Annotated in this window: 212 protein-coding genes, 2 tRNA genes, 6 pseudogenes and 1 other annotated feature (1 of these 221 running past the window's edge); of the genes and pseudogenes, 107 read left to right on the top strand and 113 right to left on the bottom strand. The window is 55.3% G+C overall.

The window, feature by feature from the left end; all coding sequences use genetic code 11:
* Nucleotides 1-12: 12 nt before the first annotated feature.
* The 4 genes from dnaA to gyrB are packed head-to-tail and all read left to right on the top strand — an operon-like array spanning nt 13 to nt 6,028.
* Nucleotides 13-1,410 (top strand): chromosomal replication initiator protein DnaA, encoded by a 1,398-nt coding sequence (dnaA, locus tag ECL_RS00005; RefSeq protein ID WP_014068246.1) that lies wholly within the window; start codon nt 13-15, stop codon nt 1,408-1,410.
* A 4-nt stretch (nt 1,411-1,414) separates the two neighbouring features.
* Nucleotides 1,415-2,515, top strand: a complete 1,101-nt coding sequence (dnaN, locus tag ECL_RS00010; protein ID WP_008500170.1) for a DNA polymerase III subunit beta — start codon at nt 1,415-1,417, stop codon at nt 2,513-2,515.
* A complete protein-coding gene (gene recF / locus ECL_RS00015) occupies nt 2,515-3,588 on the top strand; it encodes a DNA replication/repair protein RecF (RefSeq protein ID WP_013094779.1) in 1,074 nt (357 codons plus the stop codon). The genes dnaN and recF overlap by 1 nt, the downstream gene beginning before the upstream one ends.
* A 28-nt stretch (nt 3,589-3,616) precedes the next feature.
* A complete protein-coding gene (gyrB, locus tag ECL_RS00020) occupies nt 3,617-6,028 on the top strand; it encodes a DNA topoisomerase (ATP-hydrolyzing) subunit B (RefSeq protein ID WP_013094780.1) in 2,412 nt (803 codons plus the stop codon).
* Between the two features lie 20 nt (nt 6,029-6,048).
* On the opposite strand, the gene ECL_RS00025 is transcribed toward gyrB, so the two are convergent.
* Complete coding sequence (locus ECL_RS00025; RefSeq protein ID WP_013094781.1) at nt 6,049-6,996, bottom strand: LysR family transcriptional regulator; 948 nt, start codon at nt 6,994-6,996, stop codon at nt 6,049-6,051.
* Nucleotides 6,997-7,106: 110 nt separating this feature from the next.
* Between ECL_RS00025 and ECL_RS00030 the strand changes: the two genes are divergently transcribed.
* The 8 genes from ECL_RS00030 (at nt 7,107) to ECL_RS00065 (ending at nt 15,330) form a co-directional block, all read left to right on the top strand.
* Entirely contained in the window at nt 7,107-8,132 is a 1,026-nt protein-coding gene (locus ECL_RS00030; RefSeq protein ID WP_013094782.1) for a zinc-dependent alcohol dehydrogenase family protein, read from the top strand.
* A 114-nt stretch (nt 8,133-8,246) separates the two neighbouring features.
* A complete protein-coding gene (gene yidA / locus ECL_RS00035; protein ID WP_013094783.1) occupies nt 8,247-9,059 on the top strand; it encodes a sugar-phosphatase in 813 nt (270 codons plus the stop codon).
* Between the two features lie 226 nt (nt 9,060-9,285).
* Nucleotides 9,286-9,975 (top strand): D-galactonate utilization transcriptional regulator DgoR, encoded by a 690-nt coding sequence (gene dgoR / locus ECL_RS00040; RefSeq protein ID WP_003861109.1) that lies wholly within the window; start codon nt 9,286-9,288, stop codon nt 9,973-9,975.
* Entirely contained in the window at nt 9,972-10,850 is an 879-nt protein-coding gene (locus ECL_RS00045; protein WP_013094784.1) for a 2-dehydro-3-deoxygalactonokinase, read from the top strand. The genes dgoR and ECL_RS00045 overlap by 4 nt, the downstream gene beginning before the upstream one ends.
* Nucleotides 10,834-11,451, top strand: coding sequence for a 2-dehydro-3-deoxy-6-phosphogalactonate aldolase (locus tag ECL_RS00050; protein WP_013094785.1), 618 nt, complete (start codon nt 10,834-10,836; stop codon nt 11,449-11,451). The genes ECL_RS00045 and ECL_RS00050 overlap by 17 nt, the downstream gene beginning before the upstream one ends.
* Entirely contained in the window at nt 11,448-12,596 is a 1,149-nt protein-coding gene (gene dgoD, locus ECL_RS00055; RefSeq protein WP_013094786.1) for a galactonate dehydratase, read from the top strand. Before ECL_RS00050 ends, dgoD begins: the two co-directional genes overlap by 4 nt.
* Nucleotides 12,597-12,712: 116 nt before the next feature.
* Nucleotides 12,713-14,050 carry an MFS transporter gene (locus ECL_RS00060; protein WP_164928053.1) on the top strand — a complete coding sequence of 446 codons (1,338 nt, stop codon included), beginning with the start codon at nt 12,713-12,715 and terminating at the stop codon, nt 14,048-14,050.
* Nucleotides 14,051-14,100: 50 nt separating this feature from the next.
* Nucleotides 14,101-15,330: a YidR family protein gene (locus tag ECL_RS00065; RefSeq protein ID WP_013094788.1), complete on the top strand. Its 1,230-nt coding sequence runs from the start codon at nt 14,101-14,103 to the stop codon at nt 15,328-15,330.
* Here ECL_RS00065 and ECL_RS00070 read toward each other — a convergent pair.
* Entirely contained in the window at nt 15,327-15,659 is a 333-nt protein-coding gene (locus tag ECL_RS00070; RefSeq protein WP_044159037.1) for a YceK/YidQ family lipoprotein, read from the bottom strand. The two genes, ECL_RS00065 and ECL_RS00070, sit on opposite strands and share 4 nt — an antisense overlap.
* A 248-nt stretch (nt 15,660-15,907) precedes the next feature.
* Nucleotides 15,908-15,980, top strand: a sequence feature (ROSE (Repression Of Heat Shock gene Expression) occurs in the 5'-region of heat shock genes and acts as an RNA thermometer to modulate expression.).
* Between ECL_RS00070 and ibpA the strand changes: the two genes are divergently transcribed.
* From ibpA to ECL_RS00085, 3 genes are all read left to right on the top strand, one after another.
* Nucleotides 15,974-16,384: a small heat shock chaperone IbpA gene (gene ibpA, locus ECL_RS00075; protein ID WP_006177605.1), complete on the top strand. Its 411-nt coding sequence runs from the start codon at nt 15,974-15,976 to the stop codon at nt 16,382-16,384. It overlaps the preceding feature by 7 nt.
* 136 nt (nt 16,385-16,520) lie before the next feature.
* The gene (gene ibpB, locus ECL_RS00080; RefSeq protein ID WP_013094790.1) at nt 16,521-16,949 is read left to right on the top strand and encodes a small heat shock chaperone IbpB; all 429 of its coding nucleotides are present in this window, start codon (nt 16,521-16,523) and stop codon (nt 16,947-16,949) included.
* Between the two features lie 164 nt (nt 16,950-17,113).
* Entirely contained in the window at nt 17,114-18,775 is a 1,662-nt protein-coding gene (locus ECL_RS00085; RefSeq protein ID WP_013094791.1) for a putative transporter, read from the top strand.
* Here the strand turns inward: ECL_RS00085 and ECL_RS00090 are convergent.
* Nucleotides 18,743-19,489 (bottom strand): GntR family transcriptional regulator, encoded by a 747-nt coding sequence (locus ECL_RS00090; RefSeq protein WP_013094792.1) that lies wholly within the window; start codon nt 19,487-19,489, stop codon nt 18,743-18,745. The two genes, ECL_RS00085 and ECL_RS00090, sit on opposite strands and share 33 nt — an antisense overlap.
* A 222-nt stretch (nt 19,490-19,711) precedes the next feature.
* Between ECL_RS00090 and ECL_RS00095 the strand changes: the two genes are divergently transcribed.
* From ECL_RS00095 to ECL_RS00110, 4 genes are all read left to right on the top strand, one after another.
* Nucleotides 19,712-21,334: an alpha-glucoside-specific PTS transporter subunit IIBC gene (locus tag ECL_RS00095; RefSeq protein ID WP_013094793.1), complete on the top strand. Its 1,623-nt coding sequence runs from the start codon at nt 19,712-19,714 to the stop codon at nt 21,332-21,334.
* Nucleotides 21,331-22,653, top strand: a complete 1,323-nt coding sequence (locus ECL_RS00100) for a 6-phospho-alpha-glucosidase (RefSeq protein WP_013094794.1) — start codon at nt 21,331-21,333, stop codon at nt 22,651-22,653. The genes ECL_RS00095 and ECL_RS00100 overlap by 4 nt, the downstream gene beginning before the upstream one ends.
* A 92-nt stretch (nt 22,654-22,745) precedes the next feature.
* Nucleotides 22,746-23,093: a YidH family protein gene (locus ECL_RS00105; RefSeq protein WP_013094795.1), complete on the top strand. Its 348-nt coding sequence runs from the start codon at nt 22,746-22,748 to the stop codon at nt 23,091-23,093.
* Nucleotides 23,083-23,430, top strand: a complete 348-nt coding sequence (locus ECL_RS00110; RefSeq protein ID WP_013094796.1) for a DUF202 domain-containing protein — start codon at nt 23,083-23,085, stop codon at nt 23,428-23,430. Before ECL_RS00105 ends, ECL_RS00110 begins: the two co-directional genes overlap by 11 nt.
* A 32-nt stretch (nt 23,431-23,462) precedes the next feature.
* Here the strand turns inward: ECL_RS00110 and dsdA are convergent, their stop codons facing one another.
* Both dsdA and ECL_RS00120 read right to left on the bottom strand, forming a co-directional pair.
* Complete coding sequence (gene dsdA / locus ECL_RS00115; protein ID WP_013094797.1) at nt 23,463-24,749, bottom strand: D-serine ammonia-lyase; 1,287 nt, start codon at nt 24,747-24,749, stop codon at nt 23,463-23,465.
* A 17-nt stretch (nt 24,750-24,766) separates the two neighbouring features.
* A pseudogene (locus ECL_RS00120) lies at nt 24,767-24,994 on the bottom strand (GntT/GntP/DsdX family permease); the annotation flags it as partial.
* Nucleotides 24,995-25,288: 294 nt separating this feature from the next.
* Between ECL_RS00120 and dsdC the strand changes: the two are divergent.
* Nucleotides 25,289-26,215, top strand: a complete 927-nt coding sequence (gene dsdC / locus ECL_RS00125; RefSeq protein WP_013094799.1) for a DNA-binding transcriptional regulator DsdC — start codon at nt 25,289-25,291, stop codon at nt 26,213-26,215.
* Between the two features lie 84 nt (nt 26,216-26,299).
* Nucleotides 26,300-27,388 carry a glycoside hydrolase family 5 protein gene (locus tag ECL_RS00130; RefSeq protein WP_013094800.1) on the top strand — a complete coding sequence of 363 codons (1,089 nt, stop codon included), beginning with the start codon at nt 26,300-26,302 and terminating at the stop codon, nt 27,386-27,388.
* Here the strand turns inward: ECL_RS00130 and emrD are convergent.
* From emrD to tisB, 4 genes are all read right to left on the bottom strand, one after another.
* Complete coding sequence (gene emrD / locus ECL_RS00135; protein ID WP_044159577.1) at nt 27,291-28,475, bottom strand: multidrug efflux MFS transporter EmrD; 1,185 nt, start codon at nt 28,473-28,475, stop codon at nt 27,291-27,293. The two genes, ECL_RS00130 and emrD, sit on opposite strands and share 98 nt — an antisense overlap.
* Before the next feature lie 175 nt (nt 28,476-28,650).
* Nucleotides 28,651-29,484, bottom strand: a complete 834-nt coding sequence (locus tag ECL_RS00140; RefSeq protein ID WP_013094802.1) for an EamA family transporter — start codon at nt 29,482-29,484, stop codon at nt 28,651-28,653.
* Nucleotides 29,485-29,546: 62 nt separating this feature from the next.
* Nucleotides 29,547-29,993 (bottom strand): GNAT family N-acetyltransferase, encoded by a 447-nt coding sequence (locus ECL_RS00145; RefSeq protein ID WP_013094803.1) that lies wholly within the window; start codon nt 29,991-29,993, stop codon nt 29,547-29,549.
* Nucleotides 29,994-30,057: 64 nt separating this feature from the next.
* Complete coding sequence (tisB, locus tag ECL_RS00150; protein ID WP_020684667.1) at nt 30,058-30,147, bottom strand: type I toxin-antitoxin system toxin TisB; 90 nt, start codon at nt 30,145-30,147, stop codon at nt 30,058-30,060.
* Between the two features lie 625 nt (nt 30,148-30,772).
* Between tisB and ECL_RS00155 the strand changes: the two genes are divergently transcribed.
* The 10 genes from ECL_RS00155 (at nt 30,773) to ECL_RS00205 (ending at nt 40,640) form a co-directional block, all read left to right on the top strand.
* A complete protein-coding gene (locus ECL_RS00155; protein ID WP_044159045.1) occupies nt 30,773-31,477 on the top strand; it encodes a hypothetical protein in 705 nt (234 codons plus the stop codon).
* A 205-nt stretch (nt 31,478-31,682) separates the two neighbouring features.
* Complete coding sequence (locus ECL_RS00165; RefSeq protein WP_013094807.1) at nt 31,683-32,162, top strand: Hcp family type VI secretion system effector; 480 nt, start codon at nt 31,683-31,685, stop codon at nt 32,160-32,162.
* A 107-nt stretch (nt 32,163-32,269) separates the two neighbouring features.
* Nucleotides 32,270-32,368, top strand: a complete 99-nt coding sequence (gene ivbL, locus ECL_RS00170; RefSeq protein WP_071830013.1) for an ilvB operon leader peptide IvbL — start codon at nt 32,270-32,272, stop codon at nt 32,366-32,368.
* Between the two features lie 104 nt (nt 32,369-32,472).
* Nucleotides 32,473-34,161 carry an acetolactate synthase large subunit gene (gene ilvB, locus ECL_RS00175; protein WP_013094808.1) on the top strand — a complete coding sequence of 563 codons (1,689 nt, stop codon included), beginning with the start codon at nt 32,473-32,475 and terminating at the stop codon, nt 34,159-34,161.
* Nucleotides 34,162-34,164: 3 nt separating this feature from the next.
* Nucleotides 34,165-34,452, top strand: coding sequence for an acetolactate synthase small subunit (ilvN, locus tag ECL_RS00180; RefSeq protein ID WP_001171659.1), 288 nt, complete (start codon nt 34,165-34,167; stop codon nt 34,450-34,452).
* An 82-nt stretch (nt 34,453-34,534) separates the two neighbouring features.
* Nucleotides 34,535-35,128 (top strand): response regulator transcription factor UhpA, encoded by a 594-nt coding sequence (gene uhpA, locus ECL_RS00185; RefSeq protein WP_013094809.1) that lies wholly within the window; start codon nt 34,535-34,537, stop codon nt 35,126-35,128.
* Complete coding sequence (uhpB, locus tag ECL_RS00190; RefSeq protein ID WP_013094810.1) at nt 35,125-36,630, top strand: signal transduction histidine-protein kinase/phosphatase UhpB; 1,506 nt, start codon at nt 35,125-35,127, stop codon at nt 36,628-36,630. The genes uhpA and uhpB overlap by 4 nt, the downstream gene beginning before the upstream one ends.
* Nucleotides 36,623-37,942, top strand: coding sequence for an MFS transporter (gene uhpC, locus ECL_RS00195; protein WP_013094811.1), 1,320 nt, complete (start codon nt 36,623-36,625; stop codon nt 37,940-37,942). Before uhpB ends, uhpC begins: the two co-directional genes overlap by 8 nt.
* 140 nt (nt 37,943-38,082) lie before the next feature.
* Nucleotides 38,083-39,474 carry a hexose-6-phosphate:phosphate antiporter gene (gene uhpT / locus ECL_RS00200; RefSeq protein ID WP_013094812.1) on the top strand — a complete coding sequence of 464 codons (1,392 nt, stop codon included), beginning with the start codon at nt 38,083-38,085 and terminating at the stop codon, nt 39,472-39,474.
* Nucleotides 39,475-39,635: 161 nt separating this feature from the next.
* A complete protein-coding gene (locus tag ECL_RS00205; RefSeq protein ID WP_013094813.1) occupies nt 39,636-40,640 on the top strand; it encodes an alpha/beta fold hydrolase in 1,005 nt (334 codons plus the stop codon).
* Here the strand turns inward: ECL_RS00205 and ECL_RS00210 are convergent.
* Entirely contained in the window at nt 40,628-41,530 is a 903-nt protein-coding gene (locus ECL_RS00210; protein ID WP_013094814.1) for a LysR family transcriptional regulator, read from the bottom strand. The genes ECL_RS00205 and ECL_RS00210 overlap by 13 nt on opposite strands.
* A 99-nt stretch (nt 41,531-41,629) precedes the next feature.
* Here ECL_RS00210 and ECL_RS00215 point away from each other — a divergent pair, with 99 nt between their 5' ends.
* The 3 genes from ECL_RS00215 to nepI all read left to right on the top strand — a co-directional run bounded on the left by ECL_RS00215 (nt 41,630) and on the right by nepI (nt 43,961).
* On the top strand, nt 41,630-42,082 hold the full coding sequence (locus ECL_RS00215; protein WP_013094815.1) for a DUF1198 domain-containing protein: 453 nt from the start codon (nt 41,630-41,632) through the stop codon (nt 42,080-42,082).
* 96 nt (nt 42,083-42,178) lie between these two features.
* Nucleotides 42,179-42,706, top strand: a complete 528-nt coding sequence (locus ECL_RS00220; RefSeq protein WP_013094816.1) for an SRPBCC domain-containing protein — start codon at nt 42,179-42,181, stop codon at nt 42,704-42,706.
* 64 nt (nt 42,707-42,770) lie between these two features.
* Nucleotides 42,771-43,961 (top strand): purine ribonucleoside efflux pump NepI, encoded by a 1,191-nt coding sequence (gene nepI / locus ECL_RS00225; RefSeq protein ID WP_013094817.1) that lies wholly within the window; start codon nt 42,771-42,773, stop codon nt 43,959-43,961.
* Nucleotides 43,962-44,009: 48 nt separating this feature from the next.
* Here nepI and ECL_RS00230 read toward each other — a convergent pair whose 3' ends face one another.
* The 6 genes from ECL_RS00230 to ECL_RS00255 all read right to left on the bottom strand — a co-directional run bounded on the left by ECL_RS00230 (nt 44,010) and on the right by ECL_RS00255 (nt 49,930).
* Nucleotides 44,010-44,915, bottom strand: coding sequence for an EamA family transporter (locus ECL_RS00230; RefSeq protein ID WP_013094818.1), 906 nt, complete (start codon nt 44,913-44,915; stop codon nt 44,010-44,012).
* A 144-nt stretch (nt 44,916-45,059) separates the two neighbouring features.
* Entirely contained in the window at nt 45,060-46,439 is a 1,380-nt protein-coding gene (locus ECL_RS00235; protein ID WP_013094819.1) for a carbohydrate porin, read from the bottom strand.
* A gap of 134 nt (nt 46,440-46,573) precedes the next feature.
* On the bottom strand, nt 46,574-46,876 hold the full coding sequence (locus tag ECL_RS00240) for a PTS lactose/cellobiose transporter subunit IIA (protein ID WP_008500136.1): 303 nt from the start codon (nt 46,874-46,876) through the stop codon (nt 46,574-46,576).
* An 11-nt stretch (nt 46,877-46,887) separates the two neighbouring features.
* Nucleotides 46,888-48,261, bottom strand: coding sequence for a glycoside hydrolase family 1 protein (locus ECL_RS00245; RefSeq protein WP_013094820.1), 1,374 nt, complete (start codon nt 48,259-48,261; stop codon nt 46,888-46,890).
* Between the two features lie 17 nt (nt 48,262-48,278).
* A complete protein-coding gene (locus ECL_RS00250) occupies nt 48,279-49,604 on the bottom strand; it encodes a PTS cellobiose transporter subunit IIC (RefSeq protein WP_013094821.1) in 1,326 nt (441 codons plus the stop codon).
* A gap of 11 nt (nt 49,605-49,615) precedes the next feature.
* Nucleotides 49,616-49,930 carry a PTS sugar transporter subunit IIB gene (locus ECL_RS00255; protein ID WP_013094822.1) on the bottom strand — a complete coding sequence of 105 codons (315 nt, stop codon included), beginning with the start codon at nt 49,928-49,930 and terminating at the stop codon, nt 49,616-49,618.
* A gap of 293 nt (nt 49,931-50,223) precedes the next feature.
* Between ECL_RS00255 and ECL_RS00260 the strand changes: the two genes are divergently transcribed.
* Nucleotides 50,224-51,174 (top strand): LacI family DNA-binding transcriptional regulator, encoded by a 951-nt coding sequence (locus ECL_RS00260; RefSeq protein ID WP_013094823.1) that lies wholly within the window; start codon nt 50,224-50,226, stop codon nt 51,172-51,174.
* Between the two features lie 61 nt (nt 51,175-51,235).
* On the opposite strand, the gene ECL_RS00265 is transcribed toward ECL_RS00260, so the two are convergent.
* The 5 genes from ECL_RS00265 to ECL_RS00285 all read right to left on the bottom strand — a co-directional run bounded on the left by ECL_RS00265 (nt 51,236) and on the right by ECL_RS00285 (nt 57,965).
* On the bottom strand, nt 51,236-51,532 hold the full coding sequence (locus ECL_RS00265; RefSeq protein ID WP_013094824.1) for a YicS family protein: 297 nt from the start codon (nt 51,530-51,532) through the stop codon (nt 51,236-51,238).
* A gap of 119 nt (nt 51,533-51,651) precedes the next feature.
* Complete coding sequence (locus ECL_RS00270; RefSeq protein ID WP_013094825.1) at nt 51,652-53,016, bottom strand: efflux transporter outer membrane subunit; 1,365 nt, start codon at nt 53,014-53,016, stop codon at nt 51,652-51,654.
* Nucleotides 53,016-56,126, bottom strand: coding sequence for an efflux RND transporter permease subunit (locus ECL_RS00275; RefSeq protein ID WP_013094826.1), 3,111 nt, complete (start codon nt 56,124-56,126; stop codon nt 53,016-53,018). The genes ECL_RS00270 and ECL_RS00275 overlap by 1 nt, the downstream gene beginning before the upstream one ends.
* Complete coding sequence (locus tag ECL_RS00280; RefSeq protein WP_044159051.1) at nt 56,126-57,247, bottom strand: efflux RND transporter periplasmic adaptor subunit; 1,122 nt, start codon at nt 57,245-57,247, stop codon at nt 56,126-56,128. The genes ECL_RS00275 and ECL_RS00280 overlap by 1 nt, the downstream gene beginning before the upstream one ends.
* Nucleotides 57,248-57,395: 148 nt before the next feature.
* Nucleotides 57,396-57,965, bottom strand: coding sequence for a TetR/AcrR family transcriptional regulator (locus ECL_RS00285; protein WP_013094828.1), 570 nt, complete (start codon nt 57,963-57,965; stop codon nt 57,396-57,398).
* Between the two features lie 186 nt (nt 57,966-58,151).
* Between ECL_RS00285 and ECL_RS00290 the strand changes: the two genes are divergently transcribed.
* Together ECL_RS00290 and nlpA are read left to right on the top strand one after the other, a co-directional pair.
* Nucleotides 58,152-58,571 carry a GNAT family N-acetyltransferase gene (locus tag ECL_RS00290; protein WP_013094829.1) on the top strand — a complete coding sequence of 140 codons (420 nt, stop codon included), beginning with the start codon at nt 58,152-58,154 and terminating at the stop codon, nt 58,569-58,571.
* A gap of 205 nt (nt 58,572-58,776) precedes the next feature.
* Complete coding sequence (gene nlpA / locus ECL_RS00295; RefSeq protein WP_013094830.1) at nt 58,777-59,577, top strand: lipoprotein NlpA; 801 nt, start codon at nt 58,777-58,779, stop codon at nt 59,575-59,577.
* Between the two features lie 12 nt (nt 59,578-59,589).
* Here the strand turns inward: nlpA and ECL_RS00300 are convergent, their stop codons facing one another.
* Both ECL_RS00300 and ECL_RS00305 read right to left on the bottom strand, forming a co-directional pair.
* Complete coding sequence (locus tag ECL_RS00300; protein ID WP_013094831.1) at nt 59,590-60,270, bottom strand: EAL domain-containing protein; 681 nt, start codon at nt 60,268-60,270, stop codon at nt 59,590-59,592.
* 69 nt (nt 60,271-60,339) lie between these two features.
* A complete protein-coding gene (locus tag ECL_RS00305; RefSeq protein WP_013094832.1) occupies nt 60,340-60,951 on the bottom strand; it encodes a helix-turn-helix transcriptional regulator in 612 nt (203 codons plus the stop codon).
* 480 nt (nt 60,952-61,431) lie between these two features.
* On the opposite strand from ECL_RS00305, the gene ECL_RS00310 reads away from it, so the two are divergent.
* Nucleotides 61,432-62,064 carry a LuxR C-terminal-related transcriptional regulator gene (locus ECL_RS00310; protein ID WP_224085144.1) on the top strand — a complete coding sequence of 211 codons (633 nt, stop codon included), beginning with the start codon at nt 61,432-61,434 and terminating at the stop codon, nt 62,062-62,064.
* A 41-nt stretch (nt 62,065-62,105) separates the two neighbouring features.
* Here ECL_RS00310 and ECL_RS00315 read toward each other — a convergent pair whose 3' ends face one another.
* From ECL_RS00315 to ECL_RS00330, 4 genes are read right to left on the bottom strand one after another with little or no spacing between them, the layout of a single operon-like run.
* Nucleotides 62,106-63,170 carry a fimbrial protein gene (locus tag ECL_RS00315; RefSeq protein WP_013094835.1) on the bottom strand — a complete coding sequence of 355 codons (1,065 nt, stop codon included), beginning with the start codon at nt 63,168-63,170 and terminating at the stop codon, nt 62,106-62,108.
* A 12-nt stretch (nt 63,171-63,182) separates the two neighbouring features.
* Nucleotides 63,183-65,678, bottom strand: a complete 2,496-nt coding sequence (locus tag ECL_RS00320) for a fimbria/pilus outer membrane usher protein (protein ID WP_013094836.1) — start codon at nt 65,676-65,678, stop codon at nt 63,183-63,185.
* A 15-nt stretch (nt 65,679-65,693) separates the two neighbouring features.
* Nucleotides 65,694-66,386: a fimbrial biogenesis chaperone gene (locus ECL_RS00325; RefSeq protein ID WP_013094837.1), complete on the bottom strand. Its 693-nt coding sequence runs from the start codon at nt 66,384-66,386 to the stop codon at nt 65,694-65,696.
* 52 nt (nt 66,387-66,438) lie between these two features.
* Nucleotides 66,439-67,023, bottom strand: coding sequence for a fimbrial protein (locus ECL_RS00330; RefSeq protein WP_013094838.1), 585 nt, complete (start codon nt 67,021-67,023; stop codon nt 66,439-66,441).
* A gap of 340 nt (nt 67,024-67,363) precedes the next feature.
* On the opposite strand from ECL_RS00330, the gene ECL_RS00335 reads away from it, so the two are divergent.
* The 15 genes from ECL_RS00335 to ECL_RS00405 all read left to right on the top strand — a co-directional run bounded on the left by ECL_RS00335 (nt 67,364) and on the right by ECL_RS00405 (nt 82,678).
* Entirely contained in the window at nt 67,364-68,332 is a 969-nt protein-coding gene (locus ECL_RS00335; RefSeq protein WP_013087110.1) for an IS5-like element IS903B family transposase, read from the top strand.
* A 131-nt stretch (nt 68,333-68,463) separates the two neighbouring features.
* Nucleotides 68,464-69,264 carry a winged helix-turn-helix domain-containing protein gene (locus ECL_RS00340; protein WP_013094839.1) on the top strand — a complete coding sequence of 267 codons (801 nt, stop codon included), beginning with the start codon at nt 68,464-68,466 and terminating at the stop codon, nt 69,262-69,264.
* A gap of 4 nt (nt 69,265-69,268) precedes the next feature.
* Nucleotides 69,269-69,754: a hypothetical protein gene (locus tag ECL_RS00345; protein ID WP_013094840.1), complete on the top strand. Its 486-nt coding sequence runs from the start codon at nt 69,269-69,271 to the stop codon at nt 69,752-69,754.
* A gap of 229 nt (nt 69,755-69,983) precedes the next feature.
* Nucleotides 69,984-70,607 carry a common pilus major fimbrillin subunit EcpA gene (locus ECL_RS00350; RefSeq protein ID WP_013094841.1) on the top strand — a complete coding sequence of 208 codons (624 nt, stop codon included), beginning with the start codon at nt 69,984-69,986 and terminating at the stop codon, nt 70,605-70,607.
* Nucleotides 70,608-70,652: 45 nt separating this feature from the next.
* Nucleotides 70,653-71,330, top strand: coding sequence for an EcpB family pilus assembly chaperone (locus ECL_RS00355; RefSeq protein WP_013094842.1), 678 nt, complete (start codon nt 70,653-70,655; stop codon nt 71,328-71,330).
* 6 nt (nt 71,331-71,336) lie between these two features.
* Nucleotides 71,337-73,931: a CS1-pili formation C-terminal domain-containing protein gene (locus ECL_RS00360; RefSeq protein ID WP_013094843.1), complete on the top strand. Its 2,595-nt coding sequence runs from the start codon at nt 71,337-71,339 to the stop codon at nt 73,929-73,931.
* Nucleotides 73,909-75,507: a hypothetical protein gene (locus tag ECL_RS00365; RefSeq protein WP_044159053.1), complete on the top strand. Its 1,599-nt coding sequence runs from the start codon at nt 73,909-73,911 to the stop codon at nt 75,505-75,507. Before ECL_RS00360 ends, ECL_RS00365 begins: the two co-directional genes overlap by 23 nt.
* Nucleotides 75,508-75,513: 6 nt before the next feature.
* Nucleotides 75,514-76,167 carry a hypothetical protein gene (locus ECL_RS00370; protein WP_013094845.1) on the top strand — a complete coding sequence of 218 codons (654 nt, stop codon included), beginning with the start codon at nt 75,514-75,516 and terminating at the stop codon, nt 76,165-76,167.
* Between the two features lie 72 nt (nt 76,168-76,239).
* Entirely contained in the window at nt 76,240-76,434 is a 195-nt protein-coding gene (locus tag ECL_RS00375; protein ID WP_013094846.1) for a hypothetical protein, read from the top strand.
* 22 nt (nt 76,435-76,456) lie between these two features.
* Nucleotides 76,457-76,642: a hypothetical protein gene (locus ECL_RS00380; RefSeq protein WP_013094847.1), complete on the top strand. Its 186-nt coding sequence runs from the start codon at nt 76,457-76,459 to the stop codon at nt 76,640-76,642.
* Nucleotides 76,643-76,706: 64 nt separating this feature from the next.
* Entirely contained in the window at nt 76,707-78,803 is a 2,097-nt protein-coding gene (locus ECL_RS00385; RefSeq protein ID WP_013094848.1) for a peptidase domain-containing ABC transporter, read from the top strand.
* The gene (locus tag ECL_RS00390; RefSeq protein WP_013094849.1) at nt 78,800-79,549 is read left to right on the top strand and encodes a hypothetical protein; all 750 of its coding nucleotides are present in this window, start codon (nt 78,800-78,802) and stop codon (nt 79,547-79,549) included. Before ECL_RS00385 ends, ECL_RS00390 begins: the two co-directional genes overlap by 4 nt.
* Before the next feature lie 6 nt (nt 79,550-79,555).
* Nucleotides 79,556-80,806 carry an HlyD family secretion protein gene (locus ECL_RS00395; RefSeq protein WP_013094850.1) on the top strand — a complete coding sequence of 417 codons (1,251 nt, stop codon included), beginning with the start codon at nt 79,556-79,558 and terminating at the stop codon, nt 80,804-80,806.
* 89 nt (nt 80,807-80,895) lie between these two features.
* Nucleotides 80,896-81,675, top strand: coding sequence for an MBL fold metallo-hydrolase (locus ECL_RS00400; RefSeq protein WP_013094851.1), 780 nt, complete (start codon nt 80,896-80,898; stop codon nt 81,673-81,675).
* 25 nt (nt 81,676-81,700) lie between these two features.
* Nucleotides 81,701-82,678 (top strand): GlxA family transcriptional regulator, encoded by a 978-nt coding sequence (locus ECL_RS00405; protein ID WP_013094852.1) that lies wholly within the window; start codon nt 81,701-81,703, stop codon nt 82,676-82,678.
* Nucleotides 82,679-82,738: 60 nt separating this feature from the next.
* Here ECL_RS00405 and ECL_RS00410 read toward each other — a convergent pair whose 3' ends face one another.
* From ECL_RS00410 to ECL_RS00430, 5 genes are all read right to left on the bottom strand, one after another.
* On the bottom strand, nt 82,739-83,470 hold the full coding sequence (locus ECL_RS00410) for a carbonic anhydrase (protein WP_013094853.1): 732 nt from the start codon (nt 83,468-83,470) through the stop codon (nt 82,739-82,741).
* Nucleotides 83,471-83,585: 115 nt separating this feature from the next.
* Nucleotides 83,586-84,674, bottom strand: a complete 1,089-nt coding sequence (locus tag ECL_RS00415; protein ID WP_013094854.1) for an AAA family ATPase — start codon at nt 84,672-84,674, stop codon at nt 83,586-83,588.
* Nucleotides 84,675-84,819: 145 nt separating this feature from the next.
* Nucleotides 84,820-85,779, bottom strand: a complete 960-nt coding sequence (locus tag ECL_RS00420; RefSeq protein WP_044159055.1) for a YbgA family protein — start codon at nt 85,777-85,779, stop codon at nt 84,820-84,822.
* Nucleotides 85,780-85,881: 102 nt separating this feature from the next.
* Complete coding sequence (gene uraH / locus ECL_RS00425; RefSeq protein WP_013094857.1) at nt 85,882-86,292, bottom strand: hydroxyisourate hydrolase; 411 nt, start codon at nt 86,290-86,292, stop codon at nt 85,882-85,884.
* A 99-nt stretch (nt 86,293-86,391) separates the two neighbouring features.
* Nucleotides 86,392-87,117, bottom strand: a complete 726-nt coding sequence (locus ECL_RS00430; protein ID WP_044159057.1) for a MerR family transcriptional regulator — start codon at nt 87,115-87,117, stop codon at nt 86,392-86,394.
* Nucleotides 87,118-87,234: 117 nt separating this feature from the next.
* On the opposite strand from ECL_RS00430, the gene ECL_RS00435 reads away from it, so the two are divergent.
* Nucleotides 87,235-87,759 (top strand): lipocalin family protein, encoded by a 525-nt coding sequence (locus ECL_RS00435; protein WP_013094859.1) that lies wholly within the window; start codon nt 87,235-87,237, stop codon nt 87,757-87,759.
* Nucleotides 87,760-87,762: 3 nt separating this feature from the next.
* Here ECL_RS00435 and ECL_RS00440 read toward each other — a convergent pair whose 3' ends face one another.
* The 6 genes from ECL_RS00440 to ECL_RS00465 are packed head-to-tail and all read right to left on the bottom strand — an operon-like array spanning nt 87,763 to nt 93,795.
* Nucleotides 87,763-88,773, bottom strand: coding sequence for a fimbrial protein (locus ECL_RS00440; RefSeq protein WP_052429251.1), 1,011 nt, complete (start codon nt 88,771-88,773; stop codon nt 87,763-87,765).
* Nucleotides 88,773-89,288 carry a fimbrial protein gene (locus ECL_RS00445; RefSeq protein ID WP_013094861.1) on the bottom strand — a complete coding sequence of 172 codons (516 nt, stop codon included), beginning with the start codon at nt 89,286-89,288 and terminating at the stop codon, nt 88,773-88,775. The genes ECL_RS00440 and ECL_RS00445 overlap by 1 nt, the downstream gene beginning before the upstream one ends.
* Nucleotides 89,279-91,801 (bottom strand): fimbria/pilus outer membrane usher protein, encoded by a 2,523-nt coding sequence (locus ECL_RS00450; RefSeq protein WP_013094862.1) that lies wholly within the window; start codon nt 91,799-91,801, stop codon nt 89,279-89,281. The genes ECL_RS00445 and ECL_RS00450 overlap by 10 nt, the downstream gene beginning before the upstream one ends.
* Before the next feature lie 23 nt (nt 91,802-91,824).
* Nucleotides 91,825-92,502, bottom strand: a complete 678-nt coding sequence (locus ECL_RS00455) for a fimbrial biogenesis chaperone (RefSeq protein WP_013094863.1) — start codon at nt 92,500-92,502, stop codon at nt 91,825-91,827.
* A 53-nt stretch (nt 92,503-92,555) separates the two neighbouring features.
* Complete coding sequence (locus ECL_RS00460; RefSeq protein ID WP_013094864.1) at nt 92,556-93,140, bottom strand: fimbrial protein; 585 nt, start codon at nt 93,138-93,140, stop codon at nt 92,556-92,558.
* A 52-nt stretch (nt 93,141-93,192) separates the two neighbouring features.
* Nucleotides 93,193-93,795: a LuxR C-terminal-related transcriptional regulator gene (locus tag ECL_RS00465; protein ID WP_013094865.1), complete on the bottom strand. Its 603-nt coding sequence runs from the start codon at nt 93,793-93,795 to the stop codon at nt 93,193-93,195.
* A 710-nt stretch (nt 93,796-94,505) separates the two neighbouring features.
* On the opposite strand from ECL_RS00465, the gene ECL_RS00470 reads away from it, so the two are divergent.
* From ECL_RS00470 to ECL_RS00490, 5 genes are all read left to right on the top strand, one after another.
* Nucleotides 94,506-95,297 (top strand): winged helix-turn-helix domain-containing protein, encoded by a 792-nt coding sequence (locus tag ECL_RS00470; protein ID WP_013094866.1) that lies wholly within the window; start codon nt 94,506-94,508, stop codon nt 95,295-95,297.
* Between the two features lies 1 nt (nt 95,298).
* Nucleotides 95,299-95,781 carry a hypothetical protein gene (locus ECL_RS00475; protein ID WP_013094867.1) on the top strand — a complete coding sequence of 161 codons (483 nt, stop codon included), beginning with the start codon at nt 95,299-95,301 and terminating at the stop codon, nt 95,779-95,781.
* A gap of 238 nt (nt 95,782-96,019) precedes the next feature.
* Nucleotides 96,020-96,907, top strand: coding sequence for a GlxA family transcriptional regulator (locus ECL_RS00480; protein WP_013094868.1), 888 nt, complete (start codon nt 96,020-96,022; stop codon nt 96,905-96,907).
* A gap of 85 nt (nt 96,908-96,992) precedes the next feature.
* Entirely contained in the window at nt 96,993-97,991 is a 999-nt protein-coding gene (locus ECL_RS00485; RefSeq protein ID WP_013094869.1) for a class I SAM-dependent methyltransferase, read from the top strand.
* A 530-nt stretch (nt 97,992-98,521) separates the two neighbouring features.
* Entirely contained in the window at nt 98,522-98,962 is a 441-nt protein-coding gene (locus ECL_RS00490) for a GNAT family N-acetyltransferase (RefSeq protein WP_013094870.1), read from the top strand.
* Here the strand turns inward: ECL_RS00490 and ECL_RS00495 are convergent.
* Nucleotides 98,959-99,987 (bottom strand): annotated as a pseudogene (locus ECL_RS00495) (virulence RhuM family protein). The gene ECL_RS00490 and the pseudogene ECL_RS00495 sit on opposite strands and share 4 nt — an antisense overlap.
* Before the next feature lie 58 nt (nt 99,988-100,045).
* Complete coding sequence (locus tag ECL_RS00500; RefSeq protein WP_013094873.1) at nt 100,046-100,387, bottom strand: SymE family type I addiction module toxin; 342 nt, start codon at nt 100,385-100,387, stop codon at nt 100,046-100,048.
* Nucleotides 100,388-100,512: 125 nt separating this feature from the next.
* On the opposite strand from ECL_RS00500, the gene ECL_RS00505 reads away from it, so the two are divergent.
* The gene (locus ECL_RS00505; protein ID WP_028028019.1) at nt 100,513-100,704 is read left to right on the top strand and encodes a toxin-antitoxin system HicB family antitoxin; all 192 of its coding nucleotides are present in this window, start codon (nt 100,513-100,515) and stop codon (nt 100,702-100,704) included.
* A 42-nt stretch (nt 100,705-100,746) separates the two neighbouring features.
* Here ECL_RS00505 and ECL_RS00510 read toward each other — a convergent pair whose 3' ends face one another.
* The 3 genes from ECL_RS00510 to ECL_RS00520 all read right to left on the bottom strand — a co-directional run bounded on the left by ECL_RS00510 (nt 100,747) and on the right by ECL_RS00520 (nt 101,838).
* The gene (locus ECL_RS00510; RefSeq protein ID WP_013094874.1) at nt 100,747-101,040 is read right to left on the bottom strand and encodes a contact-dependent growth inhibition system immunity protein; all 294 of its coding nucleotides are present in this window, start codon (nt 101,038-101,040) and stop codon (nt 100,747-100,749) included.
* Between the two features lie 7 nt (nt 101,041-101,047).
* Nucleotides 101,048-101,503: an RNase A-like domain-containing protein gene (locus tag ECL_RS00515; protein ID WP_052429245.1), complete on the bottom strand. Its 456-nt coding sequence runs from the start codon at nt 101,501-101,503 to the stop codon at nt 101,048-101,050.
* 240 nt (nt 101,504-101,743) lie between these two features.
* Nucleotides 101,744-101,838 (bottom strand) — tRNA-Sec (locus ECL_RS00520).
* A gap of 328 nt (nt 101,839-102,166) precedes the next feature.
* On the opposite strand from ECL_RS00520, the gene yicI reads away from it, so the two are divergent.
* Entirely contained in the window at nt 102,167-104,485 is a 2,319-nt protein-coding gene (yicI, locus tag ECL_RS00525; protein WP_013094875.1) for an alpha-xylosidase, read from the top strand.
* 48 nt (nt 104,486-104,533) lie between these two features.
* Here yicI and ECL_RS00530 read toward each other — a convergent pair whose 3' ends face one another.
* Together ECL_RS00530 and ECL_RS00535 are read right to left on the bottom strand one after the other, a co-directional pair.
* Nucleotides 104,534-106,237, bottom strand: coding sequence for an AsmA family protein (locus tag ECL_RS00530; protein ID WP_013094876.1), 1,704 nt, complete (start codon nt 106,235-106,237; stop codon nt 104,534-104,536).
* A gap of 119 nt (nt 106,238-106,356) precedes the next feature.
* Nucleotides 106,357-107,748: a nucleobase:cation symporter-2 family protein gene (locus ECL_RS00535; RefSeq protein WP_013094877.1), complete on the bottom strand. Its 1,392-nt coding sequence runs from the start codon at nt 107,746-107,748 to the stop codon at nt 106,357-106,359.
* A 225-nt stretch (nt 107,749-107,973) separates the two neighbouring features.
* Here ECL_RS00535 and gltS point away from each other — a divergent pair, with 225 nt between their 5' ends.
* A complete protein-coding gene (gene gltS / locus ECL_RS00540) occupies nt 107,974-109,176 on the top strand; it encodes a sodium/glutamate symporter (RefSeq protein ID WP_013094878.1) in 1,203 nt (400 codons plus the stop codon).
* Nucleotides 109,177-109,178: 2 nt separating this feature from the next.
* Here gltS and recG read toward each other — a convergent pair whose 3' ends face one another.
* Genes recG through gmk form a run of 5 tightly spaced genes read right to left on the bottom strand, consistent with a single transcriptional unit; the run spans nt 109,179 to nt 115,045 of the window.
* The gene (recG, locus tag ECL_RS00545; RefSeq protein WP_013094879.1) at nt 109,179-111,260 is read right to left on the bottom strand and encodes an ATP-dependent DNA helicase RecG; all 2,082 of its coding nucleotides are present in this window, start codon (nt 111,258-111,260) and stop codon (nt 109,179-109,181) included.
* Between the two features lie 3 nt (nt 111,261-111,263).
* Nucleotides 111,264-111,953: a tRNA (guanosine(18)-2'-O)-methyltransferase TrmH gene (trmH, locus tag ECL_RS27535; protein WP_020686483.1), complete on the bottom strand. Its 690-nt coding sequence runs from the start codon at nt 111,951-111,953 to the stop codon at nt 111,264-111,266.
* 4 nt (nt 111,954-111,957) lie between these two features.
* The gene (spoT, locus tag ECL_RS00550) at nt 111,958-114,072 is read right to left on the bottom strand and encodes a bifunctional GTP diphosphokinase/guanosine-3',5'-bis pyrophosphate 3'-pyrophosphohydrolase (RefSeq protein WP_013094882.1); all 2,115 of its coding nucleotides are present in this window, start codon (nt 114,070-114,072) and stop codon (nt 111,958-111,960) included.
* A gap of 19 nt (nt 114,073-114,091) precedes the next feature.
* Entirely contained in the window at nt 114,092-114,367 is a 276-nt protein-coding gene (rpoZ, locus tag ECL_RS00555) for a DNA-directed RNA polymerase subunit omega (RefSeq protein WP_000135058.1), read from the bottom strand.
* Between the two features lie 54 nt (nt 114,368-114,421).
* Nucleotides 114,422-115,045: a guanylate kinase gene (gene gmk / locus ECL_RS00560; protein ID WP_013094883.1), complete on the bottom strand. Its 624-nt coding sequence runs from the start codon at nt 115,043-115,045 to the stop codon at nt 114,422-114,424.
* A gap of 251 nt (nt 115,046-115,296) precedes the next feature.
* Here gmk and ligB point away from each other — a divergent pair, with 251 nt between their 5' ends.
* Nucleotides 115,297-116,967 (top strand): NAD-dependent DNA ligase LigB, encoded by a 1,671-nt coding sequence (gene ligB / locus ECL_RS00565; RefSeq protein ID WP_013094885.1) that lies wholly within the window; start codon nt 115,297-115,299, stop codon nt 116,965-116,967.
* 2 nt (nt 116,968-116,969) lie between these two features.
* Here the strand turns inward: ligB and ECL_RS00570 are convergent, their stop codons facing one another.
* Both ECL_RS00570 and ECL_RS00575 read right to left on the bottom strand, forming a co-directional pair.
* On the bottom strand, nt 116,970-117,587 hold the full coding sequence (locus tag ECL_RS00570) for a trimeric intracellular cation channel family protein (protein ID WP_013094886.1): 618 nt from the start codon (nt 117,585-117,587) through the stop codon (nt 116,970-116,972).
* Nucleotides 117,588-117,792: 205 nt separating this feature from the next.
* Nucleotides 117,793-118,656, bottom strand: coding sequence for a YicC/YloC family endoribonuclease (locus tag ECL_RS00575; protein ID WP_013094887.1), 864 nt, complete (start codon nt 118,654-118,656; stop codon nt 117,793-117,795).
* A gap of 125 nt (nt 118,657-118,781) precedes the next feature.
* Here ECL_RS00575 and rph point away from each other — a divergent pair, with 125 nt between their 5' ends.
* Nucleotides 118,782-119,498: a ribonuclease PH gene (gene rph, locus ECL_RS00580; RefSeq protein ID WP_013094888.1), complete on the top strand. Its 717-nt coding sequence runs from the start codon at nt 118,782-118,784 to the stop codon at nt 119,496-119,498.
* Nucleotides 119,499-119,565: 67 nt separating this feature from the next.
* A complete protein-coding gene (pyrE, locus tag ECL_RS00585; RefSeq protein WP_013094889.1) occupies nt 119,566-120,207 on the top strand; it encodes an orotate phosphoribosyltransferase in 642 nt (213 codons plus the stop codon).
* Nucleotides 120,208-120,290: 83 nt separating this feature from the next.
* Here the strand turns inward: pyrE and slmA are convergent, their stop codons facing one another.
* From slmA to coaBC, 3 genes are all read right to left on the bottom strand, one after another.
* Nucleotides 120,291-120,887 (bottom strand): nucleoid occlusion factor SlmA, encoded by a 597-nt coding sequence (gene slmA, locus ECL_RS00590; protein WP_013094890.1) that lies wholly within the window; start codon nt 120,885-120,887, stop codon nt 120,291-120,293.
* A gap of 120 nt (nt 120,888-121,007) precedes the next feature.
* Nucleotides 121,008-121,466 (bottom strand): dUTP diphosphatase, encoded by a 459-nt coding sequence (gene dut / locus ECL_RS00595; RefSeq protein ID WP_015570042.1) that lies wholly within the window; start codon nt 121,464-121,466, stop codon nt 121,008-121,010.
* Complete coding sequence (gene coaBC / locus ECL_RS00600; protein WP_086528250.1) at nt 121,444-122,655, bottom strand: bifunctional phosphopantothenoylcysteine decarboxylase/phosphopantothenate--cysteine ligase CoaBC; 1,212 nt, start codon at nt 122,653-122,655, stop codon at nt 121,444-121,446. Before coaBC ends, dut begins: the two co-directional genes overlap by 23 nt.
* 172 nt (nt 122,656-122,827) lie before the next feature.
* On the opposite strand from coaBC, the gene radC reads away from it, so the two are divergent.
* The 4 genes from radC (at nt 122,828) to mutM (ending at nt 125,024) form a co-directional block, all read left to right on the top strand.
* Complete coding sequence (radC, locus tag ECL_RS00605) at nt 122,828-123,496, top strand: RadC family protein (RefSeq protein WP_013094892.1); 669 nt, start codon at nt 122,828-122,830, stop codon at nt 123,494-123,496.
* Between the two features lie 217 nt (nt 123,497-123,713).
* A complete protein-coding gene (rpmB, locus tag ECL_RS00610; RefSeq protein ID WP_002436699.1) occupies nt 123,714-123,950 on the top strand; it encodes a 50S ribosomal protein L28 in 237 nt (78 codons plus the stop codon).
* A 22-nt stretch (nt 123,951-123,972) separates the two neighbouring features.
* The gene (rpmG, locus tag ECL_RS00615; protein ID WP_013094893.1) at nt 123,973-124,140 is read left to right on the top strand and encodes a 50S ribosomal protein L33; all 168 of its coding nucleotides are present in this window, start codon (nt 123,973-123,975) and stop codon (nt 124,138-124,140) included.
* A 74-nt stretch (nt 124,141-124,214) separates the two neighbouring features.
* Complete coding sequence (gene mutM, locus ECL_RS00620; RefSeq protein ID WP_013094894.1) at nt 124,215-125,024, top strand: bifunctional DNA-formamidopyrimidine glycosylase/DNA-(apurinic or apyrimidinic site) lyase; 810 nt, start codon at nt 124,215-124,217, stop codon at nt 125,022-125,024.
* A 2-nt stretch (nt 125,025-125,026) separates the two neighbouring features.
* Here the strand turns inward: mutM and coaD are convergent, their stop codons facing one another.
* The 7 genes from coaD to rfaQ all read right to left on the bottom strand — a co-directional run bounded on the left by coaD (nt 125,027) and on the right by rfaQ (nt 131,919).
* Complete coding sequence (gene coaD, locus ECL_RS00625) at nt 125,027-125,506, bottom strand: pantetheine-phosphate adenylyltransferase (RefSeq protein ID WP_013094895.1); 480 nt, start codon at nt 125,504-125,506, stop codon at nt 125,027-125,029.
* Between the two features lie 3 nt (nt 125,507-125,509).
* Entirely contained in the window at nt 125,510-126,280 is a 771-nt protein-coding gene (locus ECL_RS00630) for a glycosyltransferase family 2 protein (RefSeq protein ID WP_013094896.1), read from the bottom strand.
* The gene (gene waaA, locus ECL_RS00635) at nt 126,280-127,554 is read right to left on the bottom strand and encodes a lipid IV(A) 3-deoxy-D-manno-octulosonic acid transferase (protein ID WP_013094897.1); all 1,275 of its coding nucleotides are present in this window, start codon (nt 127,552-127,554) and stop codon (nt 126,280-126,282) included. The genes ECL_RS00630 and waaA overlap by 1 nt, the downstream gene beginning before the upstream one ends.
* Nucleotides 127,555-127,620: 66 nt before the next feature.
* Nucleotides 127,621-128,610: a glycosyltransferase gene (locus ECL_RS00640; protein WP_013094898.1), complete on the bottom strand. Its 990-nt coding sequence runs from the start codon at nt 128,608-128,610 to the stop codon at nt 127,621-127,623.
* A gap of 11 nt (nt 128,611-128,621) precedes the next feature.
* The gene (locus ECL_RS00645; RefSeq protein ID WP_044159063.1) at nt 128,622-129,722 is read right to left on the bottom strand and encodes a glycosyltransferase; all 1,101 of its coding nucleotides are present in this window, start codon (nt 129,720-129,722) and stop codon (nt 128,622-128,624) included.
* 2 nt (nt 129,723-129,724) lie between these two features.
* Entirely contained in the window at nt 129,725-130,852 is a 1,128-nt protein-coding gene (locus tag ECL_RS00650) for a glycosyltransferase family 4 protein (protein ID WP_013094900.1), read from the bottom strand.
* On the bottom strand, nt 130,849-131,919 hold the full coding sequence (rfaQ, locus tag ECL_RS00655; RefSeq protein WP_013094901.1) for a putative lipopolysaccharide heptosyltransferase III: 1,071 nt from the start codon (nt 131,917-131,919) through the stop codon (nt 130,849-130,851). The genes ECL_RS00650 and rfaQ overlap by 4 nt, the downstream gene beginning before the upstream one ends.
* Nucleotides 131,920-132,069: 150 nt before the next feature.
* Here rfaQ and ECL_RS00660 point away from each other — a divergent pair, with 150 nt between their 5' ends.
* A complete protein-coding gene (locus tag ECL_RS00660) occupies nt 132,070-133,026 on the top strand; it encodes a polysaccharide deacetylase family protein (RefSeq protein WP_013094902.1) in 957 nt (318 codons plus the stop codon).
* A 23-nt stretch (nt 133,027-133,049) separates the two neighbouring features.
* Here the strand turns inward: ECL_RS00660 and ECL_RS00665 are convergent, their stop codons facing one another.
* From ECL_RS00665 to rfaD, 6 genes are read right to left on the bottom strand one after another with little or no spacing between them, the layout of a single operon-like run.
* Entirely contained in the window at nt 133,050-134,261 is a 1,212-nt protein-coding gene (locus ECL_RS00665; RefSeq protein WP_013094903.1) for an O-antigen ligase family protein, read from the bottom strand.
* On the bottom strand, nt 134,249-135,157 hold the full coding sequence (locus ECL_RS00670; protein WP_013094904.1) for a glycosyltransferase family 2 protein: 909 nt from the start codon (nt 135,155-135,157) through the stop codon (nt 134,249-134,251). The genes ECL_RS00665 and ECL_RS00670 overlap by 13 nt, the downstream gene beginning before the upstream one ends.
* A gap of 5 nt (nt 135,158-135,162) precedes the next feature.
* On the bottom strand, nt 135,163-136,272 hold the full coding sequence (locus ECL_RS00675; RefSeq protein ID WP_013094905.1) for a glycosyltransferase family 9 protein: 1,110 nt from the start codon (nt 136,270-136,272) through the stop codon (nt 135,163-135,165).
* A 3-nt stretch (nt 136,273-136,275) separates the two neighbouring features.
* Nucleotides 136,276-137,259 (bottom strand): lipopolysaccharide heptosyltransferase RfaC, encoded by a 984-nt coding sequence (rfaC, locus tag ECL_RS00680; RefSeq protein WP_013094906.1) that lies wholly within the window; start codon nt 137,257-137,259, stop codon nt 136,276-136,278.
* A 3-nt stretch (nt 137,260-137,262) separates the two neighbouring features.
* Nucleotides 137,263-138,309, bottom strand: coding sequence for an ADP-heptose--LPS heptosyltransferase RfaF (gene rfaF, locus ECL_RS00685; protein ID WP_013094907.1), 1,047 nt, complete (start codon nt 138,307-138,309; stop codon nt 137,263-137,265).
* A 2-nt stretch (nt 138,310-138,311) separates the two neighbouring features.
* Nucleotides 138,312-139,244: an ADP-glyceromanno-heptose 6-epimerase gene (rfaD, locus tag ECL_RS00690; protein ID WP_013094908.1), complete on the bottom strand. Its 933-nt coding sequence runs from the start codon at nt 139,242-139,244 to the stop codon at nt 138,312-138,314.
* Nucleotides 139,245-139,459: 215 nt separating this feature from the next.
* Between rfaD and kbl the strand changes: the two genes are divergently transcribed.
* A complete protein-coding gene (gene kbl, locus ECL_RS00695) occupies nt 139,460-140,656 on the top strand; it encodes a glycine C-acetyltransferase (RefSeq protein WP_013094909.1) in 1,197 nt (398 codons plus the stop codon).
* Nucleotides 140,657-140,665: 9 nt separating this feature from the next.
* Nucleotides 140,666-141,694 carry an L-threonine 3-dehydrogenase gene (gene tdh / locus ECL_RS00700; RefSeq protein ID WP_013094910.1) on the top strand — a complete coding sequence of 343 codons (1,029 nt, stop codon included), beginning with the start codon at nt 140,666-140,668 and terminating at the stop codon, nt 141,692-141,694.
* Between the two features lie 28 nt (nt 141,695-141,722).
* Here tdh and ECL_RS00705 read toward each other — a convergent pair.
* The 4 genes and pseudogenes from ECL_RS00705 to ECL_RS00720 form a co-directional block, all read right to left on the bottom strand.
* Nucleotides 141,723-142,469, bottom strand: a pseudogene (locus tag ECL_RS00705) (hypothetical protein); the annotation flags it as partial.
* Between the two features lie 31 nt (nt 142,470-142,500).
* Nucleotides 142,501-143,709: pseudogene (locus tag ECL_RS00710) on the bottom strand (IS3 family transposase).
* Nucleotides 143,710-143,800: 91 nt separating this feature from the next.
* Nucleotides 143,801-143,989, bottom strand: a pseudogene (locus ECL_RS00715) (hypothetical protein); the annotation flags it as partial.
* Nucleotides 143,990-144,004: 15 nt separating this feature from the next.
* A complete protein-coding gene (locus ECL_RS00720) occupies nt 144,005-145,210 on the bottom strand; it encodes a glycosyltransferase (RefSeq protein WP_044159585.1) in 1,206 nt (401 codons plus the stop codon).
* 206 nt (nt 145,211-145,416) lie between these two features.
* Between ECL_RS00720 and ECL_RS00725 the strand changes: the two genes are divergently transcribed.
* The gene (locus tag ECL_RS00725) at nt 145,417-146,217 is read left to right on the top strand and encodes a glycosyltransferase family 2 protein (RefSeq protein ID WP_045901902.1); all 801 of its coding nucleotides are present in this window, start codon (nt 145,417-145,419) and stop codon (nt 146,215-146,217) included.
* Between the two features lie 11 nt (nt 146,218-146,228).
* On the opposite strand, the gene ECL_RS00730 is transcribed toward ECL_RS00725, so the two are convergent.
* Genes ECL_RS00730 through gpmM form a run of 3 tightly spaced genes read right to left on the bottom strand, consistent with a single transcriptional unit; the run spans nt 146,229 to nt 150,002 of the window.
* Entirely contained in the window at nt 146,229-147,161 is a 933-nt protein-coding gene (locus ECL_RS00730) for a divergent polysaccharide deacetylase family protein (protein ID WP_013094917.1), read from the bottom strand.
* Nucleotides 147,162-147,164: 3 nt separating this feature from the next.
* Nucleotides 147,165-148,424: a murein hydrolase activator EnvC gene (gene envC / locus ECL_RS00735; RefSeq protein WP_237707073.1), complete on the bottom strand. Its 1,260-nt coding sequence runs from the start codon at nt 148,422-148,424 to the stop codon at nt 147,165-147,167.
* 33 nt (nt 148,425-148,457) lie between these two features.
* Complete coding sequence (gene gpmM / locus ECL_RS00740; protein WP_013094919.1) at nt 148,458-150,002, bottom strand: 2,3-bisphosphoglycerate-independent phosphoglycerate mutase; 1,545 nt, start codon at nt 150,000-150,002, stop codon at nt 148,458-148,460.
* A gap of 248 nt (nt 150,003-150,250) precedes the next feature.
* Here gpmM and ECL_RS00745 point away from each other — a divergent pair, with 248 nt between their 5' ends.
* From ECL_RS00745 to cysE, 5 genes are all read left to right on the top strand, one after another.
* A complete protein-coding gene (locus ECL_RS00745; RefSeq protein ID WP_013094920.1) occupies nt 150,251-150,682 on the top strand; it encodes a rhodanese-like domain-containing protein in 432 nt (143 codons plus the stop codon).
* Between the two features lie 11 nt (nt 150,683-150,693).
* Nucleotides 150,694-150,945: a glutaredoxin 3 gene (gene grxC / locus ECL_RS00750; RefSeq protein WP_010426371.1), complete on the top strand. Its 252-nt coding sequence runs from the start codon at nt 150,694-150,696 to the stop codon at nt 150,943-150,945.
* Nucleotides 150,946-150,978: 33 nt separating this feature from the next.
* Nucleotides 150,979-151,446 (top strand): protein-export chaperone SecB, encoded by a 468-nt coding sequence (gene secB / locus ECL_RS00755; protein WP_003860835.1) that lies wholly within the window; start codon nt 150,979-150,981, stop codon nt 151,444-151,446.
* Nucleotides 151,446-152,465 carry an NAD(P)H-dependent glycerol-3-phosphate dehydrogenase gene (gene gpsA / locus ECL_RS00760; RefSeq protein ID WP_013094921.1) on the top strand — a complete coding sequence of 340 codons (1,020 nt, stop codon included), beginning with the start codon at nt 151,446-151,448 and terminating at the stop codon, nt 152,463-152,465. Before secB ends, gpsA begins: the two co-directional genes overlap by 1 nt.
* A gap of 75 nt (nt 152,466-152,540) precedes the next feature.
* Complete coding sequence (gene cysE, locus ECL_RS00765) at nt 152,541-153,362, top strand: serine O-acetyltransferase (protein WP_013094922.1); 822 nt, start codon at nt 152,541-152,543, stop codon at nt 153,360-153,362.
* On the opposite strand, the gene trmL is transcribed toward cysE, so the two are convergent.
* The 11 genes and pseudogenes from trmL to ECL_RS00820 form a co-directional block, all read right to left on the bottom strand.
* Nucleotides 153,359-153,832, bottom strand: coding sequence for a tRNA (uridine(34)/cytosine(34)/5-carboxymethylaminomethyluridine(34)-2'-O)-methyltransferase TrmL (trmL, locus tag ECL_RS00770; RefSeq protein ID WP_013094923.1), 474 nt, complete (start codon nt 153,830-153,832; stop codon nt 153,359-153,361). The genes cysE and trmL overlap by 4 nt on opposite strands.
* Before the next feature lie 45 nt (nt 153,833-153,877).
* A complete protein-coding gene (locus tag ECL_RS00775; RefSeq protein ID WP_013094924.1) occupies nt 153,878-155,218 on the bottom strand; it encodes an MFS transporter in 1,341 nt (446 codons plus the stop codon).
* 181 nt (nt 155,219-155,399) lie between these two features.
* Complete coding sequence (gene lldD, locus ECL_RS00780) at nt 155,400-156,587, bottom strand: FMN-dependent L-lactate dehydrogenase LldD (RefSeq protein ID WP_013094925.1); 1,188 nt, start codon at nt 156,585-156,587, stop codon at nt 155,400-155,402.
* Nucleotides 156,584-157,357 carry a transcriptional regulator LldR gene (lldR, locus tag ECL_RS00785; RefSeq protein ID WP_020686511.1) on the bottom strand — a complete coding sequence of 258 codons (774 nt, stop codon included), beginning with the start codon at nt 157,355-157,357 and terminating at the stop codon, nt 156,584-156,586. The genes lldD and lldR overlap by 4 nt, the downstream gene beginning before the upstream one ends.
* On the bottom strand, nt 157,354-159,009 hold the full coding sequence (gene lldP, locus ECL_RS00790; RefSeq protein WP_013094927.1) for an L-lactate permease: 1,656 nt from the start codon (nt 159,007-159,009) through the stop codon (nt 157,354-157,356). Before lldP ends, lldR begins: the two co-directional genes overlap by 4 nt.
* Before the next feature lie 277 nt (nt 159,010-159,286).
* Complete coding sequence (locus ECL_RS00795) at nt 159,287-160,753, bottom strand: DUF3320 domain-containing protein (RefSeq protein WP_052429246.1); 1,467 nt, start codon at nt 160,751-160,753, stop codon at nt 159,287-159,289.
* Nucleotides 160,754-161,874 (bottom strand): IS3-like element ISSen4 family transposase gene (locus ECL_RS00800; RefSeq protein ID WP_144340281.1). Its coding sequence is split into 2 segments (ribosomal slippage): nt 160,754-161,616 and nt 161,616-161,874, totalling 1,122 coding nucleotides; the frame shifts between segments, so codons are not numbered across the junction.
* A 160-nt stretch (nt 161,875-162,034) separates the two neighbouring features.
* Nucleotides 162,035-162,397 (bottom strand): annotated as a pseudogene (locus ECL_RS00805) (YibL family ribosome-associated protein).
* Between the two features lie 58 nt (nt 162,398-162,455).
* Entirely contained in the window at nt 162,456-163,046 is a 591-nt protein-coding gene (gene mtlR / locus ECL_RS00810; protein ID WP_013094931.1) for a mannitol operon repressor MtlR, read from the bottom strand.
* Nucleotides 163,043-164,191 (bottom strand): mannitol-1-phosphate 5-dehydrogenase, encoded by a 1,149-nt coding sequence (gene mtlD, locus ECL_RS00815; RefSeq protein WP_013094932.1) that lies wholly within the window; start codon nt 164,189-164,191, stop codon nt 163,043-163,045. Before mtlD ends, mtlR begins: the two co-directional genes overlap by 4 nt.
* A 100-nt stretch (nt 164,192-164,291) precedes the next feature.
* Nucleotides 164,292-166,199: a PTS mannitol transporter subunit IICBA gene (locus tag ECL_RS00820; protein WP_013094933.1), complete on the bottom strand. Its 1,908-nt coding sequence runs from the start codon at nt 166,197-166,199 to the stop codon at nt 164,292-164,294.
* Nucleotides 166,200-166,858: 659 nt separating this feature from the next.
* Between ECL_RS00820 and ECL_RS00825 the strand changes: the two genes are divergently transcribed.
* The 6 genes from ECL_RS00825 to exaC all read left to right on the top strand — a co-directional run bounded on the left by ECL_RS00825 (nt 166,859) and on the right by exaC (nt 174,010).
* The gene (locus ECL_RS00825; RefSeq protein WP_013094935.1) at nt 166,859-167,215 is read left to right on the top strand and encodes a DUF3302 domain-containing protein; all 357 of its coding nucleotides are present in this window, start codon (nt 166,859-166,861) and stop codon (nt 167,213-167,215) included.
* Between the two features lie 2 nt (nt 167,216-167,217).
* Nucleotides 167,218-168,354: an HlyD family secretion protein gene (locus ECL_RS00830; RefSeq protein WP_013094936.1), complete on the top strand. Its 1,137-nt coding sequence runs from the start codon at nt 167,218-167,220 to the stop codon at nt 168,352-168,354.
* Nucleotides 168,355-168,443: 89 nt separating this feature from the next.
* Nucleotides 168,444-169,052: a glutathione S-transferase gene (locus ECL_RS00835; RefSeq protein ID WP_013094937.1), complete on the top strand. Its 609-nt coding sequence runs from the start codon at nt 168,444-168,446 to the stop codon at nt 169,050-169,052.
* Nucleotides 169,053-169,155: 103 nt separating this feature from the next.
* On the top strand, nt 169,156-170,541 hold the full coding sequence (selA, locus tag ECL_RS00840; protein ID WP_013094938.1) for an L-seryl-tRNA(Sec) selenium transferase: 1,386 nt from the start codon (nt 169,156-169,158) through the stop codon (nt 170,539-170,541).
* Nucleotides 170,538-172,385 carry a selenocysteine-specific translation elongation factor gene (selB, locus tag ECL_RS00845; protein ID WP_013094939.1) on the top strand — a complete coding sequence of 616 codons (1,848 nt, stop codon included), beginning with the start codon at nt 170,538-170,540 and terminating at the stop codon, nt 172,383-172,385. Before selA ends, selB begins: the two co-directional genes overlap by 4 nt.
* Before the next feature lie 86 nt (nt 172,386-172,471).
* Nucleotides 172,472-174,010, top strand: a complete 1,539-nt coding sequence (exaC, locus tag ECL_RS00850; RefSeq protein WP_013094940.1) for an acetaldehyde dehydrogenase ExaC — start codon at nt 172,472-172,474, stop codon at nt 174,008-174,010.
* On the opposite strand, the gene ECL_RS00855 is transcribed toward exaC, so the two are convergent.
* Entirely contained in the window at nt 174,007-174,972 is a 966-nt protein-coding gene (locus tag ECL_RS00855; RefSeq protein WP_013094941.1) for a LysR family transcriptional regulator, read from the bottom strand. The genes exaC and ECL_RS00855 overlap by 4 nt on opposite strands.
* Nucleotides 174,973-175,089: 117 nt before the next feature.
* Here ECL_RS00855 and ECL_RS00860 point away from each other — a divergent pair, with 117 nt between their 5' ends.
* From ECL_RS00860 to ECL_RS00870, 3 genes are all read left to right on the top strand, one after another.
* Nucleotides 175,090-175,830 (top strand): MipA/OmpV family protein, encoded by a 741-nt coding sequence (locus ECL_RS00860; protein ID WP_013094942.1) that lies wholly within the window; start codon nt 175,090-175,092, stop codon nt 175,828-175,830.
* Between the two features lie 210 nt (nt 175,831-176,040).
* The gene (locus ECL_RS00865; protein ID WP_071843252.1) at nt 176,041-176,226 is read left to right on the top strand and encodes a type II toxin-antitoxin system HicA family toxin; all 186 of its coding nucleotides are present in this window, start codon (nt 176,041-176,043) and stop codon (nt 176,224-176,226) included.
* A gap of 14 nt (nt 176,227-176,240) precedes the next feature.
* On the top strand, nt 176,241-176,645 hold the full coding sequence (locus ECL_RS00870) for a type II toxin-antitoxin system HicB family antitoxin (protein WP_013094943.1): 405 nt from the start codon (nt 176,241-176,243) through the stop codon (nt 176,643-176,645).
* Between the two features lie 53 nt (nt 176,646-176,698).
* Here ECL_RS00870 and ECL_RS00875 read toward each other — a convergent pair whose 3' ends face one another.
* Together ECL_RS00875 and ECL_RS00880 are read right to left on the bottom strand one after the other, a co-directional pair.
* Nucleotides 176,699-178,654: a glycoside hydrolase family 127 protein gene (locus ECL_RS00875; protein WP_013094944.1), complete on the bottom strand. Its 1,956-nt coding sequence runs from the start codon at nt 178,652-178,654 to the stop codon at nt 176,699-176,701.
* Between the two features lie 10 nt (nt 178,655-178,664).
* Nucleotides 178,665-180,017 (bottom strand): MFS transporter, encoded by a 1,353-nt coding sequence (locus ECL_RS00880; protein WP_013094945.1) that lies wholly within the window; start codon nt 180,015-180,017, stop codon nt 178,665-178,667.
* A 224-nt stretch (nt 180,018-180,241) separates the two neighbouring features.
* Here ECL_RS00880 and ECL_RS00885 point away from each other — a divergent pair, with 224 nt between their 5' ends.
* The gene (locus tag ECL_RS00885) at nt 180,242-181,060 is read left to right on the top strand and encodes a helix-turn-helix domain-containing protein (protein WP_013094946.1); all 819 of its coding nucleotides are present in this window, start codon (nt 180,242-180,244) and stop codon (nt 181,058-181,060) included.
* Here the strand turns inward: ECL_RS00885 and araD are convergent, their stop codons facing one another.
* The 8 genes from araD to yiaK all read right to left on the bottom strand — a co-directional run bounded on the left by araD (nt 181,061) and on the right by yiaK (nt 188,824).
* A complete protein-coding gene (gene araD / locus ECL_RS00890) occupies nt 181,061-181,756 on the bottom strand; it encodes an L-ribulose-5-phosphate 4-epimerase (protein ID WP_013094947.1) in 696 nt (231 codons plus the stop codon). It lies immediately after the preceding gene.
* A complete protein-coding gene (locus ECL_RS00895) occupies nt 181,750-182,610 on the bottom strand; it encodes an L-ribulose-5-phosphate 3-epimerase (RefSeq protein ID WP_013094948.1) in 861 nt (286 codons plus the stop codon). Before ECL_RS00895 ends, araD begins: the two co-directional genes overlap by 7 nt.
* Before the next feature lie 2 nt (nt 182,611-182,612).
* Complete coding sequence (gene ulaD, locus ECL_RS00900) at nt 182,613-183,266, bottom strand: 3-keto-L-gulonate-6-phosphate decarboxylase UlaD (RefSeq protein WP_013094949.1); 654 nt, start codon at nt 183,264-183,266, stop codon at nt 182,613-182,615.
* Nucleotides 183,263-184,768 (bottom strand): FGGY-family carbohydrate kinase, encoded by a 1,506-nt coding sequence (locus ECL_RS00905; protein WP_013094950.1) that lies wholly within the window; start codon nt 184,766-184,768, stop codon nt 183,263-183,265. Before ECL_RS00905 ends, ulaD begins: the two co-directional genes overlap by 4 nt.
* A 136-nt stretch (nt 184,769-184,904) precedes the next feature.
* A complete protein-coding gene (locus ECL_RS00910; protein WP_013094951.1) occupies nt 184,905-186,224 on the bottom strand; it encodes an MFS transporter in 1,320 nt (439 codons plus the stop codon).
* A gap of 45 nt (nt 186,225-186,269) precedes the next feature.
* Entirely contained in the window at nt 186,270-187,196 is a 927-nt protein-coding gene (locus tag ECL_RS00915; protein ID WP_013094952.1) for a DUF4862 family protein, read from the bottom strand.
* Nucleotides 187,197-187,347: 151 nt separating this feature from the next.
* Nucleotides 187,348-187,815, bottom strand: a complete 468-nt coding sequence (locus tag ECL_RS00920) for a YhcH/YjgK/YiaL family protein (RefSeq protein ID WP_013094953.1) — start codon at nt 187,813-187,815, stop codon at nt 187,348-187,350.
* Nucleotides 187,816-187,825: 10 nt separating this feature from the next.
* On the bottom strand, nt 187,826-188,824 hold the full coding sequence (gene yiaK / locus ECL_RS00925; protein ID WP_013094954.1) for a 3-dehydro-L-gulonate 2-dehydrogenase: 999 nt from the start codon (nt 188,822-188,824) through the stop codon (nt 187,826-187,828).
* Between the two features lie 225 nt (nt 188,825-189,049).
* On the opposite strand from yiaK, the gene yiaJ reads away from it, so the two are divergent.
* Together yiaJ and ECL_RS00935 are read left to right on the top strand one after the other, a co-directional pair.
* Nucleotides 189,050-189,868, top strand: a complete 819-nt coding sequence (gene yiaJ, locus ECL_RS00930; protein ID WP_013094955.1) for an IclR family transcriptional regulator YiaJ — start codon at nt 189,050-189,052, stop codon at nt 189,866-189,868.
* A gap of 3 nt (nt 189,869-189,871) precedes the next feature.
* The gene (locus ECL_RS00935; RefSeq protein ID WP_013094956.1) at nt 189,872-190,327 is read left to right on the top strand and encodes a 4Fe-4S dicluster domain-containing protein; all 456 of its coding nucleotides are present in this window, start codon (nt 189,872-189,874) and stop codon (nt 190,325-190,327) included.
* Nucleotides 190,328-190,331: 4 nt separating this feature from the next.
* Here the strand turns inward: ECL_RS00935 and avtA are convergent, their stop codons facing one another.
* Together avtA and ECL_RS00945 are read right to left on the bottom strand one after the other, a co-directional pair.
* Nucleotides 190,332-191,588 carry a valine--pyruvate transaminase gene (gene avtA, locus ECL_RS00940; RefSeq protein WP_013094957.1) on the bottom strand — a complete coding sequence of 419 codons (1,257 nt, stop codon included), beginning with the start codon at nt 191,586-191,588 and terminating at the stop codon, nt 190,332-190,334.
* 94 nt (nt 191,589-191,682) lie between these two features.
* Complete coding sequence (locus ECL_RS00945) at nt 191,683-193,812, bottom strand: alpha-amylase (protein ID WP_013094958.1); 2,130 nt, start codon at nt 193,810-193,812, stop codon at nt 191,683-191,685.
* 314 nt (nt 193,813-194,126) lie between these two features.
* On the opposite strand from ECL_RS00945, the gene ECL_RS00950 reads away from it, so the two are divergent.
* Entirely contained in the window at nt 194,127-194,951 is an 825-nt protein-coding gene (locus ECL_RS00950; protein WP_014830204.1) for a protein bax, read from the top strand.
* 37 nt (nt 194,952-194,988) lie between these two features.
* Here the strand turns inward: ECL_RS00950 and xylR are convergent, their stop codons facing one another.
* The 4 genes from xylR to xylF form a co-directional block, all read right to left on the bottom strand.
* Complete coding sequence (gene xylR / locus ECL_RS00955) at nt 194,989-196,167, bottom strand: D-xylose utilization transcriptional activator XylR (RefSeq protein ID WP_013094960.1); 1,179 nt, start codon at nt 196,165-196,167, stop codon at nt 194,989-194,991.
* A gap of 33 nt (nt 196,168-196,200) precedes the next feature.
* Nucleotides 196,201-197,382 carry a xylose ABC transporter permease XylH gene (xylH, locus tag ECL_RS00960; RefSeq protein WP_013094961.1) on the bottom strand — a complete coding sequence of 394 codons (1,182 nt, stop codon included), beginning with the start codon at nt 197,380-197,382 and terminating at the stop codon, nt 196,201-196,203.
* Nucleotides 197,360-198,901: a xylose ABC transporter ATP-binding protein gene (locus tag ECL_RS00965; RefSeq protein ID WP_013094962.1), complete on the bottom strand. Its 1,542-nt coding sequence runs from the start codon at nt 198,899-198,901 to the stop codon at nt 197,360-197,362. Before ECL_RS00965 ends, xylH begins: the two co-directional genes overlap by 23 nt.
* A 72-nt stretch (nt 198,902-198,973) precedes the next feature.
* Nucleotides 198,974-199,966: a D-xylose ABC transporter substrate-binding protein gene (xylF, locus tag ECL_RS00970; protein ID WP_013094963.1), complete on the bottom strand. Its 993-nt coding sequence runs from the start codon at nt 199,964-199,966 to the stop codon at nt 198,974-198,976.
* Between the two features lie 370 nt (nt 199,967-200,336).
* Here xylF and xylA point away from each other — a divergent pair, with 370 nt between their 5' ends.
* The 4 genes from xylA (at nt 200,337) to ECL_RS00990 (ending at nt 204,736) form a co-directional block, all read left to right on the top strand.
* Nucleotides 200,337-201,659 carry a xylose isomerase gene (gene xylA / locus ECL_RS00975; RefSeq protein ID WP_014830210.1) on the top strand — a complete coding sequence of 441 codons (1,323 nt, stop codon included), beginning with the start codon at nt 200,337-200,339 and terminating at the stop codon, nt 201,657-201,659.
* A gap of 59 nt (nt 201,660-201,718) precedes the next feature.
* Nucleotides 201,719-203,173, top strand: a complete 1,455-nt coding sequence (xylB, locus tag ECL_RS00980) for a xylulokinase (protein WP_013094965.1) — start codon at nt 201,719-201,721, stop codon at nt 203,171-203,173.
* Nucleotides 203,174-203,276: 103 nt separating this feature from the next.
* Nucleotides 203,277-203,816, top strand: a complete 540-nt coding sequence (locus tag ECL_RS00985) for an isochorismatase family protein (protein ID WP_013094966.1) — start codon at nt 203,277-203,279, stop codon at nt 203,814-203,816.
* Nucleotides 203,816-204,736 (top strand): GlxA family transcriptional regulator, encoded by a 921-nt coding sequence (locus ECL_RS00990; RefSeq protein ID WP_013094967.1) that lies wholly within the window; start codon nt 203,816-203,818, stop codon nt 204,734-204,736. The genes ECL_RS00985 and ECL_RS00990 overlap by 1 nt, the downstream gene beginning before the upstream one ends.
* On the opposite strand, the gene ECL_RS00995 is transcribed toward ECL_RS00990, so the two are convergent.
* The gene (locus ECL_RS00995) at nt 204,729-205,724 is read right to left on the bottom strand and encodes an acyltransferase (protein WP_013094968.1); all 996 of its coding nucleotides are present in this window, start codon (nt 205,722-205,724) and stop codon (nt 204,729-204,731) included. The genes ECL_RS00990 and ECL_RS00995 overlap by 8 nt on opposite strands.
* Before the next feature lie 183 nt (nt 205,725-205,907).
* On the opposite strand from ECL_RS00995, the gene ECL_RS01000 reads away from it, so the two are divergent.
* From ECL_RS01000 to ECL_RS01015, 4 genes are all read left to right on the top strand, one after another.
* The gene (locus ECL_RS01000; protein WP_013094969.1) at nt 205,908-206,213 is read left to right on the top strand and encodes a YsaB family lipoprotein; all 306 of its coding nucleotides are present in this window, start codon (nt 205,908-205,910) and stop codon (nt 206,211-206,213) included.
* 160 nt (nt 206,214-206,373) lie between these two features.
* The gene (gene glyQ / locus ECL_RS01005; protein WP_003860141.1) at nt 206,374-207,285 is read left to right on the top strand and encodes a glycine--tRNA ligase subunit alpha; all 912 of its coding nucleotides are present in this window, start codon (nt 206,374-206,376) and stop codon (nt 207,283-207,285) included.
* 9 nt (nt 207,286-207,294) lie between these two features.
* Nucleotides 207,295-209,364, top strand: a complete 2,070-nt coding sequence (gene glyS, locus ECL_RS01010) for a glycine--tRNA ligase subunit beta (protein WP_013094970.1) — start codon at nt 207,295-207,297, stop codon at nt 209,362-209,364.
* 232 nt (nt 209,365-209,596) lie between these two features.
* Nucleotides 209,597-211,216 (top strand): ABC-F family ATP-binding cassette domain-containing protein, encoded by a 1,620-nt coding sequence (locus ECL_RS01015; RefSeq protein WP_013094971.1) that lies wholly within the window; start codon nt 209,597-209,599, stop codon nt 211,214-211,216.
* A 46-nt stretch (nt 211,217-211,262) separates the two neighbouring features.
* Here the strand turns inward: ECL_RS01015 and ECL_RS01020 are convergent, their stop codons facing one another.
* A complete protein-coding gene (locus ECL_RS01020; RefSeq protein WP_013094972.1) occupies nt 211,263-211,550 on the bottom strand; it encodes an HTH-type transcriptional regulator in 288 nt (95 codons plus the stop codon).
* 331 nt (nt 211,551-211,881) lie between these two features.
* On the opposite strand from ECL_RS01020, the gene ECL_RS01025 reads away from it, so the two are divergent.
* Complete coding sequence (locus ECL_RS01025; protein WP_013094974.1) at nt 211,882-212,592, top strand: DUF3053 domain-containing protein; 711 nt, start codon at nt 211,882-211,884, stop codon at nt 212,590-212,592.
* A 246-nt stretch (nt 212,593-212,838) separates the two neighbouring features.
* Nucleotides 212,839-213,051, top strand: a complete 213-nt coding sequence (cspE, locus tag ECL_RS01030) for a transcription antiterminator/RNA stability regulator CspE (protein WP_003860775.1) — start codon at nt 212,839-212,841, stop codon at nt 213,049-213,051.
* Nucleotides 213,052-213,109: 58 nt separating this feature from the next.
* On the opposite strand, the gene ghrB is transcribed toward cspE, so the two are convergent.
* From ghrB to ECL_RS01060, 6 genes are all read right to left on the bottom strand, one after another.
* Complete coding sequence (gene ghrB, locus ECL_RS01035) at nt 213,110-214,084, bottom strand: glyoxylate/hydroxypyruvate reductase GhrB (protein WP_013094975.1); 975 nt, start codon at nt 214,082-214,084, stop codon at nt 213,110-213,112.
* 26 nt (nt 214,085-214,110) lie between these two features.
* Complete coding sequence (locus ECL_RS01040; RefSeq protein WP_013094976.1) at nt 214,111-215,391, bottom strand: MFS transporter; 1,281 nt, start codon at nt 215,389-215,391, stop codon at nt 214,111-214,113.
* A gap of 116 nt (nt 215,392-215,507) precedes the next feature.
* Nucleotides 215,508-216,446, bottom strand: a complete 939-nt coding sequence (locus tag ECL_RS01045) for a sugar kinase (protein WP_013094977.1) — start codon at nt 216,444-216,446, stop codon at nt 215,508-215,510.
* A 3-nt stretch (nt 216,447-216,449) separates the two neighbouring features.
* Nucleotides 216,450-217,199 (bottom strand): sugar phosphate isomerase/epimerase family protein, encoded by a 750-nt coding sequence (locus ECL_RS01050; protein ID WP_013094978.1) that lies wholly within the window; start codon nt 217,197-217,199, stop codon nt 216,450-216,452.
* 104 nt (nt 217,200-217,303) lie between these two features.
* On the bottom strand, nt 217,304-218,320 hold the full coding sequence (locus tag ECL_RS01055; RefSeq protein WP_013094979.1) for a LacI family DNA-binding transcriptional regulator: 1,017 nt from the start codon (nt 218,318-218,320) through the stop codon (nt 217,304-217,306).
* A 129-nt stretch (nt 218,321-218,449) separates the two neighbouring features.
* Nucleotides 218,450-219,112, bottom strand: coding sequence for an OmpA family lipoprotein (locus tag ECL_RS01060; RefSeq protein ID WP_013094980.1), 663 nt, complete (start codon nt 219,110-219,112; stop codon nt 218,450-218,452).
* A gap of 164 nt (nt 219,113-219,276) precedes the next feature.
* Between ECL_RS01060 and ECL_RS01065 the strand changes: the two genes are divergently transcribed.
* Nucleotides 219,277-221,598 carry a molybdopterin guanine dinucleotide-containing S/N-oxide reductase gene (locus tag ECL_RS01065; RefSeq protein ID WP_013094982.1) on the top strand — a complete coding sequence of 774 codons (2,322 nt, stop codon included), beginning with the start codon at nt 219,277-219,279 and terminating at the stop codon, nt 221,596-221,598.
* Here ECL_RS01065 and ECL_RS01070 read toward each other — a convergent pair.
* Together ECL_RS01070 and tag are read right to left on the bottom strand one after the other, a co-directional pair.
* Nucleotides 221,561-222,007 carry an N-acetyltransferase gene (locus ECL_RS01070; RefSeq protein ID WP_013094983.1) on the bottom strand — a complete coding sequence of 149 codons (447 nt, stop codon included), beginning with the start codon at nt 222,005-222,007 and terminating at the stop codon, nt 221,561-221,563. The genes ECL_RS01065 and ECL_RS01070 overlap by 38 nt on opposite strands.
* Nucleotides 221,985-222,566, bottom strand: a complete 582-nt coding sequence (tag, locus tag ECL_RS01075) for a DNA-3-methyladenine glycosylase I (RefSeq protein WP_013094984.1) — start codon at nt 222,564-222,566, stop codon at nt 221,985-221,987. The genes ECL_RS01070 and tag overlap by 23 nt, the downstream gene beginning before the upstream one ends.
* 159 nt (nt 222,567-222,725) lie before the next feature.
* On the opposite strand from tag, the gene ECL_RS01080 reads away from it, so the two are divergent.
* The 5 genes from ECL_RS01080 to dppA all read left to right on the top strand — a co-directional run.
* Nucleotides 222,726-223,424, top strand: coding sequence for an autotransporter domain-containing protein (locus tag ECL_RS01080; protein ID WP_023620076.1), 699 nt, complete (start codon nt 222,726-222,728; stop codon nt 223,422-223,424).
* Nucleotides 223,425-223,662: 238 nt separating this feature from the next.
* Nucleotides 223,663-224,865, top strand: coding sequence for an L-lactate MFS transporter (locus ECL_RS01085; RefSeq protein WP_013094986.1), 1,203 nt, complete (start codon nt 223,663-223,665; stop codon nt 224,863-224,865).
* Nucleotides 224,866-225,104: 239 nt separating this feature from the next.
* Nucleotides 225,105-226,799, top strand: coding sequence for a kdo(2)-lipid A phosphoethanolamine 7''-transferase (gene eptB / locus ECL_RS01090; RefSeq protein ID WP_023620079.1), 1,695 nt, complete (start codon nt 225,105-225,107; stop codon nt 226,797-226,799).
* Nucleotides 226,800-226,890: 91 nt separating this feature from the next.
* A tRNA-Pro gene (locus ECL_RS01095) sits at nt 226,891-226,967 on the top strand.
* 620 nt (nt 226,968-227,587) lie between these two features.
* Nucleotides 227,588-228,578, top strand: the 5' portion of a protein-coding gene (gene dppA / locus ECL_RS01100) for a dipeptide ABC transporter periplasmic-binding protein DppA (RefSeq protein ID WP_023620080.1). 617 nt of this gene lie beyond the right edge of the window; only the first 991 of its 1,608 coding nucleotides appear in the window; it begins with the start codon at nt 227,588-227,590; its stop codon lies off the right edge, out of view.

Genomic DNA, 228,578 nt, shown 5'->3' on the forward strand with positions numbered 1-228,578 from the left:
GTGGAGTCCGCCGTGTCACTTTCGCTTTGGCAGCAGTGTCTTGCCCGATTGCAGGATGAGTTACCAGCCACAGAATTCAGTATGTGGATCCGCCCGTTGCAGGCGGAACTGAGCGATAACACGCTGGCTTTGTATGCGCCAAACCGTTTTGTGCTCGATTGGGTAAGGGACAAGTACCTTAATAACATCAACGGACTGCTGAATGATTTCTGCGGGTCAGATGCCCCGCAGCTGCGCTTTGAAGTGGGCACAAAGCCGGTCACCCAGACGGTGCGCGAAACCGTAAACGTGGCAGTGCCTGCTCAGGCGGCACCCGCTCCGGCTCCTCGCGTTGCTCCTGCTGCACGTCCGGGTTGGGATAATGTGCCTGCCCCGGCAGAACCGACCTACCGCTCTAACGTTAACGTCAAACACACCTTCGATAACTTCGTGGAAGGTAAATCGAACCAGCTGGCACGCGCGGCGGCTCGCCAGGTGGCAGACAACCCCGGTGGAGCCTATAACCCGCTGTTCCTCTATGGCGGCACGGGTCTGGGTAAAACGCACCTTCTGCACGCGGTGGGTAACGGCATTATGGCGCGCAAGCCAAATGCGAAAGTGGTGTATATGCACTCCGAGCGCTTCGTTCAGGACATGGTAAAGGCCCTGCAAAACAATGCGATCGAAGAGTTTAAACGCTATTATCGTTCTGTTGATGCGCTGCTGATCGATGACATTCAGTTCTTTGCGAATAAAGAACGATCGCAGGAGGAGTTTTTCCACACCTTCAATGCGCTGCTGGAAGGTAACCAGCAGATCATTTTGACCTCGGATCGTTATCCAAAAGAGATCAACGGTGTGGAAGATCGTCTGAAATCCCGCTTCGGCTGGGGCCTGACCGTGGCGATCGAGCCGCCGGAACTGGAAACCCGCGTCGCGATCCTGATGAAAAAAGCCGATGAGAACGACATTCGCCTGCCGGGTGAAGTGGCGTTCTTTATTGCCAAGCGTCTGCGTTCCAACGTTCGTGAGCTGGAAGGGGCGCTGAACCGCGTCATCGCCAATGCCAACTTTACCGGCCGCGCGATCACCATCGATTTTGTGCGTGAAGCGCTGCGCGATCTGCTGGCACTGCAGGAAAAACTGGTCACTATCGACAACATTCAGAAGACGGTGGCCGAGTACTACAAAATCAAAGTGGCAGATTTACTGTCTAAACGTCGTTCCCGCTCGGTGGCGCGCCCGCGTCAGATGGCGATGGCGCTGGCAAAGGAGTTAACCAACCACAGTCTGCCGGAGATCGGCGATGCGTTTGGTGGCCGTGACCATACGACCGTGCTGCACGCTTGTCGCAAGATTGAGCAGTTACGCGAAGAAAGCCACGACATAAAAGAAGATTTTTCCAATTTAATCAGAACATTATCATCGTGACGCTATGAAATTTACCGTTGAACGTGAACATTTATTAAAACCGCTGCAACAGGTGAGTGGCCCATTAGGTGGCCGCCCAACGCTGCCTATTCTTGGAAACCTGCTGCTTCAGGTCGCGGACGGTACGCTGTCGCTGACCGGCACAGACCTGGAAATGGAAATGATCGCGCGCGTTACGCTGACTCAGCCGCATGACGCAGGCGCGACCACGGTTCCGGCACGTAAATTCTTTGATATCTGCCGCGGGCTGCCGGAAGGCGCAGAGATCGCGGTGCAGCTGGAAGGCGACCGCATGCTGGTGCGCTCTGGCCGCAGCCGTTTCTCCCTCTCCACGCTGCCTGCTGCGGACTTCCCGAACCTGGACGACTGGCAAAGTGAAGTCGAATTCACCCTGCCGCAGGCGACGATGAAGCGTCTGATTGAAGCCACGCAGTTCTCTATGGCGCACCAGGACGTTCGTTACTATTTAAACGGCATGCTGTTCGAAACCGAAGGGGAAGAGCTGCGTACCGTGGCCACCGACGGCCACCGTCTGGCGGTCTGTTCCATGCCAATTGGCGACTCACTACCTAACCATTCGGTGATTGTGCCGCGTAAAGGCGTAATTGAGCTGATGCGTATGCTCGACGGTGGCGACACGCCGCTGCGCGTGCAGATCGGCAGCAACAACATCCGCGCTCACGTGGGCGATTTCGTCTTCACATCCAAGCTGGTTGACGGTCGTTTCCCGGATTATCGCCGCGTATTGCCGAAGAACCCGGACAAAACGCTGGAAGCGGGTTGCGATAGCCTCAAGCAGGCATTTGCCCGTGCGGCCATTCTCTCGAACGAGAAATTCCGCGGTGTGCGCTTGTACGTAAGTGAAAACCAGATCAAAATCACCGCCAACAACCCGGAGCAGGAAGAGGCAGAAGAGATTCTGGACGTCACCTACGCCGGGGCTGAGATGGAAATCGGGTTTAACGTCAGCTACGTGCTGGACGTGCTGAATGCACTGAAATGCGAGAACGTTCGCATTCTGCTGACTGACTCCGTTTCGAGCGTACAGATTGAAGATGCCGCATCACAGTCGGCTGCGTATGTTGTTATGCCAATGAGACTGTAATGTCGCTCACCCGTCTGTTGATCCGCGACTTTCGCAATATCGAAAGCGCGGATCTCGCTTTATCCCCTGGCTTTAACTTCCTGGTTGGCGCAAACGGCAGCGGCAAAACCAGCGTGCTTGAAGCCATCTATACGCTCGGCCATGGCCGGGCGTTTCGCAGTTTGCAGATTGGTCGCGTGATTCGCCACGAACAGGAATCCTTTGTCCTGCACGGGCGTTTGCAGGGTGAGGAGCGGGAAACCGCCATTGGCCTGACCAAAGACAAGCAGGGCGACAGCAAGGTGCGCATCGACGGTACCGACGGCCACAAAGTGGCGGAGCTGGCGCTGCTGATGCCGATGCAGCTGATCACGCCGGAGGGGTTTACTTTACTCAACGGCGGCCCCAAATACAGAAGAGCGTTCCTCGACTGGGGATGCTTTCACAACGAAGCCGGTTTCTTTAACGCCTGGAGCAACCTGAAGCGTCTGCTTAAGCAGCGTAACGCCGCATTGCGCCAGGTCACGCGCTACGCCCAGCTGCGCCCGTGGGACATGGAATTAATTCCTCTTGCGGAACAAATCAGCCGCTGGCGTGCCGAATACAGCGCAGGCATCGCCGAAGATATGGCCGACACCTGCAAACAGTTTTTACCTGAATTTTCTCTCACCTTCTCCTTCCAGCGCGGCTGGGAAAAAGAGACGGATTATGCCGAGGTGCTGGAGAGAAACTTCGAGCGCGACCGTATGTTGACCTACACCGCGCACGGACCGCACAAGGCGGATTTCCGCATTCGTGCTGACGGTGCGCCGGTAGAAGACACCCTGTCGCGCGGGCAGCTCAAGCTCCTGATGTGCGCGCTGCGCCTGGCGCAGGGGGAGTTCCTCACCCGCGAAAGCGGGCGACGCTGCCTGTACCTGATAGATGATTTTGCCTCGGAACTTGACGACGCGCGGCGCGGGCTGCTTGCCAGCCGCCTGAAAGCCACGCAGTCGCAGGTTTTCGTCAGCGCCATTAGCGCTGAACACGTTATGGACATGTCGGACGAAAATTCGAAGATGTTTACCGTGGAAAAGGGTAAAATAACGGATTAACCCAAGTTGAAATGAGCGAGAAACGTTGATGTCGAATTCTTATGACTCCTCCAGTATCAAAGTCCTGAAAGGGCTGGATGCGGTGCGTAAGCGCCCGGGTATGTATATCGGCGATACGGATGACGGCACCGGTCTGCACCACATGGTATTCGAGGTGGTAGATAACGCTATCGACGAAGCGCTCGCGGGTCACTGTAAAGACATTATCGTCACCATCCACGCCGATAACTCTGTTTCCGTACAGGATGACGGCCGTGGTATCCCGACCGGTATCCATCCGGAAGAGGGCGTGTCTGCTGCAGAAGTGATCATGACCGTTCTGCACGCAGGCGGTAAATTTGACGATAACTCCTATAAAGTCTCCGGCGGCCTGCACGGCGTAGGTGTTTCCGTGGTAAACGCCCTGTCGCAGAAACTGGAACTGGTTATCCAGCGCGAAGGCAAAATTCACCGCCAGATCTATCAGCACGGTGTGCCTGAAGCGCCGCTGGCCGTGACCGGCGATACCGAAAAAACCGGTACCATGGTGCGTTTCTGGCCGAGCCTCGAAACCTTCACCAACGTCACCGAGTTCGAGTACGACATCCTGGCAAAACGCCTGCGTGAACTGTCGTTCCTGAACTCCGGCGTCTCAATTCGTCTGCGTGACAAACGCGACAACAAAGAAGACCACTTCCACTATGAAGGTGGTATCAAAGCGTTCGTTGAATACCTGAACAAGAACAAAACGCCAATTCACCCAAATATCTTCTATTTCTCTACGGAAAAAGACGGTATCGGCGTGGAAGTGGCTCTGCAGTGGAACGACGGTTTCCAGGAAAACATCTACTGCTTCACCAACAACATTCCACAGCGTGACGGTGGTACGCACCTTGCGGGCTTCCGTGCGGCGATGACCCGTACCCTGAACGCCTACATGGACAAAGAAGGCTACAGCAAAAAAGCGAAAGTCAGCGCCACCGGTGATGACGCCCGTGAAGGCCTGATTGCTGTTGTCTCCGTGAAAGTGCCGGATCCGAAGTTCTCCTCACAGACCAAAGACAAGCTGGTCTCCTCTGAGGTGAAATCGGCGGTTGAACAGCAGATGAACGAACTGCTGAGCGACTACCTGCAGGAAAACCCGAACGACGCGAAAATCGTTGTCGGTAAAATTATCGATGCAGCGCGTGCCCGTGAAGCGGCGCGTAAAGCCCGTGAAATGACCCGCCGTAAAGGCGCGCTGGACTTAGCGGGTCTGCCGGGCAAACTGGCTGACTGCCAGGAACGCGACCCGGCGCTGTCCGAACTGTACCTTGTGGAAGGGGACTCCGCGGGCGGTTCTGCGAAGCAGGGCCGTAACCGTAAGAACCAGGCCATCCTGCCGTTGAAAGGTAAAATCCTCAACGTTGAGAAAGCGCGTTTCGACAAAATGCTCTCTTCTCAGGAAGTGGCGACGCTGATCACCGCGCTGGGCTGCGGCATTGGTCGTGACGAATACAACCCGGACAAGCTGCGCTATCACAGCATCATCATTATGACCGATGCGGACGTCGACGGCTCGCACATCCGTACGCTGCTGTTGACCTTCTTCTACCGTCAGATGCCGGAAATCGTTGAACGCGGCCACGTCTACATTGCACAGCCGCCGCTGTACAAAGTGAAGAAAGGCAAACAGGAACAGTACATCAAAGATGACGACGCGATGGATCAGTACCAAATCGCGATCGCGCTTGATGGTGCGACCCTGCATGCGAACTCCAGCGCTCCGGCACTGGCAGGTGAGCCGCTGGAGCGTCTGGTGTCTGAGTTCAACGCCACGCAGAAAATGATTGGTCGTATGGAGCGTCGCTATCCAAAAGCGCTGCTGAAGGAGCTGATCTATCAGCCAACCCTGACTGAAGCCGATCTGAGCAACGAGCAGGCGGTGACCCGCTGGGTGAACGCGCTGGTGAGCGAGCTGAACGAGAAAGAGCAGCACGGTAGCCAGTGGAAGTTCGACGTTCAGCAGAACGCGGCGCAGCAGTTTGAGCCGATTATTCGCGTGCGTACCCACGGCGTCGATACCGATTACCCGCTGGAGCACGAGTTTGTGACCGGCCCGGAATACCGTCGTATCTGCACTCTTGGCGAGAAGCTGCGTGGTCTGATTGAAGACGATGCGTTCATCGAACGTGGCGAACGTCGCCAGCCGGTGGCCAGCTTCGAACAGGCGCTGGAATGGCTGGTGAAAGAGTCCCGTCGCGGCCTCTCAATCCAGCGTTATAAAGGTCTGGGCGAAATGAACCCGGATCAGCTGTGGGAAACCACCATGGATCCGGAAAGCCGTCGCATGCTGCGCGTTACCGTTAAAGACGCGATTGCTGCCGACCAGTTGTTCACGACCCTGATGGGCGATGCGGTTGAACCTCGTCGTGCCTTCATCGAAGAGAACGCACTGAAAGCGGCGAATATCGATATTTAATCGTTGTTATACAGCTCGATTCAGGCCGCGCATTTAGCGCGGCTTTTTTTTGGCTCAGGCATATCCAGCGACAGCACTGACGGTAAACGGCTGGCAAGCGTATCGATGGCAATTCTGACTCTGAGTGGCAGATGCGGCGTCTGTTGCCAGACTGCATGAACGTCGAAGCGTACGTCCGGCGCCTGCTTTAAAAGCGGGATGAGTTTCCCCTGCTGTATTTCTCTGCGGGCCATCCAGCAGGGCAACCATGCAATGCCGTATCCTGCCAGCGCTGCGTCGCAAATCGCCTGCAAATCATCCATATTGAGGGATGAGCGGGGAGTAAAGGTGTGCGATCTCCCTTCGTTATCCATTAGCTGCCAGGGTAACACTCTGCCTGCTCGCAGATAGTTAATGGCAGTATGGTGGGGTAAATCAGCAACGGTGTCTGGCTGACCGCTTTTTTGCAGATATTCTGGCGCAGCACACAGCACCATGCGGTGTTCTCCCAGCCTTCTGACGACCAGAACGCTACTGTCCTGCAGCGTGCCGTTGCGCACCGCCATATCAAACCCTTCCTCTACGAGATCCACCACGCGGTCGCTGAATGACATTTCCAGTTCAAGACCGGGATGTTCCTGCGCCAGTTCTATCAGCAGTGGCGCGACGCACTGGCGACCAAACAGCACCGGCATGGCCACACGCAGGCGGCCGCTGATCTGCTGCTTCCCCGTTTCCAGCAGCGACTCCGCGCCCCTAATCTCCTCCAGCGCACGCAGGCAGCGCTCGTAAAAAAGCGCCCCGTTATCGGTCAGGCTTTGGCTGCGGGTGGTGCGGTGAAACAGACGGACTCCCAGCCGCTCTTCCAGTCGAGCGATGCTTTTTCCCACCGCGGAGCGCGACAAATGCAGGCGGATCGCGGCCTGCGCAAAACTGCCCGCCTCCACGGCGGCCACGAAAACGGGAATATCCTTCAGCGTACTGGTCATGGATTGTTTCCATTATGGCGTCAATAGTGGGAAAAGTTATCGCCACTGGCAACAAGGAGTCAACGGTAGACTGTCGATACTGAAGCTTATTTAACGGCAGGAGAAAAACAATGGCAGAGACAATGCAACGCTGGTCAATGAACGCTCTCGGACGGGAGAATCTTAAACTCACCCAGGAACCTGTTCCGAAGCCAGGTCCAGGCGAAGTGCGCGTGCGGGTGAATGCCGTTGCGCTCAACTATCGCGATAAAATGGTGATTGAAGGCATGATGCCGATCCCGCTTTCCTTCCCGTTCACACCGGCGTCTGACATGGCCGGCGTGGTGGACAGCATTGGTGAAGGCGTGACGCGTTTTCAACCCGGCGCTCGCGTCATCTCGACGTTCTTCCCGGAGTGGATCGACGGCAGGCCGCAGGCGGATGCCCGTCATTTGCCCTATAAAACGAGCGGAGGGTACTTCCCGGGGATGCTGGCTGAGTACGTGATCGTGAATGAAAACGGGCTGGTGGCCGCTCCGGAAACCCTGGATGACGTTGAGGCCAGCACATTACCTTGTGCAGGGCTAACCGCCTGGTTTGCGCTGGTGGAGCGCGGGAACTTGCGAGCCGGACAATCGGTGCTGGTACAAGGCACCGGCGGGGTGGCGATTTTCGCACTGCAAATTGCAAAAGCACTCGGTGCAGAGGTTTACGTGACCTCGGGGAGTGATGAAAAGCTGGCGCGGGCCAAAAAACTGGGAGCCGATCGGGGTATCAACCGGCTGAAAGGCGACTGGGCTGAAGCGCTTTTAACGCTGACTCAGGATCGCGGCATTGACCACATTATTGAAACCGTGGGGGGAGAAAACTTGCAGCACTCCCTGCGTGCCGTTGCCGTTCATGGACGCATCTCGGTGATTGGCGTGCTGGCCGGGAGCGAGATTACGCTATCAGCGGGTGAGTTGTTGCTGAAATCCCCGGTTATTCAGGGGATTGGTGTCGGGCATCGCCGTGCGCTGGAAGAGTTTGTCCGCGCCGTGGAGGTGACAGGGCTGAAACCGGTCATTGAGCAGCGCTACCGTTTTGACCAGCTGGAGCAGGCGCTGGAACACCTCGATCGCGGCGCGTTTGGTAAAATCGTCCTCACCCGCGAGTGAGTCAACGTTCCCCGGGATTGCGGAAAAAGGGGTTTTCTGTTGCGCAATGTAGCTCTATTTTTGTGTGCTTAATCGCGTTAGCATGAGGTAGCACTCATTTATCCCGGGGACCTCATGGCTATCAAACTCATTGCAATCGATATGGACGGCACGTTGCTGCTGCCAGACCACACTATCTCTCCAGCCGTTAAAAACGCAATCGCCGCGGCGCGCGCAAAGGGCGTGAATGTGGTACTGACCACCGGGCGTCCGTATGCGGGCGTGCACAGCTACCTCAAAGAGCTACACATGAATCAGCCGGGCGATTACTGCATCACCTATAACGGCGCGCTGGTGCAGAAAGCGGCGGACGGCAGCACGGTTGCGCAAACCGCGCTGAATTACGATGACTATCTGTTCCTAGAAAAACTGTCCCGTGAAGTCGGGTCTCACTTCCACGCGCTCGATCGTACAACGCTCTACACCGCTAACCGCGACATCAGCTATTACACCGTGCACGAATCATATGTCGCCACCATTCCGCTGGTGTTCTGTGAAGCAGAAAAAATGGATCCGAACACTCAGTTCCTGAAAGTGATGATGATCGATGAGCCTGAGGTCCTCGATAAAGCCATTGCGCGCATCCCGGCGGAGGTCAAAGAGAAATACACCGTGCTGAAAAGCGCGCCGTACTTCCTCGAAATCCTCGATAAACGCGTCAATAAGGGCACCGGCGTGAAGTCGCTTGCCGACGCGCTGGGCATTAAGCCTGAAGAGATCATGGCCCTGGGCGATCAGGAAAACGACATCGCAATGATTGAATACGCGGGTATGGGCGTGGCGATGGAAAACGCCATCCCGTCAGTGAAAGAAGTGGCGAACTTCGTCACCAAATCTAACCTGGAAGACGGCGTGGCTTACGCGATTGAGAAATTTGTCCTCTCCTAACAGTCGCCCTTAATCATCAGCCTCGGTTATCAACCGGGGCTTTTTTTGGCCCTGAGTTTATTGAATTGTTCTTTTTGTGATCTGGATTGTAGTACAACATTAATTGATTGTACTACATTGTCACCACAGCAAAGGCGAAAGGCCTCACGTTTGTACTGCAAAAGTGAGGCGAAATTCAGCGGTCGCGGTAAAGTAGTGATGGACTTACAGAGCACAAGGACTCTCCATGACTCTCAATAAAACCGATCGCATTGTCATCACGCTGGGTACACAGATTGTGGGTGGCAAATATGTTCCCGGCTCGCCGCTGCCGGCAGAGGCAGAACTGTGTGAGGAGTTTGAAACCTCCCGCAACATCATCCGGGAAGTGTTCCGTTCGCTGATGGCGAAGCGGCTGATTGAAATGAAACGCTATCGCGGCGCGTTTGTTGCCCCGCGCAACCAGTGGAACTACCTCGATACCGATGTTCTGCAGTGGGTACTGGAAAACGATTACGACCCGCGGCTGATTGGCGCCATGAGCGAGGTACGAAACCTGGTAGAACCGGCTATCGCCCGCTGGGCGGCAGAGCGCGCCACCTCAGGTGACCTGGCGCAGATTGAGTCGGCGCTGAACGACATGATCGCCAATAACCAGAACCGTGAGGCATTTAACGAGGCGGATATTCGCTACCACGAGGCGGTACTGCAGTCGGTGCATAACCCGGTCTTACAGCAGCTTAGCGTGGCGATCAGCTCGCTACAGCGAGCAGTATTTGAACGTACCTGGATGGGTGATGAGGCCAATATGCCAAAAACGCTCCAGGAACATAAAGCGCTGTTCGATGCGATACGGCATCAGGACGGCGATGCGGCAGAGCAGGCGGCGCTCACCATGATTGCCAGCTCAACACGAAGGCTGAAGGAAATCACATGACATCACGCTACATCGCAATTGACTGGGGATCGACCAATCTGCGCGCCTGGCTGTACCAGGGCGAGCAGTGCCTGGAGAGCAGGCAATCAGAAGCAGGCGTGACGCGTCTGAACGGAAAATCCCCCGAGGCGGTGTTAGCAGAGGTCACACAAAACTGGCGCGACAGCGCCACGCCCGTGGTGATGGCGGGGATGGTGGGCAGCAACGTGGGCTGGAAAATCGCGCCTTATCTGCCTGTTCCTGTCTCTTTCTCCGCCATTGGCAAGCAGTTAACGTCCGTTGGCGACAATATCTTGATTGTTCCCGGTTTGTGCGTCTCGCGCGACGATAACCATAACGTGATGCGCGGTGAAGAGACACAGCTGCTCGGTGCGCGCACGCTTTCTCCTTCTTCTGTCTACGTCATGCCCGGCACGCACTGCAAGTGGGTCCAGGCAGATGCAGAGCATATCCACGATTTTCGCACCGTAATGACCGGCGAATTGCACCATTTGCTGCTTAATCATTCGCTGTTGGGGGCCGGTTTACCGGAGCAGGTTCCGTCGCCGGAGGCGTTTGCTGCTGGCCTTGCTCGTGGGATCGCTTTTCCTGATGTTTTGCCGCAACTTTTTGAGGTTCGCGCCTCGCACGTGCTGGGAAATCTCCCGCGCGAGCAGGTCAGCGAGTTTCTTTCTGGCCTGCTGATTGGCGCAGAAGTCGCCAGCATGCGTGAGTTCGTCGGGTGCGAGCAGGCTGTCACGATTGTCGCTGGTGCAGCGCTGACGTCGCGCTACGAGCAGGCGTTTCGCGCGATTGGCCGTGAAGTATCAACGGTATCCGGCGACACGGCATTTCAGGCAGGAATAAGGAGCATCGCTCATGCAGTGGCAAACTAGTCTTCCCCTTATCGCAATCTTGCGCGGCATTACCCCCGACGAGGCGCTGGCGCACGTCGGTGCCGTGATCGACGCCGGATTCGACGCGGTGGAAATCCCGCTCAACTCCCCCGAATGGGAAAAAAGTATTCCGACAGTGGTAGAGGCCTTTGGTGATAAAGCGCTGATTGGCGCAGGAACCGTCTTGCAGCCGGAGCAGGTGGAGAGGCTGGCAAAGATGGGCTGCAAGCTCATCGTCACCCCCAACATCAACCCCGAGGTGATCCGCCGCGCGGTGAGCCATGGAATGACCGTGTGTCCAGGATGCGCGACGGCAACCGAAGCCTTTACCGCCCTCGAGGCGGGTGCGCAGTCGCTCAAAATTTTCCCCTCTTCGGCCTTTGGTCCTGACTATATCAAAGCACTGAAAGCGGTCTTGCCCGCCAGCGTGCCGGTCTTTGCCGTGGGCGGCGTGACGCCAGAAAACCTGGCGCAGTGGATTAACGCCGGTTGTGTGGGCGCGGGGCTGGGCAGCGATCTCTATCGCGCCGGACAGTCCGTTGAGCGTACCGCGCAGCAGGCGGCAGCATTTGTGAAAGCGTATCGAGAGGCAGTGCAATGAAAATAACCAAACTCACCACGTACCGTTTACCCCCGCGCTGGATGTTCCTGAAAATCGAAACCGATGAAGGCGTGGTTGGCTGGGGTGAACCGGTGATAGAAGGGCGCGCACGCACCGTGGAGGCCGCGGTGCATGAACTGGGGGAATACCTGATTGGTCAGGATCCGGCACGCATTAACGACCTGTGGCAGGTGATGTACCGGGCGGGCTTTTATCGCGGTGGCCCAATCCTGATGAGCGCCATCGCCGGTATTGACCAGGCGCTGTGGGATATCAAAGGCAAAGTGCTGAATGCCCCGGTCTGGCAGCTGATGGGCGGCCTGGTACGCGACAAAATCAAAGCCTACAGCTGGGTGGGTGGCGACCGCCCTGCGGAAGTGATCGACGGCATTACGCAGCTGCGCAATATCGGCTTCGATACTTTTAAGCTTAACGGCTGTGAAGAGATGGGCGTGATTGACAACTCGCGCGCGGTGGACCGGGCGGTGAATACCGTGGCGCAAATCCGTGAAGCTTTCGGTAACGAGATTGAGTTTGGTCTGGACTTCCACGGACGCGTCAGTGCGCCAATGGCCAAAGTGCTGATTAAAGAGCTGGAGCCATATCGTCCGCTGTTTATTGAAGAGCCCGTCCTGGCCGAGCAGGCGGAGTACTATCCGAAACTGGCTGAACAGACCCATATTCCTATCGCCGCGGGTGAGCGTATGTTCTCGCGCTTCGAGTTCAAACGCGTGCTGGAGGCAGGCGGTATTGCGATCCTGCAACCGGATCTCTCCCATGCGGGCGGTATCACCGAATGCTACAAAATTGCCGGGATGGCAGAAGCCTACGATGTGGCGCTGGCGCCGCACTGTCCGCTGGGGCCCGTTGCGCTGGCGGCCTGCCTGCACGTGGATTTTGTCTCCCGCAATGCCGTGTTCCAGGAACAGAGCATGGGTATTCACTATAACAAGGGCGCGGAATTGCTCGACTTTGTGAAAAACAAAGAAGACTTCAGCATGGAAGGCGGTTTCTTCAAACCATTAATGAAGCCGGGCCTTGGCGTGGACATTGACGAAGCCAAAGTCATTGAGCTCAGTAAAAATGCGCCGGACTGGCGTAACCCGCTGTGGCGTCATGAAGATGGCTCCGTAGCCGAGTGGTAAATCGCCGGATGGCGCTACGCTTATCCGGCCTACTCTCTCGTAGGCCCGGTAAGCGAAGCGCCACCGGGCAATAAAAACGTACATACAAAAATATAACCCTCTGTAAATTACAGGGCATGGTGAGCGGCTTCGCTATGCCCAAAATCTGGAGACAGATTGCGATGGATATTCCAGTTACTGCTACAAAGACCGGGCGTCGCCGCTACCTGACGCTAATCATGATCTTTATTACCGTGGTCATTTGCTATGTTGACCGCGCCAACCTTGCTGTGGCCTCGGCCCATATTCAGGAAGAGTTTGGGATCACCAAGGCGGAAATGGGCTACGTCTTCTCGGCGTTCGCCTGGCTCTATACGCTCTACCAGATCCCGGGCGGCTGGTTCCTCGACCGCGTGGGGTCGCGTCTGACCTACTTCATCGCCATTTTAGGCTGGTCCGTGGCGACCCTGTTCCAGGGCTTCGCGACCGGGCTGATGTCGCTGATTGGCCTGCGTGCTATCACCGGCGTTTTCGAGGCACCTGCGTTCCCCACCAACAACCGTATGGTCACCAGCTGGTTTCCGGAGCATGAACGTGCCTCTGCGGTGGGCTTTTACACCTCCGGGCAGTTTGTCGGCCTGGCATTCCTGACCCCGCTGTTAATCTGGATCCAGGAGCTGCTAAGCTGGCATTGGGTGTTTATCGTCACCGGTGGGATCGGCATTATCTGGTCCCTGATCTGGTTCAAGGTCTATCAACCGCCGCGTCTGACAAAAAATATCACCAAAGCGGAGCTGGACTACATCCGCGACGGTGGCGGCCTGGTAGACGGCGATGCGCCAGTGAAAAAAGAGGCGCGTCAGCCGCTGACCCGCGCGGACTGGAAGCTGGTCTTCCATCGTAAGCTGGTGGGGGTTTATCTCGGTCAGTTTGCGGTTACGTCGACGCTGTGGTTCTTCCTGACCTGGTTCCCGAATTACCTCACCCAGGAAAAGGGGATTACCGCGCTGAAGGCGGGCTTTATGACCACCGTGCCGTTCCTTGCCGCATTCTTTGGCGTGCTGCTCTCGGGCTGGCTGGCGGATAAGCTGGTCAAAAAAGGCGTCTCATTAGGTGTTGCGCGTAAAACGCCGATTATCTGCGGGCTGCTGATCTCAACCTGTATCATGGGCGCCAACTACACCAACGATCCGGTGTGGATTATGACCCTGATGGCGCTCGCGTTCTTCGGCAACGGTTTTGCCTCTATCACCTGGTCGCTGGTGTCGTCTCTGGCGCCGATGCGTCTGATTGGCCTGACCGGTGGTGTGTTCAACTTCGTCGGTGGACTCGGTGGGATCACTGTGCCGCTGGTCATCGGCTACCTGGCGCAGGACTACGGCTTTGGCCCGGCCCTGGTCTACATCTCCGCCGTGGCGTTGATTGGCGCGCTCTCCTACATCCTGCTGGTCGGCGACGTGAAACGAGTAGGCTAATCCCTTCGGATGTTTTACCCTGATGCGATAACTGCGCATCAGGGTATCCCATGAAACAAATCACCTTTGCTTCCCGCAACCACCAGCTCACCAATACCAATACCTGGACACCGGACAGCCAGTGGCTGGTCTACGATGTGCGCCCGTCCGGGGCATCGTTCACCGGCGAAACCATTGAGCGGGTAAACGTCAGTACGGGCGAGGTTGAGGTGATTTATCGTGCCAAGCACGGCGCGCATGTCGGGGTGGTGACCGTTCATCCTGCACAAGACAAATACGTCTTTATCCACGGCCCGAAAAACCCGGATGCAGACTGGCAATACGATTTTCACCATCGCCAGGGCGTGATTGTCCATAACGGCCAGGCGAGCAACCTCGATGCCATGGATATTACCGTGCCCTATACCGCAGGCGCACTCCGTGGCGGCAGCCATGTACACGTCTTTAGCCCAAACGGGCAGTTCGTCAGCTTCACCTATAACGACCATGTGTTACATGAGCGCGATCCAAAGCTCGATTTACGTAACGTTGGCGTCGCCGCACCCTTTGGCCCGGTCACCCCGCAGGGCAACCATCCTCATGAATATCCGGGCACCTTCTGGAGCGTGCTGGTAAGCCGCACGACGCCGAACCCACAGCCGGGCAGCGATGAGATCAACCGCGCCTATGAAGAGGGCTGGGTGGGCAACGGCAGGCTGGCGTTTATTGGCGATACCCTGTCTGTGAAAGGCGAAAAAGTGCCTGAACTGTTTATTGTCGATCTGCCCAAAGACGAGCAGGGCTGGAAACAGGCAGGCGATGCGCCATTGCAGGGCACGCCAGAGACGATGCCAGCACCGCCTGCTGGCGTGCTGCAGCGCCGTCTGACTTTCACCCATCAAAAGGCGTATCCGGGGCTGGTGAACGTGCCGCGCCACTGGGTGCGCAGCAACCCGCAGGGTACGCAGATTGCTTTTCTGATGCGTGATGACAACGGCATTGTCCAGCTGTGGCTGATCTCACCGGAGGGGGGCGAGCCGCGTCAGTTAACGCATACCGAAAGCGGTATCCAGTCGGCATTCAACTGGCATCCTTCGGGCGACAGTCTGGGATTTGTGCTGGAAAATCGTATCGCCTGCTGCGACGCGCAGACCGGAGAGGTCACGTTTTTGACGTCCGATCACGGCAATCCGCCGTCTGCTGATGCGGTCGTCTTTTCCCCGAACGGGCGCGCTATTGCATGGATGGAGGAGAAAGAGGGTTTCCGCCAGCTGTGGCTAACGGAAACCGTACAGGATTAGGGTCGCGGCATCTCGGCGGGCGGGATAACGGCGTTGGTTGCCAGATTTTGCTGCTCGCTTTTCTCAACGCGCGAGCGTACGGAACTGTCCGTGCGGAACATATCCCAGGGCAGCAAAAGCGTATCGGCCACTGCCGTGAACGGCATATCGAGGATCACCAGGGATTTGGTGCCCCAGTTCGTGTCATCATCGGAGATCATCGCCGCGCTTGCGCGCGTCCCCGGATATGTTCCTTCTTTACCGCCGGTGTGAGACATCACGCTCGAACACCCGCAAAGTAAAACCACCCCGCTGAACGTCGTCAGCTTAATCAGAACATTTTTCATCATCACTCAGTCATCGTTAATGGCACTGCATAGACCTGCAACTCTGGGTTATAGCGAGCCTTGTTGAAAATGAATAGCCCAATAACCCCGCACTGTGGCAGCCATCGCAATTTAACCCTTTGTGCTGTTGTCCCAGTCTAAGCGAGAAGCTCAAAAGTGCAAAAAAAAGTGCGAACGTCGCGGTTGAAAACACCGTTTCCAGACCCATTTTAAGAATGTAACCCGATAACGAGCACGCCTGATGGGTGTTCGGGGGCGCAATGGCCTGTCCATGGTGGAAGGCTAAAATTTCTCGCTGATTTCAGGAGCTTTTATTTATGCGTAACTTCGATCTTTCCCCGCTATACCGTTCTGCAATTGGTTTTGACCGCCTGTTTAATCATTTAGAAAATAACCAAAGCCAGAGCAACGGCTACCCTCCATACAATGTTGAGCTGGTTGATGAAAACCACTACCGCATTGCGATTGCTGTCGCCGGTTTTGCAGAGAGCGAACTGGAGATCACCGCGCAGGACAACCTGCTGGTGGTGAAAGGTTCACATACGGCTGAGCAGAAAGAACGTACCTACCTTTACCAGGGCATTGCCGAGCGCAACTTTGAACGCAAGTTCCAGTTAGCTGAGAACATTCACGTTAAAGGCGCGAACCTGGTCAACGGTCTGCTGTTTATCGAGCTGGAACGTGTGATTCCGGAAGAGAAAAAACCGCGCCGTATCGAAATTAATTAATGCCGCGGGTCGCGTCAGCGGCCCACTCAGAATTGCTTGCCGAACCGGGAGCATATGCGAATCCACCAGGATTTGCAGGAACAACTGTGCACAAAAATAAACTGTGCCGAACTCGCTTCTCAGAAGGAGATTTAGTATGCGTAACTACGATTTATCCCCCCTGCTGCGTCAGTGGATTGGTTTTGACAAACTGGCTAACGCCCTGCAAAGCACCACTGAGCACCAGACGTTTCCGCCGTACAACATCGAAAAAAGCGACGATAACCACTATCGCATCACGCTGGCGCTGGCCGGGTTCCGCCAGGACGATCTGGATATCCAGCTCGAAGGCACGCGTCTGACCGTGAAAGGGTCGCCGGAAAAACAAGAAACCGAGACCAAATGGCTGCATCAGGGGCTGGTGACTCAGCCGTTTAGCCTGAGCTTTACCCTGGCAGATCATATGGAAGTCTCCGGCGCGACCTTTACCAACGGGTTGCTGCATATTGACCTGGTCCGTAACGTGCCGGAAGCCATCGCGCCACAGCGTATCGCCATTAGCGAGCGGCCGGCGCTGAACAGTTAATGCTGTGCGGGCTGGTGCCCTCACCCCAGCCCTCTCCCACAGGGAGAGGGTGAAAAGTTAAAGCCCTGCCCCGGCAGGGCTTTTTTGTGCGCCATCACCCATACAACGCCCTTCACCTCTGAGAGAATCCTTAACATAACTAAGGTTATGCAAGGAAGTGGATCATGAGTGATATCGCGTTAACCGTCAGCGTGTTGGCCCTGGTCGCTGTTGTTGGATTATGGATTGGCAACATCAAAATCCGTGGCGTCGGGTTTGGGATCGGTGGGGTGCTGTTTGGCGGCATTTTTGTCGGACACTTTGCTGACAAACTCGGGCTGGTTCTCAGCGCCGATATGCTCCACTTTACGCAGGAGTTCGGCCTGATCCTCTTCGTCTATACCATAGGCATTCAGGTCGGGCCGGGCTTTTTCGCCTCATTGCGGGTTTCCGGATTACGCCTCAATCTGTTTGCCCTCGGCATCGTCGTAATGGGCGGGCTGGTCACCGCTATCCTGCATAAACTCTTCGCAATTCCGCTGCCCGTGGTGCTGGGCATTTTCTCCGGGGCCGTGACTAACACGCCCGCGCTGGGTGCGGGCCAGCAAATCCTGCGCGATTTAGGTATCGAACCCGGCATTGTCGACCAGATGGGGATGAGCTATGCGATGGCTTATCCGTTCGGGATTTGCGGCATTCTGCTCTCCATGTGGCTGGTTCGGGTGCTCTTTCGCATTAACGTCGACAAAGAGGCGAAGGACCACGAAACCACGCTTACCAACGGCCATATGCCGATCAAAACCATCAACATCCGCGTCGATAACCCCAATCTGAACAACATGGCGATTCAGGACGTGCCGATCCTGAACAGCGCCAATATTATCTGCTCGCGCCTGAAACGTGACGAAATGCTGATGGTGCCCGCGCCTGGCACCATTATCCGGCAAGGCGATCTGCTGCACCTTGTCGGGCAGCCCGGGGATTTAAACAACGCGCGGCTGGTGATTGGTCAGGAAGTGGATACCTCGCTCTCTACCCGCGGCACCGACATGCGCGTGGAGCGTGTGGTGGTAACTAACGAGCACGTTCTGGGCAAGAAAATACGCGATTTGCAGGTAAAAGAACGTTACGACGTGGTTATCTCTCGTCTCAATCGCGCCGGTGTTGAACTGGTGGCCAGCCCGGAAGCCAGCCTGCAGTTCGGCGATATTCTTAACCTGGTCGGGCGTCCGTCGTCCATTGACGCCGTGGCGGATATGGTCGGTAACGCTCAGCAAAAACTGCAGCAGGTACAAATGCTGCCGGTGTTTATCGGTATCGGGCTGGGCGTGCTGCTTGGCTCCATTCCGCTGTATATACCGGGGTTCCCGGTGGCCCTCAAGCTGGGTCTGGCGGGCGGGCCGCTGATTATGGCGCTGATCCTCGGGCGAATCGGCTGTGTCGGTAAGCTCTACTGGTTTATGCCGCCGAGCGCCAACCTGGCGCTGCGCGAGCTGGGCATTGTGCTGTTTCTGGCGGTCGTCGGGCTAAAATCCGGTGGCGATTTTGTCGATACGCTGGTCAGGGGGGAAGGGATGAGTTGGGTCGGCTATGGCATCTTCATCACCGCGATCCCGCTGCTGACGGTCGGCATACTGGCGCGAATGTTCGCTAAAATGAACTATCTGACGCTGTGCGGCATGCTGGCGGGGTCGATGACGGATCCACCGGCGCTGGCCTTTGCCAATAGCCTGCACGCCACCAGCGGCGCGGCGGCGCTGTCGTACGCTACGGTCTATCCGCTGGTCATGTTCCTGCGCATCATCACCCCGCAGCTACTGGCGGTGCTGTTCTGGGGGATGAGTTAGCAGGTCGTCCGGGTGGATGCGCCGCAGATGGTAGTCCACCTGGTAATCACTGGTATTTCGGAACATCACGGAATAGTTAAGGAACTCGCCGCTGTCGCTGTAGGAGAGAGAGGTAATACGCAGCAGCGGCGTTTGCTCCGGCAGGTTCATGTAACCAGCGAGTTGTTTATCGGCCAGTACCGGCGTCAGGCTCTCGTAATTGCCGCTGATTGTAATTCCGCACTCCTTCTCGATGTAATCAAACTTTGACCCTTCCAGATGCGCCAGCGAGAGGTTGCGAAACAGCTTCACGGGCATAAAGCTGTCCTCCAGCATCAGCGGTTTTCCGTCCACGTAGCGCACCCGGCGGGAAAAGTAGATCCGCTCATCCACCTGGATCCGCAGCTGGCTGGCGATGGCGGGCGGGGCGGGCATCACTTCAAACTGCAACACCTTGCTCTGTACCTCTTTGCCCTGCTGACGCAGTACCTCCACCAGCCCGGTGAGGTTGGTGGTTTCATGGTGCACATCTTTGCGTGCTACAAACGTCCCGCTGCCGTGCCGCCGCTCAACCAGCCCCCAACTCACCAGCAGATCCAGCGCCTTGCGAATGGTCATGCGCGCCACGCCAAACTCCTGCGCCAGCGCTTTCTCACCCGGAATGGGGCTGCCGATGTTGTAGTCCGATGAATTCAGCCGTAGCCGTAATCGGTCGGCAATAGATTTGTAGATCACCAGTAGACCTCTCTGCCCGTATCAGGGCGTGGATTGCATCCTGACATGTCCATATTTACAGCGAAAAGTAGACCTGATTGGTCAAAATAAAACCATGAATGCGATCACGAATCGCAGCGGCACGCCATGTTCGCGCATCAGTAACTTCTTATGCTCACCTCAGGCCAGCACAAAACCATAAAGGCCTCTCTCCCCTACAGGTTGTTACGTGAGGATTTAAAGATGCTCAGTCAAATACAACGTTTTGGTGGTGCCATGTTTACCCCGGTGTTGCTGTTTCCCTTTGCCGGGATCGTGGTGGGAATCGCCATCATGCTTCGTAATCCGCTTTTCGTGGGCGAAGCCTTAACGGCTCCTGATAATCTGTTCGCGCAGATCGTGCACATCATTGAAGAGGGCGGCTGGGCGGTGTTCCGCAATATGCCGCTGATTTTTGCCGTTGGCTTACCGATTGGTCTGGCGAAACAGGCGCAGGGCCGCGCCTGTCTGGCGGTGCTGATCAGCTTCCTGACCTGGAACTACTTCATCAACGCGATGGGGATGACCTGGGGCCACTTCTTTGGCGTCGACTTTTCCGCCGAACCGACGGCGGGAAGCGGGCTGGCGATGATTGCCGGGATCAAAACCCTTGATACCAGCATTATTGGGGCGATTGCGATTTCCGGTATTGTCACTGCGATCCATAACCGCTTTTTCGAGAAACCACTGCCGGTTTTCCTGGGCATTTTCCAGGGCACCTCGTTTGTGGTGATTATCGCGTTTTTCGTCATGATCCCCTGCGCCTGGCTGACGCTGCTGGGCTGGCCGAAAGTGCAGATGGGCATTGAGTCCCTGCAGGCGTTCTTACGCTCCGCCGGTGCGCTCGGCGTCTGGGTGTATACCTTCCTGGAACGCATTCTGATCCCAACCGGGCTGCACCACTTCGTCTACGGTCCGTTTATCTTTGGCCCGGCCGCCGTTGAGGGCGGGATTCAGGTCTACTGGGCGCAGCATCTTCAGGCGTTCAGCCAGAGCACGCTGCCGCTGAAAACCCTGTTCCCGGAAGGTGGTTTCGCGCTGCACGGTAACGCTAAGGTGTTTGGATCGGTCGGGATTGCGCTGGCGATCTGGTACACCGCCTCACCAGAAAACCGCGTCAAGGTCGCGGGCCTGCTGATCCCGGCCACGCTTACCGCCGTGCTGGTGGGGATTACCGAACCGCTGGAGTTTACTTTCCTGTTTATTTCGCCGCTGCTGTTTGCCATTCACGCCGTACTGGCGGCCACCATGGCGACGGTGATGTACACCTTTGGCGTGGTGGGCAACATGGGCGGTGGCCTGCTGGACCAGTTCCTGCCGCAAAACTGGATCCCCATGTTCCATAACCACGCTTCAACGGTATTCACCCAGATCGGCATCGGCGTCTGCTTTACCGGCCTTTACTTCGTGGTCTTCAAAACGCTGATTGAGCGTCTGAACCTCAAAACCCCGGGTCGTGAAGAGAGTGAAATCAAACTCTACAGCAAGGCCGACTATAAGGCGGCGCGCGGACAAACCACCGCCCCGGCTGCCGCCAGCCAGCAGGTCGGCCAAGCCGCCGGATTCCTGCAGGCGCTGGGCGGCGCGGCCAACATCGAAAGCATCAACAACTGCGCCACCCGCTTGCGTATCGCGCTGGTCGACATGGCGCAAACCCAAAGCGATGAGGTGTTCAAAGCCCTCGGCGCACACGGCGTAGTGCGACGCGGCAACGGCATACAGGTGATCGTTGGCCTGCACGTTCCGCAGGTGCGCGACCAGCTGGAATCGCTGATGAAAACCCCTTTAACGAATGAACAAACCACCCTGACAGAGGCTATATCATGAAAAAATTCTCAGTTGTCATTGCAGGCGGCGGCAGCACCTTTACGCCTGGTATCGTCCTGATGCTGTTAGCCAACCGTGACCGTTTCCCGCTGCGTGCCCTGAAGTTTTATGACAACGATGGCGCACGTCAGGAAACCATCGCCGAGGCGTGCAAAATTATCCTTAAGGAACAGGCACCGGAGATTGAGTTTAGTTACACCACCGATCCAAAAGCGGCGTTTACCGATGTGGATTTCGTGATGGCGCACATCCGCGTGGGCAAATACCCGATGCGCGAAAAAGACGAGAAAATTCCGCTGCGTCACGGTGTGCTGGGTCAGGAAACCTGCGGCCCGGGTGGGATCTCTTACGGCATGCGCTCCATCGGCGGCGTACTGGAACTGGTGGATTATATGGAGCAGTACTCCCCGAACGCGTGGATGCTGAACTACTCCAACCCGGCGGCGATTGTGGCGGAAGCGACGCGCCGCCTGCGTCCGCATGCCAAAATTCTCAACATCTGCGATATGCCAATCGGTATTGAAGGGCGCATGGCGCAGATTGTCGGCCTGAAAGACCGCAAACAGATGCGCGTGCGTTACTACGGCCTGAACCACTTCGGCTGGTGGACATCGATTGAAGATCTGAACGGTAACGATCTGATGCCGAAACTGCGCGAATACGTGGCGAAACACGGCTATGTTCCGCCTTCGGAAGATGCGCATACCGAAGCGAGCTGGAACGATACCTTCGCCAAAGCCAAAGACGTGCAGGCGCTCGATCCAGATACCATGCCAAACACCTATCTGAAGTATTACCTCTTCCCGGACTACGTGGTCGCGCACGCCAACCCGGAGCGGACCCGCGCCAATGAAGTTATGGATCACCGTGAGAAGCATGTATTCAGTTCGTGCCGGGCGATTATAGAAGCCGGAAAATCCTCTGCCGGGGAGCTGGAGATCGACGAACATGCCTCCTACATCGTCGATCTGGCGACGGCGATTGCCTTTAATACCCAGGAGCGGATGCTGCTGATTGTGCCAAACAACGGGGCCATTCATAATTTTGATGCCGACGCGATGGTGGAAATTCCGTGTCTGGTGGGCCATAACGGGCCAGAGCCGCTCACCGTGGGTGATATCCCGCACTTCCAGAAAGGGCTGATGAGCCAGCAGGTGGCGGTGGAAAAACTGGTGGTGGATGCCTGGGAGCAACGCTCGTACCAGAAACTCTGGCAGGCAATCACCCTGTCAAAAACCGTACCGAGCGCGTCGGTCGCGAAAGCGATTCTGGATGACCTGATCGAGGCCAATAAGGATTACTGGCCAGAACTGCATTAACCCTCCTGACCGGCATCGCCTGATGCCGGTCTCCTTGTCCTGGCCGATTTACGCTATGCTGAAGCCTGCCTGCAGCATGACAAGGAGCCTTCATGAAAATTTCCCGCCTCGGTGAAGCCCCGGACTACCGCTTCTCGCTGGCCAATGAACGTACATATCTGGCGTGGATCCGTACCGCGCTGGGCTTTCTGGCCGCCGGCGTCGGTCTTGATCAGCTCGCGCCCGATTTCGCCACGCCGTTGATTCGTGAAGTGCTGGCGCTGTTGCTGTGCCTGTTTGCGGGCGTACTGGCGATTTACGGCTATCTGCGCTGGCTGCGTAACGAAAAGGCGATGCGCCTGAAGCAGGATCTGCCCTATACGCGTGGGTTACTGATCATCAGTGCGATTTTGCTGACAGTGGCGGGCGTGGTGATGGTGCTGGTGGTGTATGGCGGATAGTCGCAAAGCGCGGCGCGAAGCGGACCCCGGCCTGCAGCCGGAGCGGACGTCGCTGGCGTGGCTGCGCACGCTGCTGGGGTATGGCGCGCTGATTGCCCTGGCGATTAAGCACAACTGGCACCGCACGGGGCTACCCTTCTGGATCTCACTGGTTGTGCTGGCGCTGGTGGCCATCATTTTATGGCGCTATACCCGCAGCCGTAACGTGATGGACGTGGCGCAGGACGATTTTGTGCAGCCGAAGGCGGTGCGGGATAAGTTCCTCATCGCCCTGGCCGTGCTGTCGCTATCACTGCTGTTTGCGGTAACCCACATTCAACAAATTGTGCACCTGTAGGCCGGGTAAGGCGCAGCCGCCACCCGGCATAATTACTTCCCTTTCGCCAGATACTTCGCCATCTCGTCTTCCGGCACCATGCCGCCGCCGGTCGCCCACACGAGATGGGTGACGTTGGCATCAGCCTGAACACGCAGCGGCCCGGCCATGCCCGCCAGCGCCGATGGCTCCAGACGAATCCCTTCCTCCTGCGCCAGCCAGCCGAGCATGTCGTACATGCTTTGATCGGAAAGGGTATAGAACCCGTCGAGCAGACGTTCCATCGCGCGGCCGACGAAGCCCGACGCGCGTCCGACCGCCAGCCCGTCCGCTGCCGTCACGTTGTCGATACCCAGATCCTGCACGGCAATCTCATCGTGCAGGCCGGTATAAACTCCCAGCAGCATGCACGGGGAGTGCGTGGGCTCGGCAAAGAAGCAGTGAACGTTGTCGCCAAACGCCAGCTTCAGACCAAACGCCACACCGCCAGGCCCCCCGCCAACGCCGCACGGCAGATAGACATACAGCGGGTGCTCTGCATCCACCACACGGCCCTGTTCGGCAAACTGCGCCTTCAGGCGCTCGCCGGCAACGGCATAGCCCAGGAACAGGGTGCGAGAGTTTTCATCGTCGATAAAGAAGCAGTTCGGGTCGTTTTCCGCCGCTTTTCGCCCTTGTTCCACAGCCACGCCATAATCCTGCTCATATTCCACGACGGTAACGCCATGGCTGCGCAGTTTGGCTTTCTTCCACTCGCGGGCGTCGGCGGACATATGTACCGTCACCTTAAAGCCGATGCGTGCGCTCATGATGCCGATGGACATTCCCAGGTTGCCGGTTGAACCCACCGCAATGCTGTACTGGCTAAAGAAGTCTTTAAAGCGCGGTTCCAGCAGGATGCTGTAGTCATCTTCAGTGCTCAGCAATCCCGCTTCCAGCGCCAGTTTTTCCGCGTGGGTCAGCACCTCGTAGATGCCGCCGCGCGCTTTAATCGAGCCGGAGATGGGCAGATGACTGTCTTTTTTCAGCAGCAGCGTTCCGGGAAGAGCCTTGCCAGATTCTCTCTCCAGCCGTTTTTTCATGGCCGGAATAGCAACCAGCTCAGATTCGATAATCCCGCCCGTTGCCGCGGTTTCCGGGAAGGCTTTCGCCAGATACGGCGCGAAGCGGTTGAGGCGCGCATGCGCGTCGTCCACGTCGGCTTTGGTCAGCCCGACATAGGGCAACCCTTCTGCAAGCGAAGTGGTTCGCGGGTTAAGCCACGTGGTCTCTTTCAGAGCCATCAGATCCTCAACCAGAGGAAATTGTGCGGTTAAAGCAGTGATAGTTGCGTTTTCCATAATACGTCTCGTCGCGCTCAGATAATGAAAGAAAGCAGGAATGTGCCGCCAAGTGCAAGCACCGAGGCGATAAACGTCGCCGTCGTATAGTATTTGAAGGTCTCATTCAGGGTCGCGCCGCAGTATTGCTTGACCAGCCAGAAGAGCGAATCGGTCACGATCGTGCAGCCAATAGCGCCGGAACCGATGGCAATGGTGATGATCTCCGGGCTTACATTCGGGTAGAGCGGCAGCATCGGCGCGAGAAACGGGTGAAACTTCAGTTTTACGATGGTTAAAACAATCAACACAATGCTGACAAGCAGCGTTACCACAACCCAGACCGGCGATCCCATATCTCACCTCACCCTTATGTCATCTGTGGGTATTGGACGAAAAAACGGCGTGAGCTGACAAACGATAAAAATTGCCGTTCAGGTGAGCCAGATTGGATCAACTGAGTGACTGAACTCAAAAAAGCGCACTTATTTCGCTGTTGGTTCACATAAATTCATGCCTGGGCGGTATGCTGGGCGCAGAAATAACGTGTGAGAATTGTGATGACCGATGCGAATGAAGTCAGAAACCGGCTGCTAAATGGCTGGCAACTGTCAAAAATGTACACTTTTGAAGTGGCTGCCCGGCATGAATCCTTTGCGCTGGCGGCGGCGGAACTGTCGCTCAGCCCCAGCGCGGTGAGCCACCGCATTAACCTGCTGGAAGAGGAGCTGGGCATTCAGCTGTTTGTCCGCTCGCACCGTAAAGTTGAGCTAACGCTGGAAGGAAAGCGCGTTTACTGGACCCTAAAATCATCCCTCGACACCCTGAATCAGGAGATCCTGGATATTAAAAACCAGGCGCTGTCCGGTACGCTGACGGTGTATTCCCGGCCGTCAATCGCCCAGTGCTGGCTCGTCCCCATGCTGGGGGATTTTACCCGCCGTTATCCGTCGATATCTCTCACCATTCTCACCGGCAATGAGTACGTCAATATGCAGCGAACCGGCATCGATCTGGCCATCTATTTCGACGATACGCCGCCAAACTACCTTTCTCATCATTTCTTGATGGACGAGGAGATTTTGCCCGTCTGCTCGCCCGCATATGCCCGCGAGCATGCGCTGTTGAAAAACCCCGATAACCTCAGCCACTGCACGTTACTGCACGACCGTCAGGCCTGGAGTAATGATTCCGGTACGGATGAGTGGCTCAGCTGGGCGCAGCATTTTGCGATGAATATGCCGTCATCATCGGGTATTGGCTTCGATCGTTCCGATTTAGCGATAGTGGCAGCCATGAATCATGTGGGCGTGGCGATGGGGAGAAAGCGGCTGGTGCAAAAGCGCCTTGAGCGGGGCGAGCTTATCGCCCCGTTTGGCAACAAGACCCTCAAATGCCATCAGCACTATTACATCTCAACGCTTCCCGGCCGTCAGTGGCCGAAAATTGACGCCTTTATTGGCTGGCTAAGAGAACTGGCAGGCTGAAGAATTATTACGCTTTGACGCTACACCAAATACAAAAAAGCGTGCTAAATACAGGTAATGCTTTTGATTTATCCAGGGTAAGCCGTGTTAAAGCCTCTTATTGCGACCGCGTTACTTCTCTCTTCCGGCTGGGCGATAGCCGCCGAGCCGCCGCTGACGGCTGCGCTTTATGCACAAAAGCTGGGTGTGGGTATGGACGTGGACTGGGCGCGCACCGAGCGCGGGATACGGGAATTCGACCCGCTGGTGGTACGCGACTTTCGCGCGAAAGGCATCAGCCATGTGCGTATTCGCGTGGCCGATGAGCCGACCGAAGCACGGCTGATCCACCTGCGTAAGCTGGTGGAAGCCTGCGAGCAGTACGGCGTGATCCCGATTATCGCGTATCAGGCGGACAGCTATAAAAACGATCCGAAAGCCGATAACGAAAAAGAGGTTACCGACTGGTGGATTGCCGTGGCGCACTATTTCGGCAAACGTTCGCCGCTGCTGGGCTTTGACCTGATTTATGAGCCTGCGGACAAGCTCAACCACAACGCAGCCTCGCTCAACCGGGTGTATGAGAAAACCATTAAGGTCATCCACAGCATTGATGCGGACCGGATGATCTTCATCGCTCCCCGCCTGCGTGCGGCCCCCGAAGATCTCCCCAGCCTCAAGCTGCCTGCGCACAGCCAAAACTTTCTGCTGGCGGAGTGGCATATCTTTCCGTGGGGGCCGCTGAAAAATAACGGTAAATACCCGTGGACCTCCGGTATGGCGGCGGAGAAAGCGGCGATTCACAATCGCATCGCGACGGCGCTGCGCTGGCAACAAAAAACCGGACACGTCAGCTGGGTCGGGGGCTGGGGCGTGGGGGAGTCAAACCGCTTTACACCCACCGCGTCGCAAATGGCCTTTGCCACGTTTATGGCCTGCGAGCTGCAAAAGGCGAAAATACCCTACGCGATTAACGCCGATTTCCAGTTTTATGACGGAGAGGAGGGGGCCTGGCGGCCAGCGCCAGAGCCGCTGCTGGAGGCGATGATTGCCCCGGCGTGTGAAAAGCCCGGCGAGAAGCCGGGCCATCATGCGGTTAAACAGGCTGCTCGTGGTGGGGAACACGCGACGCCAGCGGCAGCCAGCACAGCAAAATCAGTAGCCCCATCAGCGTCATCAGTAAACCCAAACTAGCCTGCCCGGTTTGCGGCATCATGGCGGAGAGCCAGGCCAGCGCGCCGGAACCGATGTTTTGCAAACCGCCCACCAGTGCACCCGCCGTACCCGCGAGGAACGGGAACGGCTCCATGGCGCCGCTGGTGGCAAGCGGGAACAGCATCCCCGCGCCGAAGAAGAACAGCGCCGCCGGGATCAGCAGCGTCCAGACGGTCATTACGCCAAACAGACCCGGGATCCACATCATCAGGCCAGCCAGCAGGCAGCTGATAACAGACTGCCACATCAGCGTTGAGAAGCGTTTGTTCTGACGTCCGGCGAACCAGGCCCCAAAGAACGCCGCCGGGATCGGCAGGATAAACAGAATACTTACCACCATGCTGCTCAGGCCAAGCCCCGCTCCCAGCAGTACGCCGGAGCAGGCTTCGAACACCGCAATGCCCGCAAGACCGCCGATCAGCATCAGCAGATAACAGGTTAAAGCCCCGTTGCCGAACAGCGTTTTGTAACTGGCGAGAAGCTTCGTGCGCGGTGCGTCCTGGGGACGGGTTTCCGGCATCCAGCGCGCCATACTGAAGGTGACAATCACGCACAGCACCAGCAGGAAGGCATAGCAGGCGCGCCAGGACCACATTGTGTCCAGCAGGCCGCCAATCAGTGGTGCCAGCAGCGGGCTGACCAGAATACCCATATTCAACAGGCTGTTGGCATGGCGGAGTTGCGTGCCCTGATACATATCGCACGGTAAGGTACGCGCCATCACCCCACCGACGCCCGTGCCTACCCCCTGCAGCGCGCTGGCGGCAATTAGTACGGTCAGGCTATGGGTGGTAATAGCAATCACCGTCGCGACCATGAAAATGCACATGCCGGTCAGAATGACCGGACGGCGGCCAATGCGGTCGGATAATGGCCCGTAGAACAGCTGCGAAACGCCATAGGTCAGCAGGTAGGCGGCCATCACGCTTTGTACCGCGCCCTCGCGGACGTTGAGTTCCTTTGCCATGTCGGCAATCGCCGGAATGTAGATGGTTTGCGCCATCTGACCGACGGCCACCAGTAACACCAGCATCAACAATAAGTTAACGTTCCTTTGTTTTTTCATGTCGCTGAATACTTTTGCCAAAAGAGAAAAATGAAGAATAAGTGACTACGCATTCCCATAAATGCGCGAGGAATCTACCACAATGAGATGACAAATTAAGCATTGTCATGATGAATGAAGAAGAGGATTAAGGCAGGTTTTGTAAACAAGAACGGCAACTAATGTTGCCAGTGAATTACGCCAGACGCAGCAGGATCGCACCGGCTGCAATACCCAACGCGGCAGCGATACGCAGACCGGCAACCTTTTCTTTTAAAAGCACAAATGCGATCAGCGCACCGAAGAGTATGGAGGTTTCACGTAGCGCAGCGACAACCGCCAGCGGAGCCTGCGTCATCGCCCATAAGGCCAGGCCATACGAGCCCATGGTTCCCACCCCACCGAGCAACCCCTTTTTCCAGTGCAAACGCAGGTAGCTGGAAGCTTCGCGGCGTCGCGCCACCATTGCCCAGCACAGCAGGCAGAAGCCGTTCATAAAGAAGGTCCACAGCGTATAGCCCAGCGCGGTATCCGATAAACGTACGCCCGTTCCGTCCACCAGCGTATAGCCGGCGATAAAGCAGGCGTTCAGCAGTGCCAGCCAGATCCCTTTGCGGGACTGCAATCGGCCATTCATCGCCATCGCGAGGATCGACAGGCAGATCACCCCGATGCCCGCCCAGGCGAGCCAGGAGAGGCTATCCCCGAGCACCAGCACGCTGATCAGCGCCACCAGCAGTGGGGCTGTTCCGCGCATCAGCGGATAGGTCTGGCTCATGTCTGAGACCTGATACGTCTTCGCCACCAGTACCGTGTACACCACCTGCAGCGCGCAGGAGACCACTAAAAATGGCCAGCTGGCTACGGAGGGTTGAGGAGAAAATGGCAATAAAACCAGTGCAATGAGCGTGGCGGAGCCGCTAACGCTGATCGCCGAGTAAAGCTTATCCGTTCCGGCTTTGACAATGGCGTTCCAGCTGGCGTGCAGCAGTGCGGCGAACAGCAAAATACAGAAAACGGAGAGGGTCATGGCGTCTTTGGCGGTGAATTGTCACTCAACTGTAACATTCACGACCTGATGTCGCCAGCCAGCTACACCGCGCAAAAGAGACGATGGGTAACCCGTGGCTCGTCTGACACCAGCCTGAAGCCTGCCCGACGGTAGAAGCCGCAGGCCGTATCGGGTGCATGGGTATTGAGGAAATCAAACCAGATGCTGGCATCGGCCATCACCACCGTTAACAGCTGTTTACCAATGCCCAGACCGCGGCACTTCTCGCTGACATAAAGATGGCGAATACGTCCGGCACGCGGCTGCTGGCTGAACGGATCGCGGTTAAGGCCGCAGACGCCCACCAGCTTGCCGTTTAAAAAGGCACCCAGCAGCTTTTCACCCGGCGCGTTAAAGCGGTTTTCACCACGCTGCCAGTTCTCTTCCAGCCTGCGCAGCATATTGAAATTCGCCGCGATGCTTTCGGCTTTCAGCGCGATATACCCGGGCTCTTCCGGCGTGATGGGTTCAATTAACAGACGCGACATAGCATTCCCTCGTTATTAAAGAGGGGCGGTTGCCCGCCCCTCTCAGGTGCGACTTGAACCTGAATCACCGAAGGTATTTCAGGACAGCATCAAGCAGTTGCAGAACAGCAACAATGAGTTTGAGGATAAGTATCACCATATCCACTACGCTCATACGCGTCTCCTTTTGGTAAAAAGGAGCACGATGCTGGCGTACCTTTCCGCCGCCTGTTGCCAGCATCTCGATTGACGTAACACAGTGTGCTCACTTCAGAGGGTTAAGGCACTGACGGCACCACCCGTTTCAGCCAGGACTTCGTTGCGCCGGTAGAACTGCGGCCCCCTCGCTCACTGCGAACATCCTCAGTATAGATAAATACTGTATGCATGAACAGTATTTTGTGGACAAAATTCGAAACCCATTCCATACTCAAAAACGTCAAAATCCGTGCCGGAATTGCGCGTTCGTCTTCGATCGCATATACTTCGTGCGTTGACGTAACACAGTGTGTTCTGCGGCAACCAACCGCAAAACCCTGAAAAAACCTCGCTCCGGCGGGGTTTTTTGTTTTCTGCTTTCTGTACAGAACGGGATGCCAGTTGATTTATTGACAACGTACCCGGCAGAAATAAGGTACATATTAATGTTTCAGTTAATAATCCTTAAATATAGATTTTTTAAATAAAATTAAGTCTGTTTATTTTTAACGTGAATGAGTATTTAAATAAAATTAACGGATTTGAATTGCCCGGTTTTTCAACGTATATTCATATAACCATAAAAACAGTATGGATACGTTATGCAAGCATCTGATTACTTGAAGATGAAGTTCCAGAGCGACAGGCAGTTAGCTATTTATGGACAACAAGGCGTTGCTGGGACATGGAAAGCATTAAAGGGGATCGGTTCTGATATCTACTCAGGAATGGAGCGTGTTAGTTGGTATTCATCATGCTTAATCCCCAGCTATCACGATGTGTGTGAAGAGTTACTCTCAGAAGAAAAAAGGATGTACCTCTCAATTGTGTCTATTTACCGTTATCGCAATGTAATAGCACACATGCTCTATCTTTATTTTGAAAGCATTATGACTGATTCTGAAAATGGGAATGAAAAAAATCGCGTTCGCAAGACGGATTCAAACGTAACCGGCCTTGTTAACAACATCCCAGCAAGCAAGGCAGCGCGTTTAGCGATAGCATGGACGCTGGCCAAATCCCTTTCGGAATCCGGCTTACTTTCAGAGATCGTCGTCGAACGGCTTGCGCGCCGTGTACCCAATGTTGTTATGGCTCTGCAGCTGATGGGTACGGACCAGAAGTGCGCTCTTGCTGCCCGTCGTCTGAAAGTGTTGGATCCTAATTATTACGCCACCCTTTATGCCGCACAACTGGAGATGCTTTACTACTTTTTTGAACCATTCCTGGCTGAAATCATTAAGAAAGTGCAAACGGGATTCTACAAGGATTTTGATGCTATCTATAACGACTTAAAGGATAAATAGCATGTTTAAGAGTCTGCTATCCATTCTTTTTACAGATGTTTTATTCCCCGTTTATATTTTTGCTTGCGCCTCTTTGTTTCTCTGGCTGGTGCCCAACCACTGGGTATTATTAACATTCATTGCTATCGTCGTATTTATTATTGTTCATCCGATAATTTTCGGCCGCTTTGATAAGTACGATTGAGTTTTATAAAAAGGAGTTTGTATGTCAAATCCGGCTTATTTGTTTCTGACAGATGAAAATGGTTCGCCAATGGTAGGTCCCTGCCTGGTGTCAGGGCGTGAAGGCGCAATTGAACTTAAATCGTTCACTCATAATGTCAATATCCCGGTCGACGGGAATACCGGGAAATTGACGGGCACGCGCATACATATGCCCGTCATGTTCCAGAAGGAATTTGATCGTGTCACTCCGTTTTTATTTCGGGCGTTGAGTACGGGGAGAACGCTTCAGTCAGCCACCATAAAGATGTATCAGATTAATGAGGCTGGTTTAGAGCAGGAGTATTTTAATATCATTATGGAGAATGTAAAAATAACTTCTATTACACCCGATTTGTATCCAGGTGCCAACACCGGAACACACCTCGAAACGGTTCTCATACGCTATGAGAAAATCACCTGGAAACATTGCGACGGAAATGTCATCTATAGTGACGCCTGGAATGAGCGAGCAACATACTAAAACGTGATCCCTGACGCATTTTTGCGCAGATGAAAATATTTCCATTGTCACGCCCGAAAACCTGTGTTTGTATAAATTCAATCAATGATTCCAAACACAGGTCCCCCATGACTGCATCCATGAACACCGCGACCCTACTAAAAACTGCGCAACCAGCCGCAGTGGTCGTCGTGCGTGTGGTGGTGGTCGTCGGCAATGCGCCGTAGGGACTGGATCAACACACGAATCCAAAACCCCGCCGGCGCAAACCGGGCGGGGTTTTTCGTTTAGGACCCCTCCCCGGAAAGTCGGCCCATAAAAGGACTGGAGCATGGCAAGTTCGGGCACAACATCCACCAAGACGCGTTTTACGGGCGCGCAGCTGATTGTTCATTTACTGGAACGACAGGGCATTACCACGGTTGCGGGTATTCCGGGCGGTACGGTGCTGCCGCTGTATGACGCGTTAAGCCAAAGCACGCAGATCCGCCACGTGCTGGCGCGTCACGAGCAGGGAGCGGGTTTTATCGCTCAGGGCATGGCGCGTACGCAGGGTAAACCGGCAGTCTGTATGGCCTGTAGCGGTCCGGGGGCGACCAACCTGGTAACCGCCATCGCCGACGCGCGTCTCGACTCCATTCCGCTGATTTGCATTACCGGCCAGGTGCCGTCCTCAATGATCGGTACCGATGCGTTCCAGGAAGTGGATACCTACGGCATCTCTATCCCCATCACCAAACATAACTATTTAGTTCGCGATATTACCGAGCTTCCTCAGGTTATCAGCTATGCGTTCCGCATTGCGCAGTCCGGTCGTCCAGGCCCGGTGTGGATAGACATTCCTAAGGATGTCCAGACCGCAGAAATTGAGATCGACGTCCTGCCGGAGCCGGGCGAGCGAGCACCCGCGCCAGAATTCAGCGCTGAGAGCGTGCGCGATGCCGCGGCCATGATCAACGCCGCTAAACGTCCGGTGCTCTATCTGGGCGGCGGGGCAATCAACGCCGCAGATGAAATCCGTCAGTTCGCTGAAAAAGCCAACCTGCCTACCACCATGACCCTGATGGCGCTCGGCATGCTGCCCAAAGCACACCCGCTGTCATTAGGAATGCTGGGCATGCACGGCGCGCGCAGCACTAACTACATCCTGCAAGAGGCGGATTTGCTGATTGTGATGGGCGCGCGTTTTGATGACCGGGCGATTGGTAAAACCGAGCAGTTCTGCCCGAACGCAAAAATCATTCACGTGGATATCGACCGCGCCGAGCTGGGTAAAATCAAACAACCGCACGTGGCGATTCAGGGAGACGTGGCCGACGTGCTGGCACAGCTGATCCCGCAAACGGACGCAACTGATCGCGCCGACTGGCGTCAGATGGTGGCGGATCTGCAACGCGAGTTCCCGGGCGCGATCCCAACCGAAGGCGACCCGCTGAGCCACTACGGGCTGATTAACGCCGTGGCCGCCTGCGTGGACGACAGCGCGATTATTACCACCGACGTTGGGCAGCACCAGATGTGGACCGCCCAGGCCTATCCGCTGAACCGTCCGCGTCAGTGGCTGACCTCCGGCGGCCTGGGAACCATGGGCTTTGGTCTGCCTGCGGCAGTGGGTGCGGCGCTGGCGAACCCGGACCGCAAGGTGATCTGTTTCTCCGGTGACGGCAGCCTGATGATGAACATTCAGGAGATGGCCACCGCGGCCGAAAATCAGTTAGACGTTAAAATCATCCTGATGAACAACGAGGCGCTGGGGCTGGTACACCAGCAGCAGAGCCTGTTCTACAAGCAGGGAGTGTTTGCGGCAACCTATCCGGGGATGATTAACTTTATGCAGATTGCCGCCGGTTTTGGCCTGCATACCTGCGATCTGAACGCAGAAGAGGACGCCCACGCAGCGCTGCAGGCGGCGATCTCTCGTCCGGGCCCGGCGCTGATCCACGTCCGTATCGACCCTGAACAAAAAGTGTATCCGATGGTGCCGCCGGGTGCGGCAAATACTGAGATGGTGGGGGAATAAGCCATGCAGAAACAACATGAAAACGTCATTCTGGAACTCACCGTCCGCAACCACCCTGGCGTCATGACCCACGTCTGCGGGCTGTTTGCCCGCCGCGCGTTTAACGTCGAAGGCATTCTCTGTCTGCCGATTCAGGGCAGCGAGCACAGTCGCATCTGGCTACTGGTGAACGACGATCAGCGTCTGGAGCAGATGATGGCCCAGATCGACAAGCTGGAAGACGTCACCAGAGTGGCGCGCAACCAGTCCGATCCCACCATGTTTAACAAAATTGCGGTGTTCTTCGAATAGATCGCTTAAGGTAAGCGTCTTTCGCTCTTGTAGGCCGGATAAGCGCAGCGCCATCCGGCGTTTTCAGACCGCAGGAACAGACATGACCACCATCGCTCTCATCGACGACCACCTTATCGTTCGCTCCGGCTTTGCCCAGCTTTTAAACCTCGAACCGGATTTTCAGGTGGTGGCAGAGTTCGGCTCGGGGCGCGAGGCGCTGGCGGGCCTGCCGGGGCGTGGCGTACAGGTCTGTATCTGTGACATCTCAATGCCAGATCTCTCCGGGCTGGAGCTGCTAAGTCAGTTACCGAAAGGGATGGCGATTATCATGCTCTCGGTTCATGACAGCCCGGCGCTGGTGGAGCAGGCGCTCAATGCCGGTGCGCGTGGGTTTCTGTCAAAACGCTGTAGCCCGGATGAGCTGATCGCCGCCGTGCGCACCGTCTCGACGGGCGGCTGCTACCTGACGCCGGATATCGCCCTCAAGCTGGCGGCCGGACGTCAGGATCCGCTTACCCGGCGTGAGCGTCAGGTGGCAGAAAAACTCGCGCAGGGGATGGCGGTGAAAGAGATTGCCGCCGAACTGGGTTTGTCGCCCAAAACCGTGCACGTTCACCGCGCCAACCTCATGGAAAAACTCGGCGTCAGCAACGACGTCGAGCTGGCGCGCCGTATGTTCGATAGCTGGCAATGAACCCGTTGATTTCGCGGCTGATCGCCGTTGTTGCCAGCTTTTTTATCTTCTCTGCCGCCTGGTTCTGCCTGTGGAGCATCAGCCTGCATCTGGTGGAACGCCCGGAGCTGGCGGTGCTGCTGTTTCCCTTTGGCCTGCGTCTGGGGCTGATGTTGCAATGCCCGCGCGGCTACTGGCCGGTTTTGTTGGGCGCAGAGTGGCTGATGTTGATCTGGTTGTCGCAGGAAGTCGCCCTCGCGCATCTGCCCTTATTGATGACCGGAAGCCTGCTCACGCTCCTCCCGGTTGCGTTGATTTCCCGCTATCGTCACCAGCGCGACTGGCGCACGCTGCTGCGCCAGGGGGCGGCGCTGATTGCTGCCGCGCTGCTGCAATCCCTGCCGTGGGTAGGCGAAAAGGAGATGCTTAACGCCTTGCTGCTGACCCTGACCGGCGGCCTGACGCTGGCACCCACCTGTCTGGTTTTCTGGCACTATCTCACCAGCACTGTCTGGCAGCCGCTCGGGCCATCGCTGGTCTCCCAGCCGGTTAACTGGCGCGCCCGACATCTCATCTGGTATCTGCTGCTGTTTGTGGTGAGCCTGTGGCTGCAGCTTGGCCTGCCTGCTGAGCTTTCCCGTTTTACCCCGTTTTGTCTGGCGCTGCCGATCATTGCTCTCGCCTGGCATTACGGCTGGCAGGGCGCGCTGATCGCCACGCTGATGAACGCCATCGCGCTGATTGCCAGCCAGACCTGGCACGATCACCCGGTCGATTTACTGCTCTCTCTGCTGGCGCAGAGCCTGACCGGGCTGCTGCTCGGGGCAGGTATTCAGCGCCTGCGTGAGCTGAACCAGTCCCTGCAAACCGAACTGTCGCGCAATCGCCGCCTGGCAGAACGCCTGCTGGAGACCGAAGAGAGCGTGCGCCAGGAGGTAGCGCGCGAACTGCATGACGACATCGGCCAGACCATTACCGCCATTCGCACCCAGGCGGGCATTGTTCAGCGCCTGGCGGCGGATAACGCCGGAGTGAAGCAGGGCGGGGCGCATATCGAACAGCTCTCTCTTGGCGTGTACGATTCGGTGCGTCGCCTGCTGGGCAGGCTCCGTCCGCGCCAGCTGGACGATCTCTCTCTTGAACAGGCGGTGCGCTCCCTGATGCGCGAGATGGAGCTGGAAAGCCGCGGAATTGTCAGCCATCTCGACTGGCGCATTGATGAATCATTGCTGAGTGAAGGCCAGCGCGTCACGCTGTTCCGCGTCTGTCAGGAAGGGCTGAACAATATCGTCAAACACGCCAACGCCAGCGCGGTGACGCTGCAGGGCTGGCAGCAGGATGAAAGCCTCAGGCTGGTGATTGAGGACGACGGCTGCGGCCTGCCGCCGGGCTCGGGGCAGCAGGGGTTTGGCCTGGCGGGCATGCGCGAGCGCGTGAAGGCGCTGGGCGGCACACTGAATATCTCCTGCACCCACGGGACGCGCGTCAGCGTCAGCCTGCCGCTAAGGAGCCATCATGTTTAAAACCCCCGCAAACGCCGCGCCGATAGGCAACAAAGCGGAGATCGACGCCCGCTACCGCTACTGGCGTCGTCATATCCTGATCACTATCTGGCTCGGCTACGCGTTGTTCTACTTTACCCGCAAAAGTTTCAACGCCGCCGCGCCGGAAATCCTAGCCAGCGGCGTGATGACGCGCACCGATATCGGCCTGCTGGCGACGCTGTTCTACATCACCTACGGCCTGTCGAAGTTCTTCTCCGGCATCGTCAGCGACCGCTCCAATGCCCGCTACTTTATGGGCTTTGGGCTAATCGCAACTGGAGTGGTGAATATTCTGTTTGGCTTTTCCACCTCGCTCTGGGCGTTTGCCCTGCTGTGGGCGCTGAACGCCTTTTTCCAGGGCTGGGGCGCGCCGGTCTGCGCCCGCCTGCTCACGGCGTGGTATTCGCGCAACGAGCGCGGCGGCTGGTGGGCTATCTGGAACACCGCGCATAACGTCGGTGGCGCGCTGATCCCAATGGTGGTCGGTGCCGCGGCGCTGCACTACGGCTGGCGCGCGGGGATGATGATTGCCGGTGGTCTGGCGATCCTGGCCGGGTTGTTCCTCTGCTGGCGGCTGCGCGACAGGCCACAAACCGTGGGGCTGCCCGCGGTGGGCGACTGGCGGCACGATGAAATGGAAGTGGCGCAACAGCTTGAGGGGGCGGGGCTGACGCGCAAAGAGATCCTCACCAAATACGTGCTGTTAAACCCGTATATCTGGCTGCTGTCGCTTTGCTACGTGCTGGTCTACGTGGTGCGCGCGGCCATCAACGACTGGGGTAACCTGTACATGTCCGAGACGCTGGGGGTGGACCTGGTGACCGCCAACTCGGCGGTGACGATGTTCGAGCTGGGCGGGTTTATCGGCGCGCTGGTGGCGGGCTGGGGCTCGGATAAGCTCTTCAACGGCAACCGTGGCCCAATGAACCTAATCTTTGCGGCAGGAATCTTACTCTCCGTCGGTTCGCTGTGGCTGATGCCGTTCGCCAGCTACGTGATGCAGGCGGCGTGCTTCTTTACCATCGGCTTCTTCGTGTTTGGCCCGCAGATGCTGATCGGCATGGCGGCGGCAGAATGCTCGCATAAAGAGGCGGCCGGTGCGGCGACGGGCTTCGTCGGGCTGTTCGCCTACCTGGGCGCGTCCCTCTCCGGCTGGCCGCTGGCGCGGGTGATCGACATCTGGCACTGGAGCGGTTTCTTTGCCGTGATCGCCATCGCGGCGGGGATATCGGCCCTGCTGCTGCTGCCGTTTTTGCATGCGCAGGCGCCGCGTGAAGCCAGTGTGATGTGATGCGCCTCACCTTTTCACTCCGAGTGGCGCAAAACTAAGAAATTTTCCCGGTTTTACCTGGACGCTGTCTCAGGCATCTCTCCTGGCTGATTTTTACAATGCCTGCCATTCGCAGGTAAAAATCAGCTCAGGAGCAAACCATGCTGGCCTTCCTTAATCAGGTGCGCAAGCCGACCCTGGATCTGCCGCTCGACGTGCGGCGCAAAATGTGGTTCAAACCGTTCATGCAGTCCTATCTGGTGGTCTTTATCGGCTACCTGACCATGTACCTGATCCGCAAAAACTTTAACATCGCGCAGAACGACATGATCTCCACCTACGGGCTGAGCATGACGCAGCTGGGGATGATTGGCCTGGGCTTCTCCATCACCTACGGCGTGGGCAAAACCGTTGTCTCGTACTATGCAGACGGCAAAAACACCAAGCAATTCCTGCCGTTTATGCTGATCCTCTCCGCCATCTGTATGCTCGGCTTCAGCGCCAGCATGGGCGCGGGCTCCGTCAGCCTGTTCCTGATGATCGCCTTCTACGCTCTGAGCGGTTTCTTCCAGAGTACCGGTGGGTCGTGCAGTTACTCCACCATCACCAAATGGACCCCGCGCCGTAAGCGTGGTTCATACCTTGGTATGTGGAACATCTCCCACAACCTCGGCGGGGCGGGTGCAGCAGGCGTGGCGCTGTTCGGCGCGAACTACCTGTTTGATGGTCACGTCATCGGCATGTTTATCTTCCCGTCGATTATCGCCCTGATTGTCGGGTTTATCGGTCTGCGTTTCGGCAGCGACTCTCCGGAATCTTATGGCCTCGGCAAAGCCGAAGAGCTGTTCGGCGAGGCGATCAGCGAAGAGGACAAAGAGACCGAAGAGAACGAGATGACAAAATGGCAGATCTTTGTTGAGTACGTGCTGAAAAACAAAGTGATCTGGCTGCTCTGCTTCTCCAACATATTCCTGTACGTGGTGCGCATCGGTATTGACCAGTGGTCGACCGTGTATGCCTTCCAGGAGCTGAAGCTCTCTAAAGAAGTCGCGATTCAGGGCTTTACCCTGTTTGAGGTGGGTGCGCTGGTCGGTACGCTGCTGTGGGGCTGGCTCTCTGACCTCGCCAACGGTCGTCGTGCGCTGGTGGCCTGCGTCGCGCTGGCGCTGATTATCGCTACCCTGGGCGTCTACCAGCACGCCAGCAACCAGTACGTTTACCTGGCGTCTCTGTTTGCGCTCGGCTTCCTGGTGTTTGGTCCGCAGCTGTTGATCGGCGTAGCGGCGGTAGGTTTTGTACCGAAAAAAGCGATCGGCGCCGCCGATGGAATTAAAGGCACCTTCGCCTACCTGATCGGCGACAGCTTCGCCAAGCTGGGTCTGGGGATGATTGCCGACGGCACGCCGATTTTCGGCCTCACCGGCTGGGCAGGCACCTTTGCGGCGCTGGATGCCGCCGCCATCGGCTGTATCGTCCTGATGGCGATGGTTGCGGTGCTCGAAGAACGTAAAATTCGCCGTGAAAATCGTGTGCAGAAATTAAAAGCAGCCTGAGTGTGCAGGTGACTTCTTTGCCCGGTGTGTGATGCCGGGCTTTTTTGTTTTAAATTCCAGTTTTTACCCCGCTTTACACAATCGCCCCTCTCCTTGCTCTACAGTTTTTTTTGCTGCCGCCTTTCGCGCAGCCTTATTCCTTTTGCTATGGGAGAGCTTGCATGTTGACCCGACGATTATCCTGCCTGGCGCTGTTGATGGCGCTGGCAACCCACGCAATGGCTACGGATGCGCCCACCTACGGCGAGAAGCTGGAAGGTTTCGACTACGGCTGGCCGGTAAAACACTTTACGTTTACCTCCCAGGAACAGTCTCTGGATATGGCTTATCTGGACGTGAAGCCGGAAAAACCCAACGGCCGCACCGTGGTGCTGATGCACGGCAAAAACTTCTGCGCCGGTACCTGGGACGGCACTATCCGTGCGCTCTCAGCCAGCGGTTATCGGGTGATCGCTCCCGACCAGATTGGCTTTTGTAAATCCACCAAACCGGAGCACTATCAGTACACCTTTCAGCAGCTGGCGGATAACACCCACGCCTTGCTGAAAACGCTCGGCCTCGATCGCGTGACGGTTATCGGCCACTCGACTGGCGGCATGCTGGCGACCCGCTACGCGCTGATGTGGCCGCAGCAGGTGGAGCAGCTGGTGATGGTCAACCCAATTGGTCTGGAAGACTGGAAAGCACGCGGTGTGCCGCATATTACGGTCGATCAGTGGTACCAGCGCGAGCTGAAGGTCAGCGCCGACGGCATTCGTCAGTACGAGAAAAATACCTACTACGCCGGAGCGTGGAAGCCGGAGTACGAGCGTTGGGTCACCATGCTTGCCGGGCTTAACAACGGGCCGGGAAAAGAACGTGTGGCCTGGAACTCGGCGCTGCTTTACGACATGATTTACACCCAGCCGGTGATCTACGAATTTAGTGAACTAAAGATGCCGGTATTATTGATGATCGGCACGAAGGACAACACCGCCATCGGGAAAGATCTCGCCCCGCCTGAGATCCGCAAAACGCTCGGCAACTATGCGGTGCTGGGGAAGGAGACGGCGAAACGCATCCCGCACGCGACGCTGGTCGAGTTCAACGACATGGGGCACGCGCCGCAGATGCAGGATCCTGCACGCTTCCACGAGGCACTGCTGAAAGGGCTTCAGGCGCGCTGACTGGTTTCCAGCAACAACCCGCGCAGCCACATCTGCGCGGGATTACGGTGTGTTCTGGTGTGCCAGGCCATGCACTTGGTGAAACCCGGCACCGGAACCGGTGTGTCGCAGACAAACATTCCCGTCTGGTTTTCCGCTATCCGTGACGGTACCACGGCGATCATATCGCTTATCGCCAGTACATCCGGCAGTACCAGGAAGTTGCTCACCGATAACCCCACGTGCCGCGTCCGGCCCATTTTTTCCAGCGCGCCATCCGTCACGCCGCGAAAACTGTCACCCTCATAAGAGACCAGCACGTGCTCAAGGGCGCAAAAGCGCGCCAGAGAGAGCGGTTTGCCCGCGTCCGGGTGGTCGGCACGCATCATGCAAACGTACCGTTCATCATAAAGCGCCCGGCTGTGCAGGTCGTCTGGCGTGGTGTGGGGCGTGATCAGCGCCACGTCAACGTTCCCGCGTTCAAGCTGGTTCATCATCCGCTCGGAATCGACAGGTATAACCCGCACGCGTATTGCCGGTGCCCGCACCTTCAGTGCCGCGATAAACGGCACCGCGATCGCGCGGAGCGCGTAATCGGTGGCAGCAAGCGTGAAGGTGAGGGTGGCCTGTCGTGGGTCAAACGCCACCGGCTGCAGCAGGAGGTCGATATCTGCCAGGATGCGCTTCACCGGCGCGGCCAGTTCTTCCGCACGCGTCGTGGGTACGATGCCGTGGGGCGCTCGGATAAACAGCGGGTCGTCGAAGTAATCCCGCAGGCGGTTCAGCATGCCGCTGACCGCCGGCTGGGTCAGGGCCAGACGCGTCGCCGCGCGGGTGACGCTGCGTTCATCCAGCAGGGCGTCGAGCGTTTTCAGCAGGTTAAGATCCAGCGTGCGCAGATCCGTTTTCATGACGATGTTCTACCTTTTTTCAGTTCACTATTATGGCCGTGCCCGCTGTCGATACCCTGCGTTTCCCGCTATGATGAGCGGCTATTCAAAGGAGAACGCATGGTCTGGATAATGCTGGCAACGCTTGCCGTGGTGTTTGTGGTTGGGTTTCGTGTCCTGACCTCGGATTCCCGCCGCGCCATCAAACGCTTGAGCGAACGGCTGGGTATCACCCCGATGCCGGTAGAATCGATGATCGATCAGTTCGGTAAAACGCCCGGCAATGAGTTTATCCGTTATCTTGAACGCCCGGACGAGGCGCATCTGCAAAACGTTGCCCAGGTGCTGCTCATCTGGCAGGTCTGTATCGTCGACGGTAGCGAAGAGAATCTCCACACCTGGCACCGCATGTTGCGTAAAGCCCGTCTGGCCGCGCCGATCACCGATGCGCAAATTCGTCTGGCGCTTGGCTTTATGCGCGAGATGGAGCCGGATCCGCAGGAGCTGAACGCTTTCCAGCTGCGTTACAACCAGCTCTTTCTGCCGGAAGAGGGTGTATTTTACCTGCACTGATATCACGAACCGTGATGATGAGTATAAGGCATCATCATTAGATTTATACCACTCACGGGCGCACCATCACCTCATCCACTAACGATGAGGTGAACCATGAAACAATCCGCCATTATCTGGCCAGACGATTACCTGCCAGGCACCACCGATAACTTTGCGTCCAACGAAATCATTGTCGCCGGGCTGAGCGCAAAAGCGATCTGGGCGCAGCTCAACGACACTACCCTGTGGCCGAACTACTACAGCAACGCCGAAGATATTCGTTTTCACGACGGCAGCGGTCCGGAACTGAGCGCCAACGCCCGCTTCCGCTTCACGACCTTTGGCTTTCCGGTTGAGGCGCAGGTGACGGAGTATGTTCCGCCGGTCGATGGCGAGGCGGCGCGTATCGCCTGGCACGGCTGGGTGGAAGGGGAGGAGAGCGCGCGTCTGGATGTGATCCACGCCTGGCTGTTTGAAGACTTACCGGGTAACCGCGTCCGTATTTTGACTCAGGAGTCGCAGAAAGGCGTTCCGGCACAGGAATTAGCACGTACCCTACCGAACCCGATGATCAACGGGCATCAGGAGTGGATCGTCGGGCTGGCGAAGGCGGCGATGCAAGAAAAGTTGTCGAAACGTTAAATTCGTCACACTTTTGATGATAAACTGCGCGACTTTCCCGCACGTTTTTATCTCAGGTGACACCATGACAGAACATATCCAGCCCACGACCAGACCGCAGACCAAAGAGGTTTCTCGCCCCAACTGGTCGGCGGTTTTTTCCGTGGCGTTCTGCGTCGCCTGTCTTATTACCGTCGAGTTTTTACCGGTCAGCCTGCTGACGCCGATGGCGCAGGATCTGGGCATTTCCGAAGGCGTAGCAGGGCAGTCCGTTACCGTGACCGCGTTTGTGGCGATGTTTGCCAGCCTGTTTATCACGCAGGTTATTGGCGCGATTGATCGCCGCAAAGTGGTCATTCTCTTCAGCGTGCTCCTGACGCTCTCCTGTCTGCTGGTCTCTTTCGCGGAGAGCTTCACCCTGCTGCTGCTCGGCCGCGCCTGTCTGGGTCTGGGGTTGGGCGGTTTCTGGGCAATGTCCGCCTCGCTCACCATGCGTCTGGTGCCGGCACGCACCGTGCCGAAAGCCCTCTCCGTTATCTTTGGCGCGGTCTCCATCGCGCTGGTGATTGCCGCGCCGCTGGGGAGTTTCCTTGGCGGAATCATCGGCTGGCGTAACGTCTTTAACGCCGCAGCGGTGATGGGTTTTCTCTGCATTCTGTGGGTGTGGAAAGCGCTGCCGTCCTTGCCGGGAGAAGCGGCGCACCATAAACAGAACATGTTCAGTCTGCTTAAGCGCCCCGGCGTGCTGGCGGGGATGACCGCCATCTTCATGGCCTTTGCCGGGCAGTTTGCCTTCTTTACCTATATCCGCCCGGTCTTTATGACCATGGCGGGCTTTGACGTGGATGGCCTGACGCTGGTGCTGCTCAGCTTCGGTATCGCCAGCTTTGTCGGCACCTCGCTGTCGTCTCAGTTCCTGAAGCGCTCCCTGAAAGTGGCGCTTGCTGGCGCCCCGCTGGTACTGGCTGTCAGTGCCGTCGTGCTCATTCTGTGGGGCAGCGACAAATGGGTTGCCTCGGCGATTGCGATTATCTGGGGCTTTGCCTTTGCGCTGGTGCCGGTGGGCTGGTCGACGTGGATCACCCGCTCGCTTGCCGATCAGGCTGAAAAAGCCGGGTCGATTCAGGTGGCGGTGATCCAGCTGGCGAACACCTGCGGCGCGGCGGTGGGCGGCGTGGCGCTCGACCACCTGGGGCTGACGTCGCCGCTGGTCATCTCCGGCACGCTGATGCTGCTGACCGCGCTGCTGGTGGCTGGGAAAGTGAAGGCGAAGTAATGCTTTTCTCCCTCTCCCGTGGGAGAGGGCTGGGGTGAGGGCAACAGGCTACTCCGGGGCTTTCACCCGTTTTCTCGAATCCATCGAAATCAACACCACCGACGACACGATCAGCAGCGTGCCCAGCCAGTCCGGCAGCGTAAACGCCACGCCCAGTAAAATCACCGACAGTAACGCGCTGCTCAGCGGCTCGGCGCAGCTCAGAATGCTCGCTTTCGGCCCGCCGATCATCTGCGCGCCTTTCAGGTACAGGCTGAAGGTCAGCGCCGTGCCGATCACCACCAGGTAGAAAAACGCCAGCAGCAGGCTGCCGTCAATAACAAACGCGGTGCCGCGTCCGGCGTAGAACGGCGTCAGCGTTAAGCCGGCGATCAACATACTCCAGCCGACAATCGGCAAGGTGCCGTAACGGGCGATCAGGGTTGACGGATACGTCGTGTAAAACGCGGCGGCAAAGGCCGAGGCAATGCCAAAGAACAAAGCCGCAGGCGAGATGGAGAGTGAAGTGGGGTCGCCGTGGGTGACCAGCAAAAATGTCCCCACCAGTGAGGTCAGGATCGCGGAAAGCACAAACAGACCCGGCCGCTTTTTCCGCGCCAGCGCAAACCACGCCACGATAATCGTCGGTGACAGAAACTGCAGCACGGTGGCCGTAGCCGCGTTGGATTTCTCGATTGTCACCAGGAAGGTGAGCTGCACCGTGAGCGCGCCAGCCAGGGAGAAAAACAGCAGGCTGAGGGCGTCTTTACGATGTTTGATGACCGAGAAAATTTTGTCGCCGTGAACGAAGGAAAGCGTCAGCAGGATCAGGCCGGTAAACAGCAGGCGAACCATGGTCAGATACGGTGACGAGATCTGGCTTTTCTCCATGATGTACTGCGCGCAAACCCCTGAGCTGCCCCATAAAACGGCGGCAATCAGGACGTTCAGCATCCCTTTACGTGTGGAACCCATGTTCTCCCCTGCGATGTTGTCGTTAATTCGGTCAACAGCATAGCATGGTTGTGTGCGGCCTGACGCCCTCACCCTGACCCTCTCCCACAGGGAGAGGGAGCAAACACTAAAAACGGCAACTCTCGTTGCCGTTTTGCTTTTACCTTAGAACCACGCCTCCCACATTGCGCCGACGTTGAAGTCGTCCAGCGTTTCGTCTTTGGTATTGTTCACGCGGGCGGTACGTTCGTTATCCACTTTGCCGCCGGTGACGTAGAAGCGCAGCATCGGACGGAACTCCGGCCCCATGGCGATAGACATGTTCTGCGACAGGGTCAGCTTCCAGCCCTTGTTGTCGCCGCCGTTGTCGTAATCCACATGCTGCCAGCCTGCTTCCAGCCAGGTGGAGTGGACGTCGTTCCACCAGTGCATCGGACGTACAATGGCGTTGTAGTTCTTACGGTTATCGGTCTTATCACGGCTGTTGTCGTAGTCGTGGAAGGCGAGGATGTACTCCACCTGCGTGGCCTGGGTAAATTTGTACAGCCCTTCGAAGCTGGCATAGACCGTGGTCAGATCCTCGGTTTTATTGAACACGCTGTTGTCCGCGTTATCAGAGTAACGGGCAATCACCTTGTTCACGCCGCTGTCGTTGGTGTGGCTCAGCACCACGCCACCCTGCCAGGCATTCAGACGCTCATCGCTCTCCACCGCTTTTGAATCAAAGCCGTAGTTGGCGTAAAGCTCCAGATCCAGTGGACCGACTTTCATGCCGTGGATTTTAGAGGTGGCCGCGTAGTTACCTTTGTCGCCCGTGCCGGACCCGCCGGTACAGGTGATGCGTGACGGGTTGGCTTCATCTTCCATGACTTCCGGGCTACAGGATTCCACCGCCGCCACCGCGGCCACGTCAAACTGCACGCCGCCGATGTCGAAGTTCTTCACCCCGGCGCCCTGGCCGTCGTGGTTCATCCAGAAGTAATCGTTGATGCCCTGCTGCGGACGCTGGTGGAAGTCACGACCGGCCCAGAAGTAGGCGTTCGGGTTGGAGGCCATAATGTTGGTCACCCCCGCGTAGGCTTTTTTCAGGTTAACTTCATCGCCCCAGTGGTCGATCATCACGTTGATGTCCCAGATGGCGCCGTTGTCACCCTTGAAGGCCTTGGAGAGCTGGAATTCACCGCCGTTGCCTTCGTTACCCAGACGACCGATGGCTGATGCCCCGTTATAGGAACCGTCCACCGCCACGTATTTCTGGTCAGCGGCCTGGAAGTGCGCGCCGTAGCGGGCATAACCGGTAAATTTAATGCCGAACGGAATAGCCATATCCGGGGATTGCGCCGCGCTTTGCGGCTCCGTCACCACGTCGGCTTTTTTCGCGACCGCGGCATCCATTTTGGCCTGACGCTCCGCGAGGGCTTTATCCACCGCTTTTGCCACAATGGCGTCGATTTGTTCCTGGGTAAATTCCTGTGCGAGTACAGAAATTGGGCAAAGCGCGGCGATAACCGCCATGGTTAATGGAAGTTTTTTTAGGGTAGTCATGGTTATCTCAATATAGTTTAATTTTATTCAGACAATAACCATCCCGCTCCGATCTGACAGAGTATGTCGCTATCATCAGAACAAGTGGATTTCTATTTAAGGTACACAGGTATTACTCGTTATTTCGCCATAGATTATCTCTGATATAAATGAATAATTTCTTCGGATAATTCACGCGCCAGTAATGAATTCATTAAATGATCTTGCGCGTGCACCATAATTAACGTCATCGGCTGACGGGCTTCACCCGCATCCTGCTCAATGAGTTTGGTCTGCATCTTGTGCGCCTGGCGCGCGTAGCCATCGGCTTCGCGCAGCAGGCTTTTGGCTTCGTCAATGTTGCCCTGCCGCGCAGCGTGCAGTGCTTCAAAGCACAGGCTGCGCGACTGACCCGCATTGACGATGATTTCCATCACGGCTTCTTCTAAGGCAATCATCGTCTTTCTCTCTATTTCTCGAAACTATTATGTAAAGAGGTGGCAGCAAACCACTCTCCGCTCTTTTTAATGGTGCGCTGTTGCGTAGTTAAATCGAGCTGAATAAAGCCATAGCGGTTTTTATACGCATTACACCACGACCAGTTATCAATAAACGTCCACATATGGTAACCAAGACAGTGACACCCTTCGCTAATACCTTTATGCAGCCAGGCTAAATGTCCGGAAATAAAATCGATGCGGTATTGATCATTGATTTGGCCATTTTCAATAAAACGCTGTTCATTTTCGACACCCATTCCGTTTTCAGAAATAAAACAGCGTGGGTTGCCGTAATTGTCGCGCAGATTAACCAGAATATCGTAAATACCCGGCTCGTAAATTTCCCAGCCACGGTACGGGTTCATCTTGCGGCCCGGCATCTCGTAGTTATCAAAGAACCACTCCGGCATAAACGGCGCCTGCGGGTTCACCGCGCTGTCGCGACACTTCACGCGACGCGGCTGGTAATAGTTAATGCCGAGCAGGTCGATTTTCCCTTCCGCGATCAGGAAACTGTCCTCCGGTTTACAGGCGGGCAGCTGGTCGTAAGATTTCAACAGCGCCACCAGATCGGCCGGGTATTCGCCGCGCAGAACCGGGTCCAGGAAGCTGCGGTTGAACATCAGATCCGCAATGTGCGCCGCCTTCACGTCCGCCGGGTTTTGCGAGCGCGGGTAGGACGGCGTCAGGTTGAGCACGATGCCGATCTCACCTGCGTAATGTCCGGCGCGGTAGGCCTGGACAGCCTTCGCGTGGGCCAGCACGGTGTGATACGCCACGGTGGCCGCCCGACGGAAATCCACCACGTTGGGGTAGTGGAAATCGTACAGATAACCGCCTTCAACCGGGACAATCGGCTCGTTGAAGGTAAACCAGTGCAGCACGCGGTCGCCAAACAGGTCGAAGCAAATCTGCGCATAGCGGGCGTAAGCGTCCACCACCTCCCGGTTTTCCCAGCCGCCAATCTCCTGCATCGCCATCGGCATGTCGAAATGGAACAGGGTGATAAATGGCGTAATGCCCTGCTCGATCAGCTCATCAATGACCTGGTTATAAAATTCGACCGCCTTTGGATTCACTTCACCGATACCGTCGGGGATCAGGCGCGCCCAGCTTATAGAAGTGCGAAAGCTGTTGTGGTTCAGCTGCTTTAACAGCTGAATGTCCGTTTTCCAGTGCTGATAAAACGTGGAGGTATGCTGCGGCCCCACGCCGTTGTGAAAACGGTTCGGCTCGCGGGCAAACCAGTAATCCCATGTGGTTTCACCCTCTCGTGTCCCTTCGGTCTGGAGAGCAGAGCTTGCGCTGCCCCACCAGAAATTATCGGGGAATGTATATTTCATGACGCTTCCTCTTTGACTTAATTGCTTGCGGTCTCAGCGGTACCGACGGTTGCCTGAGCTTTCTGCTCTTCGTTTTTCATCAACGTACGCTCGTAAGCACGCAGGAACGGCAGGTACATCAGCGCTGACATCACCATACAGATGAGACACATCACCACCGGGCTCAGCGCCCAGTTGGCAGCCCATGAGGCGCCAATTGGTGCGGGCGTGGTCCACGGCGTTAACGATACCACCTGTGCCAGCCAGCCCAGTTTGGTTGCCGCGTACGCCAGGCACGCATTCACCAGCGGAACACACACGAACGGGATAAACAGCATCGGGTTCATGATAATGGGGGCGCCGAACAGGATCGGTTCGTTGATGTTAAAGAAGCTTGGCACAACGCCCATTTTGCCGATGGTGCGTAAGTGCGTTACCCGGCTACGCAGCAGCAGGAAGGCCAGCGGCAGTGTGGAGCCTACGCCGCCAATCAGCAGGTAGTGATCCCAGAAGCCCTGCAGGTAAACGTGTGGCAGTGCCGCACCGGCCGCCAGAGCCGCCTGGTTTGCCGACAGGTTCGCCATCCAGAACGGGTTCATGATGCCGGTGACAATCAGCGAGCCGTGGATACCGGCGAACCAGAAGATCTGGCACAGCAGCACGGAGAGCAGAATGGCGGGCAGCGAGTCAGACGCAGAGACCAGCGGTTCCAGCAGGTGCATAATCGCCTGTGGGATGATCATGCCTGTCTGCGCCTCGATAAACAGGTTCAGCGGATGCAGGGTGCCAATCACCACCATCACCGGGATCAGGATCTCAAACGAACGCGCCACGCCGGTCGGGACTTCCTTCGGCAGACGAATGGTCACGTTGTTCTGCTTCAGCCACGCGTAGACGCGGGTGGCGTAGATGGCGGTGATCAGCGCAGTGAAAATCCCCTGACCAGACAGGTACTGGGTGGAGATCTTACCGTCCGCATACGGCGCGGCGACCAGCAGGAAGGCCATAAAGGCCAGCAGGCCGGACATCACCGGGTCGAGATTAAACTGACGCCCCAGGCTCGCCCCGATCCCCACCGAGATGAAGAAGGTCATCACGCCCATGCTGAGGTTAAACGGCAGCATCAGCTGTTCGCGATAAGTCTGGGAGAAATCCAGCCAGCCGCGGGCAAAGCTGTTGGTGGTATCCGCCGAGAACGGCGGGAAGATGAACACCAGCATAAACGAGCCGATGATCATAAACGGCAGCGCGGCGGTAAAGCCGTCGCGGATGGCAATCACATACTTTTGCTGGCCGAGCTTCGCGGCCAGCGGGGTAATTGACTGCTCAATCACCGCGACCATGGATTGATATAACGAACTCATGTGAACACCTTTTAGTGTGCCGCTTCGATGAGCGACAGAGCATAGTCCAGTACTTTATCGCCACGCTGCATGCCGTAGTCCATCATATCGATGGGCTGGACCGGAATGCCTTTTGTGGCCGCCTTGTCTGAGAGTGTCTGTAACATGTATTTCACTTGCGGTCCGAGAAGCACCACCTGATATTGCGGAAACTGCGTATCAAATTCGGAAACGCCGTACGCATCAATTTTTACCGCCAAACCGCGTTCTTTCGCCACATCGACCATTTTGCTGACCAGCAGGCTGGTGGACATCCCGGCAGAGCAGCAGAGCATAATCTTGAACATCGACAACCATCCTCAAAATGTAAATAGATATTGCGGTAATGATTGGATATCAGATGGAAACCGGTTTCCATTTATAAAAGACAGAAGTGTGACAACCATCAAGATCCCTTATATATGAGGCTAATTAACCCGATGTGCGTCACAGAATTTGGCTGTTTTGACATCATTTTGAGTGGAAACGGAAAATCGGTTTCCATGGGAAACGGAAACGGATATACTCCTTACTGGCTATAATGTGAGCCGTAGCGGTAATGGAATTTGCAGGCGCGAGGTAAGCCTGTCAGGGGAAAAAGATGTCGACAATCAATGATGTATCACGTCTTGCCGGGGTGTCGAAAGCCACGGTATCGCGAGTGTTGAGTGGGTCGCGTGGCGTAAAGGAAGCCAGCCGTCAGGCCGTTCTGAAAGCGGTAGATGAACTGAACTACCGGCCCAATGTGATTGCGCAGTCGCTGCTGAGCCAGTCGACGGGGTGTATCGGGGTGATTTGCGCGCAGGAGAATATTAACCAGACGACCGGTTATCTGTACGCGCTGGAAAAACAGCTCAGCCAGCATCAAAAACACCTGCTGCTGCGCTTCGCCCATAGCAAAGCGGACGTGCTGCACGCCCTGGAAGAGCTCTCCTGTGGGCTTTGCGATGACATTCTGGTGATTGGCGCGCGTTTTCCACTGGATATCGACATGGATAACGTCATCCTGGTTGACTGTATGGGCTCAGAAAATCCCAACAGCATCCAGTTCGATCACGCCTTCGCCGCCGAAACCGCCTGTAACTACCTTACCAGCCAGGGACGCCGCCAGATTGCCCTGATCCATCCGCACGGTAGCGGCTTTGCCGATCAGGTGCTGCTGGGCTACAAACATGCGCTGGAAAAAAATTTCCTGCCCTTCAACCGCAACCTCGTGTTTATGGATGCGACCTCCTCGTCCGTGGCGCTGCAGGAGCTGCTGAATAACGCCAGCACGCTGAATTTCAACGCATTACTGGTTGCGGACGAGCAGGAAGCGCAGCGGGTGATCCCGCAGTTGCAGGCGTTTAATAAATCGGTGCCGGAGGACATCATGGTCTTCAGCCTTGCCGGATCGCTGCATCTGCCAGGCATTCCGGTGATCCCGGCCATTGAGTATTCCATGGATGCCATGGCGGCGCGCATCGTGAGCTGGTTGACGGAAAAAACACAGATGCTCGGGTCGTACGTGCTGCGCGGGGATTTGATCATTCCGGATGTGCGTAAGCGTTAAAAATGTTGTGCAGGCCGGGTAAGGCGCAGCCGCCACCCGGCGAGAAGCACGTTTCCAGCCCTCAATAATCCTCCATACAATCCACCTGACTCACCGCGTCCCAGTAGGCCTCCAGGTTGTCACGCTTCACGGCCGTGATGGCGTTTTTAATCAGCAACTGGTTGGCCTCGGACGATAAAATCATGGCCTGCCAGGCTTTATCGCTCTGTTTTTTCTGGGGCGTGCAGGCTTTTTTCACATCTTTGAGTACCTGCTGCTTGATTTGAGCCTCCCGCGCCGGGTCGTCCTTTTCCTGAGCATGGGCAAACGCGGCGAACAGCAGGCAGACCAGCAGACAAACCAGGTGTGCAGATTTCATCGAAACCTCCATTAAGAGACACATGCTTCCCCAGAAATATATCGTTACATTCAGTGTAGCGACGCCAGCCGAAAGTATGAATTTTCTCTTCACCGCATATCCGGATTGCCCCGCAAGCGTTACTCAATCCCACCCCCCAGCGACTGCCACAGCGTGATGCGGTTTTCCAGGTCGGTTTGCTGCAGCGATATCAGTGATTCCTGCGCCGACCACAGCGACCGCTGCGCGGTCAGTACCGTCAGATAATCCCCGGCACCCGCCTGATAGCTGCGGGTCGCCACATCCAGCGTTTTTTGCTCGGCCGCAACGTATTCACGCTGGGCATCAAGCTGCTCGCTGAGCGTTTCACGGCGTGCCAGCGCATCGGCCACGTCTTTAAACGCGCTCTGGATGGTTTTCTCGTAGGTGGCGATCAATCCCTTCTTCTCCGCTTCCGCGTAGCGCAGCTGGGCCAGATTGTTGCCGCCGCTGAACAGCGGCAGGGTGATGGACGGTGCGAATGACCACACCTTCATCCCGTGGCTGAACAGGGACGAAAGCGAATCGCTGCCGACGCCCGCACTGGCGGTCAGTGAAATGGTCGGGAAGAAGTTGGCGCGCGCGGCACCGATATTGGCGTTGGCGCTCAGCAGGTTGTGCTCCGCCTCCTTAATATCCGGGCGACGCAGCAGCGCGCTGGAACTGACACCCGCCGGGATCAGCGTGATGGCGTTATCGCTCAGGCTCTCCAGCGTACCCGGCAGCAGAGTGTCCGGCACCGTGTCACCCGCCAGCAGATTAAGGGCGTTTTTGTCCTGCATTACCTGCGTTTGATAGCTCGCCACGCTGGCTCGCGCCTGCTGGTAAACCGCCATCGCCTCGCTAACGTCCGTTGCTGCCGCCACGCCGACCTGCTGCTGACGCTTCACTATCCTGAGCGAGCTGGCGGCGCTCTCCATCGTCGATTTTGCCAGCGCCAGGTTGCTGTTATCGGCCGCCAGGGTCACCCAGGCGGTGGTCAGTTCGCTGACCATCGTCAGGCGCGTGTTCTGCGCGGTAAATTCACTGGCAAGCCAGGTTTCACGTGCTGCACGCGACAGGCTCTGGTTGCGGCCAAACAGATCCAGCTCGAAGCTGGAGACCGTGCCGTTGGCCTCATCGCTGGTCGCGACACCGCTTGCCAGCGTGCGGCTGCGGGTGTGGCTCAGCTCCGCGTCCACCGTCGGGAACAGGGACGATCGCGTTTCGCCGTACTGGGCGCGCGCGGCGTCAATATCGGCAATCGCTTTTTGCAGGTCGCGGTTGCTGTTGAGCGCCATCGTCACTACGCCTTTCAGGCGCGCATCGTTCATCACCTGTTGCCACTGGCTCACCATGGCGGTGGCTTCGCCGTGCGCACCCGGCAACGTCGCCGGAACGGGCGCAGCCGGGCGCTGATACGTGGGATCTAAAGAGACGCAGCCCGCGCTCATCAGCGCTAACACGAAAACAGATAAACGAAACATTATGACCTCCGGTTGCTGTGTTTACCGGAGAACAGACGTTTCACCAGTACAAAGAATAACGGAACGAAGAAGATCGCCAGCAGCGTGGCGGCCAGCGTCCCACCAATAATGCCGGTACCGATCGCCACCCGGCTGTTGGCCCCTGCACCGGTGGCAATCGCCAGCGGCGTCACGCCTGCAATAAACGCCAGCGAGGTCATGATGATGGGGCGCAGACGCGTCTGGGCAGCACGCAGCGCCGCACGTGTCAGGGAGTAGCCTTCGGCGACTTTCGCCTCGGCAAATTCAACAATCAGAATGGCGTTCTTCGACGACAGGCCGATGGTGGTCAGCAGTGCCACCTGGAAGTAGACATCATTGTTCAGGCCGCGCAGGGAGGCGGCAATCGCCGCGCCCAGCACCCCAAGCGGGATCACCAGGATGACGGAAATCGGTACTGACCAGCTCTCATAAAGCGCCGCCAGACACAGGAACACCACCAGGATCGAGAGGGCATACAGGCTCATGGCTTGGCCGCTCGCCAGTTTTTCCTGTAAGGACAACCCGCTCCACGCCCAGGTGCTGCCGGACGGCAAATTATTCGCCAGCTGCTCCATTTTGCTCATCGCCGTACCGGAACTGGCACCACTGGCGTTCTCGCCCTGAATTTCATACGCCGCCGAGCCGTTGTAGCGCACCAGGCTTTCCGGGCCATACTCCCAGCGGGTGGTGGCAAAGGCGGAGAACGGGGTCATGGTGCTGTCGCTACCGCGTACATACCATTTGTTGAGATCGGACGGCACGGCGCGATAGTCGCTGTCGCCCTGGATATAGACCTTCTTCACGCGGCCGCGATCGATAAAATCATTCACGTAGGTGCCGCCCCATGCGCTGGAGAGGGTGTCGGTGACGTCGCTCAGGGAGAGCCCCAGCGACACGGCTTTATTGTTGTCGATATCCACCTGAAGCTGCGGCATCTGCGGCAGATCGTTGGCGCGAACCGCGTGCAGGGAGGCATCCTGATTCGCCTCGCCAATCAATTGGTTACGCAGCTTGAGCAGCGTGTCGCGGTCGGTGCCGCCGCTCGCCATCAGCTCAAAGGTAAAGCCGTTGCTCTGGCCCAGGCCGTCCACCGCTGGTGGCGTCATGGCAAAGATGGTCGCATCGCGGATGGTGCTCAGCTCCTGCGTGGCGCGCAGGGCAATGGCCTGAGCGGTGTTTTCATCCCCCTTACGTTCGGACCAGTTTTTCAGGGAGACAAACGCCATCCCGGCGTTCTGGCCGCTGCCGCTAAAGCTGAAGCCCTCAATGGTGAAGATAACGTTGGTGTTGGCTTTCTCTTTGGTGAGGAACCATTCGCGCACCTGGCGGCTGACTTCGGCGGTACGTGTCGATGTTGCGCCGGCTGGCAGGGTGTACTGCACCATGATTTCGCCCTGGTCTTCCGTCGGCAGGAAGCTGCCCGGCAGTTTCAGCATCGCGAATCCCATCGCGCCGCAGAGCAGGACGTAGATGACCAGCATGCCGCCGGAGCGGCGCAGCGCGCGCAATACCTTGTTCTGATAGCCATGCTCGGTCTTGCTGTAGAAGCGGTTAAACGCGCCGAAAAAGCCCTTTTTATGTGGGGCGGTGTGGCTCAGAATCGAGCCGCACAGCGCAGGCGTCAGGGTTAATGCCACCACCACGGAAAGGAGCATCGCCGAGATAATGGTGACCGAGAACTGACGGTAAATCACCCCGGTGGAGCCGCCAAAGAAGGCCATCGGCAGGAACACCGCAGAGAGCACCAGCGCAATCGCTACCAGCGCACCGGAGATTTCGCCCATCGATTTTTCCGTGGCTTCCCGGGCGGGTAGCCCTTCGTCACGCATAATACGTTCGACGTTTTCCACCACCACGATGGCATCATCCACCAGCAGCCCTATCGCCAGCACCATCGCAAACAGGGTCAGGGTGTTGATGGAGTAGCCGAACAGCGCCAGTACGCCAAAGGTGCCCAGCAGAACCACCGGAACGGCCAGCGCCGGGATCAGCGTGGCGCGGATGTTTTGCAGGAACAGGTACATCACCACGACCACGAGGATAATGGCTTCGAACAGAGTCTGAATGACATCCTCAACGGAGATTTTGATGAACTCGGTGCTGTCTTTCGGGTAGGCCACGTCGTAGCCTTCCGGCATCGACTTTTTGAACTCGGCGATTTTCTCTTTCACCGCCGTGGCGGTATTGAGCGCGTTAGCGCCCGGTGAAAGCATCACCGCCATCCCCGCGGCCGGGTGGCCGTTCAGCTTCGCGGTGGAGGTGTAATCTTCGCTGCCCATCTCCACGCGTGCAACATCGCTGATGTGTACCACCGCGCCGTTAGACTGGCTCTTGACGATGATATTTTTGAACTGATCCACCGTCTGCAGACGCGACTGGGCGCGCACGGTGGCTGTCAGCTGCTGGGCGTTCGACGAGGGCAGCGCGCCGATTTTACCGGCGGAAACCTGCACGTTCTGTGCTTCAATCGCGCTCTGTACATCTGAAGGCATCAGCGAGTAGGACGCCAGCTTCGCCGGGTCGAGCCAGATACGCATCGCGTATTCCGCACCAAACACCTGCAGACTCCCGACGCCATCCACACGCGCCAGCGGATCCTGCATATTACTGACCAGCCAGTCGGCGATATCCGAGCTGCTGGCGGTGTCGGTTTTGTCGTACACCCCCATGATCAGCAGGAAGTTGCTCTGCGATTTCTCGACGGTGATCCCGGACTGCTGTACTTCAGTCGGCAGGCGTGATTCCGCCTGCTGGACTTTGTTCTGCACCTGGACCTGCGCGGTGTCCGGGTCGGTCCCCTGTTCAAAGGTGACGGTAATGCTCACCGAGCCGTCCGAACTGCTGGTGGAGGTGAAGTAGAGCAGGTTATCCAGCCCGGTGAGCTGCTGTTCGATCACCTGCGTCACGCTGTTTTCCAGCGTCTGCGCGGAGGCACCTGTGTAGGTGGCGGAGATCTTGATCGACGGCGGGGCGACGTCCGGGTACTGCGCAACCGGCAGCGTGCGGATCGCCAGTATCCCGGCGAGCATAATCAGAATGGCGATCACCCAGGCAAAGACCGGGCGACGCACGAAGAAACGGGAAAACATCAGGCATTTCCTCCGCTGGATTTCATCTCTTCGGCCTTCACCTGTTGGCCGGCGGTGACTTTGTCAGTGCCTTCCACAATCAGCCTGTCACCCGCCTTCAGACCGCTCAGCACTAGCCATTTATCGCCGTAGGTGTCACCCGTTTCCAGCTGGCGTTGCTCCACCTTGTTGCTGGCGTTCACCACCAGCGCAGTGGCTTTGCCTTTGGCATCACGGGTAATGCCCTGCTGAGGGGCCAGGATCGCGTCATTCATGATGCCCTCGTCCACTCTGGCGCGGACAAACATTCCCGGCAAAAGCTGATGCTGTGGGTTCGGGAAGACGGCACGCAGGGTGACCGAGCCGGTCGATTCATCCACCGCCACTTCGGTCAGCGCCAGACGCCCCTTTTCGCTGTAGGTGCTGCCGTCTTCTAGCTGCAACGTGACGCTGAGCGTATCGCTGTTCGAGGCGAGGGTTTGTTTGCGTAATCGCAGCAGATCGGCACTCGAACGCGTTAAGTCGACATACATGGTGTCCAGCCCGCGAATGGTGGCCAGCGCGGTGTCCTGCTGAGCGGTCACCAGCGCGCCGGGCGTGACGGAGGAGATGCCGATGCGTCCGGCAATCGGCGCGGTGACGGTAGTCCAGTTGAGGTTAATGCGCGCGCTCTCCTGCGCGGCTTTCTTTGACTCGACGCTGGCCTTGTCCTGCGCGCAGGTGGATTTCGCGTCTTCTGCGTCCTGGCGCGACACGCCGTCGTCTTTCACCAGCTGCGCATAGCGTCGGGCTTTCTGGCAGTCGGCCTGCACCAGCGCTTGCGCCTGTTTCAGCGCCGCGGCGGCTTCATCAAACGCGGCGCGGTAGCTGGAGGGATCGATCTGATACAGCGCTTGTCCGGCTTTCACGGTATCGCCTTCGGTGAACAGCCGCTTCTGAATAATGCCGCCCACCTGTGGGCGAACCTCGGCGCTCATTGCGGCGGTGGTACGCCCGGTCAGTTCACTGACGACGGACACCGGCTGGCTCATGAGTGTGACAATCCCCACTTCCGGAAGAGGACGTTGGGGAGCAGATGTTTGCGCATTATCACACCCTGTCAGGAGGAGTAATGCGGCGATGGAGGTTGTTATCTTTTTCATCATCTTTTTCCAGGGTGAACGATGCCCGCCCTGTTAATGGCTTAACAAGGAGGAGGGCGTTTTAAAGGCACAGCGATACCGTATCTCTGGCAGAACCAGAAATGGTAAACCGGGAAATTACCTGTTCCCGTTAATTATTCACATGCGATTACTTCGCAGTGAAAAGCATATTTAAAATATTCTGATAAATCGGCTCTAATTGTTCTGACGGCACGTTTAAAGGCGTAAGCCGGCGGTAAATTGTGCCTTCGATCATCACGGCGGTAATCTCCACGCAGCAGCGAATATGTTCATCACTTAAATGAGGAAACTGCTTTTTCAGGTGCGCACAGGCGTTGCTAAACATACGGGCCTCGGCTGCGGTTAACATGGCGGCCACCTGCGGATTACGCGTCGCCTCGGCGGACATTTCGAGCATCAGCGCATCGTCGTCTTCGTTAATCGTCTGACGCCAGGCGAGCGCCTGCGGCATGCCTTCCACCACCGTTTTGTCCTGCATTCCCTCGATACGGGAATCGATAATACGGCGGATCATCTCTTCAATAATCGCGTCTTTGTTACTGAAATAACGGTAAATTTGCCCGACGCTGAGTTTCGCCTCGCTGGCGATTTGCGACATACTGGCCGCATGAAATCCACTGGCGCGAAAGCAGCGGCGCGCGGCGGTGATGATCTCGTCCTGACGTTGTTTCTGCCGTTCTTCCAGTTTTGTGCTCATCGTCGATTACCGGGTAAAAGTGAGAATGATCGTTCTCATTATACGTTTTGGGTGCATATTGGAAAGGCTTTTTTTATTTACATATTGAATGAATGTTTCAGGATTTAAAAAATGGAGGAAATAAGGAGTTTTTATGAAGGTTAACCTGTGAGATATTCAGATTGCGTGGAAAATAAGGAGAAGAATATGCACCTGAGCATAACAGAAAAAGTCACACCCGCAGAAAAAGAAGAGTTATTTGTGGGATTAAGAGCTTACAACGCCCAGTTTTTAGATATGACGAACTTTAGTGGTGATATTGGCGTTTACATGCGAGACGAAAAGGGCGTCATGCTGGGTGGATTAATCGGCGTACGAAAAGGTGAATGGCTGAATATTGATTATCTCTGGGTGAGCGATACCGTGCGGGGAACCGGCGTGGGCAGCCAGCTTATCAAAACGGCGGAAGAAGAAGCCAGACGTAAAGGCTGCACACATGCCCTGGTCGACACGGCCAGCTTCCAGGCGCGTCCGTTTTATGAAAAACAGGGGTACCAGCTGCAGATGTCTTTGCAGGATTACCCGTACCCAGGCATGCAGCGTCATTATCTGACGAAAGCGCTTTAGGCCCGGCAAGCATCGAGATTCATCGCCCGGTGGCGCTACGCTTACCGGGCCTACACGTCCTCCGCCAGGTAGGCCGGGTAAGCGCAGCGCCACCCGGCAATAGACCGCATATAACCTATCCTTCTTATTGATTCCTTTTCGGTTTTTATTTCACCGCCTCGTTGCCGATATAGTCACTGAAACGTTCATCAAAAGGATAGGTCTTGTGAAACTTCGATTGGGTGCTCTGGTTCTCGCGGGTCTGCTGCTGGCAGGATGCGATCAAAGTGGCAGCGATGCCAAACACATTAAAGTCGGCGTAATCAACGGCGCGGAGCAGGATGTGGCTGAAGTCGCCAAAAAAGTGGCAAAAGAGAAACACGGTCTGGATGTGGAGCTGGTCGGGTTTAGCGGTTCGCTGCTGCCCAACGATGCCACCAACCAGGGAGAACTGGATGCTAACGTCTTCCAGCATCGTCCGTTCCTTGCAGAAGATAACAAGGCGCATAACTACAAACTGGTTGCCGTAGCGAATACCTTCGTCTTCCCGATGGCCGGTTATTCCCGCAAAATCAAATCCGTGTCTGACCTGAAAGACGGGGCGACCATTGCCATCCCTAATGACCCCACCAACCTCGGTCGCGCGCTGCTCCTGCTGCAAAAAGAGAAGCTGATTACCCTGAAACCGGACGTGGGCCTGCTGCCAACCGCGCTGGATATCACCGCTAACCCGAAAAAACTGAACATTATGGAGCTGGAAGGGGCGCAACTGCCGCGCGTGCTGGATGACCCGAAAGTGGATGTTGCCATCATCAGCACCACCTATATCCAGCAAACCGGGCTTTCCCCGGTGCATGACAGCGTCTTTATCGAAGATAAAAACTCGCCGTACGTGAACATCGTGGTGACGCGCGAAGACAATAAAGACGCAGAGAACGTAAAGGAATTTATCCAGTCCTATCAGTCACCGGAGGTAGCGAAGGCGGCGGAGACCATTTTTAACGGCGGAGCGGTGCCGGGCTGGTAATGCCCACGGAATTTACACCGTCACGCTGGCATCTATCCGGCTTTCCGGCCAGAGGAAACCCTGGCCAAACCGTGCCCCTGAGGCGCAGGCTCGCTGTAAGTCCTGCGCGGTTTCAATGCCTTCGACGACAACAGCCCGGGCAATCTTCTCTCTGACGAAGTGAACCAGTGTGTCAAAGCGGGCGGGAGAGCTCAGCTCTGAGCGGTCCAGTTTGATGCCATCTACCGGCAGAGCAAGACGCGCATAGTCGTCTGCCAGTTCCTGAGTCAGATCATCCAGCCAGATTTTCCAGCCCGCCCCCTTAAGCTGAAGCAGGGCGTGATGGATGCCGCGTTGCTCTGCGGCACTCATGCGGGTCACGGTTAACGGATCCTGAATTTCTATCGTTAAGCGCTGCTGGTGACGTAGCGCAAGCAACAGGTCGATGGCTTTAGCATCAAGCAGCTGGTCTGCCGGGAGATTAAGCCAGTACTGGCCTTTGTCCGGCATCTGCAGCAGCGTATTGGCCTGCCAGAAAAAAATTTGCAGCGCGCTACGGGTGGGCAGTGAAGCGAAGAGTGCGTCAAGATTCACGTTGTGGATCTCCACCAGAACCTCATGCGCCACCGCCTGGCCGGAATGCAAATCGACTAAAGGCTGAAACCGCAATCCGGTGATGGCATGCAGCAGGGGAGAGGGAAGCACGGTGTACATGACAAGACCTGCAGAAAAAAAGGTTCCCGCGGACACGGGAACAAAGGCAAACGACACACGGTCGGGAAGTTAATTCAGGATCCAGCGAATGCTCTGATAGAACGAGGGGCCCCGCACGGCCTTCAGCTTATTCATGGCATTGTTTTTGTAGAAATAAACCAGCCTGACGTTGCAGCCGAGCTGACGGGCAATTTGCTTGGTTTTCAGGTTACATGAGTAGCCTCGCAGCACGCTCGCTTCCTCGTTGGAGAGCCTTGCAGGGCGCTGCCGCGTCGTAATGCTCACGTTGTAATGGTTTAACGCTTTTGGCGTCTGGCTCATCAGGATTTGCCACATCGCCTTGATATCCCCCAGCGACACGCGCTTATTGATGACCCCATCCACATGCTTAAATTTCAGAAAACCGACGGATAACGAATAGATATAGATCCTCGCCGCTGGCTGTTTTTCTTTAATGCGCAGAATATCTTCATTGGGCGTAATCATAAAACTGCCGATATTCAGTGGATCATAAATGACGATGTCCCAGGTTCGTTCGCTGAGGAGAAAATCTTCAATATTGCTGAACCCATGGAAAATAACATCCCGATGCGCGTCAGGTTCACGGTTGCCAAGATATTGCAGGCCAATCATTGTGAACTCACAACTATCAATAACGGCCACATGTATTGTTTCTTTCATGGTCATTCTCCTTTAGTTGGGCACCCGGTCCGTGTAAGAGAAACAGTAAGTTGAATCGTGCGGTCACCCATGCCTTTGTCGCGAGACATGGCATAAAATGTATGCCAGGAGAATGTATTGCGTAAAGCCAATCCCTTTTATTATCGAAAGATAAAATTCAAAAAATATTTTAAGGTGAGATCTAATATTTTTAATCTTCTTATAATATTAGAGATAGATTTTTATCCTGAGAAATGGCGTTTGTTAAGGTTTGATATGGATAACACGCTCTTTTTATGGGGTTTTTAGGCGGGGTTTTAGCACGTTTTGGGTGTTGATTCGCCACTTGTATTGCGTCGCCAGGAATTTTAGCCACCCGGGCGTTAAAATCCTGGTGGGAATAAGTTGTGAGCATGGGCTTATTACACTACTATCAGTCTCCTTTTATCGTGTTAATAATGAAATAATATGATTTTTTCTGAATTCACTTTCAGGATTATTGTGTTTTATCGGGTTAATATTCTGCAGGAGATGATAAGCGATGCGCTGCGTAAATTACTGCCTGAATATTCTCTGCAAATATCAATAGTGGAATCAACAGAACAGCTCTTTGATGCCATTAGCGACGGTCAGGTCGATATTGTTATGGCCGAGTTCAGTTATCTGTTTAACCATAAATCGTGGAGCGTACAGACCAGTAACCGGCTCAATATGTTATGTCATACGCACCACGTTAAGCGTGTACTTTTTGTGCCTGAATTACAGTACGGATTATTAAAAAGGGTGCTGGAGATGAAATACGAGCTGACCCTTTCCCTGCAGGACGAGCCCGGCGAGCTGAAAAGAGAATTACAGGCGCTGCTCAGAGCAGAAGAGGCCAGGCCGCGTGTCTCATCGTATCTGAAGGGAATGATGCGCGCCGGCGCGCGCTCGCGTTCGGTGCTTTCCGCCCGGGAGTGGGAGGTGCTGCATCTTCTGGTGGAAGGCTACACCGTGACCGAAATTGCCCAGCTGCGAAGCCGCTCGGCCAGTACCATCGCCACCCAAAAGCACAATGCGATGAAAAAACTCAACCTCACCAACCACAGCGAACTCATTAAATACCTGCAGATGGCGGGCCGGATCGGAAGTTAAGCGTCGATTCGCCGGAACGACAGCGTCCCGGCATAAGCGCATCAGGGGTAGATGATATTCAGCGTCGCCGTCGTATTGAGTTTGCCCTGACTGACCTTCGCCGGTGCCCAGACATAATAGGACGCCGCCATGGGCAGGGTGAACGTCTTGCTCAGTGCCCCGCCCGCCGCCACGTTGAACAGCAGCGTGGCATTTCCGCGGCTGGTGGTAGAGGTCGAGAAGATGACCGGCTGTTGCGGGTTATTCCGCTGAATCAGCCGCAGCCCCACGCCCTGTGCGGCACCGCTGCTGGTATCAACCAGTACGGAACTGTCGGTCGACAGCAGTTGCGTGCTGGAGAGGAACATCTCAATCGCCCGGTCAGACGTCCCGTTTGTCCCCAGATTCTGACAGCTCATATTGAGCGTAAAGGGCGTCAGCCCTGGCTGGGCAGAGGCACTCAACTGTGGGATACCCAACGTAGGTAAATGAACCGTCAGCCCCGCGTTGTCGAAAGAGCAGGTGGTCAGCTTCGGCGCATATTTGATGGTCATCGGCTGGCCAAACATATCCCGGTTATCGTATGGCCACTTAAAGCCGTTAAACAGCCACTGCACGATTTTCACCAGCTGATTGATCGGCCAGGTAATGATCTCCCAGAACGACATGCCGCTCATATCGCTGACGAACAAGACATCGCTCATGGTCGCCGTGTCCCCCGAGAGGGTCGTGCCACTCTGATCAACCAGCGTAAAGCGCACGGTAAACGGCGTATTCAGTTCTGAAGCCGTATGGTTACCGCTCGCGCTCAGCGTCTTGTTGGGATGCGTGCTGGTGATCTCCGCCCGCACCCTGTATTTGTCATTGCTGAAGCCCAGAATGGTGGCGTACTTACTGTCGGTCGAGAGGATCGGCGTGTAAGAAAACTCGCTGTTGCCGGTTGAGCAGTTAAACGAGCCGCTGTACTGGGTGCTGAAGCTCCCGGTCCAGGTCGGCGTGGCGGGCGTCAGCTTATCCGACAGATCGACGCTGATCGGCGGGCCATAGGAAATACTGCCCCCGGAACAGGTGGCATAGCTTGCCCCGCTGACGCAGGCGAGAAACAGAAAGGTCAGTAACCGTATCATGTTGATGTTCCGTTAGTAATGGCAAACAGAGGACGGGCTTTCCAGTCCCCACGCCGGTGCGGCAATAGTGCAATTTCCGCCACGCAAATGAACGCTAAGCTCACGTGGTGGTTGTTCCGCGCGAATGTAGAGCACGCTGGCCTGGCCGACATAACCCACCGACTCGCCGCGCTCGTTCAGCACTTCGGTACCAAACGGCAACGGTGCCCCGTCCGGGCGGGTGGCGCGCAGCATCCAGGACTGGCGCTGGTCGGTATCGAAGCGGATATAGTTCACCGCGCCATCGTAAGGGGCGACGTTAGCGATGTTGCCCAGCACTTCTGCCCCGCGGCTGTTCGCCGTTTCGGACAGGGTGATGGCATTTTTACGGTACGGCGTGGCGTAAGGCACCAGCGCCACGCCATCACGGTTGGTCACGATACTTTCGTCGCCGTTAACCATCAGCCCTTCCGCCTGCGGCGCATCAACAATGGTCATGGTGGAGCCGGTTTCGTTGGAGGCAAGCAGATGCCACGGCACGGCCACCAGGCTGCCGCGCCCGTTCAGCCCCATCTGGCGGTAGTCGGAGGATTCACTGTAGGAGCCACCAAGCGTCGCGAAGTTTGCCCGGTATGCGGTGTTCACGCTGGCGGTGTTGTTCCCGCCCCGCGCATTGCTGCCGGAGAGCGTATAGCTCAGGCGGTTCGACGCCAGCGCGTTGCCGCTCATGCTGATATTGCTCTGTTCATAATGCGAGTCGCTGGCCGTCAGGCTGGAGGTGACCCACGCGTTGTTATCAAACAGCGAGAACGGCAGGCTGAGGGAGAGGTAAAAACGCGTCTCTTCTTCACGCTCGCTGTTGCGCACCCGGCTGGCGGAGACGGTATAGCTGGCCCGGCCGATGGCGTTGGAGTAGCCGGCCTGATATTCGCGCGAGGTTTGGCGGGAATTCCAGTAGTCGCGCTGTGTACCAGAGACAAACACCGTGCCCCAGTTGTCGGGCAGACGCTGGTTCAGGTTAAGCGTGAAGGTGTTTTTAGGCTGTGCGGCGCGCAGGGCATCCCAGGTGCTCATCGTCATCTCCGGGGCGACCCCGAAGCGATCTTCATACTCGTCATACTGTGCTTTCAGGCGTTGATACCCTTCCCGGGAGTAAAGCGCGTCGCTAAAGCTGTAATACCCTTTCGTGGAGTAGCGGTAGGCCGCCAGCGTGAAGTTGGTGGCTGTGGTATCGATAAATTTACTGTACGACACGCGAAAGCTTTGGCCGCTGTCGGTTCTGTCCTGCAGCGTGGTTTTGGCGTGGGTGACATCCACGGATACCGCGCCAAAGGGCAAATTCCAGCCGGTGCCGATAAGCCCCGCCTGATAATTATCGCTCACGATCGTGCCCGTATAGCCGGTCATCAGGTTATTAAAGCCATAGCGCAGCGTGGCCTGCAGGAACGCCGGGTCCGCCTCAAGGGTGTTTTGATGAACCTTTCCCGCCACCACGCTGTACTCGCTCACACCCTCTTTGAGCATGCCGGGCACGGCAGAGAAAGGCACCGTGAATGATTGCTGGGAACCGTCCGCTTCGCGCACGACCACCAGCAGGTCGCCCGCTGAACCGGTCGGCTGAATGCTGTCGAGGGTGAACTGGCCCGGCGGAACGTTCTCCTGATAGATGACGTTACCGTTCTGCATTACCTTCACCAGGGCGTTAGTGCGCGCCACGCCATGTACCACCGGTGAAAAGCCCTGCTGCGAGTTAGGGCGCATTTTCATATCGGACGCCAGCGACACGCCGCGCACACGAAGGGAATCAAACAGATCGCCGGGAATATAAAAGTCGCCCAGCGTCAGGTTGGATTTCAGCGCCGCCAGCGGGCGGCGCAGGTAGCGGGTGTTATTCTGCCAGCTGCTGTCACCGCTGGCGGATTTGCGCCAGGTACTGCTGTCGCGAAACTGCCAGCCCAGCAGGTTGGCACCGGAATCCAGCCCGGCGTAAAAATCATCATTGGTCTCTTTGGCGGAACCTTTTGTTCGCGTGTTGTACCAGGTGGTGTTCCAGGAGAGCATCAGCGCCGGGATCCCTTCGTCCCAGAACTGAGGGGCAACATAGCCCTCTTCGGTACGTAAGACGGCCGCCTGTGGCACGGTGAGTGCCAGACTCAGCGTGCTGGTGTCCGTTTTTACCTCGCCGCCCTGAACCAGATCGTGCAGCTGCACCTGGCCGTCAGTAATGGCGGGGGCCGGAATCGCTTTGGTGTTGATCCCCAGCATAAGCGCGTCTTTCCAGGCAAGGCGAACGTCATCCTGTTGCTCGCCGTAGGTCACCGTATAGCGCCCCTTCCAGTCTCCGTTGACGTAAATATCCATCTCCTGGGGACCGGCTGGCATGGCGTTGTTTTCGTTAAAGCGTGACAGATCGGACTCACCGGATGCGCCAGCAAGCAGGGAGGTATCAAACGTTACCGCACCTGATTTATGCGAAAGCAGAAGCGAGCAGACAGCCAGCATGCAGAGCCTGTTTTGTTTCATTTTCATGGTGAGTCTTTCCGATCACTGGCTGGTGAGCGTGCGGGTTTTATACGCACCCAAATCATCCACATACATCAGCTGGTAGGTTTGGCCGCGTTTCACCGCGTTTTTTGTTGCGACGGTGAGTTGACCAAATGGCGCGACCATCGGTGATTCCTGCAGTAATTTGGTTTTGCCCTCGGAAATATTGGCAACCGTAATATGGAAAGGGCTGTCATTAACGATGCGGAACTGTTTACCGCTGGCAATCAGCGTCAGTTTCCCCGTTGCGTTATCCAGCGTGCCGGTTAACGAGGCCGGGCGATAAAACATTTTGATGCGTGATTTAATCGCCAGCTGAACGGTATTCTGGTTTTGTATATTTTCCGGCTTTGGCGGAATGTCGAGTACGTTCAGGAAAAAGACCGATTCGCGATCGCCCGGTAAATTCGCAGGCAACTTTTTTATCCGCAATTGCTGACCATTATGTTCGCTGACCTTCACCACCGGTGGCGATAACAAAAAAGGAACGTTTGCCGTTTCCGGGGTGGAGTTAATATCGCCGTCATCAATCCAGGATTGCACCAGCGCAGGGGCATCACCCGTATTGATTAACTGAACAATGACCTCTTTGTTATTCTCAGGATAAAGAACACGCGTGCCATTAATCACAATATTGGCCCATGCGTTGCCCGCGCTGAGCAGCAGAGATGCCAGCATAATAATCTTACGCATATTGGTAACCTTAAATACAGGCTTCGCCGGGACGAAGCCTGATTAACTGAAATTACAGGTAGGAAATGGTGTAGGTCACGTTAGAGCTCAACGCACCGACCGTTGCAGCAGCGGCGTTGGTTTTATAGTAATAAACGTCCAGCGTCAGCGTTTCTGAATCTGGCGCCGCTGAGGTACCCATAATGCTGGTGGTATAAGCCTGGTTCAGCGTAACCGGCGTAGATTTACCTGGTTCAACTAAGGCGAAACCGACATTACGCGCCACGCTGGCGTCGTTTTCATTAACGCTGTTATTCAGCAGGTATTTACCGTCGGTAGAAATATTATCGGCGCTGGAGAAATACACTTTCAGCGGCGTACCGGTCGTACCTGCTGCTGGCGTACAGCCAGAGAAGGTTAACGAAATGGATTTTTTATTTTTTGTAATCAGGCCAACCGTTGTTCCGGCATCCTTAACCGAAATGGGGGAGAGGGCGACGGTCATATCCGCGCTTTTCCCGCCATTAATCGTACAGGTGGTATCGGTAATAGCACCGGTAAAGTTAATTACGCCACCCGCTGAGTTATCTGCGGCAATGGCGTGAGTAGAGGCAATGGCTGCGCCAAGCACAGATACGGTCATGATCGTTTTGAACATGATAAACTCCATAATATTTTGTTTTATCTAAGAAAGAATGTTTCCCGGCTGCGCAACACACTGTGACAGGCTTACGCGCATCGCGACCAGAGTACGAGCCTTGACGATATTATGTTGCATCAAAAAGATACATAACAAAACATTATTCCGTTAATATTAAAATAATGAGATTATAATCTTGCTATAACGTTCTTTTAAGGATCATAACCTAAATGCCTTCATTCGAAGGTCTTAATTAATGAATTAATAATTGTTAATTTATGAAGTTTTCTATGCGGCGTGCTCAAATAATATTTGATGACTTGACCGGCTTTGTTGAATAAATCGAACTTTTGCTGAGTTGAAGGATCAGATCACGTATCTTCCCGACAACGCAGACCGTTCCGTGGCAAAGCAAAAGTTCAAAATCACCAACTGGCCCACCTACAATAAAGCCCTCATCAACCGTGGCTCCATAACTTTCTGGCTGGATGATGAAGCTATTCAGGCCTGGTATGAGTCAGCAACACCTTCTTCACGAGGCAGACCTCAGCGCTATTCTGACCTTGCCATCACTACTGTGCTGGTCATTAAACGCGTATTCAGGCTGACCCTGCGGGCTGCGCAGGGCTTTATTGATTCCATTTTTTCTCTGATGAACGTTCCGCTACGCTGCCCGGATTACAGCTGTGTCAGCAGGCGGGCAAAGTCGGTTAATGTCAGTTTCAAAACGCCCACCCGGGGTGAAATCGCACACCTGGTAATTGATTCCACCGGGCTGAAGGTCTTCGGTGAAGGCGAGTGGAAAGTCAAAAAGCATGGCCAGGAACGCCGCCGTATCTGGCGTAAGCTGCATCTCGCCGTTGACAGTAAAACACATGAAATCATCTGCGCTGACCTGTCGCTGAACAACGTTACGGACTCAGAGGCCTTCCCCGGGTTAATCCGGCAAACCCACCGGAAAATCAGGTCAGCCGCCGCCGATGGCGCTTACGATACCCGGCTATGTCACGATGAACTGCGGCGTAAGAAAATCAGCGCGCTTATCCCTCCCCGAAAAGGTGCGGGTTACTGGCCCGGTGAATATGCAGACCGTAACCGTGCAGTGGCTAATCAGCGAATGACCGGGAGTAATGCGCGGTGGAAATGGACAACAGATTACAACCGTCGCTCGATAGCGGAAACGGCGATGTACCGGGTAAAACAGCTGTTCGGGGGTTCACTGACGCTGCGTGACTACGATGGTCAGGTTGCGGAGGCTATGGCCCTGGTACGAGCGCTGAACAAAATGACGAAAGCAGGTATACCTGAAAGCGTGCGTATTGCCTGAAAACACAACCCGCTACGGGGGAGACTTACCCGAAATCTGATTTATTCAACAAAGCCGACTTGACCACACCCTCTTTAGACCTATTATTGCGAGGGAAATACAGTCATTTATAACAGTGGTGTAACAATCATATGAAGTATCTTATTGATCTCGCAATGCTTTATGAAGTGGACTCCGGTGTGATCATGATAAATGGAGAAGAGGAATCTTCCATTAAGTTATCAAATCAGGCGGCACGTTTGTTATATGAACTCATCATTAATAATGGTAAAACCCTCGACAGGGACGACCTGATTAAGAAAGTCTGGGAAGACCGGGGTTTTTCCGGCTCCTCGGTCAGTCTTAATGTTGCCATAAGTGAAATTAGAAAAGCTTTTCGGAGTTTAGGACGTGACCCGCTACTGATTAAGACCATTCGTGGAAAAGGTTTTAGTCTGGCCGCGCATATTGAACATCACACCGTCAGGCCGCCCGTGGCCGCTCCGGAAAAAATGGTGGCGGAAACCGTCGATATTGTGACGCAGCAGCGAGACCCGCCTGAAGGTTTGCGTCGTCGGGACAGCGGCTTTACCACCCTGTTCGTGATGGCGCTGGTGGCAATAATGGGTATTGCCGCGCTGCTGTTCTACCAAAATATGCGCGTTGCCGATCGACCGAAGGAGTCCGATATCTATCGGCTGGGCAAAATTGACCGCTGTACGGTTTATCTTATCGATAAGAACATGTATCAGCCTCAGCAGGTCTATCTTAACCGCGCTAAAGACGCGATCGCCCGTCAACATATCGACTGCGAACATCAGGCCGCCGATGCCTATTATTCAAAATTTAAAAAATCACAGCTGGAAAATGATTTTTTGGCCGTCTGTTATCTGCAGGATGGCGCCGATAGCTATAAAAATTGCATCTCTTACAGAAGCCTGACAGGGAGTTAAGATCATGTCGAAGAGACAGATGGGTATATTATTGGGCGTGGTACTGCTGCTTTCCGTTATCGTCATTGCCGTGCTTTACCCGAAAAGAACTCAGGAAGTGGGATTTGGCTGCCAGTCTGATACGGTTTCCAGGAAAAACTATTCCACGGGAGAGTCGACCGCCCTGTCGTTAACCACGCTGTTTCTTTTTAATGGCAGCGATATTGTCACGGTGATCCATAAAGGGGTATTCACCCGCGGCGACAAACGTTATTTGATTGACCGAAACTATGTCCTTAACGTTGAGAAAGTTGCTGGCAGTGATATTTACTATATTAAAGGAAAAAAACTGCAGAAATCTGATGATGACATTGCCCCGGATGGAATTGTCAATGAGCTGCTAATGGACAGTATCGACTTCTTTTATGTTACCCGGGTTAAAGGTCATGCCTGGCTAATTAAAGGGCTGGTATTACCAATAATGATGTGCGTGGCTGTACCCACATCCTGATATTCTGCAGAATGACCAGAATAGATGTTTATCTATTCATCAAAAAGTCTCAATTTTATTCATTATGTAACAACAAGATGCAAAAGCAGGCGGATATTTTTCATCTTTTGCTTTAAAGGGAATGAAATTTTCTGTATTGCCTCGTTATTTTTCGGGTGACTATACTTCGCCCCGAAAAAGGGGCTCCCCTTTTTTAAACATCTGGATTCTTTTTTGAAGGACTAAATAAATGAATAAACTGAACGCTATCGTTCTGGGCTCACTGCTGTCTCTTTCTGCCCTGAGCGTTGCTCATGCAGCGGAAACTACCGCTTCTGCAACCTGGCAAGCTTCTGCAACGAAAGACAGCGATTCCGATCTGGTTGTCACCCCAACACGCGCACTGAACTTCGTTTATAGCGCAAACACGAAAGCCTTTAACACCGACACCGGTCTGTTTGATGTGGCTATTCGTGGCGATCACTCTTCTGCAACCAGCTTCAAACTGGAAGCTATCGTTGATGACTCTGACAACACCCTGTTCAGCGTTGGCGGCGAAGCAACCAAACTGAAAGTGGGCGCGCGCTTTGGCGGGACCGATCTGGGCTCCATCGGTGGCACAGTGGGTACGAAGTCAACGGCATGGACTACCCTGGTTGACTCTTCAAACAACACCGGCGTCTCTTCTGGCCTGTGGAACCTGACCACCAGCGCAGGCGCGACGGCAAACACCGAAGTGACCGGCCAGGACAAGTTTGTGTTCTACGTCGATTCTGCACAGGACAGCACCGGTGCGGCGAAAGAGTTCAAAGACCTGACCAACAGCCTGTGGGAAGGTACTGTCTCCGTTGCGTTCCGCGCAACCTGGGGCTAAGAGCTGACAGTTACAGGGGCGTAAGCCCCTGTTTAGGGAAATATCATGTTTAGCCTCAAACCCATCTTCTTCTCTTTATTATTTATTTCCTCCTCCGCGCTGGCGATTAATGTTGGCAAAGTCACCACCATTATTCCTGCCGATGCGGATTCCACCGCCAAGGAATTAAAAAACGAAGCGGACAGCGTGCGCATTATTTCCATCAGCGCCCAGCGTATCAGCAGCCCGATGGATGAAGGCGTGGTGATTAATCCAGAGCAAACCGACGAGCTGCTGCTGACGCCCACGCGCATGGTCATGCCCGCCGGAACCAGCAATATCGTCAAATTTTACTATCACGGTAAGGCCGACGATCGGGAGCGCTATTACCGCATTACCTTCATTGATGAAGGGGTCAGCGAAGATCTCGACAACGGCACGAAAAAGAATGGCAAAGGGATGACCCGCGCCGTGGTGAGCACCATTCTGGTGGTCCAGCCCCGGAAGAAGAACGTCGATTTCGTCTACGTGGCCGGGAAGATCACCAATAAGGGCAATACCGCGTTTCGCGTGAACGCGAGCGGAACTTGCCTGAAACCCAACCCGGAATCACCGACCACGCCGTGCGTCAAAAACTTTTACCTGATGCCGGGCACCTCCCGCGCGATCGACGATATCAACGTAACGGACAGCCATTTTCATCTCGGAATTTGGGACCTGAAACAGTTCATTCCTGTTAAGTAAGGATGCATGGTGAAAAATAAATTAGTGTTGCCGGTGATGATGGCGTGCACATCCGGCCTCTTGCCCGCGTATGCGCATGCGGCCTCCAGCTCCGTGGTTATCGCTAATTACCGTTTTCCCGACTCGCTCTATGCCCTGCTGGAGCAGGGGATCAAAATCCCCGTTTATCTGGTCAATACCCGCCCGGGTGCAGCGCAACAGGCGGGCAGCACCGGTGACGTGAGCGAGTATGTCCGTATTGGCGACGTAACGATCTACGCAGAAGACCGACAGCTCGGGCTGCGCGATGTCCAGGTCCAGGAGTCAGACAACGGTATTCGCCTGTCAAAAGAGATGCGGACGCTGCTGCAAAGCATCAACGGCAAGCAGTTTGACGACCATATGCGTATTCCGGTGAGCGCCGGGTCGGCGTTCGAGCTGGATCAGAAAAAAATGCGCCTGCTGCTGAACCTCTCCCAACGTGACTACGGGGTCAATATTCGTCCGCGTGAGGTGGATATCGATGCCCCTGAATCAGACGATCTGAGCGGCACGCTCTCCTATAACCTGGGGGCGTATCACACCGAGAGCGGCTACGGCGACAGCTGGTCATCCGGCTATCTCAACGCCAAAAGCTGGGTCTCGATGGGGGTCGATCACCTGCTGGTCGATGGCTCGGGCTACGTTAACGAGAACAGCAGCGACACCCAGATGAACGCGGTGATGTGGGAACGTGACTATCAGGGCATGCGCTACGCCGCCGGGATGTTGAACGGCTGGGCGATGCAGTCTCTCGCCAGCGTCAGCGGGATCTCCGGCGGAGAGGTGTACGGCGTCTCCGTGGGGAACCAGGCCAATTCGCGTAAGCGGGACAATACCCTCTCCCTGACGCCGATCGTGGTCTATTTCCCGACCGCCGGAGAAGCCCGCATTCGTCGTGACGGCCAGCTTATTGGTATTCAGCGCTTTGACGTGGGTAACCACGAAATCGACACCAGCGCGCTGCCCTACGGGATTTACAGCGTGGAAGTCGAGGTGGTCAGCGGCAGCCGCACCGTGTCACGGAGCATGTACACCGTGAACAAACCTTTCACTAACAACGTGTCGGAATCGCTGCGCTGGCAGACGTGGGGCGGGATTTATAGCCGCGACAAATCCGTCGTCAACTATAAGAAGTACGCCAAACGGAAAAACGAGCAGGACAACAGCTACTACTACGATTACGACACCAAACATAAAGACACCATGTCGCTGGTCGGCGCCTCCTTCAGCAAGCGCAGCGGGATGGTCGACTGGAACGCCTCCGGCTATATGATGCGCGAACACGTGGTCAGTGAACTGTGGGCCTCCCTGAACCTGACCGGGTACTTCTCGGTGAATACCCAGACGATGGCCGCCTCTGACGGAACGTACCGCGCCAACTACGGGGCTAACGTCAGCCTGCCGTGGAATATCGGTTCGGTCTGGTACTCGCATGAGCAGCTCTCCAGCGGCAAGTTCCTTGATATCTATGAAAACAAAGGCAACACGTGGGGGGCATCGTTCAGCCTGCCGTCGTTTGGCCTGCCGTCCGCCGGCAACCTGAGCCTGATGCGACAGGAAGACGACGTATACCGCTATAAACGCTATCAGGTTGACTACTCCCAGGGGCTGTATGCCGGTCGTTATGGTACGGCGCGCCTGCGGGTGGGGATGTCGCGCAATAAATACGAAGGCTATTACGAAGAGAAAGACCGCTACGTGATGCTCGATTTCTCGATCCCGCTGGGTAACACCGTCTCGGTGGGCGTTTCCCATAACCGCGATACCGGCACGGCGCTTAACGTCAGCGCCAGCCGCCAGTTCGAAGGGGATTACCTGAAGTCGGTTACCGCCAACGTTTCACGTGCCTTCAGCAGCAACCAGGATCGCACCGTGAGCGGCGGGGGCAGCGTGAGCTTCGACACGCCGTGGAACAGCAACATTCTGAGCGTGCAGAGCGGCACCAGCAAAGGCTGGAACTCCACGCTGACCAGCGACGGCAGCGTGGGCTGGTCGAAAGAGGCGGTTGCAGCCGGTAAAGGCACCCACAGCGCAGGGGTGATCGTCAGTACCGGGCTTAAGTCCGACGAGTCGCTCACGCTGAAGCTCAACGGCCGCACGGAGCGCATCAAGGGCGATAAAACCTGGCTGTCGTTACCGGCCTATCAGGCCTATGACCTGGAGGTCATGAACAGTGAAACCGGCACCGAAAGCTATGACATTGGCGCAAATGCCCGTCGTCATATCACGGTTTACCCGGGGAACACGGTGGTGATGAAGCCGCAGGTGAAAAAAATCGTCACCCTGTTTGGCCGCCTTGTTGATGCCAACGGTAATCCGGTGAGCGCCACGCAAATCAAAAACCACGTGGGTCTGACCCGCACCGAAAACGACGGTCGCTTCGTGATTGACGTGGACAAGAACAATCCGGTGCTCAGCATTGCCACGCCGGACGACAGCGTCTGCGAGGTGCGTCTGGATATTGCGTCCAACCGTGGCGCGCTGTGGCTTGGGGACATCTCCTGCGATAAAGGCGATTTTGTCTGGCAGGAAGCAAAAGGAACACGGGAACGTGACGATGAAAAAGATATTCGCTCTTAATCTGCTGCTGATAAGCGCGGCGGCGCAGGCGCAGCAGATGCCCTATTTCGCGATCAACAACCCGGACAACAACGGGACGGGCAACACGGCGGCGCTGTTCAGTCTGAACAGCACCTCCACCGCGTTTTTACACGGCTCGCGGGAGTGGCCCACCCTGAGTGCCAAAACCAACAACGGGATTGCCACCTATATTCCGGACAACAGTTTTAACGGCCCGGCAGGCAGCCCGCTGACCATCAACTTCAGCGTCACTGGCTCCAGCGCCTCGCCGTTCTTTAAGGGCACCGCGTGTTCGTCAAGCTGTGGTACCACGGGCTATACCGCGACGACCAGCTATACCGACACGTCCATGGTGGTGAAACCGCCGGTCATTGAGCCGGGCACCGCTTATGGCCGCTGGGTGCTGGGGGATCCGTTCTTTGATTATCTGCTCAATGCTGCACCTGGCAACGAGGTGACGATTACTTCCACGCCACAGATCTCCTCTATCGGCAAGGTCATCACCACCAACACGCTGCATAAGGTCGGCACATTGACCATGACCAACTCGCGGGCGCTGGATCTGGGCATTGACCCGATCAGCGGCGAGGTGACCATTGTGGATGGTTCAACCGGGGCGACGTGTACTAAATACACCCGCAATACGGTGTCGGGTGTGCTTTGCGAACTGCTGGAATACACCTTTGTCGGGGAAGATATCACCGGCTACAACCCGGGGCTGGCGCTGACCTCGTCCCGCGTGAACGGCGTGCTGCAATCGCACATGAACGGGGGGACAGGGCTGGCGGCGGAAATCACCTTCGATGAGAGCAACTGGTACAGCATCTCCGGCGGCATCCTGAGCGACACTCGCGTGCTGGCGAATACCTTCCTCGCGGCGCCGCAAAAAAACGGCGGCAAGGCGTACCTGAAAATCTTCCTCCCGAAGGCGCTGATTTTGAGCGTGGCGCAGGCGGGGGATGGCAACAATATAGGCAATATCGTCAGCCTGTGCCTGACGCCGGGTAACAGCTCGCTAGCGGCGGATTTCTGCTTCCAGCCGGGGGGCGGGCTGGTGATTGACCCTATCCAGCCAGGCCTTGCGATCGTGCCGGATAACCCGGATTACACGCTCGACCCTAACGGCCTGGGCGGTTCCGGGAAAGGCACGATTGGCGAGGGGCCGATAGAGATCCCCTACACCATTACCTACAGCGGCGCGCAAAAAGATGCCGCGATTGCGGTCACGGTGAAGGTCACCGGGCCGACGCAGAGTCTGAACGGCGTGGACTACTGTGCCTTTAGCGGTAACGGCTTCACGGTGCCTGTCCCCGGTAACGTGCTGCTGGGCAAAAGCCAAACGCTGAAGGCGCATAACTGCAAAGGCGAGGCGCTGTCCATTCCCGCACCCGCCACCCATGCGGAAGAGTGGGACAAGATAAGCTCAGGCGTGACGGACATGTGGCTGTGGAAAACCCCGCTGGTATTGCAGTTTGTGATGAACAACCCGGTATCGAAAACCACCTATGACGGTAATACGTGGTTTGGTGAAGTGACGGCTCAGGGTCGAATTGATGTCAGTGCATCCTGGAATTAAACGTGTATGACTGGAAAATTCCTGGCTATTTTCGCAATAAATTGCTTCATTTCCGCAAGCGCAAATGCTTTAATTATTGAAAATCTAAATATTGATTTTCTACCTGAAAAAGAAGTTGTTTTTCAGCCAATAAAAAACGATACCAGCGTACGACAGAATTATACTGTTTCGCTTATTCAGGTTGATGTCCCAAAAGAACACGGGAAAGAGACTGAAATAAAAGATGGCGAGGTGATGTTCTCGCCAAAACAGTTAACTCTGGAGAGCGGCGAGCGGGCCGGATTTAAGTTTTATTATACCGGCCCGCACGACAGCAAAGAACGCTATTATCGCGTTAAATTCACCGAGACGCCGCTTCAGGCGCGGGTTGTGATGAGCAAAGGCCAACGCATTCAGTCGGATGTGGTGGTTTCGCTTGAGGCTATTTTAATTGTCCGACCATGGACAAGGCATTTTGATTATACGTTTAGTAACGGGGTGGTGAGTAATACCGGGAATACCTGGTTTAAATATGTCTCTTCTCAGGGATGTAGCTCACAATATAATGACTCAAAATATCTTCCACCGGGTCAACGGCTGGAAATAGATAATTACGCGCAGCCCGCAAGGCGGATGATTATTTATGGAAATAAAATCATCCCGCTTACGCGCTGCCCGTAACAACCGCTTTCCTTCATAAAAGGAAATTATCCTTTGGCGCAAGCTGAAGATTTACAACTACAGGAGAATAAAATGAAAGCGATTTCATTCGTAGAAGCGAAAGATATTATCGGTGGTGCATTAAACCCATTCGCTGGCCTCGTTAAAGGTGCACAGCTGGGTTATGACACCGGTGCAAGCATCATGGGCATGGTAGGCGGCGTGGTTGGCGGAATTCTGGGTGGCGCAATGGGCTTCCTGGGTGCGCTGGTTGGCAGCTACAACTAATTCAACGAACAGGAAGACAATCATGCAAGTTATCGATTTCAAAAAAGCACAGGCCATCATCGGTGGCTGGGATCCGTTTGCTGCTGCCCTTCAGGGCGCGAGCGCAGGCTATAACGCAGGCAGCCAGATGTTAGGCGCGCTGGGCGGCACCATCGGTGGTGTGTTTGGCCTGGTGGGCGGCTTCATCGGCGGCTTCTTCAGCGCATAAGTTATCGACCTATGCTTATGGCCCGCTTTGCCGGGCCATTTTTTTATTTCAGCCACGGATAATTATGTTTTCGCTTTTTCAGTATAAAAAAAAGGGTAAGACACCCGTTATTCGCCAGCATGAATATACCGAATGTGGGCTGGCCTGCCTGGCGATGGTGCTGGGGCACTATGAACACCACGTCTCCGTCAGCCAGCTGCGCAGGGAGCTTACCGTCTCTGCCGACGCGGGCACCTCGATGGCGGAACTCATGACCCTCGCCAGCGATAAAAATATGACGGGCCGGGTGCTCAAGGGCGAAATCACTGAAATTGAAAGTGCCGAACTGCCGCTCATCGCCTTCTGGCGCGGCAATCATTTCGTGGTGATCGTGAAGGTTGACGGGCGCAGCGTAACGGTCCACGACCCGGCCAGCGGCGTGCGTCGCTACAGCCTCAAGGAGGCGCAAAAACTCTTTTCCGGCTACGTGCTGGAGCTGAAGCCGACGCCGCGCTTCGACAAAAAATCCCCTGACGAGACGCTCACGCTGGGGCGGCTGGCCAATAAATCCCCGAGCTTGTTTCAGCGGCAGGTGCTGCTGTTTGTGCTCTCGATTTTTACCCTCATCACCATGCTGGCCAGCCCCACTTACGTGCAGCTGATCATGGAGGAGGCCATCTCGCGCAACGACAACGATCTGGTGATCTTACTCACCGCCATTTTCGCTATCGTCTTTATTTTTGAAGTCATAGGTAAGTTCCTCAAGCAACTGCTTGAGATCCTGATGCGTAACATCGCCTATGACGACCTCAGCCAGTCGGTTCGCCGCTATATGCTGCGTACCCAGACCGGCTGGTTCCGCAGCCGTCCGCCGGGCATTGTGCTGGCGATTGAAAAATCGCTGCATGCCTGTGCGGAGTTCATCAGCAATGGCTATGTGCAGATCCTCTTTTCCAGCTTGATCGCCTTCACCAGCCTGCTGTTTATGCTGCTGTATAACGTGAAAATCGCCGTGTTGACGATGCTGCTGATGGGGGTGTTCTTCCTGATCCGCTTTTCGCTGATCGGCCCTTACCAGCGCGCGGTGGACGACTCCATCGAGCGCACCGCAAAGTATGAATCGCTGCTGGTGGAGACGCAGAAGGGGATCATCACCCTGAAGGCTAACAACATGGAGCAGGCCCGGGACGCGGTGATGGATAAATCCCAGCGTGAGCACATCGCCGGGCTGATGCGCAAAGAGCGCCTGCTGGCCCGCTTTGATGTTGCCTCGCTGCTGGTGATCAACGCCGAGCAACTGCTGGTGGTCTGCTTCGGCGCGTGGCTTATCCTGGAAGGGCAGATGAGTATCGGGATGCTCTACGCCTACATCAGCTACAAACGCTATTTCTCCGACGCGATGGTACAGGTGGCGCAAAAGCTGCTGGACAAAAATGCGCTGAAAGGGCCGCTGGATCGCGTGGGCGACCTGCTGTTTGCCCCCTCTGAAGCCAGCCAGTTTGGCCGGAAGATTGTGACTTCACCCGTCAGTCTGGCCTTTGAGGATGTCTCTTTTGCTTATCCGGGACGTGAGGCGACCCTGCAGCACATCAACATGACGCTCAAGCAGGGCGAAGAGGCGGTGATTGTCGGCCAGAGCGGCTCCGGGAAAACCACACTGCTGCGTCTGATCTCCGGGATGTTGCTCTCCACATCGGGCAGTTTGCGGATCAATGCGATCCCGATCACCGAGTGCGATCTCTCCTCTCTGCGCCAGCATATTCGCATTGTGCATGCGGACGATATTCTCTTTACCGGCTCCATTCTGGATAACCTTTCCTGCTTTGATAGCGCGCCGGACAAGGAGCGGGTGATTGCTGCCTGCCGCCTGGCGGAGATTGACCACGTGGTTGCGCGTCTGCCGCACGGATACGAAACGGAGCTGCTGCCGGGAAATACCTTTTTCTCCGCCGGCGAGATGCAGCGTCTGGTGCTGGCGCGCGCCCTGTACAGCCAGCCGAAGCTGCTGCTGTGCGATGAAGTGACGGCAAACCTCGATAAAACCACGGCGCAGAAGGTGCTGGCGAACCTGCGTGGCCTGGGGATTGGTCTGGTGTTTGTCACCCACTCGCCGGAGGTGGTGGGCTGTCACGGACGGCTCTACACCATGGAAAACGGCACGCTGCGGGAGAGTGAGCAATGATGTTTCTGCCCCGTCTCTACGCCCGACTTTGCGCCCGGCAGGCCGGACGCACGCTGCTCGCAAGCCGGATCACGCAAAACTACAGCCAGTTTATGCGCTGCCCGGAGGCTGACGTCCCGCCCGATTTTCTGCGCCAGAACGCCCTGGAGATGAGCGGCTTTCATTTTGTCGAGCAGATCTTCCCGCCCGCGCTGTGGCGGCGCAACGTGCGTTTCGATCTCCACGCCCGGGTGGCGGCATTTACCCGCGAGCAGGAGTTTTATTCTCAGCCCCGCACCCTGCTGCTGGGCATGCGCTGGGCCGGATTTGGCCTGATCGCGGATGCGCTGCTCGCCACCGCGCCAGACGACGTGCGCTTTCAGTTTGTTACCCGCCTTCCCGCGCTGCACAAGCTGATGGCGGCACACGAGGAGCGGCGGGCAGGGGCGTTTTTCTCCCCGCACCGGTTGGTGACCGTGCTGCTGGTGGATGAGCGCCTCCCGGATGCGCCGCTGTTCATTACCCAGGCGGGCGACCAGAAAGCGTGGTTAACGGACGTGTCGACGCGCTTTTTAACGCGCTACGGATATGTGATTCGTACGCTGCTGCCCGGCTGTTCGCTGCACTCGGCGGAATTTGCGCTGGAGAGCCAGACCTATGCCCCTGCGGAGTACCGTCAGGCCGCCACCGCCACGCTGAACGCGTTGCGTAAAACCCCCACGCTCTGGAGTGCATGGGACGATCTTTCAGTGATTTATCATGGATGACATGTCGTGAAATTAAGAAACCGAAACCGACAACGTCGGGCGCTGATCCCGCACCATTTTTCAAAGAGCTACGAGATCAACGCCCCGCGGCTGAAAGGCGTGTTAACGCTGTTTATCTCCTTTTTTCTCTGTCTGCTGGTCTTTTCGATCGTCTTTAACTTTTCGGAAACCACGCTGGCGCGCGGGGTGCTGATCCCGGCCCAGGGGGATGTGGAAGTGCGTGCCAGAGAGTCCGGCACCATCGTGGATTTTGCCGTACGTCCAGGCCAGTACGTGAAAGAGAATGACCCGCTTTTTACCGTGTCGCAGGACTACGGCGGCAAGCAGGGCTCGGTGGTGCAGTTCGATCGCCAGCAGATGGAGGCGGAGAAAAAGCGCAGCGAGCAGCGCGTGCAGACCATTGAAGATTCTATCGCTACGTACCGGAAAAACCTGGCGCAGCAGCTGGATATTGCCGACCGGCAGATTGTGGTATCCCGCGACAAAGTGAAAAAGCTGCGTGCGTTGCTCAAAAACAGCACCGATACCTATGAGGCGTGGAAAGCGATATCCGGGAAAGGCTATGTGTCGAAGGTCGATCTGGATAAAAGCCACAACGACGTGCTCAACGCGCAGCTTAACCTGACGCTGGAGGAGAGCAGTATCCTCGATCTGGAGGCGCGCAAAACCAGCCTGACCGACAGCACTCAGTCGCAAATCGACTCCCTGAGCCAGGAGCTGCTGTACGTGAAAAACCGGATCAGCGAAATTGACCGCAACCTTTCCAGCCGGGGTAGCTCTACGATGGCCATGCTGGCGCCTGCCGATGGCTACGTGGTGGCGATCAACTTCCCGCCGGGCCGGGCCATTACGCAAAACAGCGAGGTGGTGGTGGTGATCCGTAAAAACACCGCCGCGTCGATGGAGGGGTACCTCTATGTGCCAGCCACGGGCGTGGGCCGGGTGGCGAAAGGGGATAAGGTGAAGCTGCGCTTTGACTCCTGGCCGGTGGATAAATATGGCTCGGTGGAGGCCACCCTGTCTGATTTCTACGAGGTGAATATTGATGCGCATTCGGCGCTTATCCCGCTCCAGGAGGGGCAGAACTACTATCTTGCCAAGGTGCGGGTGCCTTCCTGGTTTACCGATCCGGACAACAAAAAGCGTCTGCTGATGGGCGGGATGACGGTTAACGCCGATATCGTTATCGATCGCAAACCGCTTATCAATCTGCTGATTGCGCCGCTGGAGCGGGTGCGTAAACGGTTTATCGATTGACCCGATTTCATCGTTCATCGCCCATTAGCCCACAGGCTAACGCCGGGTCGCGGGCTATTCTCCTTATCACACACACAGGAGAATAGCCCATGAACATCACTCATATTCGCAATGCTACCCAACTGATCACGTATGCCGGTAAACGCTTTTTGATCGACCCGATGCTGGCCGCAAAAGACGCTTATCCCGGTTTCCCCGGCACGGCGCGGGCCGAGATCCGTAACCCAATGGTTGAACTGCCCGTTGACGTCAGCACGCTGCTGGACGCCGATGCGGTGATCGTCACCCACACCCATGACGATCACTGGGATCGCGCAGCGGTGGAACTGATCGCCAAAGACAAACCGATCTATGTGCAAAACGATCGTGATGCCGCGCTGCTGCGAAGCCAGGGTTTTCATAACCTGACAGTCATGACCGACGAGACCACCTTTGGTGATATCCGCATCGCGAAAACCCACGGCGGCCAGCATGGTACCGATCGCGCGTACGCGGTGCCGGAGCTGGCAGAGCGTCTGGGCGAAGCCTGCGGTGTGGTTCTGCGCCACCCGGACGAGAAAACGCTCTACATCGCGGGCGATACCGTCTGGCGTGATGCGGTGGCGGCCGATCTGCAAAAACACCAGCCGGATGTGGTGGTGCTTAATGCCGGATACGCGCATGTGATCGGTTTCGGGCCCATCATTATGGGGGAACAGGATCTGCTCAACGTTCACTTCCTGCTGCCGCAGGCAAAAATTGTGGCGGTCCATATGGAAGCCATTAACCACTGCCTGCTGAGCCGCCGCGCGCTGCGGGAATACGTGGAAGCGAACCAGATCGGTGATGCGGTGAGCATTCCCCAGGACGGCGAAACCGTTATATTCTGAGCACCAAAAAGGGAAGGAGAGACAGATGCCACTTATCAACGTCGCGATTGTCGCGGTGGACGGGTTTAGCCCGTTCCACTACTCCGTTCCCTGTATTCTGTTTGGCGACGCGGTTTCCGGCGAAAAGCGCTTTAACGTGACGATCTGCGCCGAAAAACCCGGCGTTCTCACCTCAAAAGAGGGTTTTGCCCTTAACGCGACGCAGGATTTTTCAGCCATCGCGCAGGCGGATATTGTGGTGGTGCCCTACTGGCAGCACGTACTGGATCGCCCGCCTCAGGTGCTGCTCGACAGCCTGGTGCAGGCAAGAGATAACGGTGCGGAAATCGTCGGGCTGTGTCTGGGGTCGTTTGTGCTGGCGTATGCGGGCATTCTCGACGGCAAGCGCGCGGCCACCCACTGGGAGTTTGAACATCACTTCCAGTCGCTTTTTCCGCGCGTCCAGCTTGATATCAACGCCCTCTATGTGGATGACGACAATATTATTACCTCCGCCGGGACCGCCGCCGCGCTGGACTGCTGCCTGTATATCATCCGTCAGCGCTTTGGTAGCGTGGTTGCCAACCAGATCGCCCGTCGGATGATTGTGCCGCCGCACCGCGAAGGCGGTCAGGCGCAGTTCATTGCCCAGCCGGTGCCGAAGGACACCCGCGACGCACGGATTAACTGCCTGATCGACTACCTGCAGCAACACATTACCGAGCCGCATAATCTCGACTCGCTGGCGAAGGTGGTCTCGATGAGCCGCCGCACGCTGACCCGCCATTTTGTCAACGCCACCGGCATGACCGTGGCCGACTGGCTCACCGCCGAGCGCCTGCGGCGCAGCCAGATCTTACTGGAAGCCGGCAATATGCCGGTTGAACGCGTGGCCGAGCTGGTGGGGTTTAACTCTGCGGTGACCTGGCGACAACAGTTTAAGGCGCGTTTTGGCGTCAGCCCGACGGAGTGGCGCAAGACGTTTCGTATTCAGCCGTCTGTAGCCAGGCATGATGCGACATGAAGTAACACCGTCTTTTAGGCCGGGAGACCCGGCCTGCGGATGCTTTTAACTCACCACACCTTACTGAACAATCACGCGGCCGTTCAGCGGCTGAAGCGGACGGTTATTGCTGTGCTCAAGCGCTTGCTTAAACATCTCCAGCTGCTTTTCTGACAGGGTGACGGTGTTTTTCATCACCAGCCAGCGCAGCCCTTCGGTGCACGGTGGGGTGGTCAGCGAGCCGCTGAAGCGATAATAGTGCAGGTCAGCCGGGAACAGCGGACGCAGATCGAGGTGTTTATCAATCGAGATTTCGTGGTCCTTTTCCTTCGGAAGGCGCGCCAGCAGCGGGTTGAGTGCGCTGTTTTCCGGGCCGACCTCAAACATAACGGCAAGCACCGCGACGTCGCCCTCTTTGCTGGCATGAACAAAGTGCGCTTCCAGCGGGAAGGATTTGCCGTTGATCCGGTTTTCGCTCGGGGTGTGGAAATGGTACTGGCGCAGGGTAAAGATCTGATCGTCCAGACGGAATTCATCTTCGTCGCTGGCGGTCACCTGCAGGGTATGGCCGTTGTTCACCAGCTTTTCGGCGGCGGTATGGAAATTCATCTCCAGCGGCGGCAGCGTGGCGTTATAGGCGTTACGGATATCGATGGGTGACTGGAATTTCCCGGTCTTGCAGGTGGCAAACTCGTCGCTGAGCTCGCCCCAGTTTTCCGGACCACTCTTGCCTTCATACGTCCAGTGTGGGGCAGACCCCGCAAAGACAGAGGCAGATAAGGCGAATAAGGATGCGGTCAGAATGTGTTTCATGTTGTGTCTCTCAGAATAAGAAATGCGCGTTAAAATACTGATGGCATTGTACTCTTTTCCAAAAGACCAGTCTTATATTGTGGTTATTTGCGTTAAAGAAAATGAAAGCCCCTTCTTACCCCAGCTTCTCCATCTTCGTCTCTCCCTCCGTCATTGACAGCTGATACAGCGAAAACGATCGGTGCTTCTCAATCAATGTCGCCAGCTCCGGCGAGTGGCTGGTGAGCCAGATCTGCGAGTAGCGGCTGGCCTCGGCAATCAGGCTTGCCAGCGCGGGCAGCATCTGCGGATGCAGGCTGTTTTCCGGTTCGTTGAGGGCGATAAACGCCGGTGGGCGCGGGCTTAACAATGCCACCGCCAGGCATAAAAAGCGCAGCGTGCCGTCAGAGAACTCCGCCGGTTCCAGCGGGCGGCTTAAGCCCTCGCGCTGCATCATCATGCGAAAACGTCCGCCGGTGTTGTCGCTGTAAAACACGCAGCCGGGGAAAGCCTGGTCAAGAATGCGCATCAGCAGCAGTTCATCGCCAATCTCGACAATGGTCTGAAACGCCGCCGCGAGGTTGGCGCCGTCGCTCGCCAGCACCGGAGAGCGGAAACCCACCTGCGGGGCACGCATCATGGAGCCGCTTGCAACGGAAAACTCATGATAAAATCGCCAGTTACGCAGGGACTCGCGCATCTGCGACACTTCCGGGTAAAGGTGCGGTTCGCCGAGCTGGCCGAACACCGATTCGTTCTCGTACAGCGTGCCGCTGTGGGTCACTTTCTCGTGATGGACGTTATTCAGGAAAACCGCCTGATTTCTGCGCTTCATCAGCTGTGCCGACGGGCGGCGGTGCTGCCCGCTCAGCCAGAGCGACTCTTCCTTGATCACCGGATCGAGCTGAAACTGCGAGGGATAGGGCAGCTTCTCAACAAAGCCTACCTGCAGCTCGTATTCGTAAGTTTCGGTTTCTACCGCCAGGTTCATCCGTCGCAGCTGGTCGCTGCGGGTTTTACCCGCCCAGAACACTTTCAAAATCCCGCCTTCATTCGCCAGAGCCTGAGAAAACTGCCCCTGCGCGGCGCTGTGCATCAGGTGGATCGCCTTGTAAATATTTGATTTTCCGGTGCCATTCGGGCCGAAGACAATGTTGAGTTGTTCCAGCTCCAGCGACATATCGCGAATTGAGCGGTAGTTTTGAATGTGCAGGGTGTTAATCACAGGCCGATCCCTTTTTTGCGTTATAACCTGTATATATTTACAGCCTTTCAGGCGAAATGCAAAAAAGAGACGACAGTGAGGATGTCGTCTAAACGGGCTACTGCTTCGGGCCCCTGAGGGTCAATGGGGGCCTTCGCCTTATTGATTATTTAACGGCCAGACGCAGACCCAAATCATCAGGATAGGGATCAAAGTAGTTTTGCGTCATCAGATACTGATCCGGGTATTCGGCAAGGTAATGTTTTAGCAGCGTGATCGGCGCAAGAATGGGCAGAAGCCCTTCGCGGTAATGCAGGATCACGTCACGAAGCTCACCCCGCTGGCGGCTGTTAAGCTGATTGCGAAAATAGCCCTGAATATGCATCAGCACGTTGGTGTGATTTTTCCGCGAGGCGGGCTTTTTCAGGATGGTCATCAGTTTTTCGCGGTACGCCTCGAAGAACGCGTCCAGATCGTCCCATTCATGCAGCGAGGCGACAAATGGGCCAATCTCACGGTAACCCGCCTGATGGTGTGCCAGCAGCTGCAGTTTGTAGCGGCTGTGAAAATCCAGCAGCGCGCGGCGCGTCAGGCCGTTTTTACGCAGCGTGTTCAATTCGTGCAGCGCAAAAACGCGCTCGACGAAGTTTTCCCGCAGCACCGGGTCGTGCAGACGGCCATCCTCTTCTACGGGCAGCCACGGCCAGGTTTCAAGGAGCGCGGCGGTGAACAGCCCGACGCCCTCCTTGCGGCCCCGGTTGCCGTTTTCATCGTACACGCGCACGCGTTCCATGCCACAGCTGGGGGATTTTGCACAGACGATAAACCCGGCGAGATCGCCGATCTTTGGCAGATAACTGGCCGTAAAGTCGGCCATTTTCTGCGTGACATCATCATGCGGCGGATGGCTAAAACGCATCTGCGTGTCACCGCCGGTCGTCATGATCAAACGCAGCGCAGGGCGTGGTGTGGGCAAGCCGATGGCCATTTCGGGGCAAACGGGTCGGAAATTCACCCACTGGGCCAGCTCATCCATGACGAAATCCATACGCTTATGCCCGCCGTCAAAGCGAACGGCGGACCCGGTCAAGCAGCCGCTAATACCCAGCACAGGTTTCGTTGTCATGGTATGTTCCTCCAGAGCCAATACTTAAAACTTACACAATCTTGCTTATTTGTCCAAGTATTGGCGGAGGTATTTTTTATTGCCTTTTAAAATCAATAGTTTTTAACTGCCCTTGTAGGTTGAATAACCGTACTGACTCAGCAGAAGTGGAATGTGCAGTTTCTCGTTGGTCCGGGTGACGGTAAACAGCACCGGTACTTCCGGGAAGAATGTCTCCAGCTTTTTAGCGTGGAAATAGTCTGCGGTTTTGAAGGTCACTTTATACACGCCAGGCTGCATGTCCTGTTCCTGGGGATAGAGCGATTTAATACGTCCGTCATGGTCGGTTTTGCCGCTGGCAACCGGGATCCATTTGTCCTGCTGCTGCTTTTCCAGGGTAACGGTGACATCCGATGGCGGCATGCCGGTTTGTTGGTCGAGAACGTGTACGCTCAGCGTGCCGGCAGGGGCACTGAAGGCGGCAGGGGCAAAAGCCATGGAGGCCAGGATCAGCAGAGGGGCAGTTTTTTTCATGTTGTTTTCCTGTGAAGTTGTCAGTCACAGGAAAACGTTAGCATCTGCGGCGCGGAAAAATATTCAACTTTTCGTGAAGATTCCCGCAGGAGAAAATCATTAGAGGATAATGACCTCAAGGGAAAGCTGCTGCTGCCACTGCGCCACCTGTTTTTTCCGCGCGGCGGTCATTTTACCGCTGGTGACCAGCAACCATTTGCGATCGGGAAATATCTCCGGTGCCAGCGTGGCAGGGGGCGTGGGTAATACGTCGATGCGGTGACCCTGGCCGGTCCGCGACAAAGCTTCGAGCCAGATTTCACACGGGTCGTTCAGGTACCAGCCGCTGAGCAGAATGTTATCGCCCGGCGCTTTTTTATCGCCTTCAAGGCAAAACGAGGTGTAGGCGATGAGGATGCCGTCGAGGATCGCGCGCAGAGTCATGGCGGCGGCGACGTTGGCGGACACCTGGCTGCGCAGCGGACGCAGCACGTTGGTCACCAGTTCAGGTCTGGGGTATTCGCGGCCCGCGTCGTAAATCATCTGGCGCAGGGACTCGATTTTGCCCCCCTGCAGGCGTTCCAGCATGTTCTGCTGTAGCGTTTGCCAGTTGTTGGTCCGGCGGGGTACAGGGCGCTCAAGCAGGGGTTTTACCTGGCCAATGGGCACGCCTTTTTTCACCCAGTCGAGGATTTTCAGCGCCTGCTGAACGTCTTCATCGCTGTACTGGCGGTGGCCGCCCTCCGTGCGCTGTGGCTTGAGTAAACCATAACGACGCTGCCACGCCCGCAGCGTGGTGGCGGTGATGCCGCTAAGTCTGGCGAATTCGCCGATGGAGTAAGCCATGTCCATGTCCAGAGTGGAGGAATACTCTCAATATACTACGAATTTTTCAGAACGGGATGAAGCGCCGAAAGGGTGCACTACACTTAACATCCAACCGTGCAAATGAAAGGAATTCTCATGAAGCTATGGCCTGTTGTCACCGGGGTTGCCATTGCGCTGACCCTTGTAGCCTGTAAATCCCCCACGCCGCCGAAAGGCGTGCAGCCTATTTCCGGTTTTGATGCCAGCCGCTATCTCGGCAAGTGGTATGAAGTCGCCCGCCTGGAGAACCGCTTTGAACGCGGGCTGGAGCAGGTGACGGCCACCTACGGCCAACGGAGCGATGGCGGAATCAGCGTGCTTAACCGGGGTTACGACCCGGTGAAGAACAAATGGAACGAGAGTGAAGGCAAAGCGTACTTTACCGGCGCGTCAACCACCGCCGCGCTGAAGGTTTCGTTCTTCGGCCCGTTCTACGGCGGCTATAACGTCATCAAGCTGGACGATAAGTACCAGTACGCGCTGGTCAGCGGCCCGAACCGCGACTACCTGTGGATTTTGTCGCGCACGCCAACCGTGCCGGACGCGGTGAAGCAGGATTACCTGAACACCGCGCGCAGTCTGGGCTTCCGGGTCGATCAGCTGGTGTGGGTAAAACATTAACCCCTACTGGTACGAGAACGTAATGCTTGCCAGCGCGTTCGCCGAGCCGGGGACAAGTTCGCCGGTTCGGATGTATTGCGCCTGGAACGGCAGCGACAGGGTTTGTGCCGCAGTGGTGCTCTGGATAAAGAACTGATTGGTTGTGCCCGCCGCCGAGCTGTCCGGCCCCATCATCAGCGGGCCGGTGCCGTTATAGAAAAACTGCACCCCTACGCCGGACGCGGTGGAGTCGCCGGTCAGCGTCACCACCGACGAGGTGTTTGACGGCGTGGTCTGATCGGTCATCACCGCGCTCACCGCGACGTTCGCGTCACAGGTCAGGCTGACGTTAAACGCACCCGAAGGCGAGGTACTGCCCACAGTAGTCAACGTGCGGATATCGATCGTACCCAGATCGACGTTCGCGCTTTTGGTGCCCACCGTACAGCCGCTCGCCGTCACGGTGATGGTGGTGGGGTTAATGATGACCTTTGCCGTTTTGACCTCGTTGTTATAGGCGGTTAACACCGCGGCGTTGATAGTCGGAATTTGATACACGCCGGATTTCAGGGCGACACCGGTTTTTATGAAGGTGACCTTTGCCGACCACCCCAGATCCTGGGTGCTTGTACTGGTGCCTTCTGCCGGATAGCTCTGCGTCACACCGGTTTGCAGGGGAATGTATTTGGTCCCATTAAAATCCTTCAGCCCGATGATATAACCCACGCCTGGAACGCCGGTTTCAAAAATGGTGTAGTTCACCCCGTCGACGGTGACCGTCATCCCGCTTGAGATCGCGCTGCTGCTCGGCTCCAGCGTGCTTTTAGTGCAGTGAAAAACAAACCCACACCAGAACACCTGTTGTACGCTGACGGAGGCGCTCCAGGTGGAGCCGATAATGCTTCCCGGCATAACTGAATCTGCCGGGCCGCTGTAGGTCATCGGCTGCGGGGAGAGGGTGATATCTGATTTCCATTCCATCGCCTGTGCGCTGGCGCAGAGCAGTAATCCGCTAATAAACAAGAATAAACGCATCATTGATACTCCGTGGTCCAGGTGGCAAAAGCGGAGACGTCTCCGGCATTCACCGGCGCGCCCGTGGCGGCCAGCCGAGCGTAGAAGGTCATCTCTACGCTGTCATCGCCCGGCGTGCCCCGGGCGGTGGTTTGCGTGTCGAGGGGGATTAGCCCGCCGTCTTTATCGAGGATCTGCACCGCCACGCCGGTGGCGCCGCCGTCGGCAATTTTCACCAGCTGCGGGTTGTCGTTATCCGGCGTGCCGCTGAAGCGGATTTTGACCCCGGCAAAGGTTGGCCCGCACGCTTCAAGCCTGATCGTGAAGGGCGTTTTGATATTGCTGACCGCGCCTGCACGGGGGAATTGTTTAATCCCGATGGTACCCAGCGGAACGTCCTGCTCTTTAGAGTCCGCCGCGACAACGCAGGTGTTGCCGATCAAATTCCCGGTGACGGAAACCAGCACGTCATAGCTGCGAACCGGGAACGTGAAGATCAGCAAAGCGATGCTGAACGTCCGAAGCGTTACTGACATACCACCTCCTGTGAATAGAGCCCGGTACGGGCGTTATAGCTCTGCTTGTTCAACGCGTAGTTGATGGTGCAGCGCTGGTCGCTGTTGCGCCCCCATACGGCACTCAACGTGCCCTGCTCGGTTAACCCCGACAAATACAGGCTGCCGCCGTCGCCGACGATGCCGCTGGTTTTGTCATCGTTCAGTGAGATCAGCGTGCCGAAGGGCAGCACGTCGTTGCCGCGGCGCACGACAAACATCGCTTTTTTCCCCTGGCGTGTGACAAGGGTGGCGCGAACCAGCGCGCCGTCGGTCGGCGTTTTGTTGACGATGGCATTCTCCAGCTCCACGTCATTACCTGCGGTTGTGACATCCAGCGCGACCTGGTTCACGCGGTACGGCGTGGCGTAGGGGATCACCGCGTAGCCCCGGCTGTCGGTTTTGATACCCTTGTGGTTAAGCACGGCAACGTCGCTGGCGCCCGGGGCTTTCACCAGAATGTTGGTGTTGCCGAGCGGCTGGCTCAGCGTCAGACCATCTTCATGCAGCACCGCCCCGCCGCTCATCCCGTAGCTGAGGTTGCGGGAATCGCGGGTGTAGCTGTAGCCCAGGTTGTAGTCTCCTTTTGCGCCTTCGTATTGCAACGTGGCGTCGCCGCCGTAGTGCTGCTGCGCGCTATAGCGCTGGTTGACGCTGTAAAACAGGTTCTCCTGGCCCGGCAGATAACCGCTCACGCCGGTACTGGCCGTAGTGCCGGTAGAATCCGCATGGGTGGTGGTAAAGCGGGCGCGGGTCGACAGCGCCGGGTTGCCCAGCGGCACCGAAAGTGACATCGCCAGCACGTTATCTTTTTTGTCGTCATACAGGCTAGAGCTGCGCTGAACGCTGACGCCAAGCGACACGTGACGAAACGTGGCATTCCACGCGAACTGCAAACTTTGCGTGGTTTTCGACGTGTTCCAGTAGGTTTGCTGATCCCACGACAGCGACAGCGAACCGTATTGCCCCATCGGCTGTGACAGCAGCAGCTGGTTTTTGGCCTTACGCGACATGCGCAGGTTATATACCGTGTCGTAGTGGGTGGTGACGGTGCCATCGTCTTCCACAATCTGCTTTGGGGATCCGCCCGCCATGCCCTTGTACGTGGTATCGCTCAGGGTATAAAACCTTTTCGTTGAGTAGCGCAGCGAGAAAAAATTAACCCGCGTGCCGATATCATTCAGCAGCTTGCTGTAACGCAGGCGCACGGAATCGCCGGTGTAGTGCTGATCGTCCGCCAGCTGGCTGCGGGCGTGGGTCAGGTCGATGGAATACGCGCCAAAGCGCCCCAGGTTCTGCCCAATCCCGAAGGCCAGACCGTTATAGCGATCGGCAAACTGCGCCCCACCGTAAAACGTCAGGCCATAACGCCAGCCGTAGAACAGCTCGCCCTGCGCGAAAGAGGGCGCATCCTGATGGCCCATCGGACGATATTTTCCTGCTCCCAGGGCATATTTCAGCTGTCCGTTACGCACCAGGTTTGGCACGCTGGCATACGGAAGCGTGTACTGCGTCTGGCTGCCGTCGTTCTCCTGGATTGTGACCGCGAGATCGCCCCCGGAAGAGGTCGGGTAGAGATCTTTCAGCACAAACGCCCCCGGCGGCACTGAGGTTTGATAAATGATGTTGCCGTTCTGGCGAACCGTCACCGTGGCGTTGCTGCGGGCGATGCCGTGCACTTCCGGCGCATAGCCGCTCAGGCTGGCAGGCAGCATATTGTCATCGGTTTTCAGGGCAATGCCGCGCAGGCCCACGGCGTCGAACACCTGGGCGGAGGTATACGTTTCCCCGGCGTAAACCTGCGCGTTCAGGGCGGGAATATCCCGCTGCAGCCAGGTCTGCACGTGGGTGAGTTCGTTAGTATCTTTGGTCCACGTGGTGAAATCACGCAGCCGCCACGCGCCGAGATTGATGCCGCTGTTCAGGCTTGCAAACAGCTGCTGGTCGCGCGTGCGCGTCTCGCCCTGATAGTCATTGTTCGAGCCGTTTACTACATAGTTCAGCCACGCGGCAGGAATGCCCGCTTCCCAGCTTTCTGGGCTGACATACCCGCGCGGCAAATTGCGCATCGCGCTCTGCGGTACGGTGAAGCTGAGGGAGAGCGTCTGCTGGTCAAAATCAAACCGGGTATCGGCAAACGCCTCCGTCAGAAAAATGCAGCGCTGCGCGAGCGGCAGTGCGCCGCCTTTCGCCTGCTGGCTGTCGATGCCCAGCGCCGCGATCTGTTCAGGCGTGAGGCATGGCAGGGCTTCCCCTGTATTTTCAGCGGTGCGGAACGTGATATTGCCGGTGAACGCATAGTTGTTATTGATATACACGTTGAGGTTGTGATCGCCCGGCGGCAATGCGCTCCCGGCGTTGATCCAGGCGAGATCGGCGCTGTTGGCGCTTTCACCGTTGAGAAACGCAGGGTTAAATTGCAACGCGCTTTCAGCCGCCATGGCCTGCCGAATTACCAGGGAGATCACCGTGGCACACAGGATTTTTCTTTTCACGTGGTCACGCCTCACAGTCGGGATTATTGGGACAATGCCGCGCGTGTCGCGGGCGTCCATGCGCCATAATCGTTAATGGTCTGGTAGCTCACGCTGCTGGCGTGGCTGAAGGTTTCGCCCAGCGTTACGCTGGATTTCGGCGGCACCATTACCGGCTGTACCGGCATGCCATCGATTTTCAGGTTGATGGTGGTGAGGTAGTACGGCGTTGGGTTGCTAAGCGTGACCTTTCCGCCGCGATAGGCTCCGGTCAGGCTTTTCCAGGCGTCCCCTGCGCCCTGCCCAAGGCTCTCCGGGCGATAAAACACCTTGATGCGGTTTGCCGAAGCAAACTGCAGCGAATTGCCGGAACCGCTTTTGGTCTGCTGTGGAATGGCTTTCACCGTCATCCAGTAGAGCGTTTCGCGATCCTCTGGCAGGGCTTTACCGTTAAACATGATTTTCACCGCGCTTTCGCTGGCCGGTTTCATGACGAACAGTGGCGGCGTAATAACGAAGTCGTTGGTTTTTTGCCCTTCTTCGTTTTCCATCCATGACTGGATCAGGAACGTGGCGTCGGGATGCGTGTTCCTGACCTGCAGCATGGACTGGTTGGTAGTGCTGGAGTAAACCATTCGCGTGGCGCCCAGCCCTACGCCGCCTGCATATGCGGCGGATGAACATAATGAAATAGCCAGACAGATCCCTGCTTTTGCGCGCATGGTGCGTCTCCTTAAAGCTGAGTCAGGCCCGGCCAGCGAACCGGGCCTGAAAATTACGAGTAGGTAACGGTGTAGGTTGCAACCGCGCTGGCATCACCCGCCGTGGCGTTGCCCTGCGGTGAGTAATATTTCGCGCTGAAGTTCAGGGTGTTGGCCCCCGCACGCAGAGGAATGGCGGCGGCAGGTTCACCCAGCTTCACCACTTTGCCCTGCTCGTCGTACAGGCGAATCGCAACGTGCTGCGCCGAGTTAGCGCCGCCGTTTGCGCCAACGGCCAGGCTGTTGGCATCGGCCGCATCCGGCGTACCGGTGAAGGTCACGGCCACGGTGGTGGCGGCAATCGGATTGTCTTCCGTTGAGGCGGAGGTATCGGCGATTTCGCAATCTTCCAGGGTGATGGAGAAGGCTTTCGCGGTGCTGGCTTCACTGCCTGCCGCGGCCAGCGTGGCGGTACGCACTTCGCCCATGTCGACATCAATGTTGGCGCTGCCAGCACTGATGGCGCAGGCTGAGGTCACCACCTTGCCGCTGAAGTTCACCGTACCGCCGCTGGTGGTTGCAGCGAACGCCGACCCTGCTGGCAGTACTGCCGCAACGGCGACGGCAAGCAGTGTTTTCGTTTTAAATTGAGCTTTCATTGTCCTGATTCCATGTTGTCGTTATGTCGGGTTGTGCTCTTGGTCGACAGATCTAACTGGTTAAAAAGACCAGCAAATCTGTCTTATTTCTGAGCCCAAGTTTTCTTATCGCTGAGCTTTTTAACGCGCTGACGCGGCGGTAAGAAAGCTGCTCTGTTTCGGCGATATAACGCATATCCAGACCTTTTCGCAGATCCTTCAATACTCGCCATTCGCCCGGCGTTAGCGATAACGCCGTGGGTTTCTTTTTTGGGCGATATCGGCTATCGACCATTTTTAATAAGCTGGCTCGCCAGTGATAAAGTGGCTCCTGCAGCGAGATATAGGCATCTATATCGCCGCGTATCCACAGCCAGGAATTGGCTGGCGCGGAATACATACAAATAAGGACGTCAGGCTGGCGGGATTTGATGTTTTTTATATATTTCAGGCAATCAAATCCCGCGTGATATTTTTCCGTGCCGGATAAAAAAATGACATCAACGGGGGTGGTTAAAAACACGGTTTCCATTAATGAATAATCATCGCTTGATGCTATTACCTGCATTTCAGGAACCATGTTTTTTAATACCGCGGCGATCCCCTGACGTGAAAAGTGATCGCCTCCCAACAGTGCGGTTGTTAAATGACGTTTATTTCCGGTTTTATTCGCCATGTTATTCCCTCGATTTATAATTGTAATGAGGCTCGTCCGTCTGGCAGAACGATGCCTGTATTTTCGAAGCAATTAAGCATTGCACGGTATGGAGTCACTATACGGATAGTGCGAAACAGGTAATCTGAATTAATCTTAATTTGTATTAAGTTGATCTAAACGGATTTCTTCATTATCTCCCTGCCGTACCGGCTGCCTCATATTTGCCTGTAATTAATCATACCGACACTTTTTAATGAAAAGTTGGCTTTACTAAATGTTTTGTAAGGAAATTGTCTGGTGATGTCAGGTATTCCGCCGTGTTACTTACTTCTGCTAACAATTTCAGGGTGAAACTGTTAATTATGACGGGGCTTTTAGACGAGTTTGAGATGACTTAAATTGCCGACAGGCCGCGTCTTGTCTGGTTTCCTCGGAAAAAGTGAATAAAGGTCTCTGAATAATTCAGACACGGATGGCCGAAGCGTTCAATTCGCCGTTTTGTCGAGTTTTGTCAGTGTCAAGTCCGCGTGGGGAAAGGTAGCATGAGGCATTTTCAGGTGCTTTGCCAGATCTCATATGGCCAAAAAGGCGGTTAAGAGAACTTCAGATAAGCGGTTAAGAAAAAATAAAAATAAGATTTTTCGCCAGGCGCCAGGATATACAGACGCGGGTTTATCGGTCACATTAATCCTTAAACCGGCGTTTACAGGAGGTATTTAACGAGTCTTATGCATAAGTATTATATCATTAATGGCATCGTCGAGTTTCATCCTGCGGCCAGCACATTACGCGACCTCAATAATCCTGAACAGGTGGTGGTATTAAACTCGCCTGCCGGACGTTGTTTGCTGTTATTGATTGAAAGAGCCGGGAGTATTGTCACTCAACAGGAGTGTATGGACATTGTCTGGCAGCGTCGGGGAATGATGGTGTCGCCGAATACCTATTACCAGAATATCTCTATTCTGCGTAAGGGGCTGAAAAAAGCCGGGTTTGAAACCGATCCAATCGTCACGATCCCCCGGATTGGCCTGACGCTGGCAAGCGATACGCAAATTACGATTAAAGAGGCGCAGTTGCCCTTGGCAGAGCCAGAAGCGCCGGTCCAGACCGTTCAGGAAGAGGCTGGCGTACCGCAGCCCGTGGCTTCTGTCACTCCCGTTGCTCCGGTTGCGAAACGTCGCTTCTGGCTGGTGGGCGCACTGCTGGCGCTGCTGTTAATCGTTAGCGTGAGCGTCATCAGCTATAGTCGGCCACATGACAGCTATTTTGTGGACGGTTACCGCTTCACGACAATGATGGGAGAGTGTCGGCTCTATTTTGCCCGCGATATCGAGACGCCGCAGGACAGGGAAAAAGCGCTGGCCTATGCTGCGCCATTTAAAGATGAATGCAGCAGCTATCCCTGGATCTATATCAGTGGATATAGCCTGTTGCCGCGTGCTTCGGTGATCCGCTGCGACCGGGCAATGACGGAACCAAACCGTTGTATGTCAGATTACTTTATTCAGGATCATTAATATGGCTCGTTACCGTCAAACGCTGTTAACGCTCTGTTTGTGCCTGCTGGTGGGGGCGTTAGCCGCTGGTTATTATCTGTGGCAGCGTTATTACATTCACCCTTTTGCCTGTCAGGTGAACTTTATTCAGCACCATCCTGAAGAGACACTGACCCTGTGGCTAAATTATACGGTGGACGGTAACAACGGCACGCTCAGCATGAACGGTCGGGTGAAGAGCGATCCGGGTAAAACCTTTAATCGTAAAATATTCTTTCAGGTAGAGCGCAAAGATAATGTCTATTACATGCGATCTGTCCGCAATATCAAATTCCCCGATGATGACGTGAGCGACAGCTGGCTGGAGAAGTACGAACCGTTATTTTTCATCTACCCCAACGAGAGTATTTATATGCGAATTAAGAAACAGCAGAATGATAATTATTTATTCATTCTGGGGACGTTACCGACCTATGTGTGCCACCCCTCAAAAACGGAGGGCTGAACGGGAAAAGCGTTGCTGTTTTGTGGTCATCATTTATACTTTATTGAACCGCTAAGAAATATCTTAGAGTAATATAAGAGCAACACAATATGTTGCGATAATGTAATTAATATTTTTTGGCAAGGTAATGAAAACTTTAACTGATGACTCATGCAGGCGTGGTTCTGCACGAAATAAACCCCTGCATATCGGTTTATTTCTGTGGCCCCATTTTTCGTTATTAGCCCTATCGGGGTTAATGGAGGCGTTACGTACGGCGTCCTGTGTACAAAAAACCAGACAGAAAATCGCGTTCAAACTCAGTCTGATAAGCACCCGGGCGGAATTGCCCATCACCAGCAACGCCGGTATTAGCGTGCAGCCTGAAGCCGCGCATCTTACTCCGGGGGAATACGACTATATTGCCGTGATTGGCGGAAGCCTGGAGGATCTGGATAAGGGGCTCCCGGACGACCGGGCATTTCTTGCAGAGGCGCATCACAACGCCATTCCGCTGATCGGTATTGGCACCGGGAGCTTTATCCTGGCGGAAGAGGGGATCCTCAATGAACGGCGCGCCTCGATCCATCCTTATCATCATGACGTCTTCACGCAACGGTTTCCGCAGGTTTATGCCGAGCAGGGGCTGGATTTTATCGATGAAGGCGATGTGCTGACCTGCCCGGGCGGGATCTCGACGCTGACGCTAACCACGGCGCTGATTCGCGCCCATGCGGGCGACGATATTGCCGCCACCACGTCACGGCGTTTATCGCTCTCACCGCACGCTGTTACTACCCCGCGGCCTGCCAATATTGCGCTGATCCCGGACTCGCGGCTGCGCAGAGCGGTCATGATCATCGAACAGTACCTGACACGCCCGCTTAGCGCCGCCGGGCTGGCCCAGGACGTCAAGCTGAGCGAGCGTCAGCTTAATCGCCTGTTTCATGCTGAGTTTGGTAAAACGGCACGTGAATTTATCCGCAGCGCCAGACTGCGCTATGCCTGCTGGCTGTTGAAGAACTCGCAGCAAAGCGTCACGGACATTGCGCGGCGGATGGGCTTTAGCGACTGCGCCCATTTTATCCGTCATTTCCAGCTTGAGTACGGCTGTACGCCTGGGGTGTGGCGCACGTCGCAGAGCTAATGCCCCGATTTCGTGCTTTCTTCGTAGGGTATTACTGGTTTGCCTGGATACACTTCCGTTAAAAGCCCAACGGGGGGACGATGACATGAACTGGCAGCCTTTTCGCGGCAGCGCACCGGGAAATATGACCATTTTCAGCGCCTCATTTCCTGATGTCAGCGACCAGTGGCCGATGAAAGACGAGACTGCCCGGGAGATCAACGCGCTTAACCAGGCGCTGAAAGCCGACCCGGCGCTTCGCCCTCCGCTGATTGAATACGAAGAGGGCGGGCATGCGGTGCTTGTCCCGCAGAACCGTTACTCCGAACAGGCTTTTCGCAACCGGCCTGCGCTTCTCGCGTGGCGTGCCCGGCTGGTTCCCACTGCGCTGGCGCTGTTTGTGGTGCAAAATCCGCTGGAGGAGCGCCTCCCCGAAGGCACGAAAATGGACAGCGACAGCCGCCAGTGGTTTATTCACGCTAACGACGCCATCGGCGTTCGCTCCCGCGCAAAAGTGCTGGCTGCGCTGGTAGAGAAGTACATCCATAACGAGAGCGAGAACAACTGGGTGAGCCTGGCCAGCGGGGCGGCCATTCCCGTGCTGGAGGCGCTGCGCAACGCAAAGCTCGACGGTCAACAGGTGTACCTGACGCTGGTAGATAAAGACCCCGTCGCGCTGAGCTGGGCCGAGACCATGGCCGCGCAGGAGGGGCTGGTTGTGGGCGAACAGCTGACGCTGCTCAGGCGCAACCTGCTGCATACGCTGGTGCGTAACGACGATTTACTGCTGGAGCTGGGCGAGCATCAGGCCGAACTGGTCGACGCGCTGGGCATATTTGAATACTTCAACGATACCGATGCGGTGACTTTCCTGCAGCGCGCGCTGCGGCTGGTGAAGCCCGGCGGGGCGGTGATTGTGTCGAATATGCTGACCAGCAGCCCGCAGATCGACTTTGTGCTGCGCGGTATTGGCTGGGAGGACATCCATCCCAGGTCGTTGCAACAGTTGCAGGATATCCACCTCGCGGCGGGCGTGCCGGTGGAGAATGTCACCGTGGTGGTACCAAAGGATGGGGTATACGCGGTGATGGAGGTGAAGGTTTAGCGCGATCGGTTCTCTCTCCCTGTGGGTGAGGGTTCCCCACAAAATAATGCCTGCACGGAGGACCCCCTCTCCCTTGAGGGAGAGGGTTGGGGTGAGGGGGGAACATATGGCTGTAGAGGTCATTCCGTTCACTTTATGTTCCTTGCTACTCTGTAACGGCATGACTTGTGAACGTGCCAGGGCGGCTCAATCGCCGCCGCCCTGGCGACCCGGGCTCCCGGCGGTAAATCGCCGCTTCGCGGTGCCCTCGGCTTATTCCTTCCGGCTTATCGGGGACGGGCGGATGTAACGTCCCTGTAAAGCCGCCCTCTCGGCGCATCCATGCGCCTCGCCCCGGCCTGCAGGAAACGCCTCAGCGATTTACAGCCGGACCAGGACGTCGCTATAAGTCATTCATTTTCCTGAAACAACATTCGCCGCTTTCGGTAAAAAAATTACTGGGGATCCCTCAGCCCTGTGGGAGAGGATGAGGGGGAGCAGCACGCACAGCGTGACTTGCATTAGTTCGGTTTTCCAAACATGATCCCCTCATGAAAATAGAAACCGCACATTCCTCACACTTCGAACGCCTGGTCGCAATCTGGGAATCCTCCGTTCGCGCTACCCATCACTTTTTACAGGAAAGCGATATCGCGGCTCTGCGCCCGCTATTGCTCAACGCGTATCTGCCAAACCTCACCGTCGTGATGGCCCGCGATGATGCAGGTGTTATCCACGGCTTTTTAGGCGTGGATGAAAACCGCATTGAAATGCTGTTTGTTGATGATGCGAGCCGGGGAAAGGGCGTGGGGAAATTACTGCTGCACTATGCCATCGCAGAGTTTGGCGTAAACGAAGTGGATGTGAATGAGCAAAACCCGCAGGGCGTCGCGTTTTATCGCCATATGGGGTTTGTGCAGGTCGGCCGCTCAGAGGTTGATGGGCAGGGGAATCCGTTTCCGTTGCTGCATATGCGGTTGAATCGGGATTAGCGCTTAGCCTGCTTATCCCATTTTAATAAGCCGACAATATCTTTCTCTCCCTCGGCTTCTTTCAGCAGGCGCTGCTTCTTTTCATACTCAATGTATTCTGAACACGCCTTTTCATCCGCCGCTTTTTTGCTGATTTTGCCTGCGCCTTCTAAAACGTCCCGGTCGTTAAATTGCAGGAACTGATCGAGTTTGGTTTGCCAGTCTCGTAAAAATACCTGCTTGCGGCGTTTGGCCTGATCTTCAGCAAAGTCGAGCCACATATTAACGACACGATTTAGTTCGCTGACTTCATCCTGAGACAGATAATTTTTTGCTGTGGTGACATCGCTTTTACGGACTTCTTCGCCTTTATAGCTGGTCAGCCCCATATACGGTTGCGTGGCGTCCGCACGCTGGTGAATCAACTCAGCGGCGGTAAGGCCGGTGCAGGCAAAATGCAGTTTATTCTGGATGGTCTGGAAGAATTACGTGGTTTCTTTGAGTGACGGCTGATAGTCAGCGGCTAATGCAAAAATCTCCCTCACACGGAGATAAACCCGGCGTTCGCTGGCCCGTATATCGCGAATGCGTTCCAGCATTTCATCGAAATAGTCAGGTACGGCGGATGATCCCACAGGCGGGTTTTTCAGGCGCTCGTCGTCCATAACGAAGCCTTTTACCAGATATTCCTGCAGCGTTTGGGTGGCCCACTGGCGGAACTGTGTTCCTCGCGTGGAGCGGACGCGATAGCCGATGGCGAGAATGACGGGCAGGCTAAAATATTGAACGTTATATACTTTACCATCGTTGGCAGTTGTTCGGTAAAACCGAACAACTGAATTTTCGACCAGCTCACCCTCATCAAAAATATTCTTGATATGTCCACTGATCGTTGCTTTGGCTTTGCCGTATAACTCACAGATCGTAGCCTGTGAGAGCCACAAAGTATCGCTTTCGAAGCGGCATTCAATGCGAACTTTTCCATCCTTGCTGGCAAACATGACGAACTCATCGGCTGGTGAATTGATTAATTCTTCATATGTCATGCTGCCCCCACCCTATAAGGTTGATGTCGGTAAGTTCGTAGTATGCCAGAAACAGCCGCTAAGCCAGGTGGTTTGTATTTGTTTTTGCGAGGCGCTTTCCAGCACGCGGAGTTTGGATGGCTGTAAGCGCGTTCTCTATCTCAATAAGCTTTGCTTTCGTCCGTTTATAATCATCCTGCAACCTCTGCTCCTGCTCGTTATACGCCACCAGAACGATGCATCCTTTCATCACCTTTACGGTCACCTGATGTCCGGTTTCAAACCCTGCTGTGCGTAGCCATTTACCGGACAGAATTATATTGGGCGTGGATTTGTCGAAAACATTCGGGCGGTATCCCACAATTAACGAACGCTCGGTTCCGGATTGGTCGGTGTCTGGGGTAGAATGCGAATCAGCCATAATCAACTCCTTGATAGTTGGTGAGGTTAGACGCTCCTGTTGTGTTCCCGCACATCGGAGCGTTGCTAGTAGAGGAGGTTTAGGTGGCCTCCTATATGGCTCAGAGTAGATGGATAGGTGGCCTCATGTCAATCATATCGCGCGAAAAAAAACCAAAAGGCGGTGGGCAGTCCCCGCAATTTAAGATGCGTATTGATCCGGCATTGAAGGAGCAGTTGGATGCTGTGGCGGCTGAGGAAGGGGTGAGTCTCGCCAGTTGGTTGAAGGAACTGGCGAGGGAGGCTTTACGACGAAAAGGCCTGGAGCCAAAGGGATAATTCACTACGGGTTCATCGCACTTCGACAATGAGTCGCGGTTGCTAAGCAAGGGCAAGTCTGCGCACCGTCATCAGGAAGTCGTAAGAGGTCGTCTCCCACAGCTCAGGCGAAAAATCAAATCCATATCGGCTTTTGAACTCATCATCCAGCTTGTCTCCGTAACACTCAATGAAAGTATCAATCTCTTCGGCTAGCTCTTTTAACAACCAACCAGGTGCCGTCTTTTTAAATAGCCCAATTATTCCCTCAATTGTATCCTCACCATCATTAATGAGGTCATAATCCTGATTGAAGTAACCATGAATCAACTGATCAAGATGATAGAAATTTTGCATAATTCACCTACGGGGTCGGGAATGCAGTAAGGATATAGTAAGGCTTACCATTATATTCTTTCAGCTCAATAACAATCCTCACACTTCGCATGCTGATACGCTGTGTACTACCTCGTGAAAACCCATATCCAATCTCCTGACCTGCCGGGTAAACGATAGTGAGGCGCCCCCCTCTGTTTCCGCCGCCAAGTAATGATTTTATATTTGCTCGATTATAATATATTGCTCTTGATATAACGCTTTCTGCAACGTTTAAATTTTTAAATGTTGAAGACATTATGAGTCGCTTATTCTGCTCGAATCGGGCAAGTAACTCATTATCCGTTTCTACTGCTCCAGGTAAAACGCCAAGCCCCCTCAGCAATCGGTTACTCAGCGTTTCCTCTTCTGTCACGCTCTTATCTGAAAGCACCGCCGCCAGTTGTACCGGTGACATAACGACGGTCATTCCACTTTCTTCCATAATATAATTCCATCACCATATCCTTACCCGATAATAACCATAAATATCTTCGTTTGGTAAGAATAAATTCCTAATCTGTCTTTCTTGTTAAATTATGAAATAACAGTAGATGTAAAAGGATCGACTATTATTTAATATAGATTCAAAGATAGCTCGTCGGACTGCTACGGTTCAGTGAATAATAATGCGAAGGAAAATAGAGATTTTTTAGACTTTCTCGGATAGTTGCGGACGAACTTTTGGCGGAAGATCACAGGAGTCGAACCTGCCCGGGAACGCTGGCGTCCCCAACTGGATTTGAAGTCCAGCCACCTCACCGGAGATGACGATCTTCCGCGCCTGCATTGCTACATGGAGGCGGGGCGCATTATAGCTACTTTCAGACATTTACCACATACCCCGACACACTTTTTTCACCTCTCTTTTGACCTGAACACCCCCATTTCAGTTAATTCTTAAGAAAATCCTCAGGTTAGCATTTCGTGCTCCGCGACATTTACCCCGATCACAAAAAACAAGAAACGTAATTTGCTAACCAGAAAACGCAATACTCGCTCCTGAAACAATGGTTTAAAACCTCTGTAACCGGTCTCAGTGCCCGTATCGCCACACGGCAGGCATCTGGCGGCCAGCAAAGGATTACAGAACCAGGAGGACGAAAGTATGAAAATCAGTGATGGAAACTGGCTTATTCAACCTGGCCTGACCGTGACGTATCCGGTCCAGGTGTTCGATGTGGAGCAGCAGGGCAATGACCTGGTGGTGTATGTGGCACCGCGTGACGTCCGGGAACGCGCGTGGCAACTCGATACGTTGATGTTCACCGTCCGGCTCTTCGCACCGCAGGAAGGGATTGTCGGGGTGCGCATCGAGCACTTCCAGGGGGCGCAGGACAAAGGCCCGCACTATCCGCTCAACGTGCTGAAGGACGTAAGGGTCGAGACGGTAAATAACGCCGAATACGCCGAGCTGAAAAGCGGTAATCTCAGCGTGCGCGTCACCAAAGGCGAATTCTGGGCGCTCGATTTTCTGCGTAACGGCCAGCGGATCACCGGCAGTGAACTGAAAAACAACGGCTACGTGCAGGACAGCAACACGAATCGCAACTATCTGTTCGAACGTCTGGATCTGGGCGTCGGGGAAACAGTTTATGGCCTCGGTGAGCGCTTTACCGCCCTGGTGCGCAACGGTCAGCAGGTCGATACCTGGAACCGCGACGGCGGCACCAGCACCGAGCAGTCCTACAAAAACATTCCGTTCTATCTCACCAACCGCGGCTACGGCGTGCTGGTCAACCATCCGGAAAATGTGTCGTTTGAAATCGGCTCGGAGAAGGTCTCCAAAGTACAGTTCAGCGTCGAGGGCGAATATCTGGAGTATTTTGTGATCGACGGCCCGACGCCAAAAGCGGTCCTGGACCGCTACACGCAGTTCACCGGTCGTCCGGCGCTGCCGCCGGCGTGGTCCTTCGGCCTGTGGCTCACCACCTCGTTTACCACTAACTACGACGAAGCGACGGTGAACAGCTTCATCGACGGCATGGCCGAACGCGACCTGCCACTGCACGTCTTCCATTTTGATTGCTTCTGGATGAAGGCCTTCCAGTGGTGTGATTTTGAGTGGGACCCGGTGACCTTCCCGGATCCAGAAGGGATGATCCGCCGCCTGAAAGAGAAAGGGCTGAAGGTCTGCGTGTGGATCAACCCGTACATCGGCCAGAAATCGCCGGTATTTAACGAGCTGAAAGAGAAAGGTTATCTGCTGAAGCGCCCGGATGGCAGCGTGTGGCAGTGGGACAAATGGCAGCCCGGGCTGGCGATTTACGACTTCACTAATCCGGACGCGTGCCGGTGGTACGCCGACAAGCTGAAGGGCCTGGTGGAGATTGGCGTGGACTGCTTCAAAACCGATTTCGGCGAGCGTATCCCGACGGATGTGCAGTGGTTTGACGGTTCCGATCCGCAGAAGATGCACAACCATTACGCCTTCATCTATAACGCGCTGGTGTGGAACGTGCTGAAAGAGACGGTAGGCGAGGAGGAGGCGGTGCTGTTTGCGCGCTCGGCGTCCGTCGGCGCACAGCAGTTCCCGGTGCACTGGGGCGGCGACTGCTATGCCAACTATGAATCAATGGCGGAAAGCCTGCGCGGCGGGCTGTCGATTGGTCTGTCCGGCTTCGGGTTCTGGAGCCACGATATCGGCGGGTTCGAAAACACCGCCCCGGCGCACGTCTACAAACGCTGGTGCGCGTTCGGGCTGTTCTCCAGCCACAGCCGCCTGCATGGCAGCAAATCCTACCGGGTGCCGTGGGCGTACGATGATGAGTCCTGTGACGTGGTGCGCCACTTTACGCAGCTGAAATGCCAGCTGATGCCGTACCTCTACCGTCAGGCGGCGCTGGCACGGGAGTGCGGCACGCCGATGCTGCGGGCGATGATGCTGGAGTTCCCGGACGATCCGGCGTGTGACTATCTCGACCGTCAGTACATGCTGGGGGATGCCTTGATGGTGGCGCCGGTGTTCTCCGAGGCGGGTGAGGTGCAGTTTTACCTGCCGGAAGGTCGCTGGACGCACTTGTGGCACAACGATGAGGTTCAGGGCTGTCGCTGGCATAAGCAGCAGCACGATTTCATGAGCCTGCCGGTTTATGTGCGCGACAATACCCTGCTGGCGCTGGGTAACAACAAGCACAAACCGGACTACGCCTGGAATGAGGGCACGGCCTTCCAGCTGTTTAACCTGGATGAGGGCGCAACGGCGGTGAGCGAGGTGCCTGCGGCTGACGGCTCCGTGGCGTTTACGCTGAAGGCGTCACGCAAGGGCGACACTGTGACCCTTACCGGCGCGGGTGACGCGCGGAACTGGTCGGTATGCTTGCGCAACGTGCAGAAGGTGAGTGGTGTGAAAGGTGGCTCATACGCGGGCAGCGAGTGGGGCGTGGTGGTGGACGCGGAGGGGGATGAGGTGGTGGTTCACCTTTAATTCCCCTCACCCCAAAGGGGCGAGGGAATGGTTTACTCCCTCTCCCTTTCAGGGAGAGGGCTGGGGTGAGGGTGGTGTTGAAACTACACCACCCGTCATGGTCTGCTGAACCTGCTGTTTATCCATATTTACCGCGCTCAGCTTGCCATTTACCGTTGGCTTCAGCGGGGTATTCGCCTGCACACTCCCGCTGGCTGTCAGCTGAATGTTGCCGTCGCCGCTCACCGGCAGCGCGGGCCAGCCCCACTGCTGCAGGATGTTGAGCGGCACGCCGCGCCCGTTCAGGCTCACCGTGGTCTGTCGTTGCGCAAGCTGAGAAACCGTCGCGGTGGCTTCCAGAATGCCTTTCTCGGTAAAGGCGCTCAGATCGGTGATATTGACCGTGGCGGCGTTAGCGTTCAGCGCCAGCGACGGACGTCGCACGTCCACGCGGTTAAAGGTGGCTGCTGCGCCGTTTAGCGTGGCGCTGCCGCCCCATACGCCCCATTTGTGGTCCTGCGCCAGCTGCAGGTTAGCCCCATAGCCATCAAGAGAGGTGATCTGCCACGGGAACGCGGGATCAATGTCGATCACCAGGTTGCGGCTCAGGCCGAACTTCTTCAGCGTCACGCTGTTCAGCCATTCCGGCAGCGGATCCATCCACAGCGTTTTCCAGTTCTGCGGCAGGGTGTACTCCAGCCCGGCGACGGCGACATCGTCCAGTACCAGCGCTTTACCGTCGCGCAGCCAGTTGCCGGAGGTGCGCACCATGCCCCCTTCCCAGCGGGAGGTGAACTGGCGCAGCGCCACGCCCTGCGGAGAGAATTCCGCATTCAGGATCGGGTCGAACAGATGCAGCGAGCCGTAAATAAATTCGCTGGCATTCATGGATAAACGCCCGTCCAGGCTCTGCCAGTCTCCTTTGCTCAGCGTCAGGTTGCGCAGGCTGAGATCCAGATCGGTTACGGCCCAGTCTGGCCCCTGCAGGCGCGCATCGGTGACCTCAAGGCGGCCAATCTGCAAGGAGGGGATGGTATTGAGCGGCGAGAAGAAATCCAGCAGCGTTTTATCGCTCTGCAGGCGGATCTCGTTCAGGCGCATGGTGTCGATGACCCAGCTTCCGTCGGCGTTGCGCAGGGCGGAGCCGGTAAGCGAGCCGCGCGCCATATCGGCGCCGATGGTGTTCAGCACCACCTCCTTGCCGTTCAGCTGGCCCTGGATCAGCACGTTAGTGGCCGGTACCCCGTTCAGGGTGAGCGAACCCGCGCTCATCTGGATCTGCGCATTTTTGCCCAGCACGTTACCCGCTTCTGGCTGCCACGGGCTGACACCGCCCGTCACTTTTTGCGCGCTTAAATCCCACTCCGTGTTGGGGCTGTTGAAGGCCATGTTGTTCAACTGCAGACGGTCTGCCTGGAAGGGCATCGGCGCGGTCTGCGGAGAGAGGTTCAGCGTGCCATCGACCAGGGTGATGGTGTCCATATGCAGTGGATCGGTGAGCTGTCGGCTGCCAAGACCAATATCGACTTTTTTAGCCACCAGTGTGGCGGGCTGACCGTCGCGACCAAAGGTGACGTTTTCCAGAAGGATGTGGGAAGGCGACGAAAAGCGGTGGTCCATCAGGTCGAAACTGAGTTCGTAATCGGTGTTCACCGTTACCCAACTGCTGACCTGTGACGCACCCCAGCGGGTCTGAAGTAGAAAATAGAGTGCCAGCAGCACAAGGAGCAGGGCTACCAGAAGATAGACGAGCAGCTTTCCAATAAATTTCATGGTCTTCCTTCCCGCGAAACGTACATAAAGGAGTTATGCACGATTTATGCGCAATGCTCAAGGCGGGAATGGTGTAAAGAGATGTCACGGCAGGCATTGACAGCCTGCCGTGAGGACAATCAGTTTTTCTCTGGCGGGAAAACGAGGTTCAGCACGATAGCGGTGATACCGCCAGCGGCGATGCCGGAAGAGAGCAGGTTTTTCACCCAGTCCGGGGCAAACTGCAGGATCAGCGGCTGCTGAGAAACGCCCAGACCCACGGCCAGCGACAGGGCAATAATCATGATCGCGCGGCGGTTCAGTGGCTCGCGGGAGACGATTCGCACACCCGAGGCCGCGATAGTACCGAACATCACCAGCGTTGCTCCGCCCAGAACCGGCTCAGGGATGTGCTGCACAAAACCACTCACGGCCGGGAACAGGCCAAGGATAATCAGCATCAGCGCCACCACAAACCCGACATAACGGCTGGCCACGCCGGTCAGCTGGATCACGCCGTTGTTCTGCCCGAAGCAGGAGTTCGGGAATGTATTAAACACGGCAGAGACAAAGGAGTTCAGACCGTTTGCCAGCACGCCGCCTTTCAGACGCTTCATGTACAGCGGGCCGGACACCGGCTGCTCCGAGACATCGGAGGTGGCGGTGATATCGCCGATGGTCTCCAGGGAGGTGATCATAAAGACCAGCATCAGCGGCAGCAGCAGACCCCAGTCAATGCCCAGGCCGTAGTACAGTGGAGTAGGAACGGTGATCAGCGCGCTGTTGGTCGGCGCGGTGTTTTCCGGCAACATGCCCAGCGCCCACGCCAGCAGATAACCGGCCGCCATGGCGATCACCAGCGAGGCCACGCGCAGGTACGGGTTACGCTGACGGTTGAGCAGAATAATGATGGCCAGCACCACGCCAGCCAGCAGCAGGTTTTTTGGTGCGCCAAAGGTGTGGTCGCTCATTGCGGCATAACCCCCACCGATGGAGGTCAGCCCCACCTGAATCAGCGACAGACCGATAATCATCACCACCACGCCCGAGACCAGCGGGGTGATCACGCGGCGAGCCAGATGCAGAACACGGGAGATCACCATCTCCGTGCAGCTGGCCAGCATCAGCGTGCCGAACAGCGCCGCCATCATGGTCGGGACATCCGCCCCGCCGGTTTTTAACGCCGTACCGCCCATGATCAGCGGTGCCACAAAGTTAAAACTGGTACCCTGAATCGACAGCAAGCCAGACCCCACCGGACCCCAGGCTTTAATTTGAATAATTGAGGCCACGCCGGAGGCGAAGAGGGACATGCTGATGATGTGCTGCGTATCCTGAGCCGGTAAACCCAGCGCCTGACAGATCAACAGTGCCGGGGTGATCACCGCAACAAACATGGCCAGAAGGTGCTGGCAGGCAGCGAAGAGCGTCTGCGGAAGCGGTGGGCGGTCTTCAAGACGGTAAATCAGTTCGCTATTTTGCTTCTGCGCAATCGGTTGCGCATCAGGAGACTCTATGCTGTTAACGGACATCGACGGTAATCCCACGGTGGAAAAGCGGGCATTTTATCTGACCACCTGGTAAAAGCAAACGATTGCCAGCAAAAAAAAGAGAGAAAATCTGCCGGTATGAGCAGGTTTTCTACAACGTGGAGGAAAAAAAAATTACACTTTTCGCGCCGGTGGCTCATGACGAGCATAAGCCGGCCCAGGATAACGCCGCGTGTGTATGGAACACGCGCATAACAGGAGCCTCTTATGATTCATCTCGATACGTTGTCGACCCTTGTTGCCGCAACGCTGGTTCTTCTGCTTGGTCGCAAGCTGGTACACAGTGTTTCCTTTCTGAAAAAGTACACCATTCCTGAACCTGTTGCCGGTGGGTTGCTGGTGGCGCTGGCCCTGCTGGTGTTGAAAAAAAGCATGGGCTGGGAAATCGATTTCGATATGTCCCTCAAAGATCCGCTGATGCTGGCCTTCTTTGCCACTATCGGCCTGAACGCCAACCTGGCGAGCCTGCGCTCGGGCGGTAAGGTGCTGGGCGTGTTTCTGATTGTCGTGGTTGGTCTGCTGCTGATGCAAAACGCCATCGGCATCGGTATGGCGTCTCTGCTGGGGCTGGATCCGCTGATGGGTCTGCTGGCTGGCTCCATCACTCTGTCCGGCGGGCACGGTACCGGGGCGGCGTGGAGTAAGCTGTTTATCGAGCGCTATGGCTTTGAAAACGCAACGGAAGTGGCGATGGCCTGCGCGACCTTTGGTCTGGTGCTTGGCGGTCTGATTGGCGGCCCGGTAGCGCGCTACCTGGTGAAGCACTCCACCACGCCGGACGGCAGACCGGACGATGAACTGGTCCCCACCGCGTTCGAAAAGCCGGACGTTGGCCGCACCATCACCTCGCTGGTGATGATTGAAACCATCGCCATGATCGCCATCTGTCTGACGCTGGGTAAAGTGGTTGCGCAATGGCTGGCGGGCACGGCCTTTGAACTGCCGACCTTTGTTTGTGTGCTGTTTATCGGGGTGATCCTGAGCAATGGTCTGGCCCTGATGGGCTTCTATCGCGTGTTTGAACGTGCGGTCTCGGTGCTGGGTAACGTCTGCCTGTCGCTGTTCCTGGCGATGGCCCTGATGAGCCTTAAGCTGTGGGAACTGGCGTCGCTGGCGCTGCCGATGGTAGCCATTCTGGCGGTGCAGGCGCTGTTTATGGCGCTCTATGCCATGTTCGTTACCTGGCGCATGATGGGCAAAAACTACGATGCCGCGGTGCTGGCGGCGGGGCACTGTGGGTTTGGTCTGGGTGCCACGCCAACGGCAATCGCAAATATGCAGGCAATCACCGAACGTTTCGGGCCTTCGCACATGGCGTTTCTGGTGGTACCGATGGTTGGGGCATTCTTTATTGATATCGTCAACGCGCTGGTGATCAAGCTGTACCTGATGCTGCCGATGTTCGCCTGAGATCAGGCGTTGGAGTAGCGCTCAGTTTCCGGCATCCAGCGCTCAATTAACGCTGCCGCCTGTTCGGGGTAGCGTTCATGAATATGGCGGGCAAGGCGCTGAACTTCAGGGATCATGGCCTGATCGCGCAGCAAATCTGCCACTTTGAATTCAGCGTTCCCGGTCTGACGTGTGCCCAGGAGCTCGCCCGGGCCACGGATCTCCAGGTCTTTTTGCGCAATGACGAATCCGTCGTTGCTGTCACGCAGTACCTGCAAACGCATCTGCGCGGTTTTTGAGAGCGGGGCTTTGTAGAGCAGAACGCAATGTGAGGCCACCGCACCACGGCCCACGCGGCCACGCAACTGGTGTAACTGCGCAAGCCCCAGACGCTCCGGGTTTTCGATGATCATCAGGCTGGAGTTTGGCACATCCACGCCCACTTCGATCACCGTTGTGGCGACCAGCAAATGCAGCTCGCCCTGTTTGAAGGATTGCATGACGGCCTGTTTTTCTGCGGGCTTCATGCGACCGTGCACCAGGCCCACCTTCAGTTCCGGTAGCGCCAGCTTCAGCTCTTCCCACGTTGCTTCTGCGGCCTGCGCTTCAAGCAGGTCAGACTCCTCAATCAGCGTGCAGACCCAGTACGCCTGACGCCCTTCATGGGTGCAGGCGTTGCGCACGCGATCGATGATGTCGCTGCGGCGGGTATCCGGGATGGCCACCGTCGTGACCGGCGTACGGCCCGGCGGTAGCTCGTCAATGGTGGAGGTGTCCAGATCGGCGTAGGCGGTCATCGCCAGGGTTCGCGGAATAGGCGTGGCGGTCATGATCAGCTGGTGCGGATGGAAGCCCTGCTGCAGCCCTTTTTCCCACAGCGCCAGGCGCTGATGCACGCCAAAGCGGTGCTGTTCATCGATGATCACCAGCGCGAGGCCGTTAAACTGCACCTGCTCCTGGAAGATGGCATGGGTGCCGACAATCATCTGCACCTCACCGCGAGCGATGGCGTCCTGTTGCGCAAGACGCGCTTTGCCCTTTTGTTTTCCGGCAAGCCAGCCCACCTCAATGCCCAGCGGGGCGAACCAGGCGCGGAAGTTATTCGCGTGCTGCTCCGCCAGCAGTTCCGTCGGCGCCATCAGCGCCACCTGCTTGCCGTGGGCAATGGCGCGCAGGGCTGCCAGGGCGGCAACCAGCGTTTTACCAGAGCCTACATCGCCCTGCACCAGGCGCATCATGGGCACATCAAGCGCCATATCGCGTTCGATCTCGGCGGTGACGCGCGCCTGGGCACCGGTAGGTTTAAACGGCAGGGAGGCCAGCAGCTTATCCTTGAGCTCATCACGCGGGCTTAAGGGCTGGGCATGAAAATGCTGCGCACCGGCGCGCAGCGCCAGCATGCTCAGGTTATGCGCCAGTAATTCCTCAAGGATAAGACGCCGTTGGGCAGGGTGTTTGCCGCTTTCTAAATCGCTGAGCTGCAGCGTGGGCGGCGGGCGATGCAGCGTACGCAGCGCTTCCGGCAGGCTCATCATTCCCTGCGCCAGCTCAGGCGCTAGCAGTTCGGTGATGGCGCAGGTATCGAGTAACTCCAGGGCCTGGTCGGTGAGCTTACGCAGCGTCGCCTGCTTGATACCTTCCGTTGTCGGGTAGACCGGAGTGAGCGTCTCCTGCAGCTCCGGCGTGCTGAGATCGCCCTGCACGCGGTACTCCGGGTGGATCATCTCTGCGCCATATTTCCCGCGTTTGGCTTCGCCATATGCCAGCACCCGGCGGCCCGTCGCAAGGCTGTTTTTCATCGCCGCGTTGAAGTTGAAAAAGCGCATGGTGAGAATGCCGGTGCCGTCGCTGATTTGACAGGTCATCATCCGGCGGCCGCCAAAGGTGATGTTGCAGTTCAGCACCTCGCCCTCAACGGTGGCGTAAATCGCGGGCAGCAGATCGCCAATCTTATAAAGTTGCGTGCGGTCTTCATAACGCAGGGGGAGGTGGAGCAGGAGATCCTGCACGGTGTGCAGGCCAATTTTGCCCAGTTTACTGCTTTGTGCCGCGCCCACGCCCGTCAGGCTATTGAGCGGGATGGCATCCAGCAGGCGGCCTTTCATCGGTTACCCTGCGTACTGCATGGTGGCCCACCACCCGGCATCGGCTTCAATTTCGCCCTGCGCGTTGACGTGGGGGTAAGGCAATTTTTTCTGCTTTGCAACACGAGCCAGCACCGGATAGCCGCCTTCAAACAGCAGGCGCTGCTGTTCGTCTTCCGGCAGCATGCTGTTGCTGCGCTCGTACATCCCGGCGTTCTGACGCTGGCGTTGGGCTTCATACAGAATGAGGGCGGAGGCCACAGAGACATTCAGGGACTGCACCATGCCGATCATGGGGATGATGATGTCCTGATCCGCCAGATCCAGCGCTTCCTGAGTGATCCCGGTTTTCTCCTGACCCATCAAAATGCAGGTCGGGCGGGTGTAGTCGATCTCGCGGAAATCGACCGCTTTGGCAGACAAGTTGGTGGCAAGAATTTGCATACCGCGACCTTTCAGGTGCGATACGGCTTCTCCGATGGTCTGATGGGTTTTGACGGACACCCAGCTGTTACTGCCTGCGGCTGTCGACGCCATGGTGCGCATGCGGGCACCGGGCCAGACGGCGTGCACTTCATGCACGCCGACGGCGTCTGCGGTACGGACAATGGCAGAGACGTTATGAGGTTTATGGACCTGCTCCATGCAGACCGTCAGATCAGGCTGACGCCTGGCGAGCATTTCGCAGATACGTGCATAACGTTGTGCATTCATAAAACTAGTTTCGGTTTCGGGTGACTTTAATGACGTCCGGCATGACGCGGATCTTGCGCATAATATTTGCCAGATGCACGCGGTCGCGGGCGGTCAGACGAATAAAGGCGCTGTATACGCGGCCATCTTTTTCTTCCGTATTCAGGCTCTGAATGTTGGAAGAGGCCGTGTTGATCGCTGCCGTCAGGTTCGCCAGGGCACCCTGGTGGTTGAACATATCCACCTTAATTTCGGTGATAAATTCCTGCGCCGTCTCTTTATCCCACTCGACCGCCATAAACTTCTCCGCCTCTTTTTGATAGCCGCGGATGTTACGACAAGATTCATGGTGGATAACCAGCCCTTTGCCCGGGCTGACGTGCGCAATAATCGGATCGCCAGGAATTGGACGGCAACACTTCGCAAAGGTGATAAGCACCCCGTCCGCGCCTTTGATCGGCAGATGCGCGTGGCCGGATGCGCCAGGTGCGGAAGGTATTGCTTCGCCCTGCTGCAGGTTTTTGGCCACCACGACGCTCATGGCGTTACCCAGCCCAATTTCCGCCAGCAGATCGTCCAGAGAGGTGAGCTTCATCCGGTCGAGTTCACGCTGGATATGTTCTGGTGGGATCTCTGCCAGCTTACGGCTGCCACCTAACGCATGGTTGAGCAGACGACGCCCAAGGCTGACGGAGTCATCACGCTTGAGGTTTTTCAGCAGCTGACGGATTTTGGCGCGCGCTTTGGAGCTCACAACAAAGTTCAGCCAGGCCGCGTTTGGACGTGCGCCCGGTGCGGTGATGATTTCGACTGTCTGGCCGCTGGCGAGCGGTTGAGACAGCGGATAAGGCTGTCTGTCTACGCGTGCGCCTACGCAGGCGTGGCCGATATCGGTATGCACGGCATACGCGAAGTCGACCGGGGTCGCGCCCGCAGGCAGTTCGACAATACGCCCTTCAGGCGTGAAAACGTAAATCTCATCCGGGAAGAGATCGGATTTTACGCTCTCGATAAATTCAAACGAGCTCCCCGCACTCTGCTGCAGCTCCAGCAGGCTCTGCATCCAGCGCTGGGCGCGGATTTGTGCCGTGGTGCTGCTTTCACCACCATGCTCTTTATAGGCCCAGTGCGCGGCGACACCCATCTCCGCCATCTGGTCCATGTCTTCTGTGCGGATCTGCACTTCAACAGGGACGCCATGCGGGCCGATCATCGAGGTATGCAAAGATTGATAGCCGTTCGCTTTTGGTATGGCGATGTAATCTTTCATGCGCCCTGGACGCGGCTTGTAGAGGCTGTGCATCTGCCCTAGAACGCGATAGCAGGTGTCGGCGTCGTGGACGATCACGCGGAACGCGTAGATATCCATTATCGAGTGAAAACGCTGCTCTTTGAGCACCATTTTGCAGTAAATAGAGTACAGGTGTTTTTCGCGACCGCTCACGCGACAGGGAATGCCCGCTTCCTGTAAACGTCCTTCAATTTCCGAGAGGATCTTTTGAATCATCTCTTTACGGTTACCGCGGGCGGCTTTCACCACCTCTTTAATGACGCGATAGCGGTTCGGGTACAACGCTTCAAAACCCAGCTCTTCCAGCTCGGTTTTAATGTGATGGATACCTAAACGGTGCGCCAGCGGACTGTAGATTTCGAGGGTTTCACGGGCAATGCGGCGACGTTTGTCCGGGCGGAGTGAGCCCAGCGTGCGCATGTTGTGGGTACGGTCAGCGAGTTTGATGAGAATGACACGGATATCCTGCACCATCGCCATAATCATCTTGCGAAAGTTTTCGGCTTGCGCCTCTTTCTTGTCGCGGAAGTTCAGCTTATCAAGCTTGGACACCCCTTCCACCAGTTCGGCAACGCTTTTGCCAAACAGCTGTTCCATATCCTGGTAAGTGGCAGGGGTATCTTCGATCACGTCGTGCAGCAGAGCGGCCATCAGCGTTTCATAGTCGAGTTTCATCTCGGCCAGAATGCAGGCCACCGCTACCGGGTGCGTGATATAGGGTTCACCGCTTGAACGTGTCTGGCCCTCGTGAGCGTCACGTGCAACGAGATAAGCCTGCTGAAGACGCTTAATCTGGTCTTCAGGCAGGTAGGTTTGAATCAGTTGATTCAGGCTTTCAAACAGATACAAGGGCGACCCGCAGGTTTAATTAACGACGACCTTCAGCAATGGCGGTTACGGCCTGCAGTTCTGCGGCTTCCTGCTCTTGCTGCTCCTGGCGCTCACGCACGTCGAGGATCTGGTTGTTGATCAGACCTTCTTCGATTTCGCGAAGTGCAATTACGGTGGTTTTATCGTTTTCTTCCGGTACCAGCGGATCTTTTCCGCCTACCTGCATCTGACGAGCGCGACGCGCGGCGACCAGCACCAGGTCAAAACGGTTACCAATTTTCTCTACAGCGTCCTGAACAGTTACGCGTGCCATACTTAAAATGCTCCACAGGTGAAGAAATGACTGGGCATAATACTGAAAGTGGGTTCAGTCTGCCAACAGTTTGGTGATTAATGCGTCATGTCGCTGCTTCTGGCGGCTCATACGCAGACGTTCTGCGCGAAGGATGGTTTTGAGATCGCTCAGTGCGGCATCAAAATCATCATTCACAATAAGGTAATCATATTCGGCGTAATGGCTCATTTCTGCAACTGCCTGTTCCATACGCTTTGCAATGACCTCTTCGCTGTCCTGACCGCGGCCACGCAGGCGGCGGTCCAGCTCATCTTTCGACGGCGGTAAAATAAAGATACTGCGCGAATCAGGCATTTTCTTGCGAATTTGCTGTGCGCCCTGCCAGTCGATATCCAGGAACACATTCACGCCGGTTGCCAGAACCTGCTCAATGGTTTCACGCGAAGTACCGTAGTAGTTCCCGAATACTTCTGCGTGTTCAAGAAACGCATCTCGGCCAATCATCGCTTTAAATTCGTCGTGATCGACAAAGAAATAGTGCTCACCGTGCACTTCACCCGGACGCGGTTTACGCGTGGTGTGTGAAACAGAAACCTGAGTGTCATACAACGGTTGGGTTTTTAACAGTGCCTGAATAAGGCTGGATTTACCCGCGCCACTAGGGGCAGAAACAATATAAAGCGTGCCTTGAGCCATGAGAGTCTTTTGTATGTGTTAACGAAGAAGTCCTACATACGGGCTTATTATACACGTCGCCGCTGTGTGACGTAGCCTTTGTCACACTTTTTCCCCTGGATTATTGCATTTTGCGTGTCGTTTTCAGGTTTTACCTGTGTTTTGCAGCAACATAAATTCACTCTGGATAGCGCCTCGCAAAGCGCAATGTTGCCATTAGCGTGGTTTTCGTCGCCGGGTTATACCTCCAGCAACGTAAAGGAGGGGTAGCGATGTGGCGATGGATAAGCGGCTTCATGCTGTTGTGGTGTGGTTCTGCGGCGGCGGTGTGCCCGGTGTGGTCTCAGGCGAGGGCGGAGAAAGAGATTGCGACGTTAAGTGCGCAAATCAAACGCTGGGATGACGCCTACTGGCAGCAGGGTATCAGCGAAGTGAACGATGAAGTGTATGACCAGCTCAACGGGCGGTTAAAACAGTGGCAGCACTGTTTTGGGCATGCATCACCTGACGCAGCACTTCCCGCCCTGACGGGACGTATCAAACACCCCGTCGCCCATACAGGGGTTCATAAGGTGAGCAGTAAAGAAGAGCTTGGCCAGTGGATGCATGCCCGGCGCAATCTCTGGATGCAACCCAAAGTTGACGGTGTAGCGGTAACGCTGGTGTATCGGGGGGGAACATTGGCTCAGGCCATTAGCCGTGGCGATGGGCTAAAAGGTGAAGACTGGACATCGCAGGTGCGTTTAATACCGTCGGTGCCACAACACCTTTACGGCGCGCTGGCAAACAGCGTGTTACAGGGGGAGCTTTTTTGGCAGCGTGAAAACCACATTCAGCAGCAGATGGGCGGAATGAATGCACGCGCAAAAGTCGCAGGTGCGATGATGCGCCAGCAGGATAACGCGTTTTTGAGAGAGGTTGGGGTATTCATCTGGGCCTGGCCAGACGGGCCAAAAGAGATGAAAACCGCACTGGCGGAACTGTCTGACGCGGGGTTTACCCTGACGGCGCGCTATACCTTGCCCGTAGAGCATATTGAGGCCGTAGAAAAGCAGCGCTCAGCGTGGCACACCGCAGCATTACCCTTTGCCACGGACGGCATTGTGGTTCGCTCGGCGGATGAACTGCCGGGTGAAAACTGGCTGCCAGGAGAGGGCAGTTGGGTTGTTGCTTGGAAATATCCCCCTGTCGCGCAGGTTGCTGAAGTACGGGATATACACTTCACTGTGGGCCGAACGGGGAAAATTGCCGTTGTGGCGGGGCTGGAGCCAGTACGGCTGGATGATAAACAGGTGCAGCGGGTTAGCCTCGGGTCCGTTGGCCGCTGGCAAAGGCTGGATATCGCGCCGGGCGATCAGATCCAGGTAAGCCTGGCCGGACAGGGGATCCCCCGATTCGACAAAGTCGTCTGGCGAGGGACCGACCGGCAAAAACCAGAACCTCCAGTCCCGCAGTACCATTCTCTCAGCTGTTTTTACGCTTCACCGGAATGTATGGAGCAGTTCTTTGCCCGGCTGACGTGGCTCAGTTCTAAGCAAGGGCTGGATATTGCCGGTTTAGGCGAGTCAGGCTGGCGGGCGCTCTGGCAGGCACATCGCTTTGAACATATTTTCTCATGGCTGTTGTTAACCCAGGCACAGCTGCAAACCACGCCGGGGTTTTCGGCTGCACGCGGACTGGCGCTCTGGCATCAGTTTAATCTGGTGCGCGAGCGTCCTTTTATTCGTTGGATCATGGCGATGGGGGTTCCGCTGGCTCAGGCGACTCTGAAAGCCGCCGGAGAGCTATCATGGCAGACCATGCACCAGCGTAGCGCTATGGACTGGCAGACCTTGCCGGGGACCGGAGAGGAGAAAGCGCGGCAAATCGTTAACTGGCTCCACGCGCCGGAGGTGGATGTGCTGGCAAAGTGGCTGGCTGAACAGCACATCAAGGGATTCTGAAATTAGTGAGCGCTGTGTTTGTAGTGAAACACCGGCAGGCCGAGCTTCAGTCGCAACGCCAGCATGCGGGCCGTAAAGCCGAACAGCAGCGTGGAGATGACCACCACATCATGGTTCGAAACATAATGCTGCAGGGCAATATAGAGCACCGCTGCGGCGAAGGAGATGCCGGCGTACAGCTCTTTTTGAAAGACCAGAGGAATACGTTTGCAAAACATATCGCGCAGCACGCCTCCAAACACCCCGGTCACCACGGCGGCAATGGTGGCGATAACTGGCCCTTCGCCCATATCGAGCGCGATTTGTGCGCCAATGATAGAAAAGACAATCAGCCCGAGCGCATCAAGCACCAGAAACAGGCGACGCAGATGGGTCATAACGGGCGCGACAATGGTGGTTACTACGGCGGCGGTCGCCACAATAATCACGTACTCGGGGTTTTTCACCCAGCCCAGCGGGTAATGGCCCAGCAGAATATCGCGCACGGAACCGCCGCCCAGCGCGGTCGCTGTGGCAATAATGATCACGCCGAAGGTATCCATTCGGCGACGACCGGCTGCAAGCGCGCCAGTCATGGCTTCTGCAGTGATGCCAATGAGATAAAGAGTGTGAAGCAGCATATAACCTCCGGTGTGAAGCCGGGAAGGTTAACGTTTTGTGCGCACGATCACGATTGAGATTTTCTAAAGTGAGCGGGTTTGCCCTATAAAATTTTATCAACCCATAGTGGAGAAGGTTGATTGGTGGCGGCAAAGCGAGAAAAGACGGGTTAAAATGGATTAGAAATAGTAATGGGTGACGTCGGTCGACGCCACCCGAATAGTATTACTCAATATTCTGGATCTGCTCGCGCATCTGCTCAATCAGTACCTTGAGCTCAATGGCGGAATTCGTCACGTCGGCATTGATTGATTTAGACGCCAGGGTATTCGACTCGCGGTTGAATTCCTGCATCATAAAGTCGAGACGACGACCAACGGCTTCTTTCTTCTTCAGAATGTTGTAGGTCTCTTTAACATGTGCTTCCAGACGGTCCAGCTCTTCGGCCACGTCAACGCGCTGCGCCATCAGCACCAGCTCTTGTTCCAGACGGTTATTTTCCAGCTGAACTTCCGCTTCTTCCAGTTTGGCAACCAGACGCTCGCGCTGCCACTGCAGCACTTCCGGCATATGGGTACGTACTTTTGCCACTTCGGCGCTGACGCCTTCAAGGCGCTGTTCAATCATCGCTTTCAGCGCCTGGCCTTCGGTTTCGCGAGCAACGATAAAGTCATCCAGCGTGCTGTCGAGGGCGGCAAGGATTTCAGCGGCAATTGCATCCAGATCCTGCTCTCCGGCAGCCATGACGCCAGGCCAGCGCAGAATATCAACCGGATTAATTTCGCCTTCGTCGCTTTGCATTTTGACCCAGTTCGCCGCATTGACGAGCTGTTTTGCCAGTTTTTCGTTGAGGATCAGTTCGCCCTGCGCGCTGGCATCCGGCTCAAAACGCAGGTTACATTCCACTTTGCCGCGCGTCAGACGCGTACGGATACGCTCACGCACCACAGGCTCAAGGCTGCGGAACTGCTCCGGCATACGGAAATAGGTTTCCAGATAGCGCTGGTTTACCGAACGCATTTCCCAGGTAGCGCTACCCCAGCTACCCTTGATTTCACGCCGGGCGTAGGCGGTCATACTGCGGATCATAGATATTCCCGTTTTTAAAGGAGAGATGGGGGGATTATAGCTTTCAGGGGCTTCTCAGGATAGGAATAAGCGTCCTTTATCCGTATAATGCGCAGCCACATTCGTTTCAAGCCGGAGAATTCATCATGCGTCCAGCAGGTCGTAGCGCCAATCAGGTGCGTCCCGTCACCCTGACCCGTAACTATACAAAACACGCTGAAGGCTCCGTTCTGGTTGAGTTTGGTGACACCAAAGTGCTGTGCACGGCTTCCATTGAAGAAGGCGTTCCGCGCTTCCTGAAAGGTCAGGGCCAGGGCTGGATCACGGCTGAATACGGCATGCTGCCGCGTGCAACGCATACCCGTAATGCCCGTGAAGCGGCAAAGGGTAAGCAGGGCGGCCGTACCATGGAAATTCAGCGCCTCATCGCGCGTGCGCTGCGCGCCGCTGTTGATCTGAAAACGCTGGGCGAATTCACCATTACCCTGGACTGCGACGTCATTCAGGCTGACGGTGGCACGCGTACCGCATCGATTACCGGTGCCTGTGTAGCGCTGGCGGATGCCCTGAATAAACTGGTTGCGGCCGGTAAGCTGAAAACAAACCCAATGAAAGGGATGGTTGCCGCGGTGTCCGTCGGTATCGTTAACGGTGAAGCGCTTTGCGATCTGGAATACGTAGAAGACTCCGCTGCCGAAACTGACATGAACGTGGTGATGACCGAAGACGGACGTATCATTGAGGTGCAGGGCACCGCAGAAGGCGAACCGTTTACCCACGAAGAACTTCTCACCTTGCTGGCTCTGGCCCGAGGGGGAATTGAATCTATTGTAACGACGCAGAAAGCGGCGTTAGAAAATTGATTTTAAAGGCGACCAATGAGTCGCCTTTTTTTTGCCTGTAAGACAGAAAAGACAAAGGAGCGAATCCATGAAACCGTATCAGCGCCAGTTTATTGAGTTTGCGCTTAACAAGCAGGTCCTCAAGTTTGGCGAGTTTACGCTGAAATCCGGGCGCAAGAGCCCCTATTTCTTCAATGCCGGGCTGTTCAATACCGGGCGCGATCTGGCGCTGTTAGGCCGTTTCTATGCCGAAGCGCTGGTGGATTCAGGGATTGATTTCGACCTGCTGTTTGGCCCGGCCTATAAGGGCATTCCGATTGCGACCACCACCGCGGTTGCGCTGGCAGAACACCATGACCGCGACGTGCCGTACTGCTTTAACCGTAAAGAGGCCAAAACCCACGGTGAAGGCGGCAACCTGGTCGGCAGCCCACTGCAGGGGCGCGTGATGCTGGTGGACGACGTCATCACCGCGGGTACCGCCATTCGCGAATCCATGGAGATTATCCAGGCCAACGGCGCGACGCTGGCTGGCGTGTTGATTTCTCTGGACCGTCAGGAACGGGGGCGTGGTGAAATCTCGGCCATTCAGGAAGTTGAACGTGATTACAGCTGCAAAGTGACGTCAATCATCAACCTGAAAGACCTGATTGCGTATCTGGAAGAGAAGCCAGAGATGGCGGATCATCTGGCTGCGGTGCGGGCATATCGCGAAGAGTTCGGCGTGTAACGGAATCGCCCGGTGGCGCGTCGCTTGCCGGGCCTGCGCAATTCGTAGGCCGGATAAGGCGAAGCCGCCAACCGGCAACGACGTTACTGCAACTGCGCCGCCACTAACGGCCAACGGGCGTCGAAATCGTCCGTTGGGCTGTATTTGAACTCACTGCGTACAAAACGGGAGAGCATGCCTTCGCAAAACGCCAGGATCTGGCTTGCCAGCAGCGTTTCATCCGTGCTGTAACCTTCGCCTTCACGCATTTTCTTCTCACGCAGTACCTGGCGCAGCTGCGCTTCAATACGTTCGAAAAGCTGGTTGATGCGACCCTGCAGTCTGTCCTGCTCAAACATCAGCGCATGGCCAGTCAGAATACGGGTCAGGCCCGGGTTACGTTCTCCAAATCCCAGAATCAATTGCACAATCAGACGCAGACGCGCAGTGGTGTCTTTTTCGTCTTTCAGAATCAGGTTGATGCGCGTGATCAGACTGTCTTCGATAAACTCGATCAGGCTGTCGAACATCCGGGTTTTGCTCGGGAAATGACGGTACAGCGCCGCTTCAGACACGCCTACAGAGGCGGCCAGTTTTGCGGTGGTGATGCGTTGACTGCCATCGCTGGATTCAAGCATCAGAGCCAGAGATTGAAGTATTTCTTCGCGACGGTTCCTTTTCGCGGTTTGTTTTTCTGCCATGTTGCAAAATACCCCTGAAAATAAGCACTTGTCAGGCTGGCATCCACACAGCGACCGCAAACTGGCGTTTGCGGTTTGTTATGACATTATGGCGCTGTGAGATGCGTGTCTGTCGGGCGGTTATTTGCGCCCGGAATGGCCGAAGCCGCCTTCGCCACGGTCTGTGGCATCAAAGTCTGCCACCAGGTTAAATTCTGCCTGCACCACAGGTACAAAGACCATCTGCGCGATACGCTCGCCCGGTTCAATGGTGAAGCTGTCCTGACCCCGGTTCCAGACGGAGACCATCAGCTGGCCCTGGTAGTCAGAGTCGATCAGGCCGACCAGGTTACCCAGCACGACACCATGCTTATGACCCAGGCCTGAACGTGGCAGGATTACCGCCGCCAGTGAAGGGTCAGCAATGTGAATCGCCAGGCCCGTTGGGATCAGGGTGGTCGCACCCGGAGCCAGTTCTACGGCGTCATCGAGACAGGCGCGCAGGTCAAGACCGGCAGAGCCGGAGGTGGCATAGGTTGGCAGCGGGAATTGCTCGCCAACACGCGGGTCCAGAATCTTAACGTCGATTTTTTTCATCATAACGGGTAACGATCTCGTCCAGTAATTGTTGGCCCAGGAGTTCCTTGCGCTCAAGCGGTAAGATTTTATCTCCATCCTGCCAGAAAAGGTGCAGTGCGTTGCTGTCGCTGTTAAATCCTTGCGTGGCCAGCGATACGTCATTCGCGCAAATCAAATCGAGGTTTTTGCGGGTACGTTTTTGCCGGGCATATTCTTCCACATTATTTGTTTCTGCGGCAAACCCAACAACGTAAGGACGATGGGTTTTCAGCGCGGCGACGCCAGCAACGATATCCGGGTTTTTCACCATTTTTAGTGTTAATTCATCGCCTTGCTTTTTGATTTTGGCATCGGAAATGGTCTCTGCGCGGTAGTCCGCGACGGCAGCACAACCGATAAAAATCTGCTGGTTTTGCGCACGGGCCTGTACCGCGGCCTCCATTTCCAGCGCGGTGGTGACGTCAATACGCTGCACAAAAGGCGGCGTAGGTAAGGAGACCGGGCCACTGACCAGCGTGACGTTCGCGCCGCGTTTCGCCGCTGCGGCCGCAATCGCAAAGCCCATTTTACCGGAGCTGTGGTTGGTAATGTAACGTACCGGATCCAGCGGCTCGCGCGTTGGGCCGGCTGTAATCATGATGTTGAGATGTTGCAGGTCGTTGACAGGCGAAAAATGGGCCGCGGCCATATCGACAATAGTCAATGGATCAAGCATACGGCCTGGGCCGACATCGCCACAGGCCTGGCTCCCGCTGTCCGGCCCCCAGATCAGCAGGCCGCGCGAGGTCAGCGTCTGTAGATTATGCTGGGTCGCGGCATTGCGATACATCTGCTGATTCATGGCCGGCACAACGGCAACAGGGGCGGGCGTAGCCAGACAAATGGTCGAAACCAGATCGTTCGCCATCCCGGCGGCAACGCGGGCAATTAAATCGGCCGTGGCGGGGGCAAGGATAACCAGGTCTGCCCATTTCCCAAGCTCAATATGGCCCATCGCGGCTTCTGCGGCAGGGTCAAGCAGGCTGTCAGATACCGGGTATCCTGAAACGGCCTGCAGGCTCAGAGGAGTGATAAAGGCTTTTCCGCCTTCGGTTATCGCGACCCGTACGTCGGCCCCGCGCTCGCGCAGACGGCGCACCAGTTCCGGCGTTTTATAGGCTGCAATGCCGCCGCTAACGCCAAGAACGATTTTTTTACCGGCCAGGCTCATCATGATTCTTTCCTGTTGGGTTTCACCAGAGAGCGGGCATTTTATCACAATCCCAAAAACGGGGTGATCTTGTCCTTCGGTCACTTTGCGAGGCGTTACGCAAGAACGAGACGCGAGAGTCAGGTAACTGAGTAGCCTATGGCAAGATGGGCAAAAAACAGGGAGAAAAAGCATGGAAGACGAGGATGAACTGCTCTTACCGCGCGAAAAATTGCTGCGCTATGGCGTCACTTTGCTAAAAGATGAGGAACTGCTGGCGCTTTTTTTGCGCACCGGTACGCCCGGCAAAACGGTCTTTACGCTGGCAAAAGATCTGATAGGCCATTTTGGCTCACTCTACGGTTTGATGACGGCGGAACTGGCGGAGTTTGCGCATGTGGAGGGTATCGGTGTGGCAAAATATGCCCAGCTTAAGGGGATTGCCGAACTGGCCCGCCGTTTTCAGTGTGTTCGTATGCAGGAGGAGGACCCGATACTGACTCCTGCGATGACGCGCGAGTTTCTGCAAAGTCAGTTAACCGATATTGAACGCGAGATCTTTATGGTGATCTTTCTCGACAACCGGAACCGGGTGCTCAAGCATAGCCACCTTTTCTCGGGCACGCTAAGCCATGTTGAGGTTCATCCGCGTGAAATTGTGCGCGAAGCAATAAAATTGAATGCAGCCGGCGTGATACTCGCGCATAATCACCCTTCTGGCTGTGCAGAACCAAGCAGAGCTGACAAAGAGATCACCGACCGCATTGTCAAATGCTGTCAATTCATGGACATTCGTGTGCTGGACCATCTGATAATTGGCCGCGGAGAGTACCTTTCTTTTGCAGAACATGGCTGGATTTAGGCTATTTCTCGCGATCCATCGGGATCTTTGTCTGTTCGGGACTTGAGCACACCGCCGAGTCAGCGTATACTACGCCACCTTTGAGAATCTCGGGTTTGGCATTTGGGCCTGGCAATCGAGAGTTCAATAGAACTATGCGATGACCGGGCTGTAAAGCCTGACGAGGCGCCGATACCCCATACGAAGCTCGAGCTAATTTGATTTTTGGAGAATAGACATGTCCCGAGTCTGCCAAGTTACTGGCAAGCGTCCGGTGACCGGTAACAACCGTTCCCACGCACTGAACGCGACTAAACGCCGTTTCCTGCCGAACCTGCACTCTCACCGTTTCTGGGTTGAGAGCGAGAAGCGTTTTGTCACCCTGCGCGTATCTGCTAAAGGTATGCGTGTAATTGATAAGAAAGGCATCGATACAGTTCTGTCCGAACTGCGTGCCCGTGGCGAAAAGTACTAAGTACTTAAAGAGGAAATAAATCATGGCTAAAGGTATTCGCGAGAAAATCAAGCTGGTTTCTTCTGCTGGTACAGGTCACTTCTACACCACTACGAAGAACAAACGTACTAAGCCGGAAAAACTGGAACTGAAAAAATTCGATCCAGTTGTACGCCAGCACGTAATGTACAAAGAAGCTAAAATCAAATAATTTTAGCCTCCTTGTATTGAAAAACCCCGCAACTGCGGGGTTTTTTGCATTCTGCATCTTACTACGGAGGAATCATGCCTGAATTACCTGAGGTGGAGACCAGCCGCCGCGGTATTGAGCCGCATCTGGTCGGCGCGACTATTCTTCATGCTACCGTGCGTAATGGTCGCCTCCGTTGGCCGGTTTCTGATGAGATCCATGCGTTAAGCGATAAACCGATCCTCAGCGTCCAGCGCCGCGCGAAATATCTGCTCCTGGAGCTGCCCGATGGCTGGATCATCATTCATCTTGGCATGTCCGGCAGCCTGCGGATCCTCACTGAAGAGCTGCCTGCGGAAAAGCATGACCATGTCGATCTGGTGATGAGTAACGGCAAAGTGTTGCGTTATACCGATCCCCGCCGCTTTGGCGCATGGCTGTGGACCAAAGAACTGGAAGGACATAGCGTACTGGCACATCTGGGGCCAGAGCCGCTTTCAGAAGCGTTTAACGCGGAATACCTGAAAGCGAAGTGTGCGAAAAAGAAAACCCCGATTAAACCCTGGCTGATGGATAACAAGCTGGTGGTCGGCGTGGGGAATATCTATGCCAGCGAATCGCTGTTTGCGGCCGGGATCCATCCCGATCGGCTGGCCTCTTCGCTGTCGGCGCAGGAGTGTGAGCTGCTGGTGCGGGTGATTAAAGCGGTGCTGCTTCGCTCAATTGAGCAGGGGGGAACGACGCTGAAGGACTTCCTGCAAAGCGATGGTAAGCCAGGCTATTTTGCTCAGGAGCTGCAGGTGTATGGCCGCAAAGGCGAGCCGTGCAGAGTGTGTGGAACGCCGATCATCGCAACAAAGCATGCCCAGCGCGCCACATTCTATTGCCGTCAATGCCAGAAATAGCGCTACTTTAGCTTGTCCATCAACGCCTGGTGGACGTTAACCGGCAGGAAATGGGTAACGTCCCCGTGATGACGCGCCACCTCTTTCACCAGCGTGGAAGAGATGAACGACCACTCCTTGGATGGCATCAGAAATACGCTTTCCAGCTCCGGCATCAAATGACGATTCATGTGCGCCAGCTGCATCTCATACTCGAAGTCTGCCACCGCGCGTAAGCCACGGATCAGAATCGTCGCCTGCTGAGCGCGGGCAAAGTTGGCCATCAGATCGCTGAAGCCCACCACCTCAACGTTCGGCAGGTGCGCAATGGCCTCGGTGGCAAGCGCAACACGCTCGTTCAGGTCAAACATCGGTTTTTTACTGGGGCTGGCAGCAATCGCCAGAATCACCTTGTCGAACATGCACGCCGCACGGGTGATGATATCAAGATGACCATTGGTGATCGGATCAAAGGTACCTGGATAAATCGCTTTTGTGCTCATGGCTCACGTTTTCTCTGAGTAGCCGCGGCTGAGCGCCCACAGCTCGGTGTATTTGTTGAAAGTATACTGGGCATTTACCACGGCCAGTAACCAGCCCTGTTTACCGTCCAGCACGCCGCCACGCAGCAGCAGCGTTTTCAGAAACGCCCCCAGCGTATGAGTGAAGATACCCGTCAGCGTGGCTTTCTTGCCGCGCTGATGGCGCTCCTGTGCCCAGGCGGTGGCATAGTTGAGCTGTTTACGCTGGAAGCTGGCGAAATCCCGGCAGGTCAGGTGCAAAAGATCGCCCGTCAGAGGGACGACTGGCGCACTGTCGCAGGCCAGGGATTCATGGACCAGATTATCATTGTACTGATACCGCTCGCGCTCGTAGAGGCGCGTGACCCGGTCGGGGTACCAGCCGCTGTGACGCATAAAACGGCCAAGGAAATAGTTACGACGCGCAATGCTGTAGACCGTGCCCGGCGTTGGTGCGGCGAGCACCGCCTGAATGGCCTGACGCAGCTCCGGCGTGATGCGCTCGTCTGTGTCGAGCATCAGTACATAATCACCGGTGGCATATCCCTGCGCGCGCTGGCGCTGGATGCCATAACCTTGCCAGTCGGTGTTGGTATAGACTTTTGCACCCGCTGCGCGGGCAACGTCCGCCGTGTTGTCTTCACTGCCGGAGTCGAGCAGGATAATTTCGTCAGCCCAGGCAACGGAGGCCAGGCAATCCGGAGTCAGGTCGGCAGCGTTTTTGGCGATCAGAACGACCGACAGGCGCGTTGACATTAGTGGCTCCGCTGCGGCAGATAAGGTTGCAGAAGCTGCAGCAGACGGGTGAGGGCACCCTGGTTCTGATGCAGCACTTCGACGGCATGACGACCGTACCACAGGCGGTAATCTTCGTCGGTCAGCAGAGTCGAGACCTCTTTGACCACCGAATCCGCATCGGTCACGGTAATTAGCCCTTCCGCTTGCTGCAATTTCGCACAGATATCTTTGAAGTTGAAGGTATGTGGACCCATCAGCACGGGAATGGCATGGGCCGCTGGCTCCAGCGGGTTATGGCCACCACGCTCCACCAGGCTGCCGCCAACAAAGGCCAGATCAGCGATGCCATACAGCAGCATCAGCTCACCCATGGTATCGCCAATAACTACCTGCGTGCTGGTGGAGGGGATCTCACCGCTGCTGCGCAGGGTGAAGCTGAAGCCGCCTTTTTGCACCATTTCACGGGCGTCTTTAAAACGCTCGGGATGGCGAGGTACCAGAATCAGCAGCAAATCGGGGAATTTCTCCAGCAGCTTACGATGCGCCTGCAGGATAATCGCCTCTTCGCCATCATGGGTGCTGGTCGCAATCCAGACCTGGCGACGCGGTGCCCACTGGCGGCGCAGCGTGATAGCACGGGCCGCAAGTTCAGGCGTGACGGAGATATCGAATTTCAGGCTGCCTGTCACCGCCAGCTGGTTGCGTTTCAGGCCAAGCGAGATAAAGCGCGCTGCGTCTTCTTCGTTTTGCGCAGCAATCAGTGTGATCTTGCTGAGCAGGCGGCGCATAAATTTCCCCAGCTTGCCGTAGCCTTTCGCCGACCGCTCAGACAGACGCGCGTTCGCGATCACCAGGGGAATCTTACGTGCATGCAGAGCGGAAATCATATTCGGCCACAGCTCGGTTTCCATCACGATCACCAGTTTAGGGCGAACGGTTTCCAGAAAACGGTTCATGGCGCAGGGAAGGTCGTAAGGCAGATAGACGTGATGCACGTCTTTACCGAAGGCGGACATCACGCGCTCAGAGCCGGTCGGCGTCATGGTCGTGACGGTGATCGGCAGCGACGGATAACGGTGACGCAGGGCGCGAACCAGCGGGATCGCTGCCAGCGTTTCGCCAACAGAAACGGAATGCAGCAAAATACCGTCCGGGGCAACTTTATTGCGACAGAAGCCATAGCGTTCAGCCCAGCGTTTTCGGTACGCAGGCGCTTTACGGCTACGAAGCAGCAGTCTCAGCCACACCAGTGGCTGAATGATATAGAGCAGGGCGGTATACAACAATTCCAAGCGATTATCCGTCTTTTTAGTTTCGGCGGGCAAATTCTAAGCATTTGGGCCAGGTAAAGCTATCTCTTATGCCACATAGCGCTTCAAACGGAAGTAACGACGGCCCAGTCGCCAGCGCAGTCGGGGACTTTTTGCATTTTTCCAGATGAGTTTCCAGATCCCTTTATCGAAAAACTCTTTGATAATAAATGCCTTTTTCTGCTCATCTTTCATGTTGTCGAAAGTATGAATGATGCCCAGCCCTTCTTTGGCAATTTGCCAGTGGCAAGCAGGGATCCCTTTCACTTTATCGGGGTAGCGCTGATTAATGGCATCGAGCATCTGCAGGATTTTCATGTAGTGACGCGCCGAGCGAATGAGCGTGTCATCATTGTCCGGCATATGAGACACCGACGCAGAGTGAATGTAGTAGTCGTAGTAACGTTCACTGGTGTACTGCACCCGCTCCGCCGCCAGCAGTACTTCTGTGGTCCACGGAATATCCTGATGGCGCAGCCCCGGTTCAAAGTGAAAACCGTGCTCGCGAATAAAGTCATGACGATAGATGTTCAGCCAGGTCACGTGCAGGAACTTACGGGAGTCGAGCGCCATTTTGAGCCATGCAGGGCCGGACATGACGCCCGTTGATGCCAGTTTGTCTTCAGGGAAAATAGGGCGTGAAGGCTTCTTATTATTTTCCCAGACGTAGTTGCCGTTACAGGTAGCGACATCAAGACGTTGCGTAACAGCCATATCAAGCAGGTGCTGATACATGCCGGGTTTAAAGACATCATCAATATCAGGGAAAGAAAGATATTGGCCCGTCGCGACGGCCAGACCGGTATTACGCGCGATGGATACGCCCTGATTTTGCTGCTCAATAACCTGCATCTGCGGCAGCTTTTCGCGCCAGTTTTCGACGATCTGCATCGAACGGTCCGTGGAGCCGTCATTGACGATGATGACTTCCATGCTGTCGATGCGTTGATCCACAAGGCAGGTAAAGAACTGATCCAGGAACGCTTCACCGTTATAAACGGCTACCACCACGCTTAATAATGGCGCTGAATTTTGCATAAGAAACCTGATTATTTTTGATTGTCGACCAAAGCAATATATTGCTGGCAAATGGCCTTGATACCGAACGATGCAATGGTTGCGCGATCAACGACCGGTGGAGAGGTATAAATATCCGCCAGCGTTTTTGCCAGAGACTCGTCATTCATCTCTGCCAGACCGCGGGATAAGTCTCCCTTGAGGATTTCGGCGGGGCCACCTGGACAATGTGTACTGACGGGTGGCGTCTGGCAGATAATGGATTCAACCAGCACATTACCAAAACCTTCGCAGTCAGAACTTAACACTAAAAGGCGTGCCCCTTTAATCCAGGGATAAGGATTAGGTTCGAACGGACGGAAAACCGTTTTGTCTTCAATGCCCAGTTCGCGGGCAAGCAGCTTAAGCTTTTGAATTTTAGCCTCAGAGCCATTGCCCATCATGACCAGCGTGGTATTGAGCTGACTCAGCGCGAACGCCCGTAGCAGGCGATCGTGACGCTTGTGTTCATGGAAGCGGCCGACGTGAATGATGTAATCCTTTCCCTGCATCTCAAAGGGGGCGTCCGCCAGACGCTGGATTTCAGGAATATCAAAAGGATTATGGATTACCGCTGTGCGTCGGAGATTCAGGGCCAGCGTTTCTGAAAGATCTTTCAACACGGCGCCTGAGACGGCGACCACGTTGCGTTTTTCGTAGGTATGGCGAATTTTAGTGTGTTTAAACCAGCGTGAAAGCCCACGGCGATGACGAAGGTAGGAGAATGAGAACATGCCATGCACGCAGAACCACACTTTATCGCGCTCCAGGGCGCGGCAGTGCGCCACGATGCGGTCAGTTTTGTGCAGATGCGAGAACACCACATCAAATTTGCCGCTGCGCTCCGCCCGCTCGATAGCCTGATCCAGCAGCCTGGCGCGGCGTGGGATCTCCGTCAGCTTCCGCCACGGTTTTTTGCAGGTATCCTGAACGACCTGATAATCGATGCCTTCCGGAATGGCGTAGTCGCACACTTTCCGCAGCGAGAAGAGAGAGACCTGATGCCCCATCTCTGTTAATCCGCTGGAGAGTGTAAGAACCGTTTTTTCAGCTCCTCCACCGGGTAAACCATCAATAATCATTAGGATGCGCATTTTTAATCCAGTAATTTTTGATAAAGCGAAATAAGCTGACTTGACAGTTTTTCGGGGGTGGCGTCTTTTACACGTTCACGTGCCGCTCGTCCCATATCGTTATTTTTTTCCAGCGAAGGGGTGGCCGCTACCGCCTCCTTCAGGGTGCTGATATCAAGTGCGTCACAGTAAAATCCGTTCTGGCCTTGCTGAATAAATTCTGCCCCACCGCAACTCTCTGATGTAATGACCGGCAAACCGCAGGCCATCGCTTCAAGAATGACGTTAGGGAAAGGATCATACAGCGTTGGTAGCAGTAAACCATCAGATAGCTGATAAAATGGCAGCGTCTCTTTTTGCATCCCCAGAAAACGGATTTGCCCCTCGCAGCCTAATGAACGGGCGAGGTCGCGATAGCGACGTTCTGCTTTATCCTGCCCAACCACAATCAGCCATGCCGCAGTACCCGCAACGGCGCGTATAGCGCTGGCCAATCCTTTTCGTTCAAATCCTGACCCTACGAAGCAGAAAATGACGGCATCGGTCGGCAAACCAAACTGCTGACGCAATGCAATACGTTGTGCCTCTTCTGCCGGAACGAAACGGGTGGAGTCAATTGAATTATAAATCACATGTATTTTTTTTGCGTCAATATCAAAGTCTTCGACGATTTCGCGCTTGATCATCTCCGCATTACAGATAACCGCCTTTAACTCCGGCGCCTGGTACATTTCACGTTCGGCATTCATCACATAGCGGTGATAGCGATCATGCATCAGCAGTTTTGCACGCCAGGCAGGCAGAATGCGTGCGCGCTGCAGGAGCCAGCGTCGGTGTACGCCGTCGCCTGCACGATAAATGTCACAGCCCGGAATGCGCTCGTGGCTTTGCACAATATCAAACTGCTGCTGCTGCCAGAGCGCACGTGCGGCATGCGCAAACCCGCGCTCGCGGCTGATGCGGCCCCATTTGCGCGGATCGCAAATATGAATATGCCAGTCGTCCTGCTTCTCACCCTGCCACTCGCGCGTGATGACGTTGAGCTCGAGATTTTGGTTGCTCAGCGCGGTAAGGGCGCGAGATACGAAGCGTTCTGCCCCGCCATCCGGGCGATACTTTTGGCGAACAATCGCCAGGCGATGGTGTTTCATGACAGATATCTCCTTGCGGCGGAGACGACAGCATCAACGGGAATGGCGTCGAGATAGCGTTCTTTTGTTTTGGTATCAATGGCGTCTGGATCGGGCAGTGGGCCGTAATCACCTGCCCAGATGACTTCCCCGTTAACCTGCCAGGGTGACCAGAAGGTAAGTTTTGATGGGCCAAACAATGCCACACAGGGGGTCTGAAGCGCAGCGGCCATATGCATCGGAACGGAGTCAACGCCAATAAACAGAGACGCATGATCGATAAGCGAAGCCAGTTGACGCAACGTGAGCTGACCTGCCAGCGAGACGACCCCCGTCTCTGGCGAGGCGGCGAGAATGCGATCGATCATCGCCAGCTCTTTTTTATCCGGCCCGGCGGTGAGGACGACAGTGTGGCCATCCTGCTGCAGCGCCGTGATGGTTTGCGCCATTTTGCCTTCGTCCCAGCATTTAAAGAACCAGCGCGACGTAGGCTGAATCACGATGTAGTTGTCTCCCACACCGTTTTGCATCAACTTTTGGTGAGCCTCGTGCCAGTCTTCGGCATGGTAGGCCATGGTCACGGCAGGTTGAGCGGTGACCGGTAATGGCGACAAAATAGAGAGGTTCTGTTCGACAGTGTGCAACGCGTTGTGCCCGGCCACAGAGACCAAATCGCTATGGCAAAACCGCCAGAATGCGTTGTTGCGCTTATTAAAAGCGAACCCGAGTCGTACCGGTGCGCCGGTGAAACGGGTAACGATAGCGCTGCGCCACTGATCGGCAAGATTAATCACCAGGTGATAATGCTGTTTTCTTAACGCACAGAGTAACTGCCACTCTTTTTGCAGATGTTTCAGCGTGCCCAGCTGCTTCCATTTACGGTCGATCCCGTAAACAGTACCGATCGCCGGGTGTGCGGCGAGCATATCGCGGGTTTCTTCATACAACAGCACATCAATCTGTGCCTGCGGCCATTTTTGACGTAACGAATCAATGACGGGAGTGGTCAGCAACATGTCGCCATGATGGCGGAGTTTGATAAGTAAAATGCGCAAATCAGGCGTGTCAGGTAAGTTATTCATCATCATCTTATTGGCGTTGTACTGTTGGCAATTCTAATAGACCTGATAGCGACTTGCACTCTTTCTCCATAATCTCAGGAAATTCCCTGGAAGGGTTTACTCATGCTTCGGTGAGTGCGTAACATAGCGCTAACTTTCCTGTCTTGCGGACTCATTATGAAAAAACCAGCGTTTATCATCACGATTGATACTGAAGGCGATAATCTCTGGCAAAATCACCGCGTCATTAAAACGGAGAATGCGCGCTATCTGGCGCGATTCCAGACGCTTTGTGAGCGTTTCGGTTTCAAACCCGTATGGCTGACAAATTATGAGATGGCGATTGAGCCGGTTTTCATTGAGTTTGCCAAAGATGTGATCGCCCGCGGTCAGGGTGAAGTCGGGATGCACCTTCACGCATGGAATAGCCCTCCGGAACACGATCTCACGGGAGATGACTGGCGCTGGCAGCCGTATTTGATTGAATTTTCAGATGAGGTGATGCGCGAGAAAGTGTTGTTCATGACCCGTCTGCTGGAAGAGACCTTCCAGACCAAAATGTTAAGCCATCGCGCCGGGCGCTGGGCCTTTGATAGCCGTTACGCCAGACTGCTGATCGAACTGGGCTACCAGGTTGATTGCTCTGTTACGCCGCGCGTGAACTGGCGTAACGCGAAAGGCGCCCCGCAGGGGAATGGCGGAACCAATTATCAGCACTTTCCAGACCACGCCTACTTTATTGATACAGACGATATCTCACGAGCGGGCAATAGCCCCTTACTCGAAGTGCCGATGAGCATCCAGTATAAGCATCCGGCCTGGTTGAACACCGTCAAACAGGGCTACGATCGCCTGCGCGGTAAATATCGATCACCGTCCGTAAACTGGTTGAGACCGTCCGGTGGTAATGCGTCGCAGATGATTCAGGTCGCACAGCAATGCCTGTCTCAGGGACATGACTACGTGGAGTTTATGCTGCATTCCTCTGAATTTATGCCGGGCGGAAGTCCTACGTTTAAAGATGAGGCGGCGATTGAAGGGTTGTATCAGGATCTGGAAGTGCTCTTTAGCTGGTTATCCGACAAGACGGTAGGGATGACGTTGGCGGAGTTTTATCAATACAAGAAAAATTAATGCCCGCATCGCGGGCATTATGATTATTGTCGCTTTGTTTGCGAAAACGAGGTGCTTAACGCAAAAAGTGTCATGAAGAAAATTAAGGCTTCTGAACTCAATAGCATCACATCTGTCAGTCCGTAGAGCAGTAAGAGAAGCATAGCCGTTAACAGCAGACCATTTCTGTTAGTCATGGCGTATACAATCATCGAAACGTAGAAAAAGAGTAAAACTGCCAGACCTGGGATCCCTTGCAGAGAGTATTTTTCAATAAATTCATTATGCAAATGAATTCGCATGTATCCAAGTGCAGCGGCAACATGCGCATGGCCCTCTTTTACATACTGTTTTGCCCAGATTTCCCTGCTTTCAATAGACTGTCCCAGAGGATGGGCAAGGCCAGTCATTATTCCCACATTCCACATAGAAAAACGCGCACCGAGGGATGTGGCATCGTGGCCTTTTTGATATTTGGTTATCTCATTTTGAGTTTGTTGAATTTTTGGTGAAATCAACGGCTTGTAACTGACGATAATGATACCCGCAACAATACATAAGAAAATCATCAGCGATTTTAGATGAATTTTTCTAAATTGATAAAGCGTGAGAACAATAGCCAGTATGAGGTAGAGTCCCATAGCAGCACGCGTGGCGGTCAATAAAATTACGAAGTAAGACAGCAACACAACGAAACCAGCCAGTAAGTACAGTTTCACATTTTGCTGAAGATATAAGCTATAAACGAACGCTAACGAAAGAACAGAGTAGATGTAAGCCGCAATTGTTGGCCGATTGATAGCCATCTCGACGCGATCAATACCTTGTATGGCCTGGAAAAGCCCATATCCTGTAGCCAGTACAAAGCCAACTGACGTAGCGATTAAGAAATATTTTTGGAAGTTCTGTTTCGTTACATGAGATTTAAAGCGATCCAGATAGAAGATCAAAAAACTTGCCAGTATTAATTTCTTACTTGCTCCAAGATAATCACTATATGCGTTTAATCCCTCATTATGGAATTCATAAGAGAAATACCAGATCAGGTTAAGGATCCCCACCAGAAGTACAGGATATGCGATGCTAAAAGGCCTCCAGGTGATTTTTTTATACTCAACGGCTAAGCCTAAAATACTGGCATAGATAGCAATATAGAAAAATTCTCTTTGTTTACCTGAACTAACCAGCACCAATGCTAAAGACACAAGGCTTAGCGTGAGCGTTAACTGATAAAGTCTTAACTTTACTTTTTCCATAATGCCTCAATAACCCTTTTTTTATAGCTGAAGCGAACATCGCTGGATAAGAAAAATGAGAGAGAATAAAGTGCTTTTACCCGTTGTTTAACAAGCTGGAAATGCTGGTCGGTCAGATGTTGCCGATGATTACTGTAAATATCAAACCAATGACAATTTATGAGATGTTGAAACGGCTGCTGGAATGTTTTTTCCATCAGCAATGTGCATTCCACAAGCGTCTTGATTTTGCTCGCGTCGAGTTTGCTCGACAAACTGTCGCTACGCTTGATGTAGTAATAGTGCCCGCGACGTTGATAGGCTATTTTACTCGATTGCATCAACATGCCAGGGAATACCGCAAAATCCTCATAACACACCATCGAAGGAATCGGGTTACTTTCGTATAACTTGCGATGAATGAATTGACCAATGAGATGTGCCTGGAAATCTTTATGCAGCAGGAAACGTTTTATAGCCTCCCGTTGCGACAACGCAACGGGAGAAAATCCTTGCCAGTTGGGGGTGATTTTTTTGATATCACGAATTTCTAGCAGACGCGTCAGCAGCATATCAGGACGCTCTGTCTTGAGGAATGCTACAGCGTCCCTGATGCTACCCGGTTTCAGTCGGTCATCACTATCCAGCATCGTAATGTAGTCACCTGATGCCAGAGAGAATGCGCTGTTGCGAACAAGGCCTACATTACGAAACTGAACGTGACGGGAGTGCACATTCGGAAACGCTGGCAACCACGTCTCAATAATATCTTGCGTGGAATCATCGGAGCTGTCGTTAAAGATAATTACCTCAACATCGTCGCCCGCATTATCGATGGCATTGTGCAGGCTTTCTAACGTTGTGTGAAGGGTATCTTCGGCGTTATGTGCAGCAATAATGATGCTTAGAAAAGCCATAAAAATTAGTTTCCCAGGGCATCAAAGGTATATGGGGTTGCGGTAGCTTTTGGTAACGCGCAAATGAAACGTTCGAGTTCGTTTAAGGATTCGTCTGTTACAGCAAAGAGTTCTTCCCTGTCTTGCGAGAAATAGTATTTAGTCTCAAAAACATAAGAACAAATATTGTCGTCGTTACCTATCAGCATCACATTTCCAAGTGGGCGTTGTTCATAGTGGCAGCATGGGCCAAACAGCAGCACTACGGGTACATCTACTGCATCGGCAATATAGACATTGCCTGAATCAGACGCGATATAACAATCCATCCTGGAAATCGCCCACGGAAGATCTTCGAGAGGGATTTTGCCGATGAGGTTAACGACATTAGGAATATCACCGTAAGCGCGGGTGATATCGTCCAGCCACGACTGTTCATCAGGGGCGCCAAACACATAAAACTCGCAGGGCAGGTCGGCGAGACGATCAATAATTCGCTTCCAGATGACCGGCGGCACTGTTTTGGCTTTATTACCTGCGGCAATGCTGATGCCGATGCGGATCACATCAGGTTTGTCGAGAATTGCCGGGTAGGTCGCTGGTTTGAACAGCGGCTTTGTGGCGTGCTTGGGCGAGTCCTGCCACGTCAACGAACGGTCGGCCAGCTTCAGGTAATTGGTCACTGATAGCGTTTTTTTGCCGTGCTCAACGGTACCGTCGGCGGTGAGATAGAAAATCCCGTGATACCATCTGCGGGTGTAAATGCTTAAAAATTGTTTGTTTTTGGCATTACAGACGGCGGCAAAAAACAGATTTACACTGTTGGGTTGCAGAAGATAGACGTTGTCGTAGCGGTTCATGATGCGGCAGGCAAAGCTGAGCTTACGCCACAGACTACGCTTATGCTGCTCGATAAAAAAAATCTCTTCGATCGTTTCGTCATGCTTCGCCAGCGCACCTACGCTGCGACTGATAAGCACATCACTTTTTTGCAGGTATGCCAGCAGGGGCGTCGCATTAACAAAATCACCGATTTTGGCTGTCTGAATGACCAGGTTTTTACCTGTATCTTTGCGGAACAGCTTCCGGATTAGCTTCACCGGAAGGAGTAAAATCAGCAGAAATACGTAACTCATTCGTTAGATATCCCTGTCGGAAAGCCAGTGGCTGTCCTGTAAAAATGAAAAAATGGCATCTGCGCTAATGTCCCTCGTTTGTTGAGTCGGGCTGACCATTTGATGCTGGTTTTTACCGTAACCCCCAATCAAACCGGGATCGGTCGGGCCAAAAATCGTGATGTTTGGACGATCCAGCGCCGCGGTTAAATGGCTTAAACCCGTATCAACGGAAACGACAGCTTTAGCTCCGGCCAGCTCTGCAGCAACTTGCGCCAGCGTGAGTTTAGGTAAAACCTCGACGTGCGAAAAACCGGCTGCCAGACGTTCAGCACGCTGGCGCTCATGTTCAGCACCCCACGGCAGTTTAATATGGATGCCGGCAGGTTGCATTAGTTCAATGAGTCTTCGCCAGTGCGTTTCCGGCCAGTGCTTATCATCGCGCGTTGTGGCATGCAGGAAGACCAGCCAGGGCTGCGCAGGCTTCTCTGCATCACGCAGAAAATGCTGCGAAATCGCGTAATCACCCTGCGTTTCCGGCTTTGTGTAACCGAGGCTTTTTGCAAACAGCTCGCGGGTGCGTTCCACTGCGTGCTGCTGCTTTGCAATATGGTGACGACGGTTATAGAACAGGCTGGCGAGTGGTTCGCGGGCGGTTTGCCAGTCCATGCCGTGCTTTACACCGTGTGCCAGGCGCGTGACTAGCGCGGCGCTTTTGACCAGCCCCTGCGCGTCGATAATGGAGTCGTAACGCTGCGCCTGCACCGCATCGCGGAAGGCTTTGCGCTCGGCTTTAATCGGTGTGGAAAACCACGCTTTACGCCAGCGGCGGATGGCCACCGGGATCACGCGATCGACCGCTTCGTGCCAGGTAGGGATCTGCGCGAAGCCTTCTTCCACCACCCAGTCAAAACGAATGCCAGGAATGGCCCGCATGGCGTCCGTCAGCGACGGAAGCGTATGCAGCACATCACCCATCGAAGAGGTTTTAACGATCAATACCCGCATTCGTTATCCTTCTTCGCTCAGCAGCAGTTCGTTGAGTTCTTCGAGAACGCGCTGCGGCGTGATGTCGATCAGGCTCTGGTGATAACCTTGCGCGGCATCGCCTTTACGCACCTTATGGTAACCCGTGATCAGACGAATAACGCGCGCCTTATTTGAGAGCGGCGGCGTGAAGTCCGGGCTACTTGGACCGTACAACGCAACCAGCGGGCGGTTGAGCGCGGCGGCGACGTGCATCAGCCCGGAGTCGTTGGTGACTACGGCTTTACAGGCAGCAAGTAAAATCACCGCCTGCTCAAGCTGGGTTTCCCCGGCCAGGTTGCGGCACCAGGCCTGCTGTTCTGTGCTGAGGGCTGCCAGGATTTCGTTCCCCGCCTCGTGGTCTTTGGCCGAGCCGAACAGAACGATCTGATAACCTTCGTCAATCAACTGCTTTGCCAGCTCTGCGTAGTGATAGTGCGGCCAGCGTTTTGCCGGGCCGAATTCTGCGCCCGGGCAGAAGCCAATCATTGGCCGTTCAGAGGAAAGACCAAACGCGTTACAGGTCTGGGATTTTTCACCCTCGCTGACCTGTAGCTGTGGCCATAGCAGCGGCTGCGGCAGGTCTTTTGCGCTGCGCATCACGCCTTTGTCGTAGGCCAGCGCCACATAGCGCTCCACCATTAATGGCCAGGCCTCTTTATCCAGCACGCGTGCGTCATTAAGCAGACCGTAGCGCATCTCACCGCGCCAGCCGGTACGGTGCGGCACACCGGCGAAGAAGGGCACAAGCGCGGATTTAAACGAATTGGGTAACACGTAAGCGCGGTCATAACGCTTCTCGCGCAGACTGTGACCGAGTTTACGACGTTCGCCAATTTCCAGCGCCCCATGGCCGAGCGGCATTGGGATGGCTTCATTCACTTCCGGCATACGCGATAACAATGGACGGCACCATGCGGGTGCCATCACGTCGATTATCGCTTGGGGATAACGCGCCTTGAGCGTGCGATAGAGACTTTGCGACATCATCATGTCGCCCACCCATGACGGGCCGATCACCAGAATTCTCATACTTACGCGTCGCGGTTCAGCCAGGCCATATATTCCGTTACGCCTTCGGCAACGGTCTTGAACGGCTTGTCATAACCCGCTGCGCGCAGGTTAGTCAGATCGGCCTGGGTGAATGCCTGGTAGCGGCCTTTCAGTTTGTCCGGGAAAGGAATGTACTCAATGCTGCCTTTCTTGTGATACGCCAGCGTTGCGTCAGCCACGGCCTGGAAAGACTCCGCGCGGCCGGTGCCAAGGTTGAAAATACCGGATACCCCATTTTCCCAGAACCACAGGTTCACGGCGGCAACGTCGCCTACGTAGACGAAGTCACGCTTAAAGCCGTCGCTGCCTTCGAACAGTTTTGGACTTTCGCCGTTATTCAGCTGAGTGTTCAGATGGAACGCCACGCTCGCCATGCTGCCTTTGTGGCCTTCGCGCGGCCCGTAGACGTTGAAGTAGCGGAAACCAACGATCTGGGAGTTCGCTTCTGGCAACACCTGACGCACATATTCGTCGAAAAGGAACTTGGAGTAACCGTAGACGTTCAACGGCTGTTCATATTCGCGGGATTCAATGAAATCAGAGGTACGTCCGCCGTAGGTGGCCGCCGAAGAGGCATACAGGAACGGAATTTCACGCTCCAGACAGTAGTGAAGCAGCTCTTTAGAGTACTGATAGTTGTTGTCCATCATGTACTTGCCGTCCCACTCTGTGGTGGAGGAGCATGCCCCTTCGTGGAAGATGGCTTCGATCTCGCCGAACTCTTCACCTGCCATAATCTGGATAAGGAAGTCTTCTTTATCCATGTAGTCAGCGATGTTCAGATCCACCAGGTTGACGAACTTGGTGCCGTCTTTCAGGTTGTCAACCACCAGGATGTCGGTGATGCCTTTGTCATTGAGAGCTTTAACAATATTGCTGCCGATAAAGCCCGCGCCGCCGGTAACGATGATCATAACTGTAACCTTTGAAGTGTGGAGTCCGGGGACAATCCCGGACGCTAATGGTTCTATCATATCATTAGTATGGCTGCCCTTCAGCCATTCACCGACATAGCGCAAGGGTACACGTGATTTATGCTGCAAAAACGAGAAGAGATAATGTGTCATCTCGTCATGAACTATAGGTTTGGGTAATATGTGCCGAAATTTGCCGAGTCTGGAGAATTGCAATGCGTGGTGATTTTTACAAACAGTTAAACAGCGACCTTGAGACCGCGCGTGCGGAAGGGTTGTTTAAAGAAGAGCGTATTATCACGTCTGCTCAGCAGGCGGACATCACCGTTGCCGATGGCAGCCATGTGATCAACTTTTGTGCGAACAACTACCTGGGTCTTGCGAATCACCCTGAGCTGATTGCTGCGGCGAAAAGCGGTATGGATACCCACGGTTTTGGTATGGCCTCCGTACGTTTTATCTGCGGCACGCAGGACAGTCACAAGCAGCTTGAGAAAAAGCTGGCGAACTTCTTAGGCATGGAAGACGCAATTCTGTACTCCTCCTGCTTCGATGCCAACGGCGGTCTGTTTGAGACGCTGCTGGGTGCAGAAGATGCCATTATCTCCGACGCCCTTAACCACGCTTCCATCATTGATGGTGTGCGCCTGTGTAAAGCGAAGCGTTTCCGCTATGCCAACAACGATATGGTTGAACTGGAAGCACGCCTGAAAGAGGCGCGTGAAGCGGGTGCTCGCCATGTGCTCATCGCCACCGACGGCGTGTTCTCTATGGACGGCGTGATCGCCAACCTGAAGGGCGTGTGCGACCTGGCGGATAAATACGATGCGCTGGTGATGGTCGATGACTCGCACGCGGTCGGTTTTGTGGGTGAAAACGGCCGTGGCTCGCATGAATACTGTGACGTGATGGGCCGCGTGGACATCATCACCGGTACGCTGGGCAAAGCGCTTGGTGGCGCGTCTGGCGGTTATACCGCTGCGCGTAAAGAGGTGGTGGAGTGGCTGCGCCAGCGCTCCCGTCCGTACCTGTTCTCCAACTCCCTCGCGCCGGCCATTGTTGCCGCCTCCATCAAAGTGCTGGAGATGGTGGAATCCGGGGCTGAACTGCGTGACCGTCTGTGGTCCAACGCGCGCCTGTTCCGCGAAAAAATGAGTGCGGCAGGGTTTACCCTGGCCGGTGCTGACCACGCCATTATCCCGGTTATGCTGGGTGATGCCGTCGTGGCGCAGAACTTTGCCCGTGAGCTGCAAAAAGAAGGCATTTATGTGACTGGGTTCTTCTTCCCGGTCGTACCAAAAGGCCAGGCGCGTATCCGCACCCAGATGTCCGCGGCGCATTCGCCTGAACAAATTGAACGTGCGGTGGAAGCCTTTACCCGCATCGGTAAACAGCTGGGCGTAATTGCCTGAGGACGTGTGATGAAAGCGTTATCCAAACTGAAAGCGGAAGAAGGGATTTGGATGACCGACGTGCCGGAGCCGGAAGTCGGTCATAACGATCTGCTGATCAAAATTCGTAAAACCGCCATTTGCGGCACTGACGTTCATATCTACAACTGGGATCAGTGGTCGCAAAAAACCATTCCAGTACCCATGGTTGTCGGCCACGAATACGTTGGTGAAGTGGTTGGGATTGGTCAGGAAGTGAAAGGTTTTAACATTGGCGACCGCGTCTCGGGTGAAGGACACATCACCTGCGGCCACTGCCGTAACTGCCGCGGTGGGCGTACGCACCTGTGCCGTAATACCATTGGCGTGGGCGTGAATCGTCCGGGTTGCTTCGCGGAATATCTGGTGATCCCGGCTTTCAACGCGTTCAAAATTCCGGACAACATTTCTGACGATCTGGCCTCCATCTTTGACCCGTTCGGCAACGCGGTACATACGGCGCTCTCTTTCGACCTGGTCGGCGAGGATGTGCTGGTCTCCGGCGCGGGCCCTATCGGGATTATGGCCGCAGCGGTGGCGAAGCACGTGGGTGCGCGTAATGTAGTGATTACCGACGTGAACGAATACCGTCTGTCGCTGGCCCGCAAGATGGGCGTCACCCGTGCGGTGGATGTCTCTAAAGAGAGCCTGGCCGATGTGATGGAAGAGCTGGGCATGACCGAAGGGTTTGACGTGGGTCTGGAGATGTCCGGCGCACCACCGGCGTTCCGTACCATGCTGGATACCATGAACCACGGCGGTCGTATTGCGATGCTGGGTATTCCGCCGTCGGATATGTCTATCGACTGGAATAAAGTTATCTTCAAAGGGCTGTTCATTAAAGGCATCTATGGCCGTGAAATGTTCGAAACCTGGTATAAGATGGCGGCATTAATTCAGTCTGGTCTGGATCTGTCCCCGATTATTACACATCGTTTCTCCGTTGATGATTTCCAGAAAGGCTTTGACGCGATGCGTTCGGGTCAGTCCGGGAAAGTTATTTTGAGCTGGGATAAATAATCATAAAGGGGCCTGAGGCCCCTTTTATTTACTGGTTCTTTTTCTCTTCGTCAGTCAAATACCGCACTTTGCGGGTATAATCTTGACCTTTGAACAGTAATTTATTATCTGCTGACTTTATATATTTCTGCCATTCGGAGAGAGGGAAACCGCCATGAGCGCCAATCACCTCTTTTGGAATTACGGCTTCCTGTCCGCCAATTTTTTTGGAAACAGGCCAGTTTACCCAGTCCCCCAGGTTGACGGTTTTTAAATCCAGCATGTCCAGTAGGGCAGTGAGCGGCAACTGGTCAGTTGGGGGCTGACTGTCGTCCATGAGTTCCCAGGTATCCTGAAATAGCGCCAGCCACAATGGGCAAATACGACGCCAGGTCTTTTTGGTAGCCGCAAGGAAGGCACTGTTAACATGGTCAACCAGATACGGCCGTACCATATCTTTATAATACGCAGGCACTTTTTCAACCGGTGCACCGTCCAGTTTGGCAATCATTTTCCCCTGGCGGAAGCTTGAGTAAAGGTGCATATCCGCGATTTTAATCTCTGGCATTTTTAGCAGATTGAGGTCGGAATCGATCATCAATACACCTTCACCGCGCGCCTGTAGCGGGGCGTTAAGTTTCATCAGGCGGCTGAGGTAGATCTGCTTATAACGATAATTTTCCTCACGGACCGGAAGGCTAAGCGTCACTACGCGGGTTTTAGGCGGCAATGTACCAAAGGCTGACTCTGGCTGATCGCTGACGATGACTATTTCGCTAATCCCGGTGGCTGATCTTGACCCGCCATTTCCGGACAGCTTTTGTATCTTAAGTTAACGATGCCCGCTGCCGCCGGTATTCTCTCGGAGAGTGATATCCCAGCGCACTATGCGGGTGATTTTCATTGTAATGCGTGAACGCCGCTGCAAGGTTTCGCAGGGCTGTTCTCACATCCGGTTTCGGCATGAACGCGATATAGTCTTCCTTCATCGTCTTCACGAACCGTTCGGCCATGCCATTGCTCTGCGGGCTGCTCACCGCTGTTGTACATGGCTCCAGATTCAGCTCTTTGGCGAACCTCCGCGTTTCATGCGCGGTATATGCTGAACCGTTGTCCGTCAGCCACTGCACCGCTGTGTCGGGCAGCCTGTCGCCGAAGCGCTTTTCCACCGACCTCAGCATCACATCCTGCACGGTCGAACTGTCATAGCCTCCCGTGCTTGCTGCCCAGTCTATGGCCTCACGGTCGCAGCAGTCCAGCGCGAACGTTACCCGCAGTTTTTCGCCGTTGTCGCAGCCGAACTCGAAGCCATCTGAACACCAGCGCATATCGCTTTCTGCCACCGCTATCTTGCCCTTATGTTCACGCTTCGGTCGCTCTGGTTTGTGATGCAACAACAACAGGTTATGCTCGCTCATTATCCTGTAAAGCCGTTTGGCATTCACAGGTGGCTGTCCCTCTGTGCGACGTTGCTTGCGCAGGATGCCCCACACGCGTCGATAACCATAACTCGGCATATCGCTGATAATGTTGAGGATAGCCGACAGTATTTCTGCGTCTGCTTCTTCATTACGCCGGTTACAGCGCCTGTCCTGCCAGTCGGCAGAACGGTTAATCCGCAGTGACAGTTGCGCACGCGACACGCCCCATGGTCCGGCTGACCATGGCTATTCCCCGTCCTTTGGCAACAAGGGCGCGTGCGCTATCCATTTTCGCGACTGACCGTACTCCACGGCTTCTTTCAGGATCTCAACTTCCATCGTCTTCTTGCCCAGAAGGCGCTGAAGCTCCCGGACCTGCTTCAGAGCAGCAGTAAGCTCAGAAGCAGGAACGACTTCCTCTCCAGCCGCAACGGCGGTGAGGCTGCCTTCCTGATATTGCTTCTTCCACTTAAACAGCAGGCTGGGCTGGATACCATGCAGGCGGGCGACATGGGAGACATTCATACCCGGCTCCATCGTCTGCTGGATAATGGCGATCTTCTCCTGAGGAGTTTTACGTTTACGGACTTCTTGCCCTAACAGGATCCCGGTCATCTCAAAATTGGTGTTAGTGTTAGACATATATTCAAGCCTATCTCTTATCTGGAGATACAGCTACTGTCTGGTGTTTCAGGGGGCTACATCAGCTAATCCCGGTGGCATAGCGCTCCGCGAAAGTGGCAGAGAGTAATGCTTCTTCGACGAAATCTGCACCGGTACAGGGAATGACAATTGAATCAACCGTAGCCAGTTCGCCCGTCAGGTGAAGAGAGCTGTAAGGAATATTGTGCCGCCCGGTGATATGACGATAGCGAGTGTTAAGAAATTTAAACATATTTATCTCGTTAGTTTATTGCGCGCCAAGCACGGCTTCGACACCGCTGACATACTTTTCAATGGCATAGTTACGACAAACATTTTGCCTGGCTGCTGTAGCCAGTCGAGCCCGCAGGTCAGCATCCGTCCAGATACTATCCAGATGTTGCGCTAGTTGTGAAACATCGCTCCAGGGGAAAAGCAACCCGGTAGAGGCATGGTCAATGAGTTCAGCTGTGCCGGTCACCTGGGATCCAATAACGGGGATATTGAGCAGCATCGCTTCCAGCACTACGCGAGGAAGGCCTTCACTTTTAGAGGCGAGGATAAATGCGTCAAACGTGGCGAGGTAATCAAAAGGGGTATTCTGAAAACCAGTGAAGATCACGTGACTTGCAATACCCAGGTTTTGGGCCTGTGCTGCTAACGCATCACGCTCAGGGCCTTCACCGACCAGCACCATTTTCCACTTCGCTTCAGGATGCTTCAGACTGAACTGCGCCAGTGCTTCAAGCGTATGGTGGTTAGCTTTACGTGGGATCAATGAGCCAATGCTGCCAAACACAAAGGTCTCGTCATCTATGCCCAGTCGCTGACGCATTGCGCGGCGATCCGGTAAAGGCTGGTAGATGTCGATGGCATTGTTAACGGTCGTACAGAGATCGGGTCGGATACCATGCTGCAGCAGCACCTGTTCAACGCCATGCGAGACCGCGATGATCTTTGTGGCATGCGCATTGACCAGTTTCACCAGTGGTGGGGACAGAACAGGTTCAATACGGCAGTGCTGAATTAATCGCGCCTGTAGTTTCGCCGCCGCGAGATAACCTTCCTCGTTCGAGCCAGGTTGGTTATTCATATAGAGCGTATCGAAACCACCATGCGAGAAAAGCGTTTCGATTTTGCTGACATTGGGCCTGATACGCCACAGAGTATCGACGTGTCGTGTAAACGCTTTACGGGCATTGCGCGAGAAAAACAGCAGACCACGTCCTGCTTCTTTCAACAATTTTGCCCATGCCGGTTGCTTATGTTGAGGAATGACGATCAGCGGGATCCCAATGCTGTTTAGCACCTGGCCTATGGTTTGACCTCCAGCACGACTATAATCGTTGTAAAAACAACAAGTAATGTCGAATTTGTCGCGATCAATTCGCTTCAGAAGCTCAAGCATACTGTTGGTGCCTCCCCCCCATTCTTTGCCTGTGTCCAGGAGGAGGATTTTACGTTTTTGCGGCATGTCTGAATCCATGTGCTACCCTTGATCTGACCGCATTATAAAGAATCTGCTGAAATAAAATAGATTTTTCTATTGTGATAGTTTTTTCTGTAAGATAAATTTTCAAACACGATTATTTTAAAAGTGTGATTTAAGACTTTAATCGTCTCTTCTCATTTAGATAGTATTAATGAAAAAAATTATGCTGTTATTGAGTGAGTGGAAAAATGTTTAAAATAACGGTCTGCTTATTAACTTTCAACTCAGAAAGGTTGTTACGTGACGTAATTCCGCCTCTTTTAAAAATAGCGGATGAAATCGTCATTGTTGATTCCGGAAGTACAGATAATACACTACATATTTGCCAGAGTTATGGTTTGTCGCCAGTATACAAAAAATATGGCTGGCATGGCGAGCAGATGAACCATGCCGTGTCATTAGCGAGTCATGACTGGGTCCTGTGCATCGACAGTGATGAAATTCTCGATTCAGACACTGTTGATGCTATTTTAAAATTAAAAAGGAGTGACGAACCCGATCCTGGAATGGCATGGCGGATATGTCGTCACTGGTATGTTTTGGGCGAAAAAGTCCGAACATTATATCCTGTCTCTTCTCCTGATTTCCCGGTACGACTTTTTAACCGTAAGCAGGCACGATTTAATAATAGACCCGTAGACGATAAGGTAGAAGGTTTTCGCCACTCTGAACGTATTCCCGGTTACGTCAGACATGATACATTTCATACATTGCATGAACTTTTTAGCAAATTGAATGGTTATACAACCCGCCTGGTGCAATATCAAACGATACGCCCCTCTATCTGTCGAGGTGTGATCAGCGCCATCGGCGCTTTTTTCAAATGGTATCTGTTCAGTGGTGCCTGGCGTCAGGGCAGAGTGGGGGCAGCAACAGGCTTGTATGCCACGGCCTACAGTTTTTTGAAGTATTTCAAAGCCTGGTATCAATATCAGGAAAGAAAAGAGCCCGTTACAAAAGAGCATACGGACTCTCACATTACAGAATAAGCGTTAGCCGATCAGGCTTTCTTACCCCAGCCCTGCCACTGATGTTGAAAATATTGCACCAGCGTACTCTGGCTCATGCTTTCACCAATCACAGAGAAGAACCGGGTCGCATAAACCGGTTCAGGGGCATGTTTCGGCACACAGCGTTTTACGCCGCGGAACGGGTTACGCGGCGTTGATGATCCTGGTTTCCCCTGGTTCGGCGTCGACGTATCAACCTGTGGTTCGTTCAGGAGATCGCTCGGGCGGACCAGCGTGATATCCGAAGGCAATGTCGGCAGCATTTGCTGCAGGACGCGAACGGTCGACGGATGCGGGTGGCCGATGGCAATCGCGGAGCCATTGCGGCGGGCCAGCTGCACAGCGCGATTAAACTGCACGCGAATGTCTGCTTCGTTCTGCGTATCGTCAAGGAATACCTTGCGCTTAATCACCTTCACCCCCGTTCCCTGCGCGGCACGCATCGCCTGACTGTTGCCGATGGTCATGCTGTCGAGGAAGTAGAGGTTGTAACGCTCCAGCGCCTGCATCACTTTGAGCATCCCGTACAGGCTGGATGTCATCGCGCTGCCCATATGGTTGTTTAACCCCACGGCATACGGCACTTTGTTGTAAGCGTCGCGGATAATGCGATCGATCTCATCGCTGCTCATCTCAGGGCGCAGAGTATCTTTTTCCAGCGGTTGTTTGCTGATGGGAGCCATCGGCAGATGGATCAATACCTGGTGGCCGCTGTTGTGGGCCTTGGTCGCCATCTCACGTGCGTGTGGCGCATTCGGGAGGACGGCGACAGAAATGGCTGCCGGCATCGCCAGCACCTGATTTTCATAGTGCGGACGATAACCGAAGTCATCAATCACAATGGCGAGTTTACCGGCGTATACCGGTGCGACCAGCGCCAGTGCGCTGGCGACGGAGAGAACAATTCGACGAAATTGAAGCAAAACTTATCTTCCCAACCACGGCTGTGGATTGACCGCCTGACCCTGGCGACGAATTTCGAAATAGAGTGACGGGCGGCCCTGACCGCCACTGCTGCCCACAAGGGCGATGGGTTGACCCGCGCGCACCTGAGTGCCAACGCTGACCAGTGCGCTCTGGTTGTAACCGTAGAGGCTCATGTCGCCTTTACCGTGCTCAACTACTACCACAAGCCCGTAACCCTGCAGCCAGTCGGCCAGGATCACGCGGCCATCGGCGATGGCTTTCACTTCGCTACCTTCAGACGCACCGATAACTATCCCTTTCCAACGTAGTTCACCCTGCAGCTGTTCGCCATAACGATGCAGAATTGTACCGCGAACGGGCCAGTAAGCCTGACCGCGAGGGGAGCCCAGGCCACCGGTTCGTGACATCAACGAGCGTTCGCTTTCGCTTGGTTTATAGGTCGTGCCTTTACGGGAGGCTTCCTGCTGCTTATCGCGAACGGCCTGCGCCTCGCGAGCCTCTTTTTCAGCGCGGGCTTTTGCCGCGGCCTCCGCTCGGGCGATGCTGTTACGCAGCTTCGATTCGTTGGCGCGCATTTCGCTCAACTGGCTCTGACCAGCCTGAATGGAGGATTCAAGCCCGGAAAGGGTTTTCTTACGTTCGTTGCGAGCCTGTTCGAGCTTTGCCTGCTGGGCCTGCTGTTCGTAGAGCAGCGTCTGCTGCTGGCTCTGCTTCTCTTCCAGCTCGGCTTTTTGCGTGGTGACCTCTTCGCGCGTCTGTTTTAGCTGCGCGATAGTCTCCTGACGCGCCTGGTTCAGATAGCCGAAATAGGCCTGCAGGCGCTGACCGCGCTGGCTCTCTTCACCGCTGAGGATCAGCTGAAGGCCGGTGTGTTCACCCTGGCGGAATGCGGCATCAAGCTGTGCCGCAAGATTACGTTCCTGCGCATCGCGCTGACGTTCCAGCTTGGCAATCGACGCGTTCATCTCGTCGATCTGTTTATTCAACTGGGAGAGGGTGTTTTGTGTTTCGCGGAGCTCACGTGCGGCGGCGGAGATCGCCTCTTCCTGCTGCTTAAGCTGAGCAAGCAGCGACGCGCGTTGCTGTTGCTGCTGACGTACCGCACGCTCTTTGGCGGCGATATCGGCCTGAATGGATTTCAGCTGGTCGCGATCGTCCGCGTGGGCGGATGCGGCGCACAGCAATACGCCAGCGCTGAGTGCGCTGGCGTAAAACAGAGGTCTGACTGATAACCTAAGCGGTTTCACGACCCATGTGATTGAAAAAATCGCCTTTCCCCTCATGGGGAGCGATTATTCCACGATGAACAGCGGCTTACCAGTCATCTCTTCAGGGATCGGCATACCCATCAGCGACAACATGGTTGGCGCGACGTCAGAAAGCTTGCCGCCTTCCACTGCTTTCAGTGCTTTATCACCTACATAAATCAGCGGAACCGGCAGGTTGGTGTGGGCCGTATGCGCCTGTCCGGTTGCCGGGTCGCGCATCTGCTCTGCGTTACCGTGGTCAGCGGTAATCAGCAGCTGGCCGCCAACGGATTCAACCGCTTTGGCAACCTGCTCAACGCAGTGATCCAGCGCTTCAACCGCTTTAATAGCCGCTTCCATCACCCCGGTATGACCCACCATGTCACCGTTCGGATAGTTACAGATGATGGTGTCGTATTTGCCGCTAACGATCGCCGCAACCAGTTTTTCGGTCAATTCCGCAGAGCTCATCTCTGGCTGCAGGTCATAGGTAGCAACTTTTGGTGAATTAATCAGAATGCGATCTTCGCCTTTGAACGGCTCTTCTACACCGCCGTTAAAGAAGAAGGTGACGTGGGCATATTTCTCGGTTTCGGAGATACGCAACTGCGTCTTATCGTTTTTCGCCATCCACTCACCGAAGGTATTGGCCAGTGAAGCTGGTGGGTAAGCGCATGGGGCGTCGATGTCAGCGGCGTATTCGGTCAACTGGATGAAGTTGATGTTCACCGCTTTCTTACGGGCGAAACCGTCGAAATCGCTGTTAACGAATGCGCGGGTGATTTCACGCGCACGGTCAGCACGGAAGTTCATGAAGATCAGCGCGTCGCCATCTTCCATGGCGGCATCAGCCTGGCCTTCTGCGCGAATGACGGTCGCTTTCACGAATTCGTCGTTTTCATCGCGCGCGTACGCGGCTTCAAGGCCCTCAACGGCAGTCGCAAACTGGAACTCGCCTTTTGCCAGCGTCATCAGGTCATAGGCCTGTTCCACACGATCCCAGCGATTATCGCGATCCATGGCGTAGTAGCGGCCAATAATAGATGCCACGCGGCCTTTGCCCAGTGCGGCAAATTTCTCTTCGAAGGCTTCCAGCGAACCTTTAGCGCTACGCGGTGGCGTATCGCGGCCATCCAGGAACGCGTGCAGGTAGATTTTTTCCGCACCGCGCTCAGCGGCCAGTTCAACCATCGCCATAATATGATCTTCATGGCTATGAACGCCGCCGGCAGACAGCAGACCCATGATATGCACGGCTTTGCCTGCGGCAACGGCTTTATCCACCGCACCACACAGCACAGGGTTGGCGAAGAAGGTGCGTTCTTTGATTTCAACATCCAGACGCGTCAGATCCTGATAGACAATGCGCCCGGCGCCCAGGTTGACGTGACCGACTTCAGAGTTACCCATCTGACGGTCCGGCAGGCCCACTTCCAGGCCGGATGCGTCAATCAGAGTGTGGGGACGTTTTGCCCACAGTGCATCCATGACCGGGGTTTTAGCGTTGAAAATGGCGTTATCCTGTTGATCTTCACGGTAGCCATAGCCATCCAGAATCACCAGTACCATAGGTTTTTTAGAAACCGACATTGCGACAACCTCATGCTCAAGAGTCAAAAATTTGCGTAATTTTACTACAGCTGAATCGTTCAAATAGCCGCAGAAGATCAAAGAAAGGGCAGGGGCAAGATGCTTCTCCGACCATTTTGAGGCATTTTTTTAGGTGGCATGCCGCAGAAAATGGATTAGCTTAGGGTCGCTGGCTGTATTTGCCACAACGCACAGGTATACTCCTGTCCTGGTTTTTTTAATCACTAAGTCGGGAGTAGTTACCCTCCATGCAAGAAATTATGCAATTCGTTAGCCGCCATCCGGTTCTGAGCATCGCGTGGATTGGCCTGCTGGCCGCTGTGCTGTTCACCACATTTAAGGGCCTGACGTCTAAGATTAAGGTTATCACCCGTGGTGAAGCGACGCGTCTGATTAACAAAGAAGATGCCGTCGTGGTCGATCTGCGTCAGCGTGACGATTTCCGCAAAGGGCACATTGCAGGCGCTATCAACCTGCTGCCAGCTGAAATCAAAGCCAACAACGTGGGCGAGCTTGAGAAGCATAAAGCCCAGCCGATTATCGTTGTTGACGGTACCGGCATGCAGGCGCAGGAATCTGCTAGCCTGCTTCATAAAGCAGGCTTCGAAAACGTCTCTGTACTGAAAGAAGGCATTTCCGGCTGGAGCGGAGAAAACCTTCCTTTGGTGCGCGGTAAATAAGGAGTTCAGTGATGGCCAATATCGAGATCTACACCAAAGCGACCTGCCCGTTCTGTCACCGTGCGAAAGCGCTGCTGAACAGCAAAGGCGTAACGTTCCAGGAACTGCCGATCGATGGTGACGCGATAAAACGCGAAGAGATGATTCAACGTAGTGGTCGCACGACGGTTCCGCAGATTTTTATTGATGCGCAGCACATTGGCGGCTGTGATGACTTGTATGCGCTCGACGCCCGTGGTGGACTCGATCCCCTGCTGAGCTAAGAGACTTTAGGACAATTTAAAAAGGGTTTTTCCATGTCAGAACAAAACAACACCGAAATGACTTTCCAGATCCAGCGTATCTACACCAAGGATGTCTCTTTCGAAGCGCCAAATGCGCCACATGTTTTCCAGAAAGATTGGCAGCCAGAGGTTAAACTTGATCTGGATACCGCATCAACCCAGCTGGCTGATGACGTGTATGAAGTCGTACTGCGTGTGACCGTGACCGCCTCTCTGGGCGAAGAAACTGCATTCCTGTGTGAAGTACAGCAGGGCGGTATCTTCTCCATCGGTGGTATTGAAGGCAACCAGATGGCGCATTGCCTGGGTGCATACTGCCCGAACATCCTGTTCCCGTATGCGCGTGAATGCATCACCAGCCTGGTTTCTCGCGGTACATTCCCGCAACTGAACCTTGCGCCAGTTAACTTTGATGCGCTGTTCATGAACTATCTGCAGCAGCAGGCTGGCGAAGGTGCTGAACAACATCAGGATGCCTGATGAGCACTGTTAATGCGTCAATGACTGTGATCGGTGCCGGCTCTTACGGCACCGCTCTTGCCATCACGCTGGCAAGAAATGGTCACGAGGTGGTCCTGTGGGGCCACGACCCAAAACATATCGCAACGCTGCAGCACGACCGCTGCAACGTGGCGTTCCTTCCTGACGTTCCGTTCCCTGACTCCCTGCACCTGGAAAGCGACCTTGCGACCGCGCTGGCAGCCAGCCGCAATATTTTGATTGTGGTGCCGAGCCATGTGTTTGGCGACGTGCTACAGCAGATTAAGCCGCTGATGCGCCCGGATGCACGCATTGTGTGGGCAACGAAGGGGCTGGAAGCCGAAACCGGTCGTCTGTTGCAGGACGTTGCCCGCGAAGTGCTGGGTACCGAGATCCCGCTGGCGGTTATCTCCGGCCCAACGTTTGCCAAAGAGCTGGCCGCTGGCCTGCCGACAGCGATTTCGCTGGCATCCACCGACCAGGCTTTCTCCGACGATCTCCAGCAACTGCTGCACTGCGGCAAGAGCTTCCGCGTGTACAGCAATCCCGATTTTATCGGCGTGCAGCTGGGCGGTGCGGTGAAGAACGTCATCGCCATTGGCGCCGGGATGTCCGACGGCATTGGCTTTGGTGCCAATGCACGTACTGCACTGATTACCCGTGGGTTAACCGAGATGTCCCGTCTCGGGGCGGCACTGGGTGCCGATCCGGCCACCTTTATGGGGATGGCGGGTTTAGGCGATCTGGTGCTGACCTGTACCGACAACCAGTCGCGTAACCGCCGCTTTGGCATGATGCTCGGTCAGGGCATGGATGTAAAAGGCGCGCAGGAGAAGATCGGACAGGTGGTTGAAGGCTACCGCAATACCAAAGAAGTCCGCGAATTGGCGCACCGTTTTGGTGTCGAAATGCCAATAACCGAGGAAATTTATCAGGTATTGTATTGCGGAAAAAATGCGCGCGAGGCAGCATTGACCTTATTAGGTCGTGCGCGCAAGGACGAGCGCAGCAGTAACTAGTCGGAACCATTGTCACCTGAATGACCCAGCCAGCGCAGAACTGGCTGGTCATTATACTATCGTCTGGAGTAAGCAATGCCGTGTGAAGAACTGGATATCGTCTGGAATAATATTAAAGCCGAAGCCCGGGCGTTGGCCGACTGTGAGCCGATGCTGGCCAGTTTTTACCATGCAACGTTACTCAAGCACGAAAACCTCGGTAGTGCCCTGAGCTATATGCTCGCCAACAAGCTGGCGTCTTCAATCATGCCCGCCATCGCCATTCGTGAAGTGGTGGAAGAGGCCTACGCCGCAGACCCGGAAATGATCGCCTCTGCCGCCTGTGATATTCAGGCCGTGCGCACGCGTGATCCAGCGGTCGATAAATATTCTACGCCGCTGCTGTACCTTAAGGGTTTCCATGCCTTACAGGCGTACCGCATCGGCCACTGGTTATGGAAGGAAGGCCGCCGCGCGCTGGCAATTTTCCTGCAAAACCAGGTTTCTGTGACCTTCCAGGTTGATATTCACCCGGCGGCCAAAATTGGCCGGGGGATCATGCTCGACCATGCCACCGGGATTGTTGTCGGTGAGACGGCGGTCATTGAAGATGACGTGTCGATCCTGCAGTCGGTTACCCTGGGCGGTACCGGCAAAACCAGCGGCGATCGCCATCCGAAAATTCGTGAAGGGGTGATGATTGGCGCGGGTGCCAAAATCCTCGGCAATATCGAAGTGGGCCGCGGTGCTAAAATCGGCGCGGGCTCTGTGGTGCTGCAGCCCGTGCCGCCGCACACCACCGCCGCTGGCGTACCGGCGCGCATCGTCGGTAAGCCAGACAGTGATAAACCATCGATGGACATGGATCAGCACTTCAACGGCATTCACCATACGTTCGAGTATGGTGACGGCATTTAACTTCTGAGAATGGCGCCCGGATACCCCAGCTGGCGCCAGGCTTCATACACCACCACGGACACCGCGTTCGACAGGTTCATGCTGCGGCTGTCCGGCATCATCGGAATACGGATTTTCTGCTCAGCGGGCAGGGCGTCCAGAATCGTGGCCGGCAGGCCGCGGGTTTCCGGGCCAAACATCAGATAGTCACCTGCCTGGTAGCTCACGGCGCTGTGCGCGGGCGTGCCTTTAGTCGTCAGGGCAAACATGCGCTCTGGCTTTTCGCTTTCCAGAAACGCGGCGTAATCATGATGGCGAACCACCGCGGTAAATTCATGATAATCCAGCCCCGCACGACGCAGGCGTTTGTCATCCCACGTAAAACCCATCGGCTCGATAATATGCAGGCGAAACCCGGTGTTGGCGCACAGGCGGATAATGTTGCCGGTATTAGGCGGAATTTCTGGTTCGAATAAAACGATGTTAAGCATGCTGCCCCCTTAATTGCGGGGGCAGCATAGCAGAAATGACGGGCACTACGCGACGCCGGGTTCCTGTGGGCGGCAGCGCAGCATTTTGTAGACGGTGGCACCCGCGGCCACCAGCGCGGGCAGGCTGAGGATCATCAAAATACTGTCTGCCTGCCACTGCATGGAGAGAAGCTGCGCGCTGGTCATGGTACCCGCCACGCCACCAAAACGGCCAATACCCTGCATCCACGCGATACCCGTCGCGCGGCATTCGGTTGGGTAGAAGGTGGCGGCCAGGGTTTGCATCCCTGATTGCGCGCCGTTCATGGCGATCCCCATCAGGAAAATCAATCCGCCAAACAGGGCGATGTGATTATGCTCCATGCCGAGCAGCAGGATGAGCGCCATGGTCAGCATAAACCCACCTGCCACCACCCTGTGCGCCTCCCAGCGGTCCATCATCCACCCGGCGAGAAGAATGCCTGCGGTACCGCCGAAGGTGAACAGCGAGGTGAGCCAGGCAGATTCCGCCAGCGGATAACCCATCCCCAGCATCAACGTCGGCATCCAGCTCAGCAGGACGTAATAAATCACCAGCCCCATAAAGTAGGTCACCCACAGCATCAGGGTGCCGGGCAGCCAGGGCATAGAAAACAGCTGTGCCACGCTCCCTTTCTTAGACGCGACCCGCTCCTCCGCCAGGAAAAAGCCGGTCACGCCATCCAGCGTGTCGCGGGCGAAGCGGCTGGCGATACGGCGGATCTGCATCATGTCTCTTCCACGCTGTACCAGAAACTTCACCGACTCCGGCAAAAACAGCGCCAGCAGCAGCGTCAGGATCAGCGGGGCAATTGCGCCGGTCAGCAGTACGCTTCGCCAGCCGTGGTGAGGAATCAGCCAGGAGGAGATTGCCCCACCACCCGCCGCGCCCAGAGGAAAACCGCAGTACATGGTATTGATCGCCATGGCGCGACAGCGCTTAGGGGCAAACTCTGAGATCAGCGTGATGGCGTTAGGCATTGCCGCACCCAAACCCAGGCCGGTGAGAAATCGCCACAGCGTCAGGGTGTTCAGGGTTTGCGCCCAGGCGGCGCCCAGGCTTGCAAGACCAAAGAATAAACACGAAAAGACCAGTACGCGCTTGCGGCCCATCCGGTCCGATACCGGACCTGCGATCAGCGCACCCAGCGACAGTCCCAACAGCGCGGCACTCAGTACCGGCCCCAGATCCTGTTTGTGGATCCCCCATTCTGCCGAGAGCGTCGGGGCAATGTAGCCCATTGCCGCTGTATCGAAACCATCGATTGCCAGCACCAGAAAGCCCAGCACAATGAGTAGCCAGTGAAACCATGAAAAGGAACTGTCGTCGATTACCTGCTGAATATCCACCTTACCTGAATAGGCCATACGCTCCTCTCTGATGTGATGTTGTTTTTGTGTTCTTGTATTTACTTGTCTATACAATTGCGTGTGGCAGGGGATGTCAAATATTCTTATCTAATATGTTATCTAGATGTTATTTACGACACAAAAACGCGCCCTATGGAGGAGATCGGACGCGTGAGTAAGGTTGGTTAAGGGGAGGGGATCAGGCCGCGTCTCCGTGGGTAAGCGGTGCCAGTGCCGCAGGGATTTTGCTCAGCTCCTGCACCAGAGAATCCTTGCTGATCTCGCCGATTGTTTTTGCCCCGGTGAGAGTCATTGCAACCTTCATCTCTTTCTCAATCAGGTTAAGCAGGTTTGCTACCCCTGCCTGGCCGCTGGTGGCCAGCGCGTAAAGATAAGCGCGTCCCAGAAGTACGCTGTCGGCGCCGAGCGCAATCATACGCACCACGTCCAGCCCGTTACGAATACCGCTATCGGCGAGGATAGCGATGTCGCCTTTAACCGCATCGGCAATCGCCGGAAGGGCGCGTGCGGATGAGAGCACGCCATCAAGCTGACGTCCGCCGTGGTTCGAGACCACTATCCCGTCTGCGCCAAAACGCACCGCGTCGCGGGCGTCGTCCGGGTCGAGGATCCCTTTGATCACCATTGGGCCGTCCCAGAATTCGCGGATCCACTCCAGGTCTTTCCAGGAGATGGACGGATCGAAATTGTTCGCCAGCCAGCCGATGTAATCTTCCAGCCCGGTAGGTTTACCGAGATAAGCCGAGATGTTCCCCAGATCGTGTGGACGGCCATTCAGGCCCACATCCCACGCCCACTGCGGATGTGTTACCGCCTGCCAGTAACGACGCATAGCAGCATTCGGGCCGCTCATGCCGGAGTGGGCATCACGGTAGCGCGCGCCGGGGGTGGGCATATCAACGGTAAAGACCAGCGTGGAACAGCCCGCCGCTTTGGCGCGCTCCAGCGCGTTACGCATAAAGCCGCGATCGCGCAGGACGTACAGCTGGAACCACATCGGGCGCTTGATGGTCGGGGCCACCTCTTCAATCGGGCAGACAGACACGGTGGAAAGGGTAAACGGAATGCCTTTGGCATCCGCCGCCGCAGCGGCCTGCACTTCACCGCGACGGGCGTACATGCCGCACAGCCCGACCGGGGCAAGCGCTACCGGCATGGAGAGCGTTTCGTTAAACAGTTTCGTCTCAAGGCTCAGATCCGACATATTCTTCAGCACGCGCTGACGCAGAGCCACCTCCGACAGATCTTCCACGTTACGGCGCAGGGTATATTCGGCATAGGCCCCGCCGTCGATATAGTGGAACAGGAACGGCGGCAAAATACGCTGCGCCGCGGCGCGGTAGTCACTGGCTGCTGAAATAATCATGCTTTGTTCTCCCTGGATATATCACTGTCGCCAGGCAGACGGGTAATACGCGCCTGTCGGGCCTGATCTTCATCAAATCGTTTAATGGTGGTGTGGACGAAGCCCAGATGCGCCATCATCGCCTTGCGTGCGGCCTCGGCATCACCGGCCAGAATGGCGTTGAGCACCGCCTCGTGCTGTTCGGTCAGTTGAGCAAAGACCGGCGGGACCAGATACATGCGCTGGCGGCTCTGCTTCACGGAGGATTGCAGCAGGTCGAAAAAACCGCGCATGGTCTGGAGCAGCACCACGTTGTGCGACGCCTCGGCAATCGCCAGGTGAAAGCGGACATCCGCCTGCGAAGCGATATCCGGGTCGCTGCTTTGCGTGGCGTCGAAGCAGGCCCTGAGCTTCTCTTTGTCGGCCTCGGTTGCTCGCATGGCAGCATGCCAGGCGGTACTGGTTTCGATAGCGTGACGGGCTTCGAGGATGTCGAAGCTGTAGTCCGGGTCATTCTCCATCAGGGTTTTGAGCGGCTGGACGATGTTTTGCTCGGACCAGTCGTCATGTTGCCAGCGCACAAAGGTGCCGCCGCCGCGACGGCTTACCAGTACTCCTTCGCTGACCAGCGTCGCCAGCGCTTCACGCAGGGAATTGCGCGACACGCCAAGCTGAGCGGCGAGTTGACGTTCAGCGGGCAATTTCATGCCCGCTTCCAGCTGTTGTTCTTCAATCAGCGCCCGCACGCGAGAGGCAATCTCGTCGGACAGGCGTCTGGGCATGACTATCATGGGATCATCCAGGTTAAGACATAGGCCTGCAGGGTGGTGATCACCCCGACCATGCAGGTGAATATCAGGCTGTGTTTCACGGTAAAACGGAACAGGTCGGACTCTTTACCCACCAGCCCTACTGCCGCACAGGCAATGGCGATGGACTGCGGAGAGATCATCTTCCCGGTCACGCCGCCGGTGGTATTCGCGGCCACCAGCAGCACGTCAGAGACGCCAATCTGCTGAGCTGCCGTCGCCTGCAGGGCGGCGAACAGGGCGTTAGACGAGGTATCTGAACCGGTCAGGAATACCCCCAGCCAGCCGAGGAACGGCGAGAAGAAGGTGAAGGCGTGGCCGGTATGGGCCAGCGCCAGTGCCAGCGTTGATGACAGGCCGGAGTAGTTCGAGATAAACGCGAACGCCAGCACCATGCCGATGGAGTAGATCGGCAGCATCAATTCTTTAATGGTCGCCGCAAAGGTCTGTACCGCGGCGGCCGACTTCATGCGCAGCCACACCACAGAAAGGAGTGCGGCAAACAGGATGGCCGTGCCGGTGGCGGAGAACCAGTCAAACTTAAATACCGCCGCGTACGGCGTGGCGTCGTGCACCACTGGCGGCATACGGGCGACCATCTTGTCGAGGAACGGCACGGAGATGTTAATCACCATGTCGTACAGCGCACCGCCCGGGGCAAACAGGGCCTTAAACGGCGGGATGCTCCACAGCGTTACCGTGGCGGTCAGGAACAGGAACGGTGACCAGGCGCGAACGATCTGCCCGGCGGTATAGCCCGTGCGGGCGAGCGTCTGATCCACGTGCGACGCGCCCATATCGGCAAAGCGGAAGATGCGCACAGGCTGCCAGCGTTTCAGGAACAGCGTCAGACAGACCAGCGACACCAGGGAAGAGATAATGTCCGGCAGCTCCGGGCCAAGGAAGTTCGAGCTGAGATACTGGGCAATCGCGAACGAACCGCCCGCCACCATCACCGCAGGCCAGGTCTCCTTCACGCCGCGCCAGCCGTCCATAATCGCCATGATCCAGAACAGCACGATAATGGTCAGGAACGGCAGCTGGCGGCCAACCATCTGACCAATTTCGAAGCTGTCCAGGCCAGTCACCTGGCCTGCGACCAGAATCGGAATACCCATCGCGCCAAACGCCACCGGCGCGGTGTTGACGATCAGGCAAAGACCGGCGGCATAGAGCGGGTTAAAGCCCAGCCCGACCAGCAGCGCGGCGGTGATTGCCACCGGCGCACCAAACCCTGCCGCCCCTTCCAGAAACGCCCCGAAGGAGAAGCCGACAATCAGCATCTGCAGGCGCTGGTCCGGCGTGATGGAGAGAATCGACGAGCGAATGATGTCGAACTGCCCGGTTTTGACTGAGATTTTATAGACAAACACTGCGGCGATGATGATCCACGCAATCGGCCACAGGCCGTAGAAGAAACCGTAGACAACGGATGCCAGCGCGCGATCGATCGGCATTTTGTAGAAGAACAGCGCCACCAGCAGCGCGATGGCGACGGTGTACGTCGCGGCGAGGTAGCCCTTCAGCTTGAGCTTAATCAACGCAAAGAAGAAGAACAGGATCGGCAGCGATGCGATCAGGCTGGACAGCCAGATATTCCCGGCCGGGTCGTAGTTTTGTTGCCAGAGGCTCATGCAGGTCTCCTGGGGACCAGACAGCCTATGCTGCGGGTGAGTCTCCGCTCATCTCTGCGTCACAGTCTGTGTAAAAGTGGTCCTGCCAATATTGTGTGTAGGGGTAATGACAACAAATGGTTAACCAGATGTTATGGGCTGGCAATGGTTTTGTGAGCGGAAATAATGGATTTGTGAACCAGGGAAGAAAGAAAGGGGGATTGGTTGGGCCAATTTTGAAGCGGGGCCCTATCGGGTGATAGTGGGCCCCGTAAATGCGTTTCTAGAATATCAGTAATTAAATAGCCTTCTGAGCAGAAGAGGCGTCTCCGATAACAATCAAACCATCTTGTTGCTTAAGGCGGTTATCTTTAATTTCCTGCTCAATGACTTCGGATATTACCTTTCTAAGGAGGCTACTGGTTGATTTAAAACCAAGCATCCTTGAGACGGATGTAATGATTTCATCTTCAGTTGCTCCCAAGCTTGCGCTAACGATGTCAAAGACACCTGAAGCGATTTCTATAGGTGCGATCAGTTCTGGTTTACGTACGCCTGCAGACAAGACGTGCTGTCTGTTGCGGATTCGAATTGCTACTTCTTTATGTATGAAAAATTCTTGCTCCTTATAAATCTTACCTCTCTTGCAGGCAATTTGAGCAGCCTGGCTAACAACACTTTCTATCCGTGCACCAGCTCGCTGCAACCCCCATGCTGAGCGCAGACGAGTGATTACTTCATTCAAATGGATAGGCGATTCTGTGAAGACTATTTTTTCAACCATGTCAGCAAGTATGCCGGTTGGTGTTTCATGTAAAGCATAGGAAAGATTGGCTTCGGGTTGTGCTTCTTCATAAATGATAGACTGGTCATTAGCGGAATCAGTTCTATCAAGACCAATCTCAACAACGTCTTCTCGTTCAACAGTGACGATATCAACTGGAACGGCTCGGGAACGCCCGTATGTGTGTTCTGCTCTGTTATTCAGTTCTCTTTTTGCATTCTCAATAGCGTAAATAACTTTTTGCAATTGTTCCTCAGGTCTTTGGAACCAATCAGTACTCCAGATTCTGTGGATGATCCATCCATGATCTTCCAGAACGGCTTGACGTAAGCGATCACGCTCTCTGGCAGAACGAGAGGAATGATAAGCGCTGCCATCACATTCAATCCCGAGAAGATAACGGCCAGGTAGATCAGGATCGGCAATTGCCAGATCGATGAAGAAGCCAGCAATTCCGACTTGTGGGTGCACCTGATAGCCCCGCTTCTGAAGTGCTGAGGCGACTTGTTCTTCAAATACGCTATCCATCGGACGCCCTGAAACAGTGGACATTGATAAACGTCCTGTACGTGCATATTGAAGGAAGAGTTTGAACGCCAATACGCCAACACCTTTCGCGCGCTCAAGATCAATATCTTCATCGGTGATCGATGCAAAAACCTCACATCGGCGTTTTGCACGGCTAATCAGCACATTAAGCCGTCGCTCACCGCCTTGCGAACCCAGAGGGCCGAATCGCATTGCCAGATAACCTTGTTTATTACGCGCATAGCCTACAGAGATCATGATGACATCACGTTCGTCACCTTGAATGTTTTCCAGGTTTTTAATGAAGAATGGCTCGGCAGGATGAGAATTAAAGAAATCTTCATATTGAGGATTTAAACGGCGGAGAATCTCTAATTCATCCTGGATAGCTTTACGTTGTGAGACAGAGAATGTTGCGACTCCCTGACCTGCCCCCACGATTAGATACAACACTCAGTTAGTAACGTCGGAATCTTCATTCTCAGAATGACCCTTTCTCCAGCCCGCTGCAAATTCAGACGGTGTCTGATAATTCAGCGTGGAGTGCGGGCGGCATTCGTTATAATCCTGCCGCCAGTCATTAATAATTTTCCTGGCATGAACGATATCGCTGAACCAGTGCTCATTCAAACATTCATCGCGAAATCGTCCGTTAAAGCTCTCAATAAATCCGTTCTGCGTTGGCTTGCCCGGCTGGATTAAGCGCAACTCAACACCATGCTCAAAGGCCCATTGATCCAGTGCACGGCAAGTGAACTCCGGCCCCTGGTCAGTTCTTATCGTCGCCGGATAGCCTCGAAACAGTGCAATGCTGTCCAGAATACGCGTGACCTGAACGCCTGAAATCCCAAAGGCAACAGTGACCGTCAGGCATTCCTTTGTGAAATCATCGACGCAGGTAAGACACTTGATCCTGCGACCGGTGGAAAGTGCGTCCATGACGAAATCCATCGACCAGGTCAGATTGGGCGCCGCCGGACGGAGCAGCGGCAGACGTTCTGTTGCCAGCCCTTTACGACGTCTTCTGCGTTTTACGCCCAGGCCACTGAGGTGATAAAGCCGGTACACGCGCTTATGATTAACATGAAGCCCTTCACGGCGCAGCAACTGCCAAATACGACGGTAGCCAAAACGCCTGCGCTCCAGTGCCAGCTCAGTGATGCGCCCTGATAAATGCGCATCAGCAGCCGGACGGTGAGCCTCATAGCGGCAGGTCGACAGGGATAAACCTGTAAGCCTGCAGGCACGACGTTGCGACAGACCGGTCGCATCACACATCAACATCACGGCTTCCCGCTTCTGGTCTGTCGTCAGTACTTTCGCCCAAGAGCCACCTGAAGCGCCTCTTTATCCAGCATGGCTTCGGCAAGCAGCTTCTTGAGTCTGGCGTTCTCTTCCTCAAGCGACTTCAGGCGCTTAACTTCAGGCACCTCCATACTGCCATACTTCTTACGCCAGGTGTAAAACGTGGCATCGGAAATGGCATGCTTGCGGCAGAGTTCACGGGCGGGTACCCCAGCTTCGGCTTCGCGGAGAATACTGATGATCTGTTCGTCGGAAAAACGCTTCTTCATGGGGATGTCCTCATGTGGCTTATGAAGACATTACTAACATCGGGGTGTACTAATCAACGGGGAGCAGGTCACCCAGTATTTTTTGGATAATAAAAAACCCAATATATTCTGTTGGTGAATATATTGGGCAGGATTTTATTAACTTAACTAAAATTAACTATCAGAACGCCGTCTTACAAAAACCCGTCATCTCTTTCAGGCCCATTTCGCGACCAAGCTCGGTCATCGGGTGGACCACCACCAGACCCCGTACGCTTTTCTTCAGCTTGCCCATATCGGCCTGCTCTTTTTTGGTAATGGCGCGGCGGTGCGGCATATTCATCAGCTTCTGCGCTTCTTTACTCAGCTTCTGGCTTTTCACTTCGCGCAGGCGCTCGATCTCCGCTTACAGCTTCGCGGTCTCTTTCTCCAGCTCGGCGTACTTCTCGGCGGAGTCTACCAGCGAGAGACCGGCCATCTGATGGCGGATCAGATCCAGGCGGTCGCTCAGGCGTTTAATTTCGTTCTTTTCGACTTCTTTCATGACAAATAACTCTGAAAACGGGGAATTTAGAGGGAAGGATACACCAATGTGAGCAGGCTTACTTCTGAAACGCTTTTTTTAAGCTGATTCGGGAAATCAGCTCAGTCAGGGAAAGAACCATCGTGGAACGGACAACCTGTTGATAACGCAGCTTTTGCATGGCGTACAGTTCCGGGTCGCTGTTATCAAAATGGGGGGCAGGGGGGAGCGCGGTAACGCAATGCAGCTCGCCGAAGGGGCCAAGGATCTCGTCATCGGTAAAGGTGTACTCATTACCGTCATGATTGAGCTCTTCGCGCAGCGCCATCAATAGCTCCGCATCTTCATACTCTTGCCGGTTCAGCACGCCAAGACCATAAATCAACTTCAGACGCACGGATAAATCGCCCAGCGGTCCGTCGCCGTCCAGTAACGGTTCTACAGCATATTTTACCGCGTAGTCGTCTTTGCGAAACACCTGAAGTACCAGGATATTCACCGCCTCGGTTAATAACTCGACGGCGGTAATCAGGAAACTTCGTACGGTTTTGCCAGCATTCAGACGCTCAAGCACACGATTTTCAAAGGCCTGGGTTTGTTCCATTATTGCCTGCATATCTGACAATCTGTAATCAGGGCGCAGGATCACCTGCGCCTCACTGTGCATCATTTGGTTGCGTTATATGCGTTAACCGCCTCCGCAACCACGTCGCTGTTGGCGTCCAGACCGGAAATCTGCGCCAGCGCAGCCTGTGCGCCCTGGTCATCAATCAGCTGAGCCAGCTCCTGCGCCTGCGGATCCTGCTCGCTGCGGTAGTGCATCGCGGCGGCAATCCCTTTCACCAGGTTGGCGTGCGGTAGGCCGTATTCCAGCGTACCCAGCAGCGGCTTAATCAGGCGATCGCCCGCGCTCAGCTTACGCAATGGCTGGCGGCCCACGCGCTCAACATCATCTTTCAGATACGGGTTTTCAAAACGACCGAGGATTTTCTGGATGTATGCTGCGTGTTTATCAGCATCAAAACCGTAGCGTTTGATCAGCACCGCGCCGCTCTCTTCCATTGCCCCTTTTACCACCGCGCGGATCTTCTCATCGAGGATCGCATCACGAATAGTCTGATGACCGGCCAATTTTCCGAGGTACGCGGTTATAGCATGACCCGTGTTCAGCGTGAAGAGTTTACGTTCCACAAATGCCATCAGGTTATCCGTTAATTCCATACCTGGAATGGTCGGCAGCGCGCCTTTAAATTGGGTTTTGTCCACGATCCACTCGCTGAAAGTTTCTACCGTCACTTCCAGCGGGTCGTTAGTTGCAGATTCTGACGGCGGAACGATACGGTCAACGGCGGAATCCACGAAGCCAACGTGCGCTTCAACCCAGGCTTTGTCTTCGTCCGCAACGGCGGCCAGAACGTGGCCTTTCAGCTGCGTGGTGCCACGCACCATATTTTCACAGGCAATGATGTTCAGCGGGGTATCGATGCCCTGCGCTTTACGTTTTGCCAGGCCTTTTGCGACCGCAGGCGCGATGCGCTCAAGTACCACCGGGCCCACCGCGGTGGTCACCAGGTCAACGCTGGCGATGAGGTCGATAACATCGTCGCCAATGCTGCTTACCGCGTTGACGCCAGAGACCGTTTCAACCTGCTCGTTTTCTCCCACCACGTGTACCTGGTAGCTATGACGGGCATTCAGGGCATCCAGAACGACCTGATTCACATCGGCGAATGTCAGCGTAATGCCCGCGTCTGCCAGCAGTTTGCCGATAAAGCCACGACCGATATTACCTGCGCCAAAATGTAATGCTTTCATAGTGTTAACCTTTATCAATGTTTTTACCCGAGAGGGCTGGGGTGAGGAACGTATACCTCACCCTAGCCCTCTCCCTTAAGGGGAGAGGGAAGATACGCTGTTATTTGTTGAGGAGTGCCAGCACTTCTTCAACGCTTTCAGTCTGTGCCAGACGCTCGATGACGGACTCATCATCCAGCGCGTTGGTCAGGCTGGTAATCACCTGGATGTGCTCGTTATTGCGAGCGGCGATACCAATCACCAGACGGGCAATGTCGTCTTCTTCTTCACCGAAGCGCACGCCATCAGGATACTGGCAGAACACCACGCCGGTTTTGAGCACGCGGTCTTTCGCTTCCACCGTACCGTGCGGCACCGCGATGGATTCGCCCAGGTAGGTTGGCGTCAGTTTTTCGCGTTCCAGCATCGCGTCGACATATTCAGGCTGAACGTAGCCGCCTTTCACCAGCTGCTCACCGGCAAAACGAATTGCCTCTTCTTTGGTGCTCGCGGTACGGCCGAGGAAGATGTTCTCCGCGCCCAGCTTAAACAGGTGAGCATTGCTCTCGTCAAAGCTGTCCTGCAGGCTGGTCCGCACTTTCACTTCGTTGTCTTCGTGACGCTGTGCGGCCACCAGACGTTCAGTCAGGCTGGTGTACAGGCCGCTGTCGAGGAAGTTGGTCAGCGAAATATGCTGTGCCTGCGGTACCTGGCGCATGGCACGTTCGGTCAGGTCACGGTGCGTAATTACCAGGTCAACATCCGGTGGCAGGCTGTTAATGGCGCTGTTGGTCACTGAGATATTGGTCAGGCCTGCATCCTGCACTTTCTTACGCAGCACGCCGGCACCCATTGCGCTGGAACCCATACCAGCATCACAGGCAACGATGATTTTACGCACGTGGCTCAGGTCGTTAGAAACATCACCCGCTGACAGCGGCGTTGCGCCTTTGGACTCGGCTTTCATGTCGTGCATACGACGGGTGGCCGCTTCGATATCGTCATCTTCTTTCACTTTGCTGGTTTTCAGCAGGATAGAAGCGACCACGAAGGAGACTGCCATTGCCGCACAGATAGCCGCGATGTTAGCAAAATAGGCACCTTTCGGCGTCATTGCCAGTACCGCCAGGATAGAGCCCGGAGACGCCGGAGAAACCAGACCACCGTTCAGCACGCTCAGAGTGAACACACCGGTCATACCGCCGAGGATAACGGCCAGGATCAGACGTGGGTTCATCAGCACGTACGGGAAGTAAATTTCGTGAATACCGCCCAGGAAGTGAATGATAGCTGCACCGCCAGCAGACTGCTTCGCGCTGCCGCGACCAAAGAACATGTACGCCAGCAGAACGCCCATACCCGGACCCGGGTTCGCTTCAATCAGGAAGAAAATGGACTTGCCGAGGTCATGAGACTGCTGAATACCCAGCGGTGAGAAGATACCGTGGTTGATGGCGTTGTTCAGGAACAGGATTTTCGCCGGTTCAACAAAGATAGACGCCAGCGGCAGCATGTCGTGCGCCACCATGAAGTTAACGCCCGCCGCCAGAATCTTGGACAGGACTTCAACTGCCGGGCCAATGCCGAGGAACGCCAGAATCGCGAGGATCATCCCGATGATGCCCGCAGAGAAGTTGTTCACCAGCATCTCGAAGCCGGATTTGATTTTGCCATCAACCCAAACGTCGAATTTCTTAATCGCCCAGCCACCCAGAGGACCGGCGATCATCGCACCGAGAAACATCGGCATATCCGCACCGACGATAACACCCATGGTTGTGATGGCACCCACTACGCCACCACGGTCACCGCCCACCAGACGACCACCGGTATAACCGATGAGCAGCGGCAGCAGGTAAGTAATCATTGGGCCAACAAGTTTCGCCAGCGTTTCGTTAGGCAACCACCCTGTCGGAATGAATAATGCAGTGATGATACCCCACGCGATAAACGCGCCGATATTTGGCATCACCATATTGCTGAGGAAACGACCAAAGCTTTGAACTTTGATCTTGAAATCGGATGACATAAAACACCCCTTCTTCTGTTTACGCTTAGGCTTGCGGCCCGAGGTTTATTGTTAATGAGGCGGCAGAGGTAGCCGGGCCCTGTTCTGATGCTGTGAAATCTGGCACTGAATCGTTCAACTGTCCAGACGGCGAAAAATTGTGTGATCACAATCACGTAAATGCAGGGGGTGTGGCGGGAAATGAGGTGATCTGAATCACAAAACCACAGTCTAAAAAAAACACAATGGGGAGAAAATCGGCAAAACACCCCTGTTTTTGTGAGATGTATCACATTTAGTTGTCGCGAGTTTGTTTCTGAGTTGTGATTTAATTCACAAAAAAATTTTATGCGGATTTCTCCGGCTGTGATCGGCGGCAAATTCTGCCTGACGAATGAGCGTCACGATGGTTCTGGGCAACACGCAAAGCTAAAAAACCACTTTTCATGTGTGGTATGGCGAAAAGCGAAAACGTGGATTACGCTCATAATGTAAGGTTAAGTATATTATTATTCAGGATATATTTTGACACGTTTATAAACTTGCATGGAGATATTATAAAAACCGATACTCCCCGGCTCTGAAATAACCAGTCTACCTTTTATGTTTAAAAATAAATTAATTAGGTTGCGTACTGTTTTATTAATTTAATGAGTTGACGTTGTTTAAGTGAGGAGAATATGTTTCTCAACTATTTTGCGCTGGGCGTATTGATTTTTGTTTTTCTGGTTCTGTTTTACGGAATCATCGCCATTCATGACATCCCCTATAACATGGCCAAAAAGCGTAATCATCCCCATGCCGATGCAATCCACACGGCGGGCTGGATTAGCCTGTTTACGCTCCATGCCATCTGGCCGTTCCTGTGGATCTGGGCCACGCTGTACCGGGAAGATCGCGGTTGGGGCATGCAAAACCACATCACCAAACCTGATGAGGTGCCGGGTATGGATGCGCTGGCCAAACGCGTGGCCGAATTAGAACAAAAGCTGGCAGCGGTACAGCCCACTGCTGATACGAAAACGCTGGAGCGCTAATTATGGATCTGTTGATTATTTTGACCTACGTGGCGTTTGCCTGGGCGATTTTTAAAATATTCCGTATTCCGGTCAACCAGTGGACTCTCGCCACCGCCACATTAGGTGGGGTATTTATTGTGGCGGGCCTCATTTTATTAATGAACTATAACCACCCGTATACGTTTACGGCGCAAAAAGCGGTTATTTCCATTCCGATTACGCCGCAGGTGACCGGCGTGGTCAGCGAAGTCACTGATAAAAATAACCAGCTTATTAAAAAAGGCGAAGTGTTATTTAAACTTGATCCGGGCCGCTATCAGGCACGGGTCGACAGACTGCAGGCCGACCTGGTGACCGCGACGCACAATATCGACGTGCTCAAAGCGCAACTGTCGGAAGCAGTAGCCAACACCACGCGCGTGTCCGCCGAGCGGGACCGTCTGTATAAAGATTACCAGCGCTATCTCAAAGGCAGCCAGGCGAAGGTAAACCCGTTCTCTGAAAGCGATATCGACAACGCGCGGCAGAACTATCTGGCTCAGGACGCGCTGGTAAAAGGTTCAGTGGCGGAACAGACGCAGATCAAAAGCCAGTTAGACAGCATGGTGAACGGCGAACAGTCGCAGATTGCCTCTTTACGCGCCCAACTGGCCGAAGCCAAATACAACCTGGATCAGACCGTGGTACGTGCGCCGAGCAATGGCTACATCACCCAGGTGCTGATTCGCCCGGGGACGTATGCCGCCGCGCTGCCGCTGCGCCCGGTCATGGTCTTTATTCCTGAACAGAAACGCCAGATTGTGGCTCAGTTCCGTCAGAACTCGCTGCTGCGTCTGAAGCCGGGCGATGAAGCGGAAGTGGTGTTTAACGCCCTGCCGGGGCAGGTCTTCTCCGGCAAGCTCACCAGCATTCTGCCGGTGGTGCCAGGGGGCTCATATCAGGCGCAGGGGGCACTGCAATCGCTAACGGTAACACCGGGAACGGATGGCGTGCAGGCGCTGATAGAACTGGAGCCTAACGCCGACGTTGATGCGTTGCCGGACGGTATTTACGCGCAGGTGGCGGTCTATTCCGACCATTTCGCGCACGTCTCGGTGATGCGTAAAGTCCTGCTGCGCATGACCAGCTGGATGCACTATCTCTATCTTGATCATTAATCCTCGCCGGGCAGGAATGCGACATGCATACCTGCCCTTTTTTCAGTGCTTGATCCATACTGACTTTTTCTGGCATCAAGGATCAGGCAATGAAACTCATCGGCAGCTACACCAGTCCCTTCGTGCGAAAGATCTCGATTCTCCTGCTGGAGAAAGGGATTGAATTTGAATTCGTTAATGAACAGCCCTACAACGCCGAAAACGGCGTTGCGCAGTACAACCCGCTGGGGAAAGTCCCGGCGCTGGTAACGGACGAGGGCGAATACTGGTTTGATTCCCCGATTATCGCTGAGTACATCGAGCTGCTCGGCGTTGCACCAGCCATGTTACCGGCAGATCCGAAGGCGGCCCTGGCAGTGAAGCAAATTGAAGCGCTGGCCGATGGCATCATGGATGCGGCGTTAACTTCCGTGCGCGAGCAGGCAAGGCCCGTTGCTCAGCAGTCGGAAACGGAGCTGCTGCGCCAGCGTGAGAAAATCAGCCGCAGCCTGGACAGGTGCGAGCAGCTCATCCAGGAGGGCAAAATAGCAACGGATAGCCTGAATCTGGCGACGATCGCTATCGCCTGCGCCATTGGTTATCTCAACTTTCGTCGCGTCTCCCCTGGCTGGTGCGTCGACCGTCCGCTGCTGGTGAAGCTCGCCGAAACGCTCTTCCAGCGCGAGAGCTTCGCCCGTACCGAACCGCCAAAGGCTTGACGCGGGTTATAACACTTCGCGTCAGGAGGCGGTACAATCCCTTCACATGTTAACTCCCTCTCCCGTCGGGAGGGGGGATGATATTTACTCGCCAGGCGCTTTCATGACTACTCATCACTCCCTGTACAGCCAGATCCCCGCTACCGACCGACTCCTTCGTGAACCCCTTATTCATTCCGCTGTCGAGCGGTTCGGTCATACCGCGACGGTTGAGATGTTACGTCTGCTTCAGGACGAGGCCCGGCGCCATATTCAGGCAGAAAATGCCTTGCCCGGCTGGTGCGTGGCGTGGGAGCAGGAGCTGGAACAGAGGCTGGTTGATAAAGGGCAAAGCGCGTTGCGCCCGGTGATTAACCTGACGGGGACAGTCCTGCATACCAATCTCGGGCGTGCGCAGCAGGCGGAAGAGGCGGTAGATGCCGTAACGCAGGCCATGCGTTCGCCTGTCACGCTGGAGTACGATCTCGACGGTGCAGGACGCGGTCATCGTGATCGGGCCCTGGCGGATCTGCTTTGCCAGCTCACCGGTGCTGAAGATGCCTGCATTGTGAATAACAACGCGGCGGCGGTCCTGTTGATGCTGGCAGCGACCGCCAGCGGCAAAGAGGTGGTCGTCTCGCGCGGCGAACTGGTGGAGATTGGCGGCGCGTTTCGCATCCCGGACGTGATGCGCCAGGCGGGCTGTACCCTGCATGAGGTGGGTACCACTAACCGGACCCATGCGAAAGATTACCGTGCGGCGGTTAATGAAAACACCGCCCTGCTGATGAAGGTCCACACCAGTAATTATCATATCGAAGGGTTCACTAAAGCCGTTGAAGAGGCCGAGCTGGCGGCGATAGGCCAGGAGCTGAATGTGCCGGTCGTTGCCGATCTCGGCAGCGGCTCGCTGGTGGATCTGAGCCAGTATGGTCTGCCGAAAGAGCCGATGGTGCAGGAGATGATTGCGGCGGGCGTTAGCCTGGTCAGTTTTTCCGGTGATAAGCTGCTGGGCGGGCCGCAGGCCGGGATCATCGTCGGTAAGCGTGAATTGATTGCGAAACTGCAGCAGCATCCGCTGAAGCGCGCCCTGCGTGCCGATAAAATGACGCTTGCCGCGCTGGACGCGACGCTGCGGCTCTATCTCCACCCGGAGAAACTGGCGGAACGCCTGCCAACGCTGCGTCTGTTAACGCGTGATGCCGCCTCGATTCGCGCGCAGGCCGAGTTACTGTTGCCGAATGTCGCGTCGCATTACGCCGATTTCGACGTGCGCATTGAGTCCTGCCAGTCGCAAATTGGCAGTGGCTCGTTACCGGTGGATCGGCTGCCCAGCGCGGCCCTGACCTTCACCCCGCGCGATGGCCGCGGCAGCAGGCTTGATGCGCTCTCTACGCGCTGGCGTGCTCTGCCTACGCCGGTTATCGGGCGAATTTACGATGGCCGAATGTGGCTGGATCTACGCTGTCTTGAAGATGAAGAGCGATTTCTGGAGATGCTGTTGAAATGATTATTGCCACCGCCGGTCATGTTGACCACGGAAAAACCACTTTGTTGCAGGCCATCACGGGCGTGAATGCCGATCGCCTGCCGGAAGAGAAAAAGCGCGGTATGACCATCGATCTGGGTTATGCCTACTGGCCGCAGCCCGATGGCCGCGTGCTGGGCTTTATTGACGTCCCCGGACACGAAAAGTTTCTTTCCAACATGCTGGCGGGGGTCGGTGGTATTGACCATGCCCTGCTGGTGGTGGCCTGTGATGACGGCGTTATGGCGCAAACGCGTGAACACCTGGCGATCCTGCAGTTGACGGGCAACCCACAGCTAACCGTGGCGCTGACCAAAGCCGATCGTGTGGACGCGACGCGTATTAACGAGGTGCGCGAGGCGGTGCAGGCCACGTTGCGCGAATATGGCTTTACCGATGCTGCGCTGTTTGAAACAGTCGCCACAGAAGGGCGCGGGATCGACGCACTTCGCCACCATTTGCAGCAGCTTTCGTCGCGGGAACATGCCAGCCATCATCGCTTTCGTCTGGCCATCGACAGGGCGTTTACCGTTAAAGGTGCGGGTCTGGTGGTGACCGGTACTGCCCTGAGTGGGGAAGTGAAGGTGGGCGATACCGTATGGCTGACGGGTATTAACAAGCCGATGCGGGTGCGCGGGTTGCATGCACAAAACCAGCCCGTTGATCATGCCCATGCCGGGCAGCGTATCGCCCTCAATATTGCCGGCGATGCGGAGAAAGCGCAGCTAAACCGCGGCGACTGGCTGCTGTCTGAGGCGCCGCCAGAACCGTCTGAGCGGGTGATTGTCTCCCTGCAGACGCATATCCCGCTCAGCCAGTGGCAGCCGCTGCATATCCACCATGCGGCCAGCCATATCACCGGGCGCGTGTCGCTGCTGGAAAACGATCTCGCTGAACTGGTTTTCGATACGCCACTCTGGCTGGCAGATAATGACCGTCTGGTGCTGCGTGATATCTCGGCGCGAGAAACGCTGGCCGGGGCGCGGGTGGTGACGCTCAACCCGCCGCGTCGCGGGAAGCGTAAACCGGAGTATTTGCAGTGGCTGTCGGCACTGGCGCAGGCCAGTAACGACAAGGCTGCGCTGGAGGTGCATCTTGAACGCGGTGCGGTGAACCTGACCGACTTCGCCTGGGCACGACAGCTCAGCAACGAAGGCCTCCTCCCGCTGACCCAGCAGCCGGGATTTATCCAGGCCGGTAATAACCTGCTGAACGCGCCGGTTGCGGCGTGCTGGCAGCGAAAAGTGTTAAACACGCTTGCCACCTACCATGAACAGCATCAGGATGAACCTGGCCCGGGGCGCGAGCGCCTGCGTCGTATGGCGCTGCCAATGGAAGACGATGCGCTGGTGCTGTTGCTGATAGAAAACATGCGTGAAAGCGGCGTGATCAAAAGCCACCACGGCTGGCTGCATCTGCCGGATCACAAAGCCGGGTTCACCGCAGAGCAAGAGGCAATCTGGCAAAAAGCGGCCCCTCTGTTTGGCGATGAGCCCTGGTGGGTTCGCGATCTCGCCCGTGAAACGAATACCGACGAGCAGGTGATGCGCCAGGTATTGCGCCATGCCGCGCAGCAGGGGCTCATCGTTGCGATCGTGAAAGATCGTTATTACCGCAACGATCGTATCGTCGCGTTTGCCAGCCTGATCCGCGAACTGGATCAGGCGCGAGGCTCCACCTGTGCGGCTGATTTCCGCGATCGTCTGAACGTGGGGCGAAAGCTTGCCATTCAGATCCTGGAATATTTCAACCGCATCGGTTTTACCCGCCGTCGCGGTAACGACCATTTATTACGGGATTCGTTGCTCTTTCCAGAAACAGCGTGACCCCTGTCGTAAACAACACTCCCGGCTGGCGATAAAATCACCAGCCGGTACTACCCTTGTTGTACACCAACAGCAAGGAGACGGTCATGACAAACAATCCTCCCTCTTCACGCATTCAGCCAGGCGAGTACGGTTTCCCTCTCAAGCTAAAACCCCGTTATGACAACTTTATTGGCGGCGACTGGGTGGCACCCGTCGACGGCGAATACTATTCCAACCTGACTCCCGTCACCGGCCAGCCGCTGTGCGAGATAGCCAGCTCAGGCAAGCGCGATATCGATCTGGCGCTGGATGCGGCGCATAAAGCCAAAGATAAATGGGGACAGACTTCCGTGCAGGACAGGGCGGCGATCCTGTTCAAAATTGCCGACCGGATGGAGCAAAATCTTGAGCTGCTGGCGACGGCAGAAACCTGGGATAACGGCAAGCCGATCCGTGAAACGATGGCGGCCGATGTGCCGCTGGCGATTGACCACTTTCGCTATTTTGCCTCCTGTATTCGTGCTCAGGAGGGGGGAATCAGTGAAGTCGATAGCGACACCGTGGCGTATCACTTCCACGAACCGCTGGGCGTGGTGGGGCAGATTATCCCGTGGAACTTCCCGTTGCTGATGGCGAGCTGGAAAATGGCGCCCGCGCTGGCGGCCGGGAACTGCATTGTGCTGAAACCGGCCCGCTTAACGCCGCTTTCAGTACTGCTGCTGATGGACATTATCGGTGACCTGCTGCCCCCGGGGGTGATTAACGTGGTCAACGGGGCCGGGGGGGAGATTGGGGAATATCTGGCGACCTCAAAACGCATCGCCAAAGTGGCGTTTACCGGCTCGACGGAAGTGGGTCAGCAGATCATGCAGTACGCCACCCAGAACATCATTCCGGTGACGCTGGAGCTGGGCGGAAAATCCCCAAACATCTTCTTCGAGGACGTAATGGCGGAAGAGGACGCCTTCTTCGATAAAGCGCTGGAAGGGTTTGCGCTGTTTGCCTTTAACCAGGGCGAAGTCTGCACCTGTCCAAGCCGCGCGCTGGTGCAGGAGTCCATCTATGAGCGCTTTATGGAACGGGCCATTCGCCGCGTGGAGTCGATCCGTAGCGGTAACCCGCTAGATAACGTGACGCAGATGGGCGCGCAGGTGTCGCATGGACAGCTGGAAACCATCCTCAATTACATTGATATCGGCAAAAAAGAAGGGGCGGATGTCCTCACCGGTGGACGCCGTAAAGTGCTCGGCGGCGATCTGCAGGAAGGGTATTACCTTGAGCCGACCATTCTGTCTGGCAAAAACAATATGCGCGTTTTCCAGGAGGAAATTTTTGGACCGGTGCTGGCCGTGACCACCTTCAAAACGCTGGAGGAGGCGCTGGAGATTGCCAACGATACGCCGTATGGCCTGGGGGCGGGCGTCTGGAGCCGCAACGGCAATCTGGCGTATAAAATGGGCCGGGGGATCCAGGCCGGACGCGTATGGACCAACTGTTATCACGCCTACCCGGCGCACGCGGCCTTTGGGGGCTATAAGCAGTCAGGCATCGGGCGTGAAACGCACAAGATGATGCTGGAGCATTATCAGCAGACGAAATGCCTGCTGGTCAGCTACTCCGATAAACCGCTGGGGCTGTTCTAGTCATCCAGCTCAGGCCGTCCGTGGGCGGCCTGAGCTATTTGCTGGCGAAGATTATTCAGGACGCCATCCAGAACATATTGCACGCGCCATGGCTGGTATTCACGCTTGCGGAAGATGGCCGTCAGATCCAGCCACCACTCTTCCTGATGCGGGAAGCAGGGAACCAGTGAACCGTTTTTTAACTCTTTTCTCAGGCTCTCTTTCGGCGCAAAGACGATACCGAGATTATTCCTCGCCAGCTCCAGGGCAGTTTGCGTATTGTCGGAAATATAATTCCCGGTAACCCGGTAATCCTGTACATCATCACTGCCATGAACGCGGAACCGCCAGATGTTAGCATCATCCACCAGCATGGAGTCGATTAAAATACAGGAATGATGAATTAAATCTTCCGGGCCGTTTAACGGGTGCTGATTTAAATACTCTTCGGTCGCGAAGGCGGTAACGGAATATTGGGTTAATACACTTGCGACCAGACTTTCATCTTTCGGCTGAGCATAGGTAATTAAAATATCGCAGTCATCCGGAAAGGTCACCCCCTCAGAAAATTCATTGCGATCCAGATTGTATGTTTTCAGCGAAATACGAATATCGCCAATATCTTTTATCTGGTGGATCACATGACGAGAGAGATAGGTCACGATGCCTGTCGGGGCGTAAATCGTCACCTTTCCACGCTTTTCATGCTTATAATCGGCAATAAAATTAATAAGCTGACTATTTTTATCCAGCGTGGCGTTCACGTAAGGAAGCAAGGCCTCACCAAACTGCGTTAGCGCAAGCTGACGGGTGGTGCGCTCAAAGACCTTGAGACCGACTCGTGTTTCAAAATCAGAGAGATATTTACTGACGTTGGCCTGTGCCATGCCCAGCAGGGCAGCGGCGTCACCAATGCTGTGGGTAGCGGCGATGACGGAAATTATTTTTAATTCACGGGGTTTTAGTTGTAATTTATTCATCATGCCCACCCATCTATATGATTTTATATATAATATTATATAAACAGCGGCGTTGCATACGCAAATTTGTAACCATTATTATTCGCCTCGCTTGTTCGGCGTTTAAATGGATTACATGGAATGACTATTAAAAACAATTTACTCATCGCTGCCACGTTATTTGCGACCTCATCCGCAATGGCCGGTGACTTTTCACTTGGCGCGGGGGCTGTATTTAATGAGTCACCTTATAAAGGGTATAATGAAAATACCACCGCGGTTCCGTTAATTAGCTATGAAGGTGACCGATTCTATGTGCGCCAGACCACAGGTGGATGGATCCTGTGGAAAGACGAAAAAAATGAATTTAGCCTGACCGCGTCGTGGATGCCGCTGCATTTTGATCCCGACGATAACGACGACCCTCAGATGAAACATCTGGATGAGCGTAAAGCGTCTGCTTTCCTGGGTGGCGCCTATTACCGCCATGAAAACTGGGGCTCGCTGAAAGTGGCCGTTTCCGGCGATGCGATGGATGAAAGCGGTGGCGTAGTCGGTGAGATTTCGTACTTCCGCCCCATCCGCATGGAACGCCTCACGCTGACGCCATCTGTGGGCATTTTCTACAGTGACGAGAGCTATAACGACTACTACTACGGGGTTTCCGGCAGCGAGTCTCGCCGCTCAGGTCTCAATGAATACGCCGCAGGTGACAGCTGGACGCCATACGTGGGTCTGGCGGCAAAATATCAGTTAACCCAGAACCTGTTCCTTAACGCCAGCGCGGTTTATACCGTATTGCCTGACGACGTGAAGAACAGCCCGATGATCGACCGCGACGACAGCTTCGCGCTGATGACCGGGCTGAGCTGGCGCTTCTGATGCTGTAAAGCCGGGTGGCGGCTTCGCCTTACCCGGCGTTGTGATAGCGCCTGTATTTTGATCTGCAATTTACCTGTTCCGCCTTTCTTTTTGCGTTGCTCCTTCCTGTTCAGACAAAACCCGGCTGCGTTTGTATTTCCTTTCGTCTATTGTCATCTGCACCAGTAGCGATGGTGTGTATGATGTGTATAATCATGGAAGGATTGGAATGTGAAAAGTGCGGATGTCATTACTGTTCTGGTTAGGCATGGCTGGAAATGTGTAAGAACGAAAGGAAGCCATCATCAGTTTCGCCACCCAGTACATGCGGGGTTGGTGACCGTTCCACATCCCAAAAAGGACATAAAACCCGGCACCCTCGCGCAAATCTGGCGGCAGGCGGGAATCAAACACTGATATCAGGAGTAGTTATGTTTTATCCGGCTTACATTCATTCTGATCCCGACGGTAGCGCCAGCGGTTTTTTTCCTGACGTTCCTGGTTGTTTTTTTGCCGGCAATTCTCTGGATGATGCTTTTCAGGATGCACGTGATGCACTGACAGCTCACTTCGAAGCGCTATTTGAAATGGATGAAGAGTTACCTCTCCCTGGCAATGTTGAAGCACATCTTGAAGCCACACCGGGTGATTTTATCGGCGGACAATGGTTGCTTGTAGATATCAATATGAAGCAATTCGACGGTAAGGCCGAGCGTATCAATATCACCCTGCCTCGTCGATTGCTGGTGAAAATTGATTCTTTTGTGAATGAGCATCCGCAGTTTAGTAACCGAAGCGCTTTTCTTGCTGAGGCAGCGCGTCGCGTGCTGCCTTAACGATCCCTCTCCCGTGGGAGAGGGTTGGGGTGAGGGCATCAGGCCGCAGATATTCAGTCCTCATCCACCCAAATGCGCATTTCCCCTTCTCCCCGGTTAGCCCAGCTAAACCACGGAATAAAGGTCAACGTTTTGGGTTGACGTTGCACCGCAGGACGGTCGTATTGCCATAACGCCTCCGATCCCGCTTCTGCGGCGTCATGCGTGACACCTTCCGCCTGAATCAGCATCTTATGAGCGAAAATTCCTTTACCCTCGAAAACCCGGAATTCACTGTCGGCAGGCAGGGCAAGATTATGCAGGTTGGCGCCATTGTCGGCTTCTTCCAGGCAGTAGACCAGCGGACCGCGCTGCAGCGCGACCTTTCCGGCCTGCTGACGAACCTGTGGGTGACCGTACACGCGGCGGACCGGCATCGGTAAGGTTAGCGTGAGCGTATCGCCCTCCTGCCAGCGACGGGTGAGGTGAAGATAGCCCCGTGATACCTCGCCCGTCATGCCTTCTCCATTCAGCGACACGTGAGGATTTGCGCACCAGTCCGGCAGTCGCAGGGCCAGGGTGTGCGTCACCGGTACGGGCGAGGCGATCTCAATGTTGACCTCTTCCTGCCACGGATAATTACCGCTGATCCGCAGCTTAAGCGTCTCATCGCCCACCGGGATGGTGACCTCATTCCCTACGTAGAGATTAATGAAAAGCGCATCCGGGCGAACGGTGTAAATGTAATGCCCCAGCGACGTCAGCACGCGGGCGATATTCGGCGGGCAACAGGCGCAGCCGAACCAGCGCTGACGAACCGGTTTGACATGGTCATAGATGTGGTTAAAGGCCAGCGTCCTGGGGTGCACTTCCAGCGGGTTAACATAGAAGAAATGTTTACCGTCCAGCGCCATGCCGCCCAGCACCGTGTTGTACAGGGCGCGCTCCATCACGTCGGCGTAGCGGCTATCCGCTTCCATCTCCAGCATCCGACGGGCAAACATCATCAGGCCAATCGAGGCGCAGCTTTCGGCATACACCGTATCGTTGGGCAGATCGTAATCGCTGCTGAAGGCTTCACCGCTACTTTGCGAACCAATCCCGCCGGTAATGTACAGCTGGCGCTGCGCCATGTTGCTCCACAGGCGTAAGCAGTCCTGACGTTTTGCGTCGTCTTTGCTCAGACGAGCCAGGTGTGCCATACCCGCCATCAGGTAGACAAAACGCACCGCATGGCCAATCGCTGTTTGTTGTTCAGCAAGCGGTTGATGCGCCTGGCTGTAAGCTTTGTCCTTGACCATCCATGCCGGGCCGTAGGTGTGCCAGTACGATGTTCTGCCGCGCTTCTCGTATTCGATATCATAGAAGTGAGGCTGCGTACCGCGCGCCTCGATGAAGTATTTCACCAGGTTCAGGTAGCGTGGCTCCTCAGTAACGTCGTACAGCCGCATCAGGGCCAGCTCGATTTCCGGGTGTCCCGGATAGCCGTGAAGCTGGCCTTCCCGGGGGCCGAAAACGGTGTCGATATGATCTGCCAGTTTACACACCACCTCCAGCAGTCGGCGTTTTCCGGTGCCCTGAAAATACGCCACGCCAGCTTCGATCATATGCCCGGCGCAGTAAAGCTCGTGGCACTCGGCCAGATTTGTCCAGCGTTCGTCGGGCGCTTTGACGGTGAAGTACGTATTGAGATAACCATCTTCACACTGCGCCGCGGCGATCAGTTCAATCACCTCATCGGCGGTTTTTTCCAGTTCAGCATCGGGTTTCTGACACAGCGACCACGCCACGGCTTCCAGCCATTTCGCCACGTCACTGTCCTGAAATACCATGCCGTAGAACTCACCTTCTTCAAGACCTGCCGCAATGCGGAAGTTGGTGATGGCATGACTGGGCTCGGCTTCTGCCACGCGATCGTTGAGCGCATCCCACTGATAGGGGATGACCACATCACGCACCAGCCGCTGATACTGGCCAAGAAACGGATCGTTGATTTTCAGGTTATGCAGGTCGGCTTCCATTATGGACATCACGTTCTCCTCAGGACGGTACATGACGCTGGCGCAAATCGGTGGCAATGCGCGACATCATCGGATTGTTGAGTCTGCACCAGCGGATTGAGACCGCCAGCAGCAGGTGGAAAAGGGCAGGGAGCAGCGTCTCCATGGCGGTAATGCCCTGCAGCGAGGCGGGCGTCTGGTTACCCGCTCCCGGCTGATAGGCGACGGCGATAAACACCAGGCTGATGATCCCGGCGCTGGAGGCCCACGCCAGCTTGATGAAAAACAGGTTGAAGGCGAAGTTCATGCCCGACGATCGCACGCCGGTCTTCCACTCGCCGTAGTCGTCGGCAAAAGCCATCAGCGAGAAGTGCAGCGGCAGGGTAAAGCCCAGGATGACGCCGTTACTCAGAATTACGATCAGCCAGAGCGTCTGATGCGCCGGGCCGCCGGGCAGGAACCACATGCCAGCCGCGATCGCGGCGAGCACCAGGTTGGTGTAGTAGTAGAGTTTGACCGTATCAACACGGCGAGAGAGGGGGCTGACGATCACCGCCCCGAGGATCGCTGCGAAGGTCACCATGGTGAAAAACAGCGAGGTGTAGGCGGTACTGCCCTGAAGCACATAGGTGATGAAGTACATGTATCCGCCGCCACGGATATTGAAGACGTTGATCAGCAAAAACGACATCACCAGCATCAGCAGCAGCTGGTCATTTTTACGCAGCCCTGCCAGGTGTTCGCGCAGGGTGAATTTACCCATCAGCGCCAGTGGGACGCGTTCACGGACCCAGAAGAAGCAGCAGAGAAACATCACCACGGCGAGGGTGCACAGGACGCCAACGCCCAGCTGATAACCCCGGGCGGCGTTGCCTTGCCCCAGCGCTGCCACCAGCCACGGCAGGCCGACGGAGACCAAAAATCCCGCAACGCCGCACAGCACAAAGCGCCATGACTGGCAGGAAATAACCTCGCTGTGGCGGGTGGTCATGGTGTTGATCAGCGCGCAGTAGGGCACGTTGATGGCGGTATAGCCGACGGACAGCAGCAGGTAGGTGCCGAATGCCCACGCAATTTTCACGCCCATGCTGGCTTCAGGTACGGTGAAGGTTAGCACCCCGATGATGCCAATAGGGAATGCCACCCACAGCTGCCAGGGACGAAAGCGCCCCCATCGGCTTTGGGTGCGGTCGGCAATAAACAGCGTGCCGACAAGCGCCGGGGTCAGGCCAAAAATATCGGTATAGAAAAAGGTCAGGAAATTCATTATCAGGCAGGTAATGACCGTGCCGCCCGCGTCGCCCAGGCCGTAGCCAATTTTCTCGCGAACGGACAAACGTTCTTCTCTCACCCGTTGTGCAACGTCAGACTCGGTAATCGGTGTGGAAGTCATGAGATAACTCCTCGGTAATCGATTTTTATCGTATTTGTGCAAGGTACCTCATTCATTCTGCACTGAACGCAAAGGGCAACAAGGGAAGGGAAAAGTATAAAAAGATGACGATTCCGACCTGATGAAGAAAGTGTGAGTTTGATCGGGCAGCTATAATGTTAATTGTTAATAATCAATGGATAAGTCAATTAAATGCGGCAATAAAAGCGGAATGGTGAATATCCATGCTCGAATTATCCATAGTGCTTCCGATTAAAGTGCAAAACGGCGGATTGTTTATTTCGCGGGGCGTGGGTCGCCACCCGGCGCGTAAATTAACGTCGTGGGAAATCATTTTCGTCGAAAAGGGGACATTAACGATCCAGGAGGAGAACCGTCTTTTTGAGGTGAAGGCGGGGGAGAGTTTATTGCTCTGGCCGAAGCGGCGGCATGTGGGTACAGAAGATTTTCCGGCCGATCTGCGATTTTACTGGCTGCATTTTGAGGTGAAACCTGGGCCTTCCGCTTTGCCGGAGGCTTCTCCGCTGACCATTGAACAACATTGCTGCGTGAGGGATGTCCCGTCGGTGATTGCGCTTTTTCGCCAGTTCCTCAGCGAGCAGGAAAAATTACAGCGCAGCGTGGCGCTGGAAATGCTTTTACTACTGATTTTGCAGAAAATATCCCTCTCAGCAGGGTATGAGGACCGCCCCGATGAGGCCGGTGCAGCACTGGCCTGGAAGGCAAAACAGCTTATTCGCACGCAGTTTCATTTACCGCTCTCCACCTCGCTGCTGGCAAAATCGCTGCACTGTAATGCCGATTACCTGGGGCGCGTGTTTCGTCGGACATTTCATTTAACCCTGACGGAGGCGATTCATCGCCAGCGCGTCAGGGCGGCAGAAAAAATGCTGCTGAATGACTCAGCGTCATTAACGGAAGTGGCCACCCGCTGCGGTTTTAACGACGTGGGGTATTTCCGGCAGATATTTTCGAAGCATACCGGGTTAACGCCCGCCGTCTGGAAACGGCGGTACTGTAAAGAACACATTAATTCCGGTTGATCACTGCCCGTAATAGGCATGCGCACCGTGCTTACGCAGATAATGTTTGTCGAGCAGTTCCTGCTGCATAACCGGAAGCTGCGGCGCAAGCTGGCGCGAAAACAGGCCCATGTACGCGCACTCTTCCAGCACCACGGCGTTGTGTACCGCATCGGCGGCATCTTTACCCCAGGCAAACGGTCCGTGGGAGTGCACCAGCACTGCCGGGATCTGCATGGGGCTGATGTCGCGCTCTTCAAAGGTTTTGATGATCACTTCACCGGTCTGATACTCGTAGTCTCCTGCGATCTCCGCCGTGGTCATCCGCCGCGTGCAGGGGATCGCGCCGTAGAAGTAGTCCGCGTGCGTCGTGCCCCATGCGGGCAGATCCTGACCTGCCTGAGACCAGATGGTGGCATGGCGGGAATGGGTATGGACGATGCCGCCAATTTCCGGGTAGCGACGGTACAGCGCAAGATGGGTAGGCGTGTCTGACGACGGTTTCATGCTGCCCTCGACCACCTCACCGGTGGCGATATTCACCACCACCATATCATCCGCCGTCATCACGTCATACTCCACGCCGGACGGTTTGATCACCATCAGACCGCTGTCGCGATCCACCGCGCTGACGTTACCCCAGGTGAAGGTCACCAGCTGGTGGGCGGGCAGTGCCAGGTTGGCTGCCAGCACCTCGGCTTTGAGTTGTTCTAACATGTCATGCCTCCTTCCTGCATACGGGCTTCAATCCAGCGGCGCGCCTGGATAATCTCCAGCACCGGCTCTTTTGCTTTTTCGGTCCACATTTCAATCAGAAACGCGCCGCGGTAGTTCAGCTTATTGAGCGTATTAAACACGCCAACGAAATCGACGCAGCCCTCGCCAAACGGCACGTCGCGGAACTGTCCTGGGCTTTGTGCCGTGACGGGCTGGGTATCTTTCAGGTGAATTGCCGCGATGCGGTCAATGCCCAGCGTCAGTTCGGCGGCCACATTGTTACCCCACGCGCTGAGGTTGCCGACATCCGGGTAAACGCTAAACCACGGCGAGGCCAGCATCTCGTCCCACTTTTTCCATTTGCTGATGGAGTTCATAAACGCGGTGTCCATGATCTCAACGGCCACCATCACCTGCGCGGCGGCGGCCTGCTCGACCGCCCATGCCAGCCCTTCGGCGAAGCGTTGCCGGGTGCCTTCATCATGCTCTTCGTAATACACGTCATACCCGGCCAGCTGGATGGTGCGAATACCCAAATCACGCGCCAGTTTAATGGCGCTGGACATGATCTCGCGGGCGCGGGCGCGCACGGTTTCATCCCGACTGCCAAACGGGAAGCGGCGGTGGGCAGACAGGCACATGGAGGGGATCGACACACCGGTCTCCAGCATCGCTTCCACCAGCGATGCACGCTGTGTGGTGCTCCACGCCAGGCGCGACAGGCGTTCGTCCGTTTCATCTACCGACATTTCAACAAAATCAAAGCCACAGCTTTTTGCCAGCACCAGGCGCTCCGGCCAGGTGAGGGATTTCGGCAGCGCTTTTTCGTAAATACCTAACGGATGCTGACGCATGATTACGCTCCCCAGATGTCACGGATTTGCGAATGGAAGGCCTCGGCCACCTGCGGTGGATTGGCAGCGTCTGCCAGTGCGCGACCGGCGATAAAGGCTTTGACGTTGATCTGCTTAAACAGCGGCAGGTCGGCCGGGGTGATGCCGCCGGTGACGGAAAGCTGCAAACCGATGTCGGAGAGCGCTTTCATTCGGGCGAGATCTGCCTCACCCCACTGCTGGCCGCTGGCCTGCGCGTCGCGTCCCCGATGGTAGATGGCCTGCTTCACGCCGATGCGGTGCCAGGCGCGGGCATCGTCCAGCGTCCAGTAGCCAAACAGCTCCATCTGAATTTCCCCACCGCAGCGCAGCGCCACTGCGTGACCTTTTTCAACCGTGGCCAGCGGCGCAGCGCAGATGATGGTCATCCAGTTCGCGCCTGCGCCAAACGCCTGCTCTGCCAGCGTTTCTCCGGCATCGGCCACCTTCCAGTCCGCCACGAGGGTTTTCCCTGGACACTGCTCGCGCAGCGCACGCACGGCGTTAAGCCCTTCGGTCAGACATAAAATGGTGCCCGCTTCGATAATATCGACGTGATCGGAAAGCCTGGCGACATCGCGCTGGGCAGCCTGAAGTGAGGTGTGGTCGAGCGCCAGCTGCAGTAATGGTCGGCTCATAGGTCGTGCTCCTTAACACGGGCGTGATAACCCTGTAGTGCTGAAATCAGTAACTGGTAGCGCTGATACTTGCGCTGATAGGCCGCATGGGCGTGCATGTCGGGTTCAATGACCCGAATGTCGTGTCTGAGCGCGTGCTGCGCTGCGTAAAAATCGGGATAAACGCCGGTGCCGACCAGGGCGGCCAGCGCCGCGCCGGAACAGCCAGTCTCTTCCACCTGCGGGAGCGCAATTGCCAGACCGCTGACATCCGCCAGCATCTGCATCCATACGTCAGAGTGGGTCGGGCCGCCGGTGACGCGCAGTGCCTGTACGTAGGTAAAGCGTTCGAGCATGCGGTTTAGATGGGTCATATGGCTGAACACCACGCCTTCGTAAACTGCCTGTAAAAGATGCGCGCGAGTATGCAGCGCCTGCATGCCGTAGAAACCGCTCGTCATCTCCAGCCCGGCGTTGCTGCCATAGAGAAACGGCAGAAATAACAGATCGCTTTCGGCTTTCGGCAGGCTGGCCACGGCGCGGTTGATCTCACTGAAAGACATTTCTCCCCACTGGGCGGTCAACCACTCAAGGTTGCCGGAAGAGGTGGGGCTGGCTTCGTGGACGATGTACTGCTGCGGGTGGACGTAACGCCCATAGACATAGGGATGCGGTTCGTTGTCCCGAAGCGCATTGGCAATCCCGCTGGTGACGGCCCAGGTGCCCATGACGGCGTTCAGCGTATGTTCGTCGTGCAGTCCGGCACAGATCGCGGTGGAAACCACATCAAACAGCCCACCAACGACGGGGGTTCCCGTCGCGAGACCGGTAAGTGCGGCAGCCTGAGCGGTGATTTCCCCGCAGATTTCTGCTGAACCGACAACGGGTGGCAGAGCGTTGTCGATTTCACTGATACCCAGCCAGCGCGTGAGCTGCGGATCGTACTGGCCGGTGTTCATGTTGTAGAGATTGGATTCAGAGATGTTGCTCTCTTCGCAGCCTTTTACGCCGGTGAGGCACCAGCGCAGGTAGTCGTGTGCCATCATCACGCAGCCAATCTGCTGATAGCGTTGTGGCTCATTCTCTTTGACCCAGCGCAGAAGAGAGGCCGGATGCCCGGTCCAGAGTGTCTGTCGTGTATGCGGATAGAGTTTTTCGGGAATACCGTCCTGCTGCCAGCGCTGCACGATGTCCAGTGCCCGACGGTCTGAGGAGAGCATCGCATTGCCCAGAGGACGATCCTGTTTATCGAGAAGAAACAGCCCCTTGCCCTGCGCTGAAATACCCACGCCTTTGATCTGCTCGCCGCTAACCCGGGCGTTGTTGAGCAGAAGAGCGACGGTGGTGTGACACTGCTGCCACAGCTGGTTCATGTCCCGCTCCGCATAGCCTGCTCGCGGGCTGAGCGTGGCAACCGTGCGGCGTTCAATACAGACCTCTTTGCCCTCGCGGGTATATAAACCGGCTTTCAGATAAGTACCGCCACAATCGATACCCAGCCAGAAGGGTTCTTTTTCACTCATCTTTGACTCACTCGTCTTGCTCCCTCTCCCCGTGGGAGAGGGCGGTGGTTCTCGTCTTGCTCCCTCTCCCTGTGGGAGAGGACTGGGGTTCTCGTCTTGCTCCCTCTCCCTGTGGGAGAGGGCTGGGGTGAGGGCATCAGGCCGCACGCTTATGCGAGTTCACCGTAGGGTTAGGCTCCGCACCAGCATCGCACTTCGCCGGTAGAAGCAGGGCCAGCAGAGAGGCCAGTGCCAGTGACACCGCCAGGCAGTAAACGCCCGCATCTTTGCTGTACAAGGTGATCAGCACGCCGACCGCATAAGGGCCACAGAACCCGCCGAGGTTACCCAGGGCGTTAATCACACCCCGCGCACCGCCTGCCATCTCCGCGCTGAACAGGCGTGCCGGAATGGTCCAGAACACGCCCGCCGCCGACTGCAGGAAGAACCCACACCCCACCAGTGCGGCGTAGGCCAGCCAGGTATGCTCTTTCAGCGCCACGGAGAGGAACATGCAGAGCGCAAAACCAATCAGCGGCAGGGAGACAAACAGTTTGCGCTTACCGGTACGGTCAGAGAGCGAAGAGAAGAGGAACATACCCGCAATGGCCCCGATATAAGGCAGGATCGCGAGCACGCCTACCTGGCCGATGCTGGTGTGCGTGAGCTCTTTGAGAATGGTGGGTAGCCAGAGGGTGTAACCGTAAATGCCGGTCTGGTAGAAGAAGTTCAGGGCAATCAGCTGCCACATGGTTTTGTCGGACAGCACCGCGCTCAGCGAGGCGTTTTTCACCTCTTTACCGGCAATGGCCTGCTGTTCTGCGGCCAGGGTTTTGACCAGATAATTTTTTTCCGCTTCAGAAATCCAGCGTGCTTCCTGCGGGCGGTCGTACACCGTGAAGGCCCACAGCACCAGCACAACGATGGACATCAGCCCTTCAATGATGAACAGCCAGCGCCAGTCGAGTGCGGTAATAATCCAGCCCGACAGGGGCGCGGTGATGATCCCGGCAATGGGGACGAACATAATTACAATCGCATTGGCACGACCGCGTTCAGCGTCAGGGAACCAGTTACTGATCATCGTCAGCACAACCGGCAGCATCCCGCCTTCTGCTACCCCGAGTAAAAAACGCAGCACCAGCAGTTGATACTGGCTGGTGACGAGCCCGGTCAGGACCGAAATCACCGCCCAGGCGACCAGCGACCAGCCGATAAATTTCTTCCCGCTGCCATGAACGGCAATCTTGCCGCCAGGCACCTGCAAAAACAGATAACCAATAAAGAAGATCCCACCCGCCAGGCCTGCCATGGTGGCAGAAATACCTAACTCTTCATCCATACCGCCGGGCATGGCAAAAGCAATATTCACACGGTCCATATAAGAAATAATGCAGGCGATAAGAATCGGGGGAATAATTCTTAGCCAGCGCTGGCGCGGAATGTCCGCATGTAGAGCTTGAGTAGACGTATTCATATTTAATATCTCAGTGTAGGTAACCGGAATAAGATTTTTTTATTGTTATTGCGTTGCTTTTTTCATTTGGCTAATGCCGTCGCGCAAAATAGCGATGCGATGGCTGATATCAGCATTAGCATTTATTTCCAGTAATTTAATACCGGAAAATTTCAATGTTGCGGCGCTCGCCGCAGTAAAGAGTGCTTTTGCATGTTCAGTGGTCATCAAACTGTCGGCACAGTACGATGAAAACGGTGCGTGCAGATCCTGCCATTCACCGTACTCTCCGCGGATGGTGGTGCCGGAGAACATCAGCGCGGCCAGTTTTCCGGCCTGAAGGGCGGTCTGAACGTGCTCAACCGGAAGCGTGGTGTTGCGCCCTTCAATGGCTGAGCGCGCCCAGTTAATACAGATGCTGATATCCGTCTCTTTTATCACCTCCAGCACCTGCTCTAAGGGTAAAAATCCCTTACGCGGTGCGGGACCGGTCATGGCATCGCAGTGTTCAAGCACCAGATCGCAGGACCAGTCCCAGCCCGCGATTTCACGAATGGAACGGGCGAACGCCTCGATAGCCTGCTCGACTGAAGCATTGCCCGCCTGCGGTGCGGCCTGCATTTCCAGAGCGATCACCTTTCCAGGAAAACGGGCGTTAACGGCAGCAATTTTCTGGCACAGATGGCGGTAAAATTCGACGCTGGCTTTACGCTGATCTTCATCAGCGGAGGCCAGGCCAAACGCACCGTTTGTGCCGCGGCGGCGCATGGTTTCCATCACGGCGGTCACCACGATTTGCCATTCACCCGGCGTATGGCGGAACAGCCATTCATCCCCATATGGATGGAGATGTTCAAGGCAGGGTTGTTCCAGCCCGCGAATGTGTGGCGTGTCAGAAAGTTCCCGCCAGAAGGTTTGTTCTTCTTGTTCCCCTTTCTGGTGAAACGAGGGTGCGCAGGGGTACGCACCAATAATAAAACCGGTATTGGTCATTTCGCGTTCCTGTATTTATACCCGTCATACTTCAAGTTGCATGTGCGTTGGCTGCGCTCGTTCACCCCAGTCACTTACTTATGTAAGCTCCTGGAGATTCACTCTCTTGCCGCCTTCCTGCAACTCGAATTATTTAGGGTATATCAGAAAATTAATCTAATTCGCTGAGTGCCACTTTCACTACAATTTTACGAATTGCGGTTTCCTTGTTTTTAATACAGGCAGGACGGTGTACATCCTGCGGGAAAAATATGGCATAACTGCCAGGTACCATTTCAATGAACGATTCATTTTCACTGTTGTGATAAAAAATAATATCCCGTTGTTCCAGTAATGATTCGCTGATGTTGTTATTGCCGGTATCGATAGCAATACCGATTTTTTCTTCACCCCACGCCAGAAATTGAATATCAAGATAGTGGCGATGCACTTCGGGGCGATTCTCATGCGGCTCTTTGGTGGTCAGGTCGAGGATCTGGGCAAAGAGGTTGCGCCCCTCAATTTCAACGACACCCGGCTTTAGCATGCTGAAATCCGTGGTACGCAGAAAATCTAATGCTTTTTCAATCGCCCGCGGCAGGCGACACGGATTTGGCTGTGAAATATGTCCGAATATCATGGCCCACTCCTTACAGCGCCTGGATTTTCGCCCACACGCTGTCGTCAATGGTGATGCCGTTGCGGCGGTTCTCTTCAAGCAGTCGCGTAAATTCATGCCCCGGCAGACGGACAGCGACGTTTTCGTCTGCCCGCTCGGCGGTGGTGATGAAGTCCATAATACGCTGCAGTTTGGCATCGCGGGTTGGGCCGTCGATCAGGCGGTCGACCTCGATGGCGATAAAGATCTGCGACACGCCATACTCGTCGCTGTTGTCCTGGGTAACTTCCGCCACGGAGGAGCCGTTAGAGAGCAGGGTGGCGATCATGTCGAGCACAATCGATAAGCCGGAACCTTTCCAGTAGCCCATCGGCAGAATACGGCGATTTTTCTCAATCACGCCAGGCTCTTTGGTCAGATTGCCCTCGTCGTCGAATCCGCCGTCGACCGGTAACGTGCGTCCGGCCAGTCGGTTCACTTCCAGCATGCCGTAGGAGAACATTGACATCGACATATCGACCATGGTGATTGGGGAGGAGGGGATCGCCACGATCAGCGGGTTGGTGCCGATGCAACATTCTTTTGACCCCCACGCGGGCATGACCGCAATAGAGTTGGTCCAGCAGATCCCGATGTAGCCCTTCTCTGCGGCTTGCCAGCCGTAGCTCCCTCCGCGCATCCAGTGGTTAGCGTTACGCAGCGCAACCAGACCGATACCGTGATCGGAGGCCAGTTCGGTGGCGCGATCCATCATTTTTTTCGCCGTCAGGTTACCGATGGCGCGTTGGGCATCCCACTGTTCGATGGCCCCTAATGTGGTCACCCGTTTTGGCTGGGCATCAGGAATGATGTCGCCCGCGTCCAGTTGCTGAATAAAACGCGGGAAGCGGTTCACACCGTGGGAATAGACGCCAGATTCCGTGGTGCGGGCAAACATCTCCGCGCAGGCATCCGCCGTTTCTGCTTTTACACCGCGATCGAGCAGAACCCGATTGAACGCTGCTTTCAACTCTTCGAATGTCACTTTCATCCCTGTTCTCCTGTTCTTCGTAGGGGCAAGTGCGAGTGCTTTTTTATCGCTAAATTTCACTATACGAAATCTGATTTCAAATATAGCGATCAAATTTTGCCAGATCAACGACATTCATGATTTTCAAAATCGATTAAAATCAACTGGTTGTGTTTTTTCTGTTGAGATCGTGAACTGAACCACACTTTGCGCTACCATCAGGGCGCGATAAAAAGGAGCCATGGGATGAGCATGAAAGAGAGCGACATGACGCAAGAAAAAGAGAGGCCAGCAGGTAGCCAGAGCTTGTTTCGCGGTCTGATGCTGATTGAGATCCTCAGTAACTATCCGAACGGCTGTCCTCTGGCCCATTTATCGGAACTGGCCGGGCTGAATAAGAGCACCGTGCACCGGTTACTGCAGGGATTGCAGTCGTGCGGGTACGTCACCCCGGCACCGGCGGCGGGCAGCTATCGCCTGACCACCAAATTTATCGCCGTCGGGCAAAAGGCGCTGTCGTCGCTGAATATCATCCACGTGGCTGCTCCGCATCTTGAGTCGCTGAATATCGCCACCGGCGAGACGGTGAACTTCTCCAGCCGCGAAGACGATCACGCGATCCTGATTTATAAGCTTGAGCCGACCACCGGTATGCTGCGCACGCGCGCCTATATCGGCCAGCACATGCCGCTTTACTGCTCGGCAATGGGCAAGATCTACATGGCATTCGGTCACCAGGACTATGTGGCGAGCTACTGGGAAAGCCACCAGGATCAGATCCAGCCGCTGACCCGCAACACCATCACTGAACTGAGCGCGATGTATGACGAGCTGGCGGAAATCCGCGAGCACAGCATGGCGATGGATAAAGAAGAGAACGAGCTGGGGGTCTCCTGTATCGCGGTGCCGGTGTTTGATATTCATGGCCGCGTGCCGTATGCGATCTCAATTTCGCTGTCGACCTCCCGCATGAAGCAGATTGGCGAAAAAAATCTGCTTACTCCTCTGCGTGAAACGGCGGACGCGATCTCCAGAGAGCTGGGTTTTAACGTGCGCGAGGGATAACAGATGAACCGGTTCATCATGGCGGATTCGGCAAAATGCATCGGCTGTCGCACCTGCGAAGTGGCGTGTGTCGTGTCGCATCAGGACGCCATCTCAACAGACGCCTTTACGCCCCGCATTCGGGTAGTCAAAGGGGACGCTTTCACCACGGCGGTGGGTTGCCATCAGTGTGAAGATGCCCCTTGCGCGAATGTCTGTCCAACGCAGGCGATTCGCCGTGGCGAGGGAGCCTGGCAGGTTGAGCAGGCGCGGTGTATTGGGTGTAAACGCTGTATGGTGGCGTGCCCGTTTGGGGCGATGCAGGTGCAGTGGGCAGGAGATACGCTTCAGGCGCTGAAATGCGATTTATGCGCGCATCGCGCGGACGGACCGGCCTGTGTGGAAGCCTGTCCGACCCACGCGCTGAGCTGTGTCGATCCCGCCAGATTACGCACCGAGCGGTTGCGTCATCTGGCGTAGGTTCTTACTGGACGTCTTCGCGCCAGGCGAATTCGATCTCTTCGGCGAGAATTTTCACCCCGGCTTCGATTTTTTCCGGATCGGGCACGTAGTTCATGCGCATACATTGATGCGTATGCGGCCACGGCTTGTCCAGCCCCGGGAAGAAGTAATCACCCGGCACCATCAATACGCCTCGCTTCTTCAGGCGCTGGTAAAGCAGCTCGGTGGTGATCGGCAGATCTTTAAACCACAACCACAGGAAAATCGCCCCTTCAGGTTTGTGGATCAGGCAGCGTTCTTCCGGTAAATAGCGGCGAAGTATGGCAATCGTCTCCTGAACGCGCTGATAATAGAACGGCTTAATCACGTCATTAGACAGGCGCAGCAGATCGTTGCGTTTAATCATTTCGCACATCATCGCCGGGCCAATACCGCCAGGAGAAAGGCTGATAATGCCGTTCATGTTGGTAATGGCGGTGATGATTTTTTCATTGGCGACGATGATCCCGCAGCGGCTGCCCGGCAGGCCGAGCTTGGAGAGGCTCATACACAGGACGATGTTCGGGTTCCACAGCGGACGTGCTTCGCTGAAGATAATGCCCGGGAACGGCACGCCATAGGCGTTATCGATCACCAGCGGGATGCCATGCTGATTTGCCAGCGCATCCAGTTTCATCAGCTCGTCGTCGGTGATGACGTTGCCCGTTGGGTTGGTTGGACGTGATACGCAGATCATGCCCGTCTCTTCACCAATGTGCAGATGTTCAAAATCGACGTGGTATTTGAACTGACCTTCCGGCAGCAGCTCAATGTTCGGGCGCGCGGAGACGAACAGATCCTCTTCCAGACCGGAATCGGCGTAGCCGATATACTCCGGTGCCAGCGGGAACAATACTTTTTTGGTGGTGCCGTCGGCGCGACGTCCTGCGAAAAGGTTAAACAAGTAGAAAAACGCGCTCTGACTGCCGTTTGTCAGTGCAATATTCTGCGGTTCGATATCCCAACCCAGCTCTTCACGCAGCATGTCGGCGAGGAGTTTCAGCAGTTCGGTTTTACCCTGAGGGCCATCGTAATTGCAAAGCGCATCGGTTGCTTTGCCGTTTTCCAGCATCTGAGCGAGCAGCGTCTGGAAATAGGTATTCATCTCCGGGATTTGAGCCGGGTTTCCGCCGCCGAGCATGATGGCGCCCGGTGTGCGCAGCCCGTCGTTGAGGTCCTCCATCAGGCGGGTAATGCCTGAATGGCGGGTAAATTTGTCGCCGAAAAGTGAAAACGTCATAGCAGGTGATCTGTCGAGCTTGTTTTGAAAGTGGGTAACCATAACGCTAGCACCGTGCGGGTGCAAATCGGCTGGTGTGGTCGGATTTGTGGTTTTATGTGGCGGGTGTGGATTTTTGTAGTGAATAGTTCTGATGAGTGCCCCTCACCCCGGCCCTCTCCCCGTGGGAGAGGGAGAAAACCGCGATGAGGGGGCTATTGGTTCCCGCCCAGACGACCATGACCTTATCGCCATCATGTTCACGTACGAATCCATACCCCTCTTTCAGCGAAAGCGTGGTTTGCTTGCCTTCACCTATCGCCGGATGGCGGGCGCGGAACTGACCCAGCGTTTGCCAGTGGGCGACGGTTAACGCCTGTTTGCCCGTCACATCCTGCCAGTTCATATCCGAGCGTGTTCCCTGCAGAGGGTCGGAACCCGTCGGCCCGAACGGACGCTCTGATTCATCCCCATAATAGATTTGTACGCTGCCTGGCGCTAACAGCAGCAGTTCTGCCGCGCGCTGGCCCCCTTCGCGGAACAGGCGGGTGTCATGCGAAGAGAGATAGCTCAGGACGTTAAAGCTTTGCAGTTTTTCCGCCATCTGCTGCCAGGTCAGATCGATATCGGCCAGGCAGTTCACCGCTTTTGCCGCCTGCTCCTGATAATCGAAGTTAATCATCGCATCGAAGCCGTGGCGGTAATAATCGCTCTGCATGACCCCGTGGCCCCAGGATTCACCCGTCATCCAGAACGGCGCATTGTCGAGTTTTTTGTCCGGGTGAGCACCTTTCCAGGCCGCCAGCGCCTGGCTTGCCTGGTCCTTCAACTGCTGCCAGGCCGCCAGTTCCACGTGTTTTGCCGTATCAACACGGAAACCGTCAATGCCATACTCGCGTACCCACTGGCTGAGCCAGTGGGTCAGGTAATCGCGCGGGGTGTATCCCGGGATAGCTTTTGCCTGGGTATCGGGCTTGTGCTGATAAAAGTTTGGCAAACCGGACGGCGTGGTGGATTCCGTTTTCAGGTCGGGTAAAAACGCCAGTGACATGGTCAGGTCGTCAAAGCCCGGGTTGTCGTAATCGCCAATATCGGTGCGGATCCATTTATTACCCCACCATTTTTCCCATGCGGCTTTATCGCTGAAGTTGATGTAATCATTAAAGCTGTGCCAGCTTTGTCCCGTGCCCGGCTTCCAGTCGGTCCAGCGTGCACCCAGCGTTTTCTTCAGCTCATCACCTTGCAGATAGAGTGCGCCAAACTGGTACTCCTGCATGTCGGCAAGCGTTGCGTAGCCCACATGGTTCATGACGATATCGAACAGAATGCGGATGCCGCGCTTGTGCGCTTCATCGACGAGATGACGTAAATCATCTTCGGTGCCCATGTTGGCATCAAGCCTGGTCCAGTCCTGCGTGTAGTAACCATGGTAGGCGTAGTGGGGGAAATCGCCTTTGGTGCCACCGCCGACCCAGCCATGGATCTGCTCAAGCGGGGAGCTTATCCAGAGCGCGTTTACCCCCAGTTGCTGCAGATAATCAAGCTTGCTCGCAAGCCCTTTCAGATCGCCGCCGTGGAAAGTGCCAATCTCCTGCATGCCGTCTTTGTGGCGGCCATAGCTATTGTCATTCGTGGGGTCACCATTCACGAAGCGGTCGGTCAGCACGAAATAGACCGTAGCGTTTTGCCAGCTAAACGGCGCGGGTTTGTCGGTTTCGGCGCGCTCAAGCAGCAGCAGGCCGTTGCTGTTGGCGGCAGGCTGAAGGGTAATTTTTCCCTGCTGCACCGTCGCGGTTTGTTTGCTGTAGAAATCTCGCACCACGGAGCCTTCCGGGAAGGTGTTTCCCACCTCCAGCGTCAGGGGTTTTCCATCCCATTTTGGGCACTGGCGGATAACGTTTGCCACCGGTTGTTCTGCTGCGCTCTTGATGGTCAGCATCAGGGTTGGCGTGCCGGAACGGGTATCGACACGCATCTGGTATTCTCCGTCGCGGAACAGACGCCACTGCGGCGGCGTGCCGTCACACGGTTTGAGCGACAGCATCTCGTTGAGTTTTATCGCTTCTGTTGGCTGCCAGCACGTGTTGTCAAAACTCACTGTTAAAGGACGCGTACCCTTCGCAAGCTTTGCCTGGCTGGTGAACATTCCGGTGCCTTCGGCGCTGAACGCGTTAAATCCCGGCGATGACCAGTCAGCGTGTGCCAGTGCGGGTAACATCAGAAAAGCTACGGCGGTGCGTTTCATTCCATCTTCCTGTCGCGGCATTTTTGACCAGTGTGCCATCAGGTGAGGCGTAAAAACTCATCCCCCGGCGCTTTCTACAAGGATGACGCGAGAGGATGAGTGATCCCGCGCAAAATTAGGTAGTTATCTGCGAGATCGCACACAAATTTTCAGAATTGATGCTTAAGTGAGCACGTTTCAGGTGACATAGTTTCGGAATTGGACTATTTCTATACGTGCTCTTGAAGTCTATTTTTGATATGATTTGAGATTCCGCTCTCAAATTTGTGAAAAAAATAAGGTGTTGGAATGTTTATATCCGACCAGGAGACCTAATGATATCGACTCCCATTCGACGATATGGGGCCGCGATACTCATGTTACTCACCACGACATTTTCGGGTGGGGTGCTTGCAAAGACGCACACGGATACAACGAGTAAGAAAGCCCACGTAATAAAGACGACAAGCAGTAAGGTTAGCAGTAAACAAGAGTATTCTCGCAATAGTGCAAAGAGTAGTTCACTTCCTGATTTGCGAAAATACCCTTCCGGAACACCAAGGAAAAAAGCGTTTCTCCGGACAGTAATGCCTTACATCACAAGTCAAAACGCCGCGATTACGGCAGATCGTAACTGGTTGATCGCCAAACAGTACGATAGCCGCTGGACGCCGTCCGAGCGCGCGCGCCTGAAAGATATCGCAAAGCGCTACAAGGTAAGCTGGAACGGTAACACCCGTCGTGTGCCGTGGAACTCGCTCCTTGAGCGTGTCGACATCATCCCGGGCAGCATGGTTGCGACAATGGCTGCAGCCGAAAGTGGCTGGGGCACCTCGAAGCTGGCGCGCAACAACAACAACCTCTTCGGCATGAAGTGTGTGAAGGGGCGTTGTAAAAATGCGCCGGGCAAGGTGAAGGGCTACTCGCAGTTTGAATCGGTGAAAGACTCAGTAAATGCCTATGTGGTAAACCTGAACACCCATCCGGCCTACTCGTCGTTCCGTAAGTCACGCGCACAGCTGCGTAAAGCGGATCAGGAAGTAACGGCCAGTACGATGATCCACAAGCTGAAAGGTTATTCCACCCAAGGTCAGCGCTATAACAACTATCTGTTTGCGATGTACCAGGATAACCAGCGACTTATCGCCGCCCATATGTAATCCCAATAACGCCTTCAACTGGAAGGCGTTTTCTTTTCTACATCATGACTTCGCTGTGGCGTTCCCGATACTCTTTCGGCGTGTTGTCATACTCTTTACGAAACACCGAATAAAAATACTGCAGCGACGGGTAGCCGCACATCTGCGAGATTTCGTTGATCGACAGCGACGTGGAGATGAGCAAACTGCGCGCTTTCTCCAGCTTCTCTGCGTGAATGACCGCATGAATGGTTTCGCCCACTTCCTCTTTAAAACGCTTCTCCAGATTTGAACGGGAAATACCCACCGAATCCAGCACCTGATCGACCTTGATACCTTTGCAGGCGTGGTTGCGGATAAAGTGCATCGCCTGAATGACTGCCGGGTCGTTTAAGGAGCGGTAATCCGTTGAGCGACGTTCTACCACGCGAACCGGGGGAACCAGCAGGCGCTGAAGCGGCAGGGATTCGTTATCCAGCAGACGATGCAGTAATTTTGCGGCCTGATACCCCATCTGTCGGGTGCCCTGCGCCACTGAGGAAAGGGCCACGCGAGAAAGGTAGCGGGTAAGCTCTTCGTTATCGATGCCAATCACGCACAGTTTCTCCGGCACCGGAATGTGCAAATGTTCGCAGACCTGCAATACATGGCGCGCACGGGCGTCCGTCACGGCAATAATGCCGGTTTGCGGCGGCAGCGTCTGCAGCCAGTCAGCCAGACGGTTTTGCGCGTGCTGCCAGTTTTCCGGCGCGGTTTCCAGCCCCTGATAGACCACGCCGCGGTACTTCTCCTGGGCGACTAGCTGACAAAAGGCGTGTTCGCGCTCAACGGCCCAGCGTTTGCCGCTGGAGGCTGGTAAACCATAGAACGCAAAGCGATGGACGCCTTTCTCCTTTAAATGCAGAAACGCGCTTTCGACCAGCGCATGGTTATCGGTGGCGATATAGTGGACGGGAGGATAGTGTTCGGGCGAATGGTAAGAGCCGCCGACGCCCACAATCGGGACGTCGACGTCAGTCAGTAACTGCTCAATGACCGGGTCGTCATAGTCAGCGATGACGCCATCGCCCAGCCAGTCTTTGATGTTCTCGAGTCGGGTGCGGAAATCCTCTTTGATAAAGATATCCCACTCAGATTGCGACGCCTGCAAATATTCACCAACGCCCTCTACCACCTGTCGGTCGTAAGCTTTGTTGGCATTGAATAACAACGTAATGCGGTGACGCTTTTCAAACATGGCTCGCTTCCCAAATAAGTCACAATACGGTTATCAGGTACGCCGCTTGGTGGCAGAGTCCATCCAGACTGCCAGCAAAAGAATGGCCCCCTTGACGATATACTGCCAAAACGTCGGGACGTCCATCATACTCATCCCGTTATCCAACGAAGCCATGATAAATGCCCCCATCACCGCGCCCGCCACGCTGCCGACACCGCCTGCGAGGCTGGTACCGCCAATGACGCAGGCGGCGATAGCATCCAGCTCGGCAATGTTTCCGGCAGACGGGGAACCCGCTCCGAGACGCGAGCTGAGGATCAACCCGGCGATAGCAACCATCAGGCCGTTGATGGCAAAGACCGCCAGTTTGGTGCGCTCTACGTTAATGCCTGACAGACGGGCGGCCTCAAGGTTACCGCCGATGGCGTAAATACGGCGGCCAAACGCGGTGCGCGTGGCCATAAACATGCCGCCCAGCAGCAGGAGGGCCAGCAGGAGAACTGGCGTAGGCACGCCGCGATAGTCATTCAGGAGCCAAATCGCGCCGAGCACGATCACCGCAGTCAGTGCCTGACGTCCCACCACGGATGTTGATGGGGAGGAGGCCAGCCCCAGCGACTGACGGCGCATACGGCCACGCCACTGCCAGACCACGAACGCCAGCAGCCCGACCACGCCGATGGTAAAGCCCATGCTGTCGGAGAGGTAGCTCTGACCAATCTGCGACATGGCGGCGCTGGTGGGAGAGACGGTGGTGCCGTTGGTGATGCCAATCAATACGCCGCGGAAGGCCAGCATTCCTGCCAGAGTAACAATGAACGACGGGACCTTCCGGTAGGCAACCCACCAGCCGTTCCAGGCACCCAGCACCAGACCTAATACCAGCGTCACCGCCACGGTCAGCGGCAGCGGCCAGCCGAGCCAGACGTCAAAAATGGCCGCGACGCCGCCGAGCAGGCCCATCATCGACCCCACCGACAGGTCGATTTCCGCCGAAATAATGACGAAGACCATGCCCACGGCCAGAATGCCGGTGATGGCAGTCTGGCGCAGCAGGTTAGAGACGTTACGCGCGCTCAGGTAGGAGCCATCGGTCATCCAGGTAAAAAACAGCATGATGGCGATAATTGCCGCGATCATCACGAATACCTGCAGGTTCAGCGCTTTTAACCCCGCGAATGCGCCGGGCGTCTGAACAGCGACTTTGATATCAGACGGATTGCTTTTCGACATGACGTTCGCTCCTTAAAGCGGCTTCCATCACCTGCTCCTGCGTCAGGTTCTGGTTAATCAGATTGGCTTTCAGTTTGCCCTCGTGCATGACCAGCACACGGTCGCTCAGGCCGAGCACTTCGGGTAATTCAGAGGAGATGACAATGACGGCGATCCCTTGCTGTACAAGCTGATTAATCAGTTTGTAGATTTCGTACTTCGCACCGATATCAATGCCGCGCGTCGGCTCATCCAGGATCAAGATGCGTGGATTGAGGAGCAGACAGCGCGCCAGAATGGCTTTTTGCTGGTTGCCTCCGCTCAGGCGTCCAATGGCCAGTTCCGGTGAGGATGTTTTCACTTTGAGGCGGGCGAGAGATTGCAAAATGCACTGCTGCTCTGCGGCATCATCAAGGCTGCTCAGCGCGCCGGAGAACTGATCGAGTGCCGCGAGCGTGATGTTTTTACCCACCGCCATTACCGGCACGATGCCGTCTTTTTTGCGGTCTTCCGGCACCATGGCAATTCCGTGGGCAATTGCCTGCTGGCAGTTGTCGATTTTCACCGGCTTGCCATCAATATAAACCGTGCCTTCCCAGCGCCCTGGCCAGACGCCGAACAGGCACTGCACGGCTTCAGTACGTCCGGCGCCGACGAGCCCGGCAACACCGAGAATTTCACCCCGGTGCAGGGAAAAGGAGATGTTGTTTACGCGTTTGATATGGCGATTTACCGGGTGCCACGCTGTCAGGTTTTCTACGCGTAACACTTCATCACCCGTTGTGTGAGGTTCATTCGGGTAGAGCGCCGTCAGTTCGCGGCCCACCATCATGGTGATGATGTCATCCTCGCTCATGCCTTCGGCTTCGCGTGTGCCGATGTGTTGACCATCGCGGATCACGCAGATGGTGTCCGAAATGGCTTTGACCTCGTTGAGTTTGTGAGAAATGTAGATGCAGGCGATACCGTGATTTTGCAGATCGCGGATGATATCCAGCAGGACGGCCGTTTCCTGTTCGGTGAGAGAGGCTGTGGGTTCGTCGAGGATCAGCAGCCTGACCTGTTTGTTCAGCGCCTTAGCGATTTCAACCAGCTGTTGCTGCCCCAGGCCCAGGTCTCCCACGCGGGTATCCGGCGAAATGGCCAGACTGACCTGCGCCAGCAGTTTTTCACAGCGTAGCGTCATGGTGTCGTAATCCAGCACGCCGTGGCGCGAAATTTCGGCCCCGAGGAAAATGTTCTCCAGCACGGTGAGATGCTTCACCAGCGCCAGCTCCTGGTGAATGATGGCGATACCCTTACGTTCAGTATCGCGAATGTGGGTGGCCTGAATGACCTCGCCGGCAAAGACAATTTCACCTTCGTAGCTGCCATGCGGATAGATCCCGCACAACACTTTCATCAGCGTCGACTTACCCGAACCGTTTTCGCCGCAGAGCGAAACCACTTCACCAGGATTTAGCCGCAGGCTCACGTTATCGACCGCTTTCACCGCGCCAAAACGCTTGGTGATGCTCTTCATTTCAAGTAAATAAGGCATAACTGCTCCACATGACCCGAGGTAAAAACAGTACAAGTCGATGCGCCCCCGCAGGGCAGGGGCTGCGCTGGATTACAGTTCACTCTTCTTGTGGAAACCGTCTTTGATAACGGTGGCGTCAATGTTCTCTTTATTGACTTCAATTGGCGTGAGCAGGCGTGCCGGCACATCTTTCAGACCGTTGTTCAGCGTCGCGTCGGCTTTCGGTTGTTTACCGTTCCCCAGCTCTACGGCGATCTCTGCAGCCGTGTTGGCCAGTTCAGTGATGGGCTTATACACCGTCATGGTCTGGGTGCCCGCAATGATGCGTTTTACACCGGCGAGATCCGCATCTTGGCCTGAAATGGCCACTTTCCCGGCCAGCCCCTGCGCGCTCAGCGCCTGAATGGCACCCCCGGCGGTGGCGTCGTTGGAGGCGACGACGGCATCAATTTTGTTGTTATTCGCGGTTAGCGCGTTTTCCATAATTTTCAGCGCGTTTTCAGGCAACCAGCCGTCCGCCCACTGATCGCCAACCACTTTAATCTTGCCGCTGTCGATATACGGCTTGAGGACTTTCATCTGGCCTTCACGGAACAGTTTGGCGTTGTTATCCACCGGTGAGCCGCCCATCAGGAAATAATTGCCCTGCGGCACTTTATCGACCAGGCTTTTTGCCTGCAGTTCACCCACTTTTTCATTGTCGAACGAAATATAATAATCAATGTCCGCATTATTAATCATGCGATCATACGCCAGAACTTTAATCCCTTCTTGCTTCGCTTCTTTCACGACGTTACTTAATACCTGGCCGTTATAAGGGATAATGACCAGTACATCAACGCCACGGTTAATCATATTCTCAATTTGCGACATCTGCGTTTCTTCGTTGCCATTTGCAGACTGCACAAACACACTTGCGCCAAGTGATTCCGCTTTTTTAACAAAAATATCGCGATCTTTTTGCCAGCGCTCCAGACGCAGGTCGTCAATCGCCATGCCAATTTTGACCTCTTTGGCATGTCCTGCAAAGCTTGCAAGGAGGAGAGTAGTGCAGAGCGTTAGGGTCAGGTTCTTTATCTTCATAATTATTAGGCCTTTTGTAGGGGTATGTGTTGCTGAGATAAAAGAAACATTCACTGCTTAGACGCAGCAAATTTTTAACGCGGAAAGGCGGGCTGGCAATTACAGATTTTTATCTTCTCATTACGATATTTGGTTTATTTCTGAATTTATGACCGCGATCGGATTTTAAAATACGTAAGGTCTTAATTACATTTGATTATGGAATCTGCGCCGAAAAATAGTTTGCTTGCGCATTATTTTGCGAGCCAGCGCACAGTTGCGCATTCTCTCAATAGCAGTGTGAAATAACGTAATTGAGCAACCCAAAATGTCTATTCACTATTACTCCTGTATCAACGACTCGCCGCATACCCTGATTATGGAGCTCAATATGCAAGCTTATTTCGACCAACTCGATCGTGTTCGTTACGAAGGCCCGAAAACGACCAATCCTTTAGCATTTCGTCACTACAACCCGGATGAGCTGGTGCTGGGTAAGCGCATGGAAGATCATCTGCGCTTTGCCGCCTGTTACTGGCATACCTTCTGCTGGAACGGCGCCGATATGTTCGGTGTGGGTTCCTTTGACCGTCCGTGGCAACAGCCGGGAGAGGCTATCGAGCTGGCGAAACGCAAAGCGGATGTGGCATTTGAATTCTTCCACAAGCTGAACGTGCCGTATTACTGCTTCCATGACGTGGATGTGTCGCCGGAAGGCGCATCGCTGAAAGAGTACCTGAACAACTTTGCGCAGATGGTGGATGTGCTGGCGGCGAAGCAGCAGCAAAGTGGTGTGAAGCTGCTGTGGGGCACGGCCAACTGCTTCACGAACCCTCGCTATGGTGCCGGGGCAGCAACAAACCCGGATCCAGAAGTATTTAGCTGGGCGGCCACGCAGGTCGTGACCGCAATGAACGCCACGCATCAGTTGGGCGGCGAGAACTATGTTCTGTGGGGCGGCCGTGAGGGTTATGAAACCCTGCTGAATACCGATCTGCGTCAGGAGCGCGAGCAGATTGGCCGCTTCATGCAGATGGTGGTTGAGCATAAGCATAAAATCGGTTTCCGCGGCACGCTGCTGATTGAACCGAAGCCACAGGAACCAACCAAGCACCAGTACGATTACGACGTCGCGACCGTGTACGGCTTCCTGAAGCAGTTCGGCCTGGAAAAAGAGATTAAAGTTAACATTGAAGCCAACCATGCCACCCTGGCGGGTCACTCTTTCCATCACGAAATTGCGTCTGCCATTGCGCTGGGCATCTTCGGCTCGGTCGATGCTAACCGTGGTGATGCGCAGCTGGGCTGGGATACCGACCAGTTCCCGAACAGCGTGGAAGAGAATGCGCTGGTGATGTATGAAATCATCAAAGCGGGTGGTTTCACTACCGGCGGCCTGAACTTTGACGCCAAAGTGCGTCGTCAGAGCACCGATAAATACGATCTGTTCTACGGCCACATCGGCGCGATGGATACCATGGCGCTGGCGCTGAAAGTCGCTGCGCGCATGATTGAAGACGGTGAGCTGGATAAACGTGTCGCGAAGCGTTATAGCGGCTGGAACAGTGAGCTGGGCCAGCAAATTTTGAAAGGCCAGTTATCGCTTGCGGAAATCGCGAAGTACGCTGAACAACATCAGCTGGCGCCACAGCACCAGAGCGGACACCAGGAACTGCTGGAAAATCTGGTTAATCACTATTTGTTCGACAAGTAAAAACGTAGGCCCGGTAAGCGGAAGCGCCACCGGGCATTTCTGTCAAAGGAGCCACCACAATGTATATCGGGATTGATCTTGGCACATCGGGTGTGAAAGCCATCCTCTTAAGCGAGCAGGGTGACGTGTTGGCAACGCAGACTGAAAAACTGCAGGTTTCGCGTCCGCATCCGTTATGGTCGGAACAGGATCCGGAGCAGTGGTGGCAAGCGACGGATCGCGCAATCAAGGGGTTAGGTGCCCAGCACAGTTTGCGTGAGGTCACCGCGCTGGGTATCGCCGGACAGATGCACGGCGCTACGCTGCTGGACAGCCAGCATCGTGTGTTGCGCCCTGCGATCCTCTGGAACGATGGCCGCTGTGCGGAAGAGTGCGCGCTCCTTGAAGAGCGAGTGCCTGCGTCCCGTGACATCACCGGCAACCTGATGATGCCCGGCTTCACCGCGCCGAAGCTTCTCTGGGTGCAACGCCATGAGCCGGAGATTTTCCGTCAGGTGGCGAAGGTCTTACTGCCAAAAGATTATCTGCGTTTTCGCATGACGGGGGATTTTGCCAGCGACATGTCCGACGCCGCTGGCACCATGTGGCTCGACGTGGCGAAACGCGACTGGAGCGAGGCGATGCTGGATGCCTGTCATCTCACCCGTGAGCATATGCCCGCACTCTTTGAAGGCAGCGAAATTACCGGCACCTTACAGTCCGCCGTTGCGGAACGCTGGAACATGCCTGCTGTGCCGGTGGTGGCTGGCGGCGGGGATAACGCGGCGGGCGCCGTGGGTGTCGGCATGGTTGATGCGGGCCAGGCCATGCTGTCTCTCGGCACCTCTGGCGTCTATTTTGCCGTCAGCGACGGATATCGCAGCAACCCGGAAAGTGCGGTGCACAGTTTTTGCCATGCGCTGCCAGGAAAATGGCATTTGATGTCGGTGATGCTCAGTGCAGCTTCTTGCCTGGACTGGGCGGCGAAGCTGACCGGGATGGCCGATGTTCCGGCATTGATTACCGCAGCACAGCAGGCGGATGAAAACGCTGGTACCGTCTGGTTTTTACCGTATCTCTCCGGTGAGCGTACACCGCACAACAACCCGGAAGCGAAAGGGGTATTTTTTGGCTTAACCCATCAGCACGGTCCTGCGGAACTGGCGCGTGCGGTTCTGGAAGGCGTGGGCTATGCGCTGGCGGATGGAATGGACGTGGTCCATGACTGCGGCCTGAACCCAGCAAGCATCACCCTGATCGGCGGCGGCGCACGCAGCAGCTACTGGCGCCAGATGCTCTCTGATATCAGTGGATTGCAGCTGGACTATCGTACCGGGGGCGATGTGGGCCCGGCGCTTGGTGCTGCGCGGCTGGCGCAGATAGCCATGAACCCGGAAAAACCGCTTTCGCAACTGTTGCCACAGCTCACGCTGGAACAGGCTCATCTGCCCGACGCAACTCGCCACGCGCGATATGCTGAAAGGCGCGATGTGTTCCGCAAAATTTATCAGCAGTTGCTGCCGCTGATGTCATAAGCGTGATTGTCTGTCAGAGGCACGAGGATGTCCTTTTTTGGTCTGTCCGCGTGCCTGTTTCCTCGCCAGTATGTATTTATACCCACTGGCGAGGAGCACCATCATGTCACGTATTGCATTAATCAACATCGATACCCAACAGTCTTTTCATCACCGCGATTACTGGCAGGAGCAAGATGTTCCGGCCTTTGAGCAGGCAATGCTGGGGCTGACAGAAGGCTGCCAGTCGCGCGGTATTCCTGTCGTCGATATTTTCCATGTGGATGAAAAAGGCCCTTTCTCACTGCAAAGCGGCTATGTCAAACCGATGGCCTTTTTACGTCATCAGCCGGATGTGGTTTTCCAGAAACACGTTCATAATGCCTTCACGGATACGGGCCTGGATCGCTGGCTGCGCGAGCGTGATATCAACCAACTGATCCTATGCGGTATTCGCACTGAACAGTGCTGCGAAACCACCGCACGGGTGGCATCCGATCTGGGTTATGCTGTGACCTTTGTTAGCGAGGCAATGCTCACGTTTCCTATGACGTACAAGGGCGTAACCCTTAGCGCTGCGGAAATTCGTCATCGTACCGAAACGGTACTGTCAGGGCGATTTGCCGCGATTAAAACGGTAGCGGAGACGCTGGAGTCACTGTAATGCGCATCGACGTTTGGTTCGTTATGTTGCCCGGGGTGTTGTCATTAGACATGACTGGCCCGGCAGAAACCTTTGTCCTGGCAGGCGATGCGTTTCGTCTGCATTACATTGGCCCGCAACCTGAGGTGCAAACGTCGATTGGTTTGATGATGAGCGGTATCGCGCCATTACCGGAAAGGCTTCCGGAAGGGAGCCTGCTGGTTCTGCCTGGTGTAAGCGACTCCCGCGTTCAGTTTTCTACGCCGCAGGCGATGCAGATCCAGCACTGGCTGATGCGCCTGCAGCCGGCTATTCAGCGTCAGGATATCACCGTGATGTGCGTCTGCTCAGGGGCTTTGCTGGCAGCAAAATCAGGGCTGCTGAACAACCGGCAGTGCACAACGCATCATGAGGTTATCGGCCGTTTACGCGCTGCCGTCCCCACGGCGACGATCAAAGAGAACCGGATATTCGTGCAGGATGAGAATGTCTGGACCAGCGCAGGGATCACCTCGGGTATCGACCTGGCGCTGCATATGATTAACCGTCTGTGCGGGCCAGAAAAGGCGCTGGCCGTGGCACGCGAGATGGTGGTCTGGTTCCGTCGGTCCGGGGACGATCCGCAGCTATCGCCATGGTTACGCTATCGCAATCATCTTCATCCGGCTATCCATCGTGCTCAGGATGCGCTCACCGCAGACCCGCAAAAAGCGTGGAACGTGCCGGATATTGCCGCGCTGGCGCATGTCAGCCCGCGCCATTTAACCCGTCTTTTCCAGACGCATTTGGGGATAAGCGTTCGCGATTACCTGGAGCAGCTGCGTCTGGCGGTGGCGGAGCAGTGGCTATTGCAGGGGCGCGGCGTGGAGCAGTCCTCACTGGCGGCAGGGTTTTCCTCCCCGCGCCAGTTTCATCGGGCCCGACAGCGCGTCGTTAACTGACGAAGCGGCGGGTGTCTAGCTTCTGTAGCAGCATCGACAGCAACAGGCTCACGACCAGTGTGACGGAGAAAATCCAGACGATATCCAGCACTGGCCAGCTTTTGAGTTCAACGCCTCTCGTGCGTAGTGCGTGGATCACCAGCGCGTGAAAACCATAAATCCCCAGCGAGTGCCGCGAGATAAAACCCAGCACGGGAAGAGGGCGCGCGTTCAGGGTGTTTTTAACGAGCGTCAGCAGGGAAACGGCACAAATGAAGACCATCGGCCCGCAGTACAGGTACCATGTATCGGCAAAATTGCCGCGCCATTGCAGCTCATGCAGCGTCCCGCGTGAAATGATAATCACCCCGATGATAAACAACGCGCCACATAGCCAGCTGATACCCCGCTTTTGGGTATCCATCATCCCGATGGCGCGCCCCAGCATGCCGTAGAGCACGTAGTAAAACGTATCGCCATTGATGTAGAGGTTTACCGGTAGCCACTCAAAACCGTCGATTTTCTGTGAGACGGTATTCGGATTGGCGATGATTCCTATCACCACCATCAGCGCCAGAAGCATCTTTCCGCTGACGTTTTTTACCTGAATCAACGGTGATACCAGGTAGATAACGATAATGGCGAAGAAAAACCACAGGTGGTAAAACACCGGCTTTTGCAGCAGATATTTGAGTGACAGGCCGGGGCTAATGGAGGTAAACAGCGTGATGTAAATCAGCGCGACGGCGCTATAAAACCCGAGACACGCGGCGATACGAATAAAATGTCGCGGTTGTGCGCTACGCTCGCCAAAAAAGAGAAAGCCGGAAATCATAAAGAACAGCGGAACGCTGACACGCGACGCGGAGTTGAGAATATTCGCGACATCCCAGTTAACAGGGCTGATACTGTGTGCGTTCGTAACATACCAGGTCGTCGTGTGGATCATCACCACCATCAGACACGCTATTCCTCGCAGATTATCAATCCAGCTAATTTTTGACTGCATCAGTTCCTCTTTTTCCCTGTAAATAGAGTGTGACTGCTATTGTGTAAAAGTCTTTCCTTGGAAAAATCTGAGTTTTATAACGCGGACTTGTCTGGCCATCGCGAGATTCGCAGAATGCCAGACCGTAATCTATAAAAGCTTTGCTACTAAAAATAACAGCCACTGACCGGGTCGGTAATAAAAATGATGATGAAGCGTGTGGGGTCACTCTTTCTGCTGGTGGTACTGGCCGGATGCAGTACGCCTCAGGAAGCACCTGCGCAAAAAGCGCAGCAGGGCAAAATGAGCCCGGAACGTTCGTTGAATATGGAACAGTTGTGTAAAGATCAGGCGGCTCACCGCTATAACCTGGATACCCAGAAAATTGATGTCACCGGCTCTGAGCGTTTTCAGGGCAGCTATGAGCTTCGGGGCCATACCTCTCGTAAAGAGGGCTTTGTCTGCTCGTTTGATGCGGACGGCCAGTTTTTACATCTCTCCATGCGCTAATCTGCTCGCATAATCGACAGCCAGACGCTCGCCGCGTTCTGGCTCGAACGCTTATTTCCCAATTTTCCCTAAACAACCCCGTTTCGTACTGTATATCTTGCAGCCAGCGGGTATACTGGTCCCTTCCATTTAAAACCACACGTATCCAGCACGAAATACTATGCAAAAGTTTGATACCAAGACCTTCCAGGGCCTGATCCTGACCTTACAGGATTACTGGGCTCGCCAGGGCTGCACCATTGTTCAACCTTTGGACATGGAAGTCGGCGCAGGCACCTCACACCCGATGACCAGCTTACGCGCGTTGGGGCCAGAGCCAATGGCAACTGCTTATGTGCAGCCTTCCCGTCGTCCGACCGATGGCCGTTACGGCGAAAACCCAAACCGTCTGCAGCACTACTATCAGTTCCAGGTGGTCATTAAGCCATCGCCAGACAATATTCAGGAACTGTACCTTGGGTCACTGAAAGAGCTGGGTATGGATCCGACCATTCACGACATTCGTTTCGTGGAAGATAACTGGGAAAACCCAACGCTGGGTGCCTGGGGTCTGGGTTGGGAAGTGTGGCTGAACGGCATGGAAGTGACCCAGTTTACCTACTTCCAGCAGGTTGGCGGTCTGGAATGTAAGCCGATCACCGGTGAAATCACCTATGGTCTGGAACGTCTGGCAATGTACATTCAGGGCGTAGACAGCGTTTACGACCTGGTCTGGAGCGACGGCCCGCTGGGTAAAACCACTTACGGCGACGTGTTCCATCAGAACGAAGTGGAACAATCCACCTATAACTTCGAATACGCGGACGTGGACTTCCTGTTCACCTGCTTCGAGCAGTACGAGAAAGAAGCGCAGCAACTGCTGGCGCTAGAGACTCCGCTGCCGCTGCCTGCCTACGAGCGTATTCTGAAGGCCGCCCACAGCTTCAACCTGCTGGACGCCCGCAAAGCGATCTCCGTGACTGAACGTCAGCGCTACATTCTGCGTATTCGTACCCTGACCAAAGCCGTTGCAGAAGCTTACTATGCGTCCCGTGAAGCCCTTGGCTTCCCGATGTGCAACCGAAACAAATAAGAGGCGGCCATGTCTGAGAAAACTTTCCTGGTGGAAATTGGCACCGAAGAGCTGCCACCAAAAGCCCTGCGCAGCCTGGCTGAATCTTTTGCTGCGAACGTGACTGCCGAGCTGGATAACGCTGGCCTGGCGCACGGTAAAATTGAGTGGTTTGCTGCTCCGCGTCGTCTGGCGCTGAAGGTGGCAAATCTGGCGGCGTCTCAGCCGGATCGTGAAGTGGAAAAACGTGGCCCGGCGATTGCCCAGGCGTTCGATGCGGAAGGCAAGCCAAGCAAAGCGGCAGAAGGCTGGGCGCGTGGTTGCGGTATTACCGTTGACCAGGCCGAGCGTCTGACCACTGACAAAGGCGAATGGCTGCTGTATCGCGCTCACGTAAAAGGTGAACGCGCAGAAGCACTGCTGCCAAACATGATCGCCACTTCGCTGGCTAAGCTGCCCATTCCTAAGCTGATGCGCTGGGGCGCGTCCGACGTACACTTCGTGCGTCCGGTACACACCGTGACCCTGCTGCTGGGCGACACCGTTATTCCGGCGACCATTCTGGGCGTGGCGTCCGATCGCGTCATTCGCGGCCACCGCTTTATGGGCGAGCCAGAGTTCACCATCGACAATGCCGACCAGTATCCGCAGATCCTGCTGGAGCGCGGTAAAGTCATTGCTGACTACGAACAGCGTAAAGCCAAAATTAAAGCGGACGCAGAAGAAGCGGCGCGCAAGATTGGCGGTAACGCTGACCTGAGCGACAGCCTGCTGGAAGAAGTCACCTCGCTGGTGGAATGGCCGGTTGTGCTGACCGCGAAGTTTGAAGAGAAATTCCTCGCGGTTCCGGCAGAAGCGCTGGTATACACCATGAAGGGTGACCAGAAATACTTCCCGGTTTATGCCAACGACGGCAAGCTGCTGCCAAACTTTATCTTCGTGGCGAACATCGAATCGAAAGATCCGCAGCAGATTATCTCCGGTAACGAGAAAGTGGTGCGTCCACGTCTGGCGGATGCGGAGTTCTTCTTCAATACCGACCGTAAAAAACGTCTGGAAGATAACCTGCCGCGCCTGCAGACCGTGCTGTTCCAGCAGCAGCTGGGTACGCTGCGCGACAAGACCGACCGTATCGCGGAGCTGTCCGGCTGGATCGCCCGTGAAATCGGCGCGGACGTTAACCATGCCACCCGTGCGGGTCTGCTCTCCAAGTGCGACCTGATGACCAACATGGTGTTCGAGTTTACCGACACCCAGGGCGTTATGGGCATGCACTACGCGCGTCACGATGGCGAAGCGGAAGATGTGGCGGTCGCCCTGAACGAACAGTATCAGCCGCGCTTTGCAGGCGATGAACTGCCGTCTAACCCGGTTGCCTGTGCGGTCGCGATTGCCGATAAAATGGATACCCTGGCGGGGATCTTCGGTATCGGCCAGCATCCAAAAGGCGACAAAGACCCGTTCGCGCTGCGTCGTGCGGCGCTGGGCGTGTTGCGTATCATCGTTGAGAAGAACCTGAACCTCGATCTGCAGACTCTGACTGAAGAAGCGGTGCGTCTGTACGGTGACAAGCTGACCAATGCCAACGTGGTGGATGACGTGATCGACTTTATGCTCGGTCGCTTCCGCGCGTGGTATCAGGACGAAGGTTACACCGTGGATACCATTCAGGCGGTGCTGGCGCGTCGTCCAACGCGTCCGGCTGACTTCGATGCGCGTATGAAGGCGGTTTCTCACTTCCGTACGCTGGAAGCGGCATCTGCCCTGGCGGCGGCGAACAAGCGTGTCTCCAACATTCTGGCGAAATCTGACGAAACGCTGAACGAGCGTGTGAACGCCGCGACGCTGAAAGAGCCGGAAGAGATCGCCCTGGCGATGCAGGTTGTGGTGCTGCGTGACAAGCTGGAGCCATACTTCGCAGAAGGCCGTTATCAGGAAGCGCTGGTAGAACTGGCGGAACTGCGTGACGTTATCGACGCCTTCTTCGAAAAAGTGATGGTCAACGTGGAAGATAAAGATCTGCGTATTAACCGTCTCTCTATGCTCGAAAAACTGCGTGAGCTGTTCCTGCGCGTGGCGGATATCTCGCTGCTGCAGTAATGTGCCCGCCGGGCATGTACAGGCTAAAAACCCGCTTCGGCGGGTTTTTTTATGGCGTGCGGGTGAAAATTTAATCTTGAAATGGTCAACATATTACCGCTATCCTTATCGGCGTTAACTTTCTCCCTCAGGAGCGCATTCCGAAAATGAACAAACACGACTGATGAATTTCGATCCTTGCTAAACGCGATCGCGTCGGCAGGGGATGTTTTGATTTCATTCAGGAGTGCTTATGGCTCATTTTGCGCAGTCCCCTTCTTTTATTTTGCATCAGGTCACCTGTCAGTTTGCGACGGGCAATATTCTTTTTGGCCCGCTGAACCTCTCTCTGGAGACATCCCTGTGTGCGCTCGTTGGTCGTAATGGCAGCGGGAAAACGCGTCTGCTGCGCATGCTGGCGGGGCTGGATGAACCTGCCAGTGGTCATATTGAGCGTTTTGCCTCACATGTCTATGTGGCACAACAGCAGGATATCTCCCCACAGACAACGCTTGCTGAACTGCTTGGTTATGACGCGATTTTTGCAGCGCGTAAGCGCATCGATCGCGGCGATTACCAGCCTGACGATCTGGAGATGCTCGACGGCTACTGGGATTTAGCAGAACGCCTGAACGAGGCGTTTCTCCAGGCGAAACTGCCACCGTTTGACCCCGATAAACCTGCCGCCGAATTCAGCGGTGGCGAGCGGATCCGTGCCCTGTTGTGCGGTGCATTTACGGCTGAGGCGGATTTCCTGTTGCTGGATGAACCCACCAACCATCTGGATCGACAAGGCCGGGCGTGGTTTTACGACCAGTTGCGCCGTTATCAGGGCGGCGTGCTGGTTGCCTCTCACGATCGTGAGTTACTGGCGCAGGTGCCACGTATTCTTGAGCTGAGCCCCTCCGGGCTGCGCAGCTACGGCGGCAATTATGCAGACTATAAACAGCAACGGGATGCCGAACAGCAGGCTGCCCGCGCGGCGCTGGAGCATGCGGCAACGGAGCGCAAACGCACCCGCGCGCGAATGCAAAAAGAGCATGATGACAGCCAGCGGCGTTCGGCGAAGACCATACGCACGGTCGATACCCTGAATATCGCGTCGTTTGAGCGGGTCAAATATAAAGCGGCGGCAAAAGAGCGTATCGGCTCGTGGAAAAAACAGCACAGCGATCAAAACGATGTGCTGAATGCCGCGGTAAACAAGGCGCGGGAACGGGTTGAAGAAGACGCCCCGATCATGTTTACCCTGCCGGGAAGCCAGATTGCTGAGGGAAAACAGGTGCTGGTGCTGGAGGAACTGCAATTGCCGCATGTCTCACTTCCGCCAATGAACTGGCGGATGGACGGCCCGATGCGCGTGGCGCTCAGGGGGCCCAATGGCTGCGGTAAATCAACGCTGTTAAAAGTCATCCTCGGTGAAACCGCACCCCGTGCAGGCAGTTGTAAGGTATCGGTGACGTGTGCGTATCTCGATCAGCACCTGTCGCAGCTGGATCTGACGCAGTCGGTTATGGCACATCTCAATCTGAGCAATACGCCGCTGGAAGAGGGGACGCTGCGCACCCGCCTGGCACAGCTTCAACTGGGGGCGGATAAAGTCTCACTGCCGCTGGCAGAGTTGAGCGGAGGTGAGCGTCTGAAAGCCGCCCTGGCCTGCGTGTTGTGGCGCGAGCACGCCACGCAGCTTTTACTGCTTGATGAACCGACCAACCATCTGGACCTGGCATCGGTCCAGGCGATTGAAGCGGCGCTGGCCGGTTTCCCCGGAGCACTGCTGGTGGTGTCCCATGATGAAAGCTTTCTGCAAGGGTTGGCGTTAACGCATGAACTGGTGTGGGAGGAGACGGGCTGGCATTGTGAAGGCCTTTAAAACATAAACCCCCGCAAAGGCGGGGGCGGTAATTCACGGTACTGCATCACGCTATCTGTTTGCTGAGTGCAGGGTTGGCCTGAATCAGGCGCATCAGCTTTAACTCGGTTGGCGTGGGTTTCTCTCGTTTCGACTCCCACTCCAGCACCATCGCTACGCTGACACCCATCGCTCTGGCGAATTCATCTGTTTTTAAACCTGTCCCTTTGCGCAATTGCTCATATTCTGTAAAGGGATTGGATTTCTGTTGCAGGGTCACTGTCTGCGGTACATCTTTAAAAATAATCTGTTCCAGGCTGCTCAGCAGCTCAAACTCAGGATCTTTATATTCCATTGAGAACTCCTCTTAAATCACACACCGGGATCAAGAACATCAGAGAGCCCATTAAGAATAGTCCCTAATACAAACGAAGGATCATCACGCTTGTGATTAATCGTGCGGTAACGATCGCTTTATCCGTTTCAGCTATGCGGATAGTTATGCTAATTACCTGATTAACCATATGTCGGCTTCGCCAGGTATTTTTTTGTAAAGAGTAAGAAATAAAATGGCAATAGCCGTTTTGCATGAAAAGAGTATCTTGCAGCGCTGACCTGGACTATCCTTGTCAGCGTTGGGCACGCGTGTGCCGATGTGCGCTTTTTTGGGTGAAAGGAGTAATGAAATGGCGACAGGAAAGTCCTGCTCTCGCTGGTTTGCGCCTATTGCGGCGTTGTTGATGGTTGTTAGCCTGAGTGGGTGTTTTGATAAAGAAGGCGATCAGCGCAAAGCGTTTATCGATTTTCTGCAGAATACAGTGATGCGCAGCGGCGAGCGTTTGCCGACGCTGACTGCGGATCAGAAAAAACAGTTTGGCCCCTTCGTGTCTGATTACGCCATTCTGTATGGTTATTCACAGCAGGTAAGCCAGGCGATGGACTCCGGCATTCGTCCGGTTGTGGATAGCGTTAACGCCATCCGTGTCCCGCAGGATTATGTCACCCAACGTGAACCGCTTCGCCAGTCTAACGGTGCGCTCGGCGTGCTGAGCCAGCAATTGCAGAACGCGAAAATGCAGGCTGACGCGTCACGTTCCGCGTTGAAACAGGGCGACGATCTCAAACCGGTCTTCGACAAAGTGTATGAGAAAGTGGTGACCAAACCTTCGGATGCCCTGCAACCGCTGATCCCCGCCGCGCAGATCTTCACGCAGCAGTTGGTTCAGGTAGGGGATTTTATCTCCCAGCAGGGGACGCAGGTGAGCTTTGTTGCCAACGGTATTCAGTTCCCAACCTCGCAGCAGGCGAGTCAGTACAATACGCTGATTGGGCCGCTGGCCTCTCAGCACCAGGCCTTTAGTCAGGCGTGGAGCGCAGCCGTCGCTGCCACAGAATAAACCGAAAAAACCCCGCTTCAGGCGGGGTTTTTTACTTATGACTAAAATAACGCTTGTCATTCCTCTACCACATCGGTATAACTGTTCGCGTCGGTTTGTTACACAGACCTAAAGCAGTTTAGTAAAGCAGTCCAGATTGTTATCCATAGATACCCTTCGTAGTGACCCTTCCTTCATCGCTTAAAAATCTGTAACGCAACCCATCAAGCCGGAAGGCACAATATATTTGTTAATTAAGGTAATTCTATGTCTGCTAAAATGACTGGTCTGGTAAAATGGTTCAACGCTGATAAAGGTTTCGGCTTCATCACTCCTGACGATGGCTCTAAAGACGTGTTCGTACACTTCTCTGCTATCCAGAACGATGGCTACAAATCTCTGGACGAAGGTCAGAAAGTGTCCTTCACCATCGAAAGCGGCGCTAAAGGCCCAGCAGCTGGTAACGTTGTAAGCCTGTAAGCTTCCAACCCAGTAGCAAAGAATTTAAAAACCCGCCTTCTGGCGGGTTTTTTCGTTTCTACTGTTGGACCTGTGGATTGACGCAGTTTTTCTCCACGTTTCCGTTCAGCGCGGCGATCAGATTATCCACCGCGGTGGCCGCCATGTTGTAACGCGTCTCGTGCGTCGCAGAACCAATATGGGGCAGCGCGACCACGTTAGGCAGCGAAAGCAGCGGCGAATCCACCGGCAGCGGCTCCTGTTCAAACACGTCCAGACCGGCCGCATGGATCTCACCGTTTTGTAGCGCCTCAATTAACGCCTTCTCATCCACGACCGGGCCACGACCCGCATTGATGAAAATGGCGGATTTCTTCATCTTTGCAAACGCCGCTTTGCCAATCAGATGCCGGGTTTCGTCCGTCAGAGGCAGGATCAGACAGACAAAATCCGCTTCCTGCAACAGCGTATCCAACTCGCAATAGCGGGCGTTGAAGCGTTCTTCGGCTTCGCTGTGATGGCGACGTGCGTTATACAGAATCGGCATGTTAAAACCGAAATGCGCACGCTGCGCCAGCGCCAGGCCGATCCGGCCCATGCCAACAATCCCCAGCGTTTTGCCATGAACATCCACACCGAACCAGTCCGGGCCGATGCTTTTTGTCCACTCGCCCGCTTTGACGCGCTCGGCCACCTCCACCACGCGGCGGGCAGTGCTGAGCATCAGCGCCATCAGCGTGTCGGCCACGGTCTCCGTCAGGGCATGTGGCGTATGCATCAGCAGAATGTTGCGCGCGTTGAGGGCGTCCACGTCAAAATTGTCGTAACCCACGGAAACGGTTGAGGTAGCACGAAGCTTCGGCATTTTTTCCAGCAACGCGACATCCACTTTTTCGCTTGAACCCAGCAGGCCTTCGGCTCGGGCGAACGCCCCGGCGTGTTGTGCCACCGTCTCCGGGCTTAGGTTCTTCACCTGCGTGACGGTGAAGTGTTCTTCCAGGCGTTTTTGCAGATCATCAGGCAGTGCTTTATACAAAATGACGGACGGCTTCATGCTTATCTCCGTTGATTTTTAATGATTCAGGCGTGGCGTGCGCCGACGGGGAGTTGTTGATTATTAGCAGGCTTAACAATCAGAGTAAGCCATACTGAGGCGAAAAGTGCCACTCCCATAAAGATGTATGAGGCTGACGGGCTGCCGGTTGCACCGTTAAGGTAACCGACGAACCAGGAGCCGCAGAACGAACCGAGCGCACCCATACTGTTAATCAGTGCCATCGCGCCGCCTGCCACATTACGCGGCAGCATCTCCGGGATGATGGCGAAGAAGGGACCATACGGGGCGTACATCGCCGCACCGGCAATCACCAGCAGCGTATAGGAGACCCAGAAGTGGTTTGCGCCCACGGCCCAGGAGCCGATGAAAGCAAAGGCAGCGATCAGCAGCAGTGGCCAGACAAACAGCTTACGATTTTGCAGTTTGTCCGATGCCCAGGAGACGATGATCATCGCGATAGTTGCCGCCAGATAGGGCACGGAGGAGAGCCAGCCGACTTCCACCATACCGAGATTTTCCCCGCCGCTGCGGATAATTGACGGCAACCACAGTACGAAACCGTACACGCCGATACTCCAGGTAAAATACTGCGCGCACAGCAGGATCACGTTGCGGGAGCGGAAGGCTTCGCCATAGTTACGCACCGCCTTCAGCCCTTGCTGCTCTTTATCCAGCTGCGCCTGCAGTGCGGCTTTTTCATCTTCGGAGAGCCATTTCGCCTGAGCAGGCTTATCTTTTACCAGCACCCACCAGCAGAAGGCCCAGATGATTGCCGGCACCCCTTCGATGATAAACATCTCACGCCAGCCGAAAGACTGGATCAGGTAGCCGGACACCACTGACATCCACAGTACGGTGACCGGGTTACCGAGGATCAGAAAGGTGTTCGCACGGGAACGTTCAGATTTGGTAAACCAGTTGCTGATGTAGATCAGCATTGCGGGCATCACCGCCGCCTCAACTACCCCAAGGATAAAGCGAATAGCGGCCAGGGCAGGGATATTATTGACCACGCCGGTAAGCGACGCGCAGGCGCCCCACAGGATCAGACAGACGAAGATCAGCTTACGCACACTGCGGCGTTCGGCGTAGATCGCGCCGGGGATCTGGAAGAAGAAGTAGCCCAGGAAGAAAAGGGCGCCCAGCAGAGATGAAATACCTTTGGTGATCCCGAGGTCTTCGGTGATCCCCGCGGCGGATGCGAAACTGAAGTTGGCACGATCAAGGTACGCCAGGCTGTACGTGATAAACACGATTGGCATGATGTACCACCAGCGTTTTACTGCATTGGTCGAACTGTTCATAGGCTTGCCTCTGTTGTTGAGGTGGTTACCGCCGTTGTCTGTAGGGTACACGGTGGTTTAATTATATGTGCGGGTCGTTGCCCTCACCCTGGCCCCTCTCCCACGGGAGAAGGGATTTACTCGTTAAGCTGCGCGCGCGTCGGCAATCCTTCACTGTCGCCCTGCACCTGAATGGCCAGCGAGCCGATCCAGTTGCCCCGGGCGATGGCCTGCGGCAGCGGTTTGCCTTCCAGCAGGGCGCTAATGACCCCGACGGCAAAGCCATCGCCCGCGCCGACGGTATCGACTACGTTCTCAACCTTCACGGCCGCGACCGCGCCCTGTTCACCATCCGCGGTTTTAAACCATGCGCCATCAGCACCGGTTTTCAGTACCACCGCTTTTACCCCTTTATTCAGGTAAAAATCGGCAATCCCTTCCGGCGTGTTTTCACCGGTGAGGATCACGCCTTCTTTCACCCCCGGCAGAACCCAGTCCGCCTGGAATGCCAGACGGTTCAGCTTCTCGACCATCTCCGCCTCGCTTTTCCACAACACCGGGCGCAGGTTAGGATCGAAAGAGATCGTTTTCCCCTGGGCCTTCATGGTGGTCGCGGCATGATCGAGCAGTTCATACGAGCTGGCTGACAACGCGGCTGCCACACCACTCAGGTGCAGATGGCGTGCACTCGCAAAGTAGTCGGCGTGATAATCTTCCACCGAGAGATGGCTTGCCGCCGACCCTTTGCGGAAGTATTCCACGATGGGATCGGTTCCATTTTCGACTTTAGATTTAAGCTGAAAGCCGGTCGGGAAGCGTCCATCGAGCGTTACGCCTGCGGCATCAATCCCCTCTTTTTTCAGCGAATCAAGAACGAAGTGACCAAAGCTGTCGTCACCCACGCGGCTGACCCAGCCTGTTTTCAGGCCGAGGCGTGCCAGCCCCGTTGCCACATTCAGCTCTGCGCCTGCCACGCGTTTGATAAAGTGCTCAACCGTGCTCAGCTCACCGGTTTCGGTAGCGACAAACATCGCCATGGCTTCACCGATAGTGATCACATCCAGTGTCTTGTGCATGGTTTACTCCTCGCGCAGCAGGTTAACGTAATGCCGGGTGACAGCGGTTAAGTCCGCCCCTTCCAGCGGGAACTCGATCCCGCGTGGGGCATCGGCAGGCAACTGACTGAGCAGGGCCAGCCAGCGCGCATCGGCGCGATCCGGCGCGACGGCGCGGAACTGTGCTTTATGCGGTACGGCGGCTTTCACGTGGATATAGCTGACCGCCGGAGCCAGACGGGTTGCCGCTTCTTCCGGCGAGTCGCCGACCCACAGCCAGTTACCCATGTCGAAGGTCAGCGTGACGGGGAGCGCCATTTCCCGGCAGGCGGCCTGGAAGCGCTGCATCGGCGCAAGCTGGCCGCAGTCGGTCTGGTCGTTTTCCACCACCAGTGCCATGCCGCTCTCATTGAGCAAAGCGCGCAGGGCGGTAAGCGGCCGGGTGCCGCTGAAATGTCCCAGGGATACCTTCAGCCACAGCGCGTTGAGCGTGCTGGCTTCGGAAAGGTAGCGGGGAAGGTCGGGGTTGAGGGCACCGTCGGGCATAAACAGGGGGGCGGGGGCGGAATAACACGCCAGCAGGCCCAGCAGCTCAATGGATTCACCCAGCGCAGGCAGCGCCTGTAGCTCTTCGCTGTTGAACAGCTCCCGGCGGATCTCAACGCCGTCGGCACCCGCACCGGCAATCACGGGCAGCATCGCCCGTTGGCCGCCAGCCTGTCGCACCTGATCCGCACCATACGCGGCGGTGACCACCATTATTTTTCTGCCCATTCAGGAACTCCATCAAACGTACATCGATACTATTACGCTAGATGGAACCGGTTCCAAAGAAAAGTTCAGGATGTTGAATTTATGATCGTCATCACAAGGGGAAATTAACGGGCGGTGGAGCCGCGGACAATCAGCTCGCCAGAAAAGACCTGCTCGCGCACGGCATCGCTGATCCCTTCAATGCGACGAACCACTTGTTCAACAGCGGCATAGCCGATTTGCCAGGTCGGCTGTTTGAGCGTGGTGATGCCTACCCCGGCCAGTTCTGCCCACTCCAGTTCATCGAAACCCAGCAGGCCGATATCGCTACCCCAGTGCAGGCCAATGCGTTTGAGCGAGCGGGCGACCTGAAGCGTCAGCGCCCCGTTGGCCGAAATCACAGCTTTGCGCATCCCGCGATGGCGCGTGTGGAACTGACGCAGGGTATTGTCGAGCTGGTCGGCTTCATGAAGCGGAGTTTCGGCGTTTTCGGCGATCACTCCGGGATAACGCTCCAGGGTGGCACGAAATGCATTCAGGCGCTCACGACGGGTATTCACCATGCCCAGCGGCTCGCTCAGGAACAGAATTGCTTCGAAGCCCTGTTCGATCAGATGCTCGGTTGCAGTCGTGGCCGCCTGGGTATTATCCAGCCCGACAACATCGCAGGCGAACTCCGGGATTTTACGATCGATGAGCACCATCGGCAGGGAAGACTGTTGCAGCCGGTTTAACCCTTCCTCGCGCATACCCACGGCATTGACCACGATACCTTCCACCTGGTAGCTGCGCAGCAGATCGAGATAATGCAGCTCCTGGTCCACCTCATTGTTGGTGTTACAGACCAGCGGGGTAAAACCTTTCTCGCGACAGGCGGCTTCGATACCGCTCAGCACGTTTACCGAGTAGGGGTTGGTAATATCGGCGATGATAAGCCCGATAAGGCGGGTACGGCCACGTTTAAGTCCGCGCGCCATGATGCTGGGGCGGTAGTCGAGATCGGCAATGGCCTGCTCAATACGTGCCAGCAGCGCATCGGAAAGCAGGTGTTTCTCGCCGTTGAGATAGCGTGAAATACTGGTTTTACCGGTTCTGGCGGCTTTTGCCACGTCGCTGATGGTGGCCCGCGTTGGTTTGCTCATCACTGAATTCCCTGACTTTAGTGAGAATACCTTAGCGGGAAAATCAACGATGGCAAGTGGTTCATGTCGGGGTGTGCGGTCTGATGCCCTCACCCCGACCCTCTCCCACGGGGAGAGGGGGAAATGCGATTACTGAATTGGACTTAACGTAATCTCAACGCGGCGGTTCTGCGCTTTGCCTTCCGCCGTGCTGTTGCTGGCGATAGGGTTTGCCGGGCCCATACCGCTGGTGCGGATACGGTTCGCTTCAACGCCCTGGGTGATCAGCGAGCTGGCCACGGAATCCGCACGCTGCTGAGACAGACGCATGTTCAGTTCCTGGCTGCCGGTGCTGTCGGTGTAGCCAATCACATTCACGGCGGTCTTGTTGTACTCTTTTAGCACCATCGCCACGCCGGTCAGGGTATTCGCACCGGCAGGTTTCAGCGTTGCGCTGCTGCTGTCGAAGGTCACGTTGTTAGGCATATTCAGGATGATGTTGTCACCGCTGCGCGTGACGCTCACGCCTGTGCCTTTCATTTTGTCGCGCAGCTTCGCTTCCTGCACATCCATGTAATAACCCACGCCGCCGCCGAGTGCTGCGCCTGCCGCTGCGCCAATCAGCGCGCCTTTACCGCGGTCTTTTTTGGAGGAGGAGAGCGCACCTACACCCGCCCCGACCAGTGAACCGATACCCGCGCCGATGCCGGATTTACCCGCTTCGCGTTCACCGGTGTATGGGTTTGTTGTGCAGCCAGAAACAGCCAGTGCACCGCTCACCAGAGCGGCAATAACGAGTACGCGTTTTTTCATCTTCTTTCCTTAATCCTTTTTATTCTTTGCCACGACGGACGTGGCAGTTGATTATGACGTCCGGATACGGAGAAAATTCCGGGGATAACTCTGAAATTTGTGACAAACCATAAACGGCCTCAATAACAAGACCGTAAACCTGCACGCAACCAGGAGCGCACGCTTTGAGCACCTCAACAAAAACCATTCTGACCGCCGCCCACTGGGGGCCGATGCTGGTCGAAACCGACGGCGAAAATGTCCTGTCTTCCCGTGGGGCATTGCCAACACAACACCCTAACTCTTTACAGACCGTCGTTCGCGATCAGGTGCACAGCAAAACCCGTGTGCGCTGGCCGATGGTGCGTAAAGGATTTCTGGCTTCGCCGGACAAGCCGCAGGGCATTCGTGGTCAGGATGAGTTTGTGCGTGTGAGCTGGGATGACGCGCTGGCGCTGATCCACGCCCAGCACAAGCGCATCCGCGACAGCTATGGGCCTGCATCCATTTTTGCCGGCTCTTACGGCTGGCGTTCTAACGGCGTACTGCATAAAGCATCGACATTGCTGCAGCGCTACATGAGCCTGGCCGGCGGCTACACGGGTCATCTGGGGGATTACTCCACCGGCGCGGCGCAGGCGATCATGCCGTACGTCGTCGGCGGTAATGAGGTTTATCAGCAGCAGACCAGCTGGCCGCTGGTACTGGAGCATACCGAGGTGGTGGTGCTGTGGAGTGCCAACCCTCTCAACACGCTAAAAATTGCCTGGAATGCTTCCGACGAGCAGGGTATTGGCTATTTTGATGCGCTGCGCAAGAGCGGTAAGCGCATCATCTGTATTGACCCCATGCGCTCTGAAACCATGGATTTCTTTGGTGACAGTGCCGAATGGCTCGCCCCGCATATGGGTACTGACGTGGCGATGATGCTGGGTATCGCCCACACGCTGGTAGAGAAGGGCTGGCACGACGCCGACTTCCTCGCGCGTTGCACATCGGGCTTCGACAAATTCGCCGATTATCTGACGGGTAAAACGGATGGTGTTGCCAAAACGGCAGCGTGGGCAGCCGATATTTGTGGCATTCCGGCTGACAAGCTCCGTGAACTGGCCGCGTTGTTCCATGAAAACACCACGATGTTGATGTCCGGTTGGGGCATGCAGCGCCAGCAGTTTGGCGAGCAAAAACACTGGATGCTGGTAACGCTTGCCGCGATGCTTGGGCAAATTGGTACGCCGGGCGGCGGGTTTGGGCTCTCTTATCACTTCGCCAATGGCGGCAACCCCACCCGTAAAGCCGCCGTGCTGGCCTCCATGCAGGGATCGGTGAAGGGCGGCGTTGATGCCGTGGATAAAATTCCGGTGGCGCGTATTGTTGAAGCCCTGGAAAACCCGGGCGGATTTTATCAGCATAACGGTCTGGACCGCCATTTCCCGGATATTAAGTTTGTCTGGTGGGCGGGTGGGGCGAATTTCACGCACCATCAGGATACCAATCGTCTTATCCGCGCCTGGCAGAAGCCGGAGCTGGTGGTGATTTCGGAATGCTTCTGGACCGCCTCCGCCAAACATGCCGATATCGTGCTGCCGGCCACGACCTCGTACGAGCGTAACGATCTCACCATGACCGGTGACTACAGCAACCAGCATATGGTGCCGATGAAGCGTGTGGTCGCACCGCGGGATGAAGCGCGTGATGATTTTGACGTATTTGCGGAACTGAGCGAACGGTGGGAAGCAGGCGGTCGTGAGCGTTTCACCGAAGGGAAAACCGATCTTGAGTGGCTGGAAACGTTCTATCAGATTGCCGCTCAGCGCGGTGCGGCCCAGGGGGTGACGCTGCCGCCGTTTGCGGAATTCTGGGAAGCGAACGCGATTTTCGAAATGCCGGAGAGCGAGCAGAACGCGCAGTTTGTCCGTTTCGCCGATTTCCGTCGCGACCCGGAGAACCATCCGCTGAAAACCGAGAGCGGAAAGATTGTGATTTACAGTGAGCGCATTGCCCGCTTTGGGTACGCGGATTGTCCTGCGCATCCCACATGGCTTGAACCGGATGAGTGGCACGGCAATGCCCAGCCGGAGCAGCTCCAGGTGTTATCCGCGCACCCCGCGCATCGCCTGCACAGCCAGCTTAACTATTCGTCGCTGCGCGAGCAGTATGCGGTCGCCGGGCGGGAGCCGATCACGCTTCATGCTGAAGATGCGAAAGCGCGCGGGATTGCGGATGGCGATCTGGTGCGCGTCTGGAATCATCGTGGGCAGGTGTTGGCCGGAGCGGTGGTGAGCGACGGAATCAAACCAGGCGTGATCTGCATCCACCAGGGCGCGTGGCCGGACCTGGACGAGAGCGGTATTTGTAAAAACGGTGCCGTTAACGTGCTGACCAAAGATCTCCCCAGCTCGAAGCTGGGGAATGGCTGCGCAGGCAATACGGCGCTGGCATGGGTTGAGAAATATCAGGGCCCCGAGCTTACTCTGACGGCGTTTGATCCGCCTGCCAGCTCATGATCCACGTCGGGTGTTGGGTGTCGTCCTGCCAGGCGCTGTCCTCGATGCGAAAGCCCTGAGCATGGTAGAAATTCACCGCCCGGACATTTTTTTGATACACCTCCAGGCTTAAATGCGGGAAGCGCTGTTGAACGTGGTTCAGCAGCGCGCGTCCGATGCCTTTGCCGATGTACGCCGGTGCGACAAATAGTGCGCCGACAAACTGAGACTGCATCACGCTGATAAACCCGTAAGGTTCGCCATCCTGTTCCCAGACCCAGGTTTCGGCCGACGGCAGATAAACGTCCCGCACCATGGCTTCGTTCTCTTTCCAGTAGCTCGCCTCAATAAACGGATGCGCTTCCGTGGTACTTTCAAGCCATAGGCTCAACAGCGACGCGGTATTCTCACTTTGCCATTTGCGGATCATGATGGCCTCCCGGATGACAGAAGCAGCCGGTAACATGGTCATTGACCAGGCCACAGGCCTGCATAAAGGCGTAGCAGATGGTGGAGCCGACAAACTTAAAGCCGCGTTTTTTCAGCGCTTTCGAGAGTGCGTCCGAGGCCGGAGTCGAGGCGGGAATTTCCGCGAGCGTGGCGGCCTGCGTGATTTGCGGATCGTTATTCACAAACGTCCAGACAAACTCTGAGAACGGTTCACCGTTTTGTTCCATTGCCAGGTAAGCGCGTGCGTTACCGATAATGGCCTGGATCTTACCGCGATGGCGGATGATGCCTGCATCCTGCACCAGTCGCTCCACGTCGTCGTCGGTCATCGCGGCGACCCGGACGGGATCGAACTGATGAAAGGCATTGCGGTAGTTTTCGCGTTTCTTCAATACCGTAATCCATGACAAACCCGCCTGCTGACCCTCCAGGCAGATCATCTCGAAAAGTTTTTTGCCGTCCGTTTCCGGCACGCCCCATTCCCGATCGTGATAGTCGATATAGAGCTGATCCTGGCTTACCCAACCGCAACGTTGCATCGGTTATCTCCCTTATGACACGGTTATCGCAAAAATTTCATTCCGTCAGGCTTGACGTGTGACCTGTAAAGACAATAGTTAATACAGGGCCATAAACCCTAAAAACCTCTTCCTGAACAATGATAAAAATCGCCGAATTCGGCTCTCTCTGGAGTCGCTTTGATGATAAAAAAAATCAGTGGTCGCCATGCTGTTTCTGGCCTGGTGGGGATTTCAGCCTGTCTGCTTTCTGGTCACTCAGCATTTGCCTGGCAACAGGAATATATCGTTTCAGACCCGCAAAGTAATACGGCGGAACGCTATACATGGGATGCGGATCACCAACCGCGTTATGACGATATCCTGGCGGAGCGCATCCAGTCTTCGCAAAATGCGCCGGGGCTGGCTCTGAATCTGCCCTCTGGCTCGACCTCCGCGGGGGCGATGAGCGTCGGCTGGAATTTTCCGCTGGCGGGTCATGTTACGACCGGCCCGGTGGTGGCATGGCGTTATGACGGCACCACGCCCATGATGATTAATGAGTTTGGTGATAGCGTGACAACCCAGGCGCTGACCGATCCCCTGTGGCATGCCAGCGTGAGTACGCTAGGCTGGCGCGTGGATACGCAATATGGCGAACTTCGTCCCTGGGCGCAGATTAGCTATAACCAGCAGTATGGTGAAAATCAGTGGAAATCCCAGTTCGGGATGCCGCAAACGCCTGCCCCGGCTCAAAATGGCAACTGGATGGATGTCACCGTAGGCACCGATATTCCTTTCACCTCGCACATGGCGGCGTATGCTTCCTTAGCGCAGGGGGAGGACAGCACGACGGGAGAGCAGTTTTTGTACACCCTGGGCGTAAGTGCAAATTTCTAACGTTGTTACTATTTTAAACGTCACGTTAACATCTTGAATACAATAACCGTGGGGGTTGTAGCGATAGCGTGCACTAACATTCTGTCGCTTCATTCCCCGGCAAGGTCGTTCATTCCCAATTCTAGGCATTTCATTCCGTTTCTCCTGCATCTCATGCCGTTTTCCCCCAGCGGTATCAGGGTTTTGTTTATCGTTGTCCTCAGCAAATTCCCTTACTTTCTCTTGCAGGACAACTGCCATGAATACATCTTCCTACAATCGTACACGCTGGCTGACGCTCTTTGGCACCATCGTCACCCAGTTTGCGTTGGGCTCGGTCTATACCTGGAGCCTGTTTAACAGTGCCCTTTCCGACAAGCTCGGCGCGCCGATCAGTCAGGTGGCGTTCTCTTTCGGTTTGCTAAGCCTTGGGCTGGCGCTGTCCTCTTCGGTTGCGGGCAAATTGCAGGAGCGGTTCGGCGTGAAACGCGTCACGATGGCCTCGGGGATCCTGCTGGGATTGGGCTTTTTCCTGACGGCGTATTCAAACAACCTGTTGATGCTCTGGCTGAGCGCCGGGGTACTGGTCGGTCTGGCGGACGGTGCCGGTTATCTGCTGACCCTGTCGAACTGCGTCAAATGGTTCCCGGAGCGTAAAGGGTTAATCTCCGCGTTTGCCATCGGTTCTTATGGCCTGGGCAGCCTCGGATTTAAATTTATCGACTCTCATCTGCTGGCGTCGGTTGGCCTCGAAAAAACCTTCATGATCTGGGGGGCTATCGTCCTGGTGATGATCCTGTTTGGCGCGACGCTGATGAAAGACGCACCGCAGCAGGAAGTGAAAACCGTTAACGGCGTGATGGAGAATGACTTCACCCTGGCTCAATCCATGCGTAAACCCCAGTACTGGATGCTGGCGGTGATGTTCCTGACGGCCTGCATGAGTGGCCTGTATGTGATTGGTGTGGCGAAAGATATCGCGCAGGGCATGGTTAAACTGGATGCCATGACGGCGGCAAATGCGGTGACCGTGATCTCTATCGCTAACCTGTCTGGTCGTCTGGTGCTGGGTATCCTGTCCGACAAGATTGCCCGTATCCGCGTGATTACCCTTGGACAGGTGGTTTCACTGGTGGGTATGGCGGCTCTGCTGTTTGCGCCCCTGAATGAAGCGACTTTCTTTGCTGCGATTGCCTGCGTGGCCTTTAACTTCGGCGGCACCATCACGGTGTTCCCGTCACTGGTGAGCGAGTTCTTTGGTCTGAACAACCTGGCGAAAAATTACGGCGTGATTTACTTAGGCTTTGGCATCGGCAGCATTTGCGGCTCGTTAATTGCCTCGCTGTTCGGCGGATTCTATGTCACCTTCTGCGTAATATTCGCCCTGTTGATTATTTCACTGGCCCTGTCGACGACGATTCGGCAGCCGCAGCGCGAAGTGTTTAATGAAGCACATGCTTAACCTAAATTAAAGAGGCCTTAACGGCCTCTTTAACCTTTATTTGATATGCTTCCAGACTTGTTATTTTGTAAAAATTTGCACCGATCACATTCTCCGCTGCCACTTTTCTCTCCCGCTGTGGTCTACTTACGGCGCTTGTAGACGTTTCTGATAACGCTTTCTTACGCATTTACTTACTCTGTCCGCTTTCTCACTGAGATTCGGCGGGTTTTTATACCCCTTCCCCCAGGGTTGTTTGCATGAAATACATTAGGTCTATTACCCAGCAAAGATTGTGTCTGATGCTGGCTGTCTATATCGGATTATTTCTGAATGGCGCGGTGCTGTTCAGACGAGTGGAAGGTTATTTCGAAGACCTCACCGTAAGAAATGGAATTTTTGCCGCTATTGAAGTGTTCGGCTCCGTCCTCGCGACATTTTTCTTGTTACGCCTGTTATCTCTCTTCGGCCGTCGCACGTGGCAAATTCTGGCCTCGCTGGTGGTGATAATTTCCGCCGCCGCCAGCTATTACATGACCTTTATGAACGTCGTCATTGGCTACGGTATCGTTGCGTCGGTAATGACCACTGACATTGATCTCTCGAAAGAGGTTGTGGGTAAAGGCTTTATCGTCTGGACAATTTTAACCTGTCTGCTCCCACTCTTCTTTATCTGGAGTAATACCTGCCGCTATACGTTGTTACGCCAGTTGCGCACTCGTGGACAGCGGATCCGCACTGTCGCCGTGGTCCTGCTGGCCGGTTTGCTGGTATGGGCGCCTATTCGCCTGATGGAAAAACAGCAAAAACGCATCGAAAAGGCAACGGGTGTCGATATGCCAAGCTATGGCGGCGTTGTGGCCAACTCGTATCTGCCGTCAAACTGGCTTTCAGCGTTAGGTCTCTATGCCTGGGCGCAGGCGGATGAATCCAGCGATGTGAAATCGCTGATGAATCCGACCAAAAAATTCCACTACGAGGCACCCGCTGACGGGCTCGATGATACTTACGTCGTGTTTGTTATTGGTGAAACAACGCGCTGGGATCATATGGGTATTCTGGGCTATGACCGTGATACCACGCCTAAACTGGCACAGGAAAAGAACCTGGTGGCTTACCGCGGCTATTCTTGTGATACCGCCACAAAGCTTTCGCTGCGCTGTATGTTTGTACGTGAAGGCGGTGCGAGTGATAACCCGCAGCGTACTCTTAAAGAGCAGAATGTATTTGCCGTACTAAAGCAGCTTGGCTTCAGCTCAGACTTGTTCGCCATGCAAAGTGAGATGTGGTTCTACACCAACACCCTTGCCGATAACATCGCGTACCGTGAGCAGATTGGCGCCGAGCCGCGTAACCGCGGTAAGACCGTTGATGACATGCTGCTACTCTCAGAAATGGAGCAGTCGCTGAAAAATCATCCGCAGGGTAAGCATCTTATTGTTCTGCACACCAAGGGATCGCACTACAGCTACTATCAGCGTTACACGCGTGATTTCGCAAAATGGCAACCTGAGTGCATCGGTATTAATAAATACTGCAGCAAGCAGGAGCTGATTAATGCCTATGATAACTCGGTGCTGTATGTGGATACGTTCCTCAGCCGGGTAATTGACCAGCTTCGCGATAAGAAAGCGATTGTGATCTATGCGGCTGATCATGGCGAGTCCATCAACGAGCAAGAGCATTTGCACGGTACGCCGCGTAAGCTGGCGCCGCCGGAGCAATTCCGTGTACCGATGATTATGTGGATGTCAGATAAGTACCTGGAGAACCCTGACAAAGCCAAAATGTTTGCTCATCTGAAACAGCAGGCAGAAATTAAGGTACCGCGCCGTCACGTTGAGTTGTACGACACCATCATGGGTTGCCTGGGTTATACCTCTCCGGACGGGGGGATTAACGAAAATAACAACTGGTGCAAACTGCCTGAAAGCAGCCAGAAAGCCGCGCAGTAGCTTGCCTGGCGAGTTTATCGCCAGTTGAATGGCTTTTTTAAATTAAGGGATTGACGGGGGCGCACCTCAGCAGTAAGATGCGCTCCGCATTCGGCGAGTAGCGCAGCTTGGTAGCGCAACTGGTTTGGGACCAGTGGGTCGGAGGTTCGAATCCTCTCTCGCCGACCACATTCTAAAAAGGGCTAACCGCAAGGTTAGCCCTTTTTGCATTAACGCTTTATTCGTCCAGATTAGTCAAAACACCTCTTAGTCCTGCTTCTTCCTGCCTGTTAGTGATTTTGTGACATAATCCATTGTATTTTTTTATATATAGATTGATCTTTTTTCGCGTTGCTTATGGATAACCTCAGCATTTTTCGCTGTGCGTTTTAACGTTCGCGGTATTTAGTGCTCAGATAATCACCGTTCTGCAAGAAAATTTACCCATTCTGAATAAAAGTTAATCACTGATTGTTGCGAAATATGAAGATATTTGTGCTGCAACATGACGAGTAGCATAAATTTCCCTGCTGAAAACTGGCGTACATAGTTTTTTTAATCTTTGTTTGCGGTTTCTCACACTCAGCGTAAATCCCCGTCACCTGTATTGACGTTTTCACATTCTGTTGACAGATTGTAGGGCACGAGGGGCATTTCAGGGACGATCTGCGCTGCAACTCCAACGCTCTTCTGAAAGGATTCTCCATCCCTTTAACGCCTTCGGGCATCACCGACCGGACCGGGTAAAAAATAAATAAAGGTCAGGCGGCGTAACACAACAAAGCAAAACATCACATTGGAGCAGAATAATGAGTATTTCCTTGAAGAAGTCAGGGATGCTGAAGCTTGGTCTGAGCCTGGTGGCTATGACCGTGGCAGCAAGCGTACAGGCAAAAACCCTGGTTTACTGTTCTGAAGGCTCGCCGGAAGGCTTTAACCCACAGCTCTTTACCTCTGGTACGACTTACGACGCAAGCTCTGTGCCGATCTATAACCGTCTGGTTGAATTCAAAACCGGCACCACGGAAGTGATTCCTGGCCTGGCGGAGAAGTGGGACGTCAGCGAAGACGGTAAAACCTATACCTTCCACCTGCGCCAGGGCGTGAAGTGGCAGGACAGCAAAGAATTCAAACCAACGCGCGACTTCAACGCCGATGACGTTGTGTTCTCCTTCGATCGTCAGAAAAACGCTCAGAACCCGTACCACAAAGTGTCCGGCGGCAGCTATGAGTACTTCGAAGGGATGGGTCTGCCAGACCTGATCGCTGAAGTGAAAAAAGTGGACGATAAAACCGTTCAGTTCGTGCTGACTCGCCCGGAAGCGCCATTCCTGGCAGACCTGGCCATGGACTTCGCCTCTATCCTCTCTAAAGAGTACGCGGACAACATGCTGAAAGCCGGCACGCCGGAAAAAGTGGACCTGAACCCAATCGGTACCGGTCCGTTCCAGCTGCTGCAGTACCAGAAAGACTCCCGTATTCTGTACAAAGCGTTCCCGGGCTACTGGGGTACCAAACCACAGATCGACCGTCTGGTCTTCTCCATCACGCCTGACGCGTCTGTGCGTTACGCAAAACTGCAGAAAAACGAATGCCAGGTTATGCCCTACCCGAACCCGGCTGATATCGCCCGCATGAAGCAGGACAAGAATATCAACCTGATGGAGCAGGCTGGCCTGAACGTGGGCTATCTCTCCTTCAACACCGAGAAGAAACCGTTTGATGACGTGAAAGTGCGTCAGGCGCTGACTTATGCGGTGAACAAAGAAGCGATCATCAAGGCCGTTTACCAGGGCGCTG

The sequence above is a fragment of the Enterobacter cloacae subsp. cloacae ATCC 13047 genome, assembly GCF_000025565.1.
In the GTDB taxonomy this organism is placed as follows: Bacteria; Pseudomonadota; Gammaproteobacteria; order Enterobacterales; family Enterobacteriaceae; genus Enterobacter; species Enterobacter cloacae.

What these genes read in the sequence shown, in the direction of transcription:
- gpsA (WP_013094921.1), top strand. Translation starts at nt 151,446, where the DNA reads ATGAGCACTGTTAATGCGTCAATGACTGTGATCGGTGCCGGCTCTTAC.
- yicI (WP_013094875.1), top strand. Translation starts at nt 102,167, where the DNA reads ATGAAAATCAGTGATGGAAACTGGCTTATTCAACCTGGCCTGACCGTG.
- xylB (WP_013094965.1), top strand. Translation starts at nt 201,719, where the DNA reads ATGTATATCGGGATTGATCTTGGCACATCGGGTGTGAAAGCCATCCTC.
- ECL_RS00355 (WP_013094842.1), top strand. Translation starts at nt 70,653, where the DNA reads ATGTTTAGCCTCAAACCCATCTTCTTCTCTTTATTATTTATTTCCTCC.
- tdh (WP_013094910.1), top strand. Translation starts at nt 140,666, where the DNA reads ATGAAAGCGTTATCCAAACTGAAAGCGGAAGAAGGGATTTGGATGACC.
- ECL_RS00435 (WP_013094859.1), top strand. Translation starts at nt 87,235, where the DNA reads ATGAAGCTATGGCCTGTTGTCACCGGGGTTGCCATTGCGCTGACCCTT.
- ECL_RS00330 (WP_013094838.1), bottom strand. Translation starts at nt 67,023, where the DNA reads ATGTTCAAAACGATCATGACCGTATCTGTGCTTGGCGCAGCCATTGCC.
- ECL_RS00985 (WP_013094966.1), top strand. Translation starts at nt 203,277, where the DNA reads ATGTCACGTATTGCATTAATCAACATCGATACCCAACAGTCTTTTCAT.
- rph (WP_013094888.1), top strand. Translation starts at nt 118,782, where the DNA reads ATGCGTCCAGCAGGTCGTAGCGCCAATCAGGTGCGTCCCGTCACCCTG.
- dut (WP_015570042.1), bottom strand. Translation starts at nt 121,466, where the DNA reads ATGATGAAAAAAATCGACGTTAAGATTCTGGACCCGCGTGTTGGCGAG.
- ECL_RS00205 (WP_013094813.1), top strand. Translation starts at nt 39,636, where the DNA reads ATGTTGACCCGACGATTATCCTGCCTGGCGCTGTTGATGGCGCTGGCA.
- ECL_RS00315 (WP_013094835.1), bottom strand. Translation starts at nt 63,170, where the DNA reads ATGATACGGTTACTGACCTTTCTGTTTCTCGCCTGCGTCAGCGGGGCA.
- ECL_RS00145 (WP_013094803.1), bottom strand. Translation starts at nt 29,993, where the DNA reads ATGTCGCGTCTGTTAATTGAACCCATCACGCCGGAAGAGCCCGGGTAT.
- selB (WP_013094939.1), top strand. Translation starts at nt 170,538, where the DNA reads ATGATTATTGCCACCGCCGGTCATGTTGACCACGGAAAAACCACTTTG.
- ECL_RS00515 (WP_052429245.1), bottom strand. Translation starts at nt 101,503, where the DNA reads ATGGAAGAAAGTGGAATGACCGTCGTTATGTCACCGGTACAACTGGCG.
- ECL_RS00385 (WP_013094848.1), top strand. Translation starts at nt 76,707, where the DNA reads ATGTTTTCGCTTTTTCAGTATAAAAAAAAGGGTAAGACACCCGTTATT.
- ECL_RS00870 (WP_013094943.1), top strand. Translation starts at nt 176,241, where the DNA reads ATGTTTTATCCGGCTTACATTCATTCTGATCCCGACGGTAGCGCCAGC.
- slmA (WP_013094890.1), bottom strand. Translation starts at nt 120,887, where the DNA reads ATGGCAGAAAAACAAACCGCGAAAAGGAACCGTCGCGAAGAAATACTT.
- ECL_RS00945 (WP_013094958.1), bottom strand. Translation starts at nt 193,812, where the DNA reads ATGAAACGCACCGCCGTAGCTTTTCTGATGTTACCCGCACTGGCACAC.
- ECL_RS00475 (WP_013094867.1), top strand. Translation starts at nt 95,299, where the DNA reads ATGGCTCGTTACCGTCAAACGCTGTTAACGCTCTGTTTGTGCCTGCTG.
- uhpA (WP_013094809.1), top strand. Translation starts at nt 34,535, where the DNA reads ATGACCACCATCGCTCTCATCGACGACCACCTTATCGTTCGCTCCGGC.
- yidA (WP_013094783.1), top strand. Translation starts at nt 8,247, where the DNA reads ATGGCTATCAAACTCATTGCAATCGATATGGACGGCACGTTGCTGCTG.
- recF (WP_013094779.1), top strand. Translation starts at nt 2,515, where the DNA reads ATGTCGCTCACCCGTCTGTTGATCCGCGACTTTCGCAATATCGAAAGC.
- ECL_RS00505 (WP_028028019.1), top strand. Translation starts at nt 100,513, where the DNA reads ATGTCAATCATATCGCGCGAAAAAAAACCAAAAGGCGGTGGGCAGTCC.
- ECL_RS00895 (WP_013094948.1), bottom strand. Translation starts at nt 182,610, where the DNA reads ATGCGTCAGCATCCGTTAGGTATTTACGAAAAAGCGCTGCCGAAATCC.
- rpmB (WP_002436699.1), top strand. Translation starts at nt 123,714, where the DNA reads ATGTCCCGAGTCTGCCAAGTTACTGGCAAGCGTCCGGTGACCGGTAAC.
- ECL_RS01085 (WP_013094986.1), top strand. Translation starts at nt 223,663, where the DNA reads ATGAATACATCTTCCTACAATCGTACACGCTGGCTGACGCTCTTTGGC.
- ulaD (WP_013094949.1), bottom strand. Translation starts at nt 183,266, where the DNA reads ATGAGCCGACCATTACTGCAGCTGGCGCTCGACCACACCTCACTTCAG.
- tisB (WP_020684667.1), bottom strand. Translation starts at nt 30,147, where the DNA reads ATGAGCGTAGTGGATATGGTGATACTTATCCTCAAACTCATTGTTGCT.
- ECL_RS00825 (WP_013094935.1), top strand. Translation starts at nt 166,859, where the DNA reads ATGTTTCTCAACTATTTTGCGCTGGGCGTATTGATTTTTGTTTTTCTG.
- ECL_RS00905 (WP_013094950.1), bottom strand. Translation starts at nt 184,768, where the DNA reads ATGAGTGAAAAAGAACCCTTCTGGCTGGGTATCGATTGTGGCGGTACT.
- ECL_RS00065 (WP_013094788.1), top strand. Translation starts at nt 14,101, where the DNA reads ATGAAACAAATCACCTTTGCTTCCCGCAACCACCAGCTCACCAATACC.
- ECL_RS01025 (WP_013094974.1), top strand. Translation starts at nt 211,882, where the DNA reads ATGGCGACAGGAAAGTCCTGCTCTCGCTGGTTTGCGCCTATTGCGGCG.
- ECL_RS00275 (WP_013094826.1), bottom strand. Translation starts at nt 56,126, where the DNA reads ATGTTTTCCCGTTTCTTCGTGCGTCGCCCGGTCTTTGCCTGGGTGATC.
- ivbL (WP_071830013.1), top strand. Translation starts at nt 32,270, where the DNA reads ATGACTGCATCCATGAACACCGCGACCCTACTAAAAACTGCGCAACCA.
- ECL_RS00300 (WP_013094831.1), bottom strand. Translation starts at nt 60,270, where the DNA reads ATGTACACCGTGCTTCCCTCTCCCCTGCTGCATGCCATCACCGGATTG.
- ligB (WP_013094885.1), top strand. Translation starts at nt 115,297, where the DNA reads ATGTGGCGATGGATAAGCGGCTTCATGCTGTTGTGGTGTGGTTCTGCG.
- ECL_RS01015 (WP_013094971.1), top strand. Translation starts at nt 209,597, where the DNA reads ATGGCTCATTTTGCGCAGTCCCCTTCTTTTATTTTGCATCAGGTCACC.
- emrD (WP_044159577.1), bottom strand. Translation starts at nt 28,475, where the DNA reads ATGAAAAAACAAAGGAACGTTAACTTATTGTTGATGCTGGTGTTACTG.
- xylA (WP_014830210.1), top strand. Translation starts at nt 200,337, where the DNA reads ATGCAAGCTTATTTCGACCAACTCGATCGTGTTCGTTACGAAGGCCCG.
- ECL_RS00510 (WP_013094874.1), bottom strand. Translation starts at nt 101,040, where the DNA reads ATGCAAAATTTCTATCATCTTGATCAGTTGATTCATGGTTACTTCAAT.
- ECL_RS00455 (WP_013094863.1), bottom strand. Translation starts at nt 92,502, where the DNA reads ATGCGCGCAAAAGCAGGGATCTGTCTGGCTATTTCATTATGTTCATCC.
- ECL_RS00045 (WP_013094784.1), top strand. Translation starts at nt 9,972, where the DNA reads ATGACATCACGCTACATCGCAATTGACTGGGGATCGACCAATCTGCGC.
- ECL_RS00430 (WP_044159057.1), bottom strand. Translation starts at nt 87,117, where the DNA reads ATGGCTTACTCCATCGGCGAATTCGCCAGACTTAGCGGCATCACCGCC.
- ECL_RS00345 (WP_013094840.1), top strand. Translation starts at nt 69,269, where the DNA reads ATGTCGAAGAGACAGATGGGTATATTATTGGGCGTGGTACTGCTGCTT.
- ECL_RS00665 (WP_013094903.1), bottom strand. Translation starts at nt 134,261, where the DNA reads ATGGAAAAAGTAAAGTTAAGACTTTATCAGTTAACGCTCACGCTAAGC.
- ECL_RS00470 (WP_013094866.1), top strand. Translation starts at nt 94,506, where the DNA reads ATGCATAAGTATTATATCATTAATGGCATCGTCGAGTTTCATCCTGCG.
- ECL_RS00230 (WP_013094818.1), bottom strand. Translation starts at nt 44,915, where the DNA reads ATGGGTTCCACACGTAAAGGGATGCTGAACGTCCTGATTGCCGCCGTT.
- ECL_RS00365 (WP_044159053.1), top strand. Translation starts at nt 73,909, where the DNA reads ATGAAAAAGATATTCGCTCTTAATCTGCTGCTGATAAGCGCGGCGGCG.
- ECL_RS00390 (WP_013094849.1), top strand. Translation starts at nt 78,800, where the DNA reads ATGATGTTTCTGCCCCGTCTCTACGCCCGACTTTGCGCCCGGCAGGCC.
- ECL_RS00025 (WP_013094781.1), bottom strand. Translation starts at nt 6,996, where the DNA reads ATGACCAGTACGCTGAAGGATATTCCCGTTTTCGTGGCCGCCGTGGAG.
- ECL_RS01020 (WP_013094972.1), bottom strand. Translation starts at nt 211,550, where the DNA reads ATGGAATATAAAGATCCTGAGTTTGAGCTGCTGAGCAGCCTGGAACAG.
- dsdA (WP_013094797.1), bottom strand. Translation starts at nt 24,749, where the DNA reads ATGGAAAACGCAACTATCACTGCTTTAACCGCACAATTTCCTCTGGTT.
- ECL_RS00880 (WP_013094945.1), bottom strand. Translation starts at nt 180,017, where the DNA reads ATGACTTCCACACCGATTACCGAGTCTGACGTTGCACAACGGGTGAGA.
- ilvB (WP_013094808.1), top strand. Translation starts at nt 32,473, where the DNA reads ATGGCAAGTTCGGGCACAACATCCACCAAGACGCGTTTTACGGGCGCG.
- ECL_RS01050 (WP_013094978.1), bottom strand. Translation starts at nt 217,199, where the DNA reads ATGGGCAGAAAAATAATGGTGGTCACCGCCGCGTATGGTGCGGATCAG.
- nepI (WP_013094817.1), top strand. Translation starts at nt 42,771, where the DNA reads ATGACAGAACATATCCAGCCCACGACCAGACCGCAGACCAAAGAGGTT.
- ECL_RS01070 (WP_013094983.1), bottom strand. Translation starts at nt 222,007, where the DNA reads ATGATCCGCAAATGGCAAAGTGAGAATACCGCGTCGCTGTTGAGCCTA.
- ECL_RS00485 (WP_013094869.1), top strand. Translation starts at nt 96,993, where the DNA reads ATGAACTGGCAGCCTTTTCGCGGCAGCGCACCGGGAAATATGACCATT.
- ECL_RS00050 (WP_013094785.1), top strand. Translation starts at nt 10,834, where the DNA reads ATGCAGTGGCAAACTAGTCTTCCCCTTATCGCAATCTTGCGCGGCATT.
- ECL_RS00380 (WP_013094847.1), top strand. Translation starts at nt 76,457, where the DNA reads ATGCAAGTTATCGATTTCAAAAAAGCACAGGCCATCATCGGTGGCTGG.
- grxC (WP_010426371.1), top strand. Translation starts at nt 150,694, where the DNA reads ATGGCCAATATCGAGATCTACACCAAAGCGACCTGCCCGTTCTGTCAC.
- ECL_RS00990 (WP_013094967.1), top strand. Translation starts at nt 203,816, where the DNA reads ATGCGCATCGACGTTTGGTTCGTTATGTTGCCCGGGGTGTTGTCATTA.
- ECL_RS00280 (WP_044159051.1), bottom strand. Translation starts at nt 57,247, where the DNA reads ATGAAAAAGATAACAACCTCCATCGCCGCATTACTCCTCCTGACAGGG.
- ECL_RS00535 (WP_013094877.1), bottom strand. Translation starts at nt 107,748, where the DNA reads ATGTCCGTTAACAGCATAGAGTCTCCTGATGCGCAACCGATTGCGCAG.
- ibpA (WP_006177605.1), top strand. Translation starts at nt 15,974, where the DNA reads ATGCGTAACTTCGATCTTTCCCCGCTATACCGTTCTGCAATTGGTTTT.
- ECL_RS00060 (WP_164928053.1), top strand. Translation starts at nt 12,713, where the DNA reads ATGGTGAGCGGCTTCGCTATGCCCAAAATCTGGAGACAGATTGCGATG.
- ECL_RS00220 (WP_013094816.1), top strand. Translation starts at nt 42,179, where the DNA reads ATGAAACAATCCGCCATTATCTGGCCAGACGATTACCTGCCAGGCACC.
- ECL_RS00855 (WP_013094941.1), bottom strand. Translation starts at nt 174,972, where the DNA reads ATGATGAATAAATTACAACTAAAACCCCGTGAATTAAAAATAATTTCC.
- ECL_RS01000 (WP_013094969.1), top strand. Translation starts at nt 205,908, where the DNA reads ATGATGATGAAGCGTGTGGGGTCACTCTTTCTGCTGGTGGTACTGGCC.
- uhpC (WP_013094811.1), top strand. Translation starts at nt 36,623, where the DNA reads ATGTTTAAAACCCCCGCAAACGCCGCGCCGATAGGCAACAAAGCGGAG.
- lldR (WP_020686511.1), bottom strand. Translation starts at nt 157,357, where the DNA reads ATGATAGTCATGCCCAGACGCCTGTCCGACGAGATTGCCTCTCGCGTG.
- eptB (WP_023620079.1), top strand. Translation starts at nt 225,105, where the DNA reads ATGAAATACATTAGGTCTATTACCCAGCAAAGATTGTGTCTGATGCTG.
- ECL_RS00265 (WP_013094824.1), bottom strand. Translation starts at nt 51,532, where the DNA reads ATGAAATCTGCACACCTGGTTTGTCTGCTGGTCTGCCTGCTGTTCGCC.
- ECL_RS00285 (WP_013094828.1), bottom strand. Translation starts at nt 57,965, where the DNA reads ATGAGCACAAAACTGGAAGAACGGCAGAAACAACGTCAGGACGAGATC.
- ECL_RS00830 (WP_013094936.1), top strand. Translation starts at nt 167,218, where the DNA reads ATGGATCTGTTGATTATTTTGACCTACGTGGCGTTTGCCTGGGCGATT.
- ECL_RS00885 (WP_013094946.1), top strand. Translation starts at nt 180,242, where the DNA reads ATGCTCGAATTATCCATAGTGCTTCCGATTAAAGTGCAAAACGGCGGA.
- ghrB (WP_013094975.1), bottom strand. Translation starts at nt 214,084, where the DNA reads ATGAAGCCGTCCGTCATTTTGTATAAAGCACTGCCTGATGATCTGCAA.
- yiaK (WP_013094954.1), bottom strand. Translation starts at nt 188,824, where the DNA reads ATGAAAGTGACATTCGAAGAGTTGAAAGCAGCGTTCAATCGGGTTCTG.
- kbl (WP_013094909.1), top strand. Translation starts at nt 139,460, where the DNA reads ATGCGTGGTGATTTTTACAAACAGTTAAACAGCGACCTTGAGACCGCG.
- ECL_RS01040 (WP_013094976.1), bottom strand. Translation starts at nt 215,391, where the DNA reads ATGAACAGTTCGACCAATGCAGTAAAACGCTGGTGGTACATCATGCCA.
- ECL_RS00105 (WP_013094795.1), top strand. Translation starts at nt 22,746, where the DNA reads ATGAAAATTTCCCGCCTCGGTGAAGCCCCGGACTACCGCTTCTCGCTG.
- ECL_RS00100 (WP_013094794.1), top strand. Translation starts at nt 21,331, where the DNA reads ATGAAAAAATTCTCAGTTGTCATTGCAGGCGGCGGCAGCACCTTTACG.
- ECL_RS00350 (WP_013094841.1), top strand. Translation starts at nt 69,984, where the DNA reads ATGAATAAACTGAACGCTATCGTTCTGGGCTCACTGCTGTCTCTTTCT.
- ECL_RS00500 (WP_013094873.1), bottom strand. Translation starts at nt 100,387, where the DNA reads ATGGCTGATTCGCATTCTACCCCAGACACCGACCAATCCGGAACCGAG.
- ECL_RS00340 (WP_013094839.1), top strand. Translation starts at nt 68,464, where the DNA reads ATGAAGTATCTTATTGATCTCGCAATGCTTTATGAAGTGGACTCCGGT.
- uhpB (WP_013094810.1), top strand. Translation starts at nt 35,125, where the DNA reads ATGAACCCGTTGATTTCGCGGCTGATCGCCGTTGTTGCCAGCTTTTTT.
- gyrB (WP_013094780.1), top strand. Translation starts at nt 3,617, where the DNA reads ATGTCGAATTCTTATGACTCCTCCAGTATCAAAGTCCTGAAAGGGCTG.
- ECL_RS00530 (WP_013094876.1), bottom strand. Translation starts at nt 106,237, where the DNA reads ATGAAATTTATTGGAAAGCTGCTCGTCTATCTTCTGGTAGCCCTGCTC.
- ECL_RS00360 (WP_013094843.1), top strand. Translation starts at nt 71,337, where the DNA reads ATGGTGAAAAATAAATTAGTGTTGCCGGTGATGATGGCGTGCACATCC.
- gltS (WP_013094878.1), top strand. Translation starts at nt 107,974, where the DNA reads ATGATTCATCTCGATACGTTGTCGACCCTTGTTGCCGCAACGCTGGTT.
- mtlR (WP_013094931.1), bottom strand. Translation starts at nt 163,046, where the DNA reads ATGATGCACAGTGAGGCGCAGGTGATCCTGCGCCCTGATTACAGATTG.
- ilvN (WP_001171659.1), top strand. Translation starts at nt 34,165, where the DNA reads ATGCAGAAACAACATGAAAACGTCATTCTGGAACTCACCGTCCGCAAC.
- ECL_RS00820 (WP_013094933.1), bottom strand. Translation starts at nt 166,199, where the DNA reads ATGTCATCCGATTTCAAGATCAAAGTTCAAAGCTTTGGTCGTTTCCTC.
- ECL_RS00140 (WP_013094802.1), bottom strand. Translation starts at nt 29,484, where the DNA reads ATGACCCTCTCCGTTTTCTGTATTTTGCTGTTCGCCGCACTGCTGCAC.
- ECL_RS00775 (WP_013094924.1), bottom strand. Translation starts at nt 155,218, where the DNA reads ATGGCCTATTCAGGTAAGGTGGATATTCAGCAGGTAATCGACGACAGT.
- secB (WP_003860835.1), top strand. Translation starts at nt 150,979, where the DNA reads ATGTCAGAACAAAACAACACCGAAATGACTTTCCAGATCCAGCGTATC.
- ECL_RS00630 (WP_013094896.1), bottom strand. Translation starts at nt 126,280, where the DNA reads ATGTCAACGCGCCTGTCGGTCGTTCTGATCGCCAAAAACGCTGCCGAC.
- recG (WP_013094879.1), bottom strand. Translation starts at nt 111,260, where the DNA reads ATGAAAGGCCGCCTGCTGGATGCCATCCCGCTCAATAGCCTGACGGGC.
- ECL_RS00835 (WP_013094937.1), top strand. Translation starts at nt 168,444, where the DNA reads ATGAAACTCATCGGCAGCTACACCAGTCCCTTCGTGCGAAAGATCTCG.
- lldD (WP_013094925.1), bottom strand. Translation starts at nt 156,587, where the DNA reads ATGATTATTTCAGCAGCCAGTGACTACCGCGCCGCGGCGCAGCGTATT.
- ECL_RS00165 (WP_013094807.1), top strand. Translation starts at nt 31,683, where the DNA reads ATGTCAAATCCGGCTTATTTGTTTCTGACAGATGAAAATGGTTCGCCA.
- ECL_RS00915 (WP_013094952.1), bottom strand. Translation starts at nt 187,196, where the DNA reads ATGACCAATACCGGTTTTATTATTGGTGCGTACCCCTGCGCACCCTCG.
- ECL_RS00420 (WP_044159055.1), bottom strand. Translation starts at nt 85,779, where the DNA reads ATGACAACGAAACCTGTGCTGGGTATTAGCGGCTGCTTGACCGGGTCC.
- dgoR (WP_003861109.1), top strand. Translation starts at nt 9,286, where the DNA reads ATGACTCTCAATAAAACCGATCGCATTGTCATCACGCTGGGTACACAG.
- radC (WP_013094892.1), top strand. Translation starts at nt 122,828, where the DNA reads ATGGAAGACGAGGATGAACTGCTCTTACCGCGCGAAAAATTGCTGCGC.
- ECL_RS00405 (WP_013094852.1), top strand. Translation starts at nt 81,701, where the DNA reads ATGCCACTTATCAACGTCGCGATTGTCGCGGTGGACGGGTTTAGCCCG.
- xylH (WP_013094961.1), bottom strand. Translation starts at nt 197,382, where the DNA reads ATGTCGAAAAGCAATCCGTCTGATATCAAAGTCGCTGTTCAGACGCCC.
- rpoZ (WP_000135058.1), bottom strand. Translation starts at nt 114,367, where the DNA reads ATGGCACGCGTAACTGTTCAGGACGCTGTAGAGAAAATTGGTAACCGT.
- ECL_RS00235 (WP_013094819.1), bottom strand. Translation starts at nt 46,439, where the DNA reads ATGACTACCCTAAAAAAACTTCCATTAACCATGGCGGTTATCGCCGCG.
- cysE (WP_013094922.1), top strand. Translation starts at nt 152,541, where the DNA reads ATGCCGTGTGAAGAACTGGATATCGTCTGGAATAATATTAAAGCCGAA.
- ECL_RS00920 (WP_013094953.1), bottom strand. Translation starts at nt 187,815, where the DNA reads ATGATATTCGGACATATTTCACAGCCAAATCCGTGTCGCCTGCCGCGG.
- ECL_RS00480 (WP_013094868.1), top strand. Translation starts at nt 96,020, where the DNA reads ATGGAGGCGTTACGTACGGCGTCCTGTGTACAAAAAACCAGACAGAAA.
- tag (WP_013094984.1), bottom strand. Translation starts at nt 222,566, where the DNA reads ATGCAACGTTGCGGTTGGGTAAGCCAGGATCAGCTCTATATCGACTAT.
- ECL_RS00375 (WP_013094846.1), top strand. Translation starts at nt 76,240, where the DNA reads ATGAAAGCGATTTCATTCGTAGAAGCGAAAGATATTATCGGTGGTGCA.
- ECL_RS00255 (WP_013094822.1), bottom strand. Translation starts at nt 49,930, where the DNA reads ATGTTCAAGATTATGCTCTGCTGCTCTGCCGGGATGTCCACCAGCCTG.
- coaBC (WP_086528250.1), bottom strand. Translation starts at nt 122,655, where the DNA reads ATGAGCCTGGCCGGTAAAAAAATCGTTCTTGGCGTTAGCGGCGGCATT.
- ECL_RS00460 (WP_013094864.1), bottom strand. Translation starts at nt 93,140, where the DNA reads ATGAAAGCTCAATTTAAAACGAAAACACTGCTTGCCGTCGCCGTTGCG.
- ECL_RS00720 (WP_044159585.1), bottom strand. Translation starts at nt 145,210, where the DNA reads ATGCCGCAAAAACGTAAAATCCTCCTCCTGGACACAGGCAAAGAATGG.
- ECL_RS00260 (WP_013094823.1), top strand. Translation starts at nt 50,224, where the DNA reads ATGTCGACAATCAATGATGTATCACGTCTTGCCGGGGTGTCGAAAGCC.
- ECL_RS00155 (WP_044159045.1), top strand. Translation starts at nt 30,773, where the DNA reads ATGCAAGCATCTGATTACTTGAAGATGAAGTTCCAGAGCGACAGGCAG.
- ECL_RS00290 (WP_013094829.1), top strand. Translation starts at nt 58,152, where the DNA reads ATGCACCTGAGCATAACAGAAAAAGTCACACCCGCAGAAAAAGAAGAG.
- ECL_RS00270 (WP_013094825.1), bottom strand. Translation starts at nt 53,016, where the DNA reads ATGTTTCGTTTATCTGTTTTCGTGTTAGCGCTGATGAGCGCGGGCTGC.
- ECL_RS00305 (WP_013094832.1), bottom strand. Translation starts at nt 60,951, where the DNA reads ATGAAAGAAACAATACATGTGGCCGTTATTGATAGTTGTGAGTTCACA.
- ECL_RS00440 (WP_052429251.1), bottom strand. Translation starts at nt 88,773, where the DNA reads ATGCGTTTATTCTTGTTTATTAGCGGATTACTGCTCTGCGCCAGCGCA.
- ECL_RS00070 (WP_044159037.1), bottom strand. Translation starts at nt 15,659, where the DNA reads ATGATGAAAAATGTTCTGATTAAGCTGACGACGTTCAGCGGGGTGGTT.
- coaD (WP_013094895.1), bottom strand. Translation starts at nt 125,506, where the DNA reads ATGAGCACAAAAGCGATTTATCCAGGTACCTTTGATCCGATCACCAAT.
- exaC (WP_013094940.1), top strand. Translation starts at nt 172,472, where the DNA reads ATGACAAACAATCCTCCCTCTTCACGCATTCAGCCAGGCGAGTACGGT.
- gmk (WP_013094883.1), bottom strand. Translation starts at nt 115,045, where the DNA reads ATGGCTCAAGGCACGCTTTATATTGTTTCTGCCCCTAGTGGCGCGGGT.
- avtA (WP_013094957.1), bottom strand. Translation starts at nt 191,588, where the DNA reads ATGACGTTTTCACTTTTCGGCGACAAATTTACCCGCCATTCAGGCATT.
- ECL_RS00670 (WP_013094904.1), bottom strand. Translation starts at nt 135,157, where the DNA reads ATGGCTTTTCTAAGCATCATTATTGCTGCACATAACGCCGAAGATACC.
- ECL_RS00490 (WP_013094870.1), top strand. Translation starts at nt 98,522, where the DNA reads ATGAAAATAGAAACCGCACATTCCTCACACTTCGAACGCCTGGTCGCA.
- araD (WP_013094947.1), bottom strand. Translation starts at nt 181,756, where the DNA reads ATGTTAGAACAACTCAAAGCCGAGGTGCTGGCAGCCAACCTGGCACTG.
- ECL_RS01045 (WP_013094977.1), bottom strand. Translation starts at nt 216,446, where the DNA reads ATGCACAAGACACTGGATGTGATCACTATCGGTGAAGCCATGGCGATG.
- ECL_RS00875 (WP_013094944.1), bottom strand. Translation starts at nt 178,654, where the DNA reads ATGTCCATAATGGAAGCCGACCTGCATAACCTGAAAATCAACGATCCG.
- rpmG (WP_013094893.1), top strand. Translation starts at nt 123,973, where the DNA reads ATGGCTAAAGGTATTCGCGAGAAAATCAAGCTGGTTTCTTCTGCTGGT.
- dgoD (WP_013094786.1), top strand. Translation starts at nt 11,448, where the DNA reads ATGAAAATAACCAAACTCACCACGTACCGTTTACCCCCGCGCTGGATG.
- ECL_RS00370 (WP_013094845.1), top strand. Translation starts at nt 75,514, where the DNA reads ATGACTGGAAAATTCCTGGCTATTTTCGCAATAAATTGCTTCATTTCC.
- dnaN (WP_008500170.1), top strand. Translation starts at nt 1,415, where the DNA reads ATGAAATTTACCGTTGAACGTGAACATTTATTAAAACCGCTGCAACAG.
- ECL_RS00650 (WP_013094900.1), bottom strand. Translation starts at nt 130,852, where the DNA reads ATGAAACACCATCGCCTGGCGATTGTTCGCCAAAAGTATCGCCCGGAT.
- ECL_RS00245 (WP_013094820.1), bottom strand. Translation starts at nt 48,261, where the DNA reads ATGAAATATACATTCCCCGATAATTTCTGGTGGGGCAGCGCAAGCTCT.
- ECL_RS00410 (WP_013094853.1), bottom strand. Translation starts at nt 83,470, where the DNA reads ATGAAACACATTCTGACCGCATCCTTATTCGCCTTATCTGCCTCTGTC.
- ECL_RS00965 (WP_013094962.1), bottom strand. Translation starts at nt 198,901, where the DNA reads ATGCCTTATTTACTTGAAATGAAGAGCATCACCAAGCGTTTTGGCGCG.
- ECL_RS00570 (WP_013094886.1), bottom strand. Translation starts at nt 117,587, where the DNA reads ATGCTGCTTCACACTCTTTATCTCATTGGCATCACTGCAGAAGCCATG.
- ECL_RS00910 (WP_013094951.1), bottom strand. Translation starts at nt 186,224, where the DNA reads ATGAATACGTCTACTCAAGCTCTACATGCGGACATTCCGCGCCAGCGC.
- yiaJ (WP_013094955.1), top strand. Translation starts at nt 189,050, where the DNA reads ATGAGCATGAAAGAGAGCGACATGACGCAAGAAAAAGAGAGGCCAGCA.
- mtlD (WP_013094932.1), bottom strand. Translation starts at nt 164,191, where the DNA reads ATGAAAGCATTACATTTTGGCGCAGGTAATATCGGTCGTGGCTTTATC.
- xylF (WP_013094963.1), bottom strand. Translation starts at nt 199,966, where the DNA reads ATGAAGATAAAGAACCTGACCCTAACGCTCTGCACTACTCTCCTCCTT.
- pyrE (WP_013094889.1), top strand. Translation starts at nt 119,566, where the DNA reads ATGAAACCGTATCAGCGCCAGTTTATTGAGTTTGCGCTTAACAAGCAG.
- ECL_RS00325 (WP_013094837.1), bottom strand. Translation starts at nt 66,386, where the DNA reads ATGCGTAAGATTATTATGCTGGCATCTCTGCTGCTCAGCGCGGGCAAC.
- cspE (WP_003860775.1), top strand. Translation starts at nt 212,839, where the DNA reads ATGTCTGCTAAAATGACTGGTCTGGTAAAATGGTTCAACGCTGATAAA.
- glyS (WP_013094970.1), top strand. Translation starts at nt 207,295, where the DNA reads ATGTCTGAGAAAACTTTCCTGGTGGAAATTGGCACCGAAGAGCTGCCA.
- gpmM (WP_013094919.1), bottom strand. Translation starts at nt 150,002, where the DNA reads ATGTCGGTTTCTAAAAAACCTATGGTACTGGTGATTCTGGATGGCTAT.
- ECL_RS00995 (WP_013094968.1), bottom strand. Translation starts at nt 205,724, where the DNA reads ATGCAGTCAAAAATTAGCTGGATTGATAATCTGCGAGGAATAGCGTGT.
- ECL_RS00030 (WP_013094782.1), top strand. Translation starts at nt 7,107, where the DNA reads ATGGCAGAGACAATGCAACGCTGGTCAATGAACGCTCTCGGACGGGAG.
- ECL_RS00860 (WP_013094942.1), top strand. Translation starts at nt 175,090, where the DNA reads ATGACTATTAAAAACAATTTACTCATCGCTGCCACGTTATTTGCGACC.
- ECL_RS00320 (WP_013094836.1), bottom strand. Translation starts at nt 65,678, where the DNA reads ATGAAAATGAAACAAAACAGGCTCTGCATGCTGGCTGTCTGCTCGCTT.
- ECL_RS00725 (WP_045901902.1), top strand. Translation starts at nt 145,417, where the DNA reads ATGTTTAAAATAACGGTCTGCTTATTAACTTTCAACTCAGAAAGGTTG.
- ECL_RS00645 (WP_044159063.1), bottom strand. Translation starts at nt 129,722, where the DNA reads ATGCGCATCCTAATGATTATTGATGGTTTACCCGGTGGAGGAGCTGAA.
- ECL_RS00950 (WP_014830204.1), top strand. Translation starts at nt 194,127, where the DNA reads ATGATATCGACTCCCATTCGACGATATGGGGCCGCGATACTCATGTTA.
- rfaC (WP_013094906.1), bottom strand. Translation starts at nt 137,259, where the DNA reads ATGCGGGTATTGATCGTTAAAACCTCTTCGATGGGTGATGTGCTGCAT.
- ECL_RS00240 (WP_008500136.1), bottom strand. Translation starts at nt 46,876, where the DNA reads ATGATTGCCTTAGAAGAAGCCGTGATGGAAATCATCGTCAATGCGGGT.
- ECL_RS00935 (WP_013094956.1), top strand. Translation starts at nt 189,872, where the DNA reads ATGAACCGGTTCATCATGGCGGATTCGGCAAAATGCATCGGCTGTCGC.
- ECL_RS00675 (WP_013094905.1), bottom strand. Translation starts at nt 136,272, where the DNA reads ATGAGTTACGTATTTCTGCTGATTTTACTCCTTCCGGTGAAGCTAATC.
- mutM (WP_013094894.1), top strand. Translation starts at nt 124,215, where the DNA reads ATGCCTGAATTACCTGAGGTGGAGACCAGCCGCCGCGGTATTGAGCCG.
- glyQ (WP_003860141.1), top strand. Translation starts at nt 206,374, where the DNA reads ATGCAAAAGTTTGATACCAAGACCTTCCAGGGCCTGATCCTGACCTTA.
- ECL_RS00745 (WP_013094920.1), top strand. Translation starts at nt 150,251, where the DNA reads ATGCAAGAAATTATGCAATTCGTTAGCCGCCATCCGGTTCTGAGCATC.
- selA (WP_013094938.1), top strand. Translation starts at nt 169,156, where the DNA reads ATGACTACTCATCACTCCCTGTACAGCCAGATCCCCGCTACCGACCGA.
- ECL_RS00095 (WP_013094793.1), top strand. Translation starts at nt 19,712, where the DNA reads ATGCTCAGTCAAATACAACGTTTTGGTGGTGCCATGTTTACCCCGGTG.
- ibpB (WP_013094790.1), top strand. Translation starts at nt 16,521, where the DNA reads ATGCGTAACTACGATTTATCCCCCCTGCTGCGTCAGTGGATTGGTTTT.
- trmH (WP_020686483.1), bottom strand. Translation starts at nt 111,953, where the DNA reads ATGAATGCACAACGTTATGCACGTATCTGCGAAATGCTCGCCAGGCGT.
- rfaF (WP_013094907.1), bottom strand. Translation starts at nt 138,309, where the DNA reads ATGAGAATTCTGGTGATCGGCCCGTCATGGGTGGGCGACATGATGATG.
- ECL_RS00575 (WP_013094887.1), bottom strand. Translation starts at nt 118,656, where the DNA reads ATGATCCGCAGTATGACCGCCTACGCCCGGCGTGAAATCAAGGGTAGC.
- ECL_RS00445 (WP_013094861.1), bottom strand. Translation starts at nt 89,288, where the DNA reads ATGTCAGTAACGCTTCGGACGTTCAGCATCGCTTTGCTGATCTTCACG.
- ECL_RS01060 (WP_013094980.1), bottom strand. Translation starts at nt 219,112, where the DNA reads ATGAAAAAACGCGTACTCGTTATTGCCGCTCTGGTGAGCGGTGCACTG.
- rfaD (WP_013094908.1), bottom strand. Translation starts at nt 139,244, where the DNA reads ATGATCATCGTTACCGGCGGCGCGGGCTTTATCGGCAGCAATATTGTT.
- ECL_RS00465 (WP_013094865.1), bottom strand. Translation starts at nt 93,795, where the DNA reads ATGGCGAATAAAACCGGAAATAAACGTCATTTAACAACCGCACTGTTG.
- ECL_RS00215 (WP_013094815.1), top strand. Translation starts at nt 41,630, where the DNA reads ATGGTCTGGATAATGCTGGCAACGCTTGCCGTGGTGTTTGTGGTTGGG.
- uraH (WP_013094857.1), bottom strand. Translation starts at nt 86,292, where the DNA reads ATGAAAAAAACTGCCCCTCTGCTGATCCTGGCCTCCATGGCTTTTGCC.
- trmL (WP_013094923.1), bottom strand. Translation starts at nt 153,832, where the DNA reads ATGCTTAACATCGTTTTATTCGAACCAGAAATTCCGCCTAATACCGGC.
- dsdC (WP_013094799.1), top strand. Translation starts at nt 25,289, where the DNA reads ATGACCGATGCGAATGAAGTCAGAAACCGGCTGCTAAATGGCTGGCAA.
- xylR (WP_013094960.1), bottom strand. Translation starts at nt 196,167, where the DNA reads ATGTTTGAAAAGCGTCACCGCATTACGTTGTTATTCAATGCCAACAAA.
- ECL_RS00400 (WP_013094851.1), top strand. Translation starts at nt 80,896, where the DNA reads ATGAACATCACTCATATTCGCAATGCTACCCAACTGATCACGTATGCC.
- ECL_RS00250 (WP_013094821.1), bottom strand. Translation starts at nt 49,604, where the DNA reads ATGAGTTCGTTATATCAATCCATGGTCGCGGTGATTGAGCAGTCAATT.
- lldP (WP_013094927.1), bottom strand. Translation starts at nt 159,009, where the DNA reads ATGAGCCTCTGGCAACAAAACTACGACCCGGCCGGGAATATCTGGCTG.
- ECL_RS00640 (WP_013094898.1), bottom strand. Translation starts at nt 128,610, where the DNA reads ATGCAAAATTCAGCGCCATTATTAAGCGTGGTGGTAGCCGTTTATAAC.
- ECL_RS00085 (WP_013094791.1), top strand. Translation starts at nt 17,114, where the DNA reads ATGAGTGATATCGCGTTAACCGTCAGCGTGTTGGCCCTGGTCGCTGTT.
- ECL_RS00660 (WP_013094902.1), top strand. Translation starts at nt 132,070, where the DNA reads ATGAAAAAACCAGCGTTTATCATCACGATTGATACTGAAGGCGATAAT.
- uhpT (WP_013094812.1), top strand. Translation starts at nt 38,083, where the DNA reads ATGCTGGCCTTCCTTAATCAGGTGCGCAAGCCGACCCTGGATCTGCCG.
- ECL_RS00110 (WP_013094796.1), top strand. Translation starts at nt 23,083, where the DNA reads ATGGCGGATAGTCGCAAAGCGCGGCGCGAAGCGGACCCCGGCCTGCAG.
- rfaQ (WP_013094901.1), bottom strand. Translation starts at nt 131,919, where the DNA reads ATGATGATGAATAACTTACCTGACACGCCTGATTTGCGCATTTTACTT.
- ECL_RS00210 (WP_013094814.1), bottom strand. Translation starts at nt 41,530, where the DNA reads ATGAAAACGGATCTGCGCACGCTGGATCTTAACCTGCTGAAAACGCTC.
- ECL_RS01055 (WP_013094979.1), bottom strand. Translation starts at nt 218,320, where the DNA reads ATGAGCAAACCAACGCGGGCCACCATCAGCGACGTGGCAAAAGCCGCC.